250 protein-coding genes, 1 other RNA gene, 2 pseudogenes, 4 riboswitches and 3 other annotated features (2 of these 260 only partly in view) are annotated in these 230686 nt (G+C 40.0%); of the genes and pseudogenes, 176 read left to right on the top strand and 77 right to left on the bottom strand.

Translation table 11 applies throughout. The annotated features are described in order from the left end of the window. On the bottom strand, positions 1–59 hold the 5' end (the start) of the coding sequence (locus ACXAF2_RS01930; protein ID WP_475137137.1) for a hypothetical protein. 1492 nt of this gene lie to the left of the window's left edge; the window shows 59 of its 1551 coding nt (coding positions 1–59); the start codon lies at positions 57–59; its stop codon lies off the left edge, out of view. Between the two features lie 338 nt (positions 60–397). On the opposite strand from ACXAF2_RS01930, the gene ACXAF2_RS01925 reads away from it, so the two are divergent. The 14 genes from ACXAF2_RS01925 to ACXAF2_RS01860 all read left to right on the top strand — a co-directional run bounded on the left by ACXAF2_RS01925 (position 398) and on the right by ACXAF2_RS01860 (position 13533). Further along, complete coding sequence (locus ACXAF2_RS01925) at positions 398–673, top strand: YhdT family protein (RefSeq protein ID WP_475137136.1); 276 nt, start codon at positions 398–400, stop codon at positions 671–673. After that, a complete protein-coding gene (gene panF, locus ACXAF2_RS01920) occupies positions 666–2108 on the top strand; it encodes a sodium/pantothenate symporter (protein ID WP_475137135.1) in 1443 nt (480 codons plus the stop codon). The genes ACXAF2_RS01925 and panF overlap by 8 nt, the downstream gene beginning before the upstream one ends. A gap of 73 nt (positions 2109–2181) precedes the next feature. Beyond that, a complete protein-coding gene (locus tag ACXAF2_RS01915; protein WP_475137134.1) occupies positions 2182–3678 on the top strand; it encodes an FAD-dependent oxidoreductase in 1497 nt (498 codons plus the stop codon). Between the two features lie 48 nt (positions 3679–3726). Beyond that, positions 3727–4584 carry a GNAT family N-acetyltransferase gene (locus tag ACXAF2_RS01910; RefSeq protein ID WP_475137133.1) on the top strand — a complete coding sequence of 286 codons (858 nt, stop codon included), beginning with the start codon at positions 3727–3729 and terminating at the stop codon, positions 4582–4584. 91 nt (positions 4585–4675) lie between these two features. Then, positions 4676–4921, top strand: a binding site (T-box leader). A 45-nt stretch (positions 4922–4966) separates the two neighbouring features. Then, positions 4967–5214 (top strand) — a binding site (T-box leader). Between the two features lie 73 nt (positions 5215–5287). Further along, complete coding sequence (trpE, locus tag ACXAF2_RS01905) at positions 5288–6685, top strand: anthranilate synthase component I (RefSeq protein ID WP_475137132.1); 1398 nt, start codon at positions 5288–5290, stop codon at positions 6683–6685. After that, the gene (locus ACXAF2_RS01900; RefSeq protein WP_475137131.1) at positions 6682–7293 is read left to right on the top strand and encodes an anthranilate synthase component II; all 612 of its coding nucleotides are present in this window, start codon (positions 6682–6684) and stop codon (positions 7291–7293) included. The genes trpE and ACXAF2_RS01900 overlap by 4 nt, the downstream gene beginning before the upstream one ends. Continuing rightward, positions 7265–8290, top strand: coding sequence for an anthranilate phosphoribosyltransferase (gene trpD, locus ACXAF2_RS01895; RefSeq protein ID WP_475137130.1), 1026 nt, complete (start codon positions 7265–7267; stop codon positions 8288–8290). Before ACXAF2_RS01900 ends, trpD begins: the two co-directional genes overlap by 29 nt. After that, complete coding sequence (trpC, locus tag ACXAF2_RS01890) at positions 8291–9079, top strand: indole-3-glycerol phosphate synthase TrpC (RefSeq protein WP_475137129.1); 789 nt, start codon at positions 8291–8293, stop codon at positions 9077–9079. Beyond that, positions 9076–9681 (top strand): phosphoribosylanthranilate isomerase, encoded by a 606-nt coding sequence (locus tag ACXAF2_RS01885; protein ID WP_475137128.1) that lies wholly within the window; start codon positions 9076–9078, stop codon positions 9679–9681. Before trpC ends, ACXAF2_RS01885 begins: the two co-directional genes overlap by 4 nt. A 33-nt stretch (positions 9682–9714) precedes the next feature. After that, entirely contained in the window at positions 9715–10917 is a 1203-nt protein-coding gene (gene trpB, locus ACXAF2_RS01880; protein ID WP_475137127.1) for a tryptophan synthase subunit beta, read from the top strand. Next, positions 10910–11701: a tryptophan synthase subunit alpha gene (gene trpA / locus ACXAF2_RS01875; protein WP_475137126.1), complete on the top strand. Its 792-nt coding sequence runs from the start codon at positions 10910–10912 to the stop codon at positions 11699–11701. Before trpB ends, trpA begins: the two co-directional genes overlap by 8 nt. A 151-nt stretch (positions 11702–11852) precedes the next feature. Continuing rightward, entirely contained in the window at positions 11853–12014 is a 162-nt protein-coding gene (locus tag ACXAF2_RS01870; RefSeq protein ID WP_475137125.1) for a hypothetical protein, read from the top strand. 133 nt (positions 12015–12147) lie between these two features. Further along, positions 12148–13152 carry a S66 family peptidase gene (locus ACXAF2_RS01865; RefSeq protein WP_475137124.1) on the top strand — a complete coding sequence of 335 codons (1005 nt, stop codon included), beginning with the start codon at positions 12148–12150 and terminating at the stop codon, positions 13150–13152. Between the two features lie 15 nt (positions 13153–13167). Further along, on the top strand, positions 13168–13533 hold the full coding sequence (locus ACXAF2_RS01860; protein WP_475137123.1) for a VOC family protein: 366 nt from the start codon (positions 13168–13170) through the stop codon (positions 13531–13533). Between the two features lie 81 nt (positions 13534–13614). On the opposite strand, the gene ACXAF2_RS01855 is transcribed toward ACXAF2_RS01860, so the two are convergent. Next, positions 13615–14211 (bottom strand): class I SAM-dependent methyltransferase, encoded by a 597-nt coding sequence (locus ACXAF2_RS01855; protein ID WP_475137122.1) that lies wholly within the window; start codon positions 14209–14211, stop codon positions 13615–13617. Between the two features lie 136 nt (positions 14212–14347). Next, positions 14348–14613: a binding site (T-box leader), on the top strand. Positions 14614–14648: 35 nt separating this feature from the next. Here ACXAF2_RS01855 and metG point away from each other — a divergent pair. Beyond that, entirely contained in the window at positions 14649–16307 is a 1659-nt protein-coding gene (gene metG, locus ACXAF2_RS01850) for a methionine--tRNA ligase (RefSeq protein WP_475139070.1), read from the top strand. Between the two features lie 18 nt (positions 16308–16325). Continuing rightward, on the top strand, positions 16326–16721 hold the full coding sequence (locus ACXAF2_RS01845; protein ID WP_475137121.1) for a metallophosphoesterase family protein: 396 nt from the start codon (positions 16326–16328) through the stop codon (positions 16719–16721). Positions 16722–16868: 147 nt separating this feature from the next. Here ACXAF2_RS01845 and ACXAF2_RS01840 read toward each other — a convergent pair whose 3' ends face one another. Both ACXAF2_RS01840 and ACXAF2_RS01835 read right to left on the bottom strand, forming a co-directional pair. Next, the gene (locus ACXAF2_RS01840) at positions 16869–17693 is read right to left on the bottom strand and encodes a GNAT family N-acetyltransferase (RefSeq protein ID WP_475137120.1); all 825 of its coding nucleotides are present in this window, start codon (positions 17691–17693) and stop codon (positions 16869–16871) included. Between the two features lie 656 nt (positions 17694–18349). Beyond that, positions 18350–19411 (bottom strand): DUF3900 domain-containing protein, encoded by a 1062-nt coding sequence (locus ACXAF2_RS01835; protein WP_475137119.1) that lies wholly within the window; start codon positions 19409–19411, stop codon positions 18350–18352. A 154-nt stretch (positions 19412–19565) separates the two neighbouring features. Here ACXAF2_RS01835 and ACXAF2_RS01830 point away from each other — a divergent pair, with 154 nt between their 5' ends. The 3 genes from ACXAF2_RS01830 to ACXAF2_RS01820 all read left to right on the top strand — a co-directional run bounded on the left by ACXAF2_RS01830 (position 19566) and on the right by ACXAF2_RS01820 (position 23212). Further along, positions 19566–20537 carry a cation diffusion facilitator family transporter gene (locus ACXAF2_RS01830; RefSeq protein WP_475137118.1) on the top strand — a complete coding sequence of 324 codons (972 nt, stop codon included), beginning with the start codon at positions 19566–19568 and terminating at the stop codon, positions 20535–20537. Positions 20538–20794: 257 nt separating this feature from the next. Continuing rightward, complete coding sequence (locus tag ACXAF2_RS01825) at positions 20795–21412, top strand: NUDIX hydrolase (RefSeq protein ID WP_475137117.1); 618 nt, start codon at positions 20795–20797, stop codon at positions 21410–21412. 1350 nt (positions 21413–22762) lie between these two features. Continuing rightward, positions 22763–23212 carry a hypothetical protein gene (locus tag ACXAF2_RS01820; RefSeq protein WP_475137116.1) on the top strand — a complete coding sequence of 150 codons (450 nt, stop codon included), beginning with the start codon at positions 22763–22765 and terminating at the stop codon, positions 23210–23212. A gap of 33 nt (positions 23213–23245) precedes the next feature. Here the strand turns inward: ACXAF2_RS01820 and ACXAF2_RS01815 are convergent, their stop codons facing one another. Next, complete coding sequence (locus ACXAF2_RS01815; RefSeq protein ID WP_475137115.1) at positions 23246–23494, bottom strand: DUF2164 domain-containing protein; 249 nt, start codon at positions 23492–23494, stop codon at positions 23246–23248. 256 nt (positions 23495–23750) lie between these two features. On the opposite strand from ACXAF2_RS01815, the gene mscL reads away from it, so the two are divergent. The 4 genes from mscL to ACXAF2_RS01795 all read left to right on the top strand — a co-directional run bounded on the left by mscL (position 23751) and on the right by ACXAF2_RS01795 (position 25542). After that, positions 23751–24134 (top strand): large conductance mechanosensitive channel protein MscL, encoded by a 384-nt coding sequence (mscL, locus tag ACXAF2_RS01810; RefSeq protein ID WP_475137114.1) that lies wholly within the window; start codon positions 23751–23753, stop codon positions 24132–24134. 84 nt (positions 24135–24218) lie between these two features. Next, the gene (locus ACXAF2_RS01805) at positions 24219–24773 is read left to right on the top strand and encodes a DinB family protein (RefSeq protein ID WP_475137113.1); all 555 of its coding nucleotides are present in this window, start codon (positions 24219–24221) and stop codon (positions 24771–24773) included. Positions 24774–24958: 185 nt separating this feature from the next. Next, entirely contained in the window at positions 24959–25156 is a 198-nt protein-coding gene (gene cspD, locus ACXAF2_RS01800; RefSeq protein WP_032088076.1) for a cold-shock protein CspD, read from the top strand. A gap of 170 nt (positions 25157–25326) precedes the next feature. Further along, the gene (locus ACXAF2_RS01795; protein ID WP_475137112.1) at positions 25327–25542 is read left to right on the top strand and encodes a hypothetical protein; all 216 of its coding nucleotides are present in this window, start codon (positions 25327–25329) and stop codon (positions 25540–25542) included. Positions 25543–25864: 322 nt separating this feature from the next. On the opposite strand, the gene ACXAF2_RS01790 is transcribed toward ACXAF2_RS01795, so the two are convergent. Further along, positions 25865–25996: a hypothetical protein gene (locus tag ACXAF2_RS01790; protein ID WP_258549727.1), complete on the bottom strand. Its 132-nt coding sequence runs from the start codon at positions 25994–25996 to the stop codon at positions 25865–25867. A 256-nt stretch (positions 25997–26252) separates the two neighbouring features. Between ACXAF2_RS01790 and ACXAF2_RS01785 the strand changes: the two genes are divergently transcribed. From ACXAF2_RS01785 to ACXAF2_RS01770, 4 genes are all read left to right on the top strand, one after another. Further along, positions 26253–27758 carry a glycine betaine uptake BCCT transporter gene (locus ACXAF2_RS01785; protein WP_475137111.1) on the top strand — a complete coding sequence of 502 codons (1506 nt, stop codon included), beginning with the start codon at positions 26253–26255 and terminating at the stop codon, positions 27756–27758. A 172-nt stretch (positions 27759–27930) separates the two neighbouring features. After that, positions 27931–28632, top strand: coding sequence for a Type 1 glutamine amidotransferase-like domain-containing protein (locus ACXAF2_RS01780; protein WP_475137110.1), 702 nt, complete (start codon positions 27931–27933; stop codon positions 28630–28632). Positions 28633–28714: 82 nt separating this feature from the next. Then, positions 28715–28984, top strand: a complete 270-nt coding sequence (locus ACXAF2_RS01775; RefSeq protein WP_475137109.1) for a hypothetical protein — start codon at positions 28715–28717, stop codon at positions 28982–28984. 121 nt (positions 28985–29105) lie between these two features. Beyond that, on the top strand, positions 29106–29543 hold the full coding sequence (locus ACXAF2_RS01770; RefSeq protein WP_475137108.1) for a GNAT family N-acetyltransferase: 438 nt from the start codon (positions 29106–29108) through the stop codon (positions 29541–29543). Between the two features lie 112 nt (positions 29544–29655). Here the strand turns inward: ACXAF2_RS01770 and ACXAF2_RS01765 are convergent, their stop codons facing one another. Next, a complete protein-coding gene (locus ACXAF2_RS01765; protein ID WP_324744118.1) occupies positions 29656–30747 on the bottom strand; it encodes an AI-2E family transporter in 1092 nt (363 codons plus the stop codon). A 99-nt stretch (positions 30748–30846) separates the two neighbouring features. On the opposite strand from ACXAF2_RS01765, the gene ACXAF2_RS01760 reads away from it, so the two are divergent. The 4 genes from ACXAF2_RS01760 (at position 30847) to ACXAF2_RS01745 (ending at position 35424) form a co-directional block, all read left to right on the top strand. After that, positions 30847–31635, top strand: a complete 789-nt coding sequence (locus ACXAF2_RS01760; RefSeq protein WP_475137107.1) for a nucleotidyltransferase domain-containing protein — start codon at positions 30847–30849, stop codon at positions 31633–31635. Between the two features lie 75 nt (positions 31636–31710). Further along, positions 31711–33234 (top strand): spore germination protein, encoded by a 1524-nt coding sequence (locus ACXAF2_RS01755; protein WP_475137106.1) that lies wholly within the window; start codon positions 31711–31713, stop codon positions 33232–33234. Then, positions 33218–34321: a GerAB/ArcD/ProY family transporter gene (locus tag ACXAF2_RS01750; protein WP_475137105.1), complete on the top strand. Its 1104-nt coding sequence runs from the start codon at positions 33218–33220 to the stop codon at positions 34319–34321. The genes ACXAF2_RS01755 and ACXAF2_RS01750 overlap by 17 nt, the downstream gene beginning before the upstream one ends. Beyond that, the gene (locus tag ACXAF2_RS01745; RefSeq protein WP_475137104.1) at positions 34318–35424 is read left to right on the top strand and encodes a Ger(x)C family spore germination protein; all 1107 of its coding nucleotides are present in this window, start codon (positions 34318–34320) and stop codon (positions 35422–35424) included. The genes ACXAF2_RS01750 and ACXAF2_RS01745 overlap by 4 nt, the downstream gene beginning before the upstream one ends. 97 nt (positions 35425–35521) lie before the next feature. Here ACXAF2_RS01745 and ACXAF2_RS01740 read toward each other — a convergent pair whose 3' ends face one another. Genes ACXAF2_RS01740 through ACXAF2_RS01730 form a run of 3 tightly spaced genes read right to left on the bottom strand, consistent with a single transcriptional unit; the run spans position 35522 to position 36781 of the window. After that, positions 35522–35836 carry a DMT family transporter gene (locus tag ACXAF2_RS01740; protein ID WP_475137103.1) on the bottom strand — a complete coding sequence of 105 codons (315 nt, stop codon included), beginning with the start codon at positions 35834–35836 and terminating at the stop codon, positions 35522–35524. Beyond that, on the bottom strand, positions 35836–36180 hold the full coding sequence (locus tag ACXAF2_RS01735; RefSeq protein ID WP_475137102.1) for a DMT family transporter: 345 nt from the start codon (positions 36178–36180) through the stop codon (positions 35836–35838). The genes ACXAF2_RS01740 and ACXAF2_RS01735 overlap by 1 nt, the downstream gene beginning before the upstream one ends. A gap of 4 nt (positions 36181–36184) precedes the next feature. Further along, positions 36185–36781, bottom strand: coding sequence for a TetR/AcrR family transcriptional regulator (locus tag ACXAF2_RS01730; protein ID WP_475137101.1), 597 nt, complete (start codon positions 36779–36781; stop codon positions 36185–36187). A gap of 173 nt (positions 36782–36954) precedes the next feature. Between ACXAF2_RS01730 and ACXAF2_RS01725 the strand changes: the two genes are divergently transcribed. The 4 genes from ACXAF2_RS01725 (at position 36955) to ACXAF2_RS01710 (ending at position 38618) form a co-directional block, all read left to right on the top strand. Continuing rightward, positions 36955–37284 (top strand): hypothetical protein, encoded by a 330-nt coding sequence (locus ACXAF2_RS01725; RefSeq protein ID WP_475137100.1) that lies wholly within the window; start codon positions 36955–36957, stop codon positions 37282–37284. A 75-nt stretch (positions 37285–37359) separates the two neighbouring features. Then, on the top strand, positions 37360–37725 hold the full coding sequence (locus ACXAF2_RS01720; RefSeq protein ID WP_475137099.1) for an aminoacyl-tRNA hydrolase: 366 nt from the start codon (positions 37360–37362) through the stop codon (positions 37723–37725). Between the two features lie 19 nt (positions 37726–37744). Next, positions 37745–38089 carry a VOC family protein gene (locus ACXAF2_RS01715; protein WP_475137098.1) on the top strand — a complete coding sequence of 115 codons (345 nt, stop codon included), beginning with the start codon at positions 37745–37747 and terminating at the stop codon, positions 38087–38089. 49 nt (positions 38090–38138) lie between these two features. Next, entirely contained in the window at positions 38139–38618 is a 480-nt protein-coding gene (locus ACXAF2_RS01710) for an NUDIX hydrolase (protein ID WP_475137097.1), read from the top strand. A gap of 180 nt (positions 38619–38798) precedes the next feature. Here ACXAF2_RS01710 and ACXAF2_RS01705 read toward each other — a convergent pair whose 3' ends face one another. Continuing rightward, positions 38799–38990 carry a hypothetical protein gene (locus ACXAF2_RS01705; protein WP_324744107.1) on the bottom strand — a complete coding sequence of 64 codons (192 nt, stop codon included), beginning with the start codon at positions 38988–38990 and terminating at the stop codon, positions 38799–38801. A 605-nt stretch (positions 38991–39595) separates the two neighbouring features. Next, positions 39596–39790: a hypothetical protein gene (locus ACXAF2_RS01700; RefSeq protein WP_475137096.1), complete on the bottom strand. Its 195-nt coding sequence runs from the start codon at positions 39788–39790 to the stop codon at positions 39596–39598. Between the two features lie 137 nt (positions 39791–39927). On the opposite strand from ACXAF2_RS01700, the gene ACXAF2_RS01695 reads away from it, so the two are divergent. Then, a complete protein-coding gene (locus ACXAF2_RS01695) occupies positions 39928–40413 on the top strand; it encodes a hypothetical protein (protein WP_475137095.1) in 486 nt (161 codons plus the stop codon). Beyond that, entirely contained in the window at positions 40397–40885 is a 489-nt protein-coding gene (locus ACXAF2_RS01690; RefSeq protein ID WP_475137094.1) for a hypothetical protein, read from the top strand. Before ACXAF2_RS01695 ends, ACXAF2_RS01690 begins: the two co-directional genes overlap by 17 nt. Before the next feature lie 58 nt (positions 40886–40943). Here ACXAF2_RS01690 and ACXAF2_RS01685 read toward each other — a convergent pair whose 3' ends face one another. Continuing rightward, on the bottom strand, positions 40944–41795 hold the full coding sequence (locus ACXAF2_RS01685) for an STAS domain-containing protein (RefSeq protein WP_475137093.1): 852 nt from the start codon (positions 41793–41795) through the stop codon (positions 40944–40946). Positions 41796–41960: 165 nt separating this feature from the next. On the opposite strand from ACXAF2_RS01685, the gene ACXAF2_RS01680 reads away from it, so the two are divergent. Both ACXAF2_RS01680 and ACXAF2_RS01675 read left to right on the top strand, forming a co-directional pair. After that, positions 41961–42545, top strand: coding sequence for a histidine phosphatase family protein (locus ACXAF2_RS01680; protein ID WP_475137092.1), 585 nt, complete (start codon positions 41961–41963; stop codon positions 42543–42545). Positions 42546–42630: 85 nt separating this feature from the next. After that, entirely contained in the window at positions 42631–43020 is a 390-nt protein-coding gene (locus ACXAF2_RS01675) for a thiol-disulfide oxidoreductase DCC family protein (RefSeq protein ID WP_475137091.1), read from the top strand. 36 nt (positions 43021–43056) lie between these two features. Here ACXAF2_RS01675 and ACXAF2_RS01670 read toward each other — a convergent pair whose 3' ends face one another. The 3 genes from ACXAF2_RS01670 to ACXAF2_RS01660 all read right to left on the bottom strand — a co-directional run bounded on the left by ACXAF2_RS01670 (position 43057) and on the right by ACXAF2_RS01660 (position 44785). Beyond that, positions 43057–43464, bottom strand: a complete 408-nt coding sequence (locus ACXAF2_RS01670; protein WP_475137090.1) for a secondary thiamine-phosphate synthase enzyme YjbQ — start codon at positions 43462–43464, stop codon at positions 43057–43059. A gap of 217 nt (positions 43465–43681) precedes the next feature. Then, a complete protein-coding gene (locus tag ACXAF2_RS01665; protein WP_475137089.1) occupies positions 43682–43975 on the bottom strand; it encodes a hypothetical protein in 294 nt (97 codons plus the stop codon). A gap of 84 nt (positions 43976–44059) precedes the next feature. Continuing rightward, entirely contained in the window at positions 44060–44785 is a 726-nt protein-coding gene (locus ACXAF2_RS01660) for a LamB/YcsF family protein (RefSeq protein ID WP_475137088.1), read from the bottom strand. A gap of 388 nt (positions 44786–45173) precedes the next feature. Between ACXAF2_RS01660 and ACXAF2_RS01655 the strand changes: the two genes are divergently transcribed. Further along, positions 45174–45638: an NUDIX hydrolase gene (locus tag ACXAF2_RS01655; protein WP_475137087.1), complete on the top strand. Its 465-nt coding sequence runs from the start codon at positions 45174–45176 to the stop codon at positions 45636–45638. A 54-nt stretch (positions 45639–45692) separates the two neighbouring features. On the opposite strand, the gene ACXAF2_RS01650 is transcribed toward ACXAF2_RS01655, so the two are convergent. Together ACXAF2_RS01650 and ACXAF2_RS01645 are read right to left on the bottom strand one after the other, a co-directional pair. Beyond that, on the bottom strand, positions 45693–45869 hold the full coding sequence (locus tag ACXAF2_RS01650) for a hypothetical protein (protein ID WP_475137086.1): 177 nt from the start codon (positions 45867–45869) through the stop codon (positions 45693–45695). A gap of 178 nt (positions 45870–46047) precedes the next feature. After that, positions 46048–47268 carry an MFS transporter gene (locus tag ACXAF2_RS01645; protein ID WP_475137085.1) on the bottom strand — a complete coding sequence of 407 codons (1221 nt, stop codon included), beginning with the start codon at positions 47266–47268 and terminating at the stop codon, positions 46048–46050. Positions 47269–47625: 357 nt separating this feature from the next. Between ACXAF2_RS01645 and ACXAF2_RS01640 the strand changes: the two genes are divergently transcribed. Further along, the gene (locus ACXAF2_RS01640; RefSeq protein ID WP_475137084.1) at positions 47626–48306 is read left to right on the top strand and encodes a response regulator transcription factor; all 681 of its coding nucleotides are present in this window, start codon (positions 47626–47628) and stop codon (positions 48304–48306) included. Continuing rightward, positions 48303–49712 carry a HAMP domain-containing sensor histidine kinase gene (locus tag ACXAF2_RS01635; protein ID WP_475137083.1) on the top strand — a complete coding sequence of 470 codons (1410 nt, stop codon included), beginning with the start codon at positions 48303–48305 and terminating at the stop codon, positions 49710–49712. Before ACXAF2_RS01640 ends, ACXAF2_RS01635 begins: the two co-directional genes overlap by 4 nt. Before the next feature lie 24 nt (positions 49713–49736). Here the strand turns inward: ACXAF2_RS01635 and ACXAF2_RS01630 are convergent, their stop codons facing one another. Then, positions 49737–50249: an Hsp20/alpha crystallin family protein gene (locus ACXAF2_RS01630; protein ID WP_475137082.1), complete on the bottom strand. Its 513-nt coding sequence runs from the start codon at positions 50247–50249 to the stop codon at positions 49737–49739. A 533-nt stretch (positions 50250–50782) separates the two neighbouring features. Here ACXAF2_RS01630 and ACXAF2_RS01625 point away from each other — a divergent pair. The 3 genes from ACXAF2_RS01625 (at position 50783) to ACXAF2_RS01615 (ending at position 55189) form a co-directional block, all read left to right on the top strand. Then, positions 50783–53629, top strand: coding sequence for a 2-oxoglutarate dehydrogenase E1 component (locus ACXAF2_RS01625; RefSeq protein WP_475137081.1), 2847 nt, complete (start codon positions 50783–50785; stop codon positions 53627–53629). Between the two features lie 19 nt (positions 53630–53648). Next, positions 53649–54884: a 2-oxoglutarate dehydrogenase complex dihydrolipoyllysine-residue succinyltransferase gene (odhB, locus tag ACXAF2_RS01620; protein WP_475137080.1), complete on the top strand. Its 1236-nt coding sequence runs from the start codon at positions 53649–53651 to the stop codon at positions 54882–54884. Positions 54885–55057: 173 nt separating this feature from the next. Next, on the top strand, positions 55058–55189 hold the full coding sequence (locus ACXAF2_RS01615; protein ID WP_475137079.1) for a hypothetical protein: 132 nt from the start codon (positions 55058–55060) through the stop codon (positions 55187–55189). A 201-nt stretch (positions 55190–55390) separates the two neighbouring features. On the opposite strand, the gene sda is transcribed toward ACXAF2_RS01615, so the two are convergent. Further along, complete coding sequence (gene sda / locus ACXAF2_RS01610) at positions 55391–55525, bottom strand: sporulation histidine kinase inhibitor Sda (protein WP_044336757.1); 135 nt, start codon at positions 55523–55525, stop codon at positions 55391–55393. A gap of 403 nt (positions 55526–55928) precedes the next feature. On the opposite strand from sda, the gene ACXAF2_RS01605 reads away from it, so the two are divergent. From ACXAF2_RS01605 to ACXAF2_RS01590, 4 genes are all read left to right on the top strand, one after another. Continuing rightward, positions 55929–57566: an AMP-binding protein gene (locus ACXAF2_RS01605; protein ID WP_475139068.1), complete on the top strand. Its 1638-nt coding sequence runs from the start codon at positions 55929–55931 to the stop codon at positions 57564–57566. A gap of 186 nt (positions 57567–57752) precedes the next feature. Next, positions 57753–58631, top strand: a complete 879-nt coding sequence (locus ACXAF2_RS01600; RefSeq protein WP_475137078.1) for a gamma-glutamylcyclotransferase family protein — start codon at positions 57753–57755, stop codon at positions 58629–58631. A 30-nt stretch (positions 58632–58661) separates the two neighbouring features. Further along, positions 58662–59492, top strand: a complete 831-nt coding sequence (locus ACXAF2_RS01595; RefSeq protein ID WP_475137077.1) for a GNAT family N-acetyltransferase — start codon at positions 58662–58664, stop codon at positions 59490–59492. 26 nt (positions 59493–59518) lie between these two features. Then, on the top strand, positions 59519–60145 hold the full coding sequence (locus ACXAF2_RS01590; protein ID WP_475137076.1) for a DedA family protein: 627 nt from the start codon (positions 59519–59521) through the stop codon (positions 60143–60145). Between the two features lie 38 nt (positions 60146–60183). Here the strand turns inward: ACXAF2_RS01590 and ACXAF2_RS01585 are convergent, their stop codons facing one another. Further along, a complete protein-coding gene (locus ACXAF2_RS01585) occupies positions 60184–60522 on the bottom strand; it encodes a hypothetical protein (RefSeq protein ID WP_475137075.1) in 339 nt (112 codons plus the stop codon). Positions 60523–60680: 158 nt separating this feature from the next. Here ACXAF2_RS01585 and ACXAF2_RS01580 point away from each other — a divergent pair, with 158 nt between their 5' ends. From ACXAF2_RS01580 to ACXAF2_RS01550, 7 genes are all read left to right on the top strand, one after another. Then, entirely contained in the window at positions 60681–60884 is a 204-nt protein-coding gene (locus ACXAF2_RS01580) for a DUF6501 family protein (protein ID WP_148971115.1), read from the top strand. A gap of 89 nt (positions 60885–60973) precedes the next feature. Continuing rightward, a complete protein-coding gene (locus ACXAF2_RS01575; RefSeq protein ID WP_475137074.1) occupies positions 60974–61723 on the top strand; it encodes a hypothetical protein in 750 nt (249 codons plus the stop codon). A gap of 1 nt (position 61724) precedes the next feature. Further along, entirely contained in the window at positions 61725–61880 is a 156-nt protein-coding gene (locus tag ACXAF2_RS01570; protein ID WP_475137073.1) for a hypothetical protein, read from the top strand. A 168-nt stretch (positions 61881–62048) separates the two neighbouring features. Beyond that, on the top strand, positions 62049–62930 hold the full coding sequence (locus ACXAF2_RS01565) for an ATP-binding protein (protein ID WP_475137072.1): 882 nt from the start codon (positions 62049–62051) through the stop codon (positions 62928–62930). 10 nt (positions 62931–62940) lie between these two features. Then, the gene (locus ACXAF2_RS01560; protein WP_475137071.1) at positions 62941–64860 is read left to right on the top strand and encodes a vWA domain-containing protein; all 1920 of its coding nucleotides are present in this window, start codon (positions 62941–62943) and stop codon (positions 64858–64860) included. A gap of 174 nt (positions 64861–65034) precedes the next feature. Continuing rightward, positions 65035–65172 (top strand): hypothetical protein, encoded by a 138-nt coding sequence (locus ACXAF2_RS01555; RefSeq protein ID WP_475137070.1) that lies wholly within the window; start codon positions 65035–65037, stop codon positions 65170–65172. A 199-nt stretch (positions 65173–65371) separates the two neighbouring features. Beyond that, positions 65372–66946 (top strand): cation:proton antiporter, encoded by a 1575-nt coding sequence (locus ACXAF2_RS01550; RefSeq protein WP_475137069.1) that lies wholly within the window; start codon positions 65372–65374, stop codon positions 66944–66946. A 28-nt stretch (positions 66947–66974) separates the two neighbouring features. Here ACXAF2_RS01550 and ACXAF2_RS01545 read toward each other — a convergent pair whose 3' ends face one another. After that, positions 66975–68114, bottom strand: coding sequence for a toxic anion resistance protein (locus tag ACXAF2_RS01545; protein WP_475137068.1), 1140 nt, complete (start codon positions 68112–68114; stop codon positions 66975–66977). 17 nt (positions 68115–68131) lie between these two features. Further along, positions 68132–68761 (bottom strand): 5-bromo-4-chloroindolyl phosphate hydrolysis family protein, encoded by a 630-nt coding sequence (locus ACXAF2_RS01540; RefSeq protein WP_475137067.1) that lies wholly within the window; start codon positions 68759–68761, stop codon positions 68132–68134. A gap of 256 nt (positions 68762–69017) precedes the next feature. Here ACXAF2_RS01540 and ACXAF2_RS01535 point away from each other — a divergent pair, with 256 nt between their 5' ends. After that, complete coding sequence (locus tag ACXAF2_RS01535) at positions 69018–70196, top strand: D-alanyl-D-alanine carboxypeptidase family protein (protein WP_475137066.1); 1179 nt, start codon at positions 69018–69020, stop codon at positions 70194–70196. Between the two features lie 37 nt (positions 70197–70233). Here ACXAF2_RS01535 and yidC read toward each other — a convergent pair whose 3' ends face one another. Both yidC and ACXAF2_RS01525 read right to left on the bottom strand, forming a co-directional pair. Continuing rightward, positions 70234–70995, bottom strand: a complete 762-nt coding sequence (gene yidC / locus ACXAF2_RS01530) for a membrane protein insertase YidC (RefSeq protein ID WP_475137065.1) — start codon at positions 70993–70995, stop codon at positions 70234–70236. A 40-nt stretch (positions 70996–71035) separates the two neighbouring features. Beyond that, a complete protein-coding gene (locus tag ACXAF2_RS01525; RefSeq protein ID WP_475137064.1) occupies positions 71036–71311 on the bottom strand; it encodes a hypothetical protein in 276 nt (91 codons plus the stop codon). A gap of 173 nt (positions 71312–71484) precedes the next feature. On the opposite strand from ACXAF2_RS01525, the gene ACXAF2_RS01520 reads away from it, so the two are divergent. Both ACXAF2_RS01520 and ACXAF2_RS01515 read left to right on the top strand, forming a co-directional pair. Next, the gene (locus tag ACXAF2_RS01520) at positions 71485–71862 is read left to right on the top strand and encodes a fluoride efflux transporter FluC (protein ID WP_475137063.1); all 378 of its coding nucleotides are present in this window, start codon (positions 71485–71487) and stop codon (positions 71860–71862) included. A gap of 4 nt (positions 71863–71866) precedes the next feature. Next, entirely contained in the window at positions 71867–72211 is a 345-nt protein-coding gene (locus ACXAF2_RS01515; protein WP_475137062.1) for a fluoride efflux transporter FluC, read from the top strand. A gap of 72 nt (positions 72212–72283) precedes the next feature. On the opposite strand, the gene ACXAF2_RS01510 is transcribed toward ACXAF2_RS01515, so the two are convergent. Beyond that, positions 72284–72739 (bottom strand): cupredoxin domain-containing protein, encoded by a 456-nt coding sequence (locus tag ACXAF2_RS01510; RefSeq protein WP_475137061.1) that lies wholly within the window; start codon positions 72737–72739, stop codon positions 72284–72286. 170 nt (positions 72740–72909) lie between these two features. Between ACXAF2_RS01510 and ACXAF2_RS01505 the strand changes: the two genes are divergently transcribed. Then, on the top strand, positions 72910–73257 hold the full coding sequence (locus ACXAF2_RS01505; protein ID WP_475137060.1) for a DUF1033 family protein: 348 nt from the start codon (positions 72910–72912) through the stop codon (positions 73255–73257). A gap of 38 nt (positions 73258–73295) precedes the next feature. Here the strand turns inward: ACXAF2_RS01505 and ACXAF2_RS01500 are convergent, their stop codons facing one another. From ACXAF2_RS01500 to ACXAF2_RS01490, 3 genes are read right to left on the bottom strand one after another with little or no spacing between them, the layout of a single operon-like run. Beyond that, complete coding sequence (locus tag ACXAF2_RS01500; protein ID WP_475137059.1) at positions 73296–74435, bottom strand: Ger(x)C family spore germination protein; 1140 nt, start codon at positions 74433–74435, stop codon at positions 73296–73298. Then, on the bottom strand, positions 74432–75544 hold the full coding sequence (locus tag ACXAF2_RS01495; protein WP_475137058.1) for a GerAB/ArcD/ProY family transporter: 1113 nt from the start codon (positions 75542–75544) through the stop codon (positions 74432–74434). The genes ACXAF2_RS01500 and ACXAF2_RS01495 overlap by 4 nt, the downstream gene beginning before the upstream one ends. 12 nt (positions 75545–75556) lie before the next feature. Continuing rightward, positions 75557–77071, bottom strand: a complete 1515-nt coding sequence (locus ACXAF2_RS01490; protein ID WP_475137057.1) for a spore germination protein — start codon at positions 77069–77071, stop codon at positions 75557–75559. Positions 77072–77226: 155 nt separating this feature from the next. On the opposite strand from ACXAF2_RS01490, the gene ACXAF2_RS01485 reads away from it, so the two are divergent. The 4 genes from ACXAF2_RS01485 (at position 77227) to recQ (ending at position 80363) form a co-directional block, all read left to right on the top strand. Next, complete coding sequence (locus ACXAF2_RS01485) at positions 77227–77358, top strand: YuzL family protein (protein ID WP_475137056.1); 132 nt, start codon at positions 77227–77229, stop codon at positions 77356–77358. Positions 77359–77594: 236 nt separating this feature from the next. Then, a complete protein-coding gene (locus tag ACXAF2_RS01480; protein WP_034758928.1) occupies positions 77595–77810 on the top strand; it encodes a cold-inducible protein YdjO-related protein in 216 nt (71 codons plus the stop codon). A 154-nt stretch (positions 77811–77964) separates the two neighbouring features. Further along, the gene (locus tag ACXAF2_RS01475) at positions 77965–78096 is read left to right on the top strand and encodes a hypothetical protein (protein WP_262481757.1); all 132 of its coding nucleotides are present in this window, start codon (positions 77965–77967) and stop codon (positions 78094–78096) included. Positions 78097–78233: 137 nt separating this feature from the next. After that, positions 78234–80363, top strand: a complete 2130-nt coding sequence (gene recQ / locus ACXAF2_RS01470) for a DNA helicase RecQ (protein ID WP_475137055.1) — start codon at positions 78234–78236, stop codon at positions 80361–80363. A gap of 63 nt (positions 80364–80426) precedes the next feature. Here the strand turns inward: recQ and ACXAF2_RS01465 are convergent, their stop codons facing one another. Beyond that, positions 80427–82028, bottom strand: coding sequence for an ABC-F family ATP-binding cassette domain-containing protein (locus tag ACXAF2_RS01465; protein WP_475137054.1), 1602 nt, complete (start codon positions 82026–82028; stop codon positions 80427–80429). A gap of 272 nt (positions 82029–82300) precedes the next feature. Here ACXAF2_RS01465 and ACXAF2_RS01460 point away from each other — a divergent pair, with 272 nt between their 5' ends. The 3 genes from ACXAF2_RS01460 (at position 82301) to ACXAF2_RS01450 (ending at position 85641) form a co-directional block, all read left to right on the top strand. Next, positions 82301–82576, top strand: a complete 276-nt coding sequence (locus ACXAF2_RS01460; RefSeq protein WP_475137053.1) for a YkvA family protein — start codon at positions 82301–82303, stop codon at positions 82574–82576. A gap of 275 nt (positions 82577–82851) precedes the next feature. Further along, positions 82852–83280, top strand: a complete 429-nt coding sequence (locus ACXAF2_RS01455) for a DUF4395 domain-containing protein (protein ID WP_475137052.1) — start codon at positions 82852–82854, stop codon at positions 83278–83280. A gap of 426 nt (positions 83281–83706) precedes the next feature. Continuing rightward, positions 83707–85641 carry an endonuclease MutS2 gene (locus ACXAF2_RS01450; protein WP_475137051.1) on the top strand — a complete coding sequence of 645 codons (1935 nt, stop codon included), beginning with the start codon at positions 83707–83709 and terminating at the stop codon, positions 85639–85641. A 70-nt stretch (positions 85642–85711) separates the two neighbouring features. Here the strand turns inward: ACXAF2_RS01450 and ACXAF2_RS01445 are convergent, their stop codons facing one another. Continuing rightward, on the bottom strand, positions 85712–86467 hold the full coding sequence (locus tag ACXAF2_RS01445) for a ZIP family metal transporter (protein WP_475137050.1): 756 nt from the start codon (positions 86465–86467) through the stop codon (positions 85712–85714). A 109-nt stretch (positions 86468–86576) separates the two neighbouring features. Here ACXAF2_RS01445 and ACXAF2_RS01440 point away from each other — a divergent pair, with 109 nt between their 5' ends. From ACXAF2_RS01440 to ACXAF2_RS01430, 3 genes are all read left to right on the top strand, one after another. Beyond that, positions 86577–87110 (top strand): YhcN/YlaJ family sporulation lipoprotein, encoded by a 534-nt coding sequence (locus tag ACXAF2_RS01440; protein WP_475137049.1) that lies wholly within the window; start codon positions 86577–86579, stop codon positions 87108–87110. Between the two features lie 114 nt (positions 87111–87224). After that, positions 87225–88445 (top strand): MFS transporter, encoded by a 1221-nt coding sequence (locus ACXAF2_RS01435; RefSeq protein WP_475137048.1) that lies wholly within the window; start codon positions 87225–87227, stop codon positions 88443–88445. A gap of 491 nt (positions 88446–88936) precedes the next feature. Continuing rightward, positions 88937–89794, top strand: coding sequence for a CvfB family protein (locus tag ACXAF2_RS01430; protein WP_475137047.1), 858 nt, complete (start codon positions 88937–88939; stop codon positions 89792–89794). A 100-nt stretch (positions 89795–89894) separates the two neighbouring features. On the opposite strand, the gene ACXAF2_RS01425 is transcribed toward ACXAF2_RS01430, so the two are convergent. Together ACXAF2_RS01425 and ACXAF2_RS01420 are read right to left on the bottom strand one after the other, a co-directional pair. After that, the gene (locus ACXAF2_RS01425) at positions 89895–91115 is read right to left on the bottom strand and encodes an MFS transporter (RefSeq protein ID WP_475137046.1); all 1221 of its coding nucleotides are present in this window, start codon (positions 91113–91115) and stop codon (positions 89895–89897) included. 447 nt (positions 91116–91562) lie between these two features. Next, a complete protein-coding gene (locus tag ACXAF2_RS01420) occupies positions 91563–92678 on the bottom strand; it encodes a glycosyltransferase family 2 protein (RefSeq protein ID WP_475137045.1) in 1116 nt (371 codons plus the stop codon). Positions 92679–92878: 200 nt separating this feature from the next. Between ACXAF2_RS01420 and ACXAF2_RS01415 the strand changes: the two genes are divergently transcribed. Further along, complete coding sequence (locus tag ACXAF2_RS01415; protein ID WP_475137044.1) at positions 92879–94384, top strand: phytoene desaturase family protein; 1506 nt, start codon at positions 92879–92881, stop codon at positions 94382–94384. 47 nt (positions 94385–94431) lie between these two features. On the opposite strand, the gene ACXAF2_RS01410 is transcribed toward ACXAF2_RS01415, so the two are convergent. Both ACXAF2_RS01410 and msrA read right to left on the bottom strand, forming a co-directional pair. Beyond that, positions 94432–94590 carry a hypothetical protein gene (locus ACXAF2_RS01410; protein ID WP_187443352.1) on the bottom strand — a complete coding sequence of 53 codons (159 nt, stop codon included), beginning with the start codon at positions 94588–94590 and terminating at the stop codon, positions 94432–94434. A 57-nt stretch (positions 94591–94647) separates the two neighbouring features. After that, complete coding sequence (gene msrA / locus ACXAF2_RS01405) at positions 94648–95178, bottom strand: peptide-methionine (S)-S-oxide reductase MsrA (protein WP_475137043.1); 531 nt, start codon at positions 95176–95178, stop codon at positions 94648–94650. 218 nt (positions 95179–95396) lie between these two features. Then, positions 95397–95594, top strand: a riboswitch (cobalamin riboswitch). Positions 95595–95728: 134 nt separating this feature from the next. On the opposite strand from msrA, the gene ACXAF2_RS01400 reads away from it, so the two are divergent. The 14 genes from ACXAF2_RS01400 (at position 95729) to ACXAF2_RS01335 (ending at position 108336) form a co-directional block, all read left to right on the top strand. Then, the gene (locus ACXAF2_RS01400; RefSeq protein WP_475137042.1) at positions 95729–96694 is read left to right on the top strand and encodes an ABC transporter substrate-binding protein; all 966 of its coding nucleotides are present in this window, start codon (positions 95729–95731) and stop codon (positions 96692–96694) included. After that, positions 96657–97715, top strand: coding sequence for a FecCD family ABC transporter permease (locus tag ACXAF2_RS01395; protein ID WP_475137041.1), 1059 nt, complete (start codon positions 96657–96659; stop codon positions 97713–97715). Before ACXAF2_RS01400 ends, ACXAF2_RS01395 begins: the two co-directional genes overlap by 38 nt. Beyond that, complete coding sequence (locus ACXAF2_RS01390; protein ID WP_475137040.1) at positions 97712–99172, top strand: adenosylcobinamide amidohydrolase; 1461 nt, start codon at positions 97712–97714, stop codon at positions 99170–99172. Before ACXAF2_RS01395 ends, ACXAF2_RS01390 begins: the two co-directional genes overlap by 4 nt. Before the next feature lie 43 nt (positions 99173–99215). After that, on the top strand, positions 99216–99797 hold the full coding sequence (locus tag ACXAF2_RS01385; RefSeq protein ID WP_475137039.1) for a bifunctional adenosylcobinamide kinase/adenosylcobinamide-phosphate guanylyltransferase: 582 nt from the start codon (positions 99216–99218) through the stop codon (positions 99795–99797). Beyond that, the gene (locus ACXAF2_RS01380) at positions 99784–100575 is read left to right on the top strand and encodes an adenosylcobinamide-GDP ribazoletransferase (RefSeq protein WP_475137038.1); all 792 of its coding nucleotides are present in this window, start codon (positions 99784–99786) and stop codon (positions 100573–100575) included. The genes ACXAF2_RS01385 and ACXAF2_RS01380 overlap by 14 nt, the downstream gene beginning before the upstream one ends. After that, positions 100533–101162: a histidine phosphatase family protein gene (locus ACXAF2_RS01375; RefSeq protein ID WP_475137037.1), complete on the top strand. Its 630-nt coding sequence runs from the start codon at positions 100533–100535 to the stop codon at positions 101160–101162. Before ACXAF2_RS01380 ends, ACXAF2_RS01375 begins: the two co-directional genes overlap by 43 nt. Further along, the gene (locus ACXAF2_RS01370) at positions 101114–101551 is read left to right on the top strand and encodes a bifunctional adenosylcobinamide kinase/adenosylcobinamide-phosphate guanylyltransferase (protein WP_475137036.1); all 438 of its coding nucleotides are present in this window, start codon (positions 101114–101116) and stop codon (positions 101549–101551) included. Before ACXAF2_RS01375 ends, ACXAF2_RS01370 begins: the two co-directional genes overlap by 49 nt. Positions 101552–101565: 14 nt before the next feature. Further along, positions 101566–102156, top strand: coding sequence for a cob(I)yrinic acid a,c-diamide adenosyltransferase (locus tag ACXAF2_RS01365; RefSeq protein ID WP_475137035.1), 591 nt, complete (start codon positions 101566–101568; stop codon positions 102154–102156). Continuing rightward, positions 102146–102631, top strand: a complete 486-nt coding sequence (locus ACXAF2_RS01360) for an ECF transporter S component (RefSeq protein ID WP_475137034.1) — start codon at positions 102146–102148, stop codon at positions 102629–102631. The genes ACXAF2_RS01365 and ACXAF2_RS01360 overlap by 11 nt, the downstream gene beginning before the upstream one ends. Further along, positions 102628–103347, top strand: a complete 720-nt coding sequence (locus ACXAF2_RS01355) for an ATP-binding protein (protein ID WP_475137033.1) — start codon at positions 102628–102630, stop codon at positions 103345–103347. The genes ACXAF2_RS01360 and ACXAF2_RS01355 overlap by 4 nt, the downstream gene beginning before the upstream one ends. 167 nt (positions 103348–103514) lie before the next feature. Further along, positions 103515–104468 carry an LCP family protein gene (locus ACXAF2_RS01350; protein ID WP_427596978.1) on the top strand — a complete coding sequence of 318 codons (954 nt, stop codon included), beginning with the start codon at positions 103515–103517 and terminating at the stop codon, positions 104466–104468. A 453-nt stretch (positions 104469–104921) separates the two neighbouring features. Then, on the top strand, positions 104922–105767 hold the full coding sequence (gene proC, locus ACXAF2_RS01345) for a pyrroline-5-carboxylate reductase (protein WP_475137032.1): 846 nt from the start codon (positions 104922–104924) through the stop codon (positions 105765–105767). Between the two features lie 117 nt (positions 105768–105884). Continuing rightward, on the top strand, positions 105885–107000 hold the full coding sequence (gene proB, locus ACXAF2_RS01340) for a glutamate 5-kinase (RefSeq protein ID WP_475137031.1): 1116 nt from the start codon (positions 105885–105887) through the stop codon (positions 106998–107000). A 73-nt stretch (positions 107001–107073) separates the two neighbouring features. Next, positions 107074–108336, top strand: a complete 1263-nt coding sequence (locus ACXAF2_RS01335) for a glutamate-5-semialdehyde dehydrogenase (RefSeq protein WP_475137030.1) — start codon at positions 107074–107076, stop codon at positions 108334–108336. A 79-nt stretch (positions 108337–108415) separates the two neighbouring features. Here ACXAF2_RS01335 and ACXAF2_RS01330 read toward each other — a convergent pair whose 3' ends face one another. From ACXAF2_RS01330 to ACXAF2_RS01300, 7 genes are all read right to left on the bottom strand, one after another. Then, positions 108416–109171, bottom strand: a complete 756-nt coding sequence (locus ACXAF2_RS01330; RefSeq protein WP_475137029.1) for a 3'-5' exonuclease — start codon at positions 109169–109171, stop codon at positions 108416–108418. Continuing rightward, positions 109171–111087, bottom strand: a complete 1917-nt coding sequence (locus ACXAF2_RS01325) for a DUF294 nucleotidyltransferase-like domain-containing protein (RefSeq protein WP_475137028.1) — start codon at positions 111085–111087, stop codon at positions 109171–109173. The genes ACXAF2_RS01330 and ACXAF2_RS01325 overlap by 1 nt, the downstream gene beginning before the upstream one ends. Before the next feature lie 188 nt (positions 111088–111275). Then, positions 111276–111806 (bottom strand): D-glycero-alpha-D-manno-heptose-1,7-bisphosphate 7-phosphatase, encoded by a 531-nt coding sequence (locus ACXAF2_RS01320; RefSeq protein WP_475137027.1) that lies wholly within the window; start codon positions 111804–111806, stop codon positions 111276–111278. Between the two features lie 199 nt (positions 111807–112005). Continuing rightward, on the bottom strand, positions 112006–113199 hold the full coding sequence (locus ACXAF2_RS01315; RefSeq protein WP_475137026.1) for a class I SAM-dependent rRNA methyltransferase: 1194 nt from the start codon (positions 113197–113199) through the stop codon (positions 112006–112008). Between the two features lie 121 nt (positions 113200–113320). Then, positions 113321–114154, bottom strand: coding sequence for an alpha/beta hydrolase (locus ACXAF2_RS01310; RefSeq protein ID WP_475137025.1), 834 nt, complete (start codon positions 114152–114154; stop codon positions 113321–113323). Positions 114155–114402: 248 nt separating this feature from the next. Further along, positions 114403–115635: an aminopeptidase gene (locus tag ACXAF2_RS01305; protein WP_475137024.1), complete on the bottom strand. Its 1233-nt coding sequence runs from the start codon at positions 115633–115635 to the stop codon at positions 114403–114405. Positions 115636–115983: 348 nt separating this feature from the next. Continuing rightward, positions 115984–117240, bottom strand: coding sequence for a helix-turn-helix domain-containing protein (locus ACXAF2_RS01300; RefSeq protein ID WP_475137023.1), 1257 nt, complete (start codon positions 117238–117240; stop codon positions 115984–115986). Positions 117241–117461: 221 nt separating this feature from the next. Between ACXAF2_RS01300 and ltaE the strand changes: the two genes are divergently transcribed. Further along, a complete protein-coding gene (ltaE, locus tag ACXAF2_RS01295; protein ID WP_475137022.1) occupies positions 117462–118481 on the top strand; it encodes a low-specificity L-threonine aldolase in 1020 nt (339 codons plus the stop codon). Positions 118482–118538: 57 nt separating this feature from the next. Here the strand turns inward: ltaE and ACXAF2_RS01290 are convergent, their stop codons facing one another. After that, positions 118539–118868, bottom strand: coding sequence for a DUF2680 domain-containing protein (locus tag ACXAF2_RS01290; RefSeq protein WP_475137021.1), 330 nt, complete (start codon positions 118866–118868; stop codon positions 118539–118541). Positions 118869–118997: 129 nt separating this feature from the next. Here ACXAF2_RS01290 and ACXAF2_RS01285 point away from each other — a divergent pair, with 129 nt between their 5' ends. From ACXAF2_RS01285 to ACXAF2_RS01230, 12 genes are all read left to right on the top strand, one after another. Beyond that, a complete protein-coding gene (locus tag ACXAF2_RS01285) occupies positions 118998–119402 on the top strand; it encodes a sporulation protein (RefSeq protein WP_475137020.1) in 405 nt (134 codons plus the stop codon). 174 nt (positions 119403–119576) lie between these two features. Further along, the gene (locus tag ACXAF2_RS01280) at positions 119577–121316 is read left to right on the top strand and encodes a carbon starvation CstA family protein (RefSeq protein WP_475137019.1); all 1740 of its coding nucleotides are present in this window, start codon (positions 119577–119579) and stop codon (positions 121314–121316) included. Positions 121317–121454: 138 nt separating this feature from the next. After that, entirely contained in the window at positions 121455–121712 is a 258-nt protein-coding gene (locus ACXAF2_RS01275; protein ID WP_475139067.1) for a cory-CC-star protein, read from the top strand. Between the two features lie 24 nt (positions 121713–121736). Continuing rightward, positions 121737–122696: an ArsA family ATPase gene (locus tag ACXAF2_RS01270; protein WP_475137018.1), complete on the top strand. Its 960-nt coding sequence runs from the start codon at positions 121737–121739 to the stop codon at positions 122694–122696. 131 nt (positions 122697–122827) lie between these two features. Continuing rightward, a complete protein-coding gene (locus tag ACXAF2_RS01265; protein WP_475137017.1) occupies positions 122828–124081 on the top strand; it encodes a M24 family metallopeptidase in 1254 nt (417 codons plus the stop codon). 148 nt (positions 124082–124229) lie between these two features. Then, complete coding sequence (locus tag ACXAF2_RS01260) at positions 124230–124490, top strand: metal-sensitive transcriptional regulator (protein ID WP_397551254.1); 261 nt, start codon at positions 124230–124232, stop codon at positions 124488–124490. A gap of 84 nt (positions 124491–124574) precedes the next feature. Beyond that, entirely contained in the window at positions 124575–124802 is a 228-nt protein-coding gene (locus ACXAF2_RS01255) for a sulfurtransferase TusA family protein (RefSeq protein WP_475137016.1), read from the top strand. 49 nt (positions 124803–124851) lie between these two features. Next, positions 124852–125331, top strand: a complete 480-nt coding sequence (locus ACXAF2_RS01250; protein ID WP_324743991.1) for a DsrE/DsrF/DrsH-like family protein — start codon at positions 124852–124854, stop codon at positions 125329–125331. Between the two features lie 49 nt (positions 125332–125380). Then, complete coding sequence (locus ACXAF2_RS01245; RefSeq protein ID WP_475137015.1) at positions 125381–125953, top strand: sulfurtransferase TusA family protein; 573 nt, start codon at positions 125381–125383, stop codon at positions 125951–125953. 32 nt (positions 125954–125985) lie between these two features. Continuing rightward, the gene (locus ACXAF2_RS01240; RefSeq protein ID WP_475137014.1) at positions 125986–127113 is read left to right on the top strand and encodes an MBL fold metallo-hydrolase; all 1128 of its coding nucleotides are present in this window, start codon (positions 125986–125988) and stop codon (positions 127111–127113) included. An 84-nt stretch (positions 127114–127197) separates the two neighbouring features. Continuing rightward, positions 127198–127974, top strand: a complete 777-nt coding sequence (locus tag ACXAF2_RS01235; protein WP_475137013.1) for a sulfite exporter TauE/SafE family protein — start codon at positions 127198–127200, stop codon at positions 127972–127974. A gap of 265 nt (positions 127975–128239) precedes the next feature. Further along, on the top strand, positions 128240–129160 hold the full coding sequence (locus tag ACXAF2_RS01230; RefSeq protein ID WP_475137012.1) for a DUF1002 domain-containing protein: 921 nt from the start codon (positions 128240–128242) through the stop codon (positions 129158–129160). Positions 129161–129205: 45 nt separating this feature from the next. Here ACXAF2_RS01230 and ACXAF2_RS01225 read toward each other — a convergent pair whose 3' ends face one another. Then, the gene (locus ACXAF2_RS01225) at positions 129206–130615 is read right to left on the bottom strand and encodes a sensor histidine kinase (protein ID WP_475137011.1); all 1410 of its coding nucleotides are present in this window, start codon (positions 130613–130615) and stop codon (positions 129206–129208) included. Next, entirely contained in the window at positions 130612–131298 is a 687-nt protein-coding gene (locus ACXAF2_RS01220; protein WP_475137010.1) for a response regulator transcription factor, read from the bottom strand. Before ACXAF2_RS01220 ends, ACXAF2_RS01225 begins: the two co-directional genes overlap by 4 nt. 240 nt (positions 131299–131538) lie before the next feature. Here ACXAF2_RS01220 and ACXAF2_RS01215 point away from each other — a divergent pair, with 240 nt between their 5' ends. From ACXAF2_RS01215 to ACXAF2_RS01195, 5 genes are all read left to right on the top strand, one after another. Then, the gene (locus tag ACXAF2_RS01215; protein WP_475137009.1) at positions 131539–131937 is read left to right on the top strand and encodes a hypothetical protein; all 399 of its coding nucleotides are present in this window, start codon (positions 131539–131541) and stop codon (positions 131935–131937) included. A gap of 140 nt (positions 131938–132077) precedes the next feature. Beyond that, the gene (locus ACXAF2_RS01210) at positions 132078–132440 is read left to right on the top strand and encodes a rhodanese-like domain-containing protein (protein WP_475137008.1); all 363 of its coding nucleotides are present in this window, start codon (positions 132078–132080) and stop codon (positions 132438–132440) included. A gap of 37 nt (positions 132441–132477) precedes the next feature. Then, positions 132478–132774 (top strand): rhodanese-like domain-containing protein, encoded by a 297-nt coding sequence (locus tag ACXAF2_RS01205; RefSeq protein WP_475137007.1) that lies wholly within the window; start codon positions 132478–132480, stop codon positions 132772–132774. A 129-nt stretch (positions 132775–132903) separates the two neighbouring features. Next, the gene (locus ACXAF2_RS01200) at positions 132904–134028 is read left to right on the top strand and encodes an MBL fold metallo-hydrolase (RefSeq protein ID WP_475137006.1); all 1125 of its coding nucleotides are present in this window, start codon (positions 132904–132906) and stop codon (positions 134026–134028) included. Between the two features lie 97 nt (positions 134029–134125). Further along, positions 134126–134482, top strand: coding sequence for a YidH family protein (locus ACXAF2_RS01195; RefSeq protein WP_475137005.1), 357 nt, complete (start codon positions 134126–134128; stop codon positions 134480–134482). 41 nt (positions 134483–134523) lie between these two features. Here the strand turns inward: ACXAF2_RS01195 and ACXAF2_RS01190 are convergent, their stop codons facing one another. Beyond that, the gene (locus tag ACXAF2_RS01190) at positions 134524–134784 is read right to left on the bottom strand and encodes a hypothetical protein (RefSeq protein WP_475137004.1); all 261 of its coding nucleotides are present in this window, start codon (positions 134782–134784) and stop codon (positions 134524–134526) included. A 170-nt stretch (positions 134785–134954) separates the two neighbouring features. Here ACXAF2_RS01190 and ACXAF2_RS01185 point away from each other — a divergent pair, with 170 nt between their 5' ends. Then, positions 134955–135836 (top strand): NAD(P)-dependent oxidoreductase, encoded by an 882-nt coding sequence (locus tag ACXAF2_RS01185; protein WP_475137003.1) that lies wholly within the window; start codon positions 134955–134957, stop codon positions 135834–135836. 38 nt (positions 135837–135874) lie between these two features. Here ACXAF2_RS01185 and ACXAF2_RS01180 read toward each other — a convergent pair whose 3' ends face one another. Continuing rightward, the gene (locus ACXAF2_RS01180) at positions 135875–136471 is read right to left on the bottom strand and encodes a peroxiredoxin (protein ID WP_475139066.1); all 597 of its coding nucleotides are present in this window, start codon (positions 136469–136471) and stop codon (positions 135875–135877) included. Between the two features lie 394 nt (positions 136472–136865). On the opposite strand from ACXAF2_RS01180, the gene ACXAF2_RS01175 reads away from it, so the two are divergent. After that, a complete protein-coding gene (locus tag ACXAF2_RS01175) occupies positions 136866–137387 on the top strand; it encodes a type 1 glutamine amidotransferase domain-containing protein (RefSeq protein ID WP_475137002.1) in 522 nt (173 codons plus the stop codon). Between the two features lie 73 nt (positions 137388–137460). Here ACXAF2_RS01175 and ACXAF2_RS01170 read toward each other — a convergent pair whose 3' ends face one another. Continuing rightward, a complete protein-coding gene (locus ACXAF2_RS01170) occupies positions 137461–137757 on the bottom strand; it encodes a phage holin family protein (RefSeq protein ID WP_148968893.1) in 297 nt (98 codons plus the stop codon). Positions 137758–138001: 244 nt separating this feature from the next. On the opposite strand from ACXAF2_RS01170, the gene ACXAF2_RS01165 reads away from it, so the two are divergent. Both ACXAF2_RS01165 and ssrS read left to right on the top strand, forming a co-directional pair. Beyond that, on the top strand, positions 138002–138439 hold the full coding sequence (locus ACXAF2_RS01165; RefSeq protein ID WP_113967927.1) for a peptidylprolyl isomerase: 438 nt from the start codon (positions 138002–138004) through the stop codon (positions 138437–138439). A 105-nt stretch (positions 138440–138544) separates the two neighbouring features. After that, positions 138545–138733: non-coding RNA, 6S RNA (gene ssrS, locus ACXAF2_RS01160), on the top strand. Positions 138734–138952: 219 nt separating this feature from the next. On the opposite strand, the gene ACXAF2_RS01155 is transcribed toward ssrS, so the two are convergent. Together ACXAF2_RS01155 and ACXAF2_RS01150 are read right to left on the bottom strand one after the other, a co-directional pair. Continuing rightward, complete coding sequence (locus ACXAF2_RS01155) at positions 138953–139603, bottom strand: MtnX-like HAD-IB family phosphatase (RefSeq protein WP_475137001.1); 651 nt, start codon at positions 139601–139603, stop codon at positions 138953–138955. A gap of 143 nt (positions 139604–139746) precedes the next feature. Beyond that, positions 139747–140043 carry a DUF948 domain-containing protein gene (locus ACXAF2_RS01150; RefSeq protein WP_475137000.1) on the bottom strand — a complete coding sequence of 99 codons (297 nt, stop codon included), beginning with the start codon at positions 140041–140043 and terminating at the stop codon, positions 139747–139749. A 158-nt stretch (positions 140044–140201) separates the two neighbouring features. Here ACXAF2_RS01150 and ACXAF2_RS01145 point away from each other — a divergent pair, with 158 nt between their 5' ends. The 4 genes from ACXAF2_RS01145 (at position 140202) to ACXAF2_RS01130 (ending at position 145111) form a co-directional block, all read left to right on the top strand. After that, on the top strand, positions 140202–140990 hold the full coding sequence (locus ACXAF2_RS01145) for an HAD family hydrolase (RefSeq protein ID WP_475136999.1): 789 nt from the start codon (positions 140202–140204) through the stop codon (positions 140988–140990). Positions 140991–141098: 108 nt separating this feature from the next. Beyond that, positions 141099–141545, top strand: coding sequence for a CoxG family protein (locus tag ACXAF2_RS01140; RefSeq protein ID WP_475136998.1), 447 nt, complete (start codon positions 141099–141101; stop codon positions 141543–141545). Between the two features lie 181 nt (positions 141546–141726). Next, on the top strand, positions 141727–144309 hold the full coding sequence (locus ACXAF2_RS01135) for a DEAD/DEAH box helicase (RefSeq protein ID WP_475136997.1): 2583 nt from the start codon (positions 141727–141729) through the stop codon (positions 144307–144309). Between the two features lie 82 nt (positions 144310–144391). Continuing rightward, positions 144392–145111: a DsbA family oxidoreductase gene (locus tag ACXAF2_RS01130; RefSeq protein ID WP_475136996.1), complete on the top strand. Its 720-nt coding sequence runs from the start codon at positions 144392–144394 to the stop codon at positions 145109–145111. A 75-nt stretch (positions 145112–145186) separates the two neighbouring features. Here the strand turns inward: ACXAF2_RS01130 and ACXAF2_RS01125 are convergent, their stop codons facing one another. After that, entirely contained in the window at positions 145187–146317 is a 1131-nt protein-coding gene (locus ACXAF2_RS01125) for a CAP domain-containing protein (protein WP_475136995.1), read from the bottom strand. Between the two features lie 193 nt (positions 146318–146510). Between ACXAF2_RS01125 and speD the strand changes: the two genes are divergently transcribed. The 6 genes from speD to ACXAF2_RS01095 all read left to right on the top strand — a co-directional run bounded on the left by speD (position 146511) and on the right by ACXAF2_RS01095 (position 152615). Next, complete coding sequence (gene speD / locus ACXAF2_RS01120; protein WP_475136994.1) at positions 146511–147323, top strand: adenosylmethionine decarboxylase; 813 nt, start codon at positions 146511–146513, stop codon at positions 147321–147323. Positions 147324–147474: 151 nt separating this feature from the next. Beyond that, entirely contained in the window at positions 147475–148275 is an 801-nt protein-coding gene (locus ACXAF2_RS01115; RefSeq protein ID WP_475136993.1) for a TIGR00266 family protein, read from the top strand. Positions 148276–148395: 120 nt separating this feature from the next. Next, positions 148396–149490 carry a PRK06851 family protein gene (locus ACXAF2_RS01110; protein ID WP_475136992.1) on the top strand — a complete coding sequence of 365 codons (1095 nt, stop codon included), beginning with the start codon at positions 148396–148398 and terminating at the stop codon, positions 149488–149490. Positions 149491–149690: 200 nt separating this feature from the next. Then, a complete protein-coding gene (locus ACXAF2_RS01105) occupies positions 149691–151070 on the top strand; it encodes a DEAD/DEAH box helicase (protein WP_475136991.1) in 1380 nt (459 codons plus the stop codon). A gap of 174 nt (positions 151071–151244) precedes the next feature. Beyond that, the gene (locus ACXAF2_RS01100) at positions 151245–151994 is read left to right on the top strand and encodes an exodeoxyribonuclease III (protein ID WP_475136990.1); all 750 of its coding nucleotides are present in this window, start codon (positions 151245–151247) and stop codon (positions 151992–151994) included. A gap of 42 nt (positions 151995–152036) precedes the next feature. Beyond that, the gene (locus ACXAF2_RS01095; RefSeq protein WP_475136989.1) at positions 152037–152615 is read left to right on the top strand and encodes a branched-chain amino acid aminotransferase; all 579 of its coding nucleotides are present in this window, start codon (positions 152037–152039) and stop codon (positions 152613–152615) included. 29 nt (positions 152616–152644) lie between these two features. On the opposite strand, the gene ACXAF2_RS01090 is transcribed toward ACXAF2_RS01095, so the two are convergent. Continuing rightward, positions 152645–153199, bottom strand: coding sequence for a hypothetical protein (locus ACXAF2_RS01090; RefSeq protein ID WP_475136988.1), 555 nt, complete (start codon positions 153197–153199; stop codon positions 152645–152647). Positions 153200–153295: 96 nt separating this feature from the next. Here ACXAF2_RS01090 and ACXAF2_RS01085 point away from each other — a divergent pair, with 96 nt between their 5' ends. Beyond that, positions 153296–154210 carry a phosphatidate cytidylyltransferase gene (locus ACXAF2_RS01085; protein ID WP_475136987.1) on the top strand — a complete coding sequence of 305 codons (915 nt, stop codon included), beginning with the start codon at positions 153296–153298 and terminating at the stop codon, positions 154208–154210. 36 nt (positions 154211–154246) lie between these two features. On the opposite strand, the gene ACXAF2_RS01080 is transcribed toward ACXAF2_RS01085, so the two are convergent. Next, on the bottom strand, positions 154247–154558 hold the full coding sequence (locus tag ACXAF2_RS01080) for a hypothetical protein (protein WP_475136986.1): 312 nt from the start codon (positions 154556–154558) through the stop codon (positions 154247–154249). 173 nt (positions 154559–154731) lie between these two features. Here ACXAF2_RS01080 and ACXAF2_RS01075 point away from each other — a divergent pair, with 173 nt between their 5' ends. The 51 genes and pseudogenes from ACXAF2_RS01075 (at position 154732) to menC (ending at position 202087) form a co-directional block, all read left to right on the top strand. After that, on the top strand, positions 154732–155013 hold the full coding sequence (locus ACXAF2_RS01075) for a DUF6509 family protein (RefSeq protein ID WP_475136985.1): 282 nt from the start codon (positions 154732–154734) through the stop codon (positions 155011–155013). A gap of 202 nt (positions 155014–155215) precedes the next feature. Beyond that, positions 155216–157747: a cyanophycinase gene (locus tag ACXAF2_RS01070; RefSeq protein WP_475136984.1), complete on the top strand. Its 2532-nt coding sequence runs from the start codon at positions 155216–155218 to the stop codon at positions 157745–157747. 162 nt (positions 157748–157909) lie between these two features. After that, positions 157910–158107, top strand: coding sequence for a hypothetical protein (locus ACXAF2_RS01065; protein WP_148968911.1), 198 nt, complete (start codon positions 157910–157912; stop codon positions 158105–158107). Positions 158108–158247: 140 nt separating this feature from the next. Continuing rightward, on the top strand, positions 158248–159384 hold the full coding sequence (locus ACXAF2_RS01060) for a histidine kinase (RefSeq protein WP_475139064.1): 1137 nt from the start codon (positions 158248–158250) through the stop codon (positions 159382–159384). Continuing rightward, the gene (locus ACXAF2_RS01055) at positions 159381–159980 is read left to right on the top strand and encodes a response regulator transcription factor (RefSeq protein ID WP_148968912.1); all 600 of its coding nucleotides are present in this window, start codon (positions 159381–159383) and stop codon (positions 159978–159980) included. The genes ACXAF2_RS01060 and ACXAF2_RS01055 overlap by 4 nt, the downstream gene beginning before the upstream one ends. A gap of 267 nt (positions 159981–160247) precedes the next feature. Continuing rightward, a riboswitch (TPP riboswitch) is annotated at positions 160248–160355 on the top strand. Between the two features lie 117 nt (positions 160356–160472). Next, entirely contained in the window at positions 160473–161171 is a 699-nt protein-coding gene (tenA, locus tag ACXAF2_RS01050; RefSeq protein ID WP_475136983.1) for a thiaminase II, read from the top strand. Beyond that, positions 161164–161742: an ECF transporter S component gene (locus ACXAF2_RS01045; protein ID WP_475136982.1), complete on the top strand. Its 579-nt coding sequence runs from the start codon at positions 161164–161166 to the stop codon at positions 161740–161742. The genes tenA and ACXAF2_RS01045 overlap by 8 nt, the downstream gene beginning before the upstream one ends. 77 nt (positions 161743–161819) lie before the next feature. Continuing rightward, positions 161820–162218, top strand: a pseudogene (locus tag ACXAF2_RS01040) (ABC transporter ATP-binding protein); the annotation flags it as partial. 12 nt (positions 162219–162230) lie between these two features. Beyond that, positions 162231–163184, top strand: a complete 954-nt coding sequence (locus ACXAF2_RS01035) for an ABC transporter ATP-binding protein (RefSeq protein WP_475139063.1) — start codon at positions 162231–162233, stop codon at positions 163182–163184. Continuing rightward, positions 163181–163984, top strand: coding sequence for an energy-coupling factor transporter transmembrane component T family protein (locus ACXAF2_RS01030; RefSeq protein WP_475136981.1), 804 nt, complete (start codon positions 163181–163183; stop codon positions 163982–163984). Before ACXAF2_RS01035 ends, ACXAF2_RS01030 begins: the two co-directional genes overlap by 4 nt. Further along, positions 163974–164591, top strand: a complete 618-nt coding sequence (locus tag ACXAF2_RS01025) for a thiamine phosphate synthase (RefSeq protein ID WP_475136980.1) — start codon at positions 163974–163976, stop codon at positions 164589–164591. The genes ACXAF2_RS01030 and ACXAF2_RS01025 overlap by 11 nt, the downstream gene beginning before the upstream one ends. A 6-nt stretch (positions 164592–164597) precedes the next feature. Then, a complete protein-coding gene (gene thiO, locus ACXAF2_RS01020; RefSeq protein WP_475136979.1) occupies positions 164598–165695 on the top strand; it encodes a glycine oxidase ThiO in 1098 nt (365 codons plus the stop codon). Between the two features lie 4 nt (positions 165696–165699). Then, positions 165700–165903 (top strand): sulfur carrier protein ThiS, encoded by a 204-nt coding sequence (gene thiS, locus ACXAF2_RS01015; RefSeq protein WP_475136978.1) that lies wholly within the window; start codon positions 165700–165702, stop codon positions 165901–165903. Between the two features lie 2 nt (positions 165904–165905). Further along, the gene (locus ACXAF2_RS01010; protein ID WP_475136977.1) at positions 165906–166670 is read left to right on the top strand and encodes a thiazole synthase; all 765 of its coding nucleotides are present in this window, start codon (positions 165906–165908) and stop codon (positions 166668–166670) included. Further along, positions 166670–167689 carry a thiazole biosynthesis adenylyltransferase ThiF gene (locus ACXAF2_RS01005; protein WP_475139061.1) on the top strand — a complete coding sequence of 340 codons (1020 nt, stop codon included), beginning with the start codon at positions 166670–166672 and terminating at the stop codon, positions 167687–167689. Before ACXAF2_RS01010 ends, ACXAF2_RS01005 begins: the two co-directional genes overlap by 1 nt. Positions 167690–167704: 15 nt before the next feature. After that, positions 167705–168514 carry a bifunctional hydroxymethylpyrimidine kinase/phosphomethylpyrimidine kinase gene (gene thiD / locus ACXAF2_RS01000; RefSeq protein ID WP_475136976.1) on the top strand — a complete coding sequence of 270 codons (810 nt, stop codon included), beginning with the start codon at positions 167705–167707 and terminating at the stop codon, positions 168512–168514. After that, a complete protein-coding gene (gene thiE, locus ACXAF2_RS00995) occupies positions 168511–169152 on the top strand; it encodes a thiamine phosphate synthase (RefSeq protein ID WP_475136975.1) in 642 nt (213 codons plus the stop codon). Before thiD ends, thiE begins: the two co-directional genes overlap by 4 nt. A gap of 119 nt (positions 169153–169271) precedes the next feature. Then, complete coding sequence (locus tag ACXAF2_RS00990; RefSeq protein WP_475136974.1) at positions 169272–170657, top strand: L-cystine transporter; 1386 nt, start codon at positions 169272–169274, stop codon at positions 170655–170657. Positions 170658–170840: 183 nt separating this feature from the next. Continuing rightward, on the top strand, positions 170841–171614 hold the full coding sequence (locus ACXAF2_RS00985) for an SDR family oxidoreductase (protein WP_475136973.1): 774 nt from the start codon (positions 170841–170843) through the stop codon (positions 171612–171614). Between the two features lie 46 nt (positions 171615–171660). After that, positions 171661–172890 (top strand): acyl-CoA dehydrogenase family protein, encoded by a 1230-nt coding sequence (locus tag ACXAF2_RS00980; protein ID WP_475139060.1) that lies wholly within the window; start codon positions 171661–171663, stop codon positions 172888–172890. An 18-nt stretch (positions 172891–172908) separates the two neighbouring features. Then, complete coding sequence (locus ACXAF2_RS00975; RefSeq protein WP_475139059.1) at positions 172909–173658, top strand: SDR family NAD(P)-dependent oxidoreductase; 750 nt, start codon at positions 172909–172911, stop codon at positions 173656–173658. Between the two features lie 51 nt (positions 173659–173709). After that, positions 173710–175308: a long-chain-fatty-acid--CoA ligase gene (locus ACXAF2_RS00970; protein ID WP_475136972.1), complete on the top strand. Its 1599-nt coding sequence runs from the start codon at positions 173710–173712 to the stop codon at positions 175306–175308. 44 nt (positions 175309–175352) lie between these two features. Further along, on the top strand, positions 175353–175919 hold the full coding sequence (locus ACXAF2_RS00965) for a TetR/AcrR family transcriptional regulator (protein ID WP_475136971.1): 567 nt from the start codon (positions 175353–175355) through the stop codon (positions 175917–175919). Between the two features lie 78 nt (positions 175920–175997). After that, positions 175998–176414: an acyl-CoA thioesterase gene (locus ACXAF2_RS00960; RefSeq protein ID WP_148968928.1), complete on the top strand. Its 417-nt coding sequence runs from the start codon at positions 175998–176000 to the stop codon at positions 176412–176414. Positions 176415–176429: 15 nt separating this feature from the next. Next, complete coding sequence (locus ACXAF2_RS00955) at positions 176430–177506, top strand: phosphotransferase family protein (RefSeq protein WP_475136970.1); 1077 nt, start codon at positions 176430–176432, stop codon at positions 177504–177506. A gap of 23 nt (positions 177507–177529) precedes the next feature. Further along, on the top strand, positions 177530–178306 hold the full coding sequence (locus ACXAF2_RS00950; protein WP_475136969.1) for an enoyl-CoA hydratase/isomerase family protein: 777 nt from the start codon (positions 177530–177532) through the stop codon (positions 178304–178306). 11 nt (positions 178307–178317) lie between these two features. Further along, positions 178318–179292 (top strand): quinone oxidoreductase family protein, encoded by a 975-nt coding sequence (locus ACXAF2_RS00945; protein ID WP_475136968.1) that lies wholly within the window; start codon positions 178318–178320, stop codon positions 179290–179292. 45 nt (positions 179293–179337) lie between these two features. Then, a complete protein-coding gene (locus ACXAF2_RS00940; protein WP_475136967.1) occupies positions 179338–180513 on the top strand; it encodes an acyl-CoA dehydrogenase family protein in 1176 nt (391 codons plus the stop codon). Between the two features lie 20 nt (positions 180514–180533). Next, the gene (gene fabG, locus ACXAF2_RS00935) at positions 180534–181292 is read left to right on the top strand and encodes a 3-oxoacyl-ACP reductase FabG (protein WP_475136966.1); all 759 of its coding nucleotides are present in this window, start codon (positions 180534–180536) and stop codon (positions 181290–181292) included. A gap of 21 nt (positions 181293–181313) precedes the next feature. Further along, complete coding sequence (locus tag ACXAF2_RS00930) at positions 181314–181763, top strand: MaoC family dehydratase N-terminal domain-containing protein (protein ID WP_475136965.1); 450 nt, start codon at positions 181314–181316, stop codon at positions 181761–181763. Beyond that, a complete protein-coding gene (locus ACXAF2_RS00925; protein ID WP_475136964.1) occupies positions 181760–182161 on the top strand; it encodes a MaoC/PaaZ C-terminal domain-containing protein in 402 nt (133 codons plus the stop codon). The genes ACXAF2_RS00930 and ACXAF2_RS00925 overlap by 4 nt, the downstream gene beginning before the upstream one ends. A gap of 164 nt (positions 182162–182325) precedes the next feature. Further along, a riboswitch (SAM riboswitch) is annotated at positions 182326–182431 on the top strand. Positions 182432–182517: 86 nt separating this feature from the next. After that, a complete protein-coding gene (locus ACXAF2_RS00920) occupies positions 182518–182673 on the top strand; it encodes a YezD family protein (protein WP_262372569.1) in 156 nt (51 codons plus the stop codon). 100 nt (positions 182674–182773) lie between these two features. Next, positions 182774–183472, top strand: coding sequence for a phosphoadenylyl-sulfate reductase (locus ACXAF2_RS00915; RefSeq protein ID WP_475136963.1), 699 nt, complete (start codon positions 182774–182776; stop codon positions 183470–183472). Positions 183473–183490: 18 nt separating this feature from the next. Continuing rightward, positions 183491–184552 carry an inorganic phosphate transporter gene (locus ACXAF2_RS00910; RefSeq protein ID WP_475139057.1) on the top strand — a complete coding sequence of 354 codons (1062 nt, stop codon included), beginning with the start codon at positions 183491–183493 and terminating at the stop codon, positions 184550–184552. Between the two features lie 41 nt (positions 184553–184593). Next, positions 184594–185739, top strand: a complete 1146-nt coding sequence (gene sat / locus ACXAF2_RS00905) for a sulfate adenylyltransferase (RefSeq protein ID WP_475136962.1) — start codon at positions 184594–184596, stop codon at positions 185737–185739. A gap of 13 nt (positions 185740–185752) precedes the next feature. Further along, positions 185753–186355, top strand: a complete 603-nt coding sequence (gene cysC, locus ACXAF2_RS00900; RefSeq protein WP_475136961.1) for an adenylyl-sulfate kinase — start codon at positions 185753–185755, stop codon at positions 186353–186355. A 12-nt stretch (positions 186356–186367) separates the two neighbouring features. After that, the gene (locus tag ACXAF2_RS00895; protein WP_475136960.1) at positions 186368–187978 is read left to right on the top strand and encodes a nitrite/sulfite reductase; all 1611 of its coding nucleotides are present in this window, start codon (positions 186368–186370) and stop codon (positions 187976–187978) included. A 13-nt stretch (positions 187979–187991) separates the two neighbouring features. Continuing rightward, the gene (locus ACXAF2_RS00890; protein ID WP_148968939.1) at positions 187992–188216 is read left to right on the top strand and encodes a DUF3906 family protein; all 225 of its coding nucleotides are present in this window, start codon (positions 187992–187994) and stop codon (positions 188214–188216) included. 13 nt (positions 188217–188229) lie between these two features. Further along, entirely contained in the window at positions 188230–189006 is a 777-nt protein-coding gene (cobA, locus tag ACXAF2_RS00885) for a uroporphyrinogen-III C-methyltransferase (RefSeq protein WP_475136959.1), read from the top strand. Beyond that, positions 189007–189762, top strand: coding sequence for a sirohydrochlorin chelatase (locus ACXAF2_RS00880; protein ID WP_475136958.1), 756 nt, complete (start codon positions 189007–189009; stop codon positions 189760–189762). Further along, entirely contained in the window at positions 189743–190294 is a 552-nt protein-coding gene (locus ACXAF2_RS00875) for a precorrin-2 dehydrogenase/sirohydrochlorin ferrochelatase family protein (protein ID WP_475136957.1), read from the top strand. Before ACXAF2_RS00880 ends, ACXAF2_RS00875 begins: the two co-directional genes overlap by 20 nt. Before the next feature lie 118 nt (positions 190295–190412). Beyond that, a riboswitch (purine riboswitch) is annotated at positions 190413–190514 on the top strand. Between the two features lie 122 nt (positions 190515–190636). After that, positions 190637–191224 carry a xanthine phosphoribosyltransferase gene (locus ACXAF2_RS00870; protein ID WP_475136956.1) on the top strand — a complete coding sequence of 196 codons (588 nt, stop codon included), beginning with the start codon at positions 190637–190639 and terminating at the stop codon, positions 191222–191224. Then, positions 191224–192528 (top strand): nucleobase:cation symporter-2 family protein, encoded by a 1305-nt coding sequence (locus ACXAF2_RS00865; protein WP_475136955.1) that lies wholly within the window; start codon positions 191224–191226, stop codon positions 192526–192528. The genes ACXAF2_RS00870 and ACXAF2_RS00865 overlap by 1 nt, the downstream gene beginning before the upstream one ends. A gap of 764 nt (positions 192529–193292) precedes the next feature. Then, a complete protein-coding gene (locus ACXAF2_RS00860) occupies positions 193293–194855 on the top strand; it encodes a fatty acid--CoA ligase (RefSeq protein WP_475136954.1) in 1563 nt (520 codons plus the stop codon). A 118-nt stretch (positions 194856–194973) separates the two neighbouring features. After that, entirely contained in the window at positions 194974–195414 is a 441-nt protein-coding gene (locus ACXAF2_RS00855) for a cell wall hydrolase (RefSeq protein WP_148968948.1), read from the top strand. A gap of 279 nt (positions 195415–195693) precedes the next feature. Continuing rightward, the gene (locus ACXAF2_RS00850) at positions 195694–196524 is read left to right on the top strand and encodes a peptidoglycan-binding domain-containing protein (protein WP_475136953.1); all 831 of its coding nucleotides are present in this window, start codon (positions 195694–195696) and stop codon (positions 196522–196524) included. Positions 196525–196756: 232 nt separating this feature from the next. Continuing rightward, positions 196757–197614, top strand: a complete 858-nt coding sequence (locus tag ACXAF2_RS00845) for a MurR/RpiR family transcriptional regulator (RefSeq protein WP_475136952.1) — start codon at positions 196757–196759, stop codon at positions 197612–197614. A 20-nt stretch (positions 197615–197634) separates the two neighbouring features. Continuing rightward, entirely contained in the window at positions 197635–199014 is a 1380-nt protein-coding gene (locus ACXAF2_RS00840; protein ID WP_475136951.1) for a YjiH family protein, read from the top strand. 17 nt (positions 199015–199031) lie between these two features. Next, the gene (locus ACXAF2_RS00835) at positions 199032–200153 is read left to right on the top strand and encodes an amidohydrolase (protein ID WP_475136950.1); all 1122 of its coding nucleotides are present in this window, start codon (positions 199032–199034) and stop codon (positions 200151–200153) included. A 13-nt stretch (positions 200154–200166) separates the two neighbouring features. Next, the gene (locus ACXAF2_RS00830; protein ID WP_475136949.1) at positions 200167–201003 is read left to right on the top strand and encodes a GNAT family N-acetyltransferase; all 837 of its coding nucleotides are present in this window, start codon (positions 200167–200169) and stop codon (positions 201001–201003) included. Further along, positions 200978–202087 (top strand): o-succinylbenzoate synthase, encoded by a 1110-nt coding sequence (gene menC / locus ACXAF2_RS00825; RefSeq protein ID WP_475136948.1) that lies wholly within the window; start codon positions 200978–200980, stop codon positions 202085–202087. Before ACXAF2_RS00830 ends, menC begins: the two co-directional genes overlap by 26 nt. Before the next feature lie 233 nt (positions 202088–202320). Here menC and ACXAF2_RS00820 read toward each other — a convergent pair whose 3' ends face one another. The 12 genes from ACXAF2_RS00820 to ACXAF2_RS00765 form a co-directional block, all read right to left on the bottom strand. Further along, positions 202321–202458, bottom strand: coding sequence for a hypothetical protein (locus tag ACXAF2_RS00820; RefSeq protein WP_475136947.1), 138 nt, complete (start codon positions 202456–202458; stop codon positions 202321–202323). Between the two features lie 533 nt (positions 202459–202991). Beyond that, a complete protein-coding gene (locus ACXAF2_RS00815) occupies positions 202992–203474 on the bottom strand; it encodes a ribonuclease H-like YkuK family protein (RefSeq protein ID WP_475136946.1) in 483 nt (160 codons plus the stop codon). 812 nt (positions 203475–204286) lie between these two features. Then, positions 204287–204745, bottom strand: a complete 459-nt coding sequence (locus ACXAF2_RS00810) for a staygreen family protein (RefSeq protein WP_475136945.1) — start codon at positions 204743–204745, stop codon at positions 204287–204289. A gap of 65 nt (positions 204746–204810) precedes the next feature. Next, positions 204811–205578, bottom strand: a complete 768-nt coding sequence (locus ACXAF2_RS00805) for a hypothetical protein (RefSeq protein ID WP_475136944.1) — start codon at positions 205576–205578, stop codon at positions 204811–204813. 148 nt (positions 205579–205726) lie between these two features. Beyond that, complete coding sequence (locus ACXAF2_RS00800; RefSeq protein ID WP_475136943.1) at positions 205727–207154, bottom strand: alanine/glycine:cation symporter family protein; 1428 nt, start codon at positions 207152–207154, stop codon at positions 205727–205729. Positions 207155–207417: 263 nt separating this feature from the next. Further along, positions 207418–209856, bottom strand: coding sequence for a DNA topoisomerase IV subunit A (gene parC / locus ACXAF2_RS00795; protein WP_475136942.1), 2439 nt, complete (start codon positions 209854–209856; stop codon positions 207418–207420). 3 nt (positions 209857–209859) lie between these two features. Then, complete coding sequence (gene parE / locus ACXAF2_RS00790; RefSeq protein WP_475136941.1) at positions 209860–211830, bottom strand: DNA topoisomerase IV subunit B; 1971 nt, start codon at positions 211828–211830, stop codon at positions 209860–209862. A 297-nt stretch (positions 211831–212127) separates the two neighbouring features. Further along, the gene (locus tag ACXAF2_RS00785; protein ID WP_475136940.1) at positions 212128–212535 is read right to left on the bottom strand and encodes a CoA-binding protein; all 408 of its coding nucleotides are present in this window, start codon (positions 212533–212535) and stop codon (positions 212128–212130) included. A 190-nt stretch (positions 212536–212725) separates the two neighbouring features. Next, positions 212726–213625, bottom strand: a complete 900-nt coding sequence (locus ACXAF2_RS00780) for an ABC transporter substrate-binding protein (RefSeq protein WP_475136939.1) — start codon at positions 213623–213625, stop codon at positions 212726–212728. Between the two features lie 23 nt (positions 213626–213648). Continuing rightward, on the bottom strand, positions 213649–214305 hold the full coding sequence (locus ACXAF2_RS00775; protein ID WP_148968963.1) for an ABC transporter permease: 657 nt from the start codon (positions 214303–214305) through the stop codon (positions 213649–213651). Beyond that, the gene (locus tag ACXAF2_RS00770; RefSeq protein ID WP_475136938.1) at positions 214302–215279 is read right to left on the bottom strand and encodes an ABC transporter ATP-binding protein; all 978 of its coding nucleotides are present in this window, start codon (positions 215277–215279) and stop codon (positions 214302–214304) included. Before ACXAF2_RS00770 ends, ACXAF2_RS00775 begins: the two co-directional genes overlap by 4 nt. A gap of 175 nt (positions 215280–215454) precedes the next feature. Next, entirely contained in the window at positions 215455–216753 is a 1299-nt protein-coding gene (locus ACXAF2_RS00765; RefSeq protein WP_475136937.1) for a purine/pyrimidine permease, read from the bottom strand. 199 nt (positions 216754–216952) lie between these two features. Between ACXAF2_RS00765 and plsY the strand changes: the two genes are divergently transcribed. Next, entirely contained in the window at positions 216953–217534 is a 582-nt protein-coding gene (plsY, locus tag ACXAF2_RS00760) for a glycerol-3-phosphate 1-O-acyltransferase PlsY (protein WP_475136936.1), read from the top strand. A 282-nt stretch (positions 217535–217816) separates the two neighbouring features. Next, positions 217817–218983 carry a CapA family protein gene (locus tag ACXAF2_RS00755; protein ID WP_475136935.1) on the top strand — a complete coding sequence of 389 codons (1167 nt, stop codon included), beginning with the start codon at positions 217817–217819 and terminating at the stop codon, positions 218981–218983. Positions 218984–219084: 101 nt separating this feature from the next. On the opposite strand, the gene ACXAF2_RS00750 is transcribed toward ACXAF2_RS00755, so the two are convergent. After that, on the bottom strand, positions 219085–219345 hold the full coding sequence (locus tag ACXAF2_RS00750; RefSeq protein WP_475136934.1) for a hypothetical protein: 261 nt from the start codon (positions 219343–219345) through the stop codon (positions 219085–219087). Between the two features lie 129 nt (positions 219346–219474). Between ACXAF2_RS00750 and ACXAF2_RS00745 the strand changes: the two genes are divergently transcribed. After that, complete coding sequence (locus tag ACXAF2_RS00745) at positions 219475–219765, top strand: HesB/YadR/YfhF family protein (RefSeq protein ID WP_148968968.1); 291 nt, start codon at positions 219475–219477, stop codon at positions 219763–219765. A 36-nt stretch (positions 219766–219801) separates the two neighbouring features. Here the strand turns inward: ACXAF2_RS00745 and ACXAF2_RS00740 are convergent, their stop codons facing one another. The 7 genes from ACXAF2_RS00740 to acnA form a co-directional block, all read right to left on the bottom strand. Beyond that, a complete protein-coding gene (locus ACXAF2_RS00740) occupies positions 219802–220110 on the bottom strand; it encodes a hypothetical protein (protein WP_475136933.1) in 309 nt (102 codons plus the stop codon). A gap of 67 nt (positions 220111–220177) precedes the next feature. Then, a complete protein-coding gene (locus ACXAF2_RS00735) occupies positions 220178–220594 on the bottom strand; it encodes an acyl-CoA thioesterase (protein WP_475136932.1) in 417 nt (138 codons plus the stop codon). Between the two features lie 169 nt (positions 220595–220763). Beyond that, the gene (gene tlp, locus ACXAF2_RS00730) at positions 220764–220991 is read right to left on the bottom strand and encodes a small acid-soluble spore protein Tlp (protein ID WP_475136931.1); all 228 of its coding nucleotides are present in this window, start codon (positions 220989–220991) and stop codon (positions 220764–220766) included. 74 nt (positions 220992–221065) lie between these two features. Then, positions 221066–221209 carry an acid-soluble spore protein N gene (locus tag ACXAF2_RS00725; protein WP_044336998.1) on the bottom strand — a complete coding sequence of 48 codons (144 nt, stop codon included), beginning with the start codon at positions 221207–221209 and terminating at the stop codon, positions 221066–221068. A gap of 105 nt (positions 221210–221314) precedes the next feature. Continuing rightward, a complete protein-coding gene (locus ACXAF2_RS00720; protein ID WP_113967859.1) occupies positions 221315–221461 on the bottom strand; it encodes an FbpB family small basic protein in 147 nt (48 codons plus the stop codon). A 204-nt stretch (positions 221462–221665) separates the two neighbouring features. Continuing rightward, on the bottom strand, positions 221666–222253 hold the full coding sequence (locus tag ACXAF2_RS00715; protein WP_475136930.1) for a peroxiredoxin family protein: 588 nt from the start codon (positions 222251–222253) through the stop codon (positions 221666–221668). 143 nt (positions 222254–222396) lie between these two features. Further along, positions 222397–225108 carry an aconitate hydratase AcnA gene (gene acnA, locus ACXAF2_RS00710; protein WP_475136929.1) on the bottom strand — a complete coding sequence of 904 codons (2712 nt, stop codon included), beginning with the start codon at positions 225106–225108 and terminating at the stop codon, positions 222397–222399. A gap of 326 nt (positions 225109–225434) precedes the next feature. Here acnA and sspO point away from each other — a divergent pair, with 326 nt between their 5' ends. Further along, a complete protein-coding gene (gene sspO / locus ACXAF2_RS00705; protein WP_475136928.1) occupies positions 225435–225584 on the top strand; it encodes a small acid-soluble spore protein O in 150 nt (49 codons plus the stop codon). Between the two features lie 165 nt (positions 225585–225749). Here the strand turns inward: sspO and ACXAF2_RS00700 are convergent, their stop codons facing one another. After that, on the bottom strand, positions 225750–226010 hold the full coding sequence (locus ACXAF2_RS00700; protein WP_148968975.1) for a hypothetical protein: 261 nt from the start codon (positions 226008–226010) through the stop codon (positions 225750–225752). Between the two features lie 117 nt (positions 226011–226127). Between ACXAF2_RS00700 and ACXAF2_RS00695 the strand changes: the two genes are divergently transcribed. Beyond that, positions 226128–226265 carry a small acid-soluble spore protein P gene (locus tag ACXAF2_RS00695; RefSeq protein WP_148968976.1) on the top strand — a complete coding sequence of 46 codons (138 nt, stop codon included), beginning with the start codon at positions 226128–226130 and terminating at the stop codon, positions 226263–226265. Positions 226266–226322: 57 nt separating this feature from the next. Here the strand turns inward: ACXAF2_RS00695 and selA are convergent, their stop codons facing one another. Then, on the bottom strand, positions 226323–227726 hold the full coding sequence (selA, locus tag ACXAF2_RS00690; protein ID WP_475136927.1) for an L-seryl-tRNA(Sec) selenium transferase: 1404 nt from the start codon (positions 227724–227726) through the stop codon (positions 226323–226325). A 100-nt stretch (positions 227727–227826) separates the two neighbouring features. On the opposite strand from selA, the gene ACXAF2_RS00685 reads away from it, so the two are divergent. After that, the gene (locus ACXAF2_RS00685; protein ID WP_148968978.1) at positions 227827–228219 is read left to right on the top strand and encodes an Hsp20/alpha crystallin family protein; all 393 of its coding nucleotides are present in this window, start codon (positions 227827–227829) and stop codon (positions 228217–228219) included. Between the two features lie 58 nt (positions 228220–228277). Here ACXAF2_RS00685 and ACXAF2_RS00680 read toward each other — a convergent pair. Then, positions 228278–228463 (bottom strand): annotated as a pseudogene (locus ACXAF2_RS00680) (Rdx family protein); the annotation flags it as partial. A 330-nt stretch (positions 228464–228793) separates the two neighbouring features. On the opposite strand from ACXAF2_RS00680, the gene selD reads away from it, so the two are divergent. Then, positions 228794–229846 carry a selenide, water dikinase SelD gene (gene selD / locus ACXAF2_RS00675; RefSeq protein WP_475136926.1) on the top strand — a complete coding sequence of 351 codons (1053 nt, stop codon included), beginning with the start codon at positions 228794–228796 and terminating at the stop codon, positions 229844–229846. Positions 229847–229910: 64 nt separating this feature from the next. Here selD and ACXAF2_RS00670 read toward each other — a convergent pair whose 3' ends face one another. Next, positions 229911–230686 carry the 3' portion of a DEAD/DEAH box helicase gene (locus ACXAF2_RS00670; protein WP_475136925.1) on the bottom strand. The gene runs 1450 nt beyond the window's last position, so 776 of the gene's 2226 nt are visible here — the last part of the coding sequence; the start codon falls outside the window, past its right edge — the gene reads right to left on this strand; the stop codon is at positions 229911–229913.

The following is a 230686-nucleotide window of genomic DNA, read 5'->3' as shown; positions in this document are numbered from 1 at the left end:
CCTATAAACAGAACGATTAACACTAAAGGTATTCCAAATGATTTGAATTTCTCTCTCAAACATATCCCCTCGATTCTCTATCTCTATAATATGAGCTCAATTTAGAATTTTATCATAATTCACATTTCGAGGCACCAAATATTTCCTTATATAAATAAAAGTTTTATGTTGACATTTATGATTAGAGGGATTACAATGATATTGAAAATCATTCTCATTTGAACAAAAGAGTTCCCCCTCTTTCAATTGAGAGAATGGTTCATGAAAAACCCCCTTTATTAGATATAAAAAGACAGACGGGAAGCATATGCTTCCCGTCTGTCTTTTTATATTGCATTTCATTTCTTCCTGTCGTAAATTGTTAAAGGATGTGTATTTCAAGGAGGGATAATAGTAAGTGGATCATAAAGAAGATAAACGGTTCAGGGTTGCTGGTCACGAGGCACTGATAGGAATAGCACTTGTTCTTATAAATTTCTTATGGTGGTATGGTTTTGCATTCGGTTTAGGAGGTCAACCGGTTTCAGATTACGATTGGATCCTCGGGATGCCTGAATGGTTTTTTTACAGCTGCATCGTTGGCTTTTTTCTTATGGTATTGTTAGTGATTATCGTCGTAAAGTACATGCTTACCGACATTCCTTTTGAGGATGAGGAGGATGTTCATGAATAGTATGGCACTGATTCCCTTATTCGCTTTTTTAATCTTGATTTTTGTTGTGGGCATTTATACGTCCAGAAATGTGAGTAGAGCAGATTCCTTTGTCCAGGAATACTTCTTGGGAAGCCGTCAGCTTGGCGGATTTATCTTGGCGATGACCATGATTGCGACCTATGGAAGTGCCAGTAGTTTCATTGGAGGGCCGGGCGCAGCATATACATATGGTTTATCGTGGGTTCTTTTGGCCATGTCGCAGGTTGTGACAGGTTACTTTGTTCTCCTTATACTTGGGAAAAAGTTCGCAATTATGGCCCGGAAATACAAAGCCGTTACTTTGATCGACTATCTACAAGGCAGATATGGCAGCAATAAGATCACGATTCTATCGGCCATCAGTATCATCATCTTTTTATTCTCAGCCATGATTGCTCAATGGGTGGGGGGAGCACGGCTCATTGAATCTTTAACCGGTTTATCTTACGAGAGTGCTCTTTTTCTGTTTGCCGTATCGGTACTTGTTTACGTCATTATCGGGGGCTTTCGTGCGGTTGCCATCACGGATGCCATTCAAGGTGTGGTCATGCTAGGTGGGACCATTATTCTGTTGATTGCCACCATTATAGCCGGAGGTGGCATGGAGAACATCATGATGGGATTGAAAGCGGAAAACCCTGACTTATTAAGTCCACATGGTCCTGATGGAGAATTAAGTGCCCGCTATATTTCTTCTTTCTGGATATTAGTGGGTGTGGGTGTTGTCGGATTACCTCAAGTGGCAGTTAGAGCCATGAGCTATAAGAATTCCAGATCCTTGCACAGAGCGCTCATAATCGGAACCATTGTGGTCGGGTCGATTATGCTCGGTATGCACTTGATTGGTGTGCTTGCAAGGGTCGTAGTCCCGGGAATAGAAGTGGCTGATAAAGTCATGCCCCTTCTCGCTTTAGAAGTTCTTCCACCATGGCTTGCCGGGATCGTCCTGGCTGCTCCGATGGCCGCGATCATGTCGACAGTGGATTCGTTATTATTGATTGTATCCTCAGCAATTGTGAAAGATGTGTACATGAATTTCATCAATAAGGAAGCAAAGGAAAAACAAGTCAAAAAAATAAGCTTTTGGGTGACTAGTCTAACGGGAATACTCGTTTTTCTTATGGCGCTGAGTCCGCCTGAATTAATTATCTGGCTTAATTTATTTTCATTTGGAGGTCTTGAAGCTGTATTTATCTGGCCAATCGTTTTAGGTTTATATTGGAAAAAAGGAAATGCTAATGGTGCCTTTGCTTCTATGATTTCAGGACTGGTAGCGTACATCTTATTTCACAGTTTCGCACCTAATTATCTGGATATGCACACGGTCATTTTCCCAATTGTCATTTCGTTTTTCATGTATGTGGTCGTTTCCCTGTTTACACAATCACAGTATCGGCAGAATGGATGGGTTTAACCCATCCATTTTTGTATTTAACAAGGGAAAAGCGTACATTTTAGAAAAGAATCAATGAATGGGGTGAAGTATCTTGAAAAATTCTGTTGTCATAATAGGTGGAGGAATCGGAGGTCTGACCGCAGCTTCACTCCTTGGAAGTGCTGATTACAATGTACAGATTCTTGAGGCTTCCAGGGAATGGGGAGGATGCGCTGGTAAATTCCAGAGAGGAAATGCCTTATTTCCTGTTGGGGCGACTCTTGGAATGGGTTTTGAAAAAGGAGGGATCCATCAGCGTATTTTTCACTATTTAGGGATAGAACCCCCTGCGTCTTTCATGCTTGATCAGGTTATGGACGTTCATCTTCCTGGCAAAACACTGATATTTTACCGTAATAGGGAAACACATGTAAATGAGTTGAAGAAAGCATATCCTGAAATATCAGCGAAGGTCAACGCTTTTTATGAAGAACTGTACAAAATAGCCGGCGAAATTAGAAGGCTGATGGTCGCGCTCCCGATCCTTCCTCCTAAAACGCTAAAAGATTGGATGGAACTAACGTTAAGTCTACATCCCAGGTCTCTGACACTGATTCCTTCCTTTCAGAAAACAATGCTCGATTTATTAGAAAAACACGGAATCCACCAACATTCTTCTTTTAAGCATTTTATCGATGGGCAACTGATCGATAGCATGCAGGTGACCAGTGATCAATGCTCTTTATTGCTGGGATGCCTGGGTTTGGATATTTATCATGAAGGAGCATTTTATTTGGATGGTGGATTATTCGAAATAGCCCATAGTCTTGTCGGATTTTCAGAATCCATAGGGGTTAAAGCGACATTAGGGAGAAGGGTGGTTCGCATCGACCGTGATCATTATGGTCAAGAATGGATAATCCTTGATCATAGAGGCAATGAATATCGTGCAAATCATGTTGTATGCAACGTTCCAGTACAATCTTTAAAAAATCTTTTTCCCCCACAATATACACCCAAACTTGATAACTATCTAAAATCAAAAGAGAATGAAGCTATTTGGGGCACCATGTCCCTATACATGTTATTGAGAGAAGAATCATTACCGGAATCCTATCCTTTGTTTTCCCAAATTTGTGCAAGCCCAAATGGAAATATGACAGAAGGAGACCATCTCTTCTTATCGCTATCCCATCCAAATGATCGTCAGCGTGCCCCTAAAGGATTCCGTACCTTAACGGTATCAACACATACTAAATTAGAAAAATGGAAGACCAAAGAAAGATACGATGCATACAAGGAAAATCTCAAGGGAAAAATGATCGATTCCATAGAGTCAGTCATTCCCACTATAAGAGATAGTGTTGTAGATATATACCCTGGGGCACCTAAAGCCTGGGAACGATTTACCGGGCGGCCCGGGGGCATAGTCGGTGGATTTCCTCAATCTAATGACCATGCTCTCTTCAAGAGTCTCTCTCACAGGACTCCATTGAAAAATATATGGGTATGCGGTGACTCAGTCTTTCCAGGTGCAGGGACCATCGGTGTATCTGTAAGTGCTTACCATGTATTTCACTCCATTACAGGCAGAAAACTTCAGAAGTAAGGAGGAACCTCGACTACTTATGTCGAATTCTGGGAATGGGGTGATAATATGTATAAGCTGATACCGTATAAAGACCCGACAGTCTTCCACGAAAAGGTCCATGCCCTTTTAATGGAGGATGAAGCGGCGAATAACCTGCCTTTGGGTTTGTTGAACACGATGAAAACGAGTGACAAATATAAAGATCCGCTACTTCTTTTAGTGGAAAATGAGGTCGGTAAGGTGGTGGGATCCTTCATCATGACCCCTCCTCATTACCTTGTCAGTACACTTAAGGTGGAGAAAGAAGGCGTATATGAGATAGTCAAAGAGCTCCATTCGTTTTGTGAAAATATGGGTATCAACTTCCCGGGCTTTTTAGCAGAGAAGGAGCTCGCACTTCAATTGACACATGCTTGGTGCCATTTAACGGGAGATAGATACAATGTGAAAATGAATCAGCGTGTATATCAATTGGGTAAAGTGAATGATATCCCGTTAAGCGATGGGAAGATGATAGCTGTGCGTAAAGAACATGAAGAGCTCCTTACCCAATGGTTGATAGGATTTGTAGCAGATACCGGGGAACTGCCTCTTACTGAAGAAGAGGCTATGAATCGGTCGAGGGACATGATTGAAAATGAACAATATGTGTATGTTTGGGAAGTGGACGGAAAGCCTGTTTCCATGGCACGGGGGGCAAGAAGAACGGAAAACGGCATTACAGTAAACTTTGTATACACCCCTTTAGAATACAGGAAAAAAGGATACGCATCTTCTGTTGTAGCAGAACTGAGCCGTCTACTGTTGAAGGACCACTCCTTTTGTTCCCTTTATACGGACCTGGATAATCCCACTTCCAACAAGATTTATATTGAAATCGGCTATAAGCCCGTTTGCGATTCAATGATGATTTCCATTGTGTGAACCTTTTGATACATACCAGAATATTATTTTATATAAACAGTTGACATTATGAAGGAAAGCTATTAGTATAATAAACAATTAATTAAATGAGCGAATGGCTATGACGAAGAGGAGTACCTCTGATCGACACTTAAGAGAGCTGGTGGTTGGTGAGAACCAGTGTGAACGATCTTTGGGAATGGACTTCTGAGCCTCCAAACCGAAACTTCAGGGAGTAGGCTTTGGCGAATGTCTTATCGTTACAAAAGACGCGTATTCAAGCAAACCGCTTCGATACGATTGAGTGGACTGTTCAGGCAGTCAACAAAGGTGGCACCACGGGTATCTCGTCCTTTACATGATGTAAATGGATAGGGATGCCCTTTTTTTATAACTGAATAATGATAAATCGTTGAGTAAGAGGAGTACATTCAAGTGATGCATGACAGAGAGCTAAGGATGGTGAGACCTTGGTATGATAGCTTGTATGGAATGGACTTATGAGAGATGATCTGAATGGAAGTAGGGTCGTACGGAATTCCACCGTTAAAAGGATAGAGTATCGGGTGATAGACCCCGTACTTGAAGCAAGAGGGGATACGTCAACGTATCCCAATCAGAGGTGGCACCGCGGTCAGCATCGTCCTCTATGAACAGAGCTTTCTGTTCATAGGGGACTTTTTTTATTTTTATTTTAAGCGGAACATTGAATTGGAGGCATGAAATGATGAAACAGCAAGCGTTGGATTATGTGGTGAAAGAATTAAACGGTGACATATTTACTCCCATCTCACTTTTTCAATCGTTAAAAGGTAAGAAGAAATTTTTATTGGAGAGCTCATTGAAGCATGAACAATCCGGTCGGTATTCATTTGTAGGGAGTGATCCATTTTTAGAATGTAAAGCATACGGAAATACCGTCCAGTTGAAAAAAACATCTGCAAATGAAATGGATGAAATAGAGGGAAATCCCATTGAAATCATTCAAAACCTTATTCCTACCCACGATCTAAAAGGTGCACCTTTTCCTTTTACAGGAGGGGGGATTGGATATCTGGGATATGACGTTATTCGACACTACGAAGAGATCGGTATAACTCTCCAAGATGAACTAGAAATGCCGGATATTCATCTTATGTTTTATGAAAAAGTCATTGTGTTTGATCATCTGGAGCACAAAGTATTTATTGTCGTCATGAATGAGTGGACAGAGGATCAAATGGGAGATTTGGATAAAAAGGTGAAGGAAGTAGAGGCTGAGCTGAACAATGTGTATTTGGAAACTCATAAGAAGAAACTGGATCGCCTTTCCTTCCATGCTCAAACCTCCAAAGATGAATTCATGGAAAAGGTGGAGAGGGCTAAGCAATCCATAAGAGAAGGTGAAATCTTTCAAGTCGTGCTCTCTCAAAGATTAAAGGCGTCCTTTTCTGGAAATCCATTTTCATTCTATAGAAGCTTGAGGAAATCCAACCCGTCCCCTTACATGTTCTTCATTGATTTCGAGGAATATGTCGTAATGGGTGCATCACCAGAAAGCTTGCTGAAAGTTCAAGGCAGAGAAATCACCACGAATCCAATTGCAGGTACGCGAAGAAGGGGAGAAACACATGATCTGGACAGGGAGCTCGAGAAGGAATTACTGACAGATGAAAAAGAAATCGCTGAACATCGAATGCTGGTAGACTTAGGCAGGAATGATTTAGGCAGAGTCTGTGAGATCGGCTCAATTTACCTTTCAAAGTACTTAACGATTGAGAGATATAAATATGTCATGCACATCGTTTCTGAAGTAAAGGGTGAATTAAAAGAAGAAGTAACACCTCTGGAAGCATTAACATACTGTTTACCGGCAGGGACCGTCAGTGGAGCACCGAAAATCAGGGCCATGCAAATCATTAATGAACTTGAAACAAAAAAGCGCGGAGTTTACTCAGGTGCCGTCGGGTATATCGGGGTAAACGGGAATTTGGATTTTGCCCTTGCCATCCGGACGATGGTTCTAAAAGATAAAAAGGCATATGTTCAAGCCGGTGCCGGGATTGTTTATGATTCAGACCCAGAGAGTGAATATGAAGAAACCATGAATAAAGCTAAATCATTATTGGAGGTGACAGGATGATCCTTCTTATTGATAACTATGATTCCTTTACGTATAACCTGTATCAGTATATAGAAGAGCTCGGTGAAGAAGTAATCGTGAAACGGAATGATGCTATTTCATTAGAAGAAATCAAGGAATTGAATCCTGCGGGAATCATTCTATCACCTGGTCCGGGGAAACCGGAAGATGCGGGCATTTGCATCTCGATAATACAGAATCTTCACGCTAGTGTGCCGATTTTAGGGGTTTGTTTAGGGCATCAGGCAATCGGGGCAGCATTCGGAGCAACTATCGAAGTGGCTGAGAAAGTCATGCACGGAAAAACATCCCTTATTAAACACGATGGCGGCGGAGTATTCGAATATCTTCCACAACCATTAGAGGTGATGAGATATCATTCCCTGGTGATAAAGAATGGGACCCTGCCGACGCAATTAGAAACTGTCGCTATGTCCATGGATGATAGAGAAATCATGGCGATAAAGCATATGAAGTATCCGATGTACGGGCTTCAGTTTCATCCGGAATCCATCGGTACGAAAACAGGAAAGAAAATCATTCAAAACTTTTTAGTTCAGATGAGAAAGGAGAATAACCGTGAAACCCTATCTACAGAAGTTATCTAACGGTCATTCATTAGATAGAGAAGAGATGAGAGAGGCAGTAGAAAAATTGTTCATTGAAGAAACAACGGATAGTCAAATCGCCTGTTTCCTGACCTTGTTAAAAATGAAGGGGGAAACTGTAGATGAAATTACCGCTCTTGTTGAAGTTTTAAGAGAGAAAGCGATGCCGATTAAAAGCACGGCACCCGGAATATTGGATAACTGCGGAACAGGTGGAGACGGATCCCAAAGCTTTAATATTAGTACAACGAGTGCATTTGTTCTTGCGGGGGCCGGGGTGAAGGTTGCGAAGCACGGTAACAGAAGTATTTCCAGTAAAACAGGAAGTGCAGATGTGTTAGAACATTTAGGGGTAGCACTCGATTTCCAATCTCATGAGGTGGAAAGTTTACTGGATGAAACCAATATTGCTTTTCTATTTGCACCTCATATTCATTCAGGTTTAAAGAAGGTAATGAAGGTCCGGAAAGAATTAAGGATTCCTACCATCTTTAATCTTATTGGACCGTTAACGAATCCGGTTCATCTGGAAACTCAACTCCTAGGGGTATATAGAAGAGATAAATTAGAAACGATGGCCCATGTTTTACATGAATTAGGCAGAAAACGAGCGATTGTGCTGAATGGAGCTGATTACATGGATGAAGCCTCATTAGCAGGAGAAAATCATCTCGTTCTGCTGGATCAAGGGGAAATTACTTCACTCACATTAAAGGGAGAAGATGTCGGCCTTCCATGTTATTCCCTCGAAGAGATACGAGGAGGGGACGCGGGAGACAATGCCATTATTTTAGAAGAAGTATTAAATGGGAAGGAAGGAGCCTACACTGATACGGTCTTATTCAATGCAGGAATCGGTCTATACGCTCATGGCAAAGCAGCCACCTTTCTAGAAGGTGTAAAGCTTGCAAGGGAAAGTATAGAAAGCGGTCGTGCAAAAGAAAAGCTCCACTCCTTGGTCCGCTACAGTCAACAACGTCGAAAGCAGGTGATTTAAGTGTCTACCATTCTACAAACCATTCTTGAAAAGAAGAAAGAGGAAGTGGAAGAGTTAAAGAATGCAGGGTATAAATCCCATAATTGTAAGAAGAATCCTGGTCGTTCCTTATATGGAGCGTTAAAATCAGCATCCAGATTGCAGGTGATTGCAGAAATTAAGCGGGCATCTCCATCAAAAGGAGATATCCGAACAGAAGTGAATCCCGTGGCACAAGCCATGAAGTATGAAGAAGCGGGAGCCTGTGCCATATCGGTATTAACCGATGCTCCTTTCTTTAAAGGGAGTATGGAAGATCTTGCGAATGTTCGAAAAGCAGTCTCCCTCCCTATTCTGTGTAAAGACTTTATTATCGATGAAATCCAGATTGATCGTTCTAAAGATGCCGGGGCAAATATCATTCTCCTTATAGTGGCTGCCCTGGACGATAATAGATTACAAGAACTTTATTCTTATGCAACGAAGCTTGGCCTGGAAGTCCTGGTGGAAGTTCATAATGAAGAAGAAATGAATGTTGCTATGGATTTAGGGGCAACTATAATTGGTGTGAATAATCGTAACCTGAAAACCTTTGAAGTAAATCTTCTGATTACAGAAACTCTCGGCTCCTTGGTAAATGGAACAGATATCGTATTCATAAGTGAAAGCGGAATAAGAAATGAAGAGGACTGTCATCGAGTCGTAAACGCAGGTGCGGATGGGGTTCTTGTCGGAGAGACGTTAATGAGAAGTGATGACCCTGCAACTAAGCTTGCCTCCTTGCAAGTGAGAAAAGGCGTGGTGAAATGACCAAAGTAAAGGTGTGTGGAATAAGAAGACAAGAAGAAGCTCTGTGGGCAGTTGAAGCAGGAGCTGATGCGATAGGGTTCGTGTTCGCTGATAGTAAAAGAAAAATTGATGTAGAATCAGCAGCACTTATAAGTGCTTCACTACCTTCGCATGTATTGAAAATTGGCGTGTTTGTAAATAAGGATAAAGAGAAGATGGGAGAAATAACCAAAATGGTAAATCTAGATTACGTACAGCTTCATGGCGATGAATCAGTCCAATTTTGTGACAGTCTCGATCTACCATTTATCAAGGCGGTTTCGATAAAGAAAAAAGAAGACCTAGACGGGATCGAACACTTTGGCGGAGAGATGATTTTGTTGGACAGTGGAAATGGGCCACATCGTGGAGGGAATGGGACGACGTTTAATTGGGATTATGTCCATGCAATAAACATCCCTCAACACTTGATTCTTGCCGGTGGATTGAATCGGGAAAATGTTCGGGAGGCGATCACCAAGGTCCGTCCCTATATGGTGGATGTTTCAAGTGGTGTGGAGACGGATGGGAAGAAGGATAGAAGAAAGATAGAATCATTTATTCGAGAGGCGAAGTCGGTATAACGATTTTTTAAATCAATGAATGGAGGAATTGAGATGATATACGCACAACCAGATCAGAAAGGGTTATTCGGGCAATTCGGGGGAAGGTTCGTTCCGGAATCATTGATGAAGGCTGTTCAAGAATTGGAATTGGCTTATGATGAAGCCTCCAAGGATGAAGAATTCCAGGAGAAACTTCAAAACTACTTAAAGGATTATGTAGGAAGAGAAAATCCACTCTACTTTGCTGAAAATCTAAGCAAACAGGTGGGAGGAGCGAAAATCTACTTGAAACGTGAGGATCTCAATCATACGGGTGCTCACAAAATCAATAATACAATCGGTCAGGCACTGCTCGCTGAACGGATGGGTAAAAGGAAAATCGTAGCGGAAACAGGAGCAGGGCAGCACGGAGTCGCTACGGCAACCGTATGCGCCCTATTAAACCTGGATTGCGTCATTTTTATGGGGGAGGAAGATATTCGCAGACAGAAGCTCAACGTATTCAGAATGGAGTTACTGGGAGCGAAAGTGGTGAGTGTCACCCAGGGGAGTGCCACATTAAAAGATGCAGTCAATGAAGCCCTGCGCTACTGGGTCGCAAATGTAGAGGACACACACTATATTATCGGTTCCGTGTTAGGGCCACACCCATTTCCTAAAATGGTACGGGATTTTCAAAGTGTGATCGGGAAAGAAACAAAGCGACAATTCTTCGAAAAGGAAAAATGCCTGCCAAAGGCAATCGTCGCTTGTGTTGGAGGCGGCAGCAATGCCATCGGAATGTTTCATCCGTTCATTGATGATAGGGAAGTGGACTTATACGGTGTGGAAGCGGCTGGAAGCGGGGTTGATACCGACAAACATGCAGCCACATTAACAAAGGGGTCCGTCGGGATTCTTCATGGCAGCATGATGTACCTGCTGCAAAATGATGAAGGGCAGATTCAAGAAGCCCACTCTGTTTCAGCAGGTCTTGATTACCCTGGTGTCGGGCCGGAGCATAGCTACTTGAAAGACATTGATAGAGTGGAATATACGTCTATTTCAAACGGGGAAGCATTAGATGCATTTAAGCAACTGTCCCAGACAGAAGGAATCATACCAGCACTGGAAAGCTCTCACGCAGTCGCCTATGCAGTGAAGTTAGCTGAAAAAATGAGAAAAGAAGAGTCAGTAGTGATTTGTTTATCCGGCAGAGGGGATAAAGATGTAGAACAAGTGAAAGAGTTACTGGGAGGTAGTCAACATGGGTAAATCATTTCTTGAAAATACGTTTAAAGCTGAACTGGATAAAGGAAACAAACTATTCATTCCTTACGTGATGGCAGGGGATGGGGGGATAGAGACCTTGATATCGACCTTGAAAATGCTCGAAGAAAGAGGGGCAACGGCCATAGAAGTCGGGATTCCGTTCTCTGATCCCGTTGCTGATGGCCCGACCATCCAAGAGGCAGGGAAGCGGGCACTGGAGAATGGGACGACACTGCAAATGGTGTTTGAAGTGCTAAATGAAAGTAGAAAGGAAATTGGCATTCCGTTAGTCTTTATGACGTATATTAATCCCATTTACAAATATGGAGTAGAGCGTTTCTTTCAGGAATGTAAGAATACAGGGGTGGACGGTGTGATCATTCCTGATCTGCCACTGGAACATCATGAATTGGTTAGGGAACCATCTCAAGAAAATGGAATCGCCATTATTCAATTAGCAACGCTTACGAGCCCGTTACAGAGAATTCAGGAATTGGCTTCCGTCACTGAAGGGTTCCTTTATGCTGTTACGATTAATGGTATTACTGGAACGAGAGAGGGATTTGGAAACAATATTTCAGACCACCTGAATAAATTGAAAGAAAACAGTCAAGTCCCAGTACTTGCCGGGTTTGGAATATCTACTCCTGAACATGTGCGTACCATGAGTAAATACTGTGATGGAGTAGTCGTTGGAAGCAAAATAATCGATTTGATTCAGCATGGATCATTTGATGAAATAGAAGAATTAATCAGTGCTTCAAAGGCTAAAGCATTAAAATTGTAAAAATTACCGAATTCTTCGTAAATATATGAACGCCTAGATTAACAGATTCTAAATGTATGTTAAATAAAGGTAAATAGCCTTCTTTTTCCTCCTGAAATCAGTATGATAGAGATGTAGTTGAACAAAGCATCATAACAGGAGGCTATTAAAAATGAAAAGTATGAAAAAGTGGTTATTAATGTCAATGACAGCTCTATCAGTAGTAACATTTGCAGCCGGATGCAGTGGAGACACAGAGGAAGACACAGGTACTGAAACCGAAGAGAACATGGAAGAAGAAAGCAATACTGAAGAAAGCAACAATGAAGAGTAAAATGATAACAGTCAGCCCTAAGTGGGCTGGCTGTTTTATTTTTGGATCAGAAATTCGAAGATTAAGGTTGTATTGTACTACTATTTCTATTAATCTGACAATATAAGACATATTTGATAGAGAGGTCAAACGGATGACGATTCCAAATCGATTAAAAATAGGAGATACAATCGGGATTTGTTCCCCATCTTCACCAGTCGCTGCTCATTGCCCTAAGAGATTGAAAAGAGGGATTGAAGAGCTTAAGAATTTAGGCTTTAACGTGAAAGTAGCGCCAAACACGTTGAAAATTGAAGAGTATATGGCTGGTACCATTGAGGAAAGAGTGGAGGACCTACATAATCTCTTCAGGGATAAAGATGTAAAAGCCATCATCACCACTATTGGAGGAACCTGTTCTCATCAACTATTGGATTTTCTGGATTTCTCTTTAATCCAAAAGCATCCAAAGATATTCCTCGGATACAGTGACATAACGGCTCTCCACTTGGCCATTTATCAAAAGACCGGTCTCACAACATATCTTGGACCTGCTGTTCTGCCACAGTTTGGAGAATATGGAGGACTGCAAACATACACAAAGGAACACTTCTTCCAATCACTTGTTCAAGGTGAAAGAGTAGATTACTCCGCCTCTTCTTCCTATGTAATGGAACATCTATGGTGGGACGAAGAAGACAATCGATTAAGGGAACAAATTGTAAATAAGGGACCTCATGTAGTCAAAGAAGGGAGAGCAGAAGGGAAAATCATTGCAGCCAATATGGGCACCATGCTCCTTCTTGCGGGTACAGAATACTTTCCAGATCTCGATGGTGCCATCTTATGTATTGAAGATGATCCAGAGGAAACTCCATCGTCAATTGATCGATACTTAACTCAACTCAGTCACATGGGGGTATATTCGAAAATTAATGGTCTTGTCGTTGGACGTTTTCATGATCACGTTGGCTTTAAAGAAAATCAACTGGCCGGCATTTTATCCCGTGTCACAGAGGGATATGGAATCCCAGTCGTTACGGATCTGGATTTTGGTCATACTGACCCTATGTTTATCCTTCCAAACGGAATCCAAGCCCGGCTTGAAGTTCACGAAAATCAAATTGATTTCCATCTGGTGGAAATGCCGGCTACATAATAAGGAGGAGTTCACATGATTCAAAGAAAAATGAATACAGTGTTTATTCCCGTTGTTAATCTAAAGGATTCTGTGGATTGGTACGAAAGAGTAATGGGTTTTGAAATCGATCCAGTGCAGTATAATGAGATTGAGGAGCTTCCCGTTTATACTTTTCAGATGGGGGAAACATCACTAACTTTAGAAGAGGAAAAAGGATTCACTCCACCTGCTTCAAATGTTCCAATATGCAATTTCCATACCACTCAAATTGAAAAAGTAAGAGAAGGCTTCTACGAGAAGAAAGTCACATTTGAATCCGGGATCATCACGTTCCCCGACTTTTCTTTTTTTAACTTTAGAGATGTCAACGGGAATTTATTAATGATTTGTACGGGTTAAAAAGGATAAAAACATGTAAGCGGTAATGAAAAACCTCCTCTAAGAATTGATTTTCTTAAGGAGGTTCTTGTTTATGCAAATTTACTTCACACACTTCACACATACCGTTAAAGCCGGTTTAACATTTTTATAAGAAAGAGTGATATCTTTAAAGCCAGCATCATGCAAAGCTTCAGAAATACTTTCGCCATAGTATTTCGCCCTGCTATCCCTTTCTTCATCCCCGCGAGGTTGGACGGTAATGAGAAGGATGCCACCTTTCTTTAACATAGTATATAAATGTGAAAGTGATTTTTTCTGGTCCTTCCATAGAGGATAGTTATTGACGGAAAAAATCCGATCGTACTCTTCATTGTTCAATTCAAATTGACTAATATCATGAACAAATAACCGAACTCTTCCATTCTCAATGGCTTTTTCATTCTTATTCTGTGCAGCATTCTTCATTGTCTCAGAGATATCAACCCCATCCACATGCGTTTTAGGAAAACGACTTGAAATGCGATGAATACAATATCCAGGCCCGTAGCCTACTTCCAGAATATGATCGCCATCTTTAATGGATAATTGCTTAATGGACCAATTATTTATCTTTCGATTATCGAATTCCATTACTTTTCCGACAAACCAGCCAAGTAATCCATTAGGACGCTTGAATTGCTTTTGTAATGAAAACAACAGGGCATCACCTCTTTTGCTGAAATCTGTTCTAATAAAATAGTATCGTCTATTCACCTTTCCACAAATACTCACAAATAAAACCTTTAAAGCGATGTTGCAATTTTTTGAAAAAGTGGCATAATATAAACAAATCTAATTTGCGTTGATGAGAAGAGTACATAGATGAGTCCTTAAACAGAGAGCTTCGGATGCTGAAAAGAAGCAGGGTAACTCGTTATGGAAAATGGTCTCGGAGCATTCTATCTGAACCGATTTGGTGTAGGGTAGAACGGGAGTGGGCATCCGTTATCCATGTCACGGTATAAGAGCTGTTTATATGCTCCGTACTTGCTGAGATAGACTTGTGTGAGCAAGCTATAAACTAAGGTGGTACCACGAGTTCAACCCCTCGTCCTTAGATGTCGATCGATATCTAAGGACGAGGGGTTTTTTATATTGTTCAGGAGGAGGAAAAGGTCATGACTATATTTATTGGTGGCGCTTGGCCATATGCAAATGGGTCGTTACATTTAGGTCACATCGCCGGCCTATTGCCAGGGGACATTATCGCACGATATTACCGTTTAAAAGGAGAAGATGTTCTCTACGTATCAGGAAGTGACTGTAATGGGACCCCCATCGGTATTCGGGCAAGACAGGAAGGAACAAGTATTGAAGAGGTCGCGAATCGATATCACAACGAGTTCCTGGAGTGTTTCCGCGCTTTAGGCTTTAGTTACGATGAGTATACAAGAACTGATCACTCACATCATCATAAGGAAGTTCAACACATTTTTACCACACTTTATCGGAAGGGCTTGTTATATGAAAAAGAAGTGGAGCAAGCGTATTGTGAGCATGATCATCAATTTTTGCCGGATCGGTTTGTGGAAGGAGTCTGTCCCGTTTGTGGTTCGAGGGCAAGGGGTGATCAGTGTGATCAATGCTCGACGGTTTTAGACCCGACTGATTTAATGGATAAAACCTGCAAGCTCTGTGGACATGAACCGGTGCAGAGGACGACAAAACATTTATATTTCTCCCTTTCTAAATTGCAGGAACCTCTTCTACAATTACTGATGGATAACGGCACCGGGTGGAGAGATAATGCCCTTAAGCTTACAAATCGATATTTAAAGGAAGGCTTGCATGACAGGCCGGTGACAAGGGATTTAGAGAATGGTGTGCAGGTCCCTATTCAAGGTTTTCAAGATAAGAAAATTTATGTATGGATAGAAGCAGTGAGTGGCTATTTGAGTGCTTCAAAAAAGTGGGCGAGGGAGCATCAGCGTGAGTGGAAGGACTTTTGGCAGGAGGAAACCACGTCCTATTATGTTCATGGAAAAGATAATATCCCTTTTCATAGTATTATCTGGCCGGCCATTCTTATAGGAATTGGCGAAAGGAATCTTCCTGACTATATTGTTTCAAATGAATACTTGACGCTTGAGAAAAGGAAAATTTCAACGAGCGGGAACTGGGCTGTTTGGGTGAAGGATCTTCTCAACGACTATCATCCAGATTCCATTCGGTATTTTCTTACCATTAATGCACCTGAAAAGAGAGATGCAGATTTCTCCTGGAGAGAATTCATTTATAGTCATAACAGTGAACTGCTGGGAGCTCTGGGGAATCTGGTACAACGCACGTTAAAATTTTATGGGAAAGAATTTGGTGATAACGTTTCGCTTTCTATTGTACCAAATGTTGTTAAGGATAAAATAGAAGAAACATTTTATTCGGTTGGCCAATCGATTGAGGAAGGTAACACTCGACAAGGAATTGAAATAGCATTCGAATTCATTCGATGGTCGAATAAGCGTTTTGATGAATTGAAACCGTGGAATGTATTAAAAGAGGATAGGGAGGAAGGAAGAAAGATACTAGAGGAATTCCTGTACCTATTATGTAATTTAAGGAATCTCATTCAACCGTTTCTTCCCTTCACTTCTTCAAAATTGACTGATCAACTGGGGATGAGCGGGCAATCCGTTTGGGGGCCGGTACCTTTGCCGTTTGGAATAAGCATTGAAGCTACAACACCATTGTTTAACCGGATTGACCTTGATCAAATTGAGACAGAACGGAAACAATTAAATGAGAAAGCACAGTGAAGCCAAAAGGAGTATGAGATGAAGATTATAGTCGTGTCCGATACCCACATGCCTAAAAAAAGGAGAGGGCTTCCGGAAATTCTGAAGGAAGATCTCATGAAAAATGATTTAATCATTCACGCCGGAGACTTTCAAACCCTTGATGTTTATCGAGAGTTTATGGAGTACGGAGAACTGATTGCCGTTGTCGGAAATGGGGACAATGCAGATCTTCAGGCGCTTCTTCCCCAGAAAAGAATCATCAAGAAAAAAGGATTGAAAATCGGTGTGGTGCACGGAGACGGGAAGGGGAAAACAACGGAAAAAAGAGCTCTGGAAGCGTTCGAATCCGATGAGGTAGACTTGATCGTCTTTGGTCACTCACATATCCCATATTCCCGCTATATGAAAGGGAGACTGTTGTTTAATCCCTGATCTCCCACTGATAAACGTAAACTTCCTTACTTCTCCCATGGTGTTTTGACCATTGAAGACACGTGGAAAATAGAACATAAATTTTACCGTTAAAAAAAGCACAGGGGTCTGAACCTCTGTGCTTTACACCATAATATGGCTTAAAGCTTATAAAGAGAACTGGTAGTAATCCTGACTATAGAAGGTCTGAAATCCACTTGATTCATAAAGTTTAAGGGCATTCCTATTCGTAGCAGCTACATCCAGGTAAATATCGCCGGTACACTTGGATTCCTTCATCACGACTTGAGACAGGGCATTTCTACCGATGCCTTTTCCTTGAAGGGAGGGACGGATAGCGAAGCCATAAATAAAGCTTCGATTGTCCACTCTTTGAATTCTAATCTTCCCGACGGTAGCCCCATTATATTCAATCATTAAGTTGCCTTCCCCTGATTCTTCAAGCAATCTCTTGGTATAGGCTTCAGCATCAGATCTTACAACATGAAAGCATTTTTCATCAAGATCAATGATGGTTTCAATATCCTTTTCAGTCGCACTTCTTAGTTGGACATCAGCGGCGTTTATAGATAAGCTTTTCTTATTCCACTTCATTTCATATTCTGTAAAATCATAAGAGGCGTTTATTTTCTCAATAAACTCCTTTCCGGAAGCTGAAGAGCCGGGAGAATTAAGTAAGAGTTTTTGAATAGATCGTGACCTTAGTGATTGGATGGCTTCCTGGAATAGTTCTAGAAATAATTGTTGTTTACGGTATTCCGGGTGAATCATCCCGCATAATTCATATGTTTCACCAAAGCCGTACAACCCTAAAAATCCGATCAATTGACCCTCTTCGTAAAGAAGAAAATCATCCAGGCTGTTTGTACGGTTTTTAAGCATATCCCAGTTCAGTTTTAAATTGATCTCTTCGTGTTTTTCGCAGACGATCTGCAGGTTTTTAATGTCTTGAAGCTGTTTTGAAGTAAGCATGATTCATCTCCAATTAATCAAAATGTAAAGAAATTTCTTACTAAATTTTATGAAAATTCTTTCATCTAGACAAGTGTTTTTTAAAAAGGCTCTTTTCGCAACGATTGTTGTTTTCTAACATAGAATCTGCCAGGGCTCTGTCAATCAGTTTATGCTGGATGGTGAGGGGAACTGCTCCGCTTGCAGCTAGCGTTCGGCCGAGCCTCCTCAGCTTAGCCGAACGGGGTCTCGGCACGCCCAAAATCCGCCGGAGTCTGCGCAGTTCCCCTCACCATCTTTAACAGAATTTTTATGACAGAGCTTCAAGGTGTGAAAGAAAACACTGTAACTAGAAAAAATAATTGTTATTCCTTAAAAGAAAATTCAATTGCTACTTAGCTTAAAAGAGACTATTTGCTAAAATTCTTGTTTTTATTGTCTTCCATTAAGGATTCATCCTCAGAAAGTTGAATGGAGCGGAAGGATGATCGACTCCTGCGGGAATAGCTGGACAGGTGAGACCCCGGAGGCGCAGCCGAGGAGGCTCACCGCCAGCCCCGCGGAAAGCGAGCATCCTGTAGCGGAAATCAACTATTACTTTCTCTTCTACAATAGCAACAAACTTTACGAAAAGAGCCTTTAAAAAAGAGCCATGTAATTTAAAACATGGCTCCGTCTCATTCTTTTTCTTGTATTCGTTGAATCACTTCATGCAGTTCATCAGGCTTTAAAAATTCAAGGGGGGAGAAGCCTTTTTCAAACATGACGGACTCGCTTTCGATCATCAGTACATATCGACCGTTCACTTTCGCCAGATGGATGCTGTCACCAAAGTCGGAAAGAAGGGCTTTAACGGAGACATGATCAAGTTTCACCTTCAGTTCGACTTCAGGTGACTGTTCGACGATTTGAGAGGTGGCTTCTACCACTTGTTCAGTTGTGAACCTTTCCTGAAGCTCACGCTTTGGACTGATTGCCCATTCTTCCACCGCTTCTTCAAACTCGACACGTTCATCGCTCTCTTCAGCATACGTTTCAGAAATATGTTCCTTCACCATCCCGTAAACTTGGGATTTCACGATTTCGGGCATGGACTTCTCATATTCAACCCATTTTAAGAAATCTTCAAAGTATCTGGCATGTGATGCTTGATGGATTTTGATTTCGCCAGCGTCCATCATGCCTTCCTCCGGCATATAGGGATACTGGATGGATTTCATGTTTTTCGTCGTAATCGCCATTTCGACATTGTGAATCAGAGTCGCTTCATCGGTTATAGTGGCAACCTTTGGCTCAAAATCGCATTTCATGATGAACACAAAAGGATCGTCGAAGAATTTCGTCAGCTTTGCAGTCGCTACGAGGAATGCACCACCGCGGATAGCACTTGCTTCTATGTACATTTGAACGATTTGATCACAGGCTTCGCGAAAGTCCTCTTTGTTGTCGGCATAACGTGTGCGGTGAAATAAATTAAAATTTGGATTGGAAGTCAGTTCGTGACCTGGTTCCACTACAAATCGTCCAATTTTGGTTGGGGCAGACTCTGACTTTGAATGTCGATCTACTTTCCGCTTCACAATTTTTGTTAGTTCGCCATCTAAAAAACTTTTTAATGGACTTTCTTCATATTCGGTTCCAGTTAACGTCTGAAAATGCTTATGCCGTTTATCGGCTTCTTCGCCTTTGCCCTCTACCTGTATCAAGTAGAAGGAAAGGTTTTGAATAGTAAAATCCATGTTTTGTTCTCCTGACCTTAATTTCGTTTTATGTAATCATCTATACATTCATTGTTATAGTATAGAAAAGCTGAAAAGGTTCGTCAATTGGCTTATGAAAGTTCTTTCTGGTGAGATACTACTTGTTAAGAATTAAGTATAGGTGGTGTGAAATGTGGGGGATCAATCTTTTTTTTCATTAGTGAAGAAAGGAAACAAGTCATCGTTTTTCGCTATGGTGGGGAACGGGATTTTGGCAATTGCAAAGGGGATAGCCTACTTCATCAGTGGAAGTGGAGCAATGTTTGCCTCGGCGATGCATTCGTTAGCTGATGCAGTGAATCAAGGCTTTGTATTTATTGGAAGTGTTCTTTCTGAAAAACAGCCAACCGAGAAGTTCCCGACAGGCTTTGGAAGAGTCATCAATCTTTTCTGCATGATTGCGGTTATCGTTGTTTCCATCATGGCCTATGAAACCATACGGGAAGGGATTCATTTACTTAAACATCCCGCAGAGGTAAAGGGCATTTGGCTGAACGTGTCGGTATTATTACTGAATATCCTTATCGATGGGGCCATTCTCTATAAAGTAATGAAGGAAATCGGACAGGAAGCAAGAGCTGAAAGCACGGGTTTGGGAATTTTCTCAGGAGCGTTTAAAAACGTAAAGCGTGCTTCACCGCCGACAAGGCTCGTTTTTTATGAGGATTTGGTCGCTGTTTCAGGGGCTATCTTAGCTCTGATTGCCGTATTGGTGTCCTATTTCTCTGCCTATCAGCTTTTGGATGGAATCGTCACCATTGTCATTGGATTCCTCATGGTTGGAGTCGCCTTCAGAGTCGGTTATGACAACATGGTCGGTCTGATAGGAGTGGCTGCTCCAAAGGAAGTCGAGGACCGAATCGCAAGTGCGATCTTTGAGCACGAAGCAGTAATCGATATCTTTAAACTGAGAATCACTCAGGAAGGTCGTTACTATCATGTTGAATCGTACCTTGAACTGAAAAGGGGATTACCCCTATCGGAAGCAGATGATATTAAATTCTCTGTTCAAGATAAATTAATGAGTGATCCGGACATTGCCGACGTAACATTGGGGATCATCGAAGACGATGGAATTCAGGAATGGAAAGGAAATAATTCCTAAACACAATAGCATCCTGCCGATAAGTTCAGCAGGATGTTTATTTTATTGGATTATCAGGCAGTGAACTAAGGTTGTTGGAAATATTGTGGGAAAGATGATTTCCAATACGAAAAATACTACTTCTATGATTCTTTCAGCATACGAGATTGTTATAGATAGAATAGGGAAGTGAGGAAACGGATAGTTTGGTCTTGCTGCTCGTTCATACTATAATAAAGAAAATCATAGAATGGATTATCTAAACAAGGGGGGATAGTATGGATGTGAATGAGATACTGCAGCTATTCAAAGATAGAACTCCGAAAGTGCTTGGAAGTGAAACATTTTCTGAATATGCTATTCTACTTCCTTTGATTGAGGTTAACGGGCAAACACATGTTTTATTTGAAGTTCGTTCCTTAAACATGAGAAGACAACCTGGGGAAATTTGTTTTCCTGGAGGGAGGATAGATCGAAGTGATTCGGATGAGAAAGCAGCAGCTATTCGTGAGACATCAGAAGAACTGGGAATTCAAACGGACACCATTACAGATGTGTATCCACTTGATTATATCGTGTCACCTTTTGGGACGATTATTTATCCATATGTAGGCAAGATAAATGTATCCTTAAAGGAATTAAAACCTAATCAAGCTGAAGTGGAAGAAATCTTCACTACACCATTAACCTATCTACAGGAAAGGGAACCGGACTTATATAACATCAAGTTCAAGATGGAACCGGAAGAGAGCTTTCCCTTCAAACAAATCCCGGGTGGAGAAAATTACAACTGGCAAGCGAGAAATATGAAAGAACATTTTTACTACTATGAAGACAAAGTAATATGGGGGCTAACAGCCAGGGTTCTTCATCATTTTGTAAAACTCCTTTCGTAAGTTCTTATTAATAGGCTCTTTTCGCAAAGATTGTTATTTTCTAGCATAGAATCTGCCAGGGCTCTGTCAACCAGGTTTATGCTGGATGGTGAATGGAACTGCTCCGCTTGCAGCTAGCGTTCGGCCGTGCCTCCTCAGCTTAGCCGAACAGGGTCTCGGCACGACCGTACTTCCGCAGGAGTCTGCGCAGTTCCCCTCACCATCTTTAACAGTATTTTCATGACAGAGCTTCAAGGGGTGTAAGAAAACAATATAAATAGAAAAAAATTCTTCTTCCTTAAAAGGATATTCAATCTTTACTTTAATAAAATTGTTTGCTAAAAAGCTTGTTTAAATTGTTTTCGATTTAGGATTCATGCTCAAAAAGTTGATTGGAGCGGAAGGATGCTCGACTCCTGCGGGAATAGCTGGACAGGTGAGACCCCGGAGGCGCAGCCGAGGAGGCTCACCGCCAGCCCCGCGGAAAGCGAGCATCCTGGAGCGGAAATCAACTATTACTTTCTCCTCTACAATAGCAACAAACTTTACGAAAAGAGCCTTTTAATAAGATGTTTTCTAAAAGTTGGTTGTTATAAAATACAATTTCTTCAACGAGATCAACTATTATTAAACATGATTTGAAAGTTAAACGAGACCTTTTTAAAAAAAGAATTCTACAATTACCTATACGTATTGACATGCGTTTTCAATTTATACTTTTTTCGATAGGGCAACATGTCGGAGAAAGTATTTTTGTTTGTAAATATGTAGCAAATTGAAGTGTTTGTAATGGTTGAAATGGAGGTAAAGAGAAGTAAGTAAAGAGGATGAAAATAAGGAGAGGGGAAATAATTATGATTATTCGTGCTAAATGCTGGAGAATGTTAAGTCTACAAGAAAAAATGTTTATCCTTAAGGCTGTATGTAATAAGCATCTCAAAAAGTGATGAATAGAGATTCTTTTATTTTCTCTAGCTGGCGATGGCTTAACAATCGTCCGGCTTATTTACTGGATGTCATCGATTGGTGGTAAGATCAAACAAACATAATGAAATATTAAAAAAGCTATAAGGTATATCGGAAATCAGTATGCACTCCATTTCCTCAAACAAAGAGTTAAGATGGTGATTTTGATCCGACCACCAAGTAATTTTTCGTATGTTTATCAAACGATTTTATTGAATGACAAACCGACCTCTTTTTAATCCACTCTTTCACCTCAATATGACCCCTGGCCTGTATTCCCATACTGCCTTCTATCATTAAATTCCACTAATTTTGCATTAAAAGTACATTGAAAATTGTTTCTGGCACTTTTCATTCAACATTTGGTAAAATATTATTGCACATACATATAAGGAGGACACCTTAGTGAAAGGATCAAAAGTAGTAATCATTGCCGGAATACTTATGGCCGTTCTATTGAGTGGATGTAACAGGAATTCTGCAGAAATGGTCGTGAGTGGTGGAGTGACAATAGATGAAAAGGCCAATACGATTACATTCAGAGGAGTGGTCACAGACAAAGCACTTGAACCAGATACTCCGTTTCAAACCCGTTTCTTTCTGCAGGGAACCACGATTAAAAATGCCTTGGGAACGGATCTGATCTATACAGATGAAGAGTTAATGAGCCGTAAACAGGGAGAATCACCACAAGAGCTTGAGGTGATGAAAACTGTAGATATTAAAAAACCTGAAGAGATCGACAAGTTGATTAGAGAAATAAAGAATAAAGACAAAGAAGCTGTCACAATTGAACTTGTTAATGATAACGGTCGAATCGATGATGCTGTTCTTCATAACGTAAAAAAGGAGTAGGACAGCAATGTCCTGCTCCTTCGTATGTATTGATTATCTAGTATTTACCGGTCTTTTTAAGGCATACAAATCATCTTCGAGTAGAAGCATCTTATCCATTAATACATCTTTAGAATCCATCACTCCCTGATTATAGAGATAGGGACCAATCTCTTTCATAAAGAAATCGAACCAATTTTCAGCACCTAAATCCCCAATTTCGTCTCCGGTCTGATCATAATAAAACGTTTGAATCCGTTCAATCATCGTGTCTTTCTGTTCTTTTGGTATCTTCGTATACATGATAAGTTTTCCTCCCATTGTCTTTTTTCCATCGTAACACAAGCGGACCTATAACGGGAAAGAAGCTAAGAAAAGGAAAACGTTTGATATTGTAGATAGTCTTCCAGAACATCATCTGTTCTCTCCTTTCCCATGTAATTCTAACATACGGGTGTAGCTAGAAAGAAACTCATACTATATATTTGTATAATTGTGGCAAACTAATTCCTGACAGGCTAAGTTCCTGTACTTCAATGTAAACAAGGGGAGAATGCGAATGTGGCAGGAGTTTAAAAAGTTTGCCGTGAAAGGAAATGTCATAGATCTTGCAGTGGCGGTCATTATAGGTGCAGCTTTTGGGAAAATCGTCAAATCCCTGGTGGATGATATCATTATGCCTCTTCTAGGTATATTGCTTGGTGGCATCAGCTTTACGAACTTAAAAGTTACGGTAGGAGACGCTGTCATTACATATGGAGTCTTCCTGCAAAACGTAGTGGATTTCTTCCTCATAGCCCTCGTCATATTCTTTATTATTCGGTTATATAAGAAAATGGAACGCAAAGACGAGATCAAAGCGGAAATAAAGGTCGATCAGAAGGAAGAGCTGCTTAAAGAGATACGTGATTTATTAAAAGATTCCCAGAACAGTCCTAAATAATTGAACAATCGACAAAATAAACAAGGAGTTTTCCTATATTTATCCAATATATAGTAAGAGAAGAATAAGACGGGGGGAGAAACAATGGAAATCAACTCAAAATATTTAATTAAAGAAAAAAATGGAATGAAGAAAGACTTTTCTTTACTCCTATCAATGATGGACTATGCACGATTCACTTCCATCAGTGAAGTGGAGAACTTACCGGTGGAAATACTTGACTACAGATGTCATGATGAAGCAAATTCAATTGGGATGCTCCTTGCTCATTTTGATGCAGTTGAGAAAATTTATCAGGTCCTGACCTTTGAAAATTTAAGTGATGATGAAATTGAGGAATACGCAACGACCTTGGAACCTGCCTTAAGCTTAGGGAGTAAGGCAGCCGAATTGATTAAAGAAAATAGAGTCGAATTCTACCTTGAAAACTTGCAGATGACCAGGAACAAAACGGTGGAACAGTTCAAACAATTGGATGAAACTTGGCTATATGAAGAAACGGACTGGTGGTATGGTGAAAAAGGAAATAACTTCTTTAAGTGGTTTCATGTATTTGAAGATGAAATCAATCATAGGGGACAAATACGTATGATCAAAAAACTCTATGCAAAAGAACAGAAGCCTACAATGGCAGACTAATAACACACTGGTAATTTACAAATTGCCCCATACAGTTCTTGAGTTTTGCATGAGATTCTGTTATAGTTAAGATAGTTATTTTTGTTCGGTTAATATGCATGATTGAAGAACATTCGTCTTGAATCTTAATCAGAGCAGGAATATAAATATTTTTATGTGCAACTGCACTAGGAGGTACTTGTTTTATGTTACAAGGTAAAGTGAAATGGTTTAACGCTGAAAAAGGTTTCGGTTTCATCGAAGTTGAAGGTCAAGACGATGTTTTTGTTCACTTCTCTGCTATCCAAGGTGAAGGATACAAATCATTAGAAGAAGGTCAAGACGTTACGTTTGAAATCGTTGAAGGTGCTCGTGGACCACAAGCAGCTAACGTTCAAAAGTAATTCAATCGTAAAACTCCAAACAGAGTGCGTCAGCTGACGTACTCTGTTTTTTTGTGTTTTCAAACTTCCAGTTGATTCCAGACTCTATTCAGTTCGCCTCTATAGTGGTTTTCTCTAAAAAATTCTGTTACTGTACTGTTAACGATATTTATTTACTGGAGTGCTGAATTTTGTGGAAAAATGCTAAGAAATTTTTTGTTTTTATTGGAGTTTTTATAGGAAGTAACATCATACTAAGTCTTTTTGCTGGTCTGATTTTAACAAATTTGTATCATAGTGATGGATTTAAAGGGTCTCCCGTTATTGGGACCATCATTAATGTCGTAGCCGCAGTACTTGCGGTTTTTGTTGCGTACAAACCATTAAAGAAGAAAGATCAGGCATAACCTGGCAGGGGAAATCGGTGTGAGTTTCTTTTCCCCTCTTATACTGAGTATATCTTAATTCTGTATATGTGCACACTTCATACCATCATGAATAAGCTAATCACACTAACCTCTCCGGAACAATCCTGGGAGGTTTTTTTATGTAAGATATATGAGGAATATGCTCATCAATAAAAGAATCTAGCAAACCAATAGGAGTTATTGCGAAGATTCATTTACACTTTGGGTTAAAGAAATCCTGTGCTAAGAGAAACAGGCTTAATAGAAAGAGACTAGTCAGTTGACTAGTCTCTAGTTAAGTATTCAATTGTGTCACTATGTTTTATTTATTTTGTTGGTTTTGTTGATTTTGTTGTTTAGCAGCTTTTCTTGCTCTTTCAGCAGCGTTTTGCTCTTGTGCAAATTCTGCTTCATTTTTTTGTTGTTGTGGTTTGTTGTTGTTGTTGTTAGTCATGTTTATCACCTCCGTCTACTATAATTTGCCCCGAAATGAAAAAAAGATACATGAAAAATGAATATAAAAATGTGAATGTTGTATATGAAAACTTAAAGTGAGGGACGGACCTTAAAAAGGTCCGTCCCTCACTTTCCAGTTACTTACTAGTTTAGCTCTTAGAAAATGGGGGTAATAATAAGTTTGTGCATTTATTTTCTTTACATACCTATTTCTACATGATAAAGCTACATCAAAGAATTAAGGGGGAAGTCATTTGAAAAATTTTACACCAATGTTTTGGATTGCGATTACAATCGGCGTCATTTTTGTGGTTTGGGGAGTCATTTTTCCTCAGGCATTGATTGATATCATGTCCAATACTCAAGGAGTTCTACTAGACAAGTTTGGCTGGTTTTATCAATTTTCAGCTTCATTCTTTTTCATCATCGCTATCTTCTTTGCCATTAGTAAATATGGGAAGATTCGATTAGGGAAGGACACTGATAGACCTGAATATTCAACATTGACATGGTTTGCCATGCTCTTTAGTGCAGGAATGGGAATCGGACTGCTTTTCTATGGGGTTTCAGAACCTGTTTCTCATTATTCCACTCCACCATATGGGGAAGGTGGGACCATTGAATCAGCTAAGATCGGATTACGCTATACATATCTTCATTGGGGATTCCATGCCTGGGCTATTTATGCGGTCGTAGCACTGGCCCTTGCCTATTATAAATTCAGGAAGGGCATGCCAGGACTTATGAGTGCCACATTATATCCTGTCATTGGAGATAGAGTGAAAGACCCAATAGGGTATATTGTTGATATTGTCGCTGTGTTTGCCACGATTTTCGGTGTAGCGATTTCACTTGGGATTGGTGCACAACAAATTAACAGTGGACTCAATTACCTGATGGGAACCCCGATTGACTTTAAAGTTCAGCTTGTCATCATGGGAGTTGCAACGGTTCTATTTATCACCTCTGCTGCAACAGGATTATCAAAAGGAATCAAATATTTAAGCAATGCCAATATGATATTGGCGGTCTTACTATTCATTGTCTTTCTCATCGTAGGTCCTACACAATTTGTCCTGGAATTGTTTTTGACCACTTTTGGGAGTTATGTTCAGAACCTTCCAAGTATGGGTTTACGCTTTTCACCATTTAATGTGGAGAATAATCAGTGGGTGAAGGATTGGACGATATTCTATTGGGCGTGGTGGATCTCATGGACCCCGTTTGTGGGAACTTTTATTGCCAGGGTTTCAAAAGGAAGGACAGTTCGGGAGTTCATCATCGCCGTCATCATCGTTCCTACCATCGTATGCGCTCTATGGTTTGGAGTATTCGGAGGAACAGGATTGTATTATGACTTCGTTCAAGGTGTAGATGTAGCAGGTCAAAGTTTGGAGACTGCATTATTTTATGTATATGATCAAATGCCAATAAGTGGTGTTCTGTCGGTTATTTCCCTCATCTTAATCATTACTTTCTTTGTGACATCGGCTGACTCTGCCACATTTGTACTGGGGATGCAAACGTCTAATGGAAGCTTGAATCCTCCATTCTTCGTGAAGTTCAGCTGGGGGATCGTACTAGCTGCCATTGCAGCAATCTTGATGGGCACTGGTGGAATCAGCGGTTTGCAAGCCGCCACCATCATCACAGCATTACCATTAGGTATCATCTTATTTGTCATGACATATGGATTAATTCTCTCATTCCAAAAAGAAATGAAATTGAAGAAGAATAAAACGCCAGGTGCTGGTAAGTGATTTTATTAACAGAAGAAGTAATAAAATGAGTGATCAACCCTCTATTTCGTATAGAGGGTTTTTCTAATGGATTTTTTCTTGAATTTTCAAAAAATGTACGCTAACGTCACAGATTTTGATAGGATTAAGATACTTATTGAGGAATTTCGAATAAAAGGAGAGTGTTGATTCAATGAAACAGATTATCGCAATGGGTGGGGGAGGATTTTCCATGGAGCCTGAGAACCTGCTCTTAGATCAATATATAGTTAAGCAGGCCGGGCAATCAAATCCAAAAGTTTGCTTTTTGCCTACGGCCAGTGGGGATGCAGAAGGGTATATAGAGCGATTTTACAATGCCTTTCACTCACTTTCGTGTGAGCCTTCACATTTATCACTATTCAAATTGCCTACCAAAGATTTAGAGGGGTTCCTTCTTGAAAAGGATATAATCTATGTGGGTGGTGGCAATACAAAAAGTATGCTTGCCCTATGGAGAGAGTGGGAGGTCGATTCTATCCTCAAGAAAGCTTGGGAATCAGGGACGGTTCTTGCAGGTTTGAGTGCAGGTTCGATCTGTTGGTTTGAAGAAGGAATTACGGATTCGTATGGTGAAGAATTAGATACGATTGAAGGTTTGGGAATTTTAAAAGGAAGCCACTCCCCTCATTATGACGGCGAAGAAGATCGGCGTCCCCTTTTTCATTCATTTATCCGGAAAGGGCTACTTCAAGCAGGCTATGGGGTGGATGATGGTGCTGCTTTACATTTTATTGATGAAAGTCTTTATCAAGTAGTGAGTTCAAGAATTCATGCTTCGGCCTATTGGGTTGAAATGAGAGATGATGATATGCACGAAACGGTTTTATCGACAGAATTTCTAAAAAAGGGGTAAAAAGATAGTCCCAGAATCAGCATACTTTTAAATTGGATGACATAGGGATAGTGATGAGTCTTTTTCTAAGGAGGAGAACATCATGGCTGAAGATAAACGAAATACTCCAAGTGACTTTGTAAAGAACACGTCAAAGCAAGCCAGCGGGCTAGTGAATAAAACGGCAGACACAGCGAACGAAATAATCAAAAGTGTAAGCGGTAAAGGCGGACTTGTAGGGAAAGTGTCAGATACATCGGCAGATTTTGTGAAAAATGTAAGCAATACAGGGAACAAAATGGTCGGGAAAACAGTAGACACGGCAAACAAGGCAATCAAAGGTGCATCAAACAAGATATTCAAAAAGAAATGATTAAACAAGAGGAGCGATCTCCTATGGAGGGGAATTGCTTCTTTTCTTTTTCACCTCAAATAGGACGAAGATGCTATGATAAAGTAGGGATGAAAAACTCAGATCAAAATGGAGGGTGGAAATGATTCACATTTGTTTTATTTCAGCTACCGATACATATGCCATTAGACAACAAATTTTAAGGCCCACGCAATCGATAGAGGAGTGTCATTATGAAGGGGATTTAGACGACAGTTCTTTTCACGTTGGCGTTTTTGAAGGAGAGGTGCTAATCAGTATCGGTTCCTTTTATCAGGAGGCGCAACAAGGTTTGAATGGAAATCTGCCTTACCGGTTAAGGGGAATGGCCACCCTTACGGATTACAGGGGAAATGGCATTGGAAAGCAGCTCATCCAATTCAGCGAAAAGGTTCTAAAAGATAAAGGGTGCGAAATGTGGTGGTGCAATGCCAGAATTTCGGCAGGGGCATATTATAAGAAATTGGGATTAATTCAGTTGGGGGATGTATTTGAAATAGAGCCAATCGGGCCGCATGTGATTATGTATAAACAGATATGATTGTCGCGATGAAGGCAATCATATCTTCTCCTTAACCTTCTTCCGGTTCAACCTACACGTTCTTGTCACGTCATAAATAAACAACCGGGCAAGCCCGGTTGTCTCTCCATTATCATTCTTGAATCGCAGATCTTCTCAGTTTAATAAACTTCACTAAATTTAAGACAATGGTTTTTGTTACCGCGTAAAAAGGAACGGCGAGGATCATTCCTAGAATACCTGCCAGGTTTCCTGCAACCAGCAATAATATGATAATCGTAGCTGGATGAGTATCCAGACGCTTTCCTAAAATAAGGGGTGAAAGAAGATTCCCTTCTATTTGCTGTGCAATGGTGACAACTACGATGACGAGAATCGCTTTCGTCGGTGAATCAAACAATGCCACGATGATGGCAGGTGCAGCACCGATAAAAGGACCGATAAATGGAATGATATTCGTTACCGCCCCAATTAACGCCATCACCAATGCGTAGGGAAGTCCAATAATCAAATACCCGATAAAAGTAAGGGTCCCCACGAAGGAAGCTACTGTCAATTGTCCCTGTATGTATGCGGCAAGTGTATCACTCGTATCCTTTAACGTGTTGATCCCTTCTTCCCGGTAGGCAGGAGGAAGGAATTTTGAAATGGCCTTTGGAAATTTATGGCCGTCTTTAAACATAAAGAATAATAGAAACGGGACGGTGACAATCAGTATTGTAATACTGGTCAAAACACTTACTAATCCTTTTAGAGCAGTTGTAATATTATCAGGTAAAGTATTGGCAAAGTCCATTAGCTGTTTTTCTACATCTTTAAGTGACACATAATCTTGACTCATCATCCATTTGAATTGTTGAGTTTCGGATAAGTATTCGATAAAATTCCTCGTTTGTCTTGCATACTCCGGAAGTTCATTGAACAACCCAGTTATCTGCTTCGAGAGAATAGGCGCGATATTCCCTATAATTAAAACCATCACACCAATAATAGCAGCATAAAGAACGATAATGGCGATGGTTCTCGGCAATCTTGCTTTTTCCAGAAGGTTGACTAATGGATTCAATAAAAAATACAGAAATCCTGAAATGATGATCGGGAAGAATAATGTTGAAGCAAATACGACGATCGGTTCAAATAAAAATGAAATCTTAGTTGAAACATAAATGATGGTAAGAATGATGAGAACCTGCAGGCTCCATGAGTACATCTTTTTCTTGGTCAAGCTATTCACCTCTATCTATCGACTTGTTTGTGTGATTAAGTATATCAAATACTGAAAGGAAAACCCTACTAATATATATAGGATAAGGAGAATTATTTTGTGAGAAAAATCATTCTGGATGAGTTGAAAAATATCGAAACAGAAGAAAGAGTAAGGATTCTGTATGCCGTCGAAGGCGGAAGTCGGGCATGGGGCTATCATACAGATGAGAGCGATTATGATGTGCGGTTTATATATATTCGGGAGGTAACGGCATATTTAGATCTTCAAGAGACCAAGGAGGTGATTGTAAAGTCTACCCAGTATCCCATTGAATTCAGTGGATGGGACCTTAGTAAAGCACTCAAACTTCTTCGTAAATCAAATCCGTCCCTGTTGGAATGGTTAACAAATGAAAACATTTATAGGGAGCACTCGGCTATAGAGAAAATCAGGGAGCTCCGAGACATGACTTTTTCTCCCGCCCGCTGTGTAAAACATTACAACAACATGGTTAAAAACAATATGGAAAAGTATTTGAAAGAGGATATCAAAGATTTGAAGAAATGGATGACGATTATCAGGCCGTGGCTTGCTTATAAGTGGATTAAGGAGTATCAAACGTTTCCTCCGAATGGGACGAACGAAATGGTTGACTCTATTAATGTGACTAAAAAAATAAAGGATAACATCTCCTCAATGCTCCGATCGAGGGTCAATGGGAAGGAAGTTCCTCTCCATATTTTAATGTATATGGAAGAGTACATAAGAGAAGATTTACTAAAAATGGATGGGAATCTGGAGGATCTACATAGCAAGGATTCTTTTCAATGGGGAGAGATAAACCAAACTTTCTTAAACATTCTAGAAGATATATGGGAGGTACATTTAAACAGAAAGGAACGTTGATAGGAACCTTGCACATGCATAATAGCATCTCATTTGGGAAGCATAGAAAAAAAGATTCTTACTGAAGGTGCTATTATGAGCTCGTTTAATAAAAGAAATAGAAGAATTCCAAAGCAGCTGCTTTCAGAAAAAGAAGAAGTTGAGCCTGAATTTCTCACAATAGAAGAGAAAATTTCATATTTTCGTAACGGTCTGTTTAATACAGATGATTTAAATATAAGAGAACTCACCTTTAATAATAAAAAAATGACCATTATGTTTATAGATTCAGTCATTGATAATAGGAGCTTACAGACGTATATTATTAAGCCGATATTAGAAAAAGGCTCCGGCAATATACGTAATGTCATAAGTACTAATAGTATTAAAGAAACACTGTATTTAGATGAGGCACTCAGCGCAATGGTGGATGGACACTGCCTTTTAATTACGGAAGATAGTGAAATCCTGACCTTTATCAGTATGCCTAAAATTCTTACTAATCGTTTTGAACCAGTAAATGAAAAGGTGATTAGAGGATCACATCAGGGTTTTAGTGAAAATATCACAGAAAATGTGCATCTTATAAGAGAGAGAGTTTCCAGTCAGAAATTGACAGTGAAATACTCAAGTGTAGGAGAAACAACAAGAACAAAGTACGCTTTAGTTTATTTATCTCATTTGACAAATCCTGAATTGTTGAAAACGATTGAGGACCGGATCAATTATGTCCAAGCAGATGCGATTCAGTCACCGGGATACTTTGAAGAATTTCTAGAAGATAATTCGTTTTCTCCATTTCCCCAATTTTTGAATACGGAAAGACCGGATCGTGCAGCCGGAAATCTAATGGAAGGCAGAATTGCACTTATAATGGAAGGGAGTCCTACCGTGTTAATTCTGCCTGTGAATTTTTTCTCTTTCTTTCAAACGGCAGAGGATTATAATAATCGGGCATTTATCGGTTCATTCATCCGATTCATTAGATTAATCAGTTTTATCGCAACGCTTTGCTTACCCGCTTTTTATATCGCTGTCATTTCTTATAATTATGAAATCATACCGGTAGAAATAATATTTTCGATCAAAAGCTCACTGGAATATGTTCCATTTCCTCCATTGATTGAAGCAGCCATCATGCAATTGACCTTGGAATTACTTCGGGAAGCTGCGATACGATTACCGAATCCTATCGCCCAAACCATTGGGGTAGTGGGGGGACTTGTTATCGGGACGGCTGTTGTTGAAGCGAATCTGGTTTCCAATACGATGGTTATCGTGGTTGCAATTACAGCTATATCATCTTTCGTTATTCCATCTAACGAGATGAGTACTTCCGTCAGGATACTAGGATTTCCGTTAATGGTTTTTGCTGCTTTATTTGGGGTTCTCGGAATCGTAATAGGTTTAATGCTGCTGTTGATACATATGTCGACGCTTAAATCGTTAGGTCAATATTATTTATACCCTGTTGCACCTTTGGATTTTAAGTCACTAAAAGACACCTTTATTCGTGTTCCAATATGGCTGATGAAAGAAAGGCCAAAGGATTTGAAGCCACAGTATAAATGGAAAACGACGGATCCTCGAGGATGGAAAAAAAATGAAGAATCAGAGTAATCTTACTTCCATTCAATTGATATTATTCATCATTCAAACACAAATTGGAGTCGGGGTCCTTGGCCTTCCATTCAGCGTATTTTCCATATCTAAAGGTGATGCGTGGATTTCAGTATTACTGGCTGGCATTGTCGTTCAAATACTGATAACGTTTTTCTGGCTATTAGGCAGGAGGTTCCCTGCTAAATCCCTTTTCCAGTATTCGATACAGTTGGCAGGGAAAGCGGGAGGTACATTCATTAATGTTTCTTATGTCCTTTATGGGTTGCTTGTTACAAGCCTTATTTTGATGTATTCAACTGCCATCATCAAGACATGGGTGCTTACACTTACACCAAAATGGATCATCATGTTTCTCTTAATGGGAACGGCAATCTATCTGGGAAAGGAATTATTACGTGACATATGCAATGTATATGTAGTGGTTTCGGGGCTGATATTCTTTCTGATCATGATATCGATCGTTGTATTAATCATGTACCCTGTTGATTGGAGGTATCTTCTTCCGATTGGACATTCAGGTGGGATCAACATTCTCAAAGGGATAAAAGAAGCCTATTTCTCAATGCTTGGCTTTGAGTTGCTTTTGTTTCTCTTTCCTTATTTCCAGCATAATGGGGAACGGTCTGTCTTATTCTCAGCATCCATTGCCAACCTCTCTGTAACATTGATCTATACATTTCTCACCATTGTCAGTCTGGTAACGTTTAGTCCTGAGGAATTAGTCATCATTCCCCAGCCGGTCCTATATTATGTGAAATCCCTGTATTTACAAATTGTTGAAAGAGTTGACCTGGTATTCGTTTCGCTTTGGGTTGTAAGTGTCATTACTTCTATAACAAGCTACCTTTTTTTGTCTACTGAGGGAATCGCCAATACCTTTACACGAATCAAACGTCCTGTCATTACCATATTCTTTGGCAGTTTATCTTTTATTATTGCGCTAATTCCCAATAAAGAAGCAGAAATGGAAATGTACAACAAATGGGTGATTAATTCTTCTTATTTGTTCATACTTGTCATTCCATTTTTATTATTGGGAATCTCTTTTATTTTCAAGAAAAAGGAAAGAGGGAAGAACGCATGAACAAAAGATTCATCTTAATCACGGTTCTTGTTCTGATTCAGTTAACCTTAACGGGTTGTTGGGATCAACGATTGTTGAAAGACGGAAGGCTGGTTTTTTCCTCTGCCTTTGATTTAGTGGATGATGAAACCATAAGAGCTACAGCCATTATCCGTGATTTCAAAGATCAGACACCAACCAATGTGGTGGTACAAGGGGAAGGGAAAACCATTCGCGAGACAAGAATGTATATGGACCGGAAAATTTCCGGAGTTTTTGAGCCATCAAAGAATCGGGTGTTTTTATTAGGGGAAGAATTAGCAAAAAAAGATATATATAAGTTTTTAGATATTTTCTACCGGGATCCAAATAGCTCCATTTCTGCCAAATTAGCCATTGTGGAAGGAGAAGGTGGGGAGATTCTTACTAAATTAAGTGAAAAAAACGTATTGATTTCAGAATTTATCATCGAACTGTTCAAAAGTGCAGAATCTTCCACAGGCATTCCGAAACAAAATTTACAAACCGTCTGTACGTTTATGTTCGATGAAGGGAAGGATTTTGCCCTTCCCCTCATCAAAATGGAGAATGATGAAGTGATGTTGAGTGGTACGGGTATTTTCCATAAGAATTCTATGACTGGTACTTTGACTTTTGAGGAAACATCCATGTATTTAATGATGAACAACGAAGTGGCTAAGAGGACTCGGTTTGTATCCAAAATCGAAGAAGATAAGAAACTGAATATTGAAAATTATATAACGTACAATATATCAAAATCTAAATCAGAGCTTAAAATTGTTTCTGACTCACCAAACAATATACAAGTAGAGATAAAAGTAAACGCAGATATATCTGTTGTAGAATATCCAGAAGATAAATTAACCGATAAGAAAAAACTAAAGAAACTGAATAAACAAATTTCAAAACGGTTGACAGAAGATGCGGAAAAAATAATTGAAAAAATTCAAGTGGCTAATTCAGATTTATTTGGTATTGGCAGAGAGTTGATTGCTCATCATCCAAAAACATGGGAAAAGCTTGACTGGGAGGAAAAATACCCTGCCATTACGATTACCCCTGCGATTGAAGTGGAAATAGTTAGTCATGGAATAATCAATTGATCGATCTTGTAAGTAAGAAAAATCAATATTATAAGGAAACAAACTGTGTCCAGCCACTGAAAACAGCATATTCAATGGTTGGACACTAGTACAGTATTCATGAAACAATCTTTAAACCAATAATACTCCCAATAATGCAACTAATAAAAAATAATCTCTTTAAATCCTTCGTTTCCCTGAAAAAGATCATCCCGATAATGACAGCACCTGCAGACCCTATCCCGGTCCAGATGCCATATCCAGTACTTACTGGGATATCCAGTAAAGAAAGGGATAATAAATAAAAGCTTATTCCTCCTGCTGCGAAGCTTACGATGGAAGGGGCCAGCTTCTTGTATCCTTCAGAAAGCTTCATAAACGTTACCATCACAACTTCAGATAACCCGGCAAAAATGAGAAATATCCACGCCATTAGTATGACCTCCCTGTAGCTTGCTCTTCTTTATCACTCATTTTAAGGCCGATCACTCCGAAAATGAGTAGTGTAATAAACGCAACTTTTAAAATGCTAATCCCATCATTTAGGAATACCATTCCCACAACGGCAGTGCCGGCTGCTCCAATTCCGGTGAAGACGGCATATGCAGTTCCGATTGGCAATAATTTCATGGAATTAGAAAAAAAATAAAAACTGATTAAGATGAGAACAGCAGTGATAATACTTGGGACAGGTTTTGTAAATCCCTCTGAAAGGGATAACCCCGTTGCCCAGCCAATCTCTAAAATCCCACCAATAATAACGTATATCCAACCCATGATGCTACTCTCCTTTACGACTTGATATACCTAATTCATAAACCTTCCAAGCCGATTCAATTCGTTGTCTGAAAATTTCTTCTGTATAATAATGATGCTCTAAAAATACTCCATCCACTAAACATAAAAAGGAGGCAATAAATTCATCCTCCTTGATTTCACTGAACAATTTTTGTTTTTGACCCTCCTGGTAAATCGATACCAAAATGGTTGTTGTCACCTGTTCAAAATGAATGAAATGTTTTTGGATAAGATCTTTAAACACTTCTGGAGGAAAGAATGTGACTCGTTTCCATAAAAGTGCTTCTTTTGTTGTAACTAATCGGTGACAAAATAAGTCAAAGAGTGTTCGTACATTCTTTAGAGGTTCTTGAAAGTTCATTTTTTCCGCTGCACTCTTATAGGCAGTCACTTCAGACACTCTTAAATCCTCAAGCACTTCCATAAATAAATCCTCTTTGCTTCGGAAGTGGTTGTAAATGGATGGCTTCTTAATTCCCACCTCGGTTGCAATTTCCGTTAACGAGGTATCCTCATACCCTTTCTGACCGAATAAATCCAGAGCGACCTCTTTTATGAGTTGTTTGTTTTCATTCTTCATATTCATTCACCTTCTCTTTAAACTAACTAACGGTCGTTAGTTTTATTTTATACCTCATTTATTATCATTGCAAGAGGGGAAAATTCATCCACTTTCTTCAAAAAGATCGAATAGATGTAAGATTCCTTTCATATAATCATCTGTTGATTTTATTTGGAAGGAAAGGGATACACATGATGGGTTTACGAGCTAAATTTGTGATACTTAGTATGTTACTTATTCTTCTGGTGGGGCTCTTTATCCTGAAGCAGGTGGTTATCAGTCATGAAGATTGGGTAATGATTGAGGAAAAGTATTTTCCGGCGAATGATAAAAAAGGTGCGGAAGGAATTAAGTCAGGTGAGGTTATAGATGAAGACAGCAGCCATCCGTCATGCTCTATGAAATTTGATAACGGTCACACCTATAAGTTGGATTGTGATCAATATTTAGATTTTAAAATAGGAGAGAAGGTCAAAATAGTCTCAGTCGAAAATAATTATGTAAAACTAAGAAGAAAGTAAATAATAATGAGGTCCATTTCTTTCCATGGTAAAATAACAGGTATTAAATGATAAAAGAAAGGGCTGATTAGACGAATGAATAAACGTGATCTCGTTCAATATTTTATTGTTAATAAGGAACTGAATATGTCAAAAGGGAAAACGGCAGCGCAAGTGGCACATGCTGCTACTCTTAGCACGCTGACGATGATGTCATCTGATTCACCTTTTCAAGATCGACAAACAGACTTTATAGAATGGGTGCAAACAGGAATGAAAAAAATTGTCCTAAAGGGGAAAACCGGTGAGCTGGAGAAATTAGAGGGTGATGGATATTTCACTATTCATGATAGCGGGTTAACAGAAATTAAAGAGGGATCTTTAACAGTAGTAGCACTTCCGCCAATGGAAAAGTTTGAAGCAAAAGAGATTGTCGGGCACTTAACACTATTAAAAAACTAGAGAAGAAGGAGGTAATTCATTGTTTTCTAAAGTTGATACAGTCCATATGAGTGTAAAAGATGTAAGAAAGTCTATTCAATGGTATGTAGAGGTATTGGAGTTTGAGCGCGTTTTTGATTCGGGAGAGTATGTTGTGTTTCAAATAGGTCAAGGAGACTCTACTTTAACGGTTCAAGAAGGAGAGGTCCGTCCCTCATCCGTCAAGCCGATTCTCTTTTCGGATGCGCTCGAAGAGACCCGGTTAAAGCTTGTGGCAAAAGACGTAAAGGTTGGTGAGATAAAAGAGGATGGAGAGGTTACATATTTTGAGTTTTGGGATATAGATGGAAATGGTTTTGAGGCTTGTCAGTATATAACGGAGTAATTCGGTCTATGCTTCATTACGTTAGCAGATTCAGTGAGGAGATTGATCAATGGGATACATAGAAGAATTAAGAGAAATTGTTGGAACACGCCCTCTTATATTAGTCGGATCGGTCGTCATTATTTTAAATGAGAAAGAGGAAGTGCTTCTGCAGCAAAGGAGATTTCCGAATGGCTCATGGGGACTGCCTGGGGGATTAATGGAATTGGGAGAGTCAACGGAAGAGACGGCGAGAAGAGAAGTGAAGGAAGAGACGAATCTGACATTAGGTAAGTTAAATCTGTTAAACGTATATTCTGGTGCGGATCAATACATTATAGCTGAAAATGGAGATGAGTTTTACGTAGTCACCACAGCCTACTTTACAAATGATTACAATGGAGAAATGAAAGCAGAACACTCTGAATCCATTCAACTAACGTTTTGTAATCTAGAAGAATTACCTGATAGTATTGTGGGGAGCCACGAGCGTATGCTGATTGATTATAAACAACATTTATACATGGCCAAGGGTAAACAGCGTTGCTAAAAGAAAAACATGGCACACGAGAGGGGTGGTCCCTTATAAAGGATAGGTCTTCCCTGTGAAATATAACAGGGTAACTCTGCCCCACTTTGTACACAAATAGGTTGGGTTTGATTACAAAAAAGCTGATCAGACAAGGTTCTGATCAGCTTTTATAGCGATTGATTCTATAGAGAGAAGCGATTATTTTAATGTATCTAGATACGCATAATATGCGGCTAGTTTTTCGTTGTTGTTTGCAGCCCGACCGTTCCCTTTTAATGATTTACCTATCGCGAAATATTCTTTATGAACAGGTAGAACGTGAACGGTAACAGCTGGACGCCCTCTATGCCTATAATCCTGAGGAACGTGAAGCATGGAAAATCGTTTCATTGAAATGCCTCCTTTAAGGAGAAAGCTACTCTACCCATTTATTATTTAAGTAGAATCAATAGTTGTTTAACCTTAACATAGCGTATCATTTGATTCAAATTTCAGATTATTCCGTACAATTCATCTCGAATAAATTTTTTAAAAGTACCCCCAAGATTGGGATTTTTCTTTCGTATTCTTTGATAGGAATGCAAAAGGTTTATAGCCATGCATAGAAGAAAAACAACTTGGAGGTATTTAAAAGTATGAACATTGATGATGTACTAGAAGATACCGTAGAACTTGGACAAGAGGATATAAATCGCCCAATCTATCGCATTGATATTGATAAACTTTTGGATATGACAAGTGATATGTAAGAGGAATATTATTATAAATGAGAAAAGGCAAGCCTTAATCCAGGCTTGCCTTTTCTTTATGGGAGCTATAGAACGGATTGCTAACTTGTCGCCTCTGAGCAAGCCGCCTACGCTTTAGGTTTCATCCAGCTCCGGCGGCTAGAGGCTCGAGGTCATAAGTCAAATCAACCAAAAAGGCAAAGTACGCCTTTCCGGTTGATTCGCCTTATGCTTGTCGCCTCTGAGCAAGCCGCCTACGCTTTAGGTTTAGTCATGTCTTTTATGCTTGTTTAGTAGTTCTTTTAGCATATTTATGATGGTGGCCCGTTCGCTTTTGTTAAAGGTTTGAGTCCATCCTGTGATAAGTCCTTCTTCTTCAGGTGATAAATCGCGCTGCAAACCATCGACAAAGACTTCTTTTATCTCATCTCTTGCATTAGGGGTGTTAGATTCAAATTTCATAAAATTACCTCCTTTATTCTCCTTTACTCTTTTCCCGTTGCAAAATAATGCAAACATCCAAACTCTCTTGCCACCATTTTGGTTATGTAATGAGTCGATTAAGGCAAGGATAGTAAGAAAAATCTAAGGAGAAATCAATGTCTCTTCCTTTCTTTATTTCCATATTTATCATACTGATTTATATTGTCAGTTTTATGCGAAAAAAGCTTTCATTCACTTCGAACTCTATACAGTTCATGGTGTTATCGATCATCTCAACCAATTATATTACGATTATGACCAATAAGCTGAAGTGGATGAAGGCGTCAGAGGATGTCACTCAATTTATCAGCTTACTGATAAACCGGGAATGCATTTTGCCATTAGTCGGGATTGTCATGGTGAATGGTTACTTGAATTACGGAAATAGAACTCATCGATTCTTATTATTTGTATGCTTGCTATGCTTTATCAGTATATTGGATCTCCTTCACATTCATTTTAAAACGCTTGAGTATCCTCAATGGAGCCTGTTAAATACCATTATCATTAATGGAACATACTTATTGGTTTGTATTTGGATAGGACTAGGGCTTTATCATTTGCAGAAAAAGGAGGATAGAGACAGTGGACAGAATCTATGAGAGGTCATTTGACTTAAACGAGTGGTTTATCATCATTAGTCTCATCGCTCTCCTTTTATTGATCTGGATCACTCCAAAAATATTTTCATTACTCGAAGGGTTAAGTTATTATATATATGGCATATCAATTGGAATGTTCTATGATCATACGATTAGTATTCCTCCATGGGATTTTTATGATGTCAATGACAGTTCCGCTTACCAGGCAATTGACTTTATAAGTTATATCATGTATGGCCCTTACAGTTATTTCTTCATATACATATATAAAAAGCTAAAGATAAGAGGGATGATGAACCTTGCTTATTTATTGATTTGGACAGCTTTTTCTATCTTGATGGAATGGTTCACGGTCAGAATTGGTATATTCCATTTCGATAAAGGGTATGAAATGTATTGGTCGATTCCCATATATATGGCTGTTCAAAGCATTCAACTATTATTTCATCATAAAATAAATAGGAGTGCCTAATGTTTGGAAATAACCGAAAAACCAGAAGCCATGTTGCAACATGGCTTCTGGTTTTTCATTATAGGGGAAGGACCACCTCATATTGATTGAATCCAATATCTTCAAGAGCCTGTTTTAAGCTTGAGCTTGTTTTTAAATCGTCGAAGGTTATACCCAGATTCCCTAATGTATGGGCAACTTCAGGACGGATTCCTGTTAATACCGATTGTACTCCCATCATTTTTAAAGCATTTACAATTTGATAGATATTATGGGAAACCATCGTATCCATGATTGCTACACCGGATATATCAATAAATAAATAGTCTAATTGCAATTCAGAGCTTTTCTTTAGTGCTGTTTCCATAACGGAGCTGGCTCTATGAGTATCAATTTCCCCAATAAGAGGAAGGATCGCAATTTTGTCAGCTATCGGCACAATCGGTGCTGATAGTTCATCCATAGCAGTATGAACCAGGGCCAACTGATCTTTCTGTTGCTTAATAAATAGCTCATTGAAAAGATAAGAAATTTCATCAAGCAAGGGATTTATCTTTTTGTTTGATTGCAGCATAATGGAGGCTGAAATTTGTTTGTCAATTTGATCATGGAAGAAATCCCAAATGGCCGTACGGAATGTTGAGAGAGTTTTTAAAGATTCGTTTAGGAAGATACCTTTTTCAATGGCAATATTCCCAACTCTCTGCGCCCACTCTTTTATTTTAATGAGAGAATCCTTTTGATTTTCAAATAAAGATTCTCCTAGTAATTGTATTAACTCAATTCTCCACTCTGTGACCTTCTCCATGTTCACACCTGAAAACTTAAGTTGTTCGGAGTATCGTTGTTCCTGATAGTCAATTACACCTTTAGCAATTTCAGATTTATGTGAAATGATTTCTTGACCAAGATATAATAATTCATCTCTCATTCTTTTCAGCCAACTCCTTATACTGTTCATTTATTTAAAACTTTCGAAATAATCTCTTTTAATGGTAATATAGTATATCATAAAATCTAGTAGAATTATAGCTTCTTGAAGCATGATATAGTACGGACAAATAGAAACATAATTTTGACAGAAGGAGTAAATGAAATGACTCATATATGCTTAGTAAGACATGGCCAGACTGAATGGAATCTTTTGGGTAAATTACAAGGTCAAACAGATATACCATTAAATGAAACTGGAAAACGTCAAGCAGAAGAATGCAGAGAGTTTTTAAAAAAATCAGATTGGGATGTTCTCATAACCACTTCCCTAAAGAGAGCGAGAAAAACAGCGGATATTATCAATGAATCATTGAAACTGCCAATCGTTGAAATGGATCATTTCAAGGAACGCCATTTTGGTGAGGGAGAGGGATTGTCCCGTGAAGAAAGGGAAAAGAGGTATCCCGATTTTAACTTCCCGTTTATGGAATCGTACGAAGAATTGGTCGTGAGGGTGCATGAGGGGATGGAAGAGATTCAGGCTCAGTTTCCCGACCAGAAGGTACTGTTGGTTGCTCACGGTGCTGTCATCAATGCAGTATTGCGGGAGTTTCATCAAGAAAAGGCAGTTCAGGAGCATGTGAAGCTTTTGAACGGCTGCCTGACCAATCTCCATTTTAAAAATGAACGATGGACAGTTCATTCCTTTAATGAAGTAGGTCACCTATCCGAGCATTCAAAACGTTGAGAGCAGGTAACTTCCTGGAATGAAGTAAGTATTCTATAATAATTAGAAGTAAATATTGGATATTTCATGAAACGGTGTGATTTCATTGGCAATAATTTTGTTTGATGGCATATGTAATTTTTGCAATAGTAGTGTGCGATTTATTATCGAACGTGATCCTGAAGGAATCTATCAATTTGCTTCCTTACAAAGCGATATTGGTCAACAATTATTGAAGAAGCACAACATTCCTCATACTACAGATAGCTTTGTTTTAATTGAAGAAAATAAGGCGTATGTGGAATCAACCGCTGCTTTAAAGGTTTGCACTCATTTAACATGGCCATGGAAGCTTATCACTACATGCATAATCGTTCCTAAACCTTTAAGAGATAGGGTTTACAGATGGATTGCGAAGAATAGATATAATTGGTTTGGGAAACAAGATTCTTGTATGCTGCCTTCGCAAAACATAAGAGAACGTTTTATAGAATAGAAAAACTCGGGGAAATGCCCCGAGTCTTTTCGTTCCTTATTCAGCATCAATCGTTTTAACCGAAACCCTTCTTCCAGAACGTGGACCATCAAATTCACAGAGGTAGATGCCTTGCCAAGTTCCCAAAAGAAGCTCTCCATTAGAGACAATGATTGTTTGAGAGTGGCCCACCGTACTTGTCTTTAAATGAGCAGCCGTGTTTCCTTCTCCATGAAGGTCAAGAGTATGTTCCCAAGGATATACCTCGTCTAATCGACGTAGAATATCCGTTTTTACATCGGGATCCGCATTTTCATTCACCGTGATTCCGGCTGTTGTGTGTAAGGATTGAACCACAACAACACCTTCCTTCATTTTTGCATTGAAGATGATGTCTTGGACATAAGTAGTGATATCAATCATCTCATCACGTTTCTTAGTATCGATTTTAAGAGTTTTTATCATAGCAATGACCCTTTCCATGTATGTCATATTCCTCTACATTCCACTATATGGTCTGCTTAAAACCAAACATTGTCTTTATCCAATTTCACTAGTTGGTAGAATCGCAGTAAATGGGAAAAAGAGTGTTATATAGGTAGGGGGTTTATTCCATTATGGATAATGAATTCATCTTATTTATCATTTTTTCTGCTGAATCGTTTCATCGGTCTACAAAAGCCTATTCACAGGATGCCTTCTGATTTTCTATGAACGTGCGCCCCTTACGCTCGAATGAAGCTATGTAACACTTACCGTCTGTTGTCTTGTATAGAGCTTCATACACTTTTTCTTTATTATCAGTCGTATGAGTTTGAATGATTCCTATGATGGTTGAGTCGGGAGATATGGTTTGTAGAGATGTTTCAATGCTAGAGTGCAAAAGGATCCGCTGATAGCCATATAGAATGATAGCGCAAGCAACAAGTAAGATGAACATCCAACGGAACCCTTCGAGTAGTAAAGTCTTATTCATTAGAGATTGCTCCTATCTTCTATACAATAGACAAATCCTTTACATTCTCCATAGAATAAGGGCTAAGTATAGCCCTTATAAAATTCAACTTAACTTTTCATATAATCTTTTAGCAAGGTTTAAAGCAGCCGTGTTATCTCCATGAAGACAAATGGTATCCGCTTTAATTGATAATATCTCACCATTTGTTGAAACTACTTCTTGTTTCTCAACCATTCGTAAGACTTGCTTTTCGACTTCGTTTTCATCATGAAGTAGGGCATTAGGAAGGGAACGGGGAGTTAGTGAACCATCAGTTTGATAGGTTCGATCGGCAAATACTTCATGAGCAACTTGCAATCCGATTTCTTCTCCTGCTTTTGTCAGCTCACTTTGAGAAAGGCCGAACAATGTTAATTCAGGGTCAAGGTCGAATACTGCTTTAGCAATTGATGCAGCCAGTTCGGAATCCTTTGCAGCCATATTATAAAGGGCACCATGAGGTTTGACATGTGACAACTTACCTCCTTGTGCCTGAATGAAAGCGAATAGGGCGCCAATTTGATATTGTACAAGGGCATACGCTTCTTCAGGGGTTACTTGTATCAATCTTCTTCCGAAGCCTTGAAGGTCGGGCAACCCGGGATGAGCACCTATTTTTAAGTTGTGACTTAATGCATGTGTGACTGTTTGTTTCATTACGAGAGGGTCTCCTGCATGGAATCCGCAAGCGACATTGACGGAGGAAACGAATTTCATCATTTCTTCATCTTGTCCAATTGTATATGTACCAAAACTTTCTCCCAAATCACAGTTTAAATCGATTTTCATTTTTCCATCCTTTCATCTACTAGAATGAATTGTAACATTCTGAATTCTTATTTATCATATCATAAATTCAAACTGGATGCTTTTCTGATAGAGTAGTGGAGAATCAAAGAAGAAAATGATTTTCTCATCAAATTTTAATCTTGTTCTAATAGAGTTCACTTTTTCAAACGTTACAATGAATCTTGCTTATGAATAAGGATTTATCACTCCCTAAACAAAAAGAAAGTGGGGTAGCTTTCTTTTTGTTTAAATCTTTATTATGTAAGACCCATTCTAATTTCTTTCCTTTGGAGACAAAAGTTTTGCTGAAGCTTTTGTCTTCTTTTTATGTATTTTTAGACAATATTGGTATTTTATGAGGTAAAATGAAGGGAGAAGGAGTGGGCAAATGGATATTGTGTTTAAACATAACCAAAACGTTTTTAATTACAGGGTAGTGGCCGTTTGGATAGAACAGGACCATATTTTATTACATAAACAAGTGGAAGACAGTTATTGGTCATTGCCTGGTGGAAGAGTCGTCATGGGAGAAGCATCACAAGAAAGTTTAAAGAGGGAAATGCAAGAAGAACTAGGGATTGATATTCATGTAGAACAATTGATCATGGTGAACGAAAATTTCTTTCCCTATAATGAATGGGATTTCCATGAAATTGGATTTTACTATATAGTGAAAGCTGCAAACAGGGTAATTTTTCAAAAGGACGCCTTTCATGGACTGGAAGGCGATCGTTTATTATATAAGTGGATTCCAATGAAAGAACTTTCAGAAGTACAATTATATCCTCAAGAGGTTAAAGATATGTTAGCACATCAACCAAATGAAACGAGGCATATTGTGTCAAAGAAGTAATTTAAGTTGAAGGCAGAGAAACACTTCTCCACCTCTAAGTTTATGTAGTATCAATTACTGTGAATGAGTCAGTTTAAGCTTTACTTTATGAAACAAAGATTTCATTTTCCCTTCACTTTTTTTCGTTTTGGGCTGAGGATCAATTACTTTTGTACGTAGAAAATAATTAATGACTTCTTCAGCAAGAATGAGAAGTACAAAAAGAGAAACAATCACGGTTATCCAAGTCATATATATTCCTCCCTTACGATCCCTATCATGTTTATGGATATATCTACCACATTATGAATCGAAATAAACATGTTGGAAGCGTAAAGTATGAGCTTCATTTATTCTACACAGCAGAGTGGGTCAGCAAAAAAAAAACGGAGCTGCATCGAGCTCCGTTTTTTCATCATGGAACGAATCTTTAAGCCTTTTTAGTTGAGACACTTTGCGGGGGAGTTTCTGGAAGCTTAATGAATAGCATTCCGACCAGGCTTGATAATAGGCTAAGAACTATGAAAATGATAAAGGTACTCAAAGGTTCAATCAATGCGACTAATGGAGGGCCTAAAGCGACACCTGTAAACCTCATTGAACTGTATATGGAGGTAATGGTTCCTCGGTGTTCTTTCTCGATTCCTTCTGTTATCAATGCATCTAAACAGGGAAGGGCTGCACCCATTCCGATACCAGCAATGGAAAATATGCTTAAGATGATCCATTTTCCTTCAGAAAAGATTAATGGAATGAAAACTACCGAGCTCATTAGGGATCCAAATACGATGACCCACTTCATCTTGTCTTTGCTCTTTCCGATCACTTTTCCGGTTATATAGGAGGTAAGGCATAAAAAAAGGAGTGGGACTGCTAAATATAGTCCCTTCATTACTCCTTTAATTCCATAAGCCTCCTCTAAGCGGGTTGATAAATAATATAAAAATCCAAATAAAGTAAACATGGAAATGATTCCAATAATAAAGATTCCGAAAATCCATTTCTTTTCCTTCCTAAGGACGATCCCCACTTCATGAACAAATTCCTTAATGGTTTGTTTCGCTACTTCTTCTTTATTAGCTGGGACTTTTACAAAAACGACGATCAGCAGAATGGATAAAAGTGAAAATACTGGAATGGAAAAAAAGGGAATAAACCAAATCCATGCGGCAAATAATGCACCAAGTATCGGACTTAGAACTTTGCCGAATGTATTAGATGTCTCGATTATACCCAACCCTTTGGTGATTTGATCATCATCCTCATAAAGATCACCGACAGTAGGGATGACAACGGGGAAGGCGCCGGCTGCACCAATTCCTTGAACAACTCTTCCTACAATCACAAAAATATAGGCGTTAGAACCGTATATGGAAGCAAATCCACAAATGAGGCCACCGATTCCTGCAATGACTAAACTGGGTATTAAAATGTTTTTCCTCCCGATACGATCGGATAAGTAACCGGCAATCGGAATGCAGAGTATGGCTATGATGGAGTAGACCGTAATGATCAAGCTTGATTGAAATCCAGTAATGTTAAGCTCCTTTTCTAATTGAGGAAGAACAGGGATCAACATCGAATTCCCGAGAGTCATGACTAAAGGAATAGAAGATAACGCCAGTAAATCTAATTTTTTCTTACTTCCCATTTCGTGCACCTCATTCTTATTTATACAACTATTATTTTCTTCAACAGGAACAATTTCATACAATTTAATTTCTTGGTTATAATATTATTATGTAAACTTAAGGTTACTTTCTTCTCTAAGTGAAAACTTACCCTTTTCTCATTCAATTTTAATGAAAGTAAAGGAAAATGACGGTAATGATAAAAGGGAGGTAAGAACCATGTGGATTCGAATAATTCCTATTTTATTTTTCAGTTTTACTGCCATTACTTTAATGACGTATCAAGGCATTGAAATCTTTCAAGCACTACATGATTTTATTTTCAGCAAAAGTAAAATAAAATAAGACGTATTACGCATTTAAAGCAGGTGATTTATTTGAAAAGAATTTTAGTCATAGAAGATGAAAAAAATCTCTCCAGGTTCATTGAACTGGAACTTAAATACGAAGGATATGAAGTGGGTCTCGCCTATGATGGAAGAGGTGGATTAGAAAAAGGTTTAAACGAGGATTGGGACATCATCTTATTGGATCTAATGCTGCCGAGTTTAAACGGACTTGAGGTTTGCAGAAGGATCCGGCAAGTGAAGGCTATTCCGATCCTCATGATCACCGCAAGGGATAGTGTAATGGATCGTGTATCAGGATTGGACAGCGGTGCAGATGATTATATCGTAAAGCCTTTTGCTATTGAAGAACTGTTAGCGAGATTGAGGGCCGTATTTAGACGAGCCGGAAATGAAGAAGCAGATTCGACACAGACAACCTATCATCACCGTGACATCACCGTTCAAAAGGAGTCAAGGCAAGTATTTAAGCTTGAACATGAAATCGAGGTGACGAAAAGGGAGTACGACCTTCTACTCGCCTTTTTGGAAAATAAAAATATCGTATTGACCCGTGAAGTCCTTCTCAATAAAGTGTGGGGGTATGATACCGAGGTTGAAACGAACGTAGTGGATGTGTATGTAAGATACTTGCGAAATAAAATTGATTCCCCTGACGAAGATAGCTACATCCAAACTGTACGCGGCACCGGGTATGTGATGAGGACATGAATACATTCATGAATCGTTTTAAGCCCACTTCTCTTAAAGTGAAGTGGGCATTAGCGGCCGGCTCAGCCATATTCCTTGCCTTTTTTTTATTTAGTTTTTTTCAATATCATGCAATCAGTAAATGGATGGTGGATGAAGAAGAAAAAAATTTTGGTCGTGTTCTGGATGAAATTTCAGTGTTCTTTAAACAAAAAGGGCCAAATATACAGCTCCAGGACATATATGATAGCAGGGATTTGATGAAACAAATAGCAGAAAAAGACCAGACTATACGTATTTTAGATCGTCAGGGCGATCAAGTATTGGAAATACGAGGGAAAAACGAATCGGCTTTTTACGTTCCTTTTCAACCCGTCAGAGAGAAGACAGTTACACTCATTGAATCTGAGGGAAGTCAAATGCTTATTGGAGGATATCCGATAAGATCAAGTCAATTCAACGGATACATCGAAATGATCCAGCCTTTAAACCGATATGAAAAGATCATGAAAAACCTGTTTTGGATGATGACCATCACGGGGGTATTAGCGCTATTGATCAGTGCAATCATCGGCTATTTTATGGCTAGAAGCTTTGTGCGTCCATTAAATAAGCTATCTGAAACCATGAGATCGATTGAAAGAAAAGGATTTCATGAAAGGGTGGAAATTGTGAAGGCCCATGATGAAATCAGTGACCTTTCTCAAATATTCAATAAGATGATGAGTGAAATCGAGAAATCGTTTCAGCAACAGCAACAATTTGTTGAAGACGCATCACATGAATTAAGAACGCCCATTCAGGTATTAGAAGGACACCTCGCTCTTTTGAACAGGTGGGGAAAAAAAGATCCGTCCATACTGGAAGAATCATTACAGGTATCATTGGAAGAACTTGAAAGAGTGAAAAGGCTAATAGGTGAATTGCTGGAACTATCCAGGGCGGATCGTGAGAAATTTGACCTTCAAACCTCGCGTGCCAATCCACAAAAAGTGGTTGATAAGGTTATTAGAGACTTTAAATTTCTGTATCAAGAACACACTTTTTTGTGCTTGGATGAGTTGGATTACGAAGCGATGGTGGTTATTATGCCAAGGCATCTGGAACAAATTATGATCATCCTGTTAGATAATGCCGTTAAATATTCTGAAAAGAATTCAAATATAGAAATAAAGCTGGTGAATCGTGAAGAAGATGTGATGATCGAAGTGAAAGACGAAGGGATCGGTATTCCAGAAGAAGATCTTCCAAAGGTATTTGACCGGTTTTACCGTGTGGATAAGGCCAGAAGTCGTGAAAGAGGCGGATATGGTTTGGGGTTAGCCATTGCCTCAAAGCTCATCCAAAACTACGACGGTGATATCTTAGCCTTAAGAAACGAACCTGCAGGTACCATTATTCGCCTCTCTCTTAAGTATGCTCACTAAATGTATTTTACGAGAAAAGACGTCTCAATATTTATCTGAGACGTCTATTTCTGTGTATTGCATGTCGATGCTTTTAGGTATTTTGAGCTCTAGTATGCCGTCCTTGTATTGAGCCACTGCGCCTTTTTTTTTCACTAGACAAGGGAGTGTGATGACCTGTCTTTCCCCCTGCTCAGGGATGTTCTCGATAATTGCCTGATTCGACGTGTGGAAAATTTTCAATTGCTTCATCGCCTCTTCACTTGGAACTTGAAACCGGATGTAAATATCCTCAAAAGATTCAAAGACATTTGCAGGTATTGAACTTGATGAAGGAGAAGGCTGCCCCCGCTGAGACTTCTGTTCCTGATTGCCCATCGGATTCATAAAGGATTGAGCCCCGCTCATCATATCATTCGGATTCATCATACCTTCCCATCCACCCGGGAACATTTTTTTCATCATACCTTGTATATAGGAATCCATTTCTTTCGGATTCATCTGATTCATTTGATCTTTCATATCTTTATTGAAAGGAAATAAACTCCATGGGAACATGTGAACCACCTCGCTTTAATCTATATAGACCAACTGCCATGATTGTTATATGGTATGCAATGCATGGGCGATGAGTTCATTGGCAATATGGAAGAAATTCATTACATAAAGTTTCTTTATCATTCTAATAATCTATAAAAATTTATGAAAAACAACAAAAAATATTTGGTTTTTTTTAGTAACAGTAGTAAGATGGTTTATGAAAAAAGTACCCTCACATCAAGGATACAAGAAGGTGAAAGAGAAAGCGCTTAATAAAATATTATTTCAGAATAGTCTATATACAAAAAGGTTTTCTTCTAATTTATTATGGGAATATAAGTAATATCTATATGCACCAAACTGAAAACAAAATTTTGAGAAATTTGTCATTAAGACTTTATCTTACTACTGCACAGTGATAAAATGTCCTTGTAAGCGTTTTAATGTGTTTAAAATTACTATTCTTGCATAATGAAATATGGTTTCTAAATTGTAAGAATACATGATACCCAAATTATACTAACTGGCAAAATAGTTGGAGGTTTTTCACAATGAAAAAGCAATCGGCAAAAGGGGAACCGTGGCAATCGTTTTACGGACCTAACCTAGGCTATGTAATGGAGGTTTATGAACAATTCTTGGAGGATCCAACAGAAGTAGATCCTGAATTAAAAGAATTATTCGAACAATGGGGCCCTCCTACAACTGAAGACGTACAAGTAATCGCAAGTGCTCAACATGGGGATACATCATTCACGTTGCCGGCACAACCGACCGCGTTAAGTAAAATGGTTGCTGCAGTCAAGTTAGCAGATAATATTCGTACATATGGTCATTTGGCTGCGGATATTAATCCCCTTAATGACCGAAATATAGACACAAGAAGGATTGAACTTTCTGAGTTTAATTTATCTGAAGAAGATTTAAAGCAGATTCCTGTTGATTTCTTATGCCCGAATGCACCTTCTCACATAAAGGATGGCTTGCAGGCAATCAATCATTTAAGACAGGTCTACACTAAAAAACTGGCATTTGAATATGCTCATGTTCATGAGCTTGAGGAAAAGAATTGGTTAAGAGAAAAGATTGAATCAGAATCCTATTTCACTCCTCTTTCTAAGGAAAAGAAACTTGCGTTATTAAAACGGCTTGCCGAAGTGGATGGATTTGAAAAATATATTCACCGGACATTTGTCGGTCAGAAGCGGTTTTCCATTGAAGGACTGGATTCTATGGTGCCTTTACTGGACGAGATGGTTCGCTATTCAGTTGAATCAGGTGCCAAAACAGTCAATATCGGTATGGCACACAGAGGGCGCTTAAACGTATTGGCCCATGTTATTGGTAAACCGTATGAGATGATTTTTGCTGAATTCCAACATGCCCCAAGCAAGGATCTGATTCCTTCAGAAGGATCAATTGGGATTACATATGGATGGACAGGTGATGTTAAGTACCATCTGGGTGCTGATCGCGAAATCTCACCTTTACAGTCGTCAACAGCGAGAGCACGTGTTACCCTGGCGAATAACCCAAGTCACCTAGAGGTTGTGAGCCCGATTGTGGCTGGTTATACACGTGCTGCACAAGAAGTTCGTGAAGATAAGGGTTATCCAGAGCAATCACCGGAATCTTCCTATGCCATCATGATTCATGGAGATGCTGCCTTCCCTGGACAAGGTGTTGTAGCTGAAACATTAAATATGAGTCAATTACGCGGATATAACACGGGTGGATCGATTCACCTGATTGCGAACAATATGATCGGCTTCACGACTGAAAGCCGTGATTCCCGCTCTACGAAATATGCATCTGATACTGCCAAAGGCTTTGAAGTTCCGATTGTCCATGTCAATGCAGATGATCCTGAAGCTTGTCTTGCTGCAGCGGTGCTCGCCTATGAATATCGTAAAACCTTTGGAAAAGACTTTGTCATTGATTTGATCGGCTACCGCCGTTTTGGTCATAACGAAATGGATGAACCGATGGTGACGAATCCATTAATGTACTCAGTCATTCAAAATCATCCAAATGTTAAGAAACAATATGCTGAAAAATTGATTTCAGAAGGAATCGTCACAGAAGCAGATGTAGAGAAAATGGACACTGACATCGAAGAAGAATTAAAAGCTGCTTACGATAAAGTACCGGCTAAAGACGAAGATCCCGATACCATTCTTGCTCCACCAGAGTACGTGGCAAATGGCTTACCTGAAATTAATACGAGTGTTGATTTTAACAAGCTTGAAGGGTTGAATAATGAACTGCTTCAATGGCCGGATGGCTTCAATGTATTCAAGAAATTGGAGCGCATTTTGAAGCGACGCAGCCAGGTATTCGAAGGTAAAGGGAAAATTGACTGGGCCCATGCTGAGACGTTGGCGTTTGCTTCTATATTGAAGGATGGTACGCCGATTCGATTAACAGGACAGGATTCAGAGCGTGGTACATTTGCTCAACGCCATCTGGTTCTTCATGATGAAAAATCCGGTGAAGAATACATTCCTTTACACAATCTAAAGGACAGTCATGCTTCGTTTGTTGTTCTAAATAGTCCTCTTACTGAAACAGCTGTAGTTGGGTATGAGTATGGGTACAATGTATTTGCACCTGAGACATTGGTTCTTTGGGAAGCTCAATTTGGTGATTTCTCCAATATGGCACAAGTGATGTTCGATCAATTTATTTCTGCCGGCCGTGCAAAATGGGGTCAAAAAACCGGCCTGGTTATGTTATTACCGCATGGATACGAAGGTCAAGGGCCTGAACATTCAAGTGCCCGCTTAGAACGATTCCTGCAACTAGGTGGAGAATATAACTGGACGGTTGCCAACTGTTCTACTGCTGGTCAATACTTCCATATTCTTAGACGTCAAGCGGCCATTTTACAAAAAGAAGAGGTAAGACCACTTGTAATCATGACGCCGAAAAGCTTGCTCCGTAATCAATTTGCAGCCGTTACAGCTGAGGAATTAGCCCATGGAGAATTCCATTCAGTTCTGGAGCAGAAGGGTCTTGGTGAGAACCAGGATGCTGTGGAACGGGTGGTATTATGCAGCGGGAAAATTGCGATTGATTTAGAAGAGAAGCTTCAAGATATCGATGATAAAGATTGGTTACACATTCTTAGGGTAGAAGAAATTTATCCTTTCCCTAAAGGTGATATATCAGCCATTCTGGAAAGATATACAAACCTTAAAGAAATTGTATGGATTCAAGAAGAACCTAAGAATATGGGAGCATGGACATTTGCAGAATCAAGACTCCGTGACATTGCACCTGAGGGTGTTGAAGTGCATTATGTCGGTCGTCGCAGACGTTCCAGTCCATCAGAAGGTGAACCAACAGTACACAAAAAAGAACAATCACGAATTATTAACGAAGCGTTAACTCGATAAGAAAGAGGAGGACATCACAGTGGCAGAAATTAAAGTTCCAGAATTAGCAGAATCAATTACAGAAGGTACAATCGCACAATGGTTGAAACAGCCGGGGGATTATGTGGAGAAGGGCGAATACATCGTTGAGCTGGAAACAGATAAAGTGAATGTTGAAGTCATTTCAGAGGAAGCAGGTACGATTCAAGAACTTAAAGCTGATGAAGGCGATACGGTTGAAGTCGGTCAAGTTATTGCCATTGTTGGTGCAGGTGGGGAAGCTCCAGCTACATCTGAAACAAAAGAAGAAGCACCTGCCCCTAAACAGGAAGAAAAGAAAGAAGAGGTAACGGAAGCAGCTCCAGCGAAAGAGGACAAAAAAAATCGTCCAATCGCTTCCCCTGCGGCTCGTAAGTTGGCACGTGAAAAAGGGATCGATCTTTCCGATGTGCCGACAGATCCTCTAGGCCGTGTCCGTAAGCAGGACATTGAAGCCTATAGCAATAAGCCGGCAGAAGCTCCATCAAAACCTTCTGTTCAAGAAAAAAAGGCACCTGCGAAAAAAGATGATGGAAAGCCGGTAGTTCGTGAGAAGATGTCACGCCGTCGTCAAACGATTGCGAAACGCTTAGTAGAGGTTCAGCAAACAGCTGCAATGCTGACAACGTTTAATGAGATTGACATGAGTAAAGTAATGGAGCTAAGAAAACGTAAAAAGGATAAATTCTTTGATGACCACGATGTAAGACTTGGTTTCATGAGTTTCTTTACAAAAGCAGTTGTAGCGGCTCTTAAAAAGTTCCCATACGTGAACGCAGAAATCGATGGGGACGAAATTGTTCTTAAAAAATTCTATGACGTTGGGGTAGCTGTATCTACGGATGATGGACTGGTAGTACCTGTAGTACGCGATTGTGAACGCAAGAACTTTGCAGAAATCGAAGGGGAAATTATGGAACTGGCTACTAAGGCTAGAAACAACAAATTATCTCTTGGGGATCTGCAAGGTGGTTCATTCACGATTACGAATGGTGGGGTATTCGGTTCATTGCTATCAACTCCAATCTTAAACGGACCGCAAGTTGGGATTTTAGGAATGCATAAAATTCAGCTTCGACCAGTGGCCATTGATAAAGACACAATGGAAAATCGCCCTATGATGTACATTGCTTTATCGTATGATCATAGAATTATTGATGGGAAAGAAGCAGTTGGATTCCTGGCAATGGTAAAAGATTTACTTGAGAATCCAGAAGACTTACTGCTTGAAGGCTAAGTAGTCCTGTTTGAATAAGAATAGATGAATGTTTTGGCTGATTCATACATCCTTTAGTGGATTGTGGATCAGCTTTTTTTCACGTTTTTTTGACTAAGAGAATAAAATATGGATAACTAAAATAAAGTTTGCTAAAGGAAACTCTTGGACAGTGAATAAGGGGGGAACACGTAATGATGAAGAATTTCAATTCGAAAAAAGTGATTCAGTATTCGTATCTATTTCATAAAATGGGATTATTGGATAACGAGCAATTCAAACAAATTGAGGAATACCATGGATCTAAAATTAAAAAACACACTTAAGGCATGGTTCTTTAATGAATGCGATTCAACATGTGTTGTTGATTTTTCTCAATCATTCGATAGGAGACAATGAAGATGAAATCAGTAGCATAGAATGAATAAGAATGAAAAAAGACAGACTCAAGTGAGTATGAGTCTGTCGTGAAAAATCGCATCTCAGGGGGTGAGATATAAGCTAATATTCTATTTTAATTTTCAGTGTCAAGATTTCCTAAAAGGCTTTAATCCTCGGTTACGAATTTCTTTCTTAAGAAGCAAAATCCAGTCTTGATCATTCCCTTGTTTCTCAGCATCACGATAAGCTGCCACCAACTGTTCATTACTTAAGATTTTCATGACCAACCTCCCAGGAATGTATAAAATATAGAATTTTCTATATTTTCTATATATTCTACATAGAAATTCCTCATTTGAAAAGGTTTTTTTATAAATTACGTCTAAAGTAGTATTTTTAGTTATTATGTAGAAAAAGGTTTAGAGAAGACGCTTTTTGTCTATATAAAAGGTTGGACTCAACGAGGTCATGTAGCAACATGTCATCTAACTCCTATCAATAGCCATTCACCTTAGAGAAATAAAAGACATAAGAAAATCCTCTATTAATTAGTTTGAAAATTTTAATTTTTGTGATAATATTACACGCATAAGGAACTGAAACTTTAACCTCTTTGACTTCATATACTTAAAGGTTCCAGGCTTAACATGAATACAGATAAAGGGGGATATTCATTTGTCGGAGATTTTACAAGCTACTGTAGGTGAATTACTAGAAGAAAAAGCTCGTATACAGCCTGAGGTTGAAGCGGTCGTCTACGCAGACAGAGGGTTAAGATGGTCTTATCATGAATTTAATCAACAGTGCAGGCAAGCTGCAAAAGGGTTTATGAATCTTGGGATCAATAAAGGAGATCATATCGCGATATGGGCTTCTAACACTCCCGAGTGGTTAGTAAGTCAGTTTTCGACAGGGAAAATGGGAGCTGTACTGGTAACCGTAAATACTAATTATCGTACCGCTGAATTAGAATATCTATTAAAGCAATCTGACAGTAAAACGATCATTTTGATGGAAGAGTTCAGAGGGTCTTCCTATATAGAGATGTTGTATGAAATTTGTCCTGAATTGAAAACGTCTAAGCCCGGAGAATTAGAGAGCTCAAAACTCCCTTATTTAAAAAATGTAATTGTGTTAGGGGAGAAGGCATATCCAGGTACATATAGCTGGCAGGATATTATGGATAGAGGGGATGATGTCAAGGATGATGAGTTGGATGAAAGACTTTCGAGCCTTTCTCCCCATGATGCCATCAATATGCAATACACGTCTGGAACGACAGGGTTTCCTAAAGGAGTCATGCTTACCCACTCTAATATCGTAAACAATGGTTATAATATTGCCGGGTGCATGAGATTGACGAACGAAGACCGTTTATGTATTCCTGTTCCATTCTTCCATTGCTTCGGTTGTGTATTGGGTACACTTGCTTGTGTATCTGTCGGAGCTACTATGGTTCCATTACAGGAATTCGATCCGAAACAGGTTCTCCAAACGGTGCAGGATGAAAAATGTACAGGTCTTCATGGGGTTCCAACCATGTTTATTTCCGAGTTAAACCTCCCTGACTTTGATCAATACGATCTTTCCCATTTGCGTACTGGGATTATGGCCGGAAGTAACTGTCCGATCGAAGTAATGAAGGGTGTCATGGACAAGATGGGGGCAGATGAGATAACCATTGCCTATGGTCAGACCGAATCTTCCCCTGTCATTACCCAGACGCGTACCCATGACCCGATTGAATTAAAGGTGGAAACGGTTGGAAAATCCTTGCCAAATGTAGAGGTGAAGATTGTTGAGCCAGGATCGAACCGGGAAGTTCTCCATGGGGTTCAGGGGGAGTTGTGTACTCGTGGGTATCACGTCATGAAAGGGTACTATAAGAATGAAGAAGCAACAAGGCTTGCCATAGATCATGAAGGTTGGCTGCATACGGGTGACTTAGCAGTCATGGATGAACACGGCTATTGTAGAATTACAGGAAGATTAAAAGACATGATCATTCGAGGCGGTGAGAATATTTATCCGAGAGAAATTGAAGAATTTCTTTATTCCCATCCAAAGGTATTAGATGTGCAAGTCATTGGAATTCCTGATGAAGTCTACGGTGAAGAAGTTATGGCCTGGATTATTTTGAAGGAAGGTCTAACCGCAACACCAGAAGAGATCAGAGAATATTGTACAGGGAAGATATCCCGTCATAAAATTCCAAGGTATATCGAGTTTACTGATTCGTACCCAATGACAGCTTCAGGGAAAATTCAAAAATTCCGCCTAAGAGAGCAGGCGAAAGAAGCAGCCCTGCCTAAAAGCAATTAACAAATTGAAAACGCTTCCTCTAAAAGGACATTCCCAATTCATCGGGAATGTCCTTTTCATACGGAAAAATAAAGTATAATAGAGTATTAGATAACTGAAATTTCAGAGACGATTTGCTAAAATAGTGAAAAGACTCATGAATATATTGATAATAATATAATTATGTAAACAATTGGAGGGTCATCTGTGTACGTTTTTGTTTATGGAACATTAAGGAAACACGAAAGCAATCATTTTTTATTAAAGGAAGCCATATTGATGAGGGAACAAGCTTGGGTGGAAGGAGTTCTGTACGATACTAAAAGAGGATATCCTGCACTAAAAGAAGGCAACGGGACCACTTATGGCGAATTATATAAAATCGACTCCAGTATATTATCACCGTTAGATGAATTGGAGGATTTCATCGAAGAACGTGAAGACAACCTTTATATACGAAAGCTTAAACTTATCCAAACGGATAATGGACCGCAGGAAGCGTTTGTTTATTATTCTGAAAACGAAGAATTATTCCAAGAAGAGATTCTTTCGGGAGATTGGAAAGTACATCAGTTCCTAAATGAAAAGCCTGATAGAATCCTTTATTTTGCGTATGGTTCGTGCATGGATGATGAGCGATTTAAATTAGCGCAAGTGGATCATCATTTTAAAAACTGTCTGGGTGCAGGGGTTCTAGAAGGATATTCTATGAAGTATCTCTTTAAAGTACATGATGGTGGCCGGGGGGACATCATTGAGGATGGAGGATCAATGGAAGGGGTAGCCTATGAGCTGCCTCAACAAGCAGTGGAATACTTGTTCACTAGAGAAGGGGTAGCCCCTGGATGGTATAGAGCAGCTTTCATCGACATACAGATTGGTGGGAAGCTTTACAAGGACGTATTAACCTTTATTGTGAAAGATAAGTTTCAGGAAACCTGTCCCCCAGATCATTATGCAAAAGAGATTCTACGTGGCAGCCGGCCACATGTAAGCAAGTCCTATCATGAGAAGTTACAGCAACAATTAGTTGGAATAGGGATGACAAAAGAGCAGGTGCAGAATCTTCTTTTCGAAGAAGAATAGATGTACGAATGAGTTCCGGGAGGTGAAGTCATGAAGGTACGTGATGATCTATCATTTACTGCAATAGAATCAAATCATTGGGACTATCCAGATCGATTGATACCGAGTGAAGTGGATAGTTTACACAGTGATGGAATCGTTGCAATTAAAAATAAACAGTTGAAAAATGTATTTGCTAATAAGGTACCTAAATTCATTGTGAACAATATGAATGAACTTCATGTAAAGTGGAAGCTGATTGAAGAGTTTTATGGGAAGGGATCCTTTAGTATGTGGATCAGGGAGCCACTTATCAATCTGGAAGAGGAATTCCTCCAATCACATGATGGTATTCTGGAAGAGCGTTATGAGGGGCTGGTATTTGATCTGAATCAGAGTCATTTCATCCCTTCACCTGCTCATAGCGTCATTACTGTTGAAAGTGACCTTCACATCCATGATCTTGTAGAAATCAGTTCCTCCATATGGGGATACCGGGAAGAAGACAAGCCGGTCATCTTTAAACAAAGAAAAGCGTTTATGAGCAAATGGGGATCGGATGGTGGGTTTACATTAGCTTACAACGAGGAGGGGCATCCTGTTGGATACGGAAATTATCGTTTCAGCCGTGATCATAAAGTCCTTTACCTCAATGGAGGAGGGGTACTCCAAGAAGCAAGGCATGGAGGAGTATATTCTTCATTAGTCGCCCATCGATTGGGTATGGCAAAACGAGCGCAATGTCGGTTTGTAACCTGTCAGGCGAGAGTCGGCCACTCTGCCCCCATTCTCAAGAGACTGGGGTTCCAAGCGTTTTCAACCTATCAATATTGGGTAGTGAATAGAAAAGCGCAGGCCGTTTTGATAAGTGAGAAAAAATAGTCTTTTGTGTGAAATGGGGTGGTACGATGGATTTTTTACTGCAATTGGTCGATCAATTTGGATATATCGCCATGTTTCTTTTTAGCTGGATTGTATTTTTAGGGTTACCGGTACCTAACGAACTCGCTGCTGCACTATCGGGATATTTATCTGAATGGAGAAATTTCAACCCGTATACCTCCTTTTTCTTTATGTATAGCGGATTGATCTCTTATGGAATGTTTGCCTTTTTAAACGGCAGATATTTCGGAACGAAATTAATATCTCGATTTATGAAGGGAGATAAATCGAGGAAACTCATTGACAATGGTGAAAAATGGATAAATAAGTACGGTCCATTTGCCATTTCGTTTAGCTATTTTATACCAGGAATCCGATTATTCATGCCTTATATTGCTGGAACGTCAAAAGGGATTTCTTTCATGAAGTTTCTCTTATATGCACTTCCGTCTGCTTTCGTTTGGGGTTTTGTGTATTTTCAGATAGGGAGGTATTTTCCAAAAAGTTTTCAGGGATTACTGGAAGAAGTTAGCGTGAAGGCAGGAATCATATTCTCCATTTTATTCATCGGGATTATCGTGTACAGTATGGTGTTAACCTTGAAAAAAAAACCAGATATCTCGAAATGGAAAAAGGTACGTTATCGAAAATAATAAAAGACTGATCAAAGATGCCTTCTCCTTTAATCAGTCTAGCTATTTTGTTCATCCTTAATAATAGTAAAATACTTCCCCAATATACCCAATGCCTTAATTGTGGTTATGGAGCCATTTTCATCCTCATATATTTTACCGGTTGTGTTAAATAGCAAGTAGCCGTTTTTAACATTTGAGCCTGTTTCAATCAGGATTGAATAAGAATTCCCTTCAAGTTTCTTCGTACATGAGATAGATTCATGACATTCTATATTATATTCATCTAAAAGCCATAAATAAAATTGTTCTTCATTAGGTCGGTGCGTGCTCATATAAAAAACGATCAAAACAAAAGTGAACATTCCTATTTTTTTATATCCGTTTCTCACCATCATAATCGAACCTCTCCTGAAATTCCCTCCTATAATATACCATATTTTCATATGGAAAGTGATAGTTTCACAAAAAAACTGACAAATGAGATAGTAGTTGAACTAATAGCTCTGTAAGAATATACTAGTAGCATAGTACATTCAAAAAGGAGGTTATTGAATTGATTCACAAAACTTGGACGGAAAACAATACCGGAAAAAAGGTAAAATGTGTACATACGGATGCGAAGAAATATACAGTTGAAAATGTTTTAACCATTGGTAAAGAATACGATGTGAAAAACGAATCTGAAGAGTATTACTTCGTCATCGATGAGAGTGGGAAAATGGGAGGCTTCTACAAAGAGTACTTTGAAGAGGTATAAGCCACTTCTTTCTGGCTGGTTTCTTTTTAATATGAAGAAACCGGCTTTTTTGATGGCTACTAAAATATGGTGCAAATGGGGAAAACAGAATGAAACACTCATTTAGTAAGCGAATCATTTCTATGGAGGACCAAGCATCTTTGTATAATCTTTTCAAGAGTTATGAAACTGAAGTATATGGAGAGCTGCAAACGAGTGAAGCTGATATTCAAGAAATGATTGATTCTATTCCTGAAGCGGACCGAAGAGGGCTTTGGGATGAAGGGGATCTAGTAGCTATCTCCATTCTTACTGAAAAAGATCACCGTTTACCTTCGTTAATCCTTGCTCTTCCTAACGATGATATGGAGCTCTATATAGGTGAGATGGCAGAAGAGCTTTTTACATCAGCCAGGAGAAAGAAAGAAACGAATTCAGACTCAAAAACCATTATCCTATCTGCGAATCTTGAGAAAGAGAAAAAGGCTTTTGAAAAAAATGGCTTTACACCAACTCGTTATTGGTTTCAGATGAAAAAAGACCTTAAAGATCTATCTGCTGCATCAGTCTCTTCTTCCTATTGTATTTCAAGTTTCAATCCCGATACCGAAACGGAGAGTCTTCATCAGGTGTTTGAAGAGGTGTTCTCGGACCACTTTGATTATCACCCATCCAGCCTGGATGAATTTAAGAAGCGTTTTCTTCGACCCTCATTTGACCCCAATCTCTGGTTTGTATTAAGAGAAGAAAATGAAGTGGTAGGTTTTGTTTTTTGCACGGTTAATAATGAAACAAAATTAGGGGAAATCACTCATTTGGGAATTTGCAAAAAAGTGGCGTCGCAGAGGGCTCGCCCATAATTTGCTCTATTATGCTTTTTCAAAATTGAAAGAGGAAGGAATGACTACAGCCGCTCTTTCAGTCGACAGTGATAGCTATACAGACGCAACCATCGTTTATCAAAAAGCTGGAATGTATGTATATCGGGGGTTCACTCGATATGATTTAGAAGTTTAAAAGCTGAAACACCCAATCCAGGGTGTTTTTTTACATTTTGGTATAGTAATTGGTTGCTAATCCAGAACTAAATAAATGCTTTTGAAATAAAATTAGGCATAGCCTTTGCAGTGTAAGCGTTATTACATGTAGAATGTCTAGTATGTGAATTGGAAAGGATGTCTTTAAATGAATGTTGAACGGTTATTACCAGAATCGGTTACTTATATAATAAACGAGAGAAAACAATTATTCTCTTCTCCTGAGCATTCTTCATTAATTGGAGATGGGGGGTATACCGCTAGTGAAGACTATATTATTGAAGATAGTATCATCTCTCTGTCATTAGGGAAAAATCTTCTTCTTAAGGGACCCACTGGTTCAGGAAAAACAAAGCTATCTGATACCTTGTCATCCATCTTCTCTCAACCGATGCACAGTATAAATTGCTCGGTTGATTTAGATGCAGAAGCATTATTGGGCTATAAAACAATCAGCGAAAGAGACGGAAAAAACACCATTGAGTTCATAGAGGGACCTGTCATTCAAGCGATGAAAAATGGGCATCTTCTTTATATCGATGAAATCAATATGGCTAAGCCTGAAACGCTGCCGATCTTAAATGGTGTGTTGGATTACCGCAGAAGTATAACGAATCCATTTACAGGGGAAATAGTTAAAGCCGCACCAACATTCGGTGTAATAGCGGCAATTAATGAAGGATATGTGGGCACTGTTCCATTAAATGAAGCGTTAAAGAATCGTTTTGTTGTAATCGATGTACCCTATATCGAAGGGGAAACGTTAAAGAGTGTGATTGAAAGTCAAAGCAAGCTGTCCGATTCTAAGCTTATTACTCAGTTTGTAGCTCTGTCTTCTGATTTATTGGTTCAAGTGAAAAATGGCCAAATTTCAGAGGAAGCGGCATCTATACGTGCACTTTTGGATGCTTGTGATTTAGCTGTTTACTTGCCTGCAAAAAGGGCTATACAACGAGGTATCGTTGATAAACTGGAAGACGAACGAGAAAAAGCGGCTATTCAAAATATAGCTGAAACATTATTTGAATGAGGGACATGTAATGCATCGATTTATCCAATTTAATGATGAAACCATTGACTCTTTCTTAGTGATGGAAATGGCTGACTTGACGAAAACACTTTCCAAAAACGCCGATATGAACTTGAAATACGGACCGTTCTCATATCTTGATTATAAAGAAGGTGCGGTTTATGTCAGTCATTTTTGGGATCACCGGAAAAAAGAAGAAGAAATACATGGATTGAAAAGTGATATTTATTTAAGGACGATCGGTAATCTGCATGAAACCATGAACGAAGAGGTTATCGATTATATTGAAAAGGTGAAAGCAACGTCTGTTCCCCGATTTGCCAAGCAGCTATTTGTCATAGGTGAAGAGGCTCGCTTAGAGGAAATCTGTAAATCAAAGCGTCCCGGAACAAAGAAGTCATTTGAAACGAGAAGAAAATTATATCGCCAGCACTTCGAAGCACAACTTAAAGTAAATATAACGAAAAGTGTTTTTACAGATGCATTATTTAATTCAATATTCCTTCTTCTTCATGCACAATCCCCTTTAGAAGAACCTGTTCGGATAAATGAAGATATTGATTTAGCAATGCCCTTTTTGCATCGGCAAATCACCCGCTTCTTTGAAACCGGAAACACAAAAGATGTGGTAAGAATTTGCTTGGAAATGGTAGAAGTAATCGATGAGATTGTTAAAAAAGATATGTTAAATGAATACTTCCATTTACCAGAAGATGTTTATAACACGGAGGAAATGTTTACTGAAACATTTGACGATTTAAAAAGAAATGACCCCCTAGCTAATCAGGATGTGTTGGAAGAAGAGAGCACAGGGGAGGAAGAAGTGATAGATGAAGAATTCCGAACTTGGCACCGGGAAACGAGTGACAAAGGGGAGTCATTCCTTCAGTTTGACTTAGATCAAGGGTCTCAATCCGATCTTATGGGCGAAGGTGTCCGTGAAGGAGATGATGGAGACCAGGCACTGGCTATGGTACAGGGCTCAGCTAAAGAAACGGAGCAGGAGCAGTACCAAAATGTGAAGGCAGAGGAGCAAGAAAGAGATGAACTTGGTGGTGGAAAAGCTGAATATGGAAAGGACAATCGCTTTGCTGTACCTCACTTTATTTCGCCAACCGTTCCAACTTCTGAAGACAAGTACCTGTATAACCTTAATAAAGGGATAATTGCCCCTTATCAAAAGAAACTTCAGAAGATGATCGAGAAAACATTGGAGCATAAGCGAATTCAGCCTAGAAGTGATTTGCACTTTGGCAGGCTGAACAAAAAGTTATTGCGTTTTTTCACAGACGATAACCCAAGACTTTTCTATAAAAAGCAAAACCCTTCATCTGAAATAGATGCTGTTTTCTCATTATTGGTAGACTGTTCAGGTTCGATGTATGACAAAATGGATCAAACGAAGCAAGGTATTACGTTATTTCATGAATCGTTAAAGTCTGTTCGGGTACCACATGAAGTTGTCGGCTTCTGGGAAGATACAAACCGGGCGACTAAGACCAGTCAACCAAATTATATGAACCCTGTACTGGACTTCTATTCTTCCTTAAAACCTAAAAGTGGTTCAGAAATTATGCAGCTCCACCCTGAAGAAGATAATCGGGACGGCTTTGCCATTCGGTTAATGACAGAACGGATTATGAGACGGAACGAAAAACAGAAATTCCTTCTTGTCTTTTCAGATGGTGAGCCAGCGGCCATGGATTATGAGCAAAACGGGATTGTTGATACTCATGAGGCTGTTTTAAACGCAAGAAAACAAGGAATTGAAGTCATCAACGTCTTTTTAGCGAACGGCGAAATAGATGAGGGGCAAAGAAAAACCATTCAGAATATATATGGGAATTACAGCATTCTTGTTTCAGATGTAGAAGAACTCCCTGAGGTTTTGTTTCCATTATTACGAAAGCTTCTGTACAAAAGTATATAGATGAAGAACCAAGACGATTACATGGGAAAACATGTAGTCGTCTTTTTTGGGAGGTGGGGGTTAGGAGGAATTCAAATCAGTCCTTAGGCTGAAACAAAATCAATCATCCATCTCATTCGGATCCCCTTTACCTGCAATATACTGAAAGTAATAACATGAAAGGGGATGGATAGGATGAACAATATTTCTGATATGAATGCGGCGATTCATGAATATCACAGAATGAATCATATCTTAAATCTAAAAGGGTGGAGGCAAGAAAGAACCTCTAAGAAACAATATTTCTCTCCATGGTTTGCTAAAAATCTGTAGGTGAAAAATTCGTTATGTTCAAAAAAATAGGAAAAAAATGTATAATAAAAAGAATGATTATTCTCACTTTATCGTAGAAGGTCATTCTTTTTTATATGGTGAAAATCATATAAATGAGAGTTGTATTCATGACGAAGGGAAGGTTAATGAATAATAAGATGAGGAAAAAATGTATAAAAAAAGGGAGGTCACGGTGATTATGCATGAGTTAGATATGCACCATATTTTTGAACTGGGACTTATTTTAGTGATGATCGCAGCAGGCATAACGGCAATTGCCAAGAAATTCAAACAGCCATATCCAATTGCTCTTGTCATTGTAGGTGCCCTAATCGGGTTATTCAATATTCCAGTCCTTGAGCCCCTCAAGGATTTTATAACAGAAGGGGAAGTATTTAATTTCGTCATTATCACATTATTTTTACCAGCGCTTTTGGGAGAAGCAGCTTTGAAGCTGCCCTTTACCCATTTGCGTGCTAACAAGGAGCCAATCATAGCCTTGGCCTTTGGTGGAACATTCATTTCGTTCTTGATAATAGGATTTACAGCGTATTACTTCTTTGACTTTCCGATTCCTACAGCCTTTGTTTTTGGGGCATTGATGAGTGCGACTGACCCTGTCAGTGTATTATCCATATTTAAAAGTGTAGGGGTAAAGAAGAGGTTGGCTGTTGTCATTGAAGGTGAAAGCTTATTTAATGACGGTTTAGCCGTGGTACTGTTCAATATTTCAGCTTACTTTTTACTATCCTATATCGATGCAGGCTGGGCTGGACTTGGAAGTGGTATTTGGGAGTTCATCCGGGTAGTTTCCCTCGGAGTCATTATTGGAAGCTCCCTCGGTTATGCATTTTCCATATTAACGAAGTACTTCGATGACTATCCGTTGGAAATCATTTTTAGTGTGATTTTGTTTTATGGTTCATTCCTTCTTGCGGAGAGTGTCCATGCTTCAGGTGTTATCGCGGTCGTCATTGCAGCTCTTATATTTGGAAATTATGGCGGTAAAATTGGTATGAGCCCTACAACCAAATTGAATATTAACAGCTTTTGGGATGTAGCCGCGTTACTTGCCAATTCCCTCGTATTCTTAATGGTAGGACTTGAAATAACAAGGATTGACTTAGTTGATAAATGGCCGTATATTTTCGCAGCCATAGTCTTAGTACTTTTGGCACGAAGTATTGCCGTCTATACAAGTTTATCTCTCATTGGGAATTTCCCTCATAAATGGAAGCATATTTTGAATTGGGGAGGTTTGAAAGGGTCGTTATCCATTGCCTTGGTACTTAGTCTGCCAAGAGACTTTCCTGGCAGAGAAGACGTCCTGATTCTTGGTTTTAGTGTGGTTTTATTCAGCCTTGTCATTCAAGGGCTGACGATTAAACCACTGATAAATATATTAGGGATTAAACCAAAGGAAGAAGGACATGCAGAATTTGAAAAATTACTCAGTCAACTCCACAGATATGAAACAGCCATCAGTGAAATCCATCGGGTAAAACAAAAGCTCTATATTATAGACCCTGTATCAAATGAGCTTATCGATACGTATACAAAAAGAATTGATATGTTAAAAGCTCAATTGGATGATCTATTCGAAAGAAATCCAGTGATAAAAGCAGACCAGCTTACGACACTGAGAAAACACGCATTATACGCAGAATATGAGGCCGTTGCCAAACTGGAAAAAGAAGATATCATCACAAGCACTATCGCTGAAAAGGAATATGATGCTATAACGGATAGCCTTGTTCATAATGAAGAAAAATAGCAAAAGAGGGGCCATTTGGGCTCCTCTTTTACTTTCTGATTTCAATGAGTTTTTGTTTTAAGTCGTTTTCCATCGTGACCATTTCCTGTTCTGCCTGCTGACGTTTCTGTCGTCCCTCTGCTTGAATGGCCAAGGTTTCCTCAATGGTGGAAATAAGGTTTTCTTGTGTTTTCTTCAACGTTTCAATATCAATGATTCCACGTTCATTTTCTTTCGCCGTTTCAATACTATTTGTTTTAAGCATCTCTGAATTTTTCAGAAGGAGCTCATTGGTGGTGTGCGAAACCTGTTTCTGAGCAGCTACAGCCTTTTGCTGATTCAGAAGAGTCAGCGCTATGGCAATTTGATTCTTCCAAAGAGGAATGGCTGTGAGTACTGATGCCTGTATTTTTTCTGCCAGTGCCTGGTTCGTATTTTGAATTAGGCGTATTTGGGGGGCAGACTGAATGGTCATTTGTCTACTTAGCTTTAAATCATGAATTCGTTTATCCAGTCGATCTAGAAACTGCATCGTATCATTGACTTCCTGGTAAATTAACTCGTCATCCGTTTCTTCCGCCTTCTTGCGTAATGTAGGAAGAAGTGTATGTTGAATCTCTTCACGTTTAATTTCTGCTGCTGCAATGTACATATTCAGGGCTTGAAAATAGTCTTTATTTTTTTCATACAAAGTTTCCAATAGTCGATTATCATCAAGCAGGGTCTTTTTTGAATGTTCGAGTCTGACTGAAATGCGATCGATCTGTGAGCCGATCTTTTGATATTTGGAAAGGACCTCCTGCAGGGAGGAAGAAACTTTGCGGAAAAGCTTTCTGAAAACACCCTTTTGCTTGGTGTTAAGCTCATCCGGATTCATTTGCTCGAGCTTTTTCATTAAATCTCCCAACACATCGCCAATTGGTCCGATGTCCCGTTTTTGTACATGATCGAGCATGGAGTGGGAGAAGGTAGAAAGCTGGGTCTGAGCGGCAGTTCCGTATTTTAATATCGCTTCATAGTCTTTATAGTCGATCTGAGCAGCTAATTGCTTTGCCTTTTCCTGCTGTTCTTTTGGTAAGCGGTCGAGTAGCAAGGGAGACTTTGTCTGCTCACTTACAGCAGGCATTTCATCTCCAAACGGGTTGGAAAGCAGCAGGTCCAGTTCTGATTGTTCATTTCGTTGCTCCATCGTAAAACCTCCGATATTTATTTTAAGTCTTTTTTATGAGATAAATGTTGATTGGCAAAGTTAAGTTCAAACTGTAGTGTATCCATATCATTAGCCAGTACGTTTTGCAGGTCATTTTCCAATGACCCTGTCAGATCATCGAGTGTCGTCCGGGTTTGTTGAAGTGATAAGAATGCTTCTTTGTTTTTACCGGATTGTGAAGCAAGAAACGTATATTTTTCTGTGATTTCAACAACTGAATCCAGATGGTAGAAGAAAAATGATTCTGCAGAAAAGAATCTTTTCGGCTCTTTCTTTACGAGTTGATAAATTCTTCTGCTCAATCTGTTCAATTCGAGGATTTGCTTAAATGCTCCAAGTGACCTTACCCTTAATTGTTGTTTTTGAAGGCGTTTTACTTTTTCTTTGGCTTCTTTTAAATTCTTGTTAATATATCGGAATTCCTGTGAGGAAAGTCCATTTTTTTTCAGCCACCATCTCTTTTGGAGTCCCTTTACGACGAAGAAAAGGAGGATACCCGTACCGAGACTGGACAAGAATGTAAGAGGAAATCCTAAGTCAAATAGGAGTAAGTAGGCGATAAAACTACCGGTCCCTATACTGAATGAGATGACTGTTCTTATTAAAAATTGAAGAAATGTATTCATTTCATCTACCCCTTATTAAAGATGCTTACGTTAAATACGATATAATGTGCAAAAAGGTTTCATATACATACTCTTATTTTATTGTAAATGATGGTGAAATGGAAATGTAGACCCCTTTTATTATTCAGACACTGAAATCGATGTCAGGATTTGACACCATTCTTTCAATTTCTTAACATTTCTCAGATTTCTGATTAAATAAATACCATTTTTGATAGAATGGGTTAGTACATTGACAAGACAGGTGTGTGGATATATGAAAAAATGGTTCGTTGTGCTGATTTTATTCTTCTTTTCTTCCTCTATCGTATCAGCTCAAGAAAATAATGTAAAAAAACCTAAAAACATCATTAGTGATTCGGCTATCATTATAGATTCTAAAACAAAGAGTATACTGTACTCGAAAAATTCGACTAAACGAATGAATCCTGCAAGTATTACAAAAATTGCTACAGCCATTTATGCGATCGAGCATGCAAACCTTGATGACAAGGTGGTAATAAGTGAGAAAGCAAGTAATACAGAAGGCTCCACCGTTTACTTGGAAGCAGGTGAAAAGGTTTCTTTGGAGCAGTTGCTTCAGGGGTTGATGGTCAACTCCGGTAATGATGCAGCGGTTGCCATTGCTGAACACACCGAGGGCTCCGTTCAGCAATTTGTAGAAAAATTAAACGCCTTTCTAAAAAACGAAATTGGCGTAGATAAAACGAATTTTGAAAATCCTCATGGACTGTTCGGTAAGAATCACTATACAACCGCTTATGATATGGCAGTGATTACTAGCTATGCTTTGAAGAATAAACAATTCCAAGAGCTATTTAGTTTGAAATCCATCGATTGGTCGACTGAGGGATGGAAGACTACTCTTTATAATCATCATAAAATGGTGAAAGGAGAACTTCCTTATCCGGAAGTGACCGGAGGGAAGAATGGTTTCATTGATGAATCCAAACATACGCTTGTGACTTCTGCTGAAAATAATAATCTTTCTCTCGTCATTGTTACAATGAAGGCTCAATCGAAGAGAGCTATCTACTCAGATACCAGAAAACTACTTGATTATGGATTAAACAGTTTCACTAGAAGCCATATTCCAAAGGGTACGGTCTTTCAATATGAGGATACTTCTTTTGAGCTTAAACAGGATTTCCAATATACACAACCTACGAATGAAGAGTTCACCGAGAGCCTGGATCGAAAGGGAGTATTAACACTATATAACGAAGATCAGGAAGAAGTGGCTACAACAAATCTCAGTCCTGTGAGGAAATCTCCGGTAAAACATAAAAACGCAGTTGCTTCGAGCGAAAGCACAGGATTATTTTTCGGAGATGAATTAAGTCAACAAATCCTGTTTTATCCGTTTTTTATATACATGATCCTGCTATTCATTATGGGAATATCTATTTTTAGAATAGGATCTGTCAAAAAATAATCTTTAAACGAAAAAGGGAGCTTGCGGCTCCCTTTTTTCATTGACTTTCTTGTTTTGCTAAAGAGGGTTGATGATGATAAAGAGTCTTGCCAATCATCGTTTGTAAGATGAGAAATGCCCCTCCAACTGTCCAATACAGGGGTAAGGCAGCCGGCGCATTAAATGAAAAAATAAAGATCATAATGGGCGAAAGATAGCTCATTATTTTCATTTTGGCCTGCTGTTCTGCAGGAATATTCATTAAAGATACCCGGGCTTGGGCTAAATAAACCAACCCAGCAATAATGGCCATTATATAGTCCGGCTGTCCTAAATTAAACCATAGAAAAGAGTGGCTTGCGATTTCAGATGAAGACCGAATCGCATAGTATAACCCTATCAATATGGGTGTTTGAATGAACAAAGGTAAACATCCCATATTAAGAGGATTCACTCCGTGTTTTTGGTAAAGCATCATCATTTCTTGCTGCAGTTTTTTTTGTACATCTTTATCTTTCGCTTCTTTTATCTTCTTTTGAATGTGGGTCATCTCAGGCTTGATTAAAGCCATTTTCCCTTTCATCTCCTGTTGATTCTTATATGTTTTAAGCATAAAAGGAAAAAGAATGAGACGAATAAGAAGGGTAATCACAATGATCGCAAGACCAAAATTCCCGTCTAGGAAGGTACCTATTTCGTGGATGAAAAACGAAAATGGGTTAACAAGATAGTCGTGAAAGAACGCCCCTTCAGTTGTTGCACTTTGACACCCTGATAAAGTGAATAGTGCCAGTAGTATGATGAATGAAATTTTTCTCAATGATAATTCCTCCTCTGTATAAATGCTTGCTGGTTAAAAGCTAACAGAAGTGGAATTCTTCATCATTATCGGTATGGTAAAATTGAAATTTCATGCATGTAATGAACCTGATCCCGATAGGAATCATTTCATTAGCTGCAACGCACTTTGCGATGATAAGTGGTCCTTCAACTTTCTTATCATAGGGTCGTACGTAAAGATGAAATGTGCCAGGAAAGTGATCCCAAATCAAAGCGATGATAAATAGTAATACGATACTAAAATGTAATGGACTTAAGTAAAAATCCAATAAGTCTTGTATAATGATAAATGTCAATGGAGAAGGCTCCTTCAATTTACTGATCAAATTCATTGTTAAGCATTAACTCTATTCCAGTTAAAGTATACTCCTAAATGGAAAAAGAAACGATGGTAATTGTACTTACGGAATTGTGAACAATAAGTTTCATAAAAAAATATAATCTTATAAAATAGGGATGTTATACAGAAATGAAATATTTACTAGTCGGAATCGGTGGAGCGTTGGGAAGTTTTTGCAGGTGGGTAATTAGTTATCTCTGGACCATTCAAAATGGGTTACCATTCGCGACACTAATGGCGAATCTACTTGGAAGCTTTCTATTAGCTTATTTCTATAGTCGATGGTCTTCTCAATATGAAAAATCGTATTTATTTATAGCAACAGGGTTTCTGGGCTCTTTTACAACTTTTTCGACACTTAGTATCGAGTTAATCACCTTTTTATTGCAGAAGCAATGGGGCATGCTTTTCTTGTATATGACCATAACTTCTTTTGGTGGAATGCTTTTTGCATGGTTGGGTTTTGTCTTTGGAAGAAAGGGGAGCGTGATTGGTCATGGGAGTTAGCATATTGTTGATCGCATTAGGGGGGAGTGTTGGGGCAATCGGACGGTTTATAGTTGCGAATGCCGTTAAGCGTTTCAGTAGTTCTCGTTTTCCGAAAGCGACTCTGTTGGTTAATGGGTTTGGCTCTTTACTATTGGGAATTCTGGTTGGAAGGGGTGCTGAGGAGACTGTTATGTTTTTTTTCGGGATCGGAGTGTGTGGAGCATTTACTACCTTTTCAACCTTAAACTGGGAGGTATTGAGACTTTTCCAGGAAAATAGAAAAATTGGCCTGTTTTATTTTTTCGCAAGTTATTCCATTGGGGTCGTATTTGGAGCAGCTGGGTATGCAATGGGCACGGCAGCGTAATATAATGCCATGCCCATTTTTCAAGATTTCCAAGGTGCTAACTTCCATGTTGGAGGTGCCACAAGTCATACATTAGTCAACTACTATATACGCAATCATTGGACCGTTACGATCAATAGTCTCATGTGTCTCGCATATCAGTCTATACGTTCCCTCTTTTGAAAACGATACATTCACAACGGTTTCTTCCCCTTTTTTTACAGTACCTTTAACATCAGTCCCCTCGATATAGAACGGATGTTCCATGCCGTTAACACCATAAATGCGCAATTCCACAGGATGATCTTTTTCAACTACAATCGTACCTGGATCCCATCGATATGCTTCTATTTCTTTTCCCGCAGGTGTTTCTGATTTGAATTCCCCTGTGACCATTTGAATGACTTGTTTCTCACCCGTTTTATCTGATAATGAAACGGTAGGGTAGGAGTTTTTAGAGGTTAATGCCCATATTGTGCCGACAGTCATGATCATAATGGTAACTAATATGGCGATGATGGAGCCTTTCTTCAAAACAATAAAATTCAAATGTTTTTCCTCCCTTTTATTTTAGCTTTGCTCCTAATAGGTCTTTTCTAATAAACCTATGCTTGTACAGGGGGGAACTTGTCAATAATTTAGAGTAGTATAGTTTAAATATTTTTCTTTCGTTCGTATTTTATGTACAATTTGGACAAGGAAAAAAGGAGGGTGAAGCATTGGATAATACTTGGAGAGTCATGACAACAAAAAGTGATGCAGAGCCTTGGTGGTTTTTTGAAGGCTGGGAAAAGGATATTGTTCAAGAATGGATGTTTCATAACAGGGATGAAGCAATCGAAAGGTTTCTTGAGGAAATGAGACGACTGAGTAAAAGCTATCGTAAGTCAAAAAGTAAGAAGTTGCACTCTATTGCGTTTTGGGATCCAGGAGAAGTGTTTTTTTGCGAAGCGTGTGACGACGATCTGCAGGTCTATTACGGATTGATCATTTTTGAAAATGACCGATCGATGGAAATTAAGGATGAGGCCGTCATCAATGAAATTACAAATCGAATTCAACAATAATAAGAAAGGGTCCATCTTTATTGGATGGACCCTTACGTTTAATCAATCACTCCTGTTCGAATGATTTTATTCTCTACCTTTACATGAAATGAAGCATCTTTGTACAGTTTATCCCACTTTTCCCTCGATAAATCTTCGTGTCCCCTTATACTTTTATACTCCATGCCAAATCCAATCGGATCCGTGCCTTCCTCTTGAAGCATCAAAATTATTTCTTTAATGTTCTTTTCGATATAATTCCCAATCTCATCTTCAAGTAATCTTAACACTTTCGGATCTGACAACTTCATTTCTTCAGACATTTCAAGTAAACGAGATTCGATCTTCAATATCACTTCAAAAGAGGGTGTTGCTTTTTTCTCTGTTTTAATCTTATGAGATGATTTTATACTATCAATCATAATATAAACCTTTTCTTTTTCTTGTCCCAGATGAGGACTTGTTAAGTAAGGTTTGAACTTTTCCAATGGTAGTTCCACTTCGACACTGCCGGCATTGTAATCTTCCATAAGAGATCGAATAAAAAAGATCTTGTCTTTTTTAATCTCTTTAATGAATTTATCCCTTGTAAACAATGCGAACCCATCCACACCAACCTTTCCGTCTGATGCCTTTAGCAATGGCAGGATCGGATCTTTGCCGACACTGCCGTAATCGGTGATGAATTCTTGTAGCGTTGGAGAAACAAGCATCTCCGATTCAACATTTTGCCTGACCAAATTATATAAGTATGTCCCCATGTTTGAAGGCCTTTCCGCCATTTGATAATTCAGGATTTGCTCGGCAGTCGAATCCGCAATTGTTAAGTACACCATGTTCCCAATGGAAGAATCCCGTTCCAACGTATCAACCAGGTGAGAAATCCCTTTTTCCGCAAGCTGCCTTCCGTATACAGTAATCCTTAACTGACCGGAAACAAGTTTATGATCGGTCTCTAAATTCTGTGACAAACGTATTCCTTTACTCGTCTTTGACTTACTTATAAGTACCTTTTCAACATCCTCCATGGCTGGGTTAAACTGATAGAGGACCATTGTGCCGGTTATTTTCTCGTCTTCAGCCTGATCATATCCAACCGCTGTAATCAATCCCAGCTTTTCTAAATATTTTGACTCCACGCAGCTGCTTAAGAAACATGTACATAGGCAAAGCAGAAGAAGCATGATGGTTCTAATCATACATCCACACCCTTTTCCTTCTTAGCGATGTATTTCAATTTAACGAGTATGAATAAGAAGCATGGATAAACGAATGAAAGAATAAAACTCGACGTCCCAACCTTGTCTGTGATGGTATTCATCGTAAGACGATCCTGCACGCATAGGGATAATATCCAAAGCAGGATGGCGAAGAGGTAAATGGATTTTTTTTGAGATACATTAAATACTCTTTTCATCCCTCTTGAAGCTGTCCAAAAATAGAGGCAAATGTTTGGAAGGATGACCAGCATCCAAAAAGAGACGGCAATGAACTCAAATCGCTCCAAGTTTGGGATCCTTAATATCTTGAACATGGAAAGGACTGGCCAGATGGTCTTTAAAAGGGCATCTTCTGAGAAGAAACCGATACTGACAACAGTCACAACCGTAAAGAGAATAGTGGAATATCCTGCTCCAATCAGGCCATATTTTAATACTTTTTTCTTTTCCTTGATGTATGGGTACACAAATAACATTAATTCAAAGCCAATGAGAGTAAAGCTTGATTTGTAAATCCCCATCATAATCTCCTTTGGGGAAGAGGTTAAGACTGGTTGTAAGTGATTGAAGTCCATATATTTGATGGGAGTATAGATCATAAATACTAACCAGAAGGCCAGGATGAGTCCTAAAAAAGCAATTCCGACCACGACCCGGATTCCCCCCAACACACAATAAACCATTAAAAAAATCAATAACCCCATTAAGAGCCATGTGGGCATTTTAGGGAATATCCACGCCTGGACCATCTCAATATAGTTCATTAAGATCACGTAGGTCACACTGAGATAATATCCAATATACAGGATGTTAAATCCTTTGCTGAACCATTTCCCATAAATGTCCAAGTGAATACCGTACAGATCGGGACTATCGTATGTTTCAAGCATTTTAACCATGATAAATAGAACAAAAGATACAAGAATTCCAGCCAATAGGACTGAAATCCATGCGTCCCGGTTCGCCTCCATGTAAATGACCCTGGGCAGCCCTGCAATCCCTACTCCGGTTTGGGCTGTGTGTAAGATAAACATGATCAAAAAGGCATTAAACATTAACCGTTCCTTTGGCTTTACATTAATATCCATACATTTCATCCTTTACTCATCAACGTCTTTCTTCTCTTTTGCTTTCTTCTCAGGGATTCGGCCCTGATCTGTGGGGTGATTGGAGATGGGACGTTGGACTAAATACTGATAGGGTAAGCGGAATAGACTGTACTTGAAGTCTGCAAACCTAAATGGGTAAATGGGAGATAGATAGGGTCTGCCCAATGTTGTCACTTTCAGTAAATGAATGAGAATAAAGCAGAGGCAAAACATGATTCCCACACCCCCGTATAACCCGGCCATGATGATGATGGGAAAACGGATGATTCTCACGGCTGTACCGATTGCATAACTCGGAGCAGTGAACGAACCCAAGGCGGATATTGCGATGATAATAATCAAAATGTTACTGGTGAATCCAGCTTGCACTGAGGCTTGACCGATGACGATACCTCCTACGATCCCCATGGTTTGCCCAACCTTTGTTGGTAATCTTGCTCCCGCCTCTCTCAGGAGCTCTATGATGAATTCCAATAAAATCGCCTCGAACACGGGAGGAAAGGGAACATTAGATCTTGACTGTCCCAGAGAAACAAGAAGAGCAGAGGGAATGACCTCATAATGAAATGTCAAGACCGCCACATAAGCAGGTGTTAAAAGGATCGAGAAAAAAATGGCCACAAAGCGAATCAATCTTAAAAACGTCCCCATATTCCATCTCATATATATGTCTTCCGTCGATTCAAAGAAATTCATAAACGTAGATGGTCCGATGATCGCTGTAGGACTGCGATCAACAAGTAAACAGATCTTTCCATGCAGGAGTGAGATGGTACAGCGATCAGGCAGCTCAGTAGTAATAAATTGCGGGAAGAATGTAAATGAATTATCTTCAATCATCTGAGCAAGTACGGTGGAATCCACTATACTATCAACTTCAATTTCCGTAATGCGCTGTCTAAACGTATTTACGTTCTCTTCTTCAGCAATGTCCTTTATGTAAACCATTTGAACTTTTTTCTTCGCTCTTGACCCAATCATAAAGGTTTCAACACATAGTTTAGGATCGTTAATATTTGAACGAATTAAATTTAAATTCTTCGTAATGGATTCTGTGAAAGAAATTTTAGGGCCAAACACAAGGGATTCTGTTTCAGCTTTTTCCAACCCTCTTGTGCCCTTATCAGAAACGTCCGCTAATATCCCATGAGTATCCCCTTGCTTGAAAATATAAGCCGTTCCATTGACGATGTTCTCTACAACGTCATTAATTTGATTCGTCTGTGTAAGTTTCGCAATATTAATCGTATCCTGGATGATTTGATAATTCAGGTCACCAGTGGATTCCTCTAGAGGCCTGATGATGCTGTCCTGCATCGATGTAGTATTGATTAAGTCATCAAAATATACGACTGCAAGCTCCTGTTCGCCTATTGTAATGATTCTAAATACCAAATCTTCACTATTGCTTACCAACGAAAGTATTTCTTTACGAAATGTATCTATATCAAAGCTATGGGGGGACCCGTTTTCAATATCATTCTTCACTTCTCTACGTCTAAACATAGAATTCAACACCCTAAACCTTAATTTATAGATTAGACTTCCCATGATTTCTGTTCCTAATCACAAGATGTCATTTTTTTCATTAAGGATAAAGGTGGTTGATACATACATATTCTGTAAAGGATTTGGGCAAGGTAGGAGTGGAGGTGAAGCATATGAGCAAGAAGAAAAAAGATCCGTCAAAAGCTATGCTGGGTTCTTCTCAAGTGGAAGGACAAGGTACGACCAACCAGGAATTATCAGGTGGGGTAGAGGCCCCTTCTTCCAGAAACAGAAAGAAAAAATAATGAAGGATTTTTTTCTTCCTTCATTACATATGGTGCGTTTGTTACCTTTACTGAGGAGTTCATATATTAAATTGGAGTCAAGTATGGTATAATGGAAACAATCGCAGAAATTGTTCGATTACACTGGCTACACATAACTGACCACATACTATCTGCAGCATAAATTACCACAATCATTATTTTCCTGTTAGAAAGCATAGCAAGGAAATCCTACTTACCTTAAAGGAGGACGTTCAATGGCTTTTGGTCGTAGAAATCAAGTTGAGGAAGAAATTAAAACAGAGGAAACAAAGATTTGGGCTTGTTCCGCTGAAGATTGTAAAGGCTGGATGAGAGATAACTTCAAAAGTGAAGATACTCCTAAGTGTCCGCTTTGTAAAGAAGATATGGTGACATCTACAAAGGTATTACAAGTTGTAGACAATCCACATCCTACAATGAAATCATCCTAATGAATCGTAGAGAACCAATCTATTCTGATTGGTTCTTTTTTCTTGTCGAGGCAAATGAGCCTCATATTCTTAGGTGTTTTTTTGAAAATTATTAAACTCTTTTTTTACATTTGAATAGGATGTAATGTATTTATGTATTAAAGGAGGTAGCACCATGTCTAACAAGAAAGAGAAAGAAGTAAAAAGTTCTTCAACTGAGAGTAAAGATACTGTATGGGATAGTTTTTGGAAACTGTCGAAGCCTGTTGAAGTAAATAAAGAAGAAAAAACAGTCAAGTGGTTTTAATGTAATGATAAGGTTGTGCATTACGTGTATGTATACGAATGTACAGCCTTTTGTTTGAAAAATGGGAAACCCTATTGGCACGTTCCCCGTTCTGGAATACAATAAAGGAATAGTTAGATTTATTGGGAGGGGAAAATGTGATTGTAGAAGCAAAACAAGTATTAAAACAGTACTTTGGATACGACGAATTCAGAGATGGACAAGCGAATATCATTGAATACATACTTGATGGAAAAAACACAGTAGGGATCATGCCGACAGGAGGAGGGAAGTCGCTCTGTTACCAAATTCCTGCTCTAATGCTTGATGGAGTTACACTTGTTATCTCTCCACTCATATCTTTAATGAAGGACCAGGTGGATTCGTTACTTCATCAAGGGATTCCAGCAACCTACATTAATAGTACGCTATCGAATAGTGAAGTAGAGAACAGGATGGAAGAGATTTCTTTAGGTGAATACAAACTCGTTTACATTGCTCCTGAGAGGTTGGAATCATTTGGGTTTATTCGATTCCTCAATTCTTTACCCATCCCCTTGGTAGCTGTCGACGAAGCCCATTGTTTATCCCAATGGGGTCATGATTTCAGACCAAGCTATTTAGGGATATATCACGCTGTTAATCAACTACAATCAAATCCCACCATTCTTGCATTGACTGCAACGGCAACTCCACAGGTACAAACTGATATCCTTCATCATTTACACATTCCAGAACGATATAAAGTATTAACTGGTTTTCAACGGACGAATTTGTTTTTCCAGGTTGTAAAAGGTGAAGATCGTAAGCGTTGGGTAGAAAGGTATGTACAAAAGAATCATCAGCATTCCGGCATCATTTACTGTGCTACACGGAAGGAAGTTGAAAACCTTTATATTTATCTTGAGAAAAAGGGATTTTCCGTCGGCAAATATCATGGGGGGCTGTCCGACACAGTAAGGCAGGAACAGCAGGAAGCCTTCCTGAATGATTCCATTACCATCATGATAGCGACCAATGCTTTTGGGATGGGGATAAATAAATCAAATGTACGCTTTGTTATTCATTATCAGATTCCTAAGAATATGGAGGGGTACTATCAAGAGGCTGGCAGGGCAGGTCGTGATGGAGTGGACAGCGAATGTGTCTTATTATTTTCACCTCAGGATATCCAGACACAGCGGTATATCATTGACCAGAATATCGTAAATCAGGAATTACATGATAATGAGATGCAGAAATTACGTGAAATGGTTGACTTTGTCCATACAGAAGCATGCCTGCAGAACTACATATTAGCTTATTTTGGTGAACATGTAGAGGAAGCATGCGGTCATTGCAGCAATTGTTTGGATGATAGGGAATCCGAGGATGTAACGAGAGAGGCACAAATGGTATTATCCTGTATGATGCGAATGAATGAAAGATTTGGAACCTCACTCATCAGCGGTGTACTGACGGGGTCAAAGAACAAAAAGGTTCTGGAATGGGGGTTCGATCGGCTTTCCACATATGGATTAATGAAGGAGCAATCTCAGAAGGATGTCGGCCTGTTCATCGATTATTTGATTTCAGAGGGTGTCATACAAGTTGAGGGGGGAAGCTTTCCTATCCTGAAAGTATCACCAAAAGGCAAAGAGGTGTTAATGGGGGAAAGAAACGTAACGAGAAAGGTCCAGCCTACTGTTTCGACCATCGTCCCTAAAGAAGATGGCTTGTTCCAGACCTTGAGAACACTCCGTAAATCGATTGCAGATTCAGAAGGAGTTCCGCCTTTCGTTATTTTTTCCGATAAGTCGCTTCAGGACATGTGTGTGAAGATGCCGAAAACATCAGAGGAATTCCTGCAGGTTAGCGGAGTCGGTGAAAACAAGCTGAATCGGTACGGTGAAATATTCATAAACGAAATTTCCGTTTTTTCACATGAGAATCCTGAACATGAAGTTGAGGTCGTCAAGCCTTCGCGATCACGGAAGACAAGTCATTCTGACACAGCGTCCCATTTAATCAGCTATGAGTTGTTCAAAGAGAGCATGGATATAAGAAAAATTGCGAAAGAACGGGGTATGAGTACAGCAACGATTGAAAATCACATTATCCGTGCTTATCAGGAAGGCATCACGAATGACTGGACCATCCTCTTTACTGAAGAAGAAGAAACACTTATAGAAGACGCAGTCCAGAAAGTAGGGACGGACCTCTTAAAGCCGATTAAAGAAGAATTACCGAAAAAAATAGGTTATTTTCAGATTAAAGGCTACTTGGTTAAACACGGTCAATATGAATGACCACGTAGCGAGGGAATGAAAAAAAGCAGGTGCCATTTGGCTGCCTGCTTTTTCTGATTCACATTAAGCTTTCATAGAAGCTTTCATCTCAAGAAATTCATCATAAGTCGTTTCTTTATCAATGACACCATCTTCCGTGATTTCAATAATGCGATTCGCGATGGTTTGAATAAACTGATGGTCATGGGAAGCGAAAATCATCGCACCTTTAAAGTTTATCAATCCATTATTCAATGCAGTAATAGATTCCAAATCTAAATGGTTTGTTGGTTCATCTAATAACAGAACATTTGATCCACTTAACATCATTTTAGATAACATACAGCGAACTTTTTCTCCCCCTGAAAGGACACTTGGCTTTTTCAATACTTCTTCCCCTGAGAAAAGCATGCGACCCAAGAATCCGCGAAGGAATGTTTCACTCTCATCTTCCGGTGAGTATTGACGTAACCAGTCCACAAGGGATGGTTCATTTCCTTCAAAGTACTTGGAGTTTTCATTCGGGAAGTAAGCTTGAGATGTCGTCACTCCCCACTTGAATGTGCCGCTATCCGGTTCCATTTCACCTGTAAGGATTTTGAAAAGAGTCGTTTTGGCGATTTCGTTTGCTCCGACAAGTGCAATTTTGTCTTCTTTATTCAGGATAAAGGAAACATTGTTTAAGACCTTTACTCCATCAACCGTTTTTGTAAGACCTTCAACACGCAGAACATCGTTTCCGATTTCACGCTCCGGCTTGAATTGTACATATGGATAACGACGTGAGCTTGGCTTGATGTCATCCAATGAAATTTTCTCTAACGATTTTTTCCGTGAAGTGGCTTGTTTTGATTTAGATGCATTTGCACTGAATCTGGCAACGAATGCCTGAAGCTCTTTGATTTTTTCTTCCTTCTTCTTATTCTGATCCTGAGCCATTTTAAGGGCTAATTGACTGGACTCATACCAGAAATCATAGTTCCCGACATAAACTTGGATCTTTCCAAAGTCAAGGTCAGCAATATGAGTACAAACTTTGTTTAGGAAGTGACGGTCATGTGATACGACGATGACTGTGTTCTCAAAGTTTATTAAAAAGTCTTCTAACCACTGAATCGCTTGTATGTCCAAGTGGTTGGTAGGCTCATCCAGTAAAAGAACATCCGGCTTGCCGAATAGAGCTTGTGCTAATAATACTTTTACTTTTTCTCCACCTGTTAGTTCGGACATTTGTTTCGTGTGAAGATCTTCATTGATTCCTAAGCCTTTTAGTAGGATCGCAGCTTCTGATTCAGCTTCCCAACCGTTGAGCTCTGCGAATTCACCTTCCAATTCCGCAGCCTTCATGCCGTCTTCATCAGAGAAATCTTCTTTCATATAGATGGCATCTTTTTCCTGCATGACTTCATATAAACGGGTATGCCCCATAATGACAACTTTCAGCACTTCATATTCTTCATATTCGAAGTGATCCTGCTTTAATACAGCAAGTCGCTCACCTGAACCCATCGATACATGGCCGGTCTGCGCTTCGATTTCTCCTGAAAGAATCTTTAAAAATGTTGATTTACCAGCACCGTTTGCTCCGATAAGTCCGTAGCAATTCCCTGGATTAAACTTTATATTCACGTCTTCGAATAGCTTTCTATCACCAAAACGTAAGCTTACATCTGATACTTGAATCATGTGTGATATACCTCCTAATACTCAATCTAAAAGATTATAACACGCGAGTATGCTAAAAAGATAGAGTGTTACCGCGAACAGTGAGAAATTTACCGGCTATTTACATAAGCGGATAAAGGATTTTGAATGGAATGTAGGGATGCGGGGTTCGCTACCGCTTTAAGGAAATGAGCCGAAAATTTTGAAGATCTTATATAGATTCGCTAAGTTCTTCCCTAATTTAGTTTGATATGCTAACGTAAGAAAAAAAGATTGGTGATGAGATACGAATGATGAGGTTTATGAAGCGGGTGAGATTTCTTTTTAATGTTCGCAGGTCGGTTCCGTTTCTGGTTGATTTTTTTCGGTCTAAAGAGGTTTCGCTATTTAAGAAGGTATTGTCAGTTGCGTTGGTGGGAGTGTATTTCTGGCTGCCGTTTGATTTGATTCCCGATGTTTTTATTTTGTTTGGAATTGTTGATGATTTGGCAGTGTTTGCGTTAGTTCTTCAGCTTATAGTGAAGATGGCTCCTGAAGAGTTACAGCATCGATACGAGTTAAAGAAATGATGCAGAGCATCACGATGGATGGGCTTCTATCATAGACTGTAAAAGACTATGCTTTAGATTTTTAACAAGCTTACAGAACTTAGAGCTAAGCGAAGGTTTCTAAGGGCAGCTTATGATGAACAGCTCAATGCAGAAATACTCAGGAACCTGTAAATGATGAGAACCGGAATCAGCCAAAAAATGGGCGGCTGCTTTCGGTTTTTTATTTTGATTTTTTCTGATGAATCCGCTACACTTTAATTACACAAATACCAATCAGAAAGGTAGGAATTAAAGTGGGATCACCTTCACTCAATTCAATACCGAAACCTTTAGTACAATTAAATCAGTGGTTCATCGTTTCTACTATAGCCATTTCATGGATGCTTCAAATAGAATTCATCTTATTGCTTCCATTTATGGTGGGATTATCAGCTATGATATTTAAGTTCAACCCAGTCATAAAGGCAGGGAGGATTTTCTTAAAGAAAGAGTATTCATCGTATCCACCTGAAGACGCTGACCTGCAGCGGTTTAACAACATGATTGCCGTGATTTGCCTAGGAGGAGCAATCATGAGTGCTCTAGCTGGATGGAACACAGGATTCTACCTTTTTTCAGGAATGGTATTTCTTTCAGCGTCCATCGCGCTTGGGGGATTCTGTGTCGGTTGCTTTATCCGTTTTCAATGGAAAAGGTTCCAATATAAAAGGTCTGTACAGTAGCCTATTGACAATGAATCCCATACATCGTAAACTATACATGAATTAAATTACTGTATACAAAGGGAGTATGTTTTATGTTAGGTGTCGTTCTTAACTAACCGTGAAATGAATACGGACATTTTGCAGGCAATAGCCTTAAAAACAGGTTATTGAATAAGCTTATTTAGCTTTGCCTTCAAAGTGTAGTTAAGAACAATGGTCATAGCATACTCAATCCTTTAATAGGAGAGCTGTGTCTTTGTGCACAGCTCTTTTTGTGTACATGGATCGGGAAATCTGTGCAGTCGTTTCAAACTTCCAGTTATGAACGATTCACGTTTTACGTAGACACATGCGATTATTATTGGTAAGTCAGTATACGAGTGAGTAAGACCACAATGGACATTGTTCGTTGTGGTCTATTTTTTTATATGGAGGAGAAAAACATTGAACGAAAAGACTTTTCAAACATTAGAATTTAACAAAGTGAAGGAAGATTTGACACGGTTTGCCCTTACAGAAGAGGGGAAAAAGGAATTAAGGAACATAATGCCATCAAACAACAAACGCCAAATTGAAATGCGTTTAGGTGAAGTAACGGAAGCTGTAAGTATCCTGGAAAAAAGTGCAAGTATACCGATTCACGCTTTGGATGGAGTTGAAAACATTGTAGCAAACCTGAATAAAGGGGTGCCTTTGAAACCAGATCAATTTACAAGCCTCTATTATTTTCTGGATGCATGTAAAAAAATTAAAAAATTCATGGAGGATAAAAAATGGGTGGCTCCAAGGGTATCTTCATATGTTTATTCAATTGAAGAGATTCCTGAGATCGGGGAAGAAATCAATCGATGCATCCGTAATGGAAGAGTAGATGATCACGCCAGTAAAGAGTTGTTAAGGATTAGAAAACAAATGGGGATTCAGGAGGATCGGTTAAAGGATAAAATTCAAGCGATTGTAAAGTCAGCCAAATATAAATCCTATCTACAAGAATCGATTGTTAGCCAGAGAAATGGGAGGTATGTTCTCCCTATCAAGAAAGAATATAAAGGAAAAATGAAAGGAGCGGTATTGGATTCATCTGCTTCAGGATCGACTCTCTATATTGAGCCTGAGGAATTAAGCATTCAGCAAGATCAGCTTTTATATTATAAACTTGAGGAAGACCGTGAAATTGAGAACATTCTGTGGGCGCTAACTGGGCTGGTTCAAACGTATGAACCACAATTAAAGCTGGCGATTGAGACGATGGTGCATTACGATGTCCTATTTGCTAAGGCGAAGTATAGCCGTTCCATTGATGGAGTAAGCGCGTTAGTAAATGAAAATCATCAAATACATTTAATGAATGCGGTTCATCCCCTGCTTGGAAAACAGGCAGTACCACTATCCATTCAGATGGGTGAGGATTTTCATGCATTAGTGATAACTGGACCTAATACTGGAGGTAAGACAGTCGCCATTAAAACGGTGGGCCTTCTCACTCTCATGACCCAATGCGGCCTTCATATCCCCGCAGAAAAGGGTAGTGAAATCAGTATTTATCAAGATATACTTTTAGATATAGGGGATGGTCAAAGTCTTCAGCAAAATTTAAGCACTTTCAGCTCCCATATAAAGAATATTATCCAAATATTAAAGGATACAAATGATCAAACGCTGGTTCTGTTAGATGAATTAGGTTCCGGTACGGATCCCCTTGAAGGAATGGGGCTGGCCACAGCCATCCTGGATCAATTATATGAAAAGGGAGCCACGATACTCGCAACTACCCATTACAGTGAAATAAAGCATTTTGCAGAAGAGCATGAAGGCTTCGTGAACGGAAGTATGGAATTTAATATTGATACATTACAACCTACGTATAAGCTCGTAGTGGGTAAGGGGGGCGAGAGTCAAGCATTTGCCATTGCGTTAAAGCTGGGGATGCACCCTGAGATCATTGAAAAGGCCCATGAAATCACGTATAGAGAAAAGAAATGCTATGACCTGGGAGAAATCGATTATCATGCGAAGAAGGAAATGGAAAAGCAGGTGATCGTAAACAAATATAAAAAAAGGAACCATAGTAAATCTTCTTCAAAGGGGGAGAGTGGAGGTCAATTATTTAGTAAAGGTGACAATGTTAAGATTTCAGCGAGTGGAGAATTCGGGATTGTATATGAAGGACCAGATGATAGAGGGGATTATACGGTGCAAATTAAGGGTGAGAAAAGAATAATTAATCATAAACGTCTGGATCTTTATGTTTCTGCGAAAGAGTTATACCCCGATGATTATGATTTTGATATTATCTTTAATAGTAAAGAAAACCGGAAAAAAGATAAGCTGATGGGAAAGCGGTTTGTTAAGGGTTTAACTATAGATCATGAAGAATAAACGTAAAAAACGTCCTTTAGCATTTGCTTAAGGACGTTTTTACTATACCAAAGGGATTATAAGGAAATGGTTACGACAAGTTTGTCAGTATATAAGAAAGTATGATTCCCAATGAAGATAGAAATCCGACAATGGGCCCGCCTTCTTCAAACGCCTCGGGCAGCATCGTAGAGGATACCATGGCTAATAATCCTCCTGCCCCGAACGCTCCGATTATGTAAGATATGCTTTCCGATGCATCTTGTAAGAGTGTATACCCGAGCAGGGAGCTAAGGGATGAGAGAACGACTACGCTTCCCCAAAGGGTAAGAATTTTACCTGTACTATATTGATCAAGCTTGAAACCGATACTGCTTGATAAGGATTCAGGTAAGTTACTTATGAAAATGGCGATGATGAACACCCATTGTATTGATTGGTCTCCTATAAAGCTGACTCCAATAATGATGGATTCGGGTATTGCATCCATTATGGTTCCTACATAAATTGCTAATCCTGAGTGACCATGGGGGTTCTTCTTTGACCTCTTTCTTTCACTTCCACCTTTCTTAGAAATGAAGATTTCGAAAAGAGTGAATAAGAGAGCACCTAGTAAGAACATAGATGTGAGATGGAATAGGTTCGCATTCCCTTCTGCCTCACTTAGTAAATCAAAGGTGGCAGAGCCTATGATCAACCCCGTTCCCAATGCCATGATATAAGCGACAATTCGTTTTGATATGTGCAAATAAATCCCCATAACAGCACCGATTAGTAGGGATAAACTTGTAATTCCTCCCCAAAAAGCAGCCTGGAACATTTTTTCACCTCCATAAACATTCTTCATATCGAGTTTTCCCTTATTGTGTGATGAATTAAACACTATATCAGTCGTTGAATAGTTTTAATGAACTGTGGGGATAGTAAGTTTGAATAATATTTAGGAGGTAGTCAAAATGAAAAAATATTTATTGATTTCCCTTTTGGGAATAATGTTCATGAGCATATCAGCGGGATGTGGAATGGGGAATAATATGAACGAAGAAGGACAGGAAATGAATAATAGGAATTTGGAAAAAGTGAACTATAAAAATAACCAGGCAAATCGTGATTATGTGAATAATCGTGAATACGTAAATGACGGCATGATGAGAGAAAATTATTCTCTTGCCGATAAAGAGGCAAATAAAGTCGCTAGTCTAAATGAGGTTGAAAGTGCTTATGTATTAACAACAAATCAAAATGCTTATGTAGCGGTAAAACTTGAAGATAATACGAATGATAATGTCTCAAAAGACTTGGAAAAGAAAATCTCGGATCAAGTGAAGAGTGTAAACGGGAATATAAATAATGTATATATTTCAACAAACCCTGATTTCACAGATAGTATGAGAGATTATGCAGATAAAGCAGAGAACGGAAAACCGATAGAAGGACTTGGCGAAGAGATGGCTGATATGCTAAGAAGAGTATTCCCCGACAGAGAATAATAAAATGGGAAAAAGTCGAACATTGCTTCGGCTTTTTTTATTTGCCTGTAGGAAATGGACAGGGAATTCAGTATACTATTTAGAGTAACGAAATAAAAGGGAGGAGTGACATTTTTGGCTCAAACAGCTGTGAAACCCCTGCAAAATCCTACTATTTACGGTATTCTATTAGCCATTAGCTCTGGTCATTTTATAAATGATACGTTACAGGCAGTTGTTCCGGCCATGTTTCCAATCATTGAGAAATCCTTGCAGCTGAGCTATACCCAAATCGGCTGGATCGCATTTGCCCTCAATATGACCTCTTCAATGTTGCAGCCAGTATTCGGTTATTATGCGGATATACGTTCGAAACCTTATTTACTTCCTTTAGGAATGCTATCAAGCTTAATTGGTTTGGTGGGCTTTGCATTATCAGGCCATTTTATATGGATCATTTTGTCGGTGTTGTTCATCGGCTTCGGCTCTGCCATCTTTCATCCAGAAGGTTCAAGGGTAGCATATATGGCAGCTGGAAACCGCAGAGGCCTGGCTCAATCGATTTACCAGGTAGGTGGGAATACCGGGCAGTCGCTTGCCCCATTGATTACGGCATTTATATTTGTTCCATTTGGCCAAAAAGGGGCTTTGTGGTTTTCCATTGTAGCAATATTAGGGGTCATTGTTTTATTTCATGTATCCAATTGGTACTCTGAACAATTACGTTCTAATGAAAAGGTGAACCGACATAACAAGACAAACGTGAAGAAAAACCCGATTCATAGAAGAATTAAATGGGCAATGGTATTAGTAGTGTTTTTAGTGTTTGCCCGTTCATGGTATGGAGCTGGGTTATCCAATTACTACCAGTTTTATTTAATTGAGGACTACGGCCTTTCAATTAAAGAAGCACAAGCATACATTTTTGTATTTATGTTTGCCGGAGTACTGGGAACCTTCTTGGGAGGGCCGCTAGCAGACCGTTTTGGAAAAAGGAATATCATTTTCTTTTCAATGTTAGGTGCTGCCCCGTTAACTCTTGCTTTACCTTACTTATCTTTAAGTATTGTCTATCCATTTATCTTTTGCATCGGTTTTATTTTGTCTTCAAGCTTTAGTGTAATCGTTGTGTATGCACAGGAGCTTTTGCCACACAAAATTGGTATGGTATCAGGACTGACCGTGGGACTTGCCTTTGGAATGGGAGCTGTAGGTGCAGTCATCTTCGGAGGACTCGCAGATCTATTCACCATTCGTTTCGTCATGATCCTTTGCAGCTTTCTCCCACTGTTAGGTATGATGACGTTCTTACTGCCATCAGATGAAAGTGTACGGGGGTTTCATAAACATCTATAGAACGAATAGAGAGTGATTGGACAGGTGAAAAAATCCAGCGATCACTCTTTTCGATTGGCTCTTTTCATAAAGTTTGTTGCTATTGTAGAGGAGAAAGTAATAGTTGATTTCTGCTCCAGGATGCTCGCTTTCCGCGGGGCTGGCGGTGAGCCTCCTCGGCTGCGCCTCCGGGGTCTCACCTGTCCAGCTATTCCCGCAGGAGCAGTTCCCCTCACCATCCAGCATAAACCTGGTTGACAGAGCCTTGGCAGATTCCATCCTAGAAAACAACAATCTTTGCGAAAAGAGCCTTTCGATTTAACTGAAAATGATCATTCGGTCAGTGTGATTATTTAATGTAAGAATTCTTTATTTTCTAAATTGAAGGTTTATTATAAAAATCTCCTTACACACTATACATAATCACTGAAAAAAGCTATATTTAGTGAATACAAAACTTGAGTAGAGAGAACTTAAGTTAATAAGTAATTGAAATAGGAGGAACTAGAATAATGTCTTCTTTAAAACCAGGTACGGTAGTGGATTTATACGTTGATCATGAAGTCCCTTATGGTTTCTTTTTAACGAATGAAATAGATCGTGTGCTATTGCACCATTCTGAAATAACAGAAGAGATTCAAGAAGGAGATACTGTGAAGGTATTTCTTTATCATGATAAGGATGTTCGCCTTACAGCGACAATGCGAATCCCTAAAGTACAAGTCGGTGCTTACGGATGGGCTGAGGTAGTGGATAAAAGGGAGGATTTAGGTGTTTTCGTTAACATTGGCCTTCCTAAGGATATTTTAGTCTCGGCAGATGATCTTCCTAAATTCCTGGAACTTTGGCCAAACCCGGGTGATCAGTTGTTTTTAACACTGAATCGTGATAAGCAGGACCGCTTATACGGACGATTAGCCACCGAAAATATCATTGAGCAGGTGTCTAGAAGAGCATCTACAGAAATGATGAATGCAAAAGTGCAAGGACGTGTGTATCGACTGCTTAGAGTAGGAACCTTCTTCTTATCCGAACAAGGCTATCGATGCTTCGTTCATGAGAATGAACGAAAAGCGGAACCAAGACTGGGAGAGCTGGTTGAAGGGAGAGTCATCGACGTTAAGGATGACGGGAACTTGAATGTATCGTTCTTACCGTTAAAGCAGGACAAAATGCTGGATGATTCGGAGATCATTCTCGAGTATCTGGAACAAAGAAATGGAGCCATTCCTTATTGGGATAAGAGTCTGCCCGAAGAAATTAAAGATCGCTTTAATATGAGCAAAGCTTCCTTCAAACGAGCCCTAGGAAAACTCATGAAGGAAGACCGGGTTTATCAAGAAGAAGGCTGGACTTACTTAAAAAAGTAAAAGCAATAACGGGAGGTTCGCCCAGAGGGTGTAGTCCTTCCTGGTTTTTATTGAACATATACAAAAGAGTGCTGACCAAAACTGTCAGCACTCTTTTGTATTATGATTCTATTTGTTTCACATTTTGCTGTGCTTTCTGCATACTTACGGATTTAATAGGCAGGATCGTGCCTATCAATGCGATGAATGCACATCCGATCAATACAGTTGGGTATCCTGATACTGCAATTGTAGATAACACCCCGAACACGACAAGGTCCAGGACGGAATCTACAATGGAAAGCAGGGAAATTGTAGTCGCCCTGATCCCGGACGGAATCAAATCATTGCTTAATTGAGCGTATATCGGATAACGGATGGCTCGAACCAGTCTTAATACGAAAAACGATCCCAGAACAATCCATAATGAAGAACCGAATAAAGCGGATAACAGTAAACCTATTACGGCTAACAAACCAGATACACTCATAAGCTTCACCCTCGAAACCTTTGCAGTCATCCATCCAATGGAATTAGAAGCAAAATAACCCACGACTGCCGAAATGGCGTAAAAAACGCCAATTAAATAAACAGGCAATCCAGCCTCCTTCATCAAAGGTTGATCGAAGTATTGATAAACAGCACCTGCAGGAATGAAGACCAATGTTACGTTTAGAAACATCATTAAAAGCTCAGGTGCTTGACGAATCACGCGGATACCACTTTTAATCTGAGAAAAAGGATTCTCCCTTGTGAAGGAGTCCATAGAGGGCTGCTTAATTCTGAGAACAAAGAAAACCTCTATTAAATGGAATGCCAATCCTAAGATAATAAGTAGATTAAATTGGCTGTCAGCTAAATCTTTAGCTAAATAAGAACCGAATAAAACGGCAATCAGCATACTGATAAAAGTAGCAGATTGAATTTTGCCCATAGCATGATCCATGCGATTTTCTTCATTGGATTCTTTGAGCGAGTCATAAATTAGTGCCTCGTCAGCCCCAGAAAAAAAAGTCACGCTAAACCCATTCAAAAAACTGTACAAGAAAAACATCCAGGGATCATAAGCAAATAAAAGAAGCACAATACTAAGGATTTTAAGCACAGAACCAAATAAAAAGGAATACTTTGCCCCAAACCGATCAGCAAACATTCCGGTTGGAACTTCTCCAATTAATACAGCTCCACTCCAAAACATGAGTAGAATCAAAATGTGAGAAGAAGTTAATCCTCTTTCGAAATAGAATAAAGTCAAGACTGGTTGAAGAAAACTGATCGTACCAAAAAAAGAAATCCAAAATAGCATCCGGATATTATGGGATGCAATCGTTCGTTTGTCCATATATGTCTCCTACTTCCTAATATAGTACTATTTGTCCCGGAAGAAGGAGCGTCGTTTCATGTATAAGGAACTTAAACGTTCACTCCTCCTTGAAATGTTGAAAGTGTTTTGAACGTTTTTTGCATGTTATTTCCTCCTTATAATTGATGCAATCAGTTTAGCACAATGATGAGAAAAAGAAGAGACTTATTTGTTCGACAAATATCTACATATAGGAGTCATATGGAACAAGGAGGAAACTAGAAGAGGGAACCGAGCAAATCGGGTGATGTATGGCTATTGAAGTGGAGGACTTCCTCGGTTCTTATCATTAAAATGGTCTAATTTTTAAAAATTTATTCACTATTTGTAAAATGGTTAGAGATGGGGGGACTTAGATGACTTGATGGTTTCGAAAGGAAATAACGAAATGAATAGTTACCCATGCGAAAATATTTATAAGGATGATCATTTCATCTTTTCATCCTTCCCTTTATCTAAATAAATGTATCGATCCTTCCACTTTGTGTTTTTCGTCAAAAATGTTGTAAACACCGAGTGGGAAAATGTCATCACGAAAAATAAAATATGGACTGGAAATAAAAGCGTCTCAAAAATGGTGAAATTTCCAATTCTGCTAAGAATGAAATACAAGTAAACACTTAAAAAAAAGTATTGAATCATATAAATATATGGGTCTGTCCATACCATTACCGGTGAATGTATGATAAAAGAAGTGAGTGAGGTAATCCACAAAGAGGATAGCACCAAAAGGATGATGTTTGTCGATTTTGCCCCCGAAGCGAAGCTCTTCGACCACCCGTGGAATAACTCACTTAACCCGTTCCCATACATTCTCATGGATATGGCATTTCTCCCGCTGGCTGCTTCTACTAATTCTCCACATTTTTTTGCGCGTTGACTTAAAGTAAAATGCTCCACCATATCGCCTTTGATTGCTTCGTGTCCACCTATTCGCTGATATACAGCTCTTGAACACAGGAAGCACTGTCCAAATCCACCCGAAGGCTTGACCAACCCGGAAAAAAGATGAGTTACACTTGTAGCGGCGAATACCATTAAATGAAACATCATGGATAAAGTCTCATATCCACTATTCATCTTATGATAGGGATGAATGCTCAGAACTCCCTGACATTGCTGTTCTTGATAGGTCTCACATATTCTAAGAAGTCCCGCTTGCTCGAACCATGTATCTGAGTCAACAAACAGTAAGAATTCACCCTTTGCTGCTTCCGCTCCATTCCAACAAGCCCAAGATTTTCCGTTCCATCCATTTGGAAGAGGGGGAGTATCCACGACTGTGGCACCGAACTCTTCAGCTATTGCCTTTGTTCGATCCTTGGATCCATCATTTACAACGATTACTTCAAACGGCTGAATAAATTGCTTTTGAATACTCGATAATAGATTTCCAATCGTATGTTCTTCATTTCTGGCAGGAATGATAATGGAGCATTTTTTTACGAGAAAACTATTCCTTACATGAATGGACTTTTTGACTATAGGGATTCTAATAAAAAGGAAAACCGTAAGAATAACGGTCACTAACCAAATATACATTCTTTCACCCTCTGATCTTTTGGTTTTTATCGACATTTTAACCATTTTCGTTAAAGGTGATACCTTTCTTCATCAGGATTGGATGTATTTTGTGTATAAGTTCATGTCAAATTTGTTTGAAGTCAATCAAAATGGGCACAATGGAATGCTGAATAAGCGATTTTAGTCGAAAACGATCTTTCTCTTAAGGAGGAAATGAAATGAAGAAGAAAGTGATAGTAGTAGGTGGTGGATTAGGAGGTATGTCAACAGCGATCCGTCTTGCCTCAGAAGGATATGACGTTACCATTGTTGAAAAAGGGGAAAGACTTGGCGGGAAATTAAACAAAAGAGAAGGAAAAGGCTTTTCTTTCGATACAGGACCATCGATCCTTACGATGCCGTGGGTACTGGAAAAAGTCTTTGCTCATGCAAGCCGTGATCTGTATGATTATGTGGATATTATCAGAGTGGAGCCGGGCTGGAGGACATTCTTTGAAGACGGAAAGGTCGTGGATGTATCTTCGGACCTTCCAACGATGTTAGAAGAAATGAAAAAGACATCCATGGAGGATGCGAATAACTTCTTTAACTATTTAAGCTACTGTGGAAAAATGTATGAGCTCACAATGAAAAGCTTCTATAAAAAGAGCATCAATGGTTTGCAGGACCTACGCACGATGCATCCGGTCAAAGAATTACTGCAAATGGATCCGATGAAATCCATGGATGCAGCAAATCGTAAATTCATTAAAGACAAGCATTTGCAGCAGCTGTTTAATTTCCTGATCATGTATGTCGGTTCGTCACCTTACCATGCACCAGCCATCATGTCACAGCTTACACATGTTCAGTTGGGGATGGGAGTCCATTACGTAAGAGGCGGAATGTATAAAATTGCAGAGGCAATGGCAAAGGTGTTGGAGGAACTCGATGTAGAGATTCGCTTAAATTGTGAAGTTGAGGATATCCTTACCACTGGCAGCCGTGCAGAAGGAATACGTACGAAAATAGGAGAAGAGCTGATGGCGGACATCGTGGTATCAAATTTAGAGGCGATTCCTTGCTATAAATCTCTTTTGGCTGATTATCATGAGTCTCCTAAGGAAGTCGGGGAACTAAGCAAGTATGCCCCTACCGTTTCAGGGTTGGTTCTGCTGCTAGGGGTAGACCGTAAATATGATCATCTTGCTCACCATAACTTCTTTTTCAGTAAGGATCCAAAAAAAGAATTCAGGCAAATTTTTGATGAGAATAAGCTGGCTGATGATCCGACGATTTATATTGGGATCTCGTCGAAATCGGATCCCACACAAGCTCCTGAAGGAAAAGAAAACCTGTTTGTGTTGACACACGTGCCACCATTAAAAGAGGGCGAGGATTGGACTCAATACAAAGAGTCTTATCGACTCAAAGTACTGGATAAGCTGGAGAAAATGGGTGTAACCAATTTAAGGGAACATATTGAATATGAATATACCTTCACCCCTAACGACCTTCAAACCCTTTATGGGGCGAATAGCGGATCGATCTATGGTACTGTCACAGACCGAAAGCTTAACGGAGGCTTCAAGATTCCAAATAAGAGCAGAGTGCTCTCAAATATGTACTTTGTGGGAGGTTCAACCCATCCAGGTGGAGGCGTGCCGATGGTCACGCTTTCAGGACAACTGACGGCGGAACTGATCATTAATGAGCAAGTGAAGGTGAATCGATTCATTGGTTAATATGAAAAGGTGAAGGTTAAATTTAGATAATCTTCACCTTTTTGTTTTTACTGCTTTTCTGAAGAATGATTATCTACCGTATCCGAGTTATTTACATTCTCTTCATCTTCATCAGGATAGGGGTCAAAGAAATTGACGACTTTCCCTGGACCTTCAAACCCGATTACCTGCTCTTTGTCTTCTGTATTTTTCTCATTTTTCTTCATACAAAAACTCCTTCCTGCCATTAGTTTGGCGAAAGGAGTATTTTTTCATCCCACTATTCAGTTCTTCCAATGATTATTTATGAATTGATCGCGTCCTGATTTTGCCCGGTCTTGTTTATATTCATCCGGATTTTTTTTGTAGAATTTTTGATGGTATTCTTCTGCCGGATAGAAAGTGGAGGCAGGAAGAATGTTTGTGACGATAGGCTTATTGAATCGTCCACTGTCAACGATATCATTCTTCGTTTTTTCAGCTAATTGTTTTTGGTGTTCATTATGATAGAAAATAGCTGTGCGGTACTGATCCCCTCGGTCATGGAATTGTCCGCCATCATCGGTTGGATCAATCTGAGGCCAGTATAGCTCTAATAATCTTTCATATGGGAATAAATCAGGATTAAATGTGATTTGAACAGCTTCGTAATGTCCACTGTTTCCTGCTTTTATTTCTTGATAAGTTGGATTTTCAAGGTGGCCCCCTGAATAACCTGACACGACATCAATAATTCCCGGTAATTCATCAAATGGCTTTACCATACACCAAAAACAACCACCTGCAAAGGTAGCGATTTCTTTTTTTTCATTCATTGCTGAACCTCCTGTACCATATGTGCTTCTCTAAAGCAGTAAAGCGATTGCTTGAAACAGATTTTATCACGAAAGAATGGAGGGGACAATCTTTCAGCTCAATAGGTTGCACCGTAAAATGTTTTGAAAAGAAGTATTTCAGCTATTTCCAGCAAAGTTTTTAAATTTCATTCACTATCCGTAGAATCTTGTGTATAATTCTGTTGAACGGAATAATTACATATGACATGAGATCAGGTGAAGCGGAAGTGACGATACTTCTTTGCTTCATAATAGGGAAGTTGGTGTAATTCCAACGCGGTCCCGCCACTGTAAATGGAAGTGAGCTGTATGAATGCCACTGTATCAATGGGTATGGGAAGGTGCAGCAAACAATAACCATGAGCCAGGAGACCTGCCTGATTTCTTTCGCACCACATCTACGCGGATAGAAAGGTGTAAAGTGCATGTTTAATGGTATAAAGCCTTTTATGCATCTTACACAGCATCTCTAGTCCTACTGGAGATGTTTTTTTGTCTGGGAATAAGTTCATTTACAGGAGGAAAACGTATGAAACACACATTCAAAATCATTCTTGTACTAATAGTATCTCTAGGACTCCTTTCAGCTTGCGGTACTGACGGTGAAAGTGTAGAAAAGAATAAAAATAGCGGGGAAACAAGTCAGGGACAATCTGCTTTTCCTTTGTCAGTAAACGACGCCTTGAATAATAAAGTCACGCTGGATGAGCAACCTAAGCATATTGTTTCATTGATTCCAAGTAACACAGAAATTTTATTCGAGTTAGGGTTGAATAAGGAAATTGTAGGGGTTTCAGATTTTGATAATTACCCAAAAGAAGCGGCGGACAAAGAAAAAATAGGTGGAATGGAATTTAACGTTGAGAAGATTATCGGTCTGAATCCGGATTTAGTTCTTGCTCATGAGTCCACTGCTGTGTCGGCAGAAGAAGGGTTAGAACAGCTTCGAAGTGCAGGGGTAAAGATATATATCGTACGTGATGCCAATAGCTTTGAAGAAGTGTACACCACGATGAAAAACATCGGCACATTGGTCGGCAAGGAAGATGAAGCTGAATCCGTCATTTCTGAGATGAAAGCAGATCTAGAATCCATTAAGGAAAAAGTCAGTGGAGTAACTGAAAAGAAAAAAGTGTATGTAGAGGTTTCACCTTCTCCTGACATATATTCGACAGGGAAAAATACTTTCATTGATCAAATGATATCGCTTGTAAATGCTGAGAATGTAATGAGTGAACAGGACGGATGGGTTCAGGTTAACCAAGAGGCAGTCATCGCTTCCAATCCGGACGTCATCATTACAACCTATGGTTTTTATAGTGAAAATCCTAAGGAACAAGTGATGGGCCGAGAAGGTTGGAAAGATGTAACCGCTGTAAAAAATGAAGATGTCCATGACGTACATTCAGATCTAGTCACACGTACCGGTCCGAGATTAGTTGAAGGAGTAGAGGAAATTGCAAAGTCGATCTATCCGGAGTTATTTGCAGAATAAAATATGGATAACATACGGGTTGGCTGTAACGTTTTTACTTTTCGCTCTCTTTACAGGCATCTCGATCGGAACCGTCTCTGTCCCACCGATGGATATTCTGTTCATCGTTGGAGCTAAATGGTTTGGATTCCCTATACCGGGAGAAATTGATCCAATGTTTGCAAATATCGTGTACTCCATAAGATTGCCCAGAGTATTACTGGCATTATTGGTTGGCAGCTCCCTGGCAATTGCAGGAGCTTCTTTTCAAGGACTATTGCGCAACCCGCTGGCTGATCCATATACATTGGGTGTGTCTTCAGGAGCATCGGTCGGAGCTGTTCTTACGTTGTTCTTTAATTGGAGCATTCCGTTCATTGGGAAGTTTACGCTTCCCTTTCTCAGTATTCTTTGTTCGATTATAACCGTCTTCCTCGTATTATGGTTTGCACAGAAGGTTGAAAGAACTATGAAGGTTGAAACCATCATATTGACTGGAATTATTTTCAGCTCTTTTTTAGGTTCCTTTATATCCTTAATGATTGCCCTAACGGGAGAGGAATTAAGACAGATCATCGGTTGGCTTCTTGGAAGCGTGTCCATGAGAGGGTGGGATTACATTACGATAATATTCCCCTTTTTCTTAATTGGAGTGATCGTTTTGTTCCTCAATGGCAAGGAACTGAATGGCATGAGCTTTGGTGAAGAACAAGCCCATCACATCGGAATATCCGTACAAAAAAGAAAACTCCTTATCTTAATTGCTGGAAGTATCCTGACGGGAGCGGCTGTCGCCGTATCAGGTACAATTGGATTCGTGGGGCTCGTAATTCCTCATTTTCTAAGAAGGATAGTAGGGCATGACCATAGACACTTACTTCCTTTGTCCATCATTGTTGGGGGAGGCTTTCTCGTGTTGGCTGATCTCATTTCAAGAACCATCATTGCACCAACCGAGCTTCCGATTGGAGTGATAACAGCTCTTATTGGTGCCCCGATGTTCGCTTATATTCTCCTGAAGAAAAGAGGGATTTCATCATGATAGATGTAAACGGTGTTACAGTAGGATATAACGATAAAATAATCGTGGAAGACATGAATTTTCATATAGATAAAGGAGAATTCTTTGGGATTCTTGGACCTAACGGAAGTGGAAAGACGACGCTGTTAAAAGCCATGACGGGTCTGCTTCCATTAATGGATGGAAGCATAAGGTTAAAAGGAAAAAAACTGCATCATTTTTCTTCAAGGGATCTAGCCACACAGGTAGCGGTACTTCCTCAGATATCGACAGAATCCTTTTCCTATGAGGTGAGGGAGACGGTTATGCTGGGGAGATATGCTCACCAAAAAGGTCTCTTTAAAGGAACGACTGAACGGGATACTGAAATCGTGGAAAAGGTAATGGATCAAACGGGGATTACGTCCTTTCAGAACCGCTTCCTTCATGAATTGTCCGGGGGAGAACGGCAGAGGGTATTCCTTGCCCAGGCTCTCGCTCAGGAGCCACAGGTCCTGTTGCTTGATGAACCTACTAATCATCTTGATCTTTCGTATCAGAAAGCATTGTTGGATTTAATAAAAAATCAAACGGTACACGAAAAATTAACGGTAATCGCGATCTTTCATGACTTAAATTTAGCAAGTTTATACTGTGATCGCTTACTCCTCTTAGACAAAGGAAGAACCAAACTTCTCCACCACCCCGAAGAGGTTCTGAAAGAGAAACATATAGAAGAGGTGTATCATACAAAGGTTCAGAAACAAGCTCATCCTTTAGTTGCTAAACCTCAAATGGTCATTGTTCCTGAGGAGAATGCGACCGAGAACTTTGTGTTAGATGAAAGTTACCTAAATGTGAGGGAAGAATACATCCATTTCTCTGCCCCTTACCCATTAAAATGCATGTCCTCAGGAATTATTGGTGCAGGAATCGGGTGGTACAGACACTTTATCAATCGCAGAGTCCCTGCAGATTATGACTGCTCAGATTATCAAGAGGATATGAAAGAATTTCTTGTTCAGAAAGACCTGGACCCCTCATTTTCTGTAGGCATGATGACGGCACTTCCACTAGATAATATGGTATGTGATCGTTTCGAAGTTCAGGGGCATTCCGTCTTCGTCGTAGTGACAGCCGGTGTCGGGAATGCGATTGATGTCTCTACAAGTTATCAATATGATATTGATTTAAGGCCAGGCACGATTAATACGTGGGTGTTCATAAATGGGAATCTATCAGATGAGGCATATATAGAAGCCCTTGTAACCTCAACTGAAGCGAAAGTGAGGGCCCTTCACGACATGAATGTGAGGGACAGAAGAACTGGTCAACTTGCAACCGGGACACCGACTGACAGTATTCTGATTTCCTCCAGTCAACAAGGTGAGATGGAACCGTTTGCCGGGCCGATTACTCCGATAGGGAAGTTGATTGGGCGCGGTGTGTATGAGGTAACAAAAAAAGCCATTCAACGCTATTTGGATCAAACAGAGTAGAATTATTTCAATGACAGGGTAATTGAGGAGAGGTGGAATCGGCTTGGGAACCCTATATCTTATAACCGGAGGGGTTAGAAGCGGAAAAAGCTCTTTTGCTGAAAAATGGGCAATTGAGAAGAAGAAGTCAAATGTTCCATTGGTCTATCTTGCTTGTGGAGTGAACACTGACAGGGAGATGGAGCAAAGAATCTTGAAACACCAGCAGGACCGGCAAGCGTCTGCTGTGGAATGGTCGACGATTGAATGTCCCAATTCAATTGAAAGGATAATCAACCAAATTCCTCAACACTCCGTTGTTCTGTTGGACTGTCTCACGACTCTTTTAACAAATGAAATGTATGGTAGTAGTGAGGAGAAAGGTCAGTATATAGAAGAGAAAATCTATCAGTCTATCATACAGTTGCTAAATAAAGTTGATGTACTGATCCTGGTTAGCAATGAATTGGTTTCTGACCTCCCAATTGATTCAACCGATATCCTTACTTTCCAGAAACGGCTCGGTGCATTACATATAAGAATGGTGAAAAAAGCATGTATGGCGATTGAAATGACGGCGGGAATCCCAGTTGTGAAAAAGAGGAGTCCGTATGAGGAAGGTCGGTTTCCTCATGATCCTAGTTAAAAGCTTTCTCCTAAACCTGCAGTTTTTTACGATTCTGCCGATCCGTAAAGAATTCTCAATAGGGAAAAGGGAAATGAAGTGGATGGTCCGGACATTTCCACTGATAGGTTTATTTGTAGGTGTGTTTCTTTTAGGAGGTTATGTTTTTCTGAATTCTTTTACGCACATAAGCCCTTTAGGTATATCATTCTTTATTTGGGTGATGCCAATCGTATTAACGGGTGGAATCCATTTAGATGGTTATATGGATGCAAGTGATGCCTTTTTTTCCTATAGAAATAAGGAAAAGCGATTAGAAATAATGAAAGATCCGAGGGTAGGTGCCTTTGGCGTATTGTCGCTGGTGGTATTGCTTTCATCACGGTTTTTATTTATTTATGAAACCATCCTTCAAACCCATTCCACTATTTTGATAGGTATGGTTCTTGTGTCGATTCCCTTTTTAAGTCGAATGATGATGGGGGCGAGTGTAATTCTTATCCCTGCTGCCCAGACGTCTGGAATGGGATATGGTTTCAGTAAGAATGTGACGGGTTATGACCTTATATGGATTGTTTCTGGTTTAGTGCTGGGTGGAGTCGGCAGCTTCTTATTAAATTGCTTTTATCTTTATGCTTTATTCAGCCTGGTGACGTTAGCTTTATTCTGCTTTGTTTATTCTAGATCCATCAAATGGTTTGGCGGTATGTCCGGTGATACAATCGGGGGCAGTGTAGAGGGGGTGGAGTTGTTTTTATGGATGACTATATGGTTATTGCATGTATTCGCCATGGTTTAACAGAGGAAAATGAGAAAGGGAAATACCTTGGCTGGACCAATTCCAGTTTATCTCGAAAAGGAATCGAATTACTTAAAAGGCAAAATGCTTTTTTTGAAGAGTATGAACGATGCTTTTCGAGTGATCTTAATCGCTGTTTAGAAACCGCTCATTTTCTGTTCCCTCACGCTCCATTAATCTCTTCATCCCTTTTAAGAGAGATACACTTTGGATGCTGGGAAGGTCAAACCTATGAGAGCTTAAAGGGTGACGATGCTTATCAGGAATGGTTATTGGACCCATCCATTTCTCCACCAAATGGGGAAGGGATAGAACAATTTGGAAAACGAGTCGATTTAGCCTGGGCACAGATCGTAGCCCAGATAGAAGAGCACAATGGGAAGCGGTACGCAGTTATTACTCATGGTGGAGTCATTCGACATCTATTAACTTCTTTATCTCCTGGACATGTTCACAGAACGTTTTGGGAATGGAAGGTCAACCATGGAGAAGGGTATGAAATGGTATGGAAGACAGAAAATGATTGGAGGAATCAAACATGTACTTCGTTACGGGAGGTTCCTTTAATGGGAAAAGCATGTGGGTGAAAACCCATTTTAATCTTAAAGAAACGGATACAACCTGGATTTCAGTATTTAGTGGAGAAAGGATTCATTTGGATGAAATCAACTTTTCAAACTCTGTCATCGTAATAGAGGGACTTGAGTATGGAATTCGATCAACCATTTTAAATAATGATTCCGAAGTCAGAAAGTCTTTTACAATTTTGATGCAAACCTTAAAGCAGTGGGAAGAAGAAGACCCTGATCGTAGAGTGATCTGGATAGGTTCAGAAGTCGGGAAAGGAATTGTCCCAATGGAAAAGCTGTCCAGGGAATGGCGGGATATGACAGGATGGGTTTATCAAGATCTGGCGAAAATGTCTAATCAAGTATGGCTGGTTTGGTATGGCCTTGCTACATCGCTAAAAGGATAAAGGAGAGGGTAAGTATGCAGCTTTACACAAGAACAGGTGATAAAGGTCAAACGAGTTTAATCGGTGGAAGAGTAGATAAAGATGATATTCGTGTCGAAGCATATGGTACATTGGATGAAGTGAATTCTTTTGTTGGGAAAGCCGTTTCAGAACTGGATGTCGAGCGTTTTCAGGATGTCCTACAGGATCTTGAGACGATTCAGCATGAACTATTTGATTGTGGAGGTGACCTATCCAACGTTTCTAAGCATAGAAAAATCAAACTTCAACCTCAATCCGTCAAAACGTTGGAGGAGAAGATTGATAGGTTTACGAAGGAAGCGCCTTCACTTGAGAAGTTCATTTTACCAGGAGGTGTGAAAGCTTCATCAAGTATTCACATAGCTAGGACGGTTACAAGAAGAGCAGAGAGAATCATGGTTTCGCTTTCAAAGACGGACGAGGACTTTCCCATTGTGACATTGCAGTATATCAATCGATTATCCGACTACTTTTTTGCCTTAGCACGCGTGATCAATTATCGTTGTAATGTAAAAGATGTTGAATATATTCGCAGCGCAAACGTATTTTCAACAGGTAAAGTTCAGAAAAAAAATGAAAAGTAATCTTAGGACTCTTTTATTACTTTCTTTGTTTATGGCTTTTTCTGCGATCGGTGGAATGGTAAAGATACCTGCTGTAATTGGGACAATTGCTTTAGATAGTATGCCTGCACTATTAATTGCATCCCTTTACAATCGGAGATGGGGGGCAATCGTTGCAGGTGGAGGTCACTTGCTTTCAAGCTTATATGTTGGATTCCCGCTAGGACCACTCCATGTTCTCATTGCTATTGAAATGGCCTTCTTTGTATGGGTATTTGGATATGTATTTGCGAAAGGAAAGAGGGTACTTGCAGCCATTCTGTTTTTTATAGGAAACGGACTACTAGCAGGGATTCCGTTTATATTCATCCTTAGCCCTTCATTTTACTATGCTATTATTCCTTCCTTATTAATAGCCAGTTTCATTAATTTAACGGTAGCACACTTCTTGTATCCTCCACTTCATTTAAGAGTGAATAGGGGGGAAACCGCATGACCAAGTTTCGAGATGTTCTATCCATTTCAATTTCAGATGAGGAAGAGCTGATACTGGCTTCTGATTGCAGCGGAGGGATTGGAAATAAGGAACAAGATGTAGTCCTTGCGGATCCTGAGACAGTGGGTTATTACTGTTTCCGTGTAGCAGTGATGGAATGTTTGGCCGTGGGAGCAAGGCTCAAAGCTATTCAATTACTGAACTTTACAAGTGATGCTGTATGGGATCAGTATTGCAGTGGTGTGAAGAAAGGATTAAGTGAAATGAGCATGGATGGTACTCCTATTACAGGGAGCACTGAATCGAATATCAGTCTTAATCAATCGGCCATTGGAGTTACGTGTATTGGCATGAGAAACAAGAAAAGACCCATTACCTCTTGTTCAAATCTTGCTTATGCGCTTATCGGAACCCCCTTGGTAGGAAATGAAGTGATAGACCAACATACATTCATTGCTCCACTATCTCTATTTATGAAGTGTGTTCATCACTCATCTATCATCGATATAATGCCAGTCGGCTCTAAAGGCGTTCTTCATGAACTTTCTCTCTTATCAGGGAAGCCTTTAAGAAGAGAGGATGTCGCTTCAACCCAAGACTTGGACAAATCAAGCGGACCTTCAACTTCATTCATCATTTCTTTCAGAAAAGCGGAGGAACTTGATGTAAAAGATCTTACGAACGGTTTCTTCCATTCACTTGATTTCCAGTGGTAGGAACAAATAAATACTTTTATGGATATTTGTGATAAAATAAACTTTCAAATGGTATGGAGAAATGTGTTAGTTCATCCAAGATTCTTCGATTGTCAATTTCATTTGAATAGAGTACTATTTCATACTATCATCAGTAATTCATGAATGTCATAAAAGTAGGTGAAGAAATGGATTCACGATTAGACCGCAAGTCTAAAAAGAAAAAACGCGGAAGAAAAGTGATATTGGTATTATTATTACTTATATTTAGTTTACTCGGTTATGCAGGGTTTCAATTTTATAGTGGATACAAAATGGCTGGAGACGATAAGCTTCAAGAAGAGTATACATTCAATGGTGTGAAAGATAAGGACGGCAAGGTCAACGTACTCCTATTGGGAGTCGACAGCAGAGGCGAGGAGAAATCCAGGACCGATACGATGATGCTCGCACAGATCGATCCGAAAACAAATGAAACCAAACTCGTTTCCTTTATGAGGGATATATATGTTGAAATACCGGGATACCAAAACTATAAGCTGAATACAGCATTTTATTTAGGTGGACCAGAATTGCTCAGAAAGACCATCAAACACAACTTTGATATCGATATTCAATATTTCATGGTAGTAGACTTCAAAGGATTTGAACAATCCGTTGATGTACTGGCACCGGATGGAATTGAAATGGATGTGGAAAAGGCGATGTCGGAAAACATTGGCGTTTCCCTTCAGCCGGGTGTTCAAAACTTAAATGGGAAAGAATTATTGGGATATGCCAGGTTCCGTGCTGATGCAGAGGGAGACTTCGGCAGGGTTGAAAGACAACAAAAAGTCATAAATGCTCTTAAAGATGAAGTCCTCTCAATAGGTGGAGTTACAAAGCTTCCTAAAATGGCGGGATCGATTCAACCCTATATTCAGACAAATATGAGTAAGCTTGATCAAATTTCCATCGCTAAAGATATCCTGTTGAGTAATAGCAGTGATATGGATAAGCTCACCATTCCAGTTGAAGGGTCGTATGGTTTTGGCAGCTATAGCGGTGTAGGATCGGTACTTGACATTAATTTTGAAGAAAATATACAAGCTCTGAAAGATTTTCTTAATGGTAAGAGCTCAGACGAAGCTACAACTGAATGAATTTATTAAGCCCGTAAAGCTGAAGATGCTTTACGGGCTTTTTTTGACGATTGAGAAGTAGGAATGAATACAGCGATAAGAACTGATCTGACAGTATGTGTTGGAAAAATCGACTGTCATTCAAGCAGTAAAGCAAAAGTAAAAATTCTGATTATACGCTCTCTGAGCCAATATATAGCCTTTAGAAGGAATCTGACTAACATAAATGGTAATGATAACGCTTCCACTTCGTATTTCGGCTAATTCCTAACTACTTCCTTTATTGCCCTTGATATCATATACCAGCATGTTACGATTATAAACGTTGTGAACAAACACACGACAACAAAGGTTTTTAGACACATTAACAAGGAAATTTAACAACAAACAATTCTTCATATTTAATATTAAACTTAAACAATGAATGTACGATTAAAAACCCGAAAAATAATGTAGGAAGAGGAGTGGATATGATTGTTAAAACATAAAACGGTTGCTTTTCTAGGTGCAGGAAACATGGCGGAAGCAATGATTTCAGGAACTGTACAAAGCGGAAAGATCCCATCAGAACAAATTATTGTTTCTAACCGAAGCAATCAAGGAAGACTTCAGGAAATGAAAGCGAAATACGATGTAACGGCTTTAACAAAAGATGATCTACCCTTTAATGAGATAGATATTCTTATTCTCGCAATGAAACCGAAGGATATTGATAAAGCATTAGATTCAATTAATCACTTAGTAAGAAACGATACAGTGATTATGTCGGTGCTGGCAGGAATCACTACTTCTCATATGGAAGAGCAATTACCTGCAGGTCAGCCTGTTATCCGAGTTATGCCAAATACGTCAAGTATGTTGAAAGAATCTGCTACAGCCATAAGTGCAGGTCGCTTTACTTCAAGAGAGGACATGGAAAATGCAAAAGAGTTATTATCGAGCATTGGTGAAGTGTTCGTGATTGAAGAAAGTCAGATGGATATTTTCACTGGCATTGCAGGCAGTGGCCCGGCATACTTTTACTATTTAATGGAGCACATTGAAAAGACAGGTGCCGAAGCCGGATTAGATCCTGAATTAGCACGTAAAATCGGAGCTCAAACCATTTTCGGTGCAGCCAAAATGATGCTTGAGCGTGAAGAATCACCAACTCAACTAAGAGAGAATGTAACATCCCCAAATGGTACTACAGCTGCAGGACTGGATGCGCTAGCAGAGTTCGGCGGAGGTAAGGCTATCTCAGAAGCTGTCAAGGGAGCAGAAAAACGATCGAAAGAAATAAGCTCATCCTTACAGTCCAAACAATTAGTAACTAGCTAAACAACATCGAATCGTAAACACCTCAAATAACAATTACCAACCAAACAAGAAATACAAGTCCGTCCCTACACACATAAAGAGGGGCGAGGGACGGACCTTTTTACTAGGAGTGATTGAATGTCCCAAAATAATCAGAAGAAACGTATCGTTATCAAGATTGGAAGTAGTTCATTAACAAGCCTGCATGGAGAAATGAGTCGTAGAAAACTGGAACGTCTTGTTGATGAAGTCGTCCGTTTAAAGGATGATGGCCATGAAGTATTGCTTGTTTCATCAGGTGCAGTCGCTGCCGGATATCGTAAATTAGGATGTTTAACACGTCCAAGCTCTCTTCCGGAGAAGCAGGCAGCAGCAGCTATTGGTCAAGGTCTATTGATTGAAGCGTATTCTGATTTGTTAATTTCCAACGGATACGTTGCTTCACAAATTTTGATCACTCGTAGTGATTTTTCGGATGAAGATCGATATAACAATGCAAGAAATACAATCAATGTCCTGCTCGAAAGAGGGATCATCCCAATTGTCAATGAAAATGATACAGTAACGATTGACCGATTGAAATTCGGAGACAACGATACCCTTTCTGCCAAAGTTGCGGCATTAGTAGATGCTGATCAACTCATCATTCTATCTGACATTGACGGACTATACGATTCTGATCCACGTAAAAATCCAGATGCTGAACTGCTGGAAAGCGTTACGGAAATTACAGAAGATATCGAAGACATGGCAGGAGAGCCTGGAAGTTCTGTAGGAACTGGTGGAATGAGATCCAAAATCGATGCATTTAAGATCACGATGGCTTCCGGAATTCCTGCGTTTCTAGGTAAATCAGGAAACTCAAATGTTATTTACGATGCTGTCCAACATACAGCAAAAGGGACGTACTTTGAATCTGCAGAAGATTCCGTAAACCTTGATTCCAAAAAGCAGTGGATTGCGTTCAACTCAGGTCCCGAAGGTGAAATCACCATCGACTCAAATGCGAAAGAACGTATTCTGGAACAAAAAGAAAGTTTAACAATTGATGATATTTATACTGTAAAAGGCCGATTTAATAAAGGTGCAGTCGTGCGAATCCTTGATAATCGAAATGAAGAAATTGGTTTGGGAATGGTCAATTTCCGTTCAGGACAACTGAAAAATCCTACAAATATCAAAGCGGATCAAATCGCAGTCGAAATTGACCAACTAGTATGTCATGTTGATTTACCCATTCCAGTAGGAGTATAAAAGAAGGAGTTTGTCTCCTTCTTACCCTGCACAATCCGATGGAATCTCTTTCAAAAAAAACAGGAGGTATTTGATGACTTTAACTATAGAAAAAAAGGATGTAAAAAAACAAGCGATGCTTGCAAAGAAAGCTTCAAAAACACTAAGTATGCTGACTACCGACCAAAAAAATAAAGCCCTTCATATCCTTGCCGATCATTTAGAGGCGAATTACGAATCTATACTAAAGCAAAATGAAAAAGACCTTGAAAGAGGGAAAGAAAAGGGCTTCGAAGCTGCATTTATGGATCGCTTATCACTTTCAAAAGAACGTGTTGAAGATTTCGCCAGTGGTCTCCGTCAGGTAGCTGACCTGGAAGATCCCACTGGAAAAATAGTATCCGATTGGACTCTTGAAAATCAACTGCAAGTTCAAAAAGTAACGGTCCCACTCGGGGTAATTGGAATGATTTATGAAGCACGCCCAAATGTAACGGTTGATGCAACCGGATTAGCTCTAAAATCCGGTAATGCCATTGTCCTTAAAGGTGGTTCAAATGCCATTACTTCGAACAAAGCAATTGTGGACGTCATGCATGAAGCACTTGAGAAAACGGATATTCCTAAGGATGCAGTACAATTCATTAATACAACCGATCGAGAAGCAACAAGTGAGCTATTTACGATGAAAGAGCATATTGATGTGCTGATCCCCCGCGGTGGAGGTGCATTGATCAATGCTGTCGTTAATAATGCAACTGTACCTGTCCTTGAGACTGGAGTAGGAAATTGTCATATCTATATTGACAAAGAAGCTCAAGTGGAAAAAGCATTAAACATCATCATCAATGCAAAAACAGACCGTCCAGCGGTATGTAATGCAGCTGAAACCGTCATCTTGCATGAAGACTGGTTTAAAGAAAATAAGAGTGCATTTGTAGAAAAGCTTAAGGAGCACAATGTATCCATTCACGGAGATGAAAAAGTTGTCGAAGCGATTGAAGATGCGAAGCCTGCCGGAGAAGAAGATTGGGCAAATGAATATTTAAGTCTGGATATTGCCGTGAAGATTGTACCTTCTTTGGATGAAGCAGTCGATCACATCGAACAATATGGTACAAAGCATTCAGAAGCGATTGTCACTGAAAACACAGTAACAGCGAAGAAATTCATGATGCTCGTTGATGCTGCCGCTCTCTATCATAATGCTTCCACTCGTTTCACTGATGGAGGAGCGTTGGGATTCGGTGCTGAAATTGGAATCTCTACACAGAAACTTCATGCCAGAGGACCAATGGGGCTTCCAGCGTTAACAACCGTTAAGTATATGATGCATGGAACTGGACAAATCCGATAATCAACATAGAAAAACGCTTGAGGAAATTTCCTTAAGCGTTTTTTCTCGTTAATCAGTTATCAGGAGGGAAGAGTTCAGATTAAAAGCCCGAGCTTGTCTCCTCCAGTATAAACTCATTCAATCCCTTTATCGTGTGAACCTCTTGCTGATAACAGATTTTTAATAGCTCTTCAAAGATTTCGGCGGTCATGATCGCGTCATTCAGAGCATGATGCCGTGTCCTGTAGCCGATGTCAAACCTTTTTACAAGGGCGTCCAGGTAGCAATCGTCCCGTTCCAATAATCCATTGGCAAGCGAAAAGGAGTCGACATATTCAGGATCAAATGAAGGGAGCTGCCATTTATAAATCCGTTTTTGGAGAAAATTTATGTCGAAACTAGCTGGGTGAGCAACCAAGATCGTTCCTTTACTGAACTCAATAAATCGCTCCAATCCGATAGGTAACGTAACACCATTCAGAAAGTCTTTTCGTCTCAGACCTGTAAATCGCTTCGTATCCCTCGACACCGTTTGAAGGGGATTGATGACCTGATAGAATGTATCTCTCCGTTGCACTTTACCTTCCTTAACTTTAACCGCTCCAATCGAGATGATTTCATCCCCTACCTCTGGAAAAAAGCCCGTTGTCTCAAGGTCGAATATGGTAAAGTCACAGTCGAATAAATGTTTTTGTTGTAGCGTGGGTTTTTCTTCTTCAAACTCTTTTAGGGCACGAGATAATTTATGATAGGAAAGCTTTTCTTTTTCCCGTTTCACTTGAAAGCGAAAGAAAAATTGCTGCCATAAATAATATTTCAGAATGCGATAACCCACATTAATTCCAATATCATTCATTAAACCACCCGGTTCCTATTAAAACTAATTTCCATCACTTGTTGAAGTCGATTAGCAATCTGGATGGATTCTTTTAATTTCTGACGATCTTCTTTTGAAAGAGTACGTACATCAATATCATTACTTAATGGTTTTCCTCCTATAAGTTCAAGAAGGTTTTGCTTTGTACGGAGAGTGAGGAGAATATGCATAGCTGTTTTTACATTTTCAGCATCCCTTGGATGGAATGCCTGCATCTTTTTCAATGCTTGAACCCTCTTTATAGTGTTGACTTCTTTAATTCCGTATTTTACCGAATGAATGCGAATCATATTGACGATTTGCAAAAGCCCCGACTTTTTGATGTTAAACAAATGATTCCTGGGTTTCAGGTTGACTCGTCCTAAAGGGCCTACAGGAAGTTTGAAACGAAGGGCATCTTTTCTTAATAATTGTTGCATGTTGAGAGACCGTTTCGATTTTTCCGCTAAATAATTTCGAATTTCCTCTGCGATAGAGTAATCACCATAAATGGGGCGGAAATCATAAAACATCGTAATGTTTTGAACTTCCTGTGCATCTATTTCGTAAAGCCATTCATCAATCGCCTTTTTCCAATCGGTATAGGATCGTTTCCATTTCTGTTCCTTTGCCATGATTCCACCAGTACATTCTGGAAAACCGCATGCTGCAAGCTTTAGATTGAGTTTTTCAGTAAATGCCTGGAAATACTGATCAACCTTCTTGAGATCCGATAAGTGATTATAATCATCGAGTATGATTCCATTATCCTGATCCGTATGAAAGCCTTGCTCACTCCTGCCTTGACTGCCCATAACGATAAAACAATAATTGATAGGCGCAGAACCGAAGCCTTCCTGACGCATTTCTTTTTCGGTTAATTGAATGATTTTTCGGTGAAGACGGTCATTATAGTTTGAGATCACTTCGCAAATATCGTAGCCAAAACTATCTTGAAGGAGTAGATCTTGAATGAACTGTTGAAACGTATTACTTTTAACAGTTGCCAGCTCTACAAGTTCGTCGTTCGAAACGGCTTTTTGGATTTTATATGAGAGGTCCAAATAATTTGAATCCTGTATATTGAGAAATGATGTACTGGTCAGAACTCCAACGACTTCATCATTGCGAATGATTGGTACAAAATCCACTTCTTCATGTTTGAAATAAGAAAGAGCTTCATAGGCAAAGGATTCATCACGGATCCAAAACGGTTTTTTCTTCATCCAGTCTTTTACTGATTCACTAATTATCGGGTTTGTAATATAAGACAGGATTTCACGTTGGGTAAGAATGCCTTTCATTTTTTTGTCTTGATCTACTACCACTAGACCATATGTATCTTCTTCTTTCATCTTTCTGGCTGCGACAAGAACAGTGGCACTTTCGTCAATGAAGGTGGGGCGATCCATTAACATATGTACTTTAGTTCGAAACAGGTTGATATTTTCGTCGTCGGATTCATTGGCAGATTTCGCTTTTATTTCATCGTACAATGTTTTCATACGATTTCCGATGCTTTCGAAGATGATCTTTGAAAAGTCATTGTTCTTGGTCATTATCTCCAATAATCGATCCTTTCGAATGCGGAACACAGTACAATCCTCTATTGCCTGTACGGAAAATGTCATTTCACCGCTTGTAAGCATAATCATAATCCCGATTAAGTCTCCAGGATAATAGAATCGGAGTGAATACTGTTTGCCGCTCGAGCGATGGAGAACATTCTTCGCAAGTCCTGAGACAAGGAAGTATATATCAAGTTCTTCTACCGTTTCATCTTCATGAAAAAGGAACTCACCCTTTTTAAAGGTGGTGTATTTAGAACCGGAAATAATGTAATCTAGCTGTTCAGTGGTCAGAACATCAAAGGGATAGTGATCTCGTATAATTTGTAATAATTCCTGCTGGTTCATCGAATACCTCCCGTTCTCATTAGTCCCATAGTACTTTACCATAGAATTCCCTATTTTGAAAACGATAAAACGGGATCTTCCGGACGTCCCTATGTAAGTTTGAATGGAAGTATCGAATGCTTCACGATAGGACGTAATAATCAAAAATGAGATAAAAAAAGGTGTTCCGTTTGGGGCACCTTTGACACTTATTTATTAGTGAGGATAAACTCAGCAGCATCCATTAAGTTAGTAAACATGTGATCGGCGTCATATAGATGAGAAGGGCTGTCTGAAAGTAAGACAGTAGTGCATCCCGCTTTGCGACCGGCTTCAATATCTACCTCTCGATCACCTACCATATACGATTGGGCAATATCAATATCATGCTTTTTTGCCAGGTCCAAGAGCATCCCTGCTTCAGGTTTTCTGCACCCACAACCCTCGTGCGGCTTGTGAGTACAACAGGATACCTCTTGGATGAACCCCCCGGCCTTTTCAATTTCCCGTAACATATGATCGTGAATGGATTGAAGTTGTTCATGAGATAGATATCCTAACCCAACTCCACCCTGGTTGGTAACGACAAAAACTTGAAAATCGGAATCAGTCAATAATTTAATAGCTTCAAGGACTCCCTCCAGGAAATAAAATTGATCGGGGCGATTAACAAATGTCACTCTTTCTGTTTTCACCTCATTAATTACTCCATCGCGATCAAGAAAAATAGCTTTTTTCATCAATAGACCTCCTTATTCGATCTTTTTCTCCAATAAGTTCAACCGATATGTCGGTTTATGCGGTTTCCGAGGAAATAATGACAGATTATTCTGTCATCTGCAGAAACAATAAACCTAAACGCACTAATTGAAATTCTACCACCTTTTCTCTAAATAAAGATAGGAGGAGGGACGGACCTATATGGTCCGTCCCTATCCATTATAGTTTTTGAATAAAGGCGACTTTTAGGTAATCACTTTGTTTGTATTGGCTGAGGGTTTTAAAGTCTTCCGGCAGTGTATATTCTTCGAGTATTTTATATTTTTCATTGGTTTCTTTAAAGGCTGTTTCAATAAAACTTTTGAATTTCTTCATATTGAAGGTGCTGCAATTAGTGGATGCCACAATGGTACCCTTTTTTTCAGTGATGGCAATCGCTTCTTTTAACAAATCTTTATAATCCTTAGCTGCACTGAATGTATGTTTCTTTGAACGGGCAAAGCTTGGCGGATCGAGAATCACGAGATCAAAGGAGAGTTCTTTTTTTACGGCATATTTAAAGTATTTAAAGACATCTTCCACAATGATGTTTTGTGCTTCGTAATCAATCCCATTAATACTGAATTGTTCAATCGTTTTACTTAAACTGCGATTAGCGAGATCAACGCTGGTTGTTTCCAGTGCACCACCGAGTGCAGCGAAAACAGAAAATGCTCCTGTGTAAGAGAACGTATTCAATACACGTTTTCCTTCAGAGTATGCGTCACGAATTCGTTTACGCACTTCACGTTGGTCAAGGAAAACCCCTACCATTGCGCCATCATTTAAATAGATGGCAAATTGAACGCCATTTTCCTTGACGAGAAGAGGGAATGAAGGGCGGGTTCCTTCAACGAAATCATCTTCTTCTACATATTTTCCTTCCTGTGCAAATCGCTTTTTCTGATAAATGCCTTTATAATCTGTTAATTCTCTTAACCCTTGCATAACTTCTTCCTTAAAGGCATAGGCACCTTTTGAATACCATTGAACGAGGTAGTATCCATCGAAGTAGTCAATGGTGATGCCTCCAAATCCGTCTCCTTCACCATTAAACATTCGAAATGCTGTCGTATCTTCACTATAAAAGAAGTGAAGACGTTGATTGATGGCAGCTTGAAGCTTTTTAAAGATAAAGTCTTTATCAATTACTTCCTGTTCTTTCCAACTCAGTAGCCATCCGATTCCTTTGTTCTGTAATCCCGAATAGCCTTTGGCGATAAAGCCATTGTTAGTGTCTACAAGTTTGAGAACTTCTCCTTCTTGAATATTCTCAATCGATGTTGTCACATTTTCTTTATTAAGAAGGGGGAATCCTTTTTGGAATTGTTGTATGTATTTAGGGTTTGCTTTAATGATTCTTTCTTTTGTCATTCTACTCATCCTAACCTTGAGGTTTAGTCTTGTGTAGTATAGAACGTAAAGGAAGTTTACGCAACTGTACATTAAAAAACTTCCCTATTCAGATATAAAACTATCTGGATAGGGAAGCAGATCATTTACCCCATAAGTGATCTCCTACAAGACGGTCTACTTTTATCGTTTCATGTAGGCCGCTATGAGAAATGGAAGGATCATACACGATCCTGGATTGATATTGGTTCTTTTCAAATAGTGATTGGCTGCCTATAGCACTTTGAACATTCACCACATCATCACCCGATCCTGCTATGGATAATACGTTTATATCGGAAGGGATTAAATGACGATTCAAAAACAATTTTTTCAATGCACGTGATTCAGGTTTTAAGTCTATAACAGCTGCGCCTGTATTGATTTGATCATAAGAATCCTTGGTAACACCAAGAAAAGGAGTGGCAATCGTAATAAACTTATGGGTCCGGGGGACAAACGAGCTATCTCTGGTATTTAATATATATTTTGTTGACGCAAGGCCGCCCATGGAGTGGCCCACAATATTTACATTTGAAACGTCAAACTGATGATGTAAGAGCTTCATGGCATTCTCTAACCAAATCGCCTGTTTCTCCAATGATGCTCGATTATCTTCAAAAATGACTTGAACGAGTGGAGGTGAAGTGGGATTTGTGGGAAGAGATCCTTTATACACCACACTCCCATTCTCAGACACATAAATCTCCAACGTTTTTTGACCCCAGCCATGCTGGTTTTCAAAACGTTCCAGCATCGTTCTGAAAGAATTGTATGTACCTTTGTACCCGTGGACAAAGACAGTGGGATATCTCTCTTCGACGGTTAAGGGTTTTTCACTGGATTGTACATTTGTGGTGCGAAATATTATATATAAAGTGAAGAAAGAGATAATGATGCCACTCCATAAAAACGAATGTTTGTGATTGATCGACAAGGAAATCGCTCCTTTAAAAAAGGTATACTTCTATTGTAAAGGATTCGTGAAGTATTGAATATGTTAAAAAAGAAATTTGTTTGTCATATTACATGTAACTTTTACCAATGATGGGGGATATATATTAGTAATCCTTTTCTCCAAAAGCGTAATATAGAGAAAACAACTTGTTAACGAAAATCTCAATAAAAAAAGGCTTAAATAAATTATTTAAGCCTGCACCATTATTCTTCCTTCTAAATCAAATATTAAACCCAATCACCGGCTTTGAAGATAGGTTCAATCGTCCCATCTGCCTTTTCGCCGTCAATGTCTAACTGAGCCGATCCTATCATGAAATCTACATGAATCATGCTTTCGTTAAAACCTACTTTCCGTAATTGTTCCGCCGTCATATTTTTGCCTTCCTCCACACACACTGATAATGCTCTACCCAGCGCTATATGACAAGAAGCATTTTCATCAAAAAGTGTGTTGTTAAAGATAATGTTTGTATTAGAAATAGGGGAGTTATGAGGAACCAATGCCACTTCTCCTAAGTAGGAGGCCCCTTCATCTGTTTCCAGCAAATTTTTCAAGGTTTCATATCCTTCCTCAGCAGAAAACTCTACCACTTTACCTTCTTTAAATGTCAGTGAAAAGTCCTTGATTAATGTTCCGCTATAGTTAAGTGGCTTCGTACTCGTGACAGTCCCATTCACCCCTTGTTTGACTGGGATTGTAAACACCTCTTCCGTTGGGAGGTTCGGAACAAATGGAATTCCTTGATCATTTGTGAACTGGGCACTGATCCATTTCGTTTGTGGGTGGAATTCGATAGAAAGATCTGTTCCAGGTCCTTTATAATGAAGCTTTTTGTATTTGCTTTTATTTAAACGGTCCGCGTTCTTATTCAGATTACTAATATGAGATTCCCATAGTGCAACCGTGTTCTCTTGATCCGTCCGGGTTGTATAAAAGATGTTTTCCCATAGTTTATCGATTGCTTCGTCCTGAGGGAGTTCTGGAAAAACAGTTTGAGCCCATTCAACTGTAGGGAATGCTGCTATTAACCAGCTAATCTTGCCGCCGCCGATATAAGCAGAAAAATCTTTCATTGCTTCCGCGGAAGCTCTGTTCAAAATAGCAACCCTTTTTGGATCTGAAGCTCTTAAAAGTGAAGGATTTGGTGCAGCTAAATTTAACAGCGCTACATTATTTTCCGCCATTTCAATAAATCCTTTTGCCTTCCAATCAGGAAACGCTTTCAGTCCTTCCTCAGAAGAATTGTCCAAGCGGATTTTCTTTAACTCTTCATCGTAGAAGTCGGTTAGTACATTTAATACACCAGCTTCATATGCCTTCTTAGTAACAAGTCGAACAAATTTATACGATGTAATAGGTGCAGAAATCAGAAGTTCCTGATCCTTTTGCAGGTTTAGTCCAACCTGTACGATTAGATCTGCGTATCTTTCTAAATTACTTTCAAATGCAATATTCATCTAAAATCCCCCTTAATATGTATTCAATACTAACTATATCTCTTTATTCAGGAAATTTCATTGAATAATTACAAATTTCAATCAATCGATAGAGGAACACATAAAGGATGTGAACTTTCTTTATATGCGATTGGCACTTGTTCACATATGGAGGATTACAAATGAGAGGAGCAATTGAAAAGGACCGGTCCTAAAAAGGCCAGTCCTGATTGCTTTGTTTTTATAATTTTCCTGAGTATGGTGGGAATTCTTCTTCATTGGAGTTGATTACGACAACTCCAGAGAGTGCCATAGCAGTCAGGCTTGTGATTAGTAATAATTTTTTCACCTTTTTCATCCTTTCACCTCCTATACAGTTAACATTTCTTCATAAATGAGATTAGCTTCATTTAGATGAAATGCTGCATATTTATATTTTCTAACCCCTTGGTAATATTGGCCAAGGAATTTAGAATACTCAGCATATAATAGAAGGGAACCGCTTTTTTTAAAGAAGGGGAGTGCGTACTCCTTCATAAACGCCTCAAAACCTTGTGGAAAATCATTTAATGCAAACTGATAATAAGATAATTGATAAAATTTATCCGGGAACTTTTCGTTAGAGCAAAGGTGTAATCCTTTAGGTAACCAGAAACGCACCTCGGAAAATTGGTTCTTTTTATAATATTCCTTGACCAGAGAGAGAATAGAGTAAAGCTTTCCTTCTTCGTCTGAGCCTTTCAATTCAATACTTCGCAAATAATGCTGAATGGCTTCATCGCTCTTGTTCAAAAAAGATTTTAAATATCCCAGGTTTTGCTCTACCTTTGAATTTAAAGATGTATAGTCTATGGATTGTGAAATAAAATTGGCCCACTCATAATGCTTGATCGCTTCTTCGCTATAACGTATACGCCGGTAGCAAATTCCTAAAATCAAATGCACCTCAGCGCATCTTTTCTGGAAGTAGACCCCCTGGAATATAGAGAGTGACTTCTCTCCATAGAATATTGCTAATCGGTACCTACTTAAACGGGTCAAGACCAGGCTGAATAAATAATATAAATCTGCTCTTTCCTCTTCATTGATCACATTTCCAAGGACATAGCAGGTTTCAGCTTCTTTCAGTTCTCCTTTGGCTTTATCGTACTCTTTAATCAAATAAAAGTAGTTACCTTTGTATTTGTGATAATAGAATTTTAGTGTATCGGTCAATTCTTTATAATTGGATTGGATTTGTTTCATGTGTTCCAACGCGTTATGAAGGTTCCCTTTAATTAATTGAACACGGAAGCAAAGGATTTTATAGAATAAATGTGGAATGAGATCATCCGTCTGATCAAGGTCCTTCTTAACGACCTCATTGATCGACTTAGCGTCCTCTGTTTTATTCCACAGTAGGGCATGGTTCCATTTCTCAAGTAAATTGTTCAAATGGTCAGTCGTATCAAGAAGATTATTCACACCTAATCGGTCACAGAGTAAATTAATTATGTCATTTGACGGAGTAACTTGATTGTTTTCCAGTTTGGAAAGATATGATACGGAAATAATCCCTTTTGATAAATCTTCTTGTGTCAAATTTCGTTTTAGTCTGTGAAAACGGATTTTAGAACCGATTGTCATATGATCCTTCTCCTCTAACTGGCTTAATTTACTCATTTCGTTCAGGTAATTGATTATTAAAATAGTAACATACCTAACAGATGAATGTTTTGAATATTCCTATAATTATATTTTTTTCTGGGTATTTTGTATGGTCTTTTATTCATCTGAAGGTTGAATCGTCAACTGCCTTTCTTTGTTATAATGAAAGTAGTTAAAGGTTTAAGAGGAGGTATTTCATTTTGATCGATTTAAGAAGTGATACAGTAACAAAACCAACAGAAGAAATGAGAAGGGCTGCGTCTGAGGCTGAAGTAGGGGATGATGTGTATGGAGAAGATCCTACAGTCATAAAGCTTGAGAGAGAAGCGGCATCTTTACTTGGTAAAGAAGCAGCCCTATTTGTAACAAGTGGTACGCAAGGTAACCAGGTTGCTGTTTTAACACACACACGTCCAGGGAATGAAATTCTATTAGAAGCGAATTCTCATATTTTCTACTATGAATCAGGAGCGGTTGCCGCACTGGCAGGTGTTCAAACACGTACGATCCATGGGATAAATGGAGAGATGGATCCGATTGAAGTAGAAGCGGCAATACGTACTGAAGATCAGCATTTTCCAGAAACAGGGCTCATTTGTTTGGAGAATACACATAATCGTGCAGGTGGAGCAATTGTGTCTCCAGAGAATATGAAGGCCATCTATAAAATCGGGAAAAAACATTCCATTCCAGTGCACATCGATGGAGCACGGCTCTTCAATGCAGTATATGCTAGTGGAAGAGATATAAGGGAGTTCACTGATCATTGTGATACGGTGCAAATATGCTTATCAAAAGGGCTGGGTGCCCCTATAGGGTCTATCATTGCAGGTGATCATACATTCATTAATCGTGCCCGAAAGTGGAGAAAGCGATTAGGCGGGGGATTAAGACAGGTAGGTATGGTTGCTGCTCCAGGGTTGGTTGCATTAACAACTATGAGAGAACGATTAGTGGAAGATCATGAGAAAGCAATCATACTTAAAGAAACTCTTCAAGCATGTAAGGGTATTGAAGTGATCAATCAAGTTGATACGAATATTGTCGTTGCAGATGTAAAGGGAAGGGGGATCACAGCAGAGGAATTCATTGATGAGTTAAAAGAAAAGGGGATTCTGGCAGTGACCTTTGGCTCAACTCTTGTGCGTTTTACCACTCATTATGATGTTTCATTGGAAGAAATAAATAAGGTGTCTGAAATTTTGAGGAATCTTTCTTAATGACTGGAGGAGATATTCTGATCATTTAAGTAGCGAAGGGCAATAAAGCCCTTCCGCTTACTCTTTTTGATCTAGTTTTTTTCCATGGTGTGAATGTGGGTGCCATCTCATCATGTAGTCATTTTCTTTCAGTTTTTGATATTTAGCTTCCATCATCTTAAGTACGTTATCGCCCTGTTCTTTTGAGAAGACGCCATATTCTACATATTTGTTCACAAGTTCTTTTTTTGTTGAATACATTTCTTCATGCAATTTGGCAAGCTCCGTTTTTTGTTCTTCAGTAAGGTTTACCTTTGGCGTTTGAGGTTCACCTTCTGCTGCTGCAAATGTACCGACACTCAAAGTAATTAAGAATACAGCTAAGATAGATACTACCATTTTTTTCATTTTATTCACTCCTTTCCAATGTTTCTCTCATATTGTTTGCGGAAAATCCGCAGAATATGTAGGAATAGATGAATAAGAGGGGTATATGATAGGGTAAAGACAATTAGGTATAGGAAAGGTGGCTGAAATATGTTTAAACAGTTTTTGTCGAGTATAGGAATAGGACATGTGAAAGTAGATACAATCGTGCACAAAACGAATATTTCTCCTGGAGATTTAATTGAAGGTGAAGTGGTTTTGATCGGTGGTATGGCCGATCAGCCTATAAATGAAATTCGTTTATTGCTCCTTGAAAAATATGAAGAGGATAAAAAAGATAGTGACTTTTCCTATCATGAAAAAGATTTAGACACGATTATTCTTGATAAGATCGGTACAATCGGTGCGGGTGAAGAAAAGAGGATCTCTTTCACGTTTCCTACATCTTCAGATCATCCCAAAACAACGGATGCAAACAAAACCATACTAAGAACCACAGTAGACATACCCCAAGCGGTAGATCCCACAGATGAGGATAGTATATACGTCGTTTAACTTTAAGGCAGATTCTATTATTGAATCTGTCTTTTTATTTGGTTTACAGGACCAATTAGAGTAAATGTTCTCATTGAAATCCATAAAAACCCAATGTAAAATGTAGTAAGCGTATGCATTCTAAAAATTCAGATATTTAAATGTATACAAATTAAAAGAATAAGGAGGAATTTGATGGGTGGAATATGGTTAGCGGTAATAGGAGGGCTTGTCTTTTTATTTGGGTATAAATATTATTCCAAACTTATTGCTGAGAGGGTGTACCGTCTCGATCCGAATTATGTGACGCCGGCACACCAATACAAAGATGGTGTCGATTTCGTCCCAACGAATAAGTTTGTTCTTTGGGGTCACCATTTTACTTCTGTAGCGGGGGCGGCTCCGATTGTAGGACCGGCAATCGCCGTTTACTGGGGATGGCTCCCAGCATTTTTGTGGGTCATTTTAGGGACAGTATTTGCTGCCGGGGTGCATGATTTTGGAACTTTGGTTCTATCAGTTCGAAACAAAGGACAATCCGTCGGTTCATTAGCCAATAAGTTAATAGGGAAAAGAGCAAAAGTACTTTTTCTATTTATTATTTTAATTCTTGTGTTGATGGTGAACGCAGTTTTTGCCTGGGTTATTGCAAATCTGTTCATTACTTTCCCTGCTAGTGTCATCTCGGTGTTCATTCAGATTCCATTAGCAGTCTGGATTGGGTATTCGGTTTATAAGCGTAATGGCAGCATGTTGGTGCCTTCAATCGTTGCATTGGCAGTCATGTATGCATCAGCTGTCATTGCAAGCCGTGTTGATTTTTTGCAAATTGATTTAGTTCGTTACTTTGGTGGACAAGAGGCCACATCATTGTTTGGCTTAAGTTCAACAAGCATGGCTTTCCTGGTGTGGATCGTCATTCTGATGATTTATGTATACATAGCTTCAACTCTACCTGTTTGGAAGCTATTACAGCCACGTGATTATATCAACTCCCATCAATTAATTGTTGGGTTAGGATTGCTATATCTTGGACTTCTGTTTACAAATCCAGAAATTACCGCACCAATGACAAACGGAGCTGCAGATGTTTCCTGGTTCCCGTTATTATTTATCACGATTGCCTGCGGTGCCATTTCCGGATTTCACGGATTGGTTTCATCAGGCACATCGTCAAAACAGTTGAATAAAGAAACGGATGCACGCTTTGTAGGGTATTTAGGAGCTGTAGGTGAAGGGGCACTTGCATTGATAGCAATCATTGCATGTATAACATTCTTCCCGAACGTGGAAGAATTCCAAGCGACTTACAGCGGTTTTGCTGCAGCAAGCGGTGCTGGGCTGGGTGTCTTCATCCAAGGAGCCGGACAACTTGCAACAGGTGTGGGAATTCCTGCTGATATCGCAGCTACGATTGTTTCAGTGATCATTGTGAGCTTCGCTGCAACTACATTGGACTCCTCTGTTCGACTGATGCGCTATATCATCGCCGAGTTGGGAGAAGAGTACAACGTAAATCCTTTAACGAATGCTCATGTTGCAACGACGATTGCCGTTGTTTCAAGTGCGGCTTTAACATTATTACCTCAAGGCCCTAAAGGATTCGGGTCGGGTGGGTACCTTCTATGGCCGCTTTTCGGTACATCGAATCAATTGCTTGCTGGAATCAGTTTACTTCTGATTACCATCTGGCTTAAGCGTCAAGGAAGAAACTATATTGCTACCTTAATTCCAATGGTATTCCTTATGTTCATGACCTTATGGGCGATGATTAACCAAGTCGTGTTTGAATGGTCAGGTGTAGGAGAATCAGAAGGGAATATGCTGCTCTTTATCTTTGGAAGTATCATTCTCATTTTCACTTTATGGATTTTAATAACTGCCGCATCTTCCCTATCCAAAAAGGGGGATGACCCTTCACAGTTCTCTGCTTAGTCATGAGATAGATAAGGGGGACACGGGTTTTTAGTCCCCTTCTTTCTACTTCTTTTTGAAGGAGGAACAAGATTATCGAAATTAACATGTCAGATTACAGACACTACAATAAGGAGGGGAACACGAATGGATTCGTCTATGAAAGAAAAGTTTAAAAGAATCATACAGCTATACGATGACATCATTTCCCTCCCTCACAAAACGGAAATCGCCAGGGAATTGAGAGATGAGGATGATCTATTCTTATTATTGCTCTATTCAGATATGCTTGGACTGCCGAATCCCGTTTTTTACTACACATTGGAACTTTATCCATATATAATAGAGAAATTTCACGATTGGCATTTGAGAATGGGAATGGAGCACTCGCCCTTGGATGGAATCAGATGTTGTTGATGTATAGGGAGGGGAGATATAGACATGAATGAATTACAACACCAGACGATTCTATTTGTAGGCGGTAAAGGAGGAGTAGGGAAATCAACATCTGCCTCTGCATTAGCCGTAATGTTTGCGAATATGGGAGAAAAGACGCTAATCATCTCAACAGACCCCGCCCACAACCTGGGTGATATTTTTCATCAGGAAATAAAGGGGTATAAAACTCCTCTTCTTAAAAATCTATGGGGTATAGAAATTAACCCTGAGGTTGAAACACAGGATTACATTAACGGTGTGAAACGAAATTTAAAGGGAATGGTTAAATCAAAGATGGTCAACGAGGTTCACCGTCAAATCGATATGGCAGCTTCGGCACCCGGGGCGGAAGAAGCTGCATTATTTGACAGGATGGTTTCCATCATACTCAAGGAGGGAGATGAGTTCGATAAGATCATTTTCGACACAGCGCCAACAGGTCACACGATCCGACTTTTATCCCTTCCTGAACTCATGGGAGTATGGATGGACGGGATGCTGGAAAGGCGGAAGAAAACAAACAAGAACTATTCACAGCTATTGAATGATGGCGAGCCGGTAGAGGATCCCATTTATGATGTCCTGCAAAAGCGTCGTGAAAAGTTTTCTAAAGTACGGGGGATTCTATTGGATCAAAAAAGAACAGGATTTATCTTTGTACTCGTTCCTGAAAGGCTCCCGATACTGGAAACAGAAAAAGCCATTGAATTGATGGCTAACCACGGATTGAATATTGGGGGACTGATCATAAATAAGGTCCTCCCGATTCAGGCAGATGGAGAATTCTTTCAAAAAAGGAGGGACCAGGAAAAATTATACTTAAAGCTGATGAGGGAGAAGTTTACAAACCAGACCTTATATCGAATTCCTCTATTAGAAGAAGATATCTGTTCACCCCGTCATCTTGAAGAGTTTGTAGGTTATCTACAGAAAGAAATAATTAGTGGTGAAAGAACCATTTAACAAATGAGTATACATAGGAACTGCTGACCATTGGAGGAATTTTATCTAATGGTCATTTTTATTTTTTAGGAGGGAAAAATCATTTTTTGTCGAAAATGTAATGAAATCAAAGAAATAAGGGAGTGATGGCCATGAGTGAAGATATGAAACATTTACCGGGAATTCTTCCGTTGAAGAAAAGAGAAGAAACACAGAACCGATGGCTATTTCATCGACTTAATACCCTTTTACCTTCCTTAATGAAAAAGCATAATCTTGATATGTGGATTATTGCAGGCAGAGAGTATAATGAAGATCCTGTTCTGAAAAGTCTCTATCCGGCATCAATAGACGGTTCCGGGAGATTGACGATTCTAGTGTTTTATCTTGACGGAGATCAACAATTGAAAAGGTGGGTACTCCACCCTAATCCGAACTTTGAGCCATTTTATGAACGAATATGGAAACCGGAAGACTGTGATCAATGGGAGTGCCTTAAACGACTTGTTGAAGTTCAATGTCCTGATACAATTGCCTTGAACTATTCCCCATCGTTTGCTGTAAGTGATGGTTTAAGTCATTCGTTAAACCAACATTTAAGCATATTACTTGATGAGTACTCACATGAATTTGTGACTGCTCAAAACATCATTGTTGATTGGCTATCGATTAGGTCATCAAAGGAACTAACTGCCTATCCTTCAATAGCTGAACTTGCGAGGCAAATAGCTGCAGAAGCCTTATCCGGAACGGTGATCCATCCAGGTATCACAACGACAGAAGATGTAGTCGACTGGATAAGGCAACGTGTCTTGGATTTAGGAATGGAAACGTCATTTTACCCTACGGTGGACTTACAAAGAAAAGGGGCAGCGATGGAACGATTAGAAGGGGAAATCATCCGATGTGGAGATATTGTACATTTGGATTTTGGTATTCGTTATCTCGGCTTAGCGACAGACACCCAGCAACTCGCATACGTTCTCTATCCGGGTGAGGAAGAAGCTCCTGAAGGGCTTCAGTCCGCGTTACAAACAGCCTTGAGGTTTGAAGATATCATTACAGAAGAAATGAAAGTGGGTAGAACTGGAAATGAAGTGTTTCATCGTGTAATGAAAAAGGCAGCAGATGAAGAGATAGAGGCGATGCTTTATTCTCACCCCATAGGAAACCACTGCCATGAAGCAGGAGCATTATTAGGACTATATGATCAACAAAGAGATATCCCTATAAAAGGCGACCTCCCTCTAACAGCAAATACATGCTATGCCATGGAATTCAATATTAAACAATACGTTCCAGAATGGGATCAGATTGTGCCGATTTATCTGGAAGAGCCCGTTGCCTTCATTCAGAACCGGTTGGAATACATGGCGAAAAGGCAAGTGATGTTCTATCTTATATAATGAGAGAATGAGTACAATTTCTCCAATTGTACTCATTTTTTATTTTGCTGTTTTCAAAAAAAGTGTGAAATATCTCTTGACTTTATACCTAGTGGGGTATATTATTGTAATTGTAGCAGGAAACAATAAGCCAACAGGAGGTGTCTTTATGGAATACAATTCACAAGTTAAGAATCGAATTAAACGTGTTGAAGGGCAGCTCCGCGGAATCGTAAGAATGATGGAGCAAGGGGAAGATTGTAAAAACGTTATTACACAACTCTCCGCAGCAAAAACAGCTCTTGACCGTTCCGTAGGCTTAATTGTCAGTATGAACCTTGTTGAATGTGTAAGGGATTCACAAGAGACTGGTGAAAATACAGAAGACCTTGTAAAAGAAGCAGTGAATTTATTAGTTAAAAGTCGATAACAAAAAGAGTTGACATCTTTTTTTATATCATATAATATACCATTATGGGTATTGAAAAACAATTATTCTTAGGAGGAATTAGTAATGAACGCAGATAAAGTACTAGATGCAAAAGGATTAGCCTGCCCGATGCCGATTGTAAAAACTCGAAAGGCAATAAAAGAAATTGAAGCTGGACAAATTTTAGAGGTGCAAACAACGGATAAAGGTGCTAAAAGCGACCTGACAGCCTGGGCTAAATCTACTGGACATGAATTGCTCGAATCAAATGAAGAAAATGATGTATTTACATTCTGGATCAAAAAAGGATAAATTTTTTTAAGGGGATCAATACCCCTTACAGTAAATAGGAGGAGATACAATGTCAGAAAGAAAAACAACCAATATTATTCTATTTAGTGGAGATTATGATAAAGCGATGGCTGCATATATCATTGCGAACGGAGCTGCGGCTTATGATCATGACGTAACCATTTTCCATACATTCTGGGGACTGAATGCTTTAAGAAAAGAAGAAATGGTTCCTGTGAAAAAAGGATTTATGGAGAAAATGTTTGGGGGTATGATGCCTCGTGGCGCAGATAAACTGGGGTTATCAAACATGAATTTCATGGGAATGGGTCCTAAAATGATCAAAGGTGTCATGAAGAAGCATAATGCAATGCCTTTGCCTGATTTAATCGATATGGCAAGAGAACAGGATATCAAACTGGTTGCATGTACCATGACGATGGATTTATTAGGTTTACACAAAGACGAATTATTAGAAGAAATTGAGTATGCTGGAGTAGCTGCGTATTTAGCAGATGCTGAAAATGGTAACGTGAACCTATTCATTTAATTTTTTTTGCAACGAAATATACCCTATGAGGTAATTGGAGGTTTTATATATGAACACGATTGAATCAAACTTCGTATTGGATGCAAAGGGATTAGCTTGTCCAATGCCTATCGTAAAAACAAAGAAGGCAATGAATGACCTGGAAGCTGGCCAAGTGATTGAAGTTCAGGCAACAGACAAAGGATCAAAGGCTGATCTTCAAGCGTGGGCAAAAAGTTCCGGGCACGATTATCTCGGAACCATTGAAGAAGGAGATGTTCTGAAGCATTTTGTCCGCAAATCAAGTGGGGAAGAGACTGTAGAGCGTAAACATGAGTCAGTAACAGATAATGAAACATTGTCTACTAAACTTGGTGATGAAAATATCATCGTACTGGATGTCCGTGAAAAGGCCGAATATGCATTCAAACATATTCCAGGCTCGATTTCAATGCCACTTGGAGAATTGGAAACCCGAGTGGATGAACTTAATAAAGACAAGGATATTTATGTTGTATGCCGTACAGGAAACAGAAGCGACATGGCGGCGCAGCTATTAGCTGAAAAGGGATTTTCTAATGTAATCAATGTAGTACCAGGTATGAGCGATTGGACTGGAGACGTTGAATCGAACGTGAAGTAAGATGATACCACTAATACAGGGAGGTAAGATGAATGGCAGTTAAACCAATGAATACAAAAGAAGTAGCACAGAAAGTAATGAAAAAGGAAAATTTATTCATTTTGGATGTCCGTAATGAAGATGCCTTTGAAGATTGGAAAATTGAAGGTGAAAAATTTGAATATCTAAACATCCCATACTTCGATCTTTTAGATGGTGTAGAAGAAATAATGGGTCAACTACCACAGGATAAAGACATTCTAGTCGTGTGTGCGAAAGAAGGTTCTTCTATTATGGTAGCGGATATGCTTTCAGACGAAGGGAAGGACGTATCCTACCTCGAAGGTGGAATGAAAGCTTGGAGCGAACATTTGGAACCTGTTAAAGTGGGTGAATTAACAAATGGCGGAGAACTTTATCAGTTTGTACGTTTAGGTAAAGGTTGTCTATCTTATATGGTGGTGTCCAATGGGGAAGCAGCGATCGTCGATGCTACTCGTATGACTGATATCTTTATCGACTTTGCAAAAGAAAAAGGCGCAGCGATTACAAATGTATTTGATACTCACTTGCATGCCGATCATATTTCTGGTGGACGTAACATTGCAGAAGCAACAAATGCAACCTATTGGTTACCTCCTAAAGATGCTGAAGAAGTTACCTTTGAATATGCTTCACTGGAAGACGGGAATAATGTCGTGATTGGAAATACTACCATTGATATTACAGCTCTGTACTCACCTGGTCATACAATCGGGTCAACGTCATTTGTCATTGACGAAAAGTATTTATTATCAGGTGATATTCTTTTTGTAGATAGCATTGGACGTCCTGACCTTGCCGGGAAAGCAGAAGATTGGGTAGCTGATCTTAGAGAAAGTCTTTACAAGCGGTATAAAGACCTTTCTATGGAGCTTACCGTCTTACCGGCTCACTTTATGATTATTGATGAATTAAACGAAGATGGATCTGTAGGTGAAAAGCTGGGAACATTATTTGCAAAAAACCATGGTTTAAATATCGAGAGCGAGGAAGAATTCAGAAAGCTAGTATCAGAAAACCTTCCACCTCAGCCAAACGCGTATCAAGAAATTCGTGAGACGAACATGGGTAAAGTAACGCCAGATGAAGAGAAGCAGCGTGAGATGGAAATTGGACCAAATCGTTGTGCAGTTCGTTAATCAATCGCACTAATCTAAACAAATAACCAAAATGGGAACCTGAAAGATGGGTTCCCGTTTTATTAGAAGAGGAGGAACAACACGATGGATTTGGCCTTTATCATTACAATCTTTCTAATCGGATTTGTCGGCTCGTATATATCAGGAATGGTAGGGATCGGCGGTAGTATCATTAAATACCCCATGCTTCTTTATATTCCGCCATTGCTTGGAGTAGCAACATTCACTGCTCACGAAGTTTCAGGTATTAGCGCAGTTCAAGTATTCTTTGCCACACTAGGTGGGGTCTGGGCTTACCGAAAAGGAGGCTTTTTAAATAAAACCCTCATCACTTACATGGGTGTAAGTATTTTAATCGGTAGCTTCATTGGCGGGTATGGTTCAAAATTCATGAGTGAGGCTGGAATTAATATAGTGTATGGAATTCTTGCATTAATTGCAGCTATCATGATGTTCATCCCCAAAAAAGGCATTGATGATATAAAACTCGAAGACGTTACATTTAACAAGTGGTTAGCGGCGATACTTGCCTTGATCGTCGGGATTGGAGCGGGAATCGTTGGAGCGGCAGGAGCTTTCCTATTAGTTCCGATTATGCTGGTGGTCCTTAAAATTCCGACAAGAATGACGATCGCTTCATCCCTTGCCATCACGTTGATTTCTTCCATTGGATCAACAGTCGGAAAGATATCGACTGGTCAAGTGGAATATTTACCAGCTATGATCATGGTCGTAGCTAGTTTAATTGCATCTCCACTGGGCGCAATGGCAGGAAAGAGGATGAATACAAAGATTCTTCAAATGATTCTGGCCGTTTTAATCCTGGCTACTGCGATTAAAATCTGGCTCGATATACTCTAAATCATCTTGAGCTTAGTTCTAATTCACCTAGTATCTTCTACTATATAGAGGATTAATAGTGAACAGAACTAAGCTTTTTTGTGTTGTAGATTCGTTGATGGTATAGTAGTGGACAAAAAGTCATTGTAACTTTCCTCTGGTATTGTTCGTCTAATCAACAGGAAGAAATAAGACTCTAGATGGATGAACATACTTAATGTGACTAGTACAATGAAGAGTGGATTAGCTCTATTATCTATCCATCATGAAAAAGGGAGAATGATTAATGAAGAAATTGATTCGTATTGCCTTACTATTATCACTAATGGTGGGCCTCATTCAGCCAGCATCTGCTGCAGATAATGATAAAGAAAGCATCAATGAAAAATTCGGGCTGCCTATCGCCGTATACGGAGAAACACTTTCAAACAAACAGAAAAAAGAAGTTCAAGAGCAATTAGGGATTGATGAAGGAACACAAGTAGAAGAATTTACTGCAACAGGTGAAGACCTTGTAAAGTATATTGAAGGTGAAAATAGGAATGCACGCATGTTTTCCTCCGCCATGATTACTCGCAAAGAGAAAGGCGAAGGTCTAAAGGTTAATATTGTGACACCGGAAAATATTACGGAAGTGACAAATTCGATGTATTCCAATGCTTTATTAACTGCGGGGGTAGAGAACGCAGTAGTAGATGTGGCCTCCCCTGTAAAGGTAAGTGGTCATTCTGCATTAGTCGGGATTTATAAAGCGTATGATGTTAGTGGAGAGAAACTTGATACGGTTCGAATGGAGGTTGCCAACGAGGAATTAACGGTTGCAACAGAACTAGCCAAAGAAGCTGGGATTGATAAGGAAGAGGTCAGCAACCTCTTAACCGAAATCAAGAAGGAAATAGCCGAACAAGATCCAGCTACGAAAGAAGAAGTTGAACAAATCGTTGAAGAGAAGCTCCAAACTCTGAACATCGAGCTAAGCCCGGAGGATCGCCAGTTATTAATCGATTTGTTTGAAAAAATGAGGTCACTCGATATTAACTTTGATAATGTTCAACAACAGTTAGATGACCTAACGAATGACATCCAAACCACGATTAAGGAAATGGTCAAAGATGAAGGATTCGGGCAAAAAGTGTCTGACTTTTTTACTGGCTTGTTAAATGCCATCGCTGATTTCTTTAAATCTATTAAAAATCTATTTGGGTAATTGACTATTTTGTATTTATAGCAAAAGACTGAGTCTGCAAGTGACTCAGTCTTTTATTTCAAGTAAAGGAAACCTTAGATAGACCGTTGTTCCCCTGCCTTCTTCACTATCTACAGATAAAGAACCATCGTGTTTATGCATGATTTCTTTCGCGATTGATAAACCGAGGCCGTATCCTCCAGTATTTCTTGTTCTAGACAAATCCGAGCGGTAAAACCTTTCTCCGATGCGGGATAAGGAACCTGCAGGAATGCCAATACCGTTATCCACGATTTTCACAACAGCCATTCCATCTTCTTCGTATGATTGAATGAAGATGCAACTCTCTTCAGGGGAATACTTCAATGCATTATCAAAAATATTATAAAATACTTGCATGACCCGGTTGGAGTCCCCATTAATAATGGATTCTTCATTTAATTCGTGTTGGACATCCATTTTTTTGTTTCTTGCATTTGGACGTATAAGAGCTAATGAATCCATTAGTAACTGAGAGAGCACAATCGGCTCTATATCCAAAGAAAAAGAAGTATCCTCCAATTTATTTAATTCAAGTAGCTCAGTAATTAATCTTTGCATTCGTATCGATTCCTTTTGAATAAGATGAAGGCTTTCTTCCATTTCTTCAGGATTCGTTTGTACTTTGTCAGTCAAAGCCTTGGCGTATCCCCCGATATAGGTTAGGGGAGTTCTTAATTCATGGGCAACATCCGAAAGAAACTGACGCTTCCTTTCTTCTTGATGTTGAAGGGAATCGACCATACTATTAAAGGTCAATGCAAGCTCGGCCATTTCATCTTTGGAGGTGACATTCAGCCTGTCTGAAAAATCCCCTTTCGCGACTTTATTTGAGAATAACTGCATTTCCCTAACAGGTTTAAATAATGAACCTAAAGAAGATTGAATGATCAAGAACAATACAAAATAAAACATGACACCTGTAAGCACCAATATTGGGATCCCTTTACTAAAGACTTCCGTCATTTCAGCCAAGGGGATATAAATGAGTAAATACCCCATTAATCGTTCTTCGTTCATAAGAGGAAAGATAGCTCCAATCACATTCCGATTAAATTCTGCTACATATCCTTCTTTCATTACCGGATTTCCTTTAGCCAATTCTCTTTTGTCGTCGTTATTGATGAGGGGATTTTGGTCAATACGATATGGGAAGCTTTTGGTTAAGTCTTCAAGCTTTTCCACAACAGACACTTCGTAAGGGGAGATCACATTATACCAAAGGATTTTATCCTTTACACTTCCGCTTACGTCACCATAGTGATAGTGATCAGCTGTCCTTTGTCCTTGATAGAGCAGTGAATCCTTAACGGTCCCAATATATAAATCCTTATAGAGAAAATGAATAAAAAGAAATGAAAAGACAATGGTTAGAAATAAGCTGCTTAATAATAGGAGAGAGACTTTTTTATTGAGAGTCAGGTGTGGATTTTTCAAACGGATCCCTCGAACTTATAGCCAAGGCCCCACACGGTTTCGATCAAATGTCCATAGTTCTTCAATTTCAGCCGCAATGTTTTAATGTGGGTGTCCACTGTACGATCACTACCTTCATAATCACTTCCCCATACTTGATCGAGAAGTTGATCTCGCTTATACACTCTTCCTCGATTACGGGCAAGGAACAAGAAAAGTTCATATTCTTTTAGGGTTAAGCGAGGTGAAAGCTCACCAACTGAAATGGTCCTTGATGCTAAATTAAATGAGACCGGTCCATATCGTTCAACCATCGAATGTTGGGAAGGTTGAGTTCCGTAGGATCTTCTCAGAATCGTCTCGATTCGTGCAACAAGCTCTTCAGCATTAAAAGGTTTAACCATATAGTCGTCACTTCCAAGCCTAAGTCCTTTCACTTTGTCTAAATCATCTCCTTTAGCCGAAAGGAAGATAAAGGGCACCTCGTTTGTTTCCCGCACCTCTTTTAGTAATTGATAACCATCCATGAATGGCATCATGATATCCACAACCATGATATCCACATGTGTTTTCTTCAATTGATCGAGTGCAGCGAGTCCGTTCTCTGCATCTAAGCAGAAATATTGCTCCCTGTTTAAATACAGTTTGATCAGCTGCCTCATTTCCGGCTCATCATCCACAATCAGGACATTCCATTTTTTCAACGTAAACCACTCCTATCCATACTACACATGCAATGGCATAAGTTTTATTATAGACGAAATTAGTGAATTTTTTATGATATATGAAACATTTACCGTATTAGTTTTCTCCATTTTAGCATGAATTACAGCAGGGTTCAGGAGTGGAGATCCGTTCAGGGCTCACTACTTTTCCCGTAACATGGACATTTGCCCTTCCCTTTTTCCCATTTATTAATAGGCTAATAAAGAGGAGTGACGAAGATGTATGAGAGGAGAACCATATACAGAAAGAATTTGATGAACCTATTCAATACCGGATCCGGGTTTCCAAACCTTGGGAGTGGATATGACGGCAATCCTCCAGGAGGGTACCAAGGCTATGGACCATGGGAAGGGAACCAAGGAGGGGGATTTGGTGGAGGCCCCGGTTATTATAATCAAGGACCTTATGGAAATACAGTGGGAACACAAGGATTTCCCCCCCAAGGATTTCCACAGCCCGGTTACGGTCCACCACCATTTGGGCCGGCTGGAGGCTACGGGTTTGGTATTAATCCAATCGGTGCAGGTTTAATTGGTCTGGGATTAGGCTTCCTTGGAGGACAGATTGTAAATACCCCATTTAAGGGCCCCCATAAACGCTACTATTATTATCTATAAAATATCAAACCGGCTCTTAGGATAGAGTCGGTTTTTCTTAGGAGACACAGTACTTGACTAAATACCTAATGGGGTATAATATAAAAATATAAAGTAAATAACTTGAGAATCAGATTAATTTAGACAGAAGAGGTGAGATTTTGGAATTTATTGGAGTTATTATTTTAGCTATATTCATTTTTCTTTTTCTGATGATGAAGAAACCAGGAAAAAACATCAAACAAATTTCTATTGCTGAATTAAAACCATTATTCGGTGACAGTGACAAGCAATTTATTGATGTTCGAACGCCTGGAGAATTCAAACAAAATCACATCAGACAATTTAAGAATATGCCATTGCAATCTTTACAGCAAAACGGTTACAAATTATCCAAGGACAAAGAAATCATTGTGATCTGTCAAAGTGGTATGAGAAGTGCCAGTGCCTGTAACATCCTAAAAAAACAAGGGTTCACAACCGTTACTAATGTAAAAGGCGGGATGAACGCCTGGTCCAATTAGAAGGTTATATGACCTTAATGAAATAGGGGGAAGATGAATGAATTCAATATCAGCAAAAGAGGTAAATGAACGATTAACAGCTGGAGAAACATTAAATATTATTGATGTTCGCGAAGTAGCTGAGGTGAGAAGCGGGAGAATCTCCTCTAGTATCCACCTTCCATTAGGCCTTCTCGAATTTCGAATGAATGAATTAGACAAGAAGAAAGAATACATCGTGGTCTGTCAATCCGGTGGCAGAAGCAGTCAAGCTGTAAAGTTTCTAGACTATCAAGGATTCAATGTAACAAATATGAACGGCGGAATGCTTGCATGGGAAGGTAAAGTAAATTAAATTCTTTCTTCGATTTTCATTTTGATTGGCAAAATATTTATCATAAATACCCCTGTAGGTTTAAAGTGCGGAAAATAGGATAATTTATTTACGATGGGATGAAAATAGTAAGAGGGAGGAATTCATCATATGACAAAAGTAAAAGAATTGACGTCAAAACAATTAACGAAAAAGATACTCAATGGAGAAAGTATGTTTATTCTGGACGTTCGTCCAAAGGATGCTTTCGATGATTGGAAGGTAGAAGGGAAGAACGTAAAAATAATAAACAAGCCTTTTTCCGAACTGAAGGACAATCTGGAATCTGTTCAATCCACTTTACCACGTGATGAAATCATTTACGTAATATGTGCAAAAGGAAATTCTTCTACGAAAACGGCAGAGATGCTGGTAGAAGCAGGAATGGATAACATATATTCCGTAAATGGGGGCATGCAAGCTTGGAGTGAATATTTAGAGCCAGTTAAGATCGGTGATGTTTCAGGTGGTTCACTTTATCAATTTGTCCGAATTGGGAAAGGTTGTTTATCCTATGCGATCGTTTCAAATGGAGAAGTGGCTTTCGTTGACCCCAGCCGGCTATTGGAGCCTTATAAGAAATTTATTCAAGACCATAAGGTATCGGTGAAGGCAGTACTTGATTCCCATCTACATGCAGATCATATCTCAGGCGGTCGGTCTTTAAGTAATGAATACAATTCTCCTTATCATTTACCTCCTAAAGATGCAGAGAACGTTCAATTCGAATATAAAGAATTAAATGGTGCCACGGTCATTCATGTGGGGGACACGACCATTAAAGCTGTATACTCACCTGGACATACGATTGGGAGCACGTCCTTTATTGTCGACGATCACTACTTATTAACTGGCGATATTCTGTTTATTGATTCGATAGGCAGACCGGATTTAGCTGGTAAAGCAGAAGACTGGGTAGGGGACTTGAGAAAAACTCTGTATACGAGATATAAAGGTCTTGCGGATGATTTAATTGTCTTGCCTGCACACTTTATGACAATTGATGAGATGAATGAAGATGGATCGGTGTCTCATCCCCTAAAGGCTTTATATAGAGAAAATCATGGGTTGAATATTGAAGATGAGCAGGAATTCCGAAAAACAGTTACGGAAAATCTTCCTCCTCAACCAAATAGCTATGAAAAGATCCGTGAAACAAACATGGGTAAAATGCATCCGGAAGAAGATGAACAACGTGAAATGGAAACAGGTCCAAACAGATGCGCAGTGCGATAAATTAGAAAGGTGTAGTTAAAAGAGCATAGATAAATCATGCAAACATCCTCAAAGAGGATGTTTGCATGTAAATGGAAAACCAGGGAAGTGGACATGCATGAACGGAACAAATGAATCAAAATATATTCAGCAGCACTTAGCAAACGAACGAACATTCCTGGCCTGGATTCGAACAGCGATCGCTATTATCGGGATTGGTTTCCTTACAACAAGCTTGCATTATAACTCGCTTCAAGGAGATGCCGTCCAAGATCGAATCGCCGTCTCCATTAGTGGAGTTTCTATCTTTATCGGGTTAATTATCATTATTGGATCGACCGTTAACTACTACCGAACTAGGAGACATATAAATACACAAACATTTGTATCTGCAGATGCCTTCATCAAGATGATGGCGATTGTAGCAACTGTTGTCCTTTTATTTGTAACCGTATATTTTTTTATGCTGAATTGAAAAAGCTGAACGAGGGGGTTAAACCCACCCGTTCAGCTTTATTAATCTTGTTTTTTTTCATTGTAATATTGAACCGATGTCATGGCTCCTTCACTCACCATGGAATTGTCTTCAATATTTGCAGGGTCTGGGTTTCCACCTTTTTCAACAGGTAGGTCTTCTTTTCTTCTCTTTTTGAATTTCGTTATCAATCCTTCTTTAACATTGTGCAACTGATTACGTTTCTCCTTCGATGATAAGATCCATCCTAATGAACCAGCTGTAACCGTCGCACCAACAAGTAAGGTTTTATTTACTTTCATTTTATTCTTCCTCCTTCAGGAATAATATAGTTTGTGTAGTATGTTCTTTATTTTCCCGGCATACAAGAATTTAAACATTAGAGATAGATTCAAATAAATACAGGAGTGGACAATTATAGAGTTCTAGTTAAAAATATACATAGATGTCAAGCAAGGGAGGAAGGCAGTTAATGAAGAATATTACTAAACAAAGTGTCATTGGATTTATTGGAACAGGTGTAATGGGGCAAAGCATGGCTGGTCATCTGCTCGAGGCCGGTTTCGAGGTGGTCATATACAATCGCACGAAAGATAAAGCATTGAAGCTCATCAATAGAGGTGCAAAATGGGCAGACACACCAAGGCAAGTGGCTGAGATTTCAGATGTAGTCATTACGATCGTAGGATATCCTAAAGACGTAGAAGAAATTTACCTCGGTGAAAATGGAATTCTTCATCACTTAAAACGTGATTCACTTGCTATTGATATGACCACTTCATCTCCAAAATTAGCAGAGAGAATATTTGATGTAGGCAAGGATAAAGGAGTATCCACATTGGATGCCCCCGTTTCAGGTGGAGATATCGGAGCCAAAGAAGCAAGGCTTTCAATCATGGTAGGAGGAGACGAGGAATCATTCGAAACTGCAAGGCCCCTTTTAGACCTTCTAGGTTCAAATGTTGTGTATCAAGGTAAGGCAGGAGCTGGACAGCACACGAAGATGTGCAACCAAATCACGATTGCTTCTAACATGATGGGAGTAAGTGAAGCCCTTCTTTATGCGAAGAAATCAGGTTTGAATCCAGATATTGTGCTTAAGAGTATCACCTCGGGAGCGGCAGGCAGCTGGTCCCTTAGCAATCTGGTTCCACGAATGATTGATGAGGACTATGCTCCCGGCTTTTATGTAAAGCACTTTATCAAAGATCTTAAGATAGCCCTGGAATCATCAAGGGAGATGGAAATCAAAACACCGGGGTTAGAGTTAGCTCTCTCATTATATGAAGAGTTGGCTCAAAATGGTGAAGGAAACAGCGGCACTCAAGCTCTAATCAAACTGTTGGAGAATTAATATAAAAACGGCCCATTGAAGAATAGATGGAGCCGTTTTTATATTTTTCCAATGAAATCAGGATCTTTCTGAATCCCTGATTGGTTAGGCAGCCAATTTGCAGGAACGCCTGCTCCCGTTTTTCTTCCATATTGGATACCTTCGAGCATTCTCAATATTTCATAGGTATTCCGACCAACTTCAGGCGGGTAAATCATTTTTGACGTTATCAATCCTTCAGGGTCGATGATAATCGTAGCTCTGAACGTAGCTCCTGCACGCTCATTTAATACCCGATAAGATCTGCTTATTTGATGATTTCGATCACTCACTAACGGAAATTGCACTTTAGAAGCAGATGGCGATACTTCAGTAAACACTTTGTGAGCGTACACACTGTCTGTACTTATTCCAAATACTTCAGTTTGTAATGCTTGAAATTTAGGGTAAATAGCAGCGACCGCTGCCAGTTCAGTAGGTCAAACAAAGGTGAAATCACTTGAATAAAAAAATAAAATAACCCATTTACCCCTGTACGATCCTAAGTTAACGGTGTTTATTTTCTTTTGCGCGTTATCATATGCCTCAGCAACAAAGAGAGGGGCTGGATCATTGGTTTGTGCACAAAACGGTAAGGAACATTCTTCACTTCTCATTTCAGGATTAATTGAATAGTGGCGGTTATTCATCGGTTCACCCCTTTCAGAAACAGTACTATCAACATATGCCTGATCATGACCTTATATGATTCGATAGAAGGTTCCTTTCTATATCATACTTCTTTCATAAATGGGAATAATAGGAGAGTGTTGTTACAAATTTGAAGGTAAGGTGATTCTTTTGAAAAGAAAATCGTTTAAGCAATTATCGCCCCTTATATACACGTTTGGTTCTATCATGACCGTAGTTGCCTTCCTTGTATCCTATTTCCAAACAAAAACAATCATTCAAGCAATTAAGAAGTATAGTCCGTATAACTAAGATTTATTGTTTGCAATATCCATACATAACTTAGACAATGATAGTGAAGATAAGTGAGGAGGGATCCTGTTGAAGCTAACGGGTAAAAAAGTCATTCAATTAGTAAGTGCAGATTTTGAAGATCTTGAACTATGGTATCCTGTTTTACGTTTGCGTGAAGAAGGAGCAGTTGTACATATTGTCGGTGAAAATGCAAATCAAGAATACATCGGAAAATACGGGGTTCCGATTGTTTCAGAATACGCGTTTAAAGATATCAATCCGGAAGACTATGATGCCATCCTCGTACCGGGTGGATGGTCACCTGATAAGTTGCGTCGCTATGAAGATGTGATTTCTATGGTTCAAACCATGGATAAGAGTAAGAAGCCGATCGGTCAAATCTGTCATGCAGGTTGGGTTTTGATTTCAGCCAAGATTCTTCAAGGTGTAAAAGTCACAAGCACACCGGGAATAAAAGATGACATGGAAAATGCAGGGGCAACCTGGGTAAATGAACCTGTCGTCACAGATGGTCATATTGTTTCAAGCCGCAGACCACCTGACTTACCAGACTATATGAGAGAATTCATTGAAGTATTAGCAAAATAAATGCACAATTAAAAGGACTGGCGCCGTGAGAAACTGTAATGTTAGTTTCATGTGGACCAGTCCTTTTTCGCCCCTATTTCTTTTTTTCTCTTTTATTTCGATCATTCACCCGAGCGAAAAACGTCTGTTTAACAGATTGATGGGTTGTAATCGCTGCACCCGTTGCGATGAATCCATTGGCAATACCATTGAAATCAAACCCCAAAGTCCAGCCGCTGGCAGCAACTCCTGCGAGTAACAAGATCCAGATAATCAACCAATCCGGAATGTGAGGAGTTCGCTTCAATGCATACCCTAAAACCCATAGCACTGGAACGAGTACAGTGACTTGGGGATCGATTGAAATACCACTCAATAAATTTTCGATCATATGTTTCACTCCCTAAAAGAAAAATGACTTCTTTTAAAGCTTATTCGAACAGGTTGGTGTTTCATGACAACCTGTACCCGAAGATTTAGAGGATAGTGAAAACAGCAGGAACAAACGTTGAAAATAATTGAAGTGGTACGTTCAACGAATTGTTTTCCTATTGAAAACGGACCTTTAAAGTGACATTAGAATTGTTCAATGATATTATATTGATTGACCTATTATAAAAAAGGAGCTGTTACTAATGGCGAAAAAAGGATACATACAATTTCAGACAGGTGAAAAAATCGAATTTGATCTATTTCCAAATGAAGCACCAGGAACAGTGGCAAATTTCGAAAAATTAGCAAACGAAGGTTTCTACAACGGTTTAAGCTTCCACCGTGTCATCCCTGGTTTCGTGAGCCAAGGCGGATGCCCTAATGGTAATGGTATGGGTGGCCCTGGTTACACAATCAAATGTGAAACAGAAGGAAATCCACATAAGCATGAAGAAGGATCATTATCCATGGCCCATGCAGGTAAAGATACAGGAGGAAGTCAGTTCTTCATCGTTCACGAGCCACAGCCTCACCTAAACGGCGTTCATACCGTCTTCGGAAAAGTGACTTCAGGAATCGACATCGCTAAATCAATGAAAAACGGCGATGTTATGGAGAAAATGGAAGTATACGACGCGTAATGAAAGAGGGACGGACCTTGGTCCGATTCATTTGTTAGCTACTATCTATTGATGGTAAAGAAAAACAATAGTTGAAATGCAATTCATGATGATGTATTATACTAGTACAGGCTGCGTTGTACGTAATCATAACGAAGTTTTAACCTTTAAACTGTAATAGGGAGTTTTACATCGAAGTTGGAATGTCAAGCCTCCACGATTTGAGGACGACAGGAAACCTTCTGCAAACACCCACTTTGAGGAGTGGTGGTTTAAAACTTTCTTATATCAAATTACGGCAAATGTGGCTCCTTACATCAGTATCTCAAGCCAGTTCCCAATCGGGGGCTGGCTTTTTTCATATCTTTATAATGAATAGCCAATAAAAAAGACCGAATTCCTAAAGGGAATTCGGTCTGAAGGTTTTTTAGCGAGGCCCCTCCCGTCCGTACATGGTTAAGTGTCCCGCAACAAGCGAATGTTCGGGAGAGGCAAGATTATTGTATCACGCAAGGGCAAGATAAGCAAAAAGATTTAGCGCAGCACACCAATACATATGAGATGTTGCTCAATGTCATTAAAACTATCCACTTCAATATGAGGGGTATTGTTTTCTTTCAGGATATCCTGTAATGCTTTCATGGCAAAAGTGATGTTTGCCACTTTGGCAGGATGACTATCTGGTTCACTATCACCAGCAAAATATATGGTTTCATACTCTTTTTTAAGATCAGTAAGAACTTTTGATTTGTCGATTCCATATCTTTCAGAGTGATGTGGATGTTCAGGATCAATATTCAAATGTACATTCTTCTCTTTATAGTATCCTTCATTTGAGTATACATCAACGCCTTTAATTCCGTATTGCCCAAGAATATGATGTATATAGTAATCTGAACCTGCGCTTAATATATAGAAGTCCCCTCCTTGTGCCTGCACTTTACGGATGAAGGAAGGAACGTGTTCATCAATCTCCAGAGAATGTATATCTTCAATGATCTGACTTTCTTCTTGATGTATGGACGTGAAAACCTGACGCAAAAAGTCGATGTCCTTTATTTCTCCAGACTTCCATTGTTTGTATAAAGCTTGTCCCTCTTCAAAGTATTTCTCCAGTACAAGATGATAAAAATCCTTTTTAGAGATCGTACCATCAAAGTCAGAAACAAATGCCCATTTTTTCATACCTTCTCCTCCTCTTTATTAGTTCAATCGATTGTATCATGTATAAAAGCAAGGTGGGAAGTATGGGTAAACTTTAATAATATTATGTAAACTTAAACTGCATATAAATAAGTCACCTCACTAAAAAGTAAGGTGATCGTGTTTTATTTTTTCATGCTGGTAATAAATCCTTTCAAAACTTCTGGGGTGCGTTTGACTTCTTGAACGGTGTTGGTAATGGTTGTCTTTTTGTATTCGATATCTCCCTGAATCTCCCCTTGTGTTTCTTGTAGCAGCTTTGCTTCAGAAGAAATTTTATCCATTCTGATTTGAATGTTCGAAACCGTTTGATTCATTTCATTAATAATGGGTCTGGTCTTCTTCATTGTTTTCATTAGCGCGACTCCTAACATGACTATAGCAATCACAATTAACACCATACTTGCATATACAATCCACATGTAAAAATCACCTCAATATACGTTGTTTTTAGTTATATTCCCTAAAAACGTTGAAAATAACGTGAAGAAATTTATTTCTCTTTCTGGTTTACTAATTCCCATATAGCTAGTAATCTAAAATATAAGTTCAGGCGTAAACGAAAAAGGGGGAGAAAGAGATGATTAAAGCCATCATGTTTGATTTGGATGACACATTATTATGGGACTCTAAAAGTATTGAGGAAGCGTTTAAAGCAACTTGCGGTTATGCACAGGCGAGAGTAGGGGTGAATCCCCAAGAATTAGAGCTTAGTGTAAGAGAAGCTGCGACTAAGTTGTATTCAACCTATGATACATATAAATTTACACAAAATATTGGTATCAACCCATTCGAAGGACTTTGGGGAGACTTTCTGGATGAACATGATGAAGGCTTCCATAAGATGAAAGAAATCGTCCCAACTTACCGCAAAAAGGCCTGGACGTCAGGATTAAAGTCTTTAGGCATTAAGGACGAATATCTTGGGGAGGAATTATCAGAAAGATTTCGCATGGAAAGAAAAGAGAGACCTTTTGTGTACGAAGATACTTTTCGTGTGCTGAATGAAGTGAAGGAGAAATTTAAACTGTTGTTATTAACGAATGGATCTCCCCATTTACAAAATACAAAGCTTGATATCACTCCTGAACTCATCCCTTATTTTGAAGAAATTATCATCTCAGGAGATATCGGGAAAGGGAAACCGGATTCATCCATGTTCCTTCATGCATTAGAGAGGCTTAGGCTTCAAAAGGACGAAGTGATCATGGTGGGAGATAATTTAAATACAGACATTCTCGGGGCTTCAAATCTCGGTATCACAACGGTATGGATTAATCGCCGTCAGCAAAAACTTCAGGATATCATTCCTGATTATGAAATCAAAGAGCTCCATGAAGTTCTAGAGATCGTAAATAACATGAAATAGGAGGCTTCCTTGTGAAGCTTCTTTTTTATAAGTTCCACAAGGCATAATAGCCATTTACCATACATACTATTCACGGACCTCTCAATTAATAAGGAAAGGGGTACTTTCATGGGAAAAGGAATTCATCATGTTAACGTTCATGCATCACGCTCACATGTATGGGAATTCATTCGTGATATGAATGCCTGGGCGCCTCTTGTTCCTGGATACAAAGAGCATACCGTTATTTCTGACGTTCAATCGACTTGGAAATTCACCCTGCGTGTTGGAGTGATGAGCAAAAAGGTGCATGTAAAGGTACTGATTACAGAATGGAAGGAACCATCCGAAGTGAAGTTCATATTAAGGGGGATCAATCAAAAGTTTACAGGTGAAGGTTTTTTTAAGGCTGATGAAGTAAACTCTTCCATCACGGCTATGACGGGAGTGTTATCAATTGAATCCACGAGTTCACTGGCTAAAATTCTGGAATCTACATTTGATAAAATGGTGCAAGAGCTCACCATGGAACTAACAGAAGCGGTTGGGCAAGCGATTGAGAGAGGCAAGCAGTGACACGCAAGCCCCAAATTCGGGGCTTGCGTGTCACTGCTTCCTAATTTTATCATCAATTAGGTACAGCATGTATGCTATAATGAACTATTTGTAAGCAAGAGATTTGTTAGATAAAGAAGAAATACATACACTATAAAGTACATATAAGAATAACGCGTAAAACATATAAAGGGGTCTTACCATGCAAAACCTTCAAATACTTCGTGAAGAAGCCATAGAGGAAACAAAACGAAAAATAGAAGATGATATCACACTTTACTTAGAGAAACATGAGAAATGTCCCTCGTTTCAGGATTATGTTACAGAAAGAAGTGCTTTCTTTCACAATATCTGGACGAATATCTGGCTTAACAAAGTAACCAACGAGGTTCTTCGCAGCCATAAAAAAGCCTTCTTAAGAAAGAAAGGTTATGATATCGAAGGGACGGATAAGAAACTGATTAACAAGTTATTTCGCAATGAGATAAGAGATTTTCAGCCATTTCATATTTTAAACTGGTTAATGGAACAGCCACCTTCAACAAACGATTGGAAGGGGCGCCATCAACATGTTAGAGAAAACTATATAAAAAAGCACGAAGAAAAAAAGCAAGCAGCCCTTCAAAAGGATATTCAAAAAGAAATCCTCTCTTTCATAAACAAGCAAATGGATAAGTTTGAACTGCACTGGTATGTCGAGTTACGCTATTTATTTGCTAGAAAAATTGTACAAGATCTGGGATCAAAAACAAAATATCGACATACTGAACCATATATGCTGGAAGAGAGACTGGAAGAGGAAGGAAACTTCACTAGTGATTCTTTTACAACGGTATCTGACTTCCTTAAGGAGTTTACAGGCTCCATTCACAAGAAGAGTGAAAACTGGGATGGACACGTATGGGAATACGAAACCTATTTCTATCCCTATGAGCGCTTCGTCTTTTACTATTCAGAGCAAATTGTATACCGCTCGCTCCTCATTCATATGCCCGATGAATTATTGTCGGCTTACAATGAGGTATTCGATCAGGCATTATCGGAAGAACGTTTGAGCAGGCTTAGCCACCATTTTCTCCTTACGTTAAAGTCGACTTTTTTCACCAGGATTCAAGAGGAGTATGTTGTGGACTTATTTCAGCTTGTAGAAGTTCCTTTTGATGAGAATATTCACCTTTCCATATATGAAAGTGATAAACATAAGCGTGAGAAGAGAAAGGCTGCTGAGTTAGCAGAGTTGAAAAGGAAGCAGGAAGAAGAACAGCGAATGATGGATGATATTTTTGGAAGGGAGTATAGTCCTTCATTCCGTGGGGATATCAAGTATACACTCCATATCGGTGAAACGAATACTGGGAAAACCCATCATGCCATAAGCAGGATGAAAGAAGCGAAAAGCGGCATGTATTTAGCTCCACTCCGCCTCCTCGCACTGGAGGTATTTGATGCATTGAACGCAGATGGAGTCCCTTGTAATCTGAAAACAGGAGAAGAGGAAAAAGAAGTTCTTTTGGCAAAGCATGTATCGTCTACAGTAGAGATGTTCCGAGAAAAGGACGAATATGAAGTGATCGTAATCGATGAGGCTCAGATGCTGGCCGATCAAGATAGAGGTTTCTCCTGGTACCGTGCTATTACAAAAGCAAGGGCAAAAGAGGTACATATCATCGGAAGTGAAAATGTCCGGGACCTGCTAATGGAATTAGTGGGTGAAGGAAACATCGAAGTCCATGATTACAAAAGAGAAATTCCTTTGCAAGTCGAATCGAAAGAATTCCAATTGCGGCATGCCAAAAAAGGAGATGCTCTCGTTTGTTTTTCCCGTAAAAAAGTTTTGGATACGGCATCAAGGTTGCAAAATAATGGACATAAGGTCAGCATGATCTACGGCAGTATGCCTCCTGAAACAAGAAAGAAACAAATGATGCAATTCATTAAAGGAAAGACAAATGTAATTGTGGCAACCGATGCAATCGGAATGGGCTTGAATTTACCGATACGAAGAATTGTATTCCTGGAAACCGATAAATTTGACGGAACGAGAAGGAGAAGGCTGACATCACAGGAAGTAAAGCAGATTGCCGGTCGTGCCGGGAGAAAGGGACTGTACAATGAAGGGAAAGTAGCTTTTACAAAGGATATTAAAGTAATGAAGCTTCTGTTAGATCAGCCCGATCGATCTCTCGAAACCTTTGCCATCGCACCGACAAGCGGTGTGTTTGAACGTTTTCAACGCTATTACCATGACCTTGATACGTTTTTCTACTTTTGGGAGAAATTCAAAAGTCCTTATGGCACGGAAAAAGCCACCCTGTTTGAAGAAAGGGAGCTATACGAACTAATTCGTGGAACCGATATCGAGGCAAAGCTTACGTTAAATGACCTGTACGGATTTTTACATCTTCCTTTTTCAAAAAAAGAGGCTCAGTTAACCGAGCAATGGTTAGAGTGCATGTACGCCATTGTACACGGAGAAGAGTTACCCGAACCACCTATAAATAACAAAAACCTGGAACAAAAAGAGGTTTCCTACAAGGCTGTCGGTCTGCATCTCTTATTCCTATATCGGTTGGGAAGACAAACAGAGGCCTATTACTGGGAGCGGGTTAGAAGTGAAATTGCCGATGGAGTTTACGAAAGTCTCAGGACAGAGGTCACGAGTATGAGTCACTCCTGTAAACAATGCGGAAAGAAATTACCTCCAAACTTCGGGTTTCCAATTTGTGATAGGTGTCATACAGCCAGAGTGAAAAGAAGAACGAGAAGAAAGCCTCCATATTCGTAAACCGTGAGCAATTTACAAGAGGAAACATGCGATTTATGGTACGATCAGATAAGAATTGAAAATGTAAACAGAGGTGTTATGTATGAAAATTGAAATTTGGTCAGATTTTGTTTGTCCATTTTGTTATATAGGGAAACGTCATTTAGAGGAAGCTCTCCAAAAATTCCCTGAAAGAGATCAAGTCGAGGTCGCTTTCAAAAGCTTTGAATTAGATCCACATGCACCCGTGGAAACAGATATGAGCATTCAGGAAATTCTTTCGAAAAAGTATGGAACATCTCTTGAACAAGCAAAAAATATGACAAACAGTATGACGAAACAAGCTGCAACGGTTGGTCTGGACTTTCGCTTCGATACCAGTATTCCGACGAATACATTCGATGCACACCGCCTGACAAAATATGCGAAAACGAAAGGAAAAGAAGCAGAGCTTACTGAATTACTATTACAAGCTCACTTTACTCTTTCAAAGCATATCGGTGACAAGGAAACGCTGGTAGGATTAGCGGAACAAGCGGGATTGGATGCAGAAGAATCACTAGCCGTATTGAAAGGTCAAGAATTCACACGGGATGTACGTACCGATGAAGAAGAAGCAAGACATATTGGTGTACAGGGTGTCCCATTCTTTGTGATCAACCGTAAATACGCTATTTCAGGTGCACAGCCAAGTGACGTAGTTTTAAGCTCCATCCAGAAAGTATGGGAAGAGGAGAATCAACCGGCTTCACTTCAGCCGCTGGGAACCGATGGAATGGCTTGTGACGAAAATGGATGCGAGGTTCCTCCATCTAAACCATAACCACAATAAAATGCTCAGCAAAAAAGCAAGTGAGGGATCCTCACTTGCTTTTTTTAGTGAATATGAATTTTTACGTTAATTACTGAAGAAGTTCTCTGTGAAATAAGGCTGTGCTTTTCCATTGAATGCGACTCCGACACCTAAATGTTCATAATGGGGTTGAAGGATGTTTTCCCTGTGCCCTTTTGAGTTCATCAGTCCCTCATGGGCGAAGATGGAACTTAATTGTCCATAGGCTAAGTTTTCTCCTGCGGTACGAAAGGCTACCTGATCTTCTTCCATGCGGTCGAATGGGGATTCACCTTCTAGATTGGTATGACTGAAATAGTTCTGTTCCGCCATGTCGAGACTATGTTTTCTTGCCGTGTCCCTGACTTGATCGTCCCATGAGAGAGCATTTAACCCTTTTTCCACACGTGTAGCATTTGTGAGGTCAAAGAGCTGGAATTCAAATCCTTCTTTCAACTCGGGACTCGCTTCTGAATAGAAATTCTTCTTATTAGCTTCCAAGCTTTCATCGATTATTTGTATGGCAGTGACGGTGTCACTTTCATGCTTGTCATAGAACACAGTTACGTAGCTTCCATCCACTTGATAGACTTCCTGTTCACCATTGTTTTGGAGCTGATATAAAGTCAATCCTTTTCGGATATTTGAGAGTGGCTCACCGAGTTCATTCTGAACCACCTCTTTGGATACCCCCATTTCAATTCCCGATGAGGAGGAAAGGAGGTCTTGATTGGTGTAAAGGCCATTAACCTGGTTATTTTCATCATACGAAATCATTAAGAAATTACGGTAGTTTTCGTGATATGCATTCCAGGAAACTCCGTATTCATTAGTGGATTGTCTCTTTGCCTCTCCCAGCTCCTGTTCAAGCTTATCTTTTGAATCTCCCATTACAATATTATAAATAGAGAAGGTTTGATCACTTGGTACTGTTAAAGCAGGTTTTTCTACCGGGTTCTTTTCCTTTGTATCAGAAGGATCTTCGAGATCTCTAAATGACTCGTCCAATTTTATGAGCAGAAGGTTTACTTCGTTGTAAAGTTGATCGAAGGTGTCCTTCACTTTAGGACTGTTCTTTATTTCTTCAATTTTTGTGAGAACAGAATCGAATTCTGTTGCTTCCACTTTGTCTTCCCATGCGGGTTTTGATATATAGGCAAAAGCAACTATCATAATAAGAAAAAACAATCGTCTCAATTGTTAACACTCCATTCTATCTTCCATTGTATCCAAATTTATTAATAAGTAAAAAGGGAAATGCTTATTCACTATGTTTAGTACCCATTTTCAACCATCTTCAATCAAAAGAACCTGTTTTATCATGGTTGGCTCTGGGTAAGATAAAAGCATAGGCAGGCATGACAAACTTACATATAAGGGGAAATTCACAATGAAATTATCTCATGAAGAACGAATTCAACTACATGAATTTAATAACTTAACGAAGTCATTAAGTTTCAATATGTACGATATTTGCTATACTAAGACCCGTGAAGAGCGTGAAGCGTATATTGAATATATCGATGAACAATACAACGCTGATCGGTTAACAAAGATCCTGACACATGTTTCGGATATTATTGGCGCACACGTCTTGAACGTTTCTAAGCAGGATTATGTCCCACAGGGTGCGAGTGTGACCATCCTGGTTTCTGAAGGGCCGATAGTTGAAGTCCCTACGGAACATTTTGATGAATCACCCGGACCATTACCATCTACAGTTACGATGCACCTTGATAAGAGCCATATCACTGTTCATACGTATCCTGAGTATCATCCTCACGAAGGGATTTCTACTTTCCGGGCAGATATCGATGTCTCTACTTGCGGGGAGATTTCTCCACTTAAGGCATTGAATTATCTTATTCACTCCTTCGACACAGACATCATGACGATGGATTATCGGGTGAGAGGATTTACACGTGATATCAATGGTCGAAAATTATTTATCGATCATGATATTAATTCGATTCAGAATTACATACCAGAGGAAATCAAAGATGAGTATGACATGATTGATGTAAATGTATATCCTCAGAATATATTTCATACAAAATGCAAGTTGAAAGAGTTTGATTTAAATAATTATTTATTCGGCTATACAAAAGATAAACTGGATGAAAGTGAAATGGATGAAATTACAGATAAAGTAAAAATGGAAATGGATGAAATCTTCTACGGTAAGAACATATCTCAACCGTAATCATAACGGAAAGACACCACGTACGAATTGATTCGTAACGTGGTGTTTTTTACTTAAAATCTCATTATTGTGAAAAATCAATGGGAGAAGGGAAATGTACCTGTCTTGGAGAATAGGTAATTATGCTTGAATTTAAAAGGAGGAATAATGAATGAATTCACATGAAATCGAGTATAAATTGCATGGGGATGATATGCAGTTTGTTGAAATAGAATTGGATCCAGGAGAAAGTGCCGTAGCCGAAGCCGGCGGAATGATGATGATGGAAGACGGCATAGAAATGGAAACGATCTTTGGAGATGGTTCCAAGGGCAGTGGGACCGGGGGGTTTTTAGGAAAGCTTGTTGGTGCAGGAAAGCGTGTATTAACGGGTGAAAGCTTGTTCATGACCGTATTCACCAATGAGGGGCGGGGGAAAAAGCATGTATCATTCGCTGCTCCTTATCCAGGAAAAATCATCCCGGTTGACCTAAGTGAATTAGGCGGTAAAGTTGTTTGTCAAAAGGATGCCTTTCTATGTGCAGCAAAGGGAGTTTCTGTCGGGATCGATTTTCAAAAGAAATTAGGAACAGGCTTCTTCGGCGGTGAAGGATTTATTATGCAAAAGCTTGAGGGCGACGGATTAGCCTTCCTTCATGCTGGAGGGACGATTTATAGAAAAGAACTTCAACCTGGCGAATTGTTACGGGTAGATACGGGTTGCTTAGTGGCCATGACGAAAGATGTGGACTACAATATCGAGTATGTAGGGAAAATCAAATCTGCCTTCCTTGGAGGAGAAGGATTGTTTTTTGCCACTGTCCGTGGACCTGGAACCGTCTGGATTCAGTCACTTCCATTCAGTCGCTTAGCTGAAAGAATTTATGCGAGTGCTCCCCAGGGTGGAGGCCGTTCGTCTGGTGAGGGAAGTTTACTTGGTGGAATCGGTGACTTTCTAAACGGAGACGATTGATTCACAGCAATACATAAAAAGCATTTCCATTCGTGGAAGTGTTTTTTCGCTTTACTTGGGTATTCACCTATTTAGACCCCACATCATATGTTTAAATATATAATGTGAAAGGGTGATCTCATGAAAGGAAAGGTTCGTCATTATTATGCTGGGGGGAATACCGCTAAAGGCTTTTACAGTCTTTATGATTCGGTGTTAGATGGATTAGAGCGGATTTATATCCTGAAGGGTGGTCCCGGGACAGGTAAATCCTCATTGATGAAGTCGGTTGGAGAACGGTTTGAGGGAAAAGGGTTAGAGGTTGATTATTTACATTGCGCTTCCGATAATCACTCAATCGATGGTGTTCTCCTCCCTGAATTTGGGATCGGCATTGTGGATGGGACGGCTCCTCATGTTATAGAACCGAAAGCACCCGGTGTTATTGAAGAATATGTGAATTTAGGAGCGGCATGGGACTCAAAGAAACTATTGCCGCACAAAGAAGACATCCTTGGCTTAAACGATAAAATTGCCTCATTCTTTCAGAAAGCATACGATACCTTTGCTGCATCCCTGAGTGCTCATGATGACATTGAAGAGATATACATTTCCAATATGGACTTCACAAAAGCGAATGAATTAACAAATGAGTTAATTTCACTCTTCTTTGAAGATAAGAGTCTTTCAAAATCCTCGACAGTCAAACATCGGTTCTTAGGTGCCGCGACTCCTGAGGGAGCAGTTGACTACATTCAGAATTTAACAGAAGATGTCGATAAGCGCTACTTTATCAAAGGGCGTGCAGGTTCTGGAAAATCGACGATGTTAAAGAAAATTGCTTCTGCTGGAGAGGAAAAAGGTTATGATGTAGAGGTTTATCATTGTGGATTTGACCCAAATAGTCTTGATATGTTGATCATTAGAGAAAAAGGAATCGCTATTTTCGATAGTACTGCACCACATGAATATTTCCCGGAACTGGCATCTGATGAAATCATCGATATGTATGAAAGATGCATTACTCAAGGGACAGATGAAAAATATGCTGTCGATATAGAGCGAACGACAAAAGACTATAAAGATAAAATGAAAGAAGCAATTTCATATCTTAAAGAAGCTAAATGCCTTCGTGAACAACTTGAATCCATCTATATAAGTGCCATGGACTTTTCAAAGGTGAATACGATTAGAGAAGAAATCTTTCAGGAAATAAATGAAATAATAAAAAAGTAGTATATTGAGTGAAGACAAGAACGCGATGATCATAAGGTGATCGCGTTTTTTATTTAGGTGAAAAAATACCCAAGAGGGTTAACGAACGTTTAGCTTGAACGATTTGTCATTAGGATCCTTTTTGTTCTTGCTTTTTCACCATCAAACCTTCACTATTAGTAGACAAGTCAAATCTGTTATTAAGAAAGTAGGAATGATCTTTGAACTCGTTTGCATCACTGGGACTTTCAAAAAGTCTTCAGAAGACCTTATCTACTAATGGAATAAGTGAACCGACACTCATACAAGAAAATGTGATACCGACCCTTTTGGAGGGAAAAGATGTCATGGCTAAGGCTCAAACCGGGACGGGTAAAACCTTTGCTTACGTTTTACCCATTCTGGAAAAAGGTAAATGTTTCACCCCTCATATTCAGAGTTTGATCATTACCCCGACGCGCGAGCTGGCTATCCAGGTAACAAGTGAAATAAGGAAGCTCACAACGAAAAACAAAGGGTTTAGCGTTCTTTCCGTATACGGTGGTAAAAGCCATGAGGAGGAAATCAAGGAACTGGAACAGAATGTAACTATTGTGGTTGGAACTCCCGGGAGGCTATTAGATCATCTGAAAAGAGGGAATCTTGACCTATCTCATCTTATGTTTTTAGTCATTGATGAAGCAGATCAACTCCTCCAGATAGGTTTCCTAAATAAAGTTGAAGAAATTTTAAGGAAAACGCCAGCTCATCGTCAAACGATGCTATTTTCTGCGACGATACCTGCTGAAATCAAAAAATTGGGTCACAAATATATGAAAACTCCCCAATTTATCGAGGTGGCGGATGCTGAAAAATCCACTTCCATTAATCAATTTGCCATTTACACAGTGGATAGGGCAAAGCAAGAGACAGTTATTCAATTAATAGAGGCATTTCAACCGAGTAAATCCATCGTTTTTTGCAGAACGAAACGACGGGTCACGAAATTATATCAAGTGCTGAAATCAAAAGGGTTCAAAGTGGCTGAACTCCATGGGGATATCCCGCAGGAAAAGCGTGAAATTGTAATGGAACAATTTAGAGCCGGCGACATACCAATATTAGTTGCGACTGACGTGGCTTCCAGGGGATTGGATATTGAGGGTGTCACTCACGTATTTAATTATGACATGCCTGAAAATGCAGAGGCCTACATTCACCGTATTGGAAGAACCGGGAGAGCGGGTGAAACAGGATTAGCTTATACCCTTTATTCTTCAGAAGAAAGAAGCCTTCTGGACGGAATTGAATCAGAGCTGAATAGTCGGATTCAAAAGCAAAACCTAGGGAATACCATTTCTTTAAAATCAAGAACAACCGCTAAGAAAAAGGGAGATAAAAGACAAGGAAGTAAGAATAGTAAGGATCGGGAATCCCTGTCAAGGAAAAAGGGCGAGTTCAAAGATAAACAATTAACGAGCAAAAAATCCTCTAACTCATTAAAGCAAAAACCTTCAACACATTCGGAGGGGACAGCAAATGAAACGAAGCCTGCCTTTACAGGGAGAAGAACGGGAAAGAAGTCCTCTTCTAAATCTAATAATCAAAAAAATAAACGATAAAATCATGCACACGCATGGTTTTTTTGTGCCGAAATTTCAAGGGTGGGATGAAGTTATATCAGAATAACATCTCGTGTTCAAGTATGTTATATCAGTATAGTGAATGCCTTCGGGTGGTTTTATGGTAGGATAATAAAGGGTATTGCTATGAGTAAAGGAGTTAAATAGATTAATATGAAACTAATATCGTGGAATGTAAATGGAATTAGAGCGTGTGTAAAAAAAGGATTTTTGGAGTATTTTCAACAAATGGACGCAGATATTTTTTGCCTTCAAGAAACAAAGCTTCAAGATGGACAAATCACATTAGAATTAGATGGATACCATCAATATTGGAATTATGCGAAGCGAAAGGGCTATTCAGGAACGTCCGTTTTCACTAAAGAGAAGCCACTGTCTGTCTCTTACGGCATTAATGAAGATATGGAGCCTGAGGGAAGGATCATTACATGTGAGTATGATTCTTTTTATTTGGTGAATGTATATACACCTAATTCAAAAAGGGATCTGTCAAGGCTCAGTGAACGTCTGGAGTGGGAGGATACTTTACGGAAGTATCTTACTGATTTGGAACAACATAAACCTGTTGTTCTTTGTGGGGACCTGAATGTCGCACATACAGAAATAGATTTGAAAAATGACAAATCAAATCGGGGGAATTCAGGCTTTACTGATGAAGAGCGCGGGAAAATGACCATGCTCCTTCAGGAAGGGTTTGTCGATAGCTTTCGGCATATCCATCCAACAAGGGATGATGCCTTTAGTTGGTGGTCCTATATGAGTAATGTCCGTGAACGGAATATTGGGTGGAGAATTGACTACTTCATTGTGTCAAACCGTTTAACACCTTCTATAAAGACCGCAGAAATCCATGCTGAAATACTCGGAAGTGATCACTGTCCTGTATACTTAGAGTTAGAGTAGTGCATAAAAGAAGTAGAGAAATTACATTTGCGGAGGGAAAAGATGTTAAGAAAGAGATTGATGCAGTATATCGAAGAAATGAATGGTAGCGTTGCTTTATTTCCACAGGAAAAAGAATTTGCAGTAAAGCATGGAATCCTGGAAGGTGACAAGATAGTGACACGGGAATCAGGTTCGCGATTTGAAGAAGCATATATCGAGCGTTGTGAAAAGGAAACGGAAGAACTAATCGCTCAAGAAACATTCATATTCCTAGATCAGCCAATCACCTACTTGAAAAAACATAAAAACGAGTTTGTTTTCCTGGAATTGGACTGGTTTGATGTGATCGGGGTGGAGGCTGTTTCGATAGAAGTGGATGACGTGTTTGGAACGTATGATGCGATGCTGGGGTTGAAGCTTCAAAAAAAATATCGCAGTCAAATTGAGGATTATTTGGACAATGCTCTTAAAGGCCAATCATCTTATGACTTATTGTTTAATAATGATGATGGATTATGGGATTTAAACATTACTTTAAACGATCTCCCTGATTTTCATGAAGGCTTGTCGATGATTGCTACCTACGAGCTCATATACGATTTCCTATTCCACCTCCTTCAAAAGGTGGATGAGGCTTAAAGTTGTATCCTCCTCGTAATCGAGGGGGATTATTTTGCTTTTTTTCGTTTGATTGGTTCATAGTCAATTAATATACCTTCATATACCAGCTTCAAATGTGAATGATTTCTGAAATCTTCAGGTGTAATTAAAGCAGGAAGTTTATTCCATAATTTGATTCCTGAGCGTTGGAGAATCTCTGCCACAAATTGAGAACAAAAGTACGAGTTGCTGAATTCTACAGGTTCATTCAATGATACCCCGAAAACCCCTAATAAATTATAGAGAAATTTCGTGCGACTCCTCTTAAACACATTTAAAACCCGCCTCATTTTTACTATATCTCGTTCCGTTACTTCTAATTGATAAATTACACATGTGGTATTGGGATATTTGCTGTAGGTTCCATGGAATATATCCTCTTTAACAAATCCTCCACTAATGGGGTTGTTTGGATGTTTGCGCCCGAAGCTGTATAGTTCGTTTAAGTCTCGGTCAAAGGAGATTGAGGCATGGTTGTAAGGTGCTTTTGTATATTTCTTGATGGATTTGGTAAAAAGAGTTCCAGTGTCTGTCAGTAAAATATAAATATTATTACTTTGCATTTCTCATTCCCTCTTTTAAAGTAGTAGATTTTCCCATATGCTTAATTATACAGTATTTTTATCGTTTGAAATATAGTCATTTTAAGGGGGATGATGATGGAATCGGCTATATGGACTTTATTTGTTATTTTTATCGGTTTGGTCGTAGTGACCGTCCTCTTTTTACAGATTAAGAGGAAGCAAAGAGGTAAAGATTTCTCTCGAATTTCGTTACGGGTTAAAACCTGGTGGGGGATGTTTGTTGTCTTTTGTTTGGCTACCCTGTTTAATCCCATCGTATCCATGTTCTCCTTGATGATCCTTTGCTTCTTTTCTCTTAAAGAGTACTTTTCTATGATGCAAACGAGAAAAGCGGATCGAAGGATTTTCTTGTGGGCTTACTTATCGATCCCCATTCAGTTTTATTGGATTTATATTGGATGGTATGGGATGTTCATTGTGTTTATTCCAGTTTATGTGTTTTTGTTATTACCTCTGCCTCGATTATTGGGGAAGGGAACGTTGGGGTTCCTTCGCTCTGTCAGCTCGACACAATGGGGTCTGATGCTGATGGTTTTCGGGTTAAGTCACCTTGCTTATTATCAGGTTGCTAATCCAACAAGTGGTGCGAATCTAGTGCTTTTTTTAGTTGTGCTGACCCAGGTGAGTGATATTGTTCAGTTTGTTGTATCGATATACATCGGGAAGCGTAAGGTAGTACCAACCTCTAATCCAGCTATTACATGGGAGGGCTTTTTGGCTGCTGTGTTGCTGACGACGTGCGTATCTTATTTTATTTATCCTTATTTAACTCCTCTCGATATGAAATTCGGAATCCTATCGGGCTTGATTATCAGCGTTACTGGTTTTGTAGGGAGCTTGACGATTTCTGTGTTGAAACGTGATCTCCTGATCGGTGATCAAGAAAAATTTGCTTCATTAAAAGAAAGTTACCTCAATCGAGTCGATAGTCTAGCCTACACATCCCCCATATTCTTTCACATCATTCGTTACTACTTTGATTTCATGTAAAATGGGGACGGACCTTCACAAGGTCCGTCCCTCTTACTATTGACCCTTATTATCATGGCGCTTGCTGATTTCTTCTGTGACGACATGAGCCAGGTTGTCGTTTCCGAAAAGGGAGAGGACACCCAGTAAAGTTGTGTCGGGAATATCTTCAGACTCTTCTTTAGGGACCGTTAAGTCAATTCCTTGCAATAATGCGGGATTTTCCCCTTGATTGGGGTAGGCTTTCTGATAAAGGGCTGCAGGGTCAAGGTCATGATTCACACACCACTGCGCAAACACAAGAATCATCATATGCTCGTCCTTTTGATAGTTTTCAATGATTTTTTCTTGCATCTCTTTAGAATTCATTGCATTCTCTCCTTAAACTTTGTATCTATTTCTATTATAACGAAGTTTGGGGAGCAAGCCCATTCATTTACCTATTGAGCTGATTAGAGGAATACGTTTTTAAAATCCACCGGTTTAGGTGTATAATAGGATAATGAAAGAAACTTGTTTCACATTGAAAGGACGTTAGATAAATGAACATTACGAGTCATAGTGCCGAGGAACTGAAAGATCCTACTGGTATACTAAGTGGAGATCGATATGAAGTTATTCTTGATATTGAAGTACCCGAGGATGATGAGCTATACAGAGAACAGGGTATTTACATAAAAGTGATTTTTGTTCGCGACGAGAACGGTTCCAGGATCGTACAGTCGACCATTGTAGAAAGAAATACTGAGACGTATCTTGACTTTGAATTAGAAGAAGATGAAGAAAGTCTCCTTCTTTCATATTGTGAGGAAAATATCAGGTAATCGATAATAAGCTGCACCCTCTACGTTCGAAACCAAACGAATGTAGAGGTTTTTTTGTTATTGGTTCATTTATTACCTTACCATAATCACCCCATTTTAACCCATTCTCTCTTACGTGACTGATAATTCAGATACTTCGGAGTTGGCATGGAAATTGCATAATAATTAATTGAAAATAGATTAATAGAAGGGAGAAATGTTGATGAATGGTTATTGGGGTAAAGTGAAGAAACTATTCATTGTTATAACTGTATTTGCAGTTATAAGCAGCTTGGCAACGTCCAGTACATTTGCCAAGAAAAACGAAAACAGCATCAAAGGAAGTCTATTAATTGTCGGAGGAGCTTTAGGCAGCAGCAACTCGGCTGTTTATGAAGAATTCATAAAACTATCAGGGGGTAAAAAGAAAGCCAAAATAGGAATCATCCCTTCTGCTTCAGGCTCTTTGAAGTCATCAAATCAATTTAAGGAAGATTTGATTTCCTATGGTGTAGCAGAAACAGCTATTGAAATCCTTCCTCTATCTGCTCATGATTTCTCAGGGACAGAAGAAGACGAAAGCGAATGGAAAGATAACGCTCAAAAGAAAGAAATATCTAAAAAAATCAAAAAGCTGACAGGTATTTGGTTTGTCGGTGGAGATCAGCTTAAGATTACAGACACATTAGTTAAGGACAATGGAAAGAACACGAAAGCCTTAGATGAAATTTGGAAGGTTTACCGCAAAGGAGCCGTTCTTGGTGGGACAAGTGCCGGAGCAGCCATCATGAGTGATGTGATGATTACAGGCGGTGATAGTTTAGGAGGGCTTCGTCAAGAGTTTATAACTGAAGACGTATCCAGTCCTGATGAAGAATATGCACCTGTCTATATTGAAAAAGGCCTTGGATTCTTTCAGTGGGGAATTGTGGATCAACATTTTAATGAACGATCACGTCTGGGTAGACTAGTGGCAGCAGCCATCCGATACGAAACCAATAAAACCCATTTTGCTTATGGAATTGATGAAGATACGGCGATGGTGGTAAACAATGAAAAACAAACGATTTCAGTATTAGGCAGAGGTAACATTACGGTAGTGGATGTATCTCAGTCAAGACTATCAGGAAAAGAAATAAAGAATATTGATCTTAGTTATATTTCTCCTGGCGATGTGCTCAATGTGCAAACGAAAGAATTTAACATGAGCGAGGAAAAGGTTGAAACACGAGACTATGAATATTATAACTTTAAACCTCTGTCGGCTACCGGAGTTTTATCATCCTATGGAACATTACCACATTACCTGTCGTATTCCCTGGTTGACAATGAGGCGGTCGATGAGGTTTATAGTTATATTTACGATAGTGAAGGACATGGTTTTGAGCTGGAGTTCAAACAGACAGATGAAACAAACGGGTATTGGGGTTATCAGGATGGTCAAAAAGATTCATACTCCCTATTGCATGTGGAAATGAATGTTTCACCTGTTTCCGTCCATTTTCATAAGAAAAATCAGCTTTCACATGACTTTACTTCTTCCTCATTAGAAGTACCTGAAAGTTCTTTTGATCCTGACATAAAAGGAAGCCTGGTAATCGTTGGAGGAGCTTTAGGAAGTAGTAATGAAGAAGTGTACAGCGAATTTATCAATCGGGCAGGGGGAAATGGGAAGATAGGGATTATCCCTGCTGCAAGTTCCAGTTTAAAGTCTTCACATGCATTTAAAGAGGACTTGTCATCATTCGGTGTACCTCAAGAAAATATCGACATTCTGCCCCTATCCAACCATGATTTTAAAGGGACAGAAGAAGATGAGTCTAACTGGATGAATAATAAAAATAATTCGTATATAGCAGAAAGTATACTGGAGTACGATGCCATTTGGTTTGTAGGAGGAGATCAAACAGATATCACCGATACATTGTTAAACCAAGATGGAACTCAATCATTAGCCCTTGAAAATATTTGGGAAATCTATCGTAATGGAGCCGTTCTTGGTGGTACAAGTGCAGGAGCTGCAATCATGAGCGATGTGATGATCGCAGGTGGTGGAAGCTATGACACTCTATCAAAAGGCTTCTCTGATACGTATGACGGCATGTCTCAACAAGAAGGCGGTCCTGGATATCTTGAAAAGGGATTAGGATTTTTCCCGTACGGTATCGTGGATCAGCATTTTGATAAAAAATCACGATTGGGACGTTTAATTGCAACCACTGCTGAACATGGAGAAGAAAATGAATTCTCATATGGGATAGATGAAGATACAGCGATGATAGTGGATAACGAAGCGAAAACCATTGAAGTAAAAGGTAGAGGCGGCGTTTCTGTAGTAGATTTGAGTCAGTCAAATCTATCACAATCATCGCATACGTATAAAAATGTACACTTATCATGGATTACCTCAGGAGATCAATTAAATTTAAACACGAAGGAATATACGATCAGTAATCATAAAGTTTCAACAAAAGACTATGAATACTACAAATATAATGCTGCTCCCCATACAGGAGTATTAACTCCGCATCCTTCACTTGCAAATTATTTAAGCTATAGCCTTCTTGATAACTTTGGACAAGATGTAGTGAAAAGCTATAGTTTTTCTAAAGATGAAGGATTTGAACTGACTTTCAAAAAAGGAGATCAATCGCAAGGCTTTTGGGGTTATAAAGATGGAAACAAAGATGATTACTCATATCTCAATGTGAAGATGGATATCGAACCAGTACAGATCTCGATTGAAACCCAATAAAATTGAACGGAAAGCCTGGGCGGATTGAAGCTCAGGCTTTTTCAAAATGAATCAACGATTACTAGGTCATTTGGAAGTATATATAATTGCTAGCATTTGTTATACTAGTGATAACATAATGATAGCGGCTGCTAGCAGTTTGATAGGTAAGGAGGGTGAACCTTGTCAGATCAAGGAAGAATGCAACTTAATGTAAGGGTTAATAAAGAAACATCAGAGAAATTGGATGAAATCGTTGAATACTATCAGCAAAACACGAAAATTGGAAGAGTTTACAAAGGTGATGTATTAACAGATATTATTCATAAATCCTATGAAATCATGCAGAAGCAAAAGGCGATTCAGAATCGGAAATATTAGTAGTTTTTATACGATTTTCTTGTCTATTCGGCGGGGGAATTCTTATACCGTTTGTATGAAAATTGGTATAATTTATGTCATACTATAGGTTACATAGTTAAAAAAAAACTGAAAGTAAAAGAGGGTATTTTATTGTGCAAATGCCGAAAAAGTTAATCAATATTCAAAAAGGTTCCGGAATTTCCCCGTACATATGGAGCATCATCAGCATCCTGCCATTTTATTTTATCTTTCAGTCCTCCTCTACAATCGAAATAGTTGTAGGGATTTCCTTGACCATCATGTTCTTTATTTCTTTGCGATTTGCTTTTATTTCAAGGGATTGGCCGGTTTATTTATGGACATCGATATTAATCGCAATATCCATTACCATGACCATTCAATTTAATTTTATCTATTTTGCTTTTTACATTGCCTACTATAATGGCAATATAAAGAACCGGGTGGCGTTTTTAACCCTATATATCATTCACTTGGTGTTAACGACGGCATCGATCAATTATAATTTTGTTATACAGGATGAATTATTTTTATCTCAATTTCCTTTTATTCTGATTATTTGGATAAGCGTCATTCTGTTGCCGTTTAATATTTACAACCGAAATAAACAGGTGCAGCTCGAAGATCAGTTGGAAGATGCTAATAAACGTATATCAGACTTGGTCAAGCAGGAGGAACGCCAGAGGATTGCCCGTGATCTACACGATACATTGGGTCAAAAGCTTTCTCTTATCGGCCTGAAAAGCGATCTGGCCAGGAAATTGGTGTACAAAGATCCAGAGCAGGCCAGAAGCGAGTTAAAGGATGTTCAGCAAACGGCACGAACGGCTTTAAGTGAAGTAAGGACAATGGTATCTCAAATGAGGGGAATTCGACTAAAAGACGAAATCGTCCGGATCAAACAGCTATTAAAGGCAGCGGAAATTGATTTCGTGATGGATGATGAGATCATGCTGCCCCAGACATCACTCTTTTTGGAAAATATCTTGAGCATGTGCCTAAAAGAAGCCGTGACGAATGTTGTCAAACACAGCAAGGCGTCACACTGTGAGCTGATCATCGAAGAATCGGATAAAGAGATGACCATCATAGTGAAGGATGATGGAATGGGAATCGAGGGAGATTACACACAGACTAAAGGTAGCGGCTTAATAGGTATGAGAGAGCGGTTAGAATTTGTGAATGGGAGCTTGGACGTTTATTCCGATAATGGGACCACTTTGATTATGAGAGTGCCGAAAGTGATCAAGCAAACAGAAAGGGAGGGAATGGAATGATTCGAATTGTTATTGCAGAAGACCAGAGAATGCTATTAGGTGCCTTAGGCTCTTTACTTAGTTTAGAGGATGATATGGAAGTGGTTGGAAAAGCAGGGAATGGAGAAGAAGCCATTGCCCTCGTCCACGAGCTGCAGCCGGATATTTGTATCATGGATATTGAAATGCCTAAAAAGACCGGTCTTGAAGCAGCGGAGGAATTAAAAGGAGAGAATTGTAAAGTGATTATCCTGACAACCTTTGCCAGGTCCGGTTATTTCCAGCGTGCATTAAAAGGTGGGGTGAAGGGTTATTTGTTAAAGGACAGCCCAAGTGAAGAACTGGCGAACTCGATTCGTCTTGTAATGGAGGGTAAACGTATTTATGCACCAGAGCTCATGGACGATGTGTATAGTGAAGAGAACCCCCTGACTGACCGTGAAAAAGAAGTGTTGGAGCTGGTTGCTGACGGGAAAAACACGAAGGAGATAGCCGATGAGCTTAGCCTCAAAACGGGTACCGTACGAAACTACATCTCAACCATACTCGACAAGCTTGAAGTTAAAAATCGAATCGAAGCCATTACTCAATCAAAAGAAAAAGGTTGGTTTAAATGATGGGCAGGGACGGACCTCCATGTTGGAGGTCCGTCCCTATAACCATAATCTATCGGATGTATATTTATCAATCCCTTCAATCACTTAAGTTTGCTTAGAAAGAGCTTCATGCTAAATGAATTCCATTTAAATTTTCATTGGGGGTATCCTTTGCTATGATTGGTTTTGTGTGGAAAGTGCCGATGGGAAATTGATGAAAGGTATTCTTTTTGGTGTTGACAAGTAAAAGAATCGTGGTACGATAACATCGAAAACAAATTTCATAGGACGATCCACTAGGGGTGCCTTCTAAAAGGCTGAGATTAAAGTGTGACTTTAAGACCCTTTGAACCTGATCTGGTTGAGACCAGCGTAGGGAAGTGGTGTTTGAAGATCACATAGAATCGAATTCTATTAAACTGATCTCAAGCCACTTTCTGTATGCGGTATGCATAATGAAAGTGGCTTTTTTTGTTGCCCATTTCGGGTCGTCTGGAAAAGGAGAAAGATACTATGTCATTTACAGCGTACTTAAGAAACGAAGTGAAGGAAATTTGGGAAGCGAGTTTTCACCATCCTTTCTTAAAAGGTATCGGGGATGGAACCCTTCCCCTTGAAAACTTCAGGTACTACATTCTGCAGGATGCCTATTACCTCTCACACTTTTCAAAGGTGCAGGCACTTGGTGCAGCCAAAGCAACAGACTTACATACTACATCCAGAATGGCAACACACGCAGTAGGAACGAATGAAGCAGAGCTTTCACTCCATGAGAATTTCTCAAACCGTTTAGGGATTACGGAAGAAGAAAAACGGCAGTTCAAACCTGCTCCTACTGCCTATGCGTACACGTCGCATATGTATCGTTCCGCACAATATGGGGGACTCGCAGATATTCTGGCTGCAATACTCCCCTGCTACTGGTTGTATTATGAGATCGGTGAACGCTTGAAATCATGTACACCTGAGGAGTCCATTTATCAGGAGTGGATCGCAGCTTATGGTGGAGAATGGTTTCGGGAGTTAGTGGATGAACAGATTCAGCGACTGGATGGATTGGCAGAAACGATGACAGAATCAGATAAGAAAAGAATGACAGAGAATTTCATTTTGAGCAGCATGTATGAATTACAGTTTTGGGAAATGGCGTACACCCTTGAGAAGTGGCCGTTTCAGACATCTCTAGATAAGGAAGGTAGAGTACATGTCTAAATTAAAGCTCACAGACATTTTAGTAACCGTCGTGATCTCCATAGGTTTTGGAATTATATATAAGCTATGGGGACCGGTTTACAACCTGTTAAAGCCATTTGGATTGCATGCTGATCAACTGATCTATGGTATGTGGTTCATGGCGGCAACCGTTGCTTTTTTAATCATTAGGAAACCTGGCGTCGCACTTCTGGCAGAAATTGCAGCGTCTTCAGGGGAATTTCTCATGGGAAGTGAATGGGGCCTCGAGGTGCTCCTGTTCGGTTTGATCCAAGGTTTGTTTGCAGAGTTGATTTTTCTTATCACCCGCTATAAGCGTTATGATGTCATCATCATTTGTACAGCAGCTGTGGGCTCTGCATTTGGCTCAATCCTGATGGACTACTTTAAGGGGTACATGGGAGACCTCGTTCTGTGGAATTTATCACTTTTTATTGGTGCCAGATTAATAGGATCCATCGTGATAGCAGGCATAGGAGCCTTTTATCTTGTTAAGGCTTTGGAGAAAACGGGGGTAACCAGTTTGGTCAGACGTGCGGACCAAAAAGATTATGATGTCTTGAATCAGTAAAGGAGGAAAGGACGATGCATATAAAAAATCTGCGCCTTACATTTTCCGGTTCAGAGAAACTGATGTTTAAAGACATAAGTCTTTCGATAGAAGACGGAGAAAAGGTATTGTTACTCGGGCCATCTGGTTGTGGCAAATCCACACTCCTCCAGGTTTTATCCGGTGTGATACCCCATTCCATAGATGTGCCGATGAAAGCTGGATCGATTGAACGCCCTGAATCCTTCGGGTATGTCTTTCAAGATCCGGACGCTCAATTTTGTATGCCCTATGTAGATGAGGAAATTGCTTTTGTTTTGGAGAACAACCAGATTCCAAGAGACGAAATGCCAGGGATAATCAAAGAATTGTTAGAGAAGGTGAATTTAAGTCTGAGGGATTCCCATACGAAAATCTCCTCTCTATCAGGGGGGATGAAGCAAAAATTGGCGATTGCTTCTGCCCTTGCGCTCCAACCCCACACGCTATTTCTGGATGAGCCTACATCGATGTTGGATGAAGAGAGTACAAAATCGGTATGGGAAACAGTGAAAAGGACATGTAAAGATAAAACGTTACTTATCGTTGAGCATAAGCTGAGTCACGTACTGGAGATCATTGATCGTATTATTCTATTCGATGCGATTGGAAGAATAGTGGCTGATGGTCCAAAGGCTCACATTTTATCACATTTCAAGGAAACATTGAAATCAGTAGGGGTATGGTATCCGGACGCGTGGAAAGATTATCTTTCTTCCCATCCTCCGGAGAAGGTGAACCCGTCTGGAAAAAAGAATTTAAAGCTAGAAAACTTCAAAGGGTATATACACAAAGAGGATAAGATTCACATTGAAAAGGCCGTCAGCTTTAAAGGTGAGTGGATTGCAATCACAGGAAATAACGGAGCAGGGAAATCAACATTACTCCACAGTCTCATGAAATTCATCCAAACGACCGGGACGTATGAATTATATGGGAGACAGGTGAAAGGAAAGAATGTTCCAGAGGAATGTACGTTTGTTTTTCAAAATCCCGAGTTTCAGTTTGTAACACACAGTGTGTTTGATGAAGTTGCGTATACTCTTCGGCTCAAGAGAGTGGACGAAGGGATAGTGGAGGAAAAAGTGCATGCACTATTGAAGCGATTCAAGCTTGATCCATACAAACATCATCATCCCTATCATTTATCCATGGGGCAAAAGCGCAGATTAAGTGTCGCAGCGTCCCTTGTCAGGAATAAAGATATTCTATTATTGGACGAACCGACCTTTGGGCAGGATTCCCATAATACGTATGCGTTACTTGAGATGCTTCAAGACTATCAAAAAGAAGGATCTACCATTCTGATGGTGACACATGATGAGAACATCATTACTCACTTTGCATCCAGAGTATGGGTGATTGAAAATGGGCGTCTCACCCAGGATTTCTATAATGAGATTGCAGGTAGTAAAGCAATATGAATATAGAAATTGAGCATAGAGAAACCTGGCTCCATCAAATCAATCCCAGCTTTAAGCTCTTGACCTTGATCGGGATTTTTGTATTTCTGCTTTTTATTCATTATCTTAACTGGTTGTTATATTTGAGCTTTCTCTTTTTTCTCCTGTTATGGGTTTTCTCAGGGTATTCATATAGAACCGTCAGTATAATGATCCTACCCTTTTTTCTTGTTTTCATCTCTACAGCTTCATCAATGATTTTATTTGGGAAAGGTGAAACAACATGGATGAAATGGGGATTGATCCACATTACCGAAGAGAGCTTTTATCGGGGGATCCATGTTGGATTGCGTACCATTGTATTCGCTATATTGGGATTACTATTTGCTCTTACTACGAGACCGGTGAAGCTTTTCTACTCCCTCATGCAGCAACTGGGATTAAAACCTAAGTATGCATATAGTTTTATGGCCGGATTCAGACTAATCCCCATTATGATTGAAGAATTCTTCACGATACGAAACGCCATGAGAGTCAGGGGAGTTGAAGAACAAAAAGGAATAAAACACGTATTCCATAAAATGAAATCGTATTCCATTCCCTTGCTTGCCCAGAGCATCAGAAGAGCCCACAGAATTGCAGTAGCCATGGAAACAAAGGGGTTTGAAGGAAGTGGGCAACGAACCTATTTCTACAAAGTGACCTTTTCCAAATATGATGGATATTTCTTGGGGAGCATTCTCATCATGATTGGGCTCAGTTATTTTTTTTCTACCCATCTACCTATTTTTCCGACGGGAGATGTTCGCTTTGGGAATTGAAACAAGAAAACAATTACATGTGATTTCAACAGGAAAACAATCAGTGGAAGAATTAGTGAAAATCTCGAAGTCCGTTTACCCATATCTCGACATGCTCCATCTTCGCGAAAAGCAGTGGACGGGGAAAGAAATGGCTGAGGCCATTGATCGACTAGTAGCAGCAGGAGTCCCCTTTAAAAAAATATGTGTGAATGATAGGGCAGACATTGCCCTTATGAAGAATGTAAGAGGGGTGCAGCTTGGCCATCAGAGTGCTGATATCAGCTTAGTGAAGAGTGCTTTTCCTTCCTTACAGATTGGTGCTTCTGTACATTCCGTTGAAGAAGCAAAACAGGCAACGATAAGCAGAGCGGATTACCTGCTCTATGGAAATATCTATTCTACCTCTTCAAAGCGGGGTATGCCTGGCAGAGGTTTGGCAAGCTTAGAGAAAGTGGTTCAATCTGTCCCGATTCCCACTATTGCCATAGGAGGCATTACACCTGAACGTGTATGTGAGATTACGGGAACCGGAGCAAAAGGGATCGCTGTCTTATCAGGTATATTGCTTTCGACGAATCCATTAGATGCAGCCCGATCTTATTATAAACAATTACACAGGGGGTGAGCTAGCTTGATAAAACAGTATGATGCTTTGATTGTTGGAGGAGGGGTGATAGGCTGCTCCATTGCTTATCAAATGTCCAAAAGAGGAAAAAAAGTTCTACTGATAGAGAAGGATAGACTGGCAGGAAAATCATCGAAAGCAGCTGCAGGCATGCTCGGCGTTCAAACCGAATTGAAGGGGGACGGCCCTTTGTATCATCTGGCGAAGGCGAGCCGTGATATGTATCCTTCCTTAGCGACGGATTTAAAAGAGATCAGTGGAATGGACATTGAATATGTGGAAAATGGAATGATTAAGCTGGCGAGAACGGAGGAGGAAGCACAGGAGTTAGTAGAAACGGCTTCTATAGCATCCCTTGGGGAACAAATTAGATGGCTTTCCCCCAACACTCTATTTTCCTATGAACCTCATCTTTCAAAAGATGTGGCAGGCGGATTATACATTCCGAAGGATGGGAACGTCTCAGCACCAAAGCTTACACAAGCCTTAGGGTTGGCTTCGGAAATGCAAGGTGCAGAAATCAGTGAATATACAGACGTGTATGATTTTATGAAAGAGAATAACAAAATCACTGGAGTCAGGACGTCTAAAGGTGACTTTTATGCAGATGAAACGATTGTAGCTGGCGGTGCTTGGAGTCAATTCCTCTTGGATCGACTGAATATGAAATTCAAAAGTTTTCCAGTTAAAGGTGAATGCTTTTCCGTTAAGGTCACCCGGAAAATAGTGGAGCGGACCATCTTTACAGAAGGCTGCTACATTGTTCCAAAAGCGGGTGGGCGTCTTTTAATCGGTGCAACGGAGCATCCCCGTACCTTTGATGAAACGATTACCATAGATGGATTAATGAACCTTATGCATTTGGCCACAACCATCCTTCCTGAATTGGTTGATGCCAAGTGGGAAAAAGCTTGGGCCGGGATACGGCCTCAAACAGAACAAGGGGTACCGTTTATGGGGAGAAGTGAAGAATGGGAGGGACTTTCCATTGCAACAGGGCATTACCGTAATGGTATACTCCTGGCGCCCATAACTGGAGTATTGATGGCAGATCTGATAGAGGGGAAGGAATACCATCCCCTACATTCATACGTAAGGAGCTGAGAAGGTGGATTTACGAATTAACGGACAGCTGGTCACGGTGCCGGAATCAATTTCAACAGTATTGGAATTGATTCATCATTTTAACCTGGAAAACCGAATGATCATCGTTGAACAGAACCAAACCATCCTTGAAAAACAAGAGTACAAGATCACCAAAGTGAAACAAGGGGATACCTTAGAGTTAGTCCAATTTGTAGGAGGCGGTTGAAAATGTTGAAAATCGGAAAGTACACATTCCATTCAAGACTATTACTGGGAACGGGAAAATACCCTGACTTTGATATTCAGAAAAGAGCTGTCGAGGTTTCAGGTGCAGAAATTCTTACATTCACGGTTAGGCGCATGAATATCTTTGAGCCCGGTCAACCCAATTTCTTAGAACAACTGAATCTTGAAAACTATTCATTATTACCGAATACAGCAGGGGCTAAATGTGCTCAGGAAGCGGTCCGGCATGCACAATTGGCAAGAGCTTCAGGGCTCTGTGACATGATTAAGGTAGAAGTGATCGGATGTGATAAAACGCTACTGCCCGATCCCGTCGAAACCCTGAAAGCAACAGAAGAATTAATAAAAGAAGGCTTTACAGTACTTCCATATACTTCTGACGATGTTGTTCTTGCAAGGAGATTAGAAGAATTGGGGGCCCATGCCATCATGCCGGGAGCGTCCCCTATAGGTTCTGGACAGGGAATCATCAATCCAGTCAATCTCCGTTTCATTATTGAGCAAACAAAGGTACCGGTCATTGTGGACGCCGGAATTGGTTCTCCCTCAGATGCAGCTCTTGCAATGGAACTCGGGGCGGATGCTGTATTACTCAATACAGCCATCTCTTCGGCTAAAGATCCCGTTATGATGGCGAATGCTATGAGGCTTGCGGTTGAAGGGGGACGATTCGGATTTGAGGCTGGAAGAATTCCGAAGAAACGTTATGCAACAGCAAGCAGCCCAGAGGAGGGAATGAGTGTTTGATAGAAGATAGATATTCAAGGCAAACGCTGTTTCACCCCATCGGAACAGAGGGACAAAAGTTAATAAGAAATAAACATGTGTTGCTGATCGGGGCGGGAGCACTGGGAACAGGCAATGCAGAAGCCCTTGTGCGTGCAGGTATCGGGAAGTTGACGGTTGTGGATCGTGATTATGTAGAATGGAGTAATTTACAACGTCAGCAGCTATATAACGAGGAAGATGCAAGAAATCGAATCCCCAAAGCTGTAGCGGCAAAAAAAAGACTCCAAGCGATTAATTCAACTGTGAATATTGAAGAGCATATACTGGATGCCATGCCGGAAGAGATGTTGAGACTTGCCAAGAACGTAGATCTTATCATCGATGCAACGGATAACTTTGATACAAGAATGATCATAAATGATATCTCTCAAAAATATTCCATTCCTTGGATTTATGGTGCATGTGTTGGGAGTTATGGACTATCATTCACTATTCTTCCCGGTATCACCCCCTGTCTTCAATGTTTGATCGAAACTGTTCCAATCGGTGGGATGACCTGTGATACAGTGGGCATCATCAGCCCTGCCGTTTCAACAGTGGTGGCTTATCAAACAACGGAAGCATTAAAGATACTGGTAGAAGACATGGAGGCACTTGGAAATAAAGTGGTCTCGTTTGATTTATGGAAAAATGAGCATACTTCCCTGGATGTGAGCAAGCTGAAAAGGCATGGATGCCCTTCATGTGGAGAGCATCGTACATTCCCCAGTCTGAAATACGAAAATCAAACCAAAACAGCAGTCCTTTGTGGGAGGGATTCAGTTCAGATCCGTCCAGTCACAAAACCTGACATCGATCTTATTGAACGATCAAAATCGTTAGAACTCCAGGGGAAACAAGTTGTTAGAAATCCATATTTGATTTCATTCGAGGTTGAATCCTATCGAATCGTACTCTTTCATGATGGACGAACTCTCATTCACGGAACAAAAGATATAAGGGAAGCAAAATCGGTTTATCATCGTTATTTAGGATAAAGGGAGGAGAACAACATGATTCAAAAAGCATTGACGATTGCCGGATCTGATTGTGGCGGTGGAGCGGGGATCCAGGCAGATCTTAAGACGTTTCAGGAGCTGAATGTCTATGGAATGTCTGCCATCACAGCAGTGACGGCGCAAAATACAAGAGGTGTACAAGGTGTGTATCCATTATCAGCTGAGGCTGTCGTTGATCAATTAACATCGATTGCTGAAGATTTACCTCCCCAAGCCATCAAAACGGGCATGCTGGTGAACGAAGACATTATTTCTCATGTTGCCGACTTTGTTCGATTACACTCCTGGAAGAAGCTCGTTGTGGATCCTGTCATGATAGCAAAAGGGGGAGCAGCTTTATTGGAGAGGGAAGCCGTTAACGCATTGATCAATGAATTGATCCCCCTTGCGTTTGTGGTCACGCCGAACATTCCTGAAGCCGAGGCCATAACCGGGCATGAAATCCTCACTGAAGCTGACATTAAAAGAGCGGCTAAAATATTGTTCCAAATGGGGGCAAAACATGTGGTGATAAAAGGTGGACATCAATCTCATGCTCAATCTAGTCAAGCGACTGACATCCTCTTTGATGGAAAAAGATTTTATGAGTTTAGCAGTCCGAGAGTCTTCACACCACATACTCACGGAACAGGGTGTACATTCTCTGCTGTGATTACAGCACAATTAGCAAAAGGACTTACGGTCAGTGGGTCTGTCCAAACGGCCAAACAATTTATCACAGCCGCAATCGGTGACTCACTGGGCATTGGGAGTGAGCACGGACCAACGAATCATTGGGCGTACCATGCAGGTGTGAATGCATGAATCTAAGAGAAAGTCTGCAGTTATATTTTGTGATGGGAAGCCCTAATTGTGAGAAGCATCCGGCACATGTATTAGAGGAAGCCCTTTTAGGCGGTGTTACCATGTTTCAATTTCGTGAAAAAGGTATGGAAGCTTTAGAAGGTGATGCGAAAGTTGAGCTGGCTCATGAGCTGCAGCGTTTATGTTGTAAACACGGTATTCCTTTTATCGTGAATGATGATGTAGAGCTGGCTTTATTAATGAACGCTGATGGAGTACATATCGGTCAGGAGGATGAACCTATCGAAAAAGTCCGTCGGAAAATAGGAAATAGAATACTTGGTGTCTCCTCTCATGACGTGAATGAAGCAAGGTTAGCTATGGAGTCAGGGGCAGACTATCTTGGAGTTGGTCCAATGTTTCCTACCAATACGAAGAATGATTGTAGAGAGGTCAGTGGCCCTAAAATCATTCGATCAATAAGAACAAATGGTATCGATATCCCCCTTGTCGGGGTCGGAGGCATTCATACGGGAAATGCTTCTCAAGTGTTGGCAGCTGGTGCGGACGGTGTAGCAATCATTTCTGCGATTTCAAGACATCCCTTTCGTACGGAAACCTTAGCCCAAGTTGTTCAACAAAGGCTTTTACGATTGTAATCGATCCACAATAAAAAATAAAACCACTATAACAACATATCTCATACTCCCTCATCATACTATACAGTAGACCTCGGTCTAACTTGTATCATCATCGACGATAAGAGGGAGGGGTAAGAATGAATGTCTGGTTTGTTTTGTTAAACATTTTGGTGTTTCTTGTTCTCATTGGTGTATTACTTTATATGCAAAAGAAAAATGTTTCGTTTTCAAAACGGGTGTTTACCGCTCTGGGGCTCGGAATATTATTTGGGCTTGGATTACAGTGGGTATATGAAGCCGGGGATGAAAATGTCACACAATCGATTGAATGGTTTAACATCGTAGGAACCGGCTATATTAAACTACTGCAAATGATTGTCATGCCTTTAGTGTTTGTGTCGATTATATCAGCCTTCACTAAATTAAAACGGTCCCATAATTTAGGAAAGATCTCTGTGCTGATCATTGGATTGCTGGTAGGCACAACAGCCGTTGCTGCAGCTGTCGGGATTGGTACGACCTTGGCTTTTGATTTGGAAGCGATCCAGATTGATCAAGGAGAGGCAGAAGCGGCAAGGGGTGTTCAATTAGAGGAGAGAGCAACGTCCTTAGAAGGTCAGAGTTATCCTCAAAAAATTCTCGAACTTTTGCCTGCGAATCCGTTCTTGGACTTTACAGGGCAAAGAGCAACCTCGACGATCGCTGTCGTTATTTTCGCTGCTTTCATCGGTATCGCTTACTTGGGGGCACAGCGCAAAGAGCCAGAGGCTGCTGAATTCTTCAAGAAGATCGTGGATTCCGTTTATGCTGTAGTGATGAGAATTGTGACTTTGGTGTTACGACTCACTCCATTCGGTGTGTTGGCCATCATGGCTAAGACCGTGGCATTAAGTAATTTTGATGCCATCATGAAGCTTGGAGAATTTGTTGGAGCATCCTATGTTGCCTTGATTATCATGTTTGCCATTCACTTAATCATGCTTACTCTTACTGGTTTAAATCCGGTCACTTATATGAAAAAAGTATTTCCTGTATTAGCATTTGCTTTTACATCGAGATCCAGCGCCGGAACACTTCCGCTTAACATTCAAACACAAAAGAATAAGTTGGGGGTTTCAGAAGGGGTTGCCAACTTCTCGGGATCATTCGGATTATCCATCGGTCAGAACGGTTGTGCAGGTGTGTATCCTGCCATGCTTGCAGTGATGATTGCGCCGACAGTCGGGATCAATCCATTAACTCCTTCCTTTATTCTTACGCTCATCGTAGTGGTGGCCATTAGCTCCTTCGGTGTTGCAGGCGTCGGAGGCGGTGCTACATTTGCGGCTATCCTGGTTCTATCCGCCATGGACCTTCCTGTAGCGTTAGCGGGTCTTTTGATTTCTGTTGAACCTTTGATTGACATGGGGCGTACAGCAGTTAACGTGAGTGGTGCGATGACATCCGGGGTGATAACAAGTAAAGTGACAGGGGATTTGGATAGCGAAACGTATAACAAAGAAATCATTGAAGCAGAAGCGTAAACAAGTGGGCTGGCTCATTCATATATGAGTCAGTTTTTCTTTTGTATGAAAATAAATTTAGGTATTTCCAGTGATTATGATTGAAAATTCAGACTATATTCTTTACTATAGAATTGAACATACCGACCGGTTAGTATCTGAGGTGTGTGAATGAAATGCTGTAAAAGATGAGGAGGAACGACCATGCATGTGAATGAATTATTTGATTTATCAGGTAAAGTTGCCCTTGTGACTGGAGGAGGCAGGGGGCTCGGAAAACAAATCGCGACAGGGTTTGCTGAGGCGGGGGCAAACGTTGTAGTATGCTCTAGAAACGTTGAAGCATGTGAAGACGTGAAGAAGGAATTAGAAGAAATTGGTGTCCAATCACTGGCATTGAAATGTGATGTCACTAATCCTGAAGATGTACAGCACGTTGTAGATGAAACGAAGAAGGTGTTCGGCCGCATTGATATTTTAGTGAATAACAGTGGTGCATCCTGGGGGGCACCTGCAGAAGAAATGCCTCTTGACGCTTGGCATAAAGTGATCAATGTGAATGTAAACGGTACTTTTATTATGTCACAGGCCGTGGGGAAATTAATGCTCGAGCAACAGCAAGGAAAAATCATTAATATTGCTTCCGTAGCAGGTCTTCAAGGTACAGACCCACGTTATATGGATGCCATTGGCTATAGCACCAGTAAAGCAGCGGTCATCAATTTCACGAAGGATCTAGCCGTGAAATGGGGGTCCCGCGGAATTCATGTGAATGCAATTGCACCGGGATTCTTTCCAACAAAAATGTCAAAAGGAATTCTATCTCATGCAGGGGAAGCCATTTTAAACGGAACACCATTAAATCGATTCGGTACAGAAGATGATTTAAAAGGAGCGGCACTTTTCCTGGCGGCTCGTGCATCTGACTTTGTCACTGGTTCAGTTCTCGTCGTGGATGGTGGATCCTCAGCGATGTAACCAAGTGGGAAGTATTACATGTGGTGGTTAAGAAAGGATGGATGTAATGGATTTCTCCTATTCTCCAAAAGTACAAGAATATCAAAATAGAATATCCCGTTTTATGGAAGAATACGTGTACCCGAACGAATCCCTCTATGAAAATCAGCTCAATCAGCATGAAACCCGCTGGAGTGGGGTTCCTACAATCATGGAAGAATTAAAAGCTGAAGCGAAGAAACAGGGATTATGGAACCTATTTCTTCCTCAAAGCGAATATGGGGCAGGGCTCAATAATGTAGAATACGCCCCTCTTTGTGAAATCATGGGGAGATCTCTGATCGGCCCTGAAGTGTTTAATTGCAATGCTCCTGATACAGGAAATATGGAAGTGTTGGAACGTTATGGGACGCCCACTCAAAAACAACAATATCTTATCCCACTTCTAAATGGTGATATCCGTTCGTGTTTCTCTATGACTGAGCCTGATGTCGCGTCTTCCGATGCAACGAATATAAAGGCGAGTATCATCCGGGATGGAGACGAATACATCATTAACGCGAAGAAATGGTGGTCATCTGGCGCCGGTGACCCTCGGTGCAGCTTTTCAATTTTGATGGGAAAAACTGATCCAGAAGCCAGTCGTCATGAACAGCAATCAATGATTATCATCCCGCTTAATACACCGGGTGTGAAAATTGAGCGTATGCTTCCTGTGTTCGGTTACGATCATGCCCCTCATGGTCATGGAGAAATCACCTTTACCGAAGTGAGAGTCCCTCTAGAAAATATGATCTGGGGTGAAGGAAAAGGTTTCGCTATTGCACAAGGAAGATTAGGACCGGGGCGAATCCATCATTGTATGAGATTAATCGGGGCAGCAGAGCGGGCACTTGAAGAATTATGTAAGCGTGTTCAGGATCGTGATGCATTTGGAATGGCGTTGGCAAATCAGGGGGTCGTAAGAGAATGGATTGCGAATTCAAGGATTGAAATCGAACAAGCCCGACTTCTCACAATGAAAGCAGCCTACATGATGGATACAGTCGGCAATAAAGCAGCGAAACAGGAAATCGCCATGATTAAAGTGGTAGCTCCTTCCATGGCTTTACGTGTGATTGACCGGGCCATTCAAGCGTTCGGGGCAGCAGGAGTATCGGATGACTACACGTTGGCAGCTCAATGGGCAAATGCCCGTACACTGCGCCTTGCTGATGGACCTGATGAAGTACACCGCGCCCAATTGGCAAAGTTGGAATTGAGAAAACACGAAAAAGCTTCTCCTGTAGAGAGCTAGAAAGAGAGTTGGATGATGATGAGATTACAAGGGAAAGTTTCCGTTGTTACAGGAGGAGGAGGAGGAATTGGGCGCGCTACAGCACTAAAGTTCTCAAAAGAAGGCGCTGCTGTGGTCGTAGCAGATCTGGATGATGCAAGTGGTGAAGAAACGGTCAGACTCATTCACGAAAAAAAAGGAAGTGCACTCTTTGTCAAGACGAATGTGCGGGAAAGTGAAAGCATTCAATCCCTCGTCCATACAACGGTAGAACATTTCGGAGGTTTCGATATCCTTATCAATAATGCAGGAATCGGACAGTCGGAAGTCAGGAGTATTGATCTGGACGAAAACGAATGGGATGCCGTATTGGATACAAACCTAAAGAGCATTTTTCTGGGAATGAAGTATGCCATACCTGAATTGATGAAAAAAGATGGTGTAATTGTGAATGTATCCAGCCTTCTCGGTTTAAAGGGCCGCAAATACGTGTCAGCCTACAATTCGGCAAAAGGAGGTGTCATCCTACTGACACAAAATGCTGCCCTGGAATATGGAAAGGATAATATTCGAGTGAATGCAGTAGCGCCTGGGGTTATTGATACGAACATCATCAATGGTTGGAAGAAAGATGAGAGGAAATGGTCGGCGATCTCTCAATCAAATGCTCTAAGACGGATTGGAAATCCAGAAGAAGTCGCATCAGCGATTCTGTTTTTAGCTTCTGATGAGGCTTCCTTTATAACCGGTGCCACACTATCTGTTGATGGTGGAGGATTAATCTTTTAAGGTACATTCAGAATTAGCATATGAGTAATCTGAAATGGAAGGAATGATTTTATGACAACTAAATCTTGGCTCAGTCATTACCCTGTAGCGTATGAGACTGAAATTCCTGCGATTGATTTTTCAATACCAGAAATGCTTCGACATACCGTTTCTTCATTCCCGGATCATCCATGTATTAGCTTTTATCAAAAGCGGATAACGTATGGTGAACTTCAAGGTGCCGTCTCCATGCTTGGTTCATCCTTTCAACATATTGGATTGAAGAAAGGAGACAGGGTGGCGATCATGCTCCCCAACTGCCCGCAATATGTGATCTCTTATTATGGAATCCTTACTTTCGGAGGAATTGTCACTCAGGTGAATCCGATGTCAGTTGAAAGGGAATTAATCCATCTGTTAAATGACTCGGGAGCTGAGACAATCGTCGTATTGGACCGTTTTTATCAAATGGTCAAATCCATACAACAGGAAACAGAGATCAAAACGATTATCATAGTCAGCCTCCAGGGGGAAAACAGTTCTTCGGACTACACATTTGATGAATTTTTAATGGCAGGGGATGGTGAAGTATCCGAGGTGTCGATCAATCCTGAAGAAGACGTGGCAGTCCTTCAATATACGGGTGGAACTACCGGTGCATCAAAGGGAGTCATGCTCACTCATAAAAACATTCTTTCAAATGTCATTCAAAGTCAACTCTTCTTTAAAGACAGCATTGAAACTGGGAAAGAAAGAAGCCTGAGTGTGATTCCGTTCTTTCATGTATTTGGGATGAATTCCTGTATGAACTTTGCAGTTTATTCAGCAAATGAGATGATCTTGCTCCCGAGGTTTGAGTTGACCGAAGTATTAACAACGATTAAGAACGAGCAACCTTCCCTGTTTCCAGGTGTGCCGACCATGTACGTGGCGATCACCAATCATCCCCATGCAGAAGAGTACGGCATTGATTCAATTAAGATTTGTAATAGCGGAAGCGCCCCGATGCCAGTTGAGTTATTGAATCAATTCGAAAAGAAAACAGGAGCAAAAATATTAGAGGGATACGGATTATCAGAGGCTTCACCGACGACTCATTGCAACCCCGCTTTTGCACAAAGAAAGCCGGGAACCGTCGGAATTGGATTCCCATCCACAGACTATAAGGTAGTCGATTTAGCAACTGGCACCAAGGAGGTCCCTTTAGGCGATGTGGGTGAACTCATTATTAAAGGCCCTCAAGTCATGAAAGGCTACTGGAATTTACCTGAAGAGACTGCTCACGCCCTTCGAGATGGTTGGCTTTACACGGGAGACATCGCCCGAATGGATGAAGAAGGCTATATATCGATTGTGGACCGAAAGAAAGATCTGATCATTGCATCAGGATACAATGTGTATCCCCGGGAAGTTGAAGAAATCATATACGAGCATCCAAGCGTACAGGAAGCTGTCGTAATCGGTGTCCCGGACTCGTATAGAGGGGAAACGGTAAAAGCAGTGATCGTCTTAAAGAAAGGAGAACAGGCAACTGATAAAGAATTGGTTCATTTCTGTGAGGAGAACATGTCATCATTCAAAGTTCCAAAAATCATTGAGTTTCGTGAGGAGCTTCCAAAGACGAGTGTTGGGAAAATATTACGTAGAGCTCTGCGTGAAAGCGTGACGTAATATGATATAATTCAGGTGATATTTGCAGATTGAGAGGATTTCAGATGAAAGAAAAACTTACAGAACATGCTGTACGCTTATTTGATGAAAAAGGGTTTACCGTTACTTCCATACAGGACATCGTAGAATCCATCGGTGTAACGAAAGGAACATTTTATTACTATTTTTCCAGTAAGGAAGAGCTGCTAAAGGAAATTCACATGCGCTATATTGATGGCTTATTATCTAAACAGGATAAAGTTCTTGGCGATGAGCGGAAGAGCTACATGGAAAAACTTTATGATATAGTCCATCTTTCCATTCTGGACATCAAAGAGCAAGGGGCCAGTGCGAAAGTGTTTTTTAGAGAAATGAGACACTTGAGCAAGGAAAGTCTGGATGCCATTGAGCCTAAGCGGGATATGTATCGCTATAATATTGAAACTCTCCTGAAAGAAGGTAGGAAGAACGGAGACTTTCATGAGGACTTTGACGTTTCGATTGTAGCTTTTGGAATTCTCGGTATGATGAATTGGAGCTATCAATGGTATAAGCCTGATGGTGCGAAATCCGATCAAGAAATTGCCCGGACTTTTGTGAATATGGTATTAAAAGGGATTGAGACAGCGTAAAAGGGAAATCATCTACAGGGTTTCCTTTTGAATCAACATACCAACTGGTTAGTATTTATATAGGGAGATGGCGGACTAATGGAAACCATTACGGTAACGAGTAGATTTTGCGAAACGGATGCATTAGGTCATATCAACAATACAACTTATTTTGTTTATTTAGAAGAAGCAAGAATTAAATTCTTTCAATCACTCGGATTTGATATGGATGTGAAAGACTGGCGTTTTATTCTGGCTTCTACCAAATGCGACTTTGTATCACAAGGGTATTTTAATCAAGAGCTGAAGATCACCACCTATCTATCAAAAATTGGATCAAAGAGCTTTCAGTTAGAGCATGATATCTTATGTGCGAACACCCATCAATTGATCGCAAAGGGAAATGCGGTTATCGTTTATTTTGATTTCCTTGAGCAGCAAAGCAAAATGATCCCTGAGTTGTTAAAGGCGCAGTTAAACACGCATCTGCACTCAGAAAAAACTGAATATTCTTAATGTTGGAGGGGTAAGATGTCTGAAAAAACAGGGTATGAAACGGTATCGGTGCGAGAAGGAGAAGAGCTGAATGCCACCAATCTAAAAAGCTTTTTGAATGAGCATTTCCCTCACTTCCTTCATGAAGAGCTTTCAATTAAACAATTTTCTGCGGGACACTCAAATCTTACGTATCTACTTAAAATGGGTGAATGGGAAGGTGTACTGAGACGCCCTCCATTAGGACCCGTCGCCCCGAAGGCCCACGATATGAAAAGAGAATATAGGATCCTTTCAGAAATTCAACCATTATTCGGGGTTACACCGGAGCCATATGTATTTTCTGATGATGAAAGGATCGTAGGCAGCCCATTTTTTATCATGGAGAGAAAAAAGGGTGAAGTATTTGATACTTCATTTCCCCCGCATCTCCATGTGACATCAGATGTGTGCAGGAAAATATCGGAGGAAATGGTTTCTAAACTGGTTGAACTTCATTCCATTGATCACCGAAAAACAACTCTTCATGAAATCAGCAAGCCCGAACATTTTATGGAAAGACAAGTATTCGGATGGATCAAACGTTACGAGCGTGCCAAAACAAGTGAGATCCGCGAAGTCGATCAGCTGACAAACTGGTTGATAAAGAATGTTCCAGCTAATGCTGAATCGACCATCATTCATTATGATTTTAAATTAAACAATGCCATGTTTTCATCTGACCTGAAATCAATGGTGGGGTTATTTGACTGGGAGATGGCGACCGTCGGCGATCCTCTTGCAGATTTAGGTGTCGCTATGGGGTATTGGATACAGAATGATGATCCAGAGTTATTAAAATTCGGTCTTGGGAAGCCTCCAATAACGATCATGGACGGTTTTTACAGCAGAAGGCAATTTATCGAAGAATATGCCAGGAAAAGCGGCAGAGACGTGAACAATATCCATTTTTATTTATCTTTTGCATATTTTAAGCTCGCAGTCATTGTGCAACAAATCTATTACCGCTTTAAGATGGGGCAAACGAGAGATTCACGATTTTCTCAATTTGATCGGTTTGCGGAATCTTTGATCACACTTGGAAACCAAGCTGCATTCGATCGCCAGGAATAAATACAAGGAGATGAACGAAAACGATGAAATCCTCTTTACTAATAGAAACCACTGACCGGGTGCTTACATTGACATTAAGCAGACCTGATAGCTTGAATTCTTTTGATGAGAGCATGCTTACGGGAATCGTTGAAGCACTGGAGCAGGCAGAACATAATCAGGAAATCAGAGTCATTGTGATTCGCGGTGCCGGGAGGGCCTTTTCTGCAGGCGGCGACGTGAAAACGATGGGGAGCGCCACATCAACTGAAGTCTATGAACACATCGGGATATTAAATAATTGCATTAAAGCAATAAAAGAATTAGATAAACCGGTCATCGCCTCGGTACACGGCTTTGCAGCAGGTGCCGGATTTAATTTAGCCCTGGCCTGCGATTTGATTATCGCTTCAGAAGATAGTCAATTTGCTTTAAGCTTCTCTAAAGTAGGTCTTATATCTGATGGCGGAGGGTCGTATTTTCTTCCACGCATCATCGGTCCACATTTAGCGAAAGAATTCTTCTTTTCAGGAGAACCTGTGGCTGCCGGAAGAATGTATAACTTAGGTGTGGTAAACCGTATTGTCCCATCTGAAAGACTTGAAGAGGAAACAACTGATTGGGCCGGAGAGTTAGCCTTGGGGCCGAGTAAAGCATATGGAATGATGAAGAAAATGATTGATCGTTCATTCACCACATCATTGCATGAAATACTCGAACAAGAACGAATCACACAAACCATGATGATTTCAACTGAAGATCATGCTGAGGGAGTTTCAGCATTTAAAGACAAAAGAATGCCAACTTTTACGGGAAAATAGGAGGGATCAGGATGAAAGCCATTCAGTTCAGAGAGTTTGGAAGCCCTAATGTATTAGAAAATGTGGATATAGATGTTCCTGCGCCACGAGGGAGAGAAGTCCTTATTGAAGTTCAAGCAGCAGCAGTCAATTATGCTGATACAGCAAGACGGGAAGGTCAATATGTGGTAAAAACTCCACTACCATATATTCCGGGTTCTGAAGTGGCGGGAATCGTCAAGAAAGTGGGAGAAGATGTGACGAGAGTAAGAAAGGGAGACCGTGTTGTAGCCATGATGGATTCCGGAGGTTATGCAGAATTTGCCATTACAGATGAGCGTTCGGTGATTCCGCTCCCATATGGATTGGATTTCAAAGAAGCGGCCGCCATACCTGTTCAAGGATTAAGTGCCTATCATATATTAAAAACTTTAGGTAGGTTGCAGCAGGGAGAAAACGTTCTGATTCATGCAGCGGCTGGTGGAGTTGGGTTGCTTGCCGTCCAACTGGCAAAACGTTTTGGAGCAGGTAAGATCATCGCTACGGCAAGTACAGAAGAAAAATTACGTCTTGCTGGGGACATGGGGGCAGACGTATTAGTCAACTACACTCTAGATGGCTGGGAAGCAGATGTCTTAGAAGCTACAAATGGAAAGGGTGTAAATCTGGCATTGGAGATGGCTGGCGGTGATATTTTCTATAAAACGTTAAAATGTCTCGATTATTTCGGAAGAATGGTCATATACGGAGTAGCAAGCGGGGAGCAGAGCAGGTTTTATCCTTCTTCTTTGATGGCAAAGAATCAGTCTGTTATTGGGTTCTTCCTGCCTCCTCTTATGAGAGATGCTGAACTAACGCAGAAAACCCTTCATGAAATCTTTCATTATGTCGCGTCAGGGGAATTGAAAGTAACGGTTGGTCATGTATTTCCTTTAAAGGATGCAGCTAAGGTTCATACACTCATGCAAGCAAGAAAAACGGTAGGAAAGGTAATCCTGCAGCCATAATACTAGCTGGTTAGTATACGATCCATCTTATAGGGGGGAATCTGGATGAACTTAAGGTTATCAGATGAACAAAGGATGATCCAAAAAACGATCCGTAAATTTGTTGAGAGAGAACTAATACCATTAGAAAATGAAGTGCTAAGAAATGAACGGGAAGGAAAACCAAGTCTTTCCCCGGAGAAAAGAAATGAGCTGCAGTTAAAAGCAAAGGAAGCGGGGTTCTGGGGAATCAATACACCAGAAGAGTACGGCGGAGCGGATCTCGGGCAAATGATGATGGCGATTGTTTATATGGAAATCTCCAAAACCTTTGTGCCTTTCAGTTTCGGTGGTTATGCAGATAACATTCTATACTATGCTAACGAAGAACAGAAAAAAACCTATTTGCTTCCCACGATAAATGGAGAGAAAAAGTCCTGCTTCGCCATGACGGAACCGGGAGCCGGGTCCGATACCCAAAACATCCGGATGACCGCAGTGAAGGATGGAAATGAGTGGGTGTTAAATGGTGAAAAAACCTTTATTACGGGCGGAAATGAAGCAGACTTTGTCATGGTCATGGCGGTGACTGATAAGGAAAAGCATCGTAGAACGGGTCGGGACGGAGTAACCTGTTTTATTGCTGATCGAAGCATGGGTTGGACATCTGAATACATTCATACCATGGGGGAATGGGGGCCTGCCAGTCTGTTTTTTGATGATGTGCGTGTGCCTGAAGAAAATATTCTGGGTGAAATCGATGGTGGCTACAATCTTGGCCTGGAATGGATCGGGTTCGCACGCTGGATTGTGGGTGCACAAGCGGTAGGCGCAGCAGAACGTTTACTGCAAATGGCGATTGATTATTCCAAGGAAAGGGAGACATTTGGAAAGCCAATAGCGGATCGACAGGCGATTCAATGGCAGATCGCTGATTCTGCCGTGGAAATCGAAGCTGCCAGATGGCTTGTGCTAAATGCAGCATTCACACTGGATCAAGGAGAAGATAATCGCCATGTTGCATCGATTGCCAAGCTGTACGGATCCAACATGGGCAATCGGGTAGTGGATCGGGTCCTTCAAATTCACGGAGGGATGGGCTACACAAGAGAGCTTCCCATCGAACGCTGGTACCGTGAAGCAAGATTGTGGCGGATTTATGATGGTACTGATGAAATTCAAAGACTGATCATCTCACGGAATCTATTAAAAGGGCATGTGAAAGTGGGCCAATTTGTTTAAAGGATAGGGAGGTAATGTGAATGGGTGAACGATTCAGAGGGAAAGTAGCTTTAGTAACAGGCGGGAGCAGGGGGATCGGTAAAGCGATTGCCAAGCTTTTTGCTCTAGAAGGGGCAAGAGTTGCCATCCTTGACGTGAATGAAAAAGCACTTTTGGAAGTCAGTGAGGAATTGAGCGAATATGAGCTATATACAAAGGTTGCGAATGTAGTAGAATCCCAGGAGGTAGAAGAGGCCATAAACGAAGTCTTTGAAACTTTCGGCTCCGTTGATATTGTCGTCAACAATGCAGGAGTCATCAGAGATAACCTGCTGTTTAAAATGACTGATACAGATTGGCAAACGGTCATGGATGTGCATTTGAAAGGATCATTTAACGTAGCGAAAGCAGCGCAAGGATATATGGTGAAGATCGGATATGGCCGAATTATTAATATCTCTTCTACCTCTGCACTCGGTAACCGGGGACAGGCAAATTACGCTACGGCTAAAGCAGGTCTTCAAGGTTTAACGAAAACTCTGGCTATAGAGCTTGGTCCTCTGGGTATTACGACCAATGCTGTCGCCCCAGGATTTATCGAAACGGAAATGACTAGAGAAACGGCAAAACGGATCGGAATAACCTTTGAACAACTGGTGGAAGCGAGTCTTCAAGGCATTCCGGTAGGAAGAAGCGGGCAACCGGAAGATATAGCGAATGCAGTGGCGTTTTTTGCGGATGCAAGATCGTCATTCGTTAATGGACAAATCCTCTACGTAGCTGGAGGGCCAAAAGCCTAATGGGGGAAAGAGGTGAAGGATATGTTTCAATCTTATATCGGTAAACGCTCAACTTCCATAGAAAATTGTGTAGAAAAAGGAGCGGTTCATAAGTTTGCCGAAGCCATCGGTGATCCACATCCCATATATGTGGATGTAGCAGCAGGAAAAAGGTCCAGATACAGGGGGAATATTGCTCCCCCTACTTTTCCACGAGTGTTCGACTATGGAACGATTGAAGGTTTTCATTTACCTAACGTCGGATTAATTCATGGGGAACAATCGTTTCATTATGAAAGACCACTGAAGGTCGGGGAATGTATTCAGTGTTATACAGAGATAAAAGATTACTATGAGCGGAAAGGTTCGGGTGGAACACTTGGCTTTCTTGTAATAGAAGATATAGGGGAAGACTCAGGAGGGAATAGGATTTTCACCTCCGAAGCGATCGTCATTATCACTGAAGCGGTCAGAGAGAGGTTGGGAAAATGACTAAACTATCATCCTTTAATATTGGTGAAAGGCTTCCCATTGTTGAATTAGCTCCAGTCTCGAGAATCGACTTAATCAAATACGCAGGCGCATCTGGGGATTATAACCCCATTCATACGATCGATGATGAGGCACATAAATTGGGTCTTCCAGGTGTCATTGCCCATGGCATGTGGTCAATGGGTAATGTCTCCAAGCTTTTTAGTGATCATTATGAAGAAGGATTTATCAAAGAGTATACCGTCCGCTTTAAAGGGATGGTTTTTTTGGACGATGTCATTACATTGAGTGCAGAAGTATCAGAAAAACAGGAGGATCATTTGCATTTTAACGTTTTTGCCGTCAATCAGGACCAGAAGAAAGTGATTGACGGTAAATTGATATTTCAATTATTTTAATCATCCTTGTCAAAATAGTGTCCTATAGCTTTCATAAAGCGAATAGAAATAAAGAGAATGAAAGATTTCCAAGAAAAATAAGTCAAAAGACTTAAATCCGATAGAAAAACTCGGGTTGACTTCCCGGCAGAATGTGATATTATTTAGAATATTAAAATTAATAACTCTTATCCAGAGTGGTGGAGGGATCTGGCCCCGCGAAGCCCAGCAACCTACGTTATGTAAGGTGCTAATTCCAGCAAAATGTGAAGTCATTTTGGAAGATAAGGTATCCTTACCTGAACAACTTTCCAAAATGGAAGGTTGTTTTTTTCATTCATGATTTTTCTGGATAAGATGAAAATTGGGGGAATCATGTGACTAAAGAAAATAATCAAGAAGCACAGTATGATGTAGTAGTGGAGAAGATCACTTCGATGTTGAAGACGATGAGTTTCGGGTCAATTACTATCGTGGTGCAGGACGGTAAAGTCATTCAATTGGAGAAAAACGAGAAAGTGCGAATTAAATAAGCTGACTAGACAAACTAGAGGCGCATAACACAGATAAAGGAAATCCCTATTATCTTGTTATTGCCTCTTTTTGTTTGGATGAGCGGGAAAGGGGTGTATCATGTTAACCTATCAAACTTGGAAAAAACCATCGGTCCAATTTGAAATTGATCCGGTCTATAAAGGAGCGGTAAACGTACTTGAGTGGACGTATGAACATTATGGTAAAAGTGTTGTATATGCATGCAGTTTTGGGATAGAAGGGATCGTATTAATCGACCTCTTAACCAAGGTACAACCTGAAGCAACCATCGTATTTCTTGATACGGGTGTTCATTTCAAAGAAACTTACGAAACGATTGAAAAGGTGAAGGAGAAGTATCCTGGTATCACCATTCATATGAAAAAGCCTGAATTGACGATCCAAGAGCAAGCAGAAACATATGGTGATAAGTTGTGGGAGCGAAATCCGAACAAATGCTGTCAGATTCGAAAGCTCGATCCTTTAAAAGAAACCTTAACCAAAGGAAATGCCTGGATTTCAGGATTAAGAAGGGAGCAATCACCGACAAGAAGTGGGGTTGAATTCATCAATAAAGATGATAAGTTTCAATCGGTTAAGATTTGCCCTTTGATTCACTGGACCTGGAAAGAGATTTGGAGGTATGTCCATAAACATAACCTATCCTATAATCCACTTCATGATCAGGGGTATCCAAGTATCGGATGCTTTCATTGTACAACGAAAGCCATAGACATCAATGATCTCCGCTCCGGAAGATGGAAAGGAAAAGGGAAAACCGAATGCGGTCTGCATTAGAAGAGGTGACATTCTTTGATTGAAGTATTCGCCCTGATCATAAGTTTGTTTTTCGCTATGAACATTGGTGCCAGTGGAGCGGCAGCATCGATGGGTGTTGCGTATGGAGCAGGAGCCATAAAGAACATCAGGGTTGCATTATGGATCTGCGCAGCCGGTGTCCTGAGCGGGGCGGTATTAGGTGGTGGAGAAGTAGTGAAAACCATAAGTTCAGGGATTATCCCTCAACATGTACTCTCCATCAAAATCGTGGTCATCATTTTGTTATCCGCCACCATTTCCTTGTTTCTGGCAAATGTGATCGGGATCCCGCTGTCTACAAGTGAAGTAACGGTCGGAGCGGTTGTAGGAGTCGGAGTCGCATATCAAGTTCTTTATGTGAAGTCACTTTTAACGATTATGTCATTCTGGGTGATTGTCCCGATCATTGCCTTCGGTGTGACGTGGGTATTCGGTATAGGTTTAGTAAAGCTTGAAAAGCGCGGTTTCCATTTTGAAAAAAGGTGGCTTGCATACCTTTTGATCATCACAGGGTTCTTTGAAGCCTTTTCGGCAGGGATGAATAATGTAGCCAACGCCATCGGTCCATTAGTGGGGGCGGGATTAATGTCTCCCTCGCGGGGGATTTGGCTGGGAGGTTTATTCGTTGCCCTCGGAGCTGTCTTACTGGGGAAAAAAGTAGTGGAAACAAACGGGAAAAAAATTACACACTATTCAAAAGCCGAAGGAATTGTCATTTCCTCTACAGGAGCGATCCTTGTGATGGTGAGCTCACTGTATGGATTACCGATCCCGCTGACTCAGGTTACTTCGTCCTCTATCATCGGCCTCGGGATGGCGAAGAACGGAAAACATATGCTACAAAAGAAAATTGTCAAAAAAATCGTCAAAATTTGGGTGGTCTCCCCCTTGATATCACTCAGTATTTCTTATTTTTTGGTAAAGCTCGTGATCGATAGCGATATGTATTCGATCGTGGTTCCAATAAGCGTCATTATCGCTACTGTGGGAGCATTATCCCTCATGCGAGTGATCAATGAAGAAAGGCGATCGGTTCACGAAGACGGAGGCGGAATTTAATCTTAATTCCGATTAAAACAATATGTTAAGGAGGATAAATGATGAGTTTACAGCCCCACGGAGGAAAGCTTGTTCAATCATATTTACCAGAAGAACCTTATGAGGATATTCTCCATGAGATTCCTTTAGACGAAACCGCGTTAAGTGATTTGGAACTCATTGGAATAGGTGCTTACAGCCCAATAAGTGGATTCTTGACCGAAGTAGATTATCAACAAGTGGTGGAAACGTTACGATTGGGAAATGGCAATGTGTGGAGCATCCCGATTACCCTGCCCATTGCAAAAGAAAAAACAGGAGACGTAAAGAAAGGCTTTAAGAGCCGTCTTGTTTATAAGGGAGAAACCTATGGACTCATTGAAGTAGAGGATATTTATGAACCAGATAAACAGAAAGAAGCTCTTCTCGTATACGGAACGACCGACGCGGATCATCCAGGTGTCAAGAAGTTATTCCAACGGGGAGATGTGTATGTAGGTGGGAAGGTCAGTCTTATTAAACGTATTTCCAAACCTTTCACCGAGTATACATTTGACCCAAGCCAAACCAGAAAGTTGTTTAAGGAAAAGGGATGGAAAACGATTGTCGGATTTCAAACGAGAAATCCTGTTCACAGGGCCCACGAGTATATTCAGAAAACGGCATTGGAAACCGTTGATGCACTCTTCTTAAATCCATTGGTTGGCGAAACAAAGGCGGATGATATCTCAGCGGGCATCAGAATGGAGAGTTATGAAGTTCTGTTACAAAACTACTACCCTAAAGATCGTGTGTTTTTAGGAGTATTCCCTGCTGCCATGAGGTACGCGGGTCCAAGGGAAGCCATCTTCCATGCACTGGTACGAAAAAATTATGGATGCACGCATTTTATAGTCGGAAGAGATCATGCAGGTGTTGGGGATTATTATGGAACGTATGATGCCCAGAAAATATTTGATCAGTTCAGTGAAGGTGAGATAGGGATTACCCCTCTCCGCTTTGAGCATAGTTTTTACTGTGAGAGATGCGAAGGGATGGCGACTACGAAAACATGTCCTCATAATAAGACCGACCACGTTATTTTATCAGGGACAAAAGTGAGAGGGATGCTCCGCAACGGGGAAGTTCCCCCTTCAACGTTCAGTCGCCCTGAAGTAATCGAAGTGTTGATTAGAGGTCTAAAACAAGAAGCTGGACATACGACTTAAGGAGGGTACGGGGTTGAATGAAAAAACAGGAAACATCGTATGGCATGAAACTGCAGTAACGAAACAGGAGAGACGAAAAAAAAATGGACATCAAAGCTTTATATTATGGTTCACGGGTTTATCCGCTTCAGGGAAATCGAGTGTAGCCAATGCATTGTCTCACTCCCTTTTCCAACAAGGAAAACAAGTCTATGTTCTGGACGGAGATAATGTCCGTCATGGATTAAATCATGATTTGGGATTCAAGGAAGAAGATCGTAAGGAGAATATCCGGAGAATCGGTGAGGTGTCCAAACTTTTCATCGATAGCGGACAAATTGTGCTGACGGCCTTTATTTCACCTTACAGGGAAGACCGTGCTCTCGTACGAAGTTTAGTGGAGACTGATGAATTTATCGAAGTATATGTGCACTGTTCGTTAGAAGAATGTGAAAAACGTGATCCAAAAGGATTGTACAAAAAAGCCCGTAAAGAGGAAATCACTCATTTCACAGGAATCAGTGCTCCTTATGAGGCACCTGAAAAACCGGAAGTGGTACTGGATACAGAGAAACATTCAATTGAAGAATGCGTGGAATACTTACTAACTGTATTAAACCAAAAACAGCTTATATAGGGGGAGAAAAGCATGGCATATTCAAAATCATGGGAGTCAAATGAAAAATTGAATAAAACCGAACAATGGAAACTGGAGAAAGACGGGTTGTCTATCTTTGAAGATATTCCATATTATGCGGAAAATGGATTCTCTTCGATTCCGAAAGAAGAGTGGGATAAGTTTAAATGGGCAGGTTTATATTTACAAAGACCAAAGGAAGACGGCTATTTCATGATGAGAGTGAACGTCCCGTCGGGCATCCTGACCTATGAACAGGCACGGGAGCTTGCTGCCATTTGTAAAGAGTATGGAAGAGACGTCTATGACATCACCACCCGACAGGCGATCCAATTTCACTGGTTGAAGATCGAACAGATTCCCGACATCTTTAATCGTCTGGAAAAGGTCGGATTGTCTTCTGCCGGTGCATGTGGTGATATTACACGTAATATCGTCGGGAACCCCTTGGCAGGAATCGATCCTGATGAACTTTTCGATACAAGGAGCATTGTAAAAGACGTATATGATTTCTTCCAACACAATGAAGATTTTTCAAATTTACCTCGAAAATATAAAGTAGCAATCTCCGCAAATATCAAGAATGCGTCGAATGCTGAAATCAATTGTGTTTCCTTTGTTCCGGCAAAAAAGCTGATAGACGGTAACGAAGAAGTCGGCTTCCATCTGAAGATTGGTGGAGGATTGTCCGCAAGACCATTCCTCGCGCAAGAGTTGGATGTATTCATCCTTCCTCACCAAGTGAAGGAAGTTGCGATAGCCGTCACCACGATTTTTCGCGACTTCGGTTATCGGGAAAAAAGACATTTGGCCCGGTTAAAGTTTTTAATGGCCGATTGGGGTCCAGAGAAATTCAAGGAAACTCTATTACAGTATGTTGAGCTTTTACCTGCTGGAGTGGATGCCGTGGAAGGGTGGAATGCGGGATATTTCTACGGAGTACATCCACAGAAACAGGAAGGACTCAATTATGTGGGACTGAATGTACCGGTAGGACGCTTAAATTCAGATGAAGTATATGAGCTCGCGAAGATTTCCAAGAAATACGGGAATGGAGAACTGAGAAACTGTAACTCTCAAAATCTTATCATTCCCAATATACCAGATGAACACGTTGCTGCTTTGCTTTCTGAGAAAATCTTTGATCGCATTTCAACAAGTCCCCTATCCTTCATCGGGTATTCCGTATCATGCACAGGGATCGAATATTGTAATTTAGCTTTAGTGGAAACGAAGGAACGGATGAGACAAATCGCCAATCAATTGGATCAGGAACTTTCATTGGATGTCCCTGTCAGAATCCACATGGTGGGATGCCCGAATTCATGCGGTCAACGACAAATAGCAGATATCGGACTTCAAGGAATTAAAATGAGAACGAAAGATAAGAAGATGATTGAAGCATTTGAAATATACGTCGGAGGAACACTTCAAGACGGTGGAAAACTGAATGAAAAGTTAAAAGGGAAAGTGGAGGCCGGCAATCTGACAGGGGTGGTCAAGCAATTGCTCCTTCATTTTAAACAAACAAAAGAACCGGGAGAAGCCTTTTTTGACTACATCAACCGGGTTGGTACCGCTCCCCTTCAAGAATCGTTAGATAAATTACTTCAGGAAGCTTAAGGAGGGACCTGGGATGAATTTGTATCGATTTGAAGTCACTACTCGGGTTTTTGTCACAATTGTCGTAGTTGCGGCAGAATCAGATGAGTTGGCATTTGATCTAGTAGAAATAGAACTGGAGAAGTATTTTTTGAAAAAACCTGATGTGGTAGACATCTCTCTTTACGAGAAACGTAGAATCCGGGGAAATGGTGCAGGGTTTGTTCTGCATGAACAGGAAACAATCATCAAATCTTAAGGAGGAATAATGGATGGGGAAAGTTTACCTGGTGGGAGCGGGTCCTGGAGATCCTGAATTAATCACATTAAAAGCATTGAAATCAATACAAAAAGCAGACGTCATATTATATGACCGTCTGGTGAATAAAGAGCTTCTCACTTATGCGAAAAAAGGAGCCGATTTGATATACTGCGGGAAACTGCCAAACTATCATACGATGAAACAAGAAACAATCAACCATTTTCTCGTGCGTTATGCTGCCAGCGGCAAGATAGTGGTGAGATTAAAAGGAGGGGACCCCTTCGTATTTGGAAGGGGAGGCGAAGAAGCAGAAGCACTTGCCAAGAAAGGAATTCCCTTCGAAATCGTCCCCGGTATCACTTCTGGTATAGCAGCGGCTGCCTATGCAGGGATTCCCGTTACACACCGGGAATCCAGTTCAAGTGTTGCCTTTGTCACCGGGCATAAACAAAACAATCAACAAGAAGATGAAAAATGGGAGAGTCTGGCAAAAGGAATCGATACCCTGGCTATATATATGGGGGTGGGGAATCTCCCTTACATTAAAGAAAAGCTCATTCAATATGGGAAGTGCAAGGATACTCCTGTGGCACTCGTCCACTGGGGAACAACAGAAGTGCAAAGAACCGTGACAGGGACGCTGGAAACAATAAACGATATAGTGAAAGAAGAAAAAATTGAGAATCCAAGCATGATCATCATCGGTGAAGTGGTCCGTTTCCGGGAGAAGATTCAATGGTTTGAAGAAACCTTTGAAAAGAAATCGATCATGAGCGAGGCACTTTAAATGAAACCCGCGATCTTATACGTGTGCCATGGAAGTCGTATTACGAAAGCCCGTGAAGAAGCCATAGACTTTATTAAAAGGTGCCAAAACCAAGTGGAAGTGGAAATCCAGGAAATAAGCTTTCTAGAACTGGCATCGCCTTCCATTGAAGAAGGGTTTAAAACATGTGTGGAAAAAGGAGCTTCACATGTTTCAGTCGTTCCCCTTCTTCTTTTGACTGCGGTGCATGCAAAAAAGGACATTCCAGATGAAATTCAAAACTGCCAAGAAGCCTATCCCTGGATTACGGTAACGTATGGAAAGCCCATTGGGGTTCACGATAAAATGGCTGAAAGTGTTATAAAGAAAATACACGAAGCTGCTTCAATTGACTCATCGACCGTTGCCGTATTGATAGGGAGAGGAAGTTCAGACCCCGATGTTACAAAGGATTTAGGAGTCCTTGCTGAACTTGTGCAAGCCATGACTAAGTTAGCAGATGTAAGGACCTGTTACTTAACAGCAGCCTCACCAAGCTTTTCAGAAACATTGGAATCTGTTAAGAATACAGATGGAAACGTCATTTTCATACCTTACTTGTTGTTTACCGGGTTACTCATGAAAGGAATTGAAAGGGAGATCAGCCAAACGGAAAATGCGCATATCATTCTGGGTGATTATTTAGGGTATGACCCTCTTGTGGAAGAAGCATTCCTGGACCGTGTGAATGAAACCCTCAGCGTTAAAGGAGAATCCTATGCTGCCAGTCATGATTGATGTAAACGGAAAACAAGTTACGATAGTAGGCGGAGGGAATGTGGCCTATCGGAAGCTCTTTGTATTTCTAGAGCAAGGAGCGATGATAAAAGTCATCAGTCCTGAAGCTGTTGATGGAATTCAAGCATTACATGAAGAAAAAAGGATTCTATGGATCAGAAGAGAAGTGGAACGAGATGATTTACGAGATGCTTTTATTGTCATCGCTGCCACGAATGAACGATGGGTGAATGAACAGGTAAAAATGTACTCTGAGGAAAACCAACTTTTATGCGTGGTGGATGACGGTGATTGCGGAAATATGCAGATGGTCTCCTATAGGCAGAAAGGGAATTTAACGATTGCCGTTTCAACCGGCGGAGCAAGTCCATTCTTAGCTAAAAAGCTTATCAATCAAATCTTCCAACCATTTGATGATTCCTATATAGAAAAGCTTGGTTTCATTGCTTCAAAGAGAAAAGAAATCAAGGCATCAGACTTATCTGATGGGGAGAAAAGGAAACGATTAAAGGAACTTTCTGAACGGGTGTAAAGTGGGTAAAACTTTATGCCCGTTTTCTCATTATACGAACGTTTTTATAAAAAATGAACATATTGTTAAGAAATGAATCTTTACAAACTGTCAAGTTCCCGTTATACTATCCAATATCAAATCAATAGTCGTTTTCACTCATATAATAGCGGGGATATGGCTCGCGAGTTTCTACCGGATTACCGTAAATGATTCGACTATGAGTGAGCAGTGGATTGTCCGTCCATTCGGACGCTCTTTGCCTAACCCAAAGGTCATTGTCTCACTCTATCCAGAGAACAATAGCCTTTGGGTTTTTTTGTAGACTTCCAGGTTCTATAACAGAAAAGGAGCGTTTTAATTATGAATTTATTAAAAAATAAAATTGAAGATGAAGGTGTCGTCCTTTCAGATACTGTATTAAAGGTGGATTCATTCCTGAATCATCAAGTGGACCCTGAATTGATGATGGAAATAGGGAAAGAATTTGCACGTCGCTTCAAAGATCTGGGAATTACGAAGGTGTTGACCATTGAGTCGTCCGGAATTGCTCCTGGCGTGATGGCTGCTCTTCAATTGAATGTTCCACTTGTATTTGCACGTAAGCGTAAATCGTTAACCCTTTCAGAAGGGGTTCTTACTTCGAAAGTTTATTCCTTCACGAAGCAGGAAGAAAACACAATCTCGATATCCAGTAAATTCATAGGAGAAAATGATCGTGTCCTATTGATTGATGATTTCTTAGCGAATGGACAAGCGGCCCTGGGATTAATCGATTTAGTGAAGCAAGCAGGCGCCAATGTTGCCGGAATCGGGATTGTTATTGAAAAGTCCTTCCAAGACGGAGGCAAGCTCGTTCGTGAAACAGGATACAGAGTTGAATCATTAGCGGAAATCCAATCCCTTGAAAATGGGAAAGTGACATTCAAGCAAGAGGAGGCGCGGGTATAATGAAAAATCAGCCTATCAAACTGGCTTCACTCGGGATTCAGCACGTACTCGCTATGTATGCGGGAGCGGTCATCGTTCCGCTGATCGTAGGAGGAGCATTAGGATTAACGGGAGAACAGCTCACATATCTGGTGTCCATTGATATCTTCATGTGCGGGATCGCAACCTTATTGCAAGTATGGAAGAATCGTTTCTTTGGGATAGGGCTTCCCGTCGTACTCGGATGTACGTTTACGGCAGTAGGGCCAATGATCGCGATTGGTGGCCAGTATGGTATTTCAGCGATCTACGGTTCCATTCTGGTTTCAGGTTTATTCGTCGTTCTAATCAGTAAGTACTTTGGGAAACTGGTTCGTTTCTTCCCTCCTGTAGTCACTGGTTCAGTAGTAACAATCATAGGGATTACCTTGATTCCAGTAGCCATGAACAATATGGCAGGGGGACAAGGGAGTGCTGATTTCGGTTCATTGGAAAATTTGTCTCTTGCTTTTGGTACGTTATTTTTTATTTTAATCCTCTATAAATTCTTTACCGGTTTTGTTCGCTCTGTCTCCATTTTGTTGGGGTTGATGGCAGGAACAGCCGTTGCATTTGTTTTAGGTAAAGTAGATTTTAGTGCGGTTGGCGATGCCTCCTGGTTTCATATGGCCAAACCTTTCTACTTTGGAATGCCGACATTTGAGATAACAGCCATTCTAACCATGATCCTTGTAGCGATGGTGAGTTTAGTGGAATCAACAGGTGTTTATTTTGCTCTCGCTGATATCAGCGATAAAGAGGTTACAGAAGAGGATTTATCAAGGGGCTACCGTGCTGAAGGGCTGGCAATCGTACTGGGTGGTTTATTCAATGCATTCCCTTATACCGCTTATTCACAGAATGTAGGCTTGATCCAGCTTTCGGGTGTGAAGCGCAACAGTGTGATTTATGCAACAGGAGCATTTCTCGTGATCCTTGGATTGGTACCAAAGATTGGTGCCTTAACGACAGTGATTCCTGCTTCAGTATTGGGAGGCGCGATGGTGGCCATGTTTGGGATGGTGGTTGCTTATGGGATCAAAATGCTAAGCCATGTGAATTTTGCATCTCAAGAAAATCTATTGATTATCGCCTGTTCAGTTGGAATGGGATTAGGAGTGACCGCTGTTCCGGAATTATTTGCTCAGATGCCATCCAGCATCCGAATCTTGACGGATAACGGGATTGTTGCAGGGAGTATAACAGCCATTGGACTGAATATGTTTTTTAACGTGTTTTCTAAACGCAAGCTTAATGTTGTGTTGAATGAGCAGAAAGCTTCATAATAGAAAAGAACGTCACCTTCTGACAGTAACGGGTTTACTTATGAGGTGCAAAACGATAACTCGCAGACCAGGTCTATTAGCAAATCACATAAACTTCACAGCATAATTCACAGTCAAAAAGGCTTAGAGATACAAATTTCTCTAAGCCTTTTTTGAATTTTCTTTTTTCACTAAATATCGCTAAAGCGAGTCGAGTCTGATAAATAAGCGGAGAATTTACTCATAATGAGGAAATAGCACTGAGGATAGCTTAAATAGACGGAAAGATTTCCCCTATTGACTCAAAAAATGTGAGAATCATTAATTCAGCTTTGCATAAGGGAAAAAACTCCCCTTATTCACCCCCGAATAGTGCTCTATTCCACAGAATAACGGAAAAATCTCCGCTTATTTTACCTATCACTGGTTGCTCAATTTTCTTACTAAATCACACCCAATTCGCATATCCTCCAATAATTATTTCATACCCTGTGATTTACTATGTGAATTAGGATACAATAAGCCATTAACATTCGTCAAAATGCTGCTGAAACAATAAAAAACGCACTGTGAATGATATGGTGAATTCAAGTGCGTTTTCCTATGTGTTTTACAATGTTTGCACCTCTAAAGTAAACCACTTGTTCTGACAGGTGGCGTTTTTCTTTATGAATATATTTCAGAATTATCAGATTTTAAAGAAGGGTATACGTACAACAATCTCGAACATAATGGATTAGGGAATATTGCAGTAATGGGATACCTTACTTAATAGGAGGAGAAATATGTACGCAACGACAGGATCCATTTTTGATCAAACGGTAGAAAAATTTCGGAACAAGGAGGCGATTGTAGAAGAGAAAACAGGTACCAGGTTAACATTTGCACAGTGGAAGGATGAAGTTCATCGTGCAGCCAACGCGTTGCTAAAGGCAGGTGTGAAAAAGGGAGATCGGGTTTCGACGTATTTATTTAATACGCTGGAGTTAGCAACTGTGTACTTTGCTTGTGGAAAGATTGGTGCGGTGATCAACCCGATTAATTTCCGGTTAAAGTCTCAAGAAATACACTACATTTTAGAAGATGCCGAACCAAAGGTGGTGATTTTTGAAGAAGCCCTCACCCTACCGATCGAGCAGATTTCACAAGACTTTCCACAGACCCTTTTTTGGTATGTTGGAGTAGATGCCCCTACCTTTTCTCAAAGTTATAAAGATGTTGTGAATCCATGCTCGAATGACTTAATAGACATCCCTGTAGTAGAAACAGACCCATATGCGATTATGTATACGAGCGGGACTACTGGGAGGCCAAAGGGTGTGCTTCACAGGCATAGGGATATGGCTGAGCAAAGCTTGATTTGTACATCTGTTATGGGGTTGACACCAAATGACATAGGTCTTGTTACAGCACCTATGTTTCATTGTGCTGAGCTTCATTGTTGCTTTCTTCCGCGCGTTCAAGCTGGCGCGAAAAATATTATCGTTCATCAGTTTCAGCCGCAAACCGTATTGGAAGTGATTGAGCGGGAAAAGGTCAGTTCCTTTTTTGCCGCGCCAACGATGTGGAACATGCTTCTGCAACACGGGGTGGATGATTATGATACTTCTTCTTTACGAATAGGTCTTTACGGGGCTGCCCCAATGGCACCAGTCCTTGTGAGGGCCCTCCATGAGAAAATGAAGATTGACTTGATACAAGCCTATGGTCAGACTGAGATGGGGCCGGCGGTTACCTTCCTCCTTCAGGATGAGCAGTTAACCAAGACAGGCTCCGCAGGTAGGGCTGCCTATAATCATGAAATACGTGTAGTCAAACCGAATGAAAACGGTCTTTCTGAACCGGATGATCTTTGTAAGCCTGGTGAAGTCGGGGAAATCATTGTTCGCGGTTCCTGTACAATGCTTGAATACTTCAATCGAAAAGAAGCAACGGAAAGAGCATTGTATAAAGGCTGGTATCACTCAAGTGATTTAGGTTATATGGATGAGGATGGGTATCTATACGTTGCTGACCGAGTGGATGATATGGTGATATCAGGAGGAGAAAATGTGTATCCCCGTGAGGTGGAGGATGCACTCCACGCCCATGACGATATTGTAGATGTAGCCGTTCTCGGTCAGCCTCATGAAAAATGGGGAGAACAGGTGATTGCTGTTGTTGTGTCCAAAAATCCTGCATTGTCTTCGCAAGATCTCGATCTCTTTTTGAAAAATGGGGATCTGTTGGCGGATTATAAGCGGCCACGTGAATATAAATTCGTAGAAGAACTTCCTCGGAATGCAAGTGGTAAGATTCAAAAGTTTTTACTTAGAGATAAAATTGTTCCGAAAGAAAATACACGATAAAACGAAGGTCCTTTCGAGGGACCTTCGTTACATTTTCTGATAATGTCGATTCGGCACTGAGTATAGGACAGTCCGACTACCCATATATTGATATGAGGAATATGGGGAGGGCGATATAATGCCGTTAATTAAGCATAACGAAGAAGAGGTTAAACTTCTTGCCAGGTTAATGAGAGCAGAAGCTGAGGGTGAAGGAAATCAAGGAATGATGATGGTCGGGAATGTAGGTGTAAATCGGGTATTAGGTGATTGTCTGGATTTTAAGAATATCAGAAGCATTAAACAAATGGTCTACCAAAGCCCTGGAGGATTCGAAGCAACGCAAAAAGGATACTTTTATCAAAGGGCAAGAAGCAACGAACTCGACATGGCTAGAAAAGTAATCAATGGTCGACGGATACATCCAGCAAGTTTTAGCATGTGGTTTTTCAAACCCGCGGGGAATTGTCCAAGTAAATGGTATAATCAAGCAAATTCGGGCCGATTCAAAAGTCATTGCTTTTATCAGCCTACCCGTACGGATTGTCCAACTGTCTTCCAATCCGGTTTGCAAGGATAAGAATAATCAAAATATATTATGTGGAAAGTATCGGACAAAAAAACATTTGAATTTTTCAAATGTTTTTTTGTTTTTTCTGTTTTTATTCCTTTTAAGAAAATCAGGGATAAGGAATTCACATTAAAGTTCATTATGCAAATCAGTATTTCTTTTCAATAATACATAAAGGTCGGTAAAATAATTTTGAAAAAATGTTCGCAATTCGCGTCATGAGACGAGATGTTTTGGGGATAGTAAGATTTGTAACTATAACTCTCAACATAAGGATGGTGTGCTTAAATGAAAAAGTTTTTAACCAAAAGATCTTACAAAGAAAAAAGCAGGCTGGGGGATAAAATCATTAAGGGGTTTGGTACTTTTGTTCTGGCACTTATATTGCTCCTTTCCATGTCTTCTGTCAGTAATGCTGTTGGAAAAGATGCAAAGGGACCCGATGTTTATGTCATTCAGGGAATGCTTAAGTCCATAGGGAGCTACGCAGGTAAAATTCATGGGAAGTATGATGGTACCACTGTTCAGGGAGTGAAGTATTTCCAGAAAAAACATGGTCTCCCAGTTACAGGTGCAGTGGATAATAAAACGTTCGAATCAATTACCTATACTTACTCAAAACTGAAGTTCCCATCACCATCAGGTGGTAAAAACGAAGGGAAAGGCGCAGGTGAAGGACAAGGCGCAGGTGAAGGACAAGGCGCAGGTGAAGGTCAAGGAGCAGGTGAAGGTCAAGGAGCAGGTGAAGGCCAAGGAGCAGGTGAAGGCCAAGGAGCAGGTGAAGGCCAAGGAGCAGGTGAAGGTCAAGGAGCAGGTGAAGGTCAAGGAGCAGGTGAAGGTCAAGGAGCAGGTGAAGGACAAGGAGCAGGTGAAGGCCAAGGAGCAGGTGAAGGCCAAGAAAAAGAAGAAGACCTGGGAGAAGAACAAAAACCTGAAAAAGAAGGTCCTGTGAAATTTGAAGAACCAAGTAAGGAACCAGTGAAAGAACCAAGCAAAGAACCAGCGAAGGAACCAGTGAAGGAACCAGCGAAGGAACCAGTGAAAGAACCAGCAAAGGAACCAGCAAAAGAACCTATCAAGAAACCAAAACAATATAAAGGCTCTCAAGAAAGTAACTAGGTTTAATAAACAAGAGATCATTCAATAGTTTTCCTAAAAATGGCGTCTGATAGTATATCTGACGCCATTTTTAGGTTGTGAAATCTTATTAAAAGGAAACAGTTCGCATTGATTGCACTCTTTCCACTTGTAAATATCAGAATTATATAATTACTTATTGAATATGAAGTATATAATACACTATACTATAAAAAACGAAGGATTTCCTTCGGTGTACAGAAAGGGGTAGTCCATGGGTCAAAAATCAATTGCACAAATCATTAAAGAAAACTATTCTTCCTTATCTGCCGGACAAAAAAAAGTGGCTGAGTTGATCCTTCAGGAGCAAGGTGAAGCAGCGATACTCACGGCTTTTCAGATGGGGAGGAAAGTTGGTGTAAGTGAAACAACTGTGATCCGACTAGGATATGCGTTGGGCTTTAAAGGATATTCTGAAATGCAGGAAGTGGTGCGAAGGGATTGGTTAGAGAAGAAAAAGGTTAATGAAAATGAATCATTTCCTTCATCCTTAACAGATGGTGATGAGGAGAGTGTATTCAGTAAGGTCATTGAGAAAGAAAAATCCGTCCTGGAGCAGCTAATGAGTCAATTAGACGTGAAAGAAATTTGGAAAACCATTGATCGCTTAATACAATCAGAGCGAGTTTACATTGGTGGTTTTGGGAGTTCTTATGGAGCGGCGTATTGGCTTTATTATACGTTAAAACAATACAGGGCAAATATATTCCTCTCTAGTCCAGCAGGATTTTCCCCTGAGGATATATGTGATTTGGACCAGCGTTCCACTGTGGTTATGTTTTCGTTTCCCCGGTTCCGCACAGAATCCATTGAGCTTGTGGAGGAGGCAAAAAAACGAGGTTCTTATGTCATTGCGATCACCAATAGACAATTATCACCTATCGGACAGATTTCTGACCTTACACTCACAACCGAAGAAGGGATGAATTCAGGACATCATTCAATTGCATCTGTCGTTAGTTTAATTGAAATCATTTTAATAGGTCTTCAACATCGAGATCAAGACAACATAAGTATTCGGCAAAGGAAGCTAGAGCAATTATATACAAATCAGGGGTTATTTATTGAATAAAACAGAGGGGTGGAGAGTGTATGAACGGGGTATCACAAACGAATGAAAAAATAGAAGCGAAAGCATTTACTACCAGTGACATATGGAAATTCCTGATTCCATCATTAATTGGAATCCTATTATTTATTGTACCGATAACAACAGAAGATGGCATCACGATTCCCGTTGCTTATTTAGCTGGACAAATTAATGTGCATTTAGGTGAAGTTATCCCTGCTATGACAGTAATGATTATGGCGCTTTCTGTAATAGGGTCATTCTTAGCGATAACGATCAAACCAGCTTTAATTACAAAAAGTCGATATTTGAGCACTCTTTTAATCATTCGTCCGTTTTGGCTTGTTGCACGTGTCCTTGGAACAGTGTTTGCTGTGATGACGATTTATCAATTAGGGCCTGGGATGGTTTTCTCGGAAAATACAGGTGGACTCTTAATCTATGATCTGATTCCTATTCTATTTTCTACTTTTCTGCTGGCTGGTTTACTGCTTCCGCTCCTTCTTAACTTCGGGTTATTAGAGTTCTTTGGGGCCTTATTGCTGAAAGTGATGAGACCAGTTTTCACTTTACCTGGCCGTTCTTCACTCGACTGTCTGGCGTCATGGGTGGGAGACGGTACAATAGGTGTTCTTCTGACGACTAAGCAATATGAAGAAGGGTATTACACCAAACGTGAAGCGGCTGTGATTGCCACTACTTTCTCGGTTGTCTCCATTACGTTTACGATTGTGGTCATTTCTTACTTGAACTTAGAGCAATATTTCCTTCACTATTATGCAACGATTATCTTTGCCGGGCTTGTAGCTGCATTAATCATGCCACGGATACCACCATTATCAAGAAAACCGAATACTGGATATGAAAGAACTGAATTAAAGAACGAAACAGGGATTCCATCCGATTTCTCCGTTGTTAAATGGGGCTTTCACCAAGCTGTAACGAAGGCTAAAAAGAATAATGGCCCTGTTTCTGTCGTGAAAGAAGGCATTCAGAACGTATTGGATATGTGGCTTGGTGTCTTACCGATCGTTATGGCGATAGGGACAGTATCATTGGTCATAGCAGAGTATACACCTTTTTTCACCTATCTTGGGAAACCTTTCGAACCAATCCTTACCATCATGCAGGTTCCTGAAGCAAGTGAAGCGGCCCAGACCATGGTCGTCGGGTTCGCCGATATGTTCCTTCCTGCTGTCATCGGTAGTGGAATTGAAAGTGAACTTACCCGTTTTGTCATTGCATGTGTATCTGTTACACAATTAATCTATATGTCTGAAATGGGTGGATTGCTTCTCGGTTCGAAGCTGCCTGTCAGTATCGTAGATTTGATTTTGATCTTTCTAATCCGGACATGCATTACTTTACCTATTGTCGTCGTTATTGCACATATGATTTTTTGATAGGAGGAAGAAACACAATGAAATTTGTAGATGAGCATCATGATGAGATTCTAAAAACCTATCAGGAGCTGCATCAACTGGCAGAACCGAGCTGGATGGAAGAAAAGACATCAAGCTATATAAGAACGAAACTTTCCGAGGCTGGTTTTTCTGTTAAAACATACGAAGGGCATTACGGATTTATTGCAGAATTAAAGGGTGAGCAGTCAGAGGTAATTGCTCTTCGTGCCGATATGGATGCATTGCTTCAAGAAGTGGATGGAGTGGTTAAACCGAATCATTCTTGTGGTCATGATGCCCATAGTACGATGGTTTTGTATACAGCTCTTGCTCTGGCGGAAAAAAAACTGAATCATACGGTTCGCTTCATCTTTCAACCCGCTGAAGAAAAGGCAGCGGGGGCTCTGAAAATGATAGAAGAGAATGTTCTCGATAAGGTCAAGTTTCTTGGGGGGATTCATCTTCGACCTGAAATGGAGGTCCCTTATGAAATGGCTGCTCCCGTCATCATTCACAGCTCTACTGCTACACTTAAAGGAACAATTAAAGGAATACCTGCACATGCAGCAAGGCCGGAACACGGGAATAACCCCCTGGAGGCAGCCTCTTTATTAATTCAAGCGGTCAAGCGGATCAGATTGAATGTCAAACATCATTATTCCATTAAGATCACGGAGCTGCACGGAGGTGAATCATCCAACTCCATTCCGGAAAATGCACATTTCACCTTCGATTTAAGAGCTGAATCGAATGACACCATGACAGCATTATTGGAAAAGGCAGAACAGGTGATTTCAGGTGTACAACAGGAGACGGATACCAGCATCACTTATCAAGTGGAAGAATATCTGCCAGCGGCTGTAAAGGATCCACGGGCAATCGAGCTAGCTCGTGAAGCAATTTTATCGGTTCTTGGAGAGAAAAATGTGGTATTGGAATGTATTTCTCCAGGTGCAGAAGACTTTCATTTTTATTCCCTCAATCATCCTGGTTTATCTTCCACTATGATTGGGCTTGGATGTGGTCTCTCACCAGGATTGCATCATCCTTCCATGGAATTTAATCAAGAATCACTTATTTATGGAACAAAGATATTAATACAGATGTTATTAGTAGCGGATCGGCACGACTGGTTATGAGGAGGCAGAGAACGTGAAACAAGAAATACAATCATCATTGAAAATCCGGAAGTTGCACTCTGTAGAGGATTTAGAGGCTGTCAGAAGATTAGAGTCACTTGTGTGGAGTTTTGAAGATTCTGTACCGGTTAATCAGAGTGTAGCTGTTGTGAAGAACGGTGGGTTCATTCTTGGAGCCTATTATCAGGAGAAGCTTATCGGCTTTCAATATAGTTTTCCCGGTTTTGATGGAAAAAAAGTGTACCTTGTATCCCATAGTTTAGGGATCCATCCCGATTTCAGGAAATTTGGGATTGGAGAAATGCTGAAAAGAGCACAAAAAAATACGGCTGGAGAAATGGGATATGATGTCATCACCTGGACGTATGATCCTTTGGAAACCGTGAACGGTAACCTGAACCTACATAAACTTGGAGCTGTTGTGCGTACGTACATCCCCAATATTTATGGAGAAATGTCCGATCAATTGAATGCAGGAATAGCTACGGATCGATTTCTTGTAGAATGGTGGGTACGTCAATCGAAGAGTAATAATGTGTTAGGGAATAACCTTCATTCTGCTGTTGATTTAAAAGAATGTAAACATGGTTGGCTTGTTGAAAAGGTAGATTTAACCCTCACACATCACCACATTTCCGTTTCGGTTCCGGGTCATTTCCAGGAAATCAAAAGGGCAGACCTTTCACTTGCTCTCGATTGGAGAAAAAAAACAAGAGACGTATTTTCTCATTACTTACATCATGGCTGGATCGTGACAGACCTTGTAAAAGATAAAAAACACCACGGGCAATACCAATACCTCATGGAGAAAGGTGATCATCATTATGCAAATCAAACGAATCATTCTTAGACAGATCAAGATGGATTTACTGCACCCTTTTACGACGAGTGTAGGGACGGAAACAGATAAAACGATTATTCTCGTTGAAGTGAAATCAGCATCAGGGATATCGGGATGGGGGGAGTCGGTCGCAATCACCCAGCCGATCTATAACGAAGAAACAGTGGAAACCAACTGGCATATGATGAGCGACCACTTGATTCCTCTTCTTAAGGGGGAATGGGTCCAACATCCTGAAGAGCTGTCAGGCAGATTTAAGAAAATCAGAGGCAATTTTAATGCCAAAGCGGCAATCGAGGGGGCTGTTTGGGACCTATATGCAAAGGAAAACAACCTCCCGTTAGCAAAAGCGCTAGGTGGGACGAAAGACAAAATCGAAGTAGGGGTAAGTGTGGGTATTCAGCAAAACGAGACCCTTATGTTAAATCAAATTGATGATTATTTAAAAGAAGGATATAAGCGGATCAAGGTTAAAATTCAACCAGGATGGGATATCGGGATCATCAGTTCGATTCGACAGGAATTTCCTAAGATCCCACTCATGGCCGATGCGAATTGTGCCTATTCTTTAAATGATTTAGAGACCTTCAAAGCTCTGGATGAATTCGATTTAATGATGATTGAACAGCCATTGGATCATGATGATATCATTGACCACGCCAAGCTGCAGTCTCAGCTTAAAACGCCAATCTGTTTAGATGAAAGTATTCACAGTTTTGAAGATGCGAGAAAAGCCATTGAACTGGGAAGCTGTAAAATCATTAATTTGAAAATTGGACGAGTCGGAGGGCTCACGGAATCAAAGAAAATCCATGATTTATGTGTGGAGCGCAATATACCTATGTGGTGTGGGGGGATGCTTGAAGCTGGGATAGGAAGGGCTCACAACATCGCCATTACGTCATTAGGGAATTTCACCCTGCCTGGGGATACGGCACCATCTTCTCATTATTGGAAACGGGATATCATTCAACCTGAGGTGGAAATGAAGGATGGATATATAGTTGTACCTGAAACGCCAGGTATTGGATACGAGCCGGATTTGGAGCAGATCGAAGCGTTGACTATGTATAGTAAAGTTTTTCATTTATAATGAGTTCTGTCGAATTTCATAACTGACACCAAATGCGAACACTTGTTCTTTTGTGTATTATTAGGCAAGTTGGTGCGAAAATGTCCGTAAAAGCGAGAAAAACAAAGATATTAAAAAGCGTTAACTAAAAATATATCATAAACTATTCGAAAAAAATTGAGCATGGGAAGCCCATGCTCTTAGAGAGTGAATAACCTCTTTATCAGATAAAACTATCAGTGGAATAGGGGCTTTCACTTAGAAATTGCGGTTGCATTTTGAACAATTACATTTATGGTGATGATCCTTCTTATGGCATCCACAAGGGTGTTCATGCTTTTTACATCCGCAATCACGATGATGGTGATCTTTTTTATGACAATTACAGTCATGTTTGTCCTTTATTTTAAAACATTTCACTTCTTGTTCTTCGAATTCTCTTCTTCTTGGCTTGTCGCAAACGTCATAGTCATCATCGCATGAACAGTGGATGAACATTAAGTTGTCCCAAAAACGGCAACAAGGAAAATCATCTCTTCTGTTTCTACCACACTGATTGAAAAATGGGAACCACATGATAAATCCCCCTATCTTCTATAAATTTGTCAAGGTAGACCTCGACTTACTCCATACTATGCAACTTTGTCCACTGTGCTTGGGCAGAAGTCATCATTTCTATGTGTTTTGATCAGAAAAGGAGGGAGCAGATGTTCATTTGTTTGATAATGGATGGATATCAAAGGGTGTACTCCAAGGAGCAATAGAACGTATTTGGTGGTATTATGTAGGAATATAGGGAGAAGGGAGGAAGGGCATCACCTAACTCAAGTGTTAGCAAAAGGACTCATCACTTCAGATCCTTTCTTATAAGGTCGAAGTCAGAATGGTGAATTTTGATAATAACGAAGAGTAGAAAGTATGTCTTTTATTTAGTGTAACGGTTGGCATAACTGGAAGCGACGAAGGCATCAGGTTTAATTTTCGGTTCCACACCCATTGCTTCCATCCTTGCGACCATCTCTTTAACAAACTTGCTTGTTTTATTCTGTTTTCCAGCCCCAATATCAATATGTCCCTCCATTGAAAATGTAGCTCCTTCATAAAGATATGGAAGGATTATATCAATTAACTGATTTTTTCTTTCCTCAGTAAATAACGAAACAATTTCCTCGGATAAAGACAATTCATAAGAAATTCGCTCATGCAATTGCAGCATTCTTCTAGGGATTAACACTTTTCTTATGCATGCCCACACACCATTTCCTTCATTTAATATCACAATTCCTGTTATGAAGGTGGTATGCGACTGATGAACTTGAGAATCAGTCCCTACCATTAATCGATAGGTACCATTTGGCTCCAATCGCATGAACTTTACAATATGTTCAAAGACCTTGTCAAATGACATACCAATTTCCTGTAGATTTTGAAATGAGAAGTAATCATCATTACAGTTTTTCATCTTGTCAAATCACAGCTTTCTTAACCAATTTGTGAATGAAGAGATTAGATCTTATCCATATTCTATGATAAGAATTTATTATCGTGTGAGGAAAAAGATGCAGGTAAGTTGATTTTTGGAATGATAAAGAATTTAACGAACTCGAGGTGAAGAATCTGTGTCGCACGGCAATCAGAAGTGGAGGTGTGATAAAGTGAACGTATACTTAACAATCGTTTCTAGTTAGTTTACATAATATATATTATAGGAATCTAAATAAAATAACCAATTTCAGTCTCATATCAAAAGTATACTGTTAATAATGAGACAGAAGAAAAAATGAGAAACTTTACATCAACAATTAAATTTGGTTAATACTTTTCATTTATTTTGGTTTATTCTTAAATTCATTCTGCTCATGACTCATTCAGTCATCTTAATCTTTGTATCAGGATATCAAATGTTTCTTTAAGGATTATAATCTTATTATCTGATAATTTATTTAGTTGATTTCAATACTGTTTTGTTTTTTCTTCTAATATGTATCATTCCATTTGTTAGCTGCTGCGTTCATATTTACTTATTAGTTTACATAATATCATGCCGGTTTGTGGTTTTCTTTTACGAGCATTTCTACTTTATTAAGCCATTCACTCTGGCTTAGTTAACCCCGTTAATGTTCCATTCCTGCCGCTCTCATTTTAAATACTTGTAGTGAAGCTGCACAAAAATAAGCATAAAGAGTTCACATTGAATCTGAACCTCTTTATGCTTGAGCGCTATTTCAATAAATATTGTCTAGGTGTCCCAAAATATAGCGTTTGCTGAAATTCCGGGAATACAGATTCAAAGCAAATGATGATGGGTGCATCCAACAACCATGGATAGTACGTGTAGAATCCCTTATCACCGTTCACCATTGCTGCTAACGCCAATGGGAGTTCTTTTTTGAAAATCATAAACCGTACGTTGGACAGCTGTTGATCAAATTCTCCCCCACTCACATACACGGTTCCTGCAAGAGTGTATTGGCCAAGGTCTCTTCTCCATTCTCCTAATACTTCGTCCCGCATGGATGGATTGATCTTCTCTAAATCAAAGTGACAACCAACGCTTAGAAATAATTCACCCGTCGTATCAGAATGAGTCAGTGTATACTTTCGGTTATCGATGGGATTGAATATTGAAGCTGGTGGTAAATAGGTGACAGTTAGCTTTTCAGGCTTGAATTCACTCATGTGTAAGCCTCCTTTACAAAAATGGGCTTACAACAGATTATGATAAAAGCCTAGAAATGGTTCAGTTATTTATTTGCTTTCCACTTTATCTTCATCAAGTTCCATTGATCATTTTCATAATACCAATAAGATGTGGCCGTTCCGATGCCATCTGCCTTATAAGCACCGCTTATTTGCTGATATCCTTTTAATCCCTTACCAGGTTTGCCGGTGATTTTAGTCGGCTCAAAAAATGCATACGGTAAAACCATTAATTCCATAGGTTCATTTAAGGTTCCGTTTGTGTATAGCCCCAATCGATCATAGTCTTCTTTTCGGTCATGTAAATCGACTGTGTAGGATTGATTCGTATCTACAAAGGTAATAGAAGCTTTGTAATCATCTTCAAATTGAGCCTGGATGGTTAGCTGCTCAGGTAAGCCGATGTCGACCAGTTTATTATCTGCTAACGTATGGAGGGCTACATTATAGAGTCCGCCGCTTCCCCCTGTAGCGGATGAATACAGCATATCCTTAATTCCATCATGATTTAAATCAACGAATTGGATTTTCGGCTCATAACCACCTTCATAATCAATTCGAATCTTACTACCTTCAGACGTTTTAATATCCGCCCAAATCTGTTTCAGAAAAAGGGCATCAGGAGAAAACGGAATCGCCTTAAGCGTAATCGTATCCTTTTTACCATCGCCGGTTACATCTTTTGTATACACATTGACAGTCATTTCATTCACAGGCTGTTTTTCCATTGGTTCACTGGAGAAGTTTCCTGCAATGGCATGTAGGGACATAACGAAGAAAGCACCGAAAGCAAATAGTAATTCTTTTCTCATGATTCTCTCTCCTCTTTAGAAAATTATTCACTTTTATTTTCACCAAAGAAGGAAAATCTATGTAATGATAATCGTCTTTTTTTTCATTTTTCTTAGTATTAAACAAGTCAAAAAAGACCAACCCATCATATAGGTTGGTCCAATCATATTATTTTTGTTCTGTTGTTGTTTCAGGTTTTGCTTCCCAGCTTTCAATTCCTTTTAACCCCTTAATAGAGTTGGAGTAGAAAACAGGATCCTTCCCTTGTCTCTTTTGTTCTCGGTAATCTTTTAGTGCAGATATCGCGATTTTAGCTAATAACGTGATGGCGATTAAGTTGATGATCGCCATGAGACCCATAAATAAATCTGCCAGGCTCCATACAATATCCAGTTTGACAACTGCTCCGAAAATCACCATGCCAAGAACGGCCATTCGGTAGATGAATAGAGTAATCGGGCTGTATTTAATAAACTCAATATTCGTTTCCCCGTAATAATAGTTTCCGATAATCGAACTGAAGGCGAACAAGAATATTGCGACAGCGACAAATGTATCTGCCCATTCCCCTACATGGAAACTTAAGGCTGCCTGCGTCAGCTGAATGCCATCGATCCCTGTGGTGTATTGGTCAGACAGGATGATCATGAAGGCTGTTGCTGTACAGATAAGCAGGGTATCAGTGAAAACCCCAAGAGTTTGAATAAGTCCTTGTTTAACGGGATGAGTGACACCAGCAGATGCGGCTGCGTTCGGTGCACTCCCCATACCGGCTTCATTCGAGAATAAACCGCGTTTGATTCCCATCATAATGGCTGCCCCTACTCCGCCACTTGCTACTTCACGAATACCAAATGCATTTTCAAAAATGATCACAAACATATTTGGCAGCATGGTGATATTGGTGACTAGAATAAAGAATGCCAGAATCAAATATAGTACCGCCATGACTGGAACGACAATTTGAGTCACACTGGCAATTCTCTTTACCCCGCCGAAAATAACAAGAGCTGTTAACACGGCAAGAATGATACCAACAGTCAAACGATCAAAAGAATACGCTTCTTCCATCGCAAGAGAAATCGTATTGGATTGTACCGAATTGAACACAAGGCCGAAACAGAATGTAATGATAATGGCAAACAGGATGCCCATCCAACGAGCATTCAATCCCTTTTCCATATAGTAAGCGGGACCACCTCGGTAGCCGTCTTTTCCGTCTTTCACTTTATAAATTTGTGCAAGTGTACTCTCTACGAAGCTTGTTGCCCCACCCAACAGGGCAATCAGCCACATCCAGAATACGGCTCCTGGTCCACCGCCGGCTATCGCTGTTGCAACCCCGGCAAGGTTTCCTGTACCGACACGGGATGCGGTACTGATCGTAAATGCCTGGAAGGAAGAGATCCCCCGTTTTCCTTCTGCTGAGATCGTTGTTTTATCAGTTAATAATCTTCCCATTTCTCCTAAGTAACGGAATTGTGCGAAATTTGTTCGTAGTGAAAAGTATAAACCGAGACCGATAAGCGCCACAATCAGTATGTATGACCACATATAATCATTTAAGGTGCCTATTATACTTGTAAATAACTCCATGATTATTCCCCCTAGATGTGTGTGTTTATGACAAATAATGTATGATCCTATGTATGTTTACCCATTCAGACACTTTTATAATCTATCAAAAAACAGATGTCTATTCAACTGATAAATTTATATTGTTGAAATAATATTAATTGTTGTACAATTTTTCTTTGGAATTGTACAACAATTTCGAATGAATATGCATGTACTATTCACTCGATAGCAAATACATATAAAAAAACGACCAGAAAAAGTTCTGGTCGTTTTAATGGATATTATTCTTTTGTTTCGGGTACCAGTGATTCTGCCCACGTCTCACAAACAGATCCGCTATCACCTTCATCAATCACAAATGATCCGTTTGAATAACGGTCATTTGGTCTAAGATCTGAAAGGAGCACTTCTTCTGTTTTTCCCTTTTTCGTGATCAGACCTACCTTATCTGTATCTTTAACCACTTCTATTGCTACCACACGATGTGGGTTTGATTTCAATTCCCGCAACATGATGACTCCACGTTTGGCCCGGGATGTCTTTTCGAATTCGGCTAATTTCATTTTCTTTACTGCCCCTCGCTGGGTTGCTAAGAAAATGTAATTCTTCACTGGGTCTCTAATGATCTTACCTGACACAACATAATCTTCACCTTTAAGGTTAATCCCTTTTACACCAGCTGCCCTTGGTCCGACGATGTTCACATCTTCCTCGGAAAACCAAAGGCCATAGCTTAAGTGTGTAGCGATGAAAATATCATAGGAACCATCGGTTAAGTGTACATCGACCAGCACATCGTCGCCTTTTAAATTAATTCCTACAAGAGGACGGGAGTAGCGCTGTGCTTTGTACTGGGGAAGCTCGGATCTCTTGATCATTCCATTCTTCGTTACAAATAATAAATAATGGGATGGATCAAATTCTCTAATCGGTATCGCTTTTAGAACCTGTTCATCGCGATCAATCGGCACGATGTTCCCAACATGCTGACCAAGGTCTTTCCAGCGAATATCCGGGAGCTCATGTACAGGGCAATAGATGTAATTCCCTTTGTTTGTAAACACTAAAAGTACATCAGTCGTATTCATCTCATACTGACCAAGGAGTCTGTCTGTTTCTTTCATGGCCAGATCTTGCCCGTTTGAAGCAGAATAGGAACGTAGACTTGTTCGTTTCATATAACCATCACGGGTAACGGTAACCATGACATCCTCACTGGCGATCAGTACTTCAAGGTTGATTTTAATTTCTTCAATCTCATCTTCAATTTTAGTGCGGCGAGCATCAGAGAACAGCTTTTTGATGCCTTTTAATTCTTTCTTGATTACACTGTAAAGTTTGTTTTCGCTTTCCAGGATAGCCGTTAACTCTGCAATCGTTTTCGCTAATTCTTCAGCTTCTGCCTGCAGTGCAGTAATGTCAGTATTCGTTAAGCGGTATAACTGTAGGCTGACGATCGCTTCTGACTGTGCTTCAGTAAATTGAAATTGCTGAATTAAATTATCCTTCGCATCCCGTTTATCTTTCGAAGCACGAATCGTTGCTATTACTTTATCTAATATTGACAGAGCTTTCATTAAGCCTTCGACAATATGCTGGCGATCCTTTGCTTTATTTAGATCATGTCTGGTACGATTTGTCACTACTTCTTTTTGATGTTGAATATAAGCATCCAATAGTTCACGAAGTCCCATTAGTTTAGGACGACGGTTATGTATCGCAACCATATTAAAATTATAGGCGATTTGAAGATCACTGTTTTTATAGAGGTAGTTTAAGACGCCAGTAGCATCTGCATCTTTCTTTAACTCAATGACAATGCGCATCCCATCTCGGTCTGTTTCATCACGAACTTCTGCAATTCCTTCCACTTTGCGATCTACACGGAATTCATCCATTTTCTTGACGAGATTCGCTTTGTTTACCTCATAAGGAATTTCCGTAATGACGATCTGTTGTTTACTTCCACGGATGCTTTCAATATCAGCTTTTCCACGAACAACGACTTTTCCTTTTCCGGTTTCGTAGGCTTTTTTGATGCCGTCTACCCCTTGAATGATGCCCCCTGTTGGAAAATCAGGTCCTTTTAAGACCGTCATTAAATCTTCCACCGTGCTTTGTGGCTTTTCCATGCGCATAATTGTCGCATCAATGACTTCATCAAGGTGATGAGGTGGAATGTCAGTTGCATATCCTGCAGAGATACCAGTAGAACCGTTAACTAAGAGGTTCGGAAAACGTGAAGGCAAAACAGTCGGTTCACTGGATGTATCATCAAAATTTGGTACAAAGTCCACGGTTTTTTTATCGATATCACGCAAGAGCTCCATGGAGATAGCAGAAAGTCGAGCCTCTGTATAACGCATGGCAGCAGGCGGATCTCCGTCGATGCTTCCGTTATTTCCGTGCATCTCGACTAAATATTTACGCACTTTCCACGTTTGACTCATACGCACCATGGCATCATACACAGATGTATCACCATGTGGATGGTAGTTACCAATAACATTACCAACGGTTTTTGCTGATTTTCGGAACCCTTTTTCCTGGGTGTTACCATCCACGTACATAGCGTAAAGGATACGTCTTTGTACAGGCTTTAACCCGTCGCGTGCATCAGGTAATGCACGCTCTTGGATGATGTATTTACTATAACGTCCAAATCGGTCGCCAAGTACCTCCTCTAGAGGTAAGTCTTGATATCTTTCTACAGTTGTCATGTATTAACCCTCCTCTGCGACCGTAATGTTTTCATTTTCAAGAATACTTCCATCTTCTTCTAACCCGAAGGCTACATTGCTTTCAATCCATTTACGGCGCGGCTCTACTTTATCTCCCATAAGGGTCGTCACGCGACGCTCAGCCCGGGCAGCATCATCAATGCGGACACGGATCAGTGCACGTGTTTCAGGATCCATCGTTGTCTCCCATAGCTGATCGGCGTTCATTTCTCCAAGACCTTTATAGCGCTGGATCATATAGCCTTTACCAACTTTAGAAATGGCTCCTTGAAGCTCTTCATCCGTCCATGCGTATTCAAGCTTTTGTTTCTTTCCTGTACCTTTACTTACTTTGTAGAGAGGAGGAAGTGCAATATATACTTTCCCTGCTTCTAATAATGGTTTCATGTAGCGATAGAAGAAGGTCAGCAATAGAACCTGGATATGGGCTCCATCTGTATCGGCATCGGTCATGATGACAATTTTGTCATAATTGATGTCGCCGACGTTGAATTCCGGACCGACTCCACCACCTATCGCATGTATGATTGTATTGATTTCTTCGTTTTTGAAGATATCCTGAAGCTTTGCTTTTTCAGTATTGATGACTTTCCCCCGAAGTGGAAGAATCGCTTGGAATTTACGGTCACGACCTTGTTTCGCTGAACCTCCCGCAGAATCACCCTCCACAAGATAGAGCTCGTTACGGGCTGGATTTCTCGATTGAGCAGGCGTTAATTTACCAGATAGAACGGTTTCAGATCGCTTTCGTTTCTTTCCGTTACGCGCATCTTCCCTTGCCTTACGTGCTGCTTCCCGTGCTTGGGCGGCTTTAATGGATTTTTTAATAAGAAGGGAACTTGTATCGGGATTTTCTTCTAAGAAATATAAAAGGTGCTCCGAAACAACTGCATCCACGGCTGAACGTGCTTCACTCGTTCCAAGCTTTCCTTTCGTCTGCCCCTCAAATTGAAGGAGATGTTCCGGTATACGCACAGACACGATACTGGCCAGGCCTTCACGAATGTCGGTCCCTTCAAGATTTTTGTCCCGATCTTTTAAAATCCCAACTTTTCGGGCGTACTCATTAAAGACACGGGTCATGGCTGTCTTTGCTCCGGCTTCATGTGTACCTCCGTCTTTTGTACGAACATTGTTCACGAATGACAGAATGTTTTCTGAGAACCCGTCATTAAATTGAAAGGCGAACTCCACTTCGATGGTATGATTTTCCCCTTCAAAGAAAGCTACGTTATGAAGAACATCTTTTTCTTCGTTCAAGTATTGAACAAAGGCCTGGATCCCGCTCTCAAAGTGAAAGACTTCCTTCTGATCATGACGCTCATCAATGATTTCGATTTTTAACCCTTTAAGAAGGAATGCAGATTCCCTTAAACGCTCACATAGTGTTTCATAATTATAGGAGGTATTACTGAAAATCTCTGGATCAGGTTTGAAATGGATACACGTTCCTGATTTCTTTGTTTTTCCGATTTTCTCAAGAGTGGTTTCCGGTTTTCCACCTTTTGTGAAACGCTGTTCATACTTCGTTCCATCTCTTTCAATCGTCACAACAAGCCATTCCGATAGGGCGTTTACGACTGAGGCACCTACACCATGCAATCCGCCACTCGTCTTGTACCCGCCTTGTCCGAATTTCCCTCCTGCGTGCAGCACAGTCAAGATGACTTCAGGAGTGGGCTTGCCAAGTTTATGCATTCCAGTAGGCATCCCGCGTCCTTTATCCTGAACTGAGATGCTATTATCCTTATGTATCGTTACAATAATCTCATTTCCGAAGCCTGCTAATGCTTCATCCACCGAATTATCGACAATTTCGTATACTAAATGATGCAATCCTCTTGAATCTGTAGAGCCTATATACATTCCAGGTCTCTTACGTACGGCTTCTAAACCTTCTAAAACTTGAATGGCATCATCATTGTAATCCATGGTCTTATTCTGGTTGGCCACGAACATTCCCCTTTCAAAACTTCTCTAACCGTAAATAGTGCTTGTACGGTAGTATTGGTTATGTATATGTTAACTATAACATAAGAACGTTTGTTCGTTTACCTGTTTTGATCATTTCTGAGGTAAACCACTATGCTATATTGTAGCGTTTTATTTGATTTTCGCAAATGTAATTTCCTTGAACAGCTTTTATATCGGACTGTTTTCTTAAGTTGGGACCGGTTTTTTTAGTGCTGAAAGAAGAAAAGTCCACCCGAAAAAAAACAAGCGGTAAGAGCCGCTTGTTACGAGTGAGAGTTATTTGGTTAAAGCATGTTCAACCTTTATACAGCGATCCATAATGACTGTATACCCACGTTCTTTCAAAAAGCGATAAGCCTCTTCATTCATTACACCTTGTTGCGCCCAAAACACGTTAGAATCGATTTCATCAAATTCTATCGCGATCTGTGGTAGAAATTCTGAGCGTCGAAATACATTGACAATGTCAATCGGTCCTTCAATCTCCTTCAGAGAAGATACGGCTTTAACGCCCAATGCGGCATCAATGGTTGGATTCACAGGGATAATCTCATAGCCTTGATCCTGCATCGCTTTTGAGACCATATAAGATGTTCGTGAAGGATTGTCACTTAATCCGATCACAGCAATGCGTTTTGATTGTTTAAGAATGTTTCCGATTTCTTGTCGGGATGGGTTTTCCATAGATGTTTACAACTCCTTCGTGGTTCCTTATACATTCACTCTTGACTGTTCCTTAAGTCCTATTCTTCTTTTATACCATATTTCCCTTTAATTTTTCGAAATTTTATAAAAATATCTAAACAGAATGAAGTGTCAGATGGACAAAGGACGTGTTGATTTTCCTCTATCCATTCTGACACTTCTTAACATTTTACTCTTCAATTAATCCCTTGGATAGGAGAAATTCACGCGCTACATCTTTAGGATCTTGTTTATCCATATCCACCTTGGCATTCATCTCACTCATCTCTTCCTCAGAAATTTGTCCAGCTAATTCATTCAGGACTTCTTCTACTTCAGGATGATCTTCCAGAACTTCCTGACGGATGATAGGAGCGGCATCATATGGTGGGAAAAATCCTTTGTCATCCGTAGTTGTTTTCAGATTGTATCGTTGTATTCTTCCATCGGTTGTAAAGGCCGGAATAATATCTACATCTCCGTTCTTCACCGCTTCATACATAATGTTCGGGTCAAAGCTTTCTTTCTCTTTGAATTCGTAACCGTATGCTTCTGCAAATGCATCGTACCCATCACCTTCACGTTCATAGAATTGATGCGGTGCACCAAAACTTAAATCTTTCGATAGGGGAACAAGGTCAGAGAAGGTTTTGGCATCAAAGTCCTGATCTTGTGTATAAGCAAGGGTATACGTGTTTTCGAATCCCAGTGGCTTTAACCATGTCACATTGAACTTTTCTTCGTATCCTTTACGTACTTGAGATAGAATTTCTTCAGCTGTAGCCCCTTCCTTCGCCTGCTCTTTTAACACCGCTTCAAGTCCGGTTCCTGTGTACTCGATATATACGTCGATGTCGCCTTTTTCAAGAGCGGGTGTCAAAATCGATACTTCCCCGAGTCCTTCTTCCACTTTAACATCCAGGTCTGTTTTCTCTTTAAGAAGTTCAGCCATCATTTGCGTTAAAATAAACTGTTCAGTCCACATCTTGCCTGAAACCGTAATGGTATCTTTGCCCCCTCCATTTCCGCAACCTGCGATCACGAAGGATAGGGCTATTAATAAAATAAATGGTTTTAATTTCTTTTTCATTCTTACTCTCCTTTGAATATGCTTTATTTTCGTGCTTTTAATCCTTTAGGTGTTGTCATTCTTTCGAGTAGTTTTAATAAAAAATCAAAAGAAAGTGCAAGTAAGGCAGCAGGAATGGCCCCTGCAAGTACTAAAGAATTATTCCAGGTGGATAGTCCCCGGTAAATGAGATCACCCAGTCCCCCCGCTCCTACAAAGGTTGCAAGCGTCGCGACTCCCACCGTTAAGACAGTGGCGGTTCTGATACCCGCCATAATGAACGGCAGGGCGAGAGGAAGCTCCACTTTAAACAGTAGCTGTGAATTTGTCATACCCATCCCTCTGCCGGCTTCTATGACTCCCTCATCAACACCGATGATCCCTGTGTACGTGTTCCTGAGAATCGGTAAGAGTGCATATACGGTCAGGGCAATAATCGCTGTGATACTGCCTGTACCTAATAGGGGAATGAGAAAACCAAAAAGTGCTAAGCTGGGGATGGTTTGGAAAATGGCTGTTATTCCGATGTAGAATTCAGCTGTTTGCTTTTTTCGAGATATGTATATACCCAGCGGCAAAGAGATGGCAATGGCTATGAAAATGGATACGAATGATAAATACAGGTGCTCAAATAACCCGTTTAAGATGGCATCCGAGCGATTTGAAATGGTGTTGATAAAAAGTAGCGAGAATGTATTCATACCGAACGTGCCTCCTTTTTCCCTTCCGAGGCTACTGCACGAAGAATCCCGCTGGCCGTGACGCTTCCTGTCTTTTGGCCGTCTTTCGTCACCATGAGATATGGTTTGCCAGTCTCAAGTAGTACTCTTGCAGCTTCCTGGACCGTAGCGTCATAAGGTATCAACGTATATTCCGATTCTTCATAGTGCACGTAATTTGTATTATCCTCCATCATGTCGATTACTTGCATCTGAGTTTGTCGAGCGTTCAGGCGGTCCTCACCGATAAATGCCCGTACGAATTCATTTGCAGGTTGGGACAAAAGCTCTGATGGGGTAGCGATTTGTTCAATTTCTCCATCACGCATCACTGCAATCTCATCAGCGATCTTTAACGCTTCATCAATATCATGTGTGACAAACACAATCGTTTTATGTATCGTATTTTGAATGCTTTTCAATTCATCCTGAAGCTGCTCCCGGCTGATCGGGTCAAGGGCACTGAAAGGTTCATCCATCAGAATGATTGGGGGTTCAGCTGCCAGGGCACGAATGACGCCAACCCGTTGCTGTTGTCCACCGCTGAGTTCAAGAGGGTATCGTTTACGATACACCTTTGGTTCAAGGCCGACTAGATTCAGAAGCTCATCAACCCTGCCTTCATACTGTTCCTTCTTCCATCCTTTTAAACGGGGAATCAGGCTGATGTTCTCTTCGATTGTCATGTGTGGAAGCAATCCTATGCGCTGTATGACATAGCCGATATTACGCCTGAGCTCCACTTCATCGGTTTCAGATGTATCTTTACCATCTATGAAAATCTTACCACTGGAAGGGGAAATGAGCCTATTGATCATTTTCATCGTGGTCGTTTTCCCACATCCGCTTGGACCGATCAAGGCAACAAGTTTTCCTTTTGGAATCGTCAGGTTGATACCCTTTATGGCTTCTGTACCATCTTCGTAGACTTTCGTAACATTCTTAAATTCAATCATTTTTCCACCTGCTTTATGTACTGAGAAAATTTTCTAAACATAGAAGGGATACCCTCATTATACAAAAGGTAAACATGTTGTCCAAGAAATTGCCTTTGTGGCTTTAGTTTATGAATAATGTGGATTCCTCATACTAGATACTTCTTGATGTACAAGACAAGAAAAAGCCAGCAAACTATTGTTTACTGGCTTCAGTGTGATGTTTGTTCTTTAACAGGATATATTGTTCTACGATGATTCCTGTAATGGTTCCGAGTATCAATCCATTGTTCAAGATGGAGGCAACCACTACAGGCATGTCTTTAAAAGCGGATGGGGGTACAAACATGGCTCCTACCCCTACAATGAGAGAGATGCCGGCGACAAAATGGATTCTTTCGACGTTTTGTTCTTTTCTGTACTCTCCGAGAGCAAGGCCGACCATTTTGATGAAGATGACCGTAGTAACAGCATAGCCTACCGGAGCTGGAAGACTTGCGAATAGGTTCATTACTTTGGGAATCAGACTGATGATCATAATGATCGCACTCCCAAGGATAAAGGGAATAATCGAGTACATCCCTGTAGCGGCAACAAACCCGGCAGACCCGGAAATGGGTACAGATCCAATCGCTGAGAATATTCCACCGAACAGCTGATTCAATCCCGAAGCAAAGCCGCTCTTCGTAAACCTTTCATATGTGGGCTGCCCCTTTGCCTTCATCACTTCTTCCATTACTCGAATGGAAGCAATCATATTGGTCGTTAACAAGAATGTAATGAAAATGGATGTCACAATGACACCGGTATCGAATACAGGTGCTCCAAAGACGAACGTATCCGGTAATGAAAACCAGCTGTCAGAAACAGTCACACTTTCACCCAGTCCCATGAGAATAAAGACTAGCCAGCCCGAGATGAGGGCAAGAATAATGGAGTACTGTTGGATCCACTTTCGTTTATGACCTGAAAAGTATAAGGCTAAAAGGATGGTTATGATACTTCCTACTAAGACAAATGGCTGAAGAGATTGTCCCTCATGCTGTATCCCGAACATCCCTTTGATAAAAGATCCGCTTAATTGGAGAATCAACAGCATTAAGTAAATAAATGTAATCGCTGGTGTAAATAAAGATGATAATTTCTTTAGTAGTCCTGTTGCAGACAGAATAAAGAAAATCATACCGCTAACAATCATCCCACCTTGTAAGACGGTCAGCACTTCTTCGTGACTGCTGTACAGGGTTCCTGAAAAACCTGCATAGATGGCGAAAACCCCCCACCATAGTCCAGCCGGTCCTTCATTAATGGGAAGTTTATGACCAACCAATGCTTGGATAAGACTGGCGGCTCCTAACACAAAGATGGTCCGCTGAATAAACCCTGCAGTATCTGCTGGAGACAATTGAAACAGGTCAGCTATGGCAATGGGAGCGGCGATTGAGCCTGCTACCATAAAGGCCACCCATTGAAAGGCCGATAAAATTAATTGCATATATGTACACCTTCATTTCAACTATGTAAAGTGTGTTTATTTTAACATACTTCTCTCTTTGTGAATCAGTTTTAAGTGGAATAAAAGATATTATCTACTTTTATGAACAGGTACTAATTTTTTCGCTTATTTTCTCCCCATCCTATGGAAAACATGGTAAAATAAGAACGGATTAGTTATTTTAAAAGGAGCAGTGATGATGATTTTTGCCCTTATTCTTGTATTTGCTTATTTATTAGGCTCCATCCCTTCAGGGTTACTGATTGGGAAGACATTCTACGGAAAAGACATCCGTGAGCACGGGAGTGGAAACCTTGGCGGAACCAATACGTTCAGAACCTTGGGTGTGAAGGCCGGGATGATTGTCACAATCATGGATATTTTAAAAGGAACGGCAGCAACACTCTTACCATTGTTATTTGAAAGTGATGTACATATGTTATTGGCTGGGGTATTTGCTGTGATTGGTCATATGTATCCCGTATTTGCAAACTTTAGAGGAGGAAAGGCGGTAGCAACCTCTGCGGGTGTTCTTCTAGGCTATAATTACATCTTATTTTTAATTTTACTGGCAGTCTTCTTTATTTGCTTGTACGCAACCAAGTATGTATCACTCTCTTCTATGATAGCAGCGGTACTTGCCTTTACGTACTCGATTTTTACAGGAGATATTCCACTCATTATTGTCGTAGGAATCCTGACCATTTTCGTTGTTTACAGACATCGTGCGAATATTGTCCGAATCAAAAACAAAACGGAACCTAAAATCAAATGGCTGTAGTAAAAAAAGCGACCTAAGCGACAGGCTCTCCCTTATTCCATTGGAGAGTTTCTGGCTGTAGAGGTGGCTTTTTTTATGGTATTAGATAAGTCAAATAGGTATACCCTTCCATTCCTTTGAGAAAGATGATGGATATAAAAAGACAAATAAGATCATGATTAAACGAAATACCTCAAGATTCACATAAACATGAGAATAATCCTCAATATTTTCATAAATATGTCCCACTTTCCCCTGTTATTTTGTAAAATAGAGGTAATGTATAGATAAAGGATGATGAATATGAATAAAAAGCGAATAACGACAGGAGTATTCCTTTGTGTTCCTTTACTTTTAATGATCGGGTTTCTTGTAAATAAGCAATACACAGACTGGAACACCTCTGCTGAAGGAGAACAGAATAAGAACCTCTCCTCTTTGCTCCATACGCCGAAAGAAGTTCAAGCTTCAGGGAAATCGATAAAGTCAAATGCAACACTTGCCGCCATCGGAGATATTCTTCTCCATGATACAGTATATAATGATGCAAAAGATGAAAACGGGTATAACTTCACCCCTATGTTTGCACCCATCAAGGACATGCTGGCTGCCCCTGATTTTCTAATTGCCAATCAGGAATCAACCCCCGCTGGTGTAGAACTTGGCGTTTCCAGTTACCCACTCTTCAATAGTCCGAAAGAAATAGTGAAATCATTACAGGACGTCGGGGTGGATGCTGTCACAACTGCCAATAATCATTCATTGGATCAAGGCGAAAAAGGTCTTCTAAGTGCAATCGACTATTATGAGAAGATATCCATGCCCTATGTGGGTGCATTTAAAAGTAAGGAAGACAAGGAGCGAATTCGTACCTTCAATGTAAATGGAATCAATTTTGCCCTGCTTTCATACACATATGGAACAAATGGAATCCCTGTGCCAAAGGGGAAAGACTACTTAGTCAATCTAATCGATGAGCAAAACATGATACAAGAAGTCAAGAAAGCCAAAAGTATGAACGTTGATTTAGTCGTATTGAGTTTGCATTGGGGAAATGAATATCAACGCTTCCCTACTAAGGAACAGGAAAGACTGGCAAGTGTGTTAACGGAAAATGGTGTTGATATCATCTTTGGACATCATCCACACGTTCTGCAGCCAATCCAAACATACAAAACGAGTGATGGCAGGGATGCTGTAGTCATCTATTCATTAGGGAATTTTCTTTCAGGACAAAAAGATGATTTCAAAGATATTGGAGGAATGGTTACGGTTCAAGTAGAAAAAACGATGAAGCCGGGAAGTTCCAAGATTTCGTACCCTTCCATTGAATTTCAGCCAACCTTTGTTTCGGAAAATCATTACAATAACTACCGAATCTACCCTCTTGAGTTTGCTAAGAAAAATGGGTTGATTGGTTATTCAGAAGAAGAAATGGTCTCGCATATGGTGAATGGCCTGCCTGAATAAATAATGGCCAGATGAAATTTCTAAAGTCATCTGGCCATGTGGTAACACTTTCATATTCTAAGGTATAAACAAACGAGCCTCCTCTACGGGAAGCTCGTTTGTTAATGTCCACCGAATAGAAATGAATTAAAGAATATGCCTCCAAGGGCTAATACAGCCAATAAGGCGTTGGCCATCAAGAAAGTTTTGCGGCTGCCCTTAAAGAATAGAGTGACCATCCCATAATAAATGAGAGCAGCAATGATAATAAAGGTGCCGGCTTCAATCTGATATTTCGCCTCGTGTAATTGCAGGAACGTCAATACACTTAATCCGGCAAATATAAATGCACCTATGTAGTATAATAATGCTTGTGTATTCATCCATCTCATCCTTTATGCGTATTAGTAGATGTTCCTTCTTTTCTATGTATATAATATGAAATGAAACCTTCTTTGTAAAGAAACATGAAACACTCTGGGGGAATACTTGTAGAGAAAGGAGTCTCATCGATGAAGATACATATTTCAAAAGAAGCCCTGACGTGGTTTAAAAACGAAATGCTTGTAGAAGAAGGCGATCAAGTTCGTTTTTATGTACGCTATGGAGGTTCCAGTCCTCTGCATGATAGTTTTTCACTAGGAGTGAACAAAGACGAACCGGTTGATCTCGGTGAACGAATTGAAATCGAGAACAGGGAATTTTTTATTGAAGAGAGAGATTTATGGTTTTTTGATGGTCATGATTTATACGTCGAGTTTGACGATAAGCTTCAAGAACCTTCATATGAGTACAAAAAGTAAGTTTGCATGGAAAAAGGCTGGCATTCGCCAGCCTTTTTATGTTCGGTTTAGGAAGCGTGAGATATGGTCGTGGAGCCCCTCTTTAAGAAGAATGTCATATTGAATATCTCCTAGTAGATCAAAATGTGGAAAGCCGTCTTCCCTCACATGAATCCATTCTTTTTTCAACCCGTACTTATCTCCCCACTGAGTTAATGCATCGAGATCACAGCAGCCCACTTTCGTGACTGAACGTGCATGGGGAAATCGGTCATCTAGCCAATAATGAGTGAGAAATGCAATCTCTCCCCGCTTCACACGCTTCTTCCATGCGTGTAATTCATGTTTGGTTAAGCCGAACGCCATTCATGATCTTCCTCTCCGTCTTGCCTCTGTAAAATATTTTTCAAGGGACCTCTCGATTATGTAGACATTACTTCTTCGCCTTCTCGTATGCTTCATGCCAATGAGGGAACATTTTCCGGATGGAAATCGGACGGAAGTTTTCCTGTTTAACGCAAACATGCTTCGATTGTCCGGTGATGGCAAGCTGGTTTTGACCATTATAGATTTCATAAGCATATGTAATGCGGAGCCCATCATATTCTTCAACCCACGTTTTGATAAACGCTTTTTCACCGTAACGGACCGGTGATTTATAGCTGACATTGAGATCTATAACGGGAGATAGAATTCCTTCTTTTTCAATATCAGCGTACTTAAAGCCGAGATCTTCTATAAGCTGCGTTCTTCCTAATTCCATCCATACAAGATAATTCGCATGATACACAACACCCATTTGATCGGTTTCTGCGTATCGTACCTCTATGGTTTTTTCAGCAATATGCATCCTCTACACCCTCTTCATCTAATCAGTTTCCTTCCTCATTTTAACATAGATTGGAGAAGGCATTGAATAAATAGGCTTAGGAGTGAGTGGTACCTGCTAACCTTTTATTGATGAAAGAACCCGAACAGCCAGGTTCTCTTAAGAGCCTACTCCGTTCGGGATCCAGATGTTATTGCTCTGTTTGATGAGCTTCGTCTTTGATTTCATTACGGAAAGCTTCCAGGCTTTCTCTGCGACGCTCATTCTTCGCTTTAATAGACTGAAGTTGCTCTTCACTGTCTGTGAAAGCCATCGACTCCTCAGCCTTCTCCATATTCTCAATCGTATGCTGAACCATGCCTTGAAGCTTCTCTACATTATCACTACGATCATCCGGATTCGGTTTATCCCATGCCATCCTTCATTCCTCCTGCTATTTGTATTGAGGGACGGACCTTAAGACCGGTCCCTTTACATTTTTTGTCACAAGCGTTATTCACCCTTTGTTTGGATGACTTGCGCATGCTTACCTGACTTATCTTGCATTTGTTTTCCTTTGTTTCCGCCTGCTGCTCTTGATTGAGTACCAATATGGTTTGGTGCAAAATGATTCGGACTTCCCTTTGAATTACTCATTAACTTCCCCTCCTTACTAGTATGATTACCAAAATGATAAGGAAGAATAGGCGTAATAATTGGCAGTATTATTTTTGGTGCAAAAAAAATAAGCCTCGTAATTCCTTACTCGGCTTTGCCTATAGGGCGCTTTATTTCCAGTCTGGCATCGATTCGTTCTTCAATGGCATCAATGGCATCCTGATCTAGAAGAAGCTGCTTTTTGTTTTCTTTCACAAGATCCGCAAATGATTTTTTTCTCGGTCTGCGCAATCCAATCCCCTCACTCTCAATTGTGGTTTGTTATAAGTAGTATATCCAAATGTCAGATATTTTAAACAAAGGTCACAATAGTAGAGCCGGTTTTTCTGAACGGATTGTGGGATTTGGAGAATTGAATTTCGAAAAATCTGAAGTTTAGAGGTCCGTCCCCCGTTAACGATATTTCATAATTAAAGCAGTTTGAAGGTCCGTCCCTCACTTAATTAGCGCGGTGAAGGATTCAAGGCTGGTGATGGCGCCGATTTGTTTGTGGGTGATGATTCCTTGTTCATTGATGATAAATGTGGTTGGGACTGTTAGGATGTCATATGCGTTGTTGATTTTGTCGTCTTTGTCTAATAGGATCGGGAATGTGAGCCCCATTGCTTTTTGGTATTCTTTTACGTTGTATTGGGGGTCGATATTGATTGCCAGGATTTCAACGTCCTTCCCGTATTTCGTATAGAAGTCCTGCAAGATCGGCATTTCTTCTTTACATGGTGGACACCATGTAGCCCAGAAATTGAGAACCACTTTCTTTCCCTTTAATTCAGATAAAGTGATTGATTGCCCGGAAAGGGTATCCAATTTAAAGTCGATGGCCTTGTCCCCGACATTCGGTCCAGGATAGTGCTCTACAGGCGTAGTTTCCGACACCTCTCCTTCTTCTATATCGATTAATTGATCATATTCAGCTGCTTGCCCAAACGTGCTTTCAGAAAAGGAAGTGTGCTCTGACTTATTTTCCATATAAAATGTGAAGACTAATAAAGCTACAAGCAATATTCCAAAGATAGATTTCAAAGGAGTGCTCCTCTCATAGGAATGATATTACTATCATCTTATGAGAGCTTGTCTCTATTTAGTCATGGAATTTCAAGTGACCTCTAGCCATAATTGTTGAAGCAAAAAAAAGCCCCGGGAAGACCCGGGGCTTACGTCATGCACTATGCCTGTAATTTATTACGTAGAACCATTTGTAGAATTCCACCATGACGGTAGTAGTCTACTTCTACATCTGAATCAAATCGAGCCAGAACTTCGAACTCTGTTTTTGTTCCATCTTCAGCTACAGCTGTAACCGTTAAGATATCACGAGGTTTAACATCGTTTGTCACATTGACAGAAATCGTTTCTCTACCTGTTAAACCTAGAGATTCAGCGCTGTCACCCTTTTTGAATTGAAGTGGAAGCACTCCCATCATGACAAGGTTCGAACGGTGAATACGCTCATAGCTTTCAGCGATAACCGTTTTGATACCAAGAAGGTTTGTACCTTTTGCTGCCCAGTCACGGGAAGATCCCATACCGTAATCTTTTCCTGCAAGAACCACTAATCCAGTACCATCTTGTTGATATTTCATACAAGCATCGTACATTGCCATAACTTCATTGTCAGGCCAGTAGGTTGTGAAACCACCTTCTGTTCCTGGAGCAATTTGGTTACGAATACGGATGTTTGCAAACGTACCGCGCATCATCACTTCATGGTTACCACGACGAGAACCGTATGAATTGAAATCACGTGGTTCAACATTGTTAGCACGCAGGTATTTACCAGCTGGCGTATCCTTACCGATCGCGCCTGCAGGAGAAATGTGGTCAGTTGTTACTGAGTCACCAAATTTACCAACAACACGCAGTCCATTTAATCCTTGGATATCTTCTGGAGTAGTTGCTAATCCAGTGAAGAAAGATGGATTTTGGATATATGTCGATTGATCATCGAAGCTATAAAGTGGTTCATTACTTGTTTTGATTTCGTTCCAACGCTCGTTTTCAGAGAAAACATGCTCGTATTCTCTACGGAATAATTCAGGAGTAACAGTAGATTTCACAGCATCCTTGACTTCATCTTGAGAAGGCCAGATGTCTCTGAAGAATACATCATTTCCGTCTTTATCTTTACCCAGAGAATCTTTTTGAAGATCAATGTCCACTGTACCAGCTAATGCATAAGCAACAACCAGTGGTGGTGAAGCAAGATAGTTTGCTTTTACTAATGGGTGTATACGACCTTCGAAATTACGATTTCCTGAAAGTACTGAAGTTAAGAGTAAATCCGCCTCTGATACAGCTTTCTCAATCTCTGGACGTAATGGACCAGAGTTACCGATACAAGTTGTACAACCATACCCTACAAGGTTGAAGCCGATATCTTCAAGGTAAGATAGTAAACCTGAATCTCTAAGGTAACCAGTTACAACTTTTGACCCTGGAGCGAGAGAAGTTTTTACGTAATCAGGAACGTTCATTCCAAGCTCTACTGCTTTTTTCGCTACTAAGCCTGCACCCAGCATAACATATGGGTTAGATGTATTTGTACAAGATGTAATGGCAGCGATACCAATCGCTCCGGTAGGCATAACAACATCTTTACCATCTTCCGTTGAGTACTTTGCGGTTTTATTAATTTCAGACGCATCTAAACCGAAGCCTTGAACGCCTTCTTTAGCTGTAATTGACTTATTGAAAGATTCTTTCATATCAGATAGCGGAATCAAATCCTGTGGACGTTTAGGTCCGGAAAGGTTAGGTTCCACTGCAGAAAGGTCAATTTCTACTACATCTGTATAGGTTGGTTCTTCCTTTTCAGGAGTGAAGAACATATCATTTTTCTTTAAATATTCCTCAACCATCTTGATGTGGTCTTCGTCACGGCCAGTTAAACGAAGGTAGTCTAATGACTCTGAATCAACTGGGAAGAAACCACATGTTGCACCGTATTCAGGAGCCATATTGGCAATTGTTGCACGGTCGGCAAGTGGTAATGTTGCTACTCCTGTTCCGAAGTATTCAACAAATTTCCCTACTACACCTTTTTGACGCAATACTTGTGTAACTTTAAGAGCTAAGTCAGTAGCTGTTGCTCCATTAGGTAGTTCACCTGTCAATTTTACCCCGATAACTTCCGGGATTGGGAAGTATGAAGGTTGACCAAGCATTCCTGCTTCTGCTTCGATTCCACCTACACCCCAACCTAACACGCCGATACCGTTGATCATAGTGGTATGAGAGTCAGTACCGACCAGCGTATCCGGATACGCTTCAAAATCGCCATCTGTTGTTTCAACAGCGTGAACGACATTCGCTAGATACTCTAGATTAACCTGGTGTACGATCCCCGTTGCCGGCGGTACAGCACGATAGTTTTCAAATGCTTTTTGAGCCCAGCTAAGGAACTGATAACGCTCAGCGTTTCGTTCGAATTCAAGATCCATATTCGCTTGTAAAGCACCGACTGTACCATATTTATCTACTTGTACGGAGTGGTCAATTACAAGGTCTACTGGAATTTCAGGATTGATCTTTTGTGGATCTCCACCAATATCAGCCATTGCTTTACGTAAAGACGCCAAGTCAACTACTGCTGGTACTCCAGTAAAATCTTGAAGGATGACACGGGAAGGTTTGAATGGAACTTCCGCATCTTTCACTTCAGTTGAGCCCCAGTTTGCTAAATTTTCAACGTGGTCTTTGTTGATCACGCGTCCGTCAAACTGACGAAGTACAGACTCGAGCAATACCTTTACACTGTAAGGTAAACGATTAATTTTTGTTACTCCTGCTTCTTCAAGCGCTTTTAAACGATAGTAGTGATAACGTTTTCCTTCTAGTTCGAAAGAAGATCGTGCATTAAATACATCGTTCTTTGCCATTTCGAATTCCCCCTCTTAACTACATCACACAATAAGTCGAAAAGTTTTCGTTCTAAAACTAACGAACTTTTCTCACATTTACATCTTAATACAAGCGATTACATAAGTAAATAACAATAAAGTTATTGTTTTTGATAAGTTTTTCTTATCTAAAATAATAAACTCCTTTTGGTTTCAAGAAAAATATTGGTAAATCAACATTTTAACCCATGTCAAAACGTGTCAGTTGCATAAAATTATTATCGTGAAAAAATAAATCTGCTAGCCTTTCCCTCTTATAACGGATTGCTTGTGGTGGCATTCTATCCTTATGGAGGTGTTCAACAATGGCTAAACGTAAAGCAAACCATATCATAAACGGGATGAATGCAGCGAAGGCACAAGGAAAAGGTGCCGGTTACAATGAAGAATACTCAAATGAACCATTAACTGAGGCTCAACGTCAGTTTAATAAAAAACGCAAAACCAATCAGTAATTCTAATGATCGGTGATTGAACAAAGGAGACTCATGATGAATCCGGATTGATTTAATCACCGTCATTTATGTATATATCTCCATCTCTTTTCCCCTACCCTGTTTGTCCAAAAATAAAACCCGCTCTTGCGAATGTTTAGCAGAGCGGGTTTTATATTCTTTTTTTTACGATTGCCCATTTACTTCATTGACGATTGAAGACAAGTCTGATTTGAATTGTTGGAGCTGTGCTCTTTGTGTCTCAGATGCCACTTCAAGTGCATTTTCAATTTGTTGATACGCTTCGTTTACCTCATTCTTTAGGTGAGCCAGTTGTGAACCGTAACTTGCTCCATCTAATACAAGTTCATTGATTGTATTCTGTATTTCAGTAACGCTTTGCTCTGCAGCTTGGTACGCTTGTTGTTTGTCTTTATGGTAAGGCATGGATTATCTCTCCTTATTCTGAAATTAGCTTTTTTAGTATGGTCAGATCAGTTGAAAAGTATACCCATGAATAAACTGTTGCAGAGCAAAGCATTCTAATAACAGGAGGGATGCTTTATGAACAAAAATGATAGCAAAGATATGCGCAAAAATGCTCCCAAGCAGTCTGGGCAACAGGAGCCTTTAAGTGGATCACATAAAGTGAAGAATCGTAACCATACTCGACAAAAGCAACATAGCCATCACGATATGTAATCAATAAATAAAGGAGTGCAGGAGTTGTGATAAAACAATCCGCACTCCTTTTGCCGTCTAATGCAAATTCTTTAATACATGGATAATGTCCATTTGTTCAAGAGATGAAACAGTCCGTAGATCAAAGAGAACGGTTTCTTCTTGAATTCTTGTTAAGATTGAAGGGTTCCCCTTTCTGAGGTTCTCATGAAGTTCCTGGGCAGACAATTTGTCATGAGTAACTGAGACGAGATAAGTGTCTAATTCAACTTCAGGCATCGTCCCTCCACCAATCTGACTTTTACCTTCAATTATTTTATATAAGAAATTCGATTTCATGGAATTTCCTTCTTCTACAAAATGTGTAGATTGCTGAAGTATTTCTTCTTTTTTGCGGATAATGGATGCAATGGTGGGATTTTTATCCTGCTCCTCCCCTTTGATGTAATGCATAAGTGTCATCTCTAAAGCTGCCAGAGTCATTTTGTCTACACGCAGTACCCGGGCCAGCTGATGCTTTTTAAGCTGATCAATCCATTGTTTTTTTCCTGCAATGATACCAGCTTGGGGCCCTCCTAGTAATTTATCCCCACTAAAAGAAACCAGGTCGCTCCCTTTTTCAATGACAGTCTTTACCACAGGTTCATTACCGATACCCAGTTGTGCAAAGTCGTATAGAGCACCACTGCCTAAATCTTCATAATATAGGATATGGGGATGTCGATGGGTTAACTGAACAAGTTCATCAGTGGAAACGGATGATGTAAATCCTTTTATCACAAAATTACTTTGATGGACTTTCATGATCATGGCTGTTTCTTCACATAATGCTTCTTCATAATCCCTTAAGTGTGTTTTGTTTGTCGTTCCAACCTCAGAGAGAAGAGCGCCACTTTCTTCCATGATGGAAGAAATCCGAAATGATCCTCCGATTTCCACGAGCTCCCCTCTAGAGACAATCACCTTTTTATGTTTTGTAAGGGCTGTGAGAATAAGGTAAACAGCTGCTGCATTATTGTTCACAACCATGGCTGCTTCCGCTCCGGTTAACTCACAGATGAACTTTTCAGCATGGGTATGCCTCGAACCTCTAATTCCCCCTTCAATATCGTATTCTAAATTACTGTAGTGACCTGCAGTCATTTGTACATGTTCAATGGCATCTAGTCCCAATCTGGCCCGTCCTAAATTCGTATGCAATATGGTACCGGTGGCATTAATAACTTTACGGAGAGAAAGAGAATGCGATTCTTGCATCAAGGCATCTGATTGTGCAAACACTTCTTTTACAAAGTCTTCAGTAGATGGATGAGGTCCATGCCATTGTCCATTGAGCAGAGAATTCCGACAATCTGTAATCACCTTTTTTAGTAGGTCCGTCCCTCTTTCTTTTGTGAGGTGATGCTTATTGAGGAGAGTATGGAATTGATTGGATTGTTGTAGTTGGTGGATGGGTGGAATGTGTCTTACGAGTTGTTTCACTAAAAACCCTCCTTTATTCTTTATACTGATTATAACACCCTCACCATTTAAATTAGAACGAATACAATGTGTAAAAGAATAAGTTGGGGGTCAGGTGTAAATGAGCAAGGAAAGGGAGGATTTTTATTTAGAGAACTGGGAGGAGAATATGAAGGATTGGCTATTGGATCCTGCTACGGTTCAATTGGATGAACAAGAATTTAGAGTCGACTTTCTGGATACAACGGAAGCGTTCATCGTAGAAATCGAAACAGAAAATATTCATCCAGAGGAATTAATCATTAAGAAAAATAACACTCAATTGATCGTATCGATACTGATGAAGGACGAAATCAAGGTGAGGAATCGAACCATTCGCTTTCCCTTTTGTTTAAAGCAACGAGCAATCACCTACTCAATCGAGCATCATACCATCGAAATCAATGTCCCCAAAAAGGAATGTCCCACCCCCACTTCCTTCGTGATCAGAGTTCAGGGGTTATCGAATGAGTAACCAGCCTCTCTAAATAGATGAAAAGGTCTGAAGTGAAAACTCAGACCTTTAACCATGTTTATAGGGATTCAATGTAAGAAATGATGAGGTCTATGTCAGGAAACACTCCTGTATCTAATTTAGAATAAACCTTTTCTCCTCTTACTGAAATTTCAAAAGCGCCACCAGAGGACGGTTTTAACTTTAGTTCTTCAATATCTGAACGAAAATGGGTAAACAGTTGTTCCGCGAAACTCGCGGCTTTAGGTGCATAGTTTCACATCATGCAAAATTCAATAGTAATCGAGACCTTTTTCATCTTATTTTCCTCCTTTAATTATATATTTTCTTGTCTGCATAATATCATAGCTTCTATTTTTCTCCAAATACTTACCTTTTTTCTATATGCAGGACTGTTTTGATCTTTTCATTAAATGAAAATCCTGTCTTTGAGGTGCATATACTGATTTAGGAAGACTTCAAATGAAAATCCTCCTTCCCCCGCCTGATTTTTACCCCTCCATTACTTCTCCTTTGCCCGATTCTATTTTTATCCTGTACAATTAGAATATTCAACCATAAAGGGGTGAAGTGAATGAGCAGGGAAGAAATTATCCGTTTAACAGAACTTTCTTCAAAAGCTGGCTGAGGCTGCAAACTTAGTCCTAGTGACTTGACGCAAGTGTTGCGTCAACTACCCCCTCAACCATTTAATGAAGCATTGTTAGTAGGAAGTGAAACATCTGACGATGGTGGTATTTATCAACTGACAGAAGATCTCGCTATGGTACAAACCGTAGATTATTTTACCCCGATTGTGGATGACCCTTACCAGTTTGGTCAAATAGCAGCGGCAAACGCACTAAGTGACGTCTATGCTATGGGTGGAACGCCGAAAACGGTTTTAAACATTGTAGGGTTTCCAATTAAAAAGCTTGGAAGTGAAATATTGACCGAAATTCTGTCCGGTGCACAAAATAAAGTAATCGAAGCTGGTGCTGTGACGGTCGGTGGCCATTCCATTGACGATCAAGAGCCAAAATTTGGTTTAAGTGTTACTGGAATCGTTCACCCGAAAAAATATTGGACGAACAACGGTGCCAAAGAAGGAGACGTTTTGGTTCTTACAAAACCACTGGGTGTAGGAATATTAACGACAGGCATTAAGCGTAAGATGGTGTCGGCAGATCAAGAAAAAAATGTGGTCGAAGTCATGAGTATGTTAAATAAATCTGCAGCAGAAGTTTTACAAGACTTTCACCCGCATGCAGTGACAGATGTAACAGGCTTTGGCTTAATGGGTCATGCTTTTGAAATGGCTAAAGGCAGTGATGTATCCATAAAGTTCTCATACTCTTCCATTCCCTTATTAGAAGGGACGAAGGAATTAGCAGCCAAAGGAGTGATTCCTGGTGGGTCGAAAGCGAATCACCAATGGCTTGAAGAAAAAGTGCACTATGATCCGAGTATCACTAAGGAAGATCAATGGATTGTATGTGATGCGATTACTTCAGGAGGATTATTAGTAAGTTTGTCTGAGGATGAAGCGGAAAAGTATATAGAGGTGTTAGGACTTCACTCGATATCAGCTAGAATAATTGGTCGGGTTCTAACGAAGCAAAAATGGAGTATACTAGTTGGAAAATAATTAAGCGGCGACTCCTTTTGAGAGAAGTAGATTTCAAGCTACTAACTTTCAAAAGGACCACCGCTTATTTTTCTTCAGTCATTTTGAGGAATTGACCTGTGATTCTCTTCGATAAAATCCTCACATGATAAGGAAATCGGTTTCTTTCATTGGCAAAAGAATTGAACCAGATGACTTTTTCATCTAAGGCGATGAATGGAATACCCGTTATTCCTTTTTTAATTTTGAAGCTGTTTCCAGATTGCGAAGCACTGCCGTCTTTACATTGGATAATGACGTTTTTCTCACTGGATACTGTGCGTAATATGCTCAATAACTCTTGAGGGATATCTGTCACACGTTCCACGTTCACTACGATTTGTTGTTTAGCTGCCTTAAAATCTTTCACCAGTTTATTCTGATCACTCACATCGATCCACTTCATTTTCTTAGTCGAGGAAGGTCTGAGTGAGGAACTTGTTCCCTTATGCCCTTCCTGTTGAAGGTGTCGTATGAATTGATGAATGGGTTGGGAGGAATGGGTCTTCTCCTGAATAAATCGATCGTTCCCAATAAGAACGAACTTCCCCCTCGCTCGCGTAATCGCTACATTCAATAGCCTATCGCTTCCTTTCCGAGTAAGGAGTGCCCCCGGTTTCCCATGGGAAGCTCCATCAACGAGATCAAAAAGGATCATGTCATTTTCCGAACCTTGAAAGCCATGAACCGTAGCGGCATATAAATTCAATTGAGAATGTGTGGTCTTTACCAATTCGTCCAATAAAAGGTTATACCATTTCGCCTGAACACGGTAGGGAGTCACGATCCCGATAGATTGCATACCATCCTCGATCGCTTCCA

It is taken from the genome of Rossellomorea sp. ABR4_004 (assembly GCF_056159585.1).
Note: the sequence above shows the minus strand (reverse complement) of the source record. Positions and strands in the feature narration are given on the sequence as shown.

Coding starts and splice junctions, on each gene's coding strand:
- ACXAF2_RS00755 (WP_475136935.1), top strand. CDS start 217,817: ATGAATAAAAAGCGAATAACGACAGGAGTATTCCTTTGTGTTCCTTTA.
- ACXAF2_RS00860 (WP_475136954.1), top strand. CDS start 193,293: ATGTACGCAACGACAGGATCCATTTTTGATCAAACGGTAGAAAAATTT.
- ACXAF2_RS01410 (WP_187443352.1), bottom strand. CDS start 94,590: ATGAAGAAAAATGAGAAAAATACAGAAGACAAAGAGCAGGTAATCGGG.
- ACXAF2_RS00875 (WP_475136957.1), top strand. CDS start 189,743: ATGCTGCCAGTCATGATTGATGTAAACGGAAAACAAGTTACGATAGTA.
- ACXAF2_RS01540 (WP_475137067.1), bottom strand. CDS start 68,761: ATGAATACATTTCTTCAATTTTTAATAAGAACAGTCATCTCATTCAGT.
- ACXAF2_RS01475 (WP_262481757.1), top strand. CDS start 77,965: ATGTCTAACAAGAAAGAGAAAGAAGTAAAAAGTTCTTCAACTGAGAGT.
- ACXAF2_RS01750 (WP_475137105.1), top strand. CDS start 33,218: ATGAAGAATCAGAGTAATCTTACTTCCATTCAATTGATATTATTCATC.
- ACXAF2_RS01550 (WP_475137069.1), top strand. CDS start 65,372: ATGCATGAGTTAGATATGCACCATATTTTTGAACTGGGACTTATTTTA.
- ACXAF2_RS01280 (WP_475137019.1), top strand. CDS start 119,577: ATGGGTGGAATATGGTTAGCGGTAATAGGAGGGCTTGTCTTTTTATTT.
- ACXAF2_RS01615 (WP_475137079.1), top strand. CDS start 55,058: ATGATGAAGAATTTCAATTCGAAAAAAGTGATTCAGTATTCGTATCTA.
- ACXAF2_RS00950 (WP_475136969.1), top strand. CDS start 177,530: ATGAAATCCTCTTTACTAATAGAAACCACTGACCGGGTGCTTACATTG.
- ACXAF2_RS01135 (WP_475136997.1), top strand. CDS start 141,727: ATGCAAAACCTTCAAATACTTCGTGAAGAAGCCATAGAGGAAACAAAA.
- ACXAF2_RS01085 (WP_475136987.1), top strand. CDS start 153,296: ATGGAATCGGCTATATGGACTTTATTTGTTATTTTTATCGGTTTGGTC.
- ACXAF2_RS00750 (WP_475136934.1), bottom strand. CDS start 219,345: ATGAATACACAAGCATTATTATACTACATAGGTGCATTTATATTTGCC.
- ACXAF2_RS01725 (WP_475137100.1), top strand. CDS start 36,955: ATGATGGGTTTACGAGCTAAATTTGTGATACTTAGTATGTTACTTATT.
- ACXAF2_RS01630 (WP_475137082.1), bottom strand. CDS start 50,249: ATGTTCCCATGGAGTTTATTTCCTTTCAATAAAGATATGAAAGATCAA.
- ACXAF2_RS01150 (WP_475137000.1), bottom strand. CDS start 140,043: ATGTGGATTGTATATGCAAGTATGGTGTTAATTGTGATTGCTATAGTC.
- ACXAF2_RS01655 (WP_475137087.1), top strand. CDS start 45,174: ATGGATATTGTGTTTAAACATAACCAAAACGTTTTTAATTACAGGGTA.
- ACXAF2_RS01870 (WP_475137125.1), top strand. CDS start 11,853: ATGAAAAGTATGAAAAAGTGGTTATTAATGTCAATGACAGCTCTATCA.
- ACXAF2_RS01365 (WP_475137035.1), top strand. CDS start 101,566: ATGCAGCTTTACACAAGAACAGGTGATAAAGGTCAAACGAGTTTAATC.
- ACXAF2_RS01790 (WP_258549727.1), bottom strand. CDS start 25,996: ATGACTAACAACAACAACAACAAACCACAACAACAAAAAAATGAAGCA.
- ACXAF2_RS01500 (WP_475137059.1), bottom strand. CDS start 74,435: ATGATTAGAACCATCATGCTTCTTCTGCTTTGCCTATGTACATGTTTC.
- ACXAF2_RS01115 (WP_475136993.1), top strand. CDS start 147,475: ATGAATTCACATGAAATCGAGTATAAATTGCATGGGGATGATATGCAG.
- ACXAF2_RS01330 (WP_475137029.1), bottom strand. CDS start 109,171: ATGAATGATATTGGAATTAATGTGGGTTATCGCATTCTGAAATATTAT.
- panF (WP_475137135.1), top strand. CDS start 666: ATGAATAGTATGGCACTGATTCCCTTATTCGCTTTTTTAATCTTGATT.
- ACXAF2_RS01415 (WP_475137044.1), top strand. CDS start 92,879: ATGAAGAAGAAAGTGATAGTAGTAGGTGGTGGATTAGGAGGTATGTCA.
- ACXAF2_RS00740 (WP_475136933.1), bottom strand. CDS start 220,110: ATGGCGTTCGGCTTAACCAAACATGAATTACACGCATGGAAGAAGCGT.
- ACXAF2_RS01545 (WP_475137068.1), bottom strand. CDS start 68,114: ATGGAGCAACGAAATGAACAATCAGAACTGGACCTGCTGCTTTCCAAC.
- ACXAF2_RS00990 (WP_475136974.1), top strand. CDS start 169,272: ATGAATGTCTGGTTTGTTTTGTTAAACATTTTGGTGTTTCTTGTTCTC.
- ACXAF2_RS01445 (WP_475137050.1), bottom strand. CDS start 86,467: ATGAAGAATGTTTATGGAGGTGAAAAAATGTTCCAGGCTGCTTTTTGG.
- ACXAF2_RS01185 (WP_475137003.1), top strand. CDS start 134,955: ATGAAGAATATTACTAAACAAAGTGTCATTGGATTTATTGGAACAGGT.
- ACXAF2_RS01660 (WP_475137088.1), bottom strand. CDS start 44,785: ATGAAAATCGATTTAAACTGTGATTTGGGAGAAAGTTTTGGTACATAT.
- ACXAF2_RS01560 (WP_475137071.1), top strand. CDS start 62,941: ATGCATCGATTTATCCAATTTAATGATGAAACCATTGACTCTTTCTTA.
- ACXAF2_RS01235 (WP_475137013.1), top strand. CDS start 127,198: ATGGATTTGGCCTTTATCATTACAATCTTTCTAATCGGATTTGTCGGC.
- ACXAF2_RS00895 (WP_475136960.1), top strand. CDS start 186,368: ATGGCATATTCAAAATCATGGGAGTCAAATGAAAAATTGAATAAAACC.
- ACXAF2_RS01300 (WP_475137023.1), bottom strand. CDS start 117,240: ATGACAATCGGTTCTAAAATCCGTTTTCACAGACTAAAACGAAATTTG.
- ACXAF2_RS01215 (WP_475137009.1), top strand. CDS start 131,539: ATGTATGAGAGGAGAACCATATACAGAAAGAATTTGATGAACCTATTC.
- ACXAF2_RS01245 (WP_475137015.1), top strand. CDS start 125,381: ATGAACACGATTGAATCAAACTTCGTATTGGATGCAAAGGGATTAGCT.
- ACXAF2_RS01440 (WP_475137049.1), top strand. CDS start 86,577: ATGAAAAAATATTTATTGATTTCCCTTTTGGGAATAATGTTCATGAGC.
- ACXAF2_RS01710 (WP_475137097.1), top strand. CDS start 38,139: ATGGGATACATAGAAGAATTAAGAGAAATTGTTGGAACACGCCCTCTT.
- trpA (WP_475137126.1), top strand. CDS start 10,910: ATGGGTAAATCATTTCTTGAAAATACGTTTAAAGCTGAACTGGATAAA.
- ACXAF2_RS01170 (WP_148968893.1), bottom strand. CDS start 137,757: ATGATCGAAAATTTATTGAGTGGTATTTCAATCGATCCCCAAGTCACT.
- ACXAF2_RS01355 (WP_475137033.1), top strand. CDS start 102,628: ATGACCAAGTTTCGAGATGTTCTATCCATTTCAATTTCAGATGAGGAA.
- ACXAF2_RS01460 (WP_475137053.1), top strand. CDS start 82,301: ATGAGGTTTATGAAGCGGGTGAGATTTCTTTTTAATGTTCGCAGGTCG.
- ACXAF2_RS01140 (WP_475136998.1), top strand. CDS start 141,099: ATGGGAAAAGGAATTCATCATGTTAACGTTCATGCATCACGCTCACAT.
- ACXAF2_RS01315 (WP_475137026.1), bottom strand. CDS start 113,199: ATGACAAAAGAAAGAATCATTAAAGCAAACCCTAAATACATACAACAA.
- cobA (WP_475136959.1), top strand. CDS start 188,230: ATGGGGAAAGTTTACCTGGTGGGAGCGGGTCCTGGAGATCCTGAATTA.
- ACXAF2_RS01260 (WP_397551254.1), top strand. CDS start 124,230: ATGGAATACAATTCACAAGTTAAGAATCGAATTAAACGTGTTGAAGGG.
- ACXAF2_RS00820 (WP_475136947.1), bottom strand. CDS start 202,458: ATGACTGTAATTGTCATAAAAAAGATCACCATCATCGTGATTGCGGAT.
- acnA (WP_475136929.1), bottom strand. CDS start 225,108: ATGGCAAAGAACGATGTATTTAATGCACGATCTTCTTTCGAACTAGAA.
- plsY (WP_475136936.1), top strand. CDS start 216,953: ATGATTTTTGCCCTTATTCTTGTATTTGCTTATTTATTAGGCTCCATC.
- ACXAF2_RS01740 (WP_475137103.1), bottom strand. CDS start 35,836: ATGGCGTGGATATTTCTCATTTTTGCCGGGTTATCTGAAGTTGTGATG.
- ACXAF2_RS01255 (WP_475137016.1), top strand. CDS start 124,575: ATGAACGCAGATAAAGTACTAGATGCAAAAGGATTAGCCTGCCCGATG.
- ACXAF2_RS01555 (WP_475137070.1), top strand. CDS start 65,035: ATGAACAATATTTCTGATATGAATGCGGCGATTCATGAATATCACAGA.
- sspO (WP_475136928.1), top strand. CDS start 225,435: ATGGCTAAACGTAAAGCAAACCATATCATAAACGGGATGAATGCAGCG.
- ACXAF2_RS00765 (WP_475136937.1), bottom strand. CDS start 216,753: ATGCAATTAATTTTATCGGCCTTTCAATGGGTGGCCTTTATGGTAGCA.
- ACXAF2_RS00735 (WP_475136932.1), bottom strand. CDS start 220,594: ATGCATATTGCTGAAAAAACCATAGAGGTACGATACGCAGAAACCGAT.
- ACXAF2_RS01900 (WP_475137131.1), top strand. CDS start 6,682: ATGATCCTTCTTATTGATAACTATGATTCCTTTACGTATAACCTGTAT.
- ACXAF2_RS01205 (WP_475137007.1), top strand. CDS start 132,478: ATGAATTCAATATCAGCAAAAGAGGTAAATGAACGATTAACAGCTGGA.
- ACXAF2_RS01090 (WP_475136988.1), bottom strand. CDS start 153,199: ATGCAAAGTAATAATATTTATATTTTACTGACAGACACTGGAACTCTT.
- ACXAF2_RS01595 (WP_475137077.1), top strand. CDS start 58,662: ATGAAGGTACGTGATGATCTATCATTTACTGCAATAGAATCAAATCAT.
- ACXAF2_RS01265 (WP_475137017.1), top strand. CDS start 122,828: ATGAGTGAAGATATGAAACATTTACCGGGAATTCTTCCGTTGAAGAAA.
- ACXAF2_RS01720 (WP_475137099.1), top strand. CDS start 37,360: ATGAATAAACGTGATCTCGTTCAATATTTTATTGTTAATAAGGAACTG.
- ACXAF2_RS01320 (WP_475137027.1), bottom strand. CDS start 111,806: ATGAAAAAAGCTATTTTTCTTGATCGCGATGGAGTAATTAATGAGGTG.
- ACXAF2_RS00805 (WP_475136944.1), bottom strand. CDS start 205,578: ATGAGAAAAGAATTACTATTTGCTTTCGGTGCTTTCTTCGTTATGTCC.
- ACXAF2_RS01685 (WP_475137093.1), bottom strand. CDS start 41,795: ATGAGAGATGAATTATTATATCTTGGTCAAGAAATCATTTCACATAAA.
- trpB (WP_475137127.1), top strand. CDS start 9,715: ATGATATACGCACAACCAGATCAGAAAGGGTTATTCGGGCAATTCGGG.
- ACXAF2_RS01910 (WP_475137133.1), top strand. CDS start 3,727: ATGTATAAGCTGATACCGTATAAAGACCCGACAGTCTTCCACGAAAAG.
- ACXAF2_RS01095 (WP_475136989.1), top strand. CDS start 152,037: ATGTTAAGAAAGAGATTGATGCAGTATATCGAAGAAATGAATGGTAGC.
- fabG (WP_475136966.1), top strand. CDS start 180,534: ATGGGTGAACGATTCAGAGGGAAAGTAGCTTTAGTAACAGGCGGGAGC.
- ACXAF2_RS00960 (WP_148968928.1), top strand. CDS start 175,998: ATGGAAACCATTACGGTAACGAGTAGATTTTGCGAAACGGATGCATTA.
- msrA (WP_475137043.1), bottom strand. CDS start 95,178: ATGAATGAAAAAAAAGAAATCGCTACCTTTGCAGGTGGTTGTTTTTGG.
- ACXAF2_RS00855 (WP_148968948.1), top strand. CDS start 194,974: ATGCCGTTAATTAAGCATAACGAAGAAGAGGTTAAACTTCTTGCCAGG.
- ACXAF2_RS01840 (WP_475137120.1), bottom strand. CDS start 17,693: ATGCTTACTTCAAAACAGCTTCAAGACATTAAAAACCTGCAGATCGTC.
- ACXAF2_RS01780 (WP_475137110.1), top strand. CDS start 27,931: ATGAAACAGATTATCGCAATGGGTGGGGGAGGATTTTCCATGGAGCCT.
- ACXAF2_RS01305 (WP_475137024.1), bottom strand. CDS start 115,635: ATGAATATTGCATTTGAAAGTAATTTAGAAAGATACGCAGATCTAATC.
- ACXAF2_RS00785 (WP_475136940.1), bottom strand. CDS start 212,535: ATGGAAAACCCATCCCGACAAGAAATCGGAAACATTCTTAAACAATCA.
- ACXAF2_RS00970 (WP_475136972.1), top strand. CDS start 173,710: ATGACAACTAAATCTTGGCTCAGTCATTACCCTGTAGCGTATGAGACT.
- ACXAF2_RS01390 (WP_475137040.1), top strand. CDS start 97,712: ATGATAGATGTAAACGGTGTTACAGTAGGATATAACGATAAAATAATC.
- ACXAF2_RS00930 (WP_475136965.1), top strand. CDS start 181,314: ATGTTTCAATCTTATATCGGTAAACGCTCAACTTCCATAGAAAATTGT.
- ACXAF2_RS01275 (WP_475139067.1), top strand. CDS start 121,455: ATGAAAGAAAAGTTTAAAAGAATCATACAGCTATACGATGACATCATT.
- ACXAF2_RS00945 (WP_475136968.1), top strand. CDS start 178,318: ATGAAAGCCATTCAGTTCAGAGAGTTTGGAAGCCCTAATGTATTAGAA.
- ACXAF2_RS01045 (WP_475136982.1), top strand. CDS start 161,164: ATGTCTAAATTAAAGCTCACAGACATTTTAGTAACCGTCGTGATCTCC.
- speD (WP_475136994.1), top strand. CDS start 146,511: ATGAAATTATCTCATGAAGAACGAATTCAACTACATGAATTTAATAAC.
- ACXAF2_RS01130 (WP_475136996.1), top strand. CDS start 144,392: ATGAAAATTGAAATTTGGTCAGATTTTGTTTGTCCATTTTGTTATATA.
- mscL (WP_475137114.1), top strand. CDS start 23,751: ATGTGGCAGGAGTTTAAAAAGTTTGCCGTGAAAGGAAATGTCATAGAT.
- ACXAF2_RS01490 (WP_475137057.1), bottom strand. CDS start 77,071: ATGTTTAGACGTAGAGAAGTGAAGAATGATATTGAAAACGGGTCCCCC.
- ACXAF2_RS01055 (WP_148968912.1), top strand. CDS start 159,381: ATGATTCGAATTGTTATTGCAGAAGACCAGAGAATGCTATTAGGTGCC.
- ACXAF2_RS01775 (WP_475137109.1), top strand. CDS start 28,715: ATGGCTGAAGATAAACGAAATACTCCAAGTGACTTTGTAAAGAACACG.
- ACXAF2_RS01080 (WP_475136986.1), bottom strand. CDS start 154,558: ATGAATTCTAAAGAGATGCAAGAAAAAATCATTGAAAACTATCAAAAG.
- ACXAF2_RS01575 (WP_475137074.1), top strand. CDS start 60,974: ATGAAACACTCATTTAGTAAGCGAATCATTTCTATGGAGGACCAAGCA.
- ACXAF2_RS01285 (WP_475137020.1), top strand. CDS start 118,998: ATGTTTAAACAGTTTTTGTCGAGTATAGGAATAGGACATGTGAAAGTA.
- ACXAF2_RS01805 (WP_475137113.1), top strand. CDS start 24,219: ATGGAAATCAACTCAAAATATTTAATTAAAGAAAAAAATGGAATGAAG.
- ACXAF2_RS01680 (WP_475137092.1), top strand. CDS start 41,961: ATGACTCATATATGCTTAGTAAGACATGGCCAGACTGAATGGAATCTT.
- ACXAF2_RS00745 (WP_148968968.1), top strand. CDS start 219,475: ATGAAGATACATATTTCAAAAGAAGCCCTGACGTGGTTTAAAAACGAA.
- tenA (WP_475136983.1), top strand. CDS start 160,473: ATGTCATTTACAGCGTACTTAAGAAACGAAGTGAAGGAAATTTGGGAA.
- ACXAF2_RS01860 (WP_475137123.1), top strand. CDS start 13,168: ATGATTCAAAGAAAAATGAATACAGTGTTTATTCCCGTTGTTAATCTA.
- ACXAF2_RS01535 (WP_475137066.1), top strand. CDS start 69,018: ATGAAAAAATGGTTCGTTGTGCTGATTTTATTCTTCTTTTCTTCCTCT.
- ACXAF2_RS00975 (WP_475139059.1), top strand. CDS start 172,909: ATGAGATTACAAGGGAAAGTTTCCGTTGTTACAGGAGGAGGAGGAGGA.
- ACXAF2_RS01070 (WP_475136984.1), top strand. CDS start 155,216: ATGAATGGTTATTGGGGTAAAGTGAAGAAACTATTCATTGTTATAACT.
- sda (WP_044336757.1), bottom strand. CDS start 55,525: ATGAAAATCTTAAGTAATGAACAGTTGGTGGCAGCTTATCGTGATGCT.
- ACXAF2_RS00850 (WP_475136953.1), top strand. CDS start 195,694: ATGAAAAAGTTTTTAACCAAAAGATCTTACAAAGAAAAAAGCAGGCTG.
- ACXAF2_RS00770 (WP_475136938.1), bottom strand. CDS start 215,279: ATGATTGAATTTAAGAATGTTACGAAAGTCTACGAAGATGGTACAGAA.
- ACXAF2_RS01370 (WP_475137036.1), top strand. CDS start 101,114: ATGTACTTCGTTACGGGAGGTTCCTTTAATGGGAAAAGCATGTGGGTG.
- ACXAF2_RS01195 (WP_475137005.1), top strand. CDS start 134,126: ATGAACGGAACAAATGAATCAAAATATATTCAGCAGCACTTAGCAAAC.
- ACXAF2_RS01075 (WP_475136985.1), top strand. CDS start 154,732: ATGAACATTACGAGTCATAGTGCCGAGGAACTGAAAGATCCTACTGGT.
- menC (WP_475136948.1), top strand. CDS start 200,978: ATGCAAATCAAACGAATCATTCTTAGACAGATCAAGATGGATTTACTG.
- ACXAF2_RS00965 (WP_475136971.1), top strand. CDS start 175,353: ATGAAAGAAAAACTTACAGAACATGCTGTACGCTTATTTGATGAAAAA.
- sat (WP_475136962.1), top strand. CDS start 184,594: ATGAGTTTACAGCCCCACGGAGGAAAGCTTGTTCAATCATATTTACCA.
- ACXAF2_RS01495 (WP_475137058.1), bottom strand. CDS start 75,544: ATGGATATTAATGTAAAGCCAAAGGAACGGTTAATGTTTAATGCCTTT.
- ACXAF2_RS01700 (WP_475137096.1), bottom strand. CDS start 39,790: ATGAAATTTGAATCTAACACCCCTAATGCAAGAGATGAGATAAAAGAA.
- ACXAF2_RS01155 (WP_475137001.1), bottom strand. CDS start 139,603: ATGAAAAAATGGGCATTTGTTTCTGACTTTGATGGTACGATCTCTAAA.
- ACXAF2_RS00940 (WP_475136967.1), top strand. CDS start 179,338: ATGAACTTAAGGTTATCAGATGAACAAAGGATGATCCAAAAAACGATC.
- ACXAF2_RS01755 (WP_475137106.1), top strand. CDS start 31,711: ATGAGCTCGTTTAATAAAAGAAATAGAAGAATTCCAAAGCAGCTGCTT.
- ACXAF2_RS01625 (WP_475137081.1), top strand. CDS start 50,783: ATGAAAAAGCAATCGGCAAAAGGGGAACCGTGGCAATCGTTTTACGGA.
- ACXAF2_RS01735 (WP_475137102.1), bottom strand. CDS start 36,180: ATGGGTTGGATATACGTTATTATTGGTGGGATTTTAGAGATTGGCTGG.
- proB (WP_475137031.1), top strand. CDS start 105,885: ATGTCCCAAAATAATCAGAAGAAACGTATCGTTATCAAGATTGGAAGT.
- ACXAF2_RS01420 (WP_475137045.1), bottom strand. CDS start 92,678: ATGTATATTTGGTTAGTGACCGTTATTCTTACGGTTTTCCTTTTTATT.
- ACXAF2_RS01705 (WP_324744107.1), bottom strand. CDS start 38,990: ATGAAACGATTTTCCATGCTTCACGTTCCTCAGGATTATAGGCATAGA.
- ACXAF2_RS01635 (WP_475137083.1), top strand. CDS start 48,303: ATGAATACATTCATGAATCGTTTTAAGCCCACTTCTCTTAAAGTGAAG.
- ACXAF2_RS00800 (WP_475136943.1), bottom strand. CDS start 207,154: ATGGAGTTATTTACAAGTATAATAGGCACCTTAAATGATTATATGTGG.
- ACXAF2_RS00985 (WP_475136973.1), top strand. CDS start 170,841: ATGCATGTGAATGAATTATTTGATTTATCAGGTAAAGTTGCCCTTGTG.
- ACXAF2_RS00980 (WP_475139060.1), top strand. CDS start 171,661: ATGGATTTCTCCTATTCTCCAAAAGTACAAGAATATCAAAATAGAATA.
- tlp (WP_475136931.1), bottom strand. CDS start 220,991: ATGGCATGGGATAAACCGAATCCGGATGATCGTAGTGATAATGTAGAG.
- ACXAF2_RS01200 (WP_475137006.1), top strand. CDS start 132,904: ATGACAAAAGTAAAAGAATTGACGTCAAAACAATTAACGAAAAAGATA.
- ACXAF2_RS00695 (WP_148968976.1), top strand. CDS start 226,128: ATGAACAAAAATGATAGCAAAGATATGCGCAAAAATGCTCCCAAGCAG.
- ACXAF2_RS01060 (WP_475139064.1), top strand. CDS start 158,248: ATGCCGAAAAAGTTAATCAATATTCAAAAAGGTTCCGGAATTTCCCCG.
- ACXAF2_RS01485 (WP_475137056.1), top strand. CDS start 77,227: ATGAGCAAGAAGAAAAAAGATCCGTCAAAAGCTATGCTGGGTTCTTCT.
- ACXAF2_RS01885 (WP_475137128.1), top strand. CDS start 9,076: ATGACCAAAGTAAAGGTGTGTGGAATAAGAAGACAAGAAGAAGCTCTG.
- ACXAF2_RS01375 (WP_475137037.1), top strand. CDS start 100,533: ATGGATGACTATATGGTTATTGCATGTATTCGCCATGGTTTAACAGAG.
- ACXAF2_RS00780 (WP_475136939.1), bottom strand. CDS start 213,625: ATGAAAAAGAAATTAAAACCATTTATTTTATTAATAGCCCTATCCTTC.
- ACXAF2_RS00815 (WP_475136946.1), bottom strand. CDS start 203,474: ATGTCATTTGACAAGGTCTTTGAACATATTGTAAAGTTCATGCGATTG.
- ACXAF2_RS01190 (WP_475137004.1), bottom strand. CDS start 134,784: ATGAAAGTAAATAAAACCTTACTTGTTGGTGCGACGGTTACAGCTGGT.
- ACXAF2_RS00925 (WP_475136964.1), top strand. CDS start 181,760: ATGACTAAACTATCATCCTTTAATATTGGTGAAAGGCTTCCCATTGTT.
- ACXAF2_RS01770 (WP_475137108.1), top strand. CDS start 29,106: ATGATTCACATTTGTTTTATTTCAGCTACCGATACATATGCCATTAGA.
- thiD (WP_475136976.1), top strand. CDS start 167,705: ATGATTCAAAAAGCATTGACGATTGCCGGATCTGATTGTGGCGGTGGA.
- ACXAF2_RS01380 (WP_475137038.1), top strand. CDS start 99,784: ATGATCCTAGTTAAAAGCTTTCTCCTAAACCTGCAGTTTTTTACGATT.
- ACXAF2_RS01825 (WP_475137117.1), top strand. CDS start 20,795: ATGGATGTGAATGAGATACTGCAGCTATTCAAAGATAGAACTCCGAAA.
- ACXAF2_RS01100 (WP_475136990.1), top strand. CDS start 151,245: ATGAAACTAATATCGTGGAATGTAAATGGAATTAGAGCGTGTGTAAAA.
- ACXAF2_RS00840 (WP_475136951.1), top strand. CDS start 197,635: ATGAACGGGGTATCACAAACGAATGAAAAAATAGAAGCGAAAGCATTT.
- trpE (WP_475137132.1), top strand. CDS start 5,288: ATGATGAAACAGCAAGCGTTGGATTATGTGGTGAAAGAATTAAACGGT.
- cspD (WP_032088076.1), top strand. CDS start 24,959: ATGTTACAAGGTAAAGTGAAATGGTTTAACGCTGAAAAAGGTTTCGGT.
- ACXAF2_RS01290 (WP_475137021.1), bottom strand. CDS start 118,868: ATGAAAAAAATGGTAGTATCTATCTTAGCTGTATTCTTAATTACTTTG.
- ACXAF2_RS01695 (WP_475137095.1), top strand. CDS start 39,928: ATGTCTCTTCCTTTCTTTATTTCCATATTTATCATACTGATTTATATT.
- ACXAF2_RS01240 (WP_475137014.1), top strand. CDS start 125,986: ATGGCAGTTAAACCAATGAATACAAAAGAAGTAGCACAGAAAGTAATG.
- ACXAF2_RS01650 (WP_475137086.1), bottom strand. CDS start 45,869: ATGACTTGGATAACCGTGATTGTTTCTCTTTTTGTACTTCTCATTCTT.
- ACXAF2_RS01425 (WP_475137046.1), bottom strand. CDS start 91,115: ATGGACAAACGAACGATTGCATCCCATAATATCCGGATGCTATTTTGG.
- ACXAF2_RS01325 (WP_475137028.1), bottom strand. CDS start 111,087: ATGAACCAGCAGGAATTATTACAAATTATACGAGATCACTATCCCTTT.
- ACXAF2_RS01590 (WP_475137076.1), top strand. CDS start 59,519: ATGGATTTTTTACTGCAATTGGTCGATCAATTTGGATATATCGCCATG.
- ACXAF2_RS01145 (WP_475136999.1), top strand. CDS start 140,202: ATGATTAAAGCCATCATGTTTGATTTGGATGACACATTATTATGGGAC.
- ACXAF2_RS00835 (WP_475136950.1), top strand. CDS start 199,032: ATGAAATTTGTAGATGAGCATCATGATGAGATTCTAAAAACCTATCAG.
- ACXAF2_RS01565 (WP_475137072.1), top strand. CDS start 62,049: ATGAATGTTGAACGGTTATTACCAGAATCGGTTACTTATATAATAAAC.
- ACXAF2_RS01865 (WP_475137124.1), top strand. CDS start 12,148: ATGACGATTCCAAATCGATTAAAAATAGGAGATACAATCGGGATTTGT.
- ACXAF2_RS01665 (WP_475137089.1), bottom strand. CDS start 43,975: ATGAATAAGACTTTACTACTCGAAGGGTTCCGTTGGATGTTCATCTTA.
- ACXAF2_RS01730 (WP_475137101.1), bottom strand. CDS start 36,781: ATGAAGAATGAAAACAAACAACTCATAAAAGAGGTCGCTCTGGATTTA.
- ACXAF2_RS01360 (WP_475137034.1), top strand. CDS start 102,146: ATGAAAAGTAATCTTAGGACTCTTTTATTACTTTCTTTGTTTATGGCT.
- ACXAF2_RS01835 (WP_475137119.1), bottom strand. CDS start 19,411: ATGGATTTTACTATTCAAAACCTTTCCTTCTACTTGATACAGGTAGAG.
- ACXAF2_RS01815 (WP_475137115.1), bottom strand. CDS start 23,494: ATGTATACGAAGATACCAAAAGAACAGAAAGACACGATGATTGAACGG.
- ACXAF2_RS00915 (WP_475136963.1), top strand. CDS start 182,774: ATGTTAACCTATCAAACTTGGAAAAAACCATCGGTCCAATTTGAAATT.
- ACXAF2_RS00845 (WP_475136952.1), top strand. CDS start 196,757: ATGGGTCAAAAATCAATTGCACAAATCATTAAAGAAAACTATTCTTCC.
- ACXAF2_RS01035 (WP_475139063.1), top strand. CDS start 162,231: ATGTTGGATGAAGAGAGTACAAAATCGGTATGGGAAACAGTGAAAAGG.
- ACXAF2_RS00725 (WP_044336998.1), bottom strand. CDS start 221,209: ATGAGTAATTCAAAGGGAAGTCCGAATCATTTTGCACCAAACCATATT.
- ACXAF2_RS00880 (WP_475136958.1), top strand. CDS start 189,007: ATGAAACCCGCGATCTTATACGTGTGCCATGGAAGTCGTATTACGAAA.
- thiE (WP_475136975.1), top strand. CDS start 168,511: ATGAATCTAAGAGAAAGTCTGCAGTTATATTTTGTGATGGGAAGCCCT.
- ACXAF2_RS01400 (WP_475137042.1), top strand. CDS start 95,729: ATGAAACACACATTCAAAATCATTCTTGTACTAATAGTATCTCTAGGA.
- ACXAF2_RS01645 (WP_475137085.1), bottom strand. CDS start 47,268: ATGGGAAGTAAGAAAAAATTAGATTTACTGGCGTTATCTTCTATTCCT.
- ACXAF2_RS01520 (WP_475137063.1), top strand. CDS start 71,485: ATGAAATATTTACTAGTCGGAATCGGTGGAGCGTTGGGAAGTTTTTGC.
- ACXAF2_RS01270 (WP_475137018.1), top strand. CDS start 121,737: ATGAATGAATTACAACACCAGACGATTCTATTTGTAGGCGGTAAAGGA.
- ACXAF2_RS00865 (WP_475136955.1), top strand. CDS start 191,224: ATGAAAAATCAGCCTATCAAACTGGCTTCACTCGGGATTCAGCACGTA.
- ACXAF2_RS01010 (WP_475136977.1), top strand. CDS start 165,906: ATGTTGAAAATCGGAAAGTACACATTCCATTCAAGACTATTACTGGGA.
- ACXAF2_RS00870 (WP_475136956.1), top strand. CDS start 190,637: ATGAATTTATTAAAAAATAAAATTGAAGATGAAGGTGTCGTCCTTTCA.
- ACXAF2_RS01110 (WP_475136992.1), top strand. CDS start 148,396: ATGAAAGGAAAGGTTCGTCATTATTATGCTGGGGGGAATACCGCTAAA.
- ACXAF2_RS01465 (WP_475137054.1), bottom strand. CDS start 82,028: ATGATTCAAGTATCAGATGTAAGCTTACGTTTTGGTGATAGAAAGCTA.
- ACXAF2_RS01745 (WP_475137104.1), top strand. CDS start 34,318: ATGAACAAAAGATTCATCTTAATCACGGTTCTTGTTCTGATTCAGTTA.
- ACXAF2_RS01670 (WP_475137090.1), bottom strand. CDS start 43,464: ATGATAAAAACTCTTAAAATCGATACTAAGAAACGTGATGAGATGATT.
- ACXAF2_RS01350 (WP_427596978.1), top strand. CDS start 103,515: ATGGATTCACGATTAGACCGCAAGTCTAAAAAGAAAAAACGCGGAAGA.
- ACXAF2_RS01230 (WP_475137012.1), top strand. CDS start 128,240: ATGAAGAAATTGATTCGTATTGCCTTACTATTATCACTAATGGTGGGC.
- ACXAF2_RS00955 (WP_475136970.1), top strand. CDS start 176,430: ATGTCTGAAAAAACAGGGTATGAAACGGTATCGGTGCGAGAAGGAGAA.
- ACXAF2_RS01250 (WP_324743991.1), top strand. CDS start 124,852: ATGTCAGAAAGAAAAACAACCAATATTATTCTATTTAGTGGAGATTAT.
- ACXAF2_RS01335 (WP_475137030.1), top strand. CDS start 107,074: ATGACTTTAACTATAGAAAAAAAGGATGTAAAAAAACAAGCGATGCTT.
- ACXAF2_RS01480 (WP_034758928.1), top strand. CDS start 77,595: ATGGCTTTTGGTCGTAGAAATCAAGTTGAGGAAGAAATTAAAACAGAG.
- ACXAF2_RS01585 (WP_475137075.1), bottom strand. CDS start 60,522: ATGATGGTGAGAAACGGATATAAAAAAATAGGAATGTTCACTTTTGTT.
- ACXAF2_RS00810 (WP_475136945.1), bottom strand. CDS start 204,745: ATGAGTGAATTCAAGCCTGAAAAGCTAACTGTCACCTATTTACCACCA.
- ACXAF2_RS00700 (WP_148968975.1), bottom strand. CDS start 226,010: ATGCCTTACCATAAAGACAAACAACAAGCGTACCAAGCTGCAGAGCAA.
- ACXAF2_RS01030 (WP_475136981.1), top strand. CDS start 163,181: ATGAATATAGAAATTGAGCATAGAGAAACCTGGCTCCATCAAATCAAT.
- ACXAF2_RS00685 (WP_148968978.1), top strand. CDS start 227,827: ATGAGCAAGGAAAGGGAGGATTTTTATTTAGAGAACTGGGAGGAGAAT.
- ACXAF2_RS00775 (WP_148968963.1), bottom strand. CDS start 214,305: ATGAATACATTCTCGCTACTTTTTATCAACACCATTTCAAATCGCTCG.
- ACXAF2_RS01430 (WP_475137047.1), top strand. CDS start 88,937: ATGTCTTCTTTAAAACCAGGTACGGTAGTGGATTTATACGTTGATCAT.
- ACXAF2_RS01165 (WP_113967927.1), top strand. CDS start 138,002: ATGGCGAAAAAAGGATACATACAATTTCAGACAGGTGAAAAAATCGAA.
- parC (WP_475136942.1), bottom strand. CDS start 209,856: ATGACAACTGTAGAAAGATATCAAGACTTACCTCTAGAGGAGGTACTT.
- ACXAF2_RS00890 (WP_148968939.1), top strand. CDS start 187,992: ATGAATTTGTATCGATTTGAAGTCACTACTCGGGTTTTTGTCACAATT.
- ACXAF2_RS01845 (WP_475137121.1), top strand. CDS start 16,326: ATGAAGATTATAGTCGTGTCCGATACCCACATGCCTAAAAAAAGGAGA.